The sequence below is a fragment of the Neisseria leonii genome (assembly GCF_028776105.2).
In the GTDB taxonomy this organism is placed as follows: domain Bacteria; phylum Pseudomonadota; class Gammaproteobacteria; order Burkholderiales; family Neisseriaceae; genus Neisseria; species Neisseria leonii.
Map to the genome: position 1 here is coordinate 1,885,579 of NZ_CP145606.1, position 230,686 is coordinate 2,116,264.

General features: G+C 56.6%; 196 protein-coding genes, 11 tRNA genes, 3 rRNA genes, 6 pseudogenes and 1 CRISPR repeat array (2 of these 217 running past the window's edge). Of the genes and pseudogenes, 111 read left to right on the plus strand and 105 right to left on the minus strand.

Going from position 1 to position 230,686, the window contains the following annotated elements:
• The 14 genes from ORY85_RS09080 to rpmA all read left to right on the plus strand — a co-directional run.
• Positions 1 to 99, plus strand: the 3' portion of a protein-coding gene (locus ORY85_RS09080; RefSeq protein ID WP_274571802.1) for a phosphatidate cytidylyltransferase. 696 nt of this gene lie to the left of the window's left edge; only the last 99 of its 795 coding nucleotides appear in the window; its start codon lies off the left edge, out of view; the stop codon is at positions 97 to 99.
• A gap of 85 nt (positions 100 to 184) precedes the next feature.
• Positions 185 to 1,372 (plus strand): 1-deoxy-D-xylulose-5-phosphate reductoisomerase, encoded by a 1,188-nt coding sequence (gene ispC / locus ORY85_RS09085; RefSeq protein ID WP_274571801.1) that lies wholly within the window; start codon positions 185 to 187, stop codon positions 1,370 to 1,372.
• Between the two features lies 1 nt (position 1,373).
• Positions 1,374 to 2,714, plus strand: a complete 1,341-nt coding sequence (gene rseP, locus ORY85_RS09090; protein ID WP_274571800.1) for an RIP metalloprotease RseP — start codon at positions 1,374 to 1,376, stop codon at positions 2,712 to 2,714.
• Positions 2,715 to 2,717: 3 nt separating this feature from the next.
• The gene (bamA, locus tag ORY85_RS09095) at positions 2,718 to 5,090 is read left to right on the plus strand and encodes an outer membrane protein assembly factor BamA (protein WP_274571799.1); all 2,373 of its coding nucleotides are present in this window, start codon (positions 2,718 to 2,720) and stop codon (positions 5,088 to 5,090) included.
• Between the two features lie 86 nt (positions 5,091 to 5,176).
• Positions 5,177 to 5,677: an OmpH family outer membrane protein gene (locus ORY85_RS09100; protein WP_274571798.1), complete on the plus strand. Its 501-nt coding sequence runs from the start codon at positions 5,177 to 5,179 to the stop codon at positions 5,675 to 5,677.
• 74 nt (positions 5,678 to 5,751) lie between these two features.
• Positions 5,752 to 6,816, plus strand: a complete 1,065-nt coding sequence (lpxD, locus tag ORY85_RS09105) for a UDP-3-O-(3-hydroxymyristoyl)glucosamine N-acyltransferase (RefSeq protein ID WP_274571797.1) — start codon at positions 5,752 to 5,754, stop codon at positions 6,814 to 6,816.
• Positions 6,817 to 6,893: 77 nt separating this feature from the next.
• Entirely contained in the window at positions 6,894 to 7,352 is a 459-nt protein-coding gene (gene fabZ, locus ORY85_RS09110; RefSeq protein WP_274571796.1) for a 3-hydroxyacyl-ACP dehydratase FabZ, read from the plus strand.
• Between the two features lie 54 nt (positions 7,353 to 7,406).
• Positions 7,407 to 8,183, plus strand: a complete 777-nt coding sequence (gene lpxA, locus ORY85_RS09115; protein WP_274571795.1) for an acyl-ACP--UDP-N-acetylglucosamine O-acyltransferase — start codon at positions 7,407 to 7,409, stop codon at positions 8,181 to 8,183.
• An 85-nt stretch (positions 8,184 to 8,268) separates the two neighbouring features.
• The gene (locus tag ORY85_RS09120) at positions 8,269 to 8,748 is read left to right on the plus strand and encodes a hypothetical protein (RefSeq protein ID WP_274571794.1); all 480 of its coding nucleotides are present in this window, start codon (positions 8,269 to 8,271) and stop codon (positions 8,746 to 8,748) included.
• A complete protein-coding gene (locus tag ORY85_RS09125) occupies positions 8,681 to 9,442 on the plus strand; it encodes a glycosyltransferase (protein WP_274571793.1) in 762 nt (253 codons plus the stop codon). The genes ORY85_RS09120 and ORY85_RS09125 overlap by 68 nt, the downstream gene beginning before the upstream one ends.
• A 38-nt stretch (positions 9,443 to 9,480) precedes the next feature.
• Positions 9,481 to 10,638 carry a lipid-A-disaccharide synthase gene (lpxB, locus tag ORY85_RS09130; RefSeq protein ID WP_274571792.1) on the plus strand — a complete coding sequence of 386 codons (1,158 nt, stop codon included), beginning with the start codon at positions 9,481 to 9,483 and terminating at the stop codon, positions 10,636 to 10,638.
• A gap of 51 nt (positions 10,639 to 10,689) precedes the next feature.
• The gene (gene rnhB, locus ORY85_RS09135; RefSeq protein WP_274571791.1) at positions 10,690 to 11,319 is read left to right on the plus strand and encodes a ribonuclease HII; all 630 of its coding nucleotides are present in this window, start codon (positions 10,690 to 10,692) and stop codon (positions 11,317 to 11,319) included.
• A 91-nt stretch (positions 11,320 to 11,410) separates the two neighbouring features.
• The gene (rplU, locus tag ORY85_RS09140) at positions 11,411 to 11,719 is read left to right on the plus strand and encodes a 50S ribosomal protein L21 (RefSeq protein WP_274571790.1); all 309 of its coding nucleotides are present in this window, start codon (positions 11,411 to 11,413) and stop codon (positions 11,717 to 11,719) included.
• 29 nt (positions 11,720 to 11,748) lie between these two features.
• Positions 11,749 to 12,021 carry a 50S ribosomal protein L27 gene (gene rpmA / locus ORY85_RS09145; RefSeq protein ID WP_274571789.1) on the plus strand — a complete coding sequence of 91 codons (273 nt, stop codon included), beginning with the start codon at positions 11,749 to 11,751 and terminating at the stop codon, positions 12,019 to 12,021.
• Positions 12,022 to 12,665: 644 nt separating this feature from the next.
• Here the strand turns inward: rpmA and ORY85_RS09150 are convergent.
• From ORY85_RS09150 to ORY85_RS09165, 4 genes are all read right to left on the minus strand, one after another.
• Positions 12,666 to 13,355: a Bax inhibitor-1 family protein gene (locus ORY85_RS09150; protein ID WP_274571788.1), complete on the minus strand. Its 690-nt coding sequence runs from the start codon at positions 13,353 to 13,355 to the stop codon at positions 12,666 to 12,668.
• 137 nt (positions 13,356 to 13,492) lie between these two features.
• Positions 13,493 to 13,813, minus strand: a complete 321-nt coding sequence (hpf, locus tag ORY85_RS09155; RefSeq protein ID WP_274571787.1) for a ribosome hibernation-promoting factor, HPF/YfiA family — start codon at positions 13,811 to 13,813, stop codon at positions 13,493 to 13,495.
• Positions 13,814 to 13,909: 96 nt separating this feature from the next.
• Positions 13,910 to 14,644 (minus strand): LPS export ABC transporter ATP-binding protein, encoded by a 735-nt coding sequence (lptB, locus tag ORY85_RS09160; protein ID WP_274571786.1) that lies wholly within the window; start codon positions 14,642 to 14,644, stop codon positions 13,910 to 13,912.
• Between the two features lie 76 nt (positions 14,645 to 14,720).
• The gene (locus tag ORY85_RS09165; protein WP_274571785.1) at positions 14,721 to 15,701 is read right to left on the minus strand and encodes a hypothetical protein; all 981 of its coding nucleotides are present in this window, start codon (positions 15,699 to 15,701) and stop codon (positions 14,721 to 14,723) included.
• 166 nt (positions 15,702 to 15,867) lie between these two features.
• On the opposite strand from ORY85_RS09165, the gene ORY85_RS09170 reads away from it, so the two are divergent.
• From ORY85_RS09170 to ORY85_RS09185, 4 genes are all read left to right on the plus strand, one after another.
• Positions 15,868 to 17,166, plus strand: a complete 1,299-nt coding sequence (locus ORY85_RS09170; protein ID WP_274571784.1) for a M23 family metallopeptidase — start codon at positions 15,868 to 15,870, stop codon at positions 17,164 to 17,166.
• Between the two features lie 16 nt (positions 17,167 to 17,182).
• Complete coding sequence (locus tag ORY85_RS09175; protein ID WP_274571783.1) at positions 17,183 to 17,320, plus strand: hypothetical protein; 138 nt, start codon at positions 17,183 to 17,185, stop codon at positions 17,318 to 17,320.
• Positions 17,321 to 17,431: 111 nt separating this feature from the next.
• Positions 17,432 to 19,126, plus strand: coding sequence for a single-stranded-DNA-specific exonuclease RecJ (recJ, locus tag ORY85_RS09180; protein ID WP_274571782.1), 1,695 nt, complete (start codon positions 17,432 to 17,434; stop codon positions 19,124 to 19,126).
• A gap of 121 nt (positions 19,127 to 19,247) precedes the next feature.
• Positions 19,248 to 19,544: a hypothetical protein gene (locus tag ORY85_RS09185; protein ID WP_274571781.1), complete on the plus strand. Its 297-nt coding sequence runs from the start codon at positions 19,248 to 19,250 to the stop codon at positions 19,542 to 19,544.
• Here the strand turns inward: ORY85_RS09185 and ORY85_RS09190 are convergent.
• Positions 19,513 to 19,878, minus strand: a complete 366-nt coding sequence (locus ORY85_RS09190; RefSeq protein ID WP_274571780.1) for a hypothetical protein — start codon at positions 19,876 to 19,878, stop codon at positions 19,513 to 19,515. The two genes, ORY85_RS09185 and ORY85_RS09190, sit on opposite strands and share 32 nt — an antisense overlap.
• A gap of 420 nt (positions 19,879 to 20,298) precedes the next feature.
• Between ORY85_RS09190 and cas9 the strand changes: the two genes are divergently transcribed.
• The 7 genes from cas9 (at position 20,299) to ORY85_RS09225 (ending at position 30,197) form a co-directional block, all read left to right on the plus strand.
• Positions 20,299 to 23,634 carry a type II CRISPR RNA-guided endonuclease Cas9 gene (gene cas9, locus ORY85_RS09195; RefSeq protein WP_274571779.1) on the plus strand — a complete coding sequence of 1,112 codons (3,336 nt, stop codon included), beginning with the start codon at positions 20,299 to 20,301 and terminating at the stop codon, positions 23,632 to 23,634.
• A gap of 150 nt (positions 23,635 to 23,784) precedes the next feature.
• Positions 23,785 to 24,690: a type II CRISPR-associated endonuclease Cas1 gene (gene cas1, locus ORY85_RS09200; protein WP_274571778.1), complete on the plus strand. Its 906-nt coding sequence runs from the start codon at positions 23,785 to 23,787 to the stop codon at positions 24,688 to 24,690.
• Positions 24,683 to 25,009, plus strand: coding sequence for a CRISPR-associated endonuclease Cas2 (cas2, locus tag ORY85_RS09205; protein WP_274571777.1), 327 nt, complete (start codon positions 24,683 to 24,685; stop codon positions 25,007 to 25,009). Before cas1 ends, cas2 begins: the two co-directional genes overlap by 8 nt.
• A 63-nt stretch (positions 25,010 to 25,072) precedes the next feature.
• Positions 25,073 to 26,955: direct repeats of the CRISPR family, unit length 36 nt; unit sequence ATTATAGCACTAAGAGATGAGAGAGGAAGCTACAAC.
• A gap of 270 nt (positions 26,956 to 27,225) precedes the next feature.
• Entirely contained in the window at positions 27,226 to 27,888 is a 663-nt protein-coding gene (locus ORY85_RS09210) for a CsgG/HfaB family protein (protein ID WP_274571896.1), read from the plus strand.
• 9 nt (positions 27,889 to 27,897) lie between these two features.
• Positions 27,898 to 28,266: a DUF4810 domain-containing protein gene (locus tag ORY85_RS09215; protein ID WP_274571776.1), complete on the plus strand. Its 369-nt coding sequence runs from the start codon at positions 27,898 to 27,900 to the stop codon at positions 28,264 to 28,266.
• 2 nt (positions 28,267 to 28,268) lie between these two features.
• Positions 28,269 to 28,928, plus strand: coding sequence for a DUF799 domain-containing protein (locus ORY85_RS09220; protein WP_274571895.1), 660 nt, complete (start codon positions 28,269 to 28,271; stop codon positions 28,926 to 28,928).
• 570 nt (positions 28,929 to 29,498) lie between these two features.
• Complete coding sequence (locus ORY85_RS09225) at positions 29,499 to 30,197, plus strand: histidine phosphatase family protein (RefSeq protein WP_274571775.1); 699 nt, start codon at positions 29,499 to 29,501, stop codon at positions 30,195 to 30,197.
• A gap of 82 nt (positions 30,198 to 30,279) precedes the next feature.
• On the opposite strand, the gene ORY85_RS09230 is transcribed toward ORY85_RS09225, so the two are convergent.
• Together ORY85_RS09230 and ORY85_RS09235 are read right to left on the minus strand one after the other, a co-directional pair.
• Complete coding sequence (locus ORY85_RS09230; RefSeq protein WP_274571774.1) at positions 30,280 to 31,527, minus strand: NRAMP family divalent metal transporter; 1,248 nt, start codon at positions 31,525 to 31,527, stop codon at positions 30,280 to 30,282.
• Positions 31,528 to 31,617: 90 nt separating this feature from the next.
• Entirely contained in the window at positions 31,618 to 33,387 is a 1,770-nt protein-coding gene (locus ORY85_RS09235; RefSeq protein ID WP_274571773.1) for a bifunctional chorismate-binding protein/class IV aminotransferase, read from the minus strand.
• A 159-nt stretch (positions 33,388 to 33,546) separates the two neighbouring features.
• On the opposite strand from ORY85_RS09235, the gene ppk2 reads away from it, so the two are divergent.
• The 6 genes from ppk2 to hisF all read left to right on the plus strand — a co-directional run bounded on the left by ppk2 (position 33,547) and on the right by hisF (position 38,318).
• Positions 33,547 to 34,476 (plus strand): polyphosphate kinase 2, encoded by a 930-nt coding sequence (ppk2, locus tag ORY85_RS09240; protein WP_274571772.1) that lies wholly within the window; start codon positions 33,547 to 33,549, stop codon positions 34,474 to 34,476.
• Positions 34,477 to 34,586: 110 nt separating this feature from the next.
• Complete coding sequence (gene fabI, locus ORY85_RS09245) at positions 34,587 to 35,369, plus strand: enoyl-ACP reductase FabI (protein WP_274571771.1); 783 nt, start codon at positions 34,587 to 34,589, stop codon at positions 35,367 to 35,369.
• Positions 35,370 to 35,541: 172 nt separating this feature from the next.
• Complete coding sequence (mscL, locus tag ORY85_RS09250; protein WP_274571770.1) at positions 35,542 to 35,976, plus strand: large conductance mechanosensitive channel protein MscL; 435 nt, start codon at positions 35,542 to 35,544, stop codon at positions 35,974 to 35,976.
• A 61-nt stretch (positions 35,977 to 36,037) separates the two neighbouring features.
• Entirely contained in the window at positions 36,038 to 36,682 is a 645-nt protein-coding gene (hisH, locus tag ORY85_RS09255; protein WP_274571769.1) for an imidazole glycerol phosphate synthase subunit HisH, read from the plus strand.
• Between the two features lie 58 nt (positions 36,683 to 36,740).
• On the plus strand, positions 36,741 to 37,484 hold the full coding sequence (gene hisA, locus ORY85_RS09260) for a 1-(5-phosphoribosyl)-5-[(5-phosphoribosylamino)methylideneamino]imidazole-4-carboxamide isomerase (protein WP_274571768.1): 744 nt from the start codon (positions 36,741 to 36,743) through the stop codon (positions 37,482 to 37,484).
• A gap of 66 nt (positions 37,485 to 37,550) precedes the next feature.
• Complete coding sequence (gene hisF / locus ORY85_RS09265; RefSeq protein WP_274571767.1) at positions 37,551 to 38,318, plus strand: imidazole glycerol phosphate synthase subunit HisF; 768 nt, start codon at positions 37,551 to 37,553, stop codon at positions 38,316 to 38,318.
• 153 nt (positions 38,319 to 38,471) lie between these two features.
• Here hisF and ORY85_RS09270 read toward each other — a convergent pair whose 3' ends face one another.
• The 5 genes from ORY85_RS09270 to ORY85_RS09290 all read right to left on the minus strand — a co-directional run bounded on the left by ORY85_RS09270 (position 38,472) and on the right by ORY85_RS09290 (position 42,987).
• Positions 38,472 to 39,302 (minus strand): hypothetical protein, encoded by an 831-nt coding sequence (locus ORY85_RS09270; RefSeq protein WP_274571766.1) that lies wholly within the window; start codon positions 39,300 to 39,302, stop codon positions 38,472 to 38,474.
• Positions 39,303 to 39,304: 2 nt separating this feature from the next.
• Positions 39,305 to 39,604, minus strand: a complete 300-nt coding sequence (locus ORY85_RS09275) for a hypothetical protein (protein WP_274571765.1) — start codon at positions 39,602 to 39,604, stop codon at positions 39,305 to 39,307.
• Positions 39,605 to 39,670: 66 nt separating this feature from the next.
• Entirely contained in the window at positions 39,671 to 41,803 is a 2,133-nt protein-coding gene (locus ORY85_RS09280) for a cation-translocating P-type ATPase (protein WP_274571764.1), read from the minus strand.
• Between the two features lie 160 nt (positions 41,804 to 41,963).
• Positions 41,964 to 42,545, minus strand: coding sequence for a flavin reductase family protein (locus ORY85_RS09285; RefSeq protein WP_274571763.1), 582 nt, complete (start codon positions 42,543 to 42,545; stop codon positions 41,964 to 41,966).
• Positions 42,546 to 42,771: 226 nt separating this feature from the next.
• Positions 42,772 to 42,987 (minus strand): heavy metal-associated domain-containing protein, encoded by a 216-nt coding sequence (locus tag ORY85_RS09290; protein WP_338578025.1) that lies wholly within the window; start codon positions 42,985 to 42,987, stop codon positions 42,772 to 42,774.
• A 157-nt stretch (positions 42,988 to 43,144) separates the two neighbouring features.
• On the opposite strand from ORY85_RS09290, the gene hemE reads away from it, so the two are divergent.
• From hemE to rrf, 7 genes are all read left to right on the plus strand, one after another.
• The gene (gene hemE / locus ORY85_RS09295) at positions 43,145 to 44,206 is read left to right on the plus strand and encodes a uroporphyrinogen decarboxylase (RefSeq protein ID WP_274571762.1); all 1,062 of its coding nucleotides are present in this window, start codon (positions 43,145 to 43,147) and stop codon (positions 44,204 to 44,206) included.
• A 360-nt stretch (positions 44,207 to 44,566) separates the two neighbouring features.
• Positions 44,567 to 45,682 (plus strand): OmpP1/FadL family transporter, encoded by a 1,116-nt coding sequence (locus tag ORY85_RS09300; protein ID WP_274571761.1) that lies wholly within the window; start codon positions 44,567 to 44,569, stop codon positions 45,680 to 45,682.
• 876 nt (positions 45,683 to 46,558) lie between these two features.
• Positions 46,559 to 48,099, plus strand: a 16S ribosomal RNA gene (locus ORY85_RS09305).
• Between the two features lie 113 nt (positions 48,100 to 48,212).
• Positions 48,213 to 48,289: transfer RNA gene (locus ORY85_RS09310), tRNA-Ile, on the plus strand.
• A gap of 17 nt (positions 48,290 to 48,306) precedes the next feature.
• Positions 48,307 to 48,382, plus strand: a tRNA-Ala gene (locus ORY85_RS09315).
• Between the two features lie 351 nt (positions 48,383 to 48,733).
• A 23S ribosomal RNA gene (locus tag ORY85_RS09320) occupies positions 48,734 to 51,618 on the plus strand.
• Between the two features lie 120 nt (positions 51,619 to 51,738).
• Positions 51,739 to 51,851: ribosomal RNA gene (rrf, locus tag ORY85_RS09325) — 5S ribosomal RNA — on the plus strand.
• The 16S, 23S and 5S rRNA genes sit together here with 2 tRNA genes alongside, the layout of an rRNA operon.
• Positions 51,852 to 52,046: 195 nt before the next feature.
• Here rrf and ORY85_RS09330 read toward each other — a convergent pair.
• The 5 genes from ORY85_RS09330 to ORY85_RS09350 all read right to left on the minus strand — a co-directional run bounded on the left by ORY85_RS09330 (position 52,047) and on the right by ORY85_RS09350 (position 55,253).
• Positions 52,047 to 52,745 carry a M48 family metallopeptidase gene (locus tag ORY85_RS09330; RefSeq protein WP_274570985.1) on the minus strand — a complete coding sequence of 233 codons (699 nt, stop codon included), beginning with the start codon at positions 52,743 to 52,745 and terminating at the stop codon, positions 52,047 to 52,049.
• 4 nt (positions 52,746 to 52,749) lie between these two features.
• Entirely contained in the window at positions 52,750 to 53,550 is an 801-nt protein-coding gene (locus ORY85_RS09335; protein ID WP_274570984.1) for a thiazole synthase, read from the minus strand.
• 8 nt (positions 53,551 to 53,558) lie between these two features.
• Positions 53,559 to 53,972, minus strand: coding sequence for an acyl-CoA thioester hydrolase YciA (gene yciA / locus ORY85_RS09340; protein ID WP_274570982.1), 414 nt, complete (start codon positions 53,970 to 53,972; stop codon positions 53,559 to 53,561).
• A 9-nt stretch (positions 53,973 to 53,981) separates the two neighbouring features.
• On the minus strand, positions 53,982 to 54,176 hold the full coding sequence (gene thiS / locus ORY85_RS09345) for a sulfur carrier protein ThiS (RefSeq protein ID WP_274571012.1): 195 nt from the start codon (positions 54,174 to 54,176) through the stop codon (positions 53,982 to 53,984).
• 84 nt (positions 54,177 to 54,260) lie between these two features.
• The gene (locus tag ORY85_RS09350) at positions 54,261 to 55,253 is read right to left on the minus strand and encodes an aldose 1-epimerase (protein WP_274570981.1); all 993 of its coding nucleotides are present in this window, start codon (positions 55,251 to 55,253) and stop codon (positions 54,261 to 54,263) included.
• A 34-nt stretch (positions 55,254 to 55,287) separates the two neighbouring features.
• On the opposite strand from ORY85_RS09350, the gene ORY85_RS09355 reads away from it, so the two are divergent.
• Positions 55,288 to 56,337, plus strand: coding sequence for a metallophosphoesterase (locus ORY85_RS09355; RefSeq protein WP_274570980.1), 1,050 nt, complete (start codon positions 55,288 to 55,290; stop codon positions 56,335 to 56,337).
• Positions 56,338 to 56,483: 146 nt separating this feature from the next.
• Positions 56,484 to 58,376, plus strand: a complete 1,893-nt coding sequence (dxs, locus tag ORY85_RS09360; RefSeq protein WP_274570979.1) for a 1-deoxy-D-xylulose-5-phosphate synthase — start codon at positions 56,484 to 56,486, stop codon at positions 58,374 to 58,376.
• On the opposite strand, the gene ORY85_RS09365 is transcribed toward dxs, so the two are convergent.
• From ORY85_RS09365 to ORY85_RS09390, 6 genes are all read right to left on the minus strand, one after another.
• Positions 58,273 to 64,623, minus strand: coding sequence for a hypothetical protein (locus ORY85_RS09365; RefSeq protein WP_338578030.1), 6,351 nt, complete (start codon positions 64,621 to 64,623; stop codon positions 58,273 to 58,275). The genes dxs and ORY85_RS09365 overlap by 104 nt on opposite strands.
• A 449-nt stretch (positions 64,624 to 65,072) precedes the next feature.
• On the minus strand, positions 65,073 to 66,101 hold the full coding sequence (gene gap / locus ORY85_RS09370) for a type I glyceraldehyde-3-phosphate dehydrogenase (protein ID WP_274570978.1): 1,029 nt from the start codon (positions 66,099 to 66,101) through the stop codon (positions 65,073 to 65,075).
• Positions 66,102 to 66,559: 458 nt separating this feature from the next.
• Positions 66,560 to 67,243 carry a pseudouridine synthase gene (locus ORY85_RS09375; protein ID WP_274570977.1) on the minus strand — a complete coding sequence of 228 codons (684 nt, stop codon included), beginning with the start codon at positions 67,241 to 67,243 and terminating at the stop codon, positions 66,560 to 66,562.
• A 79-nt stretch (positions 67,244 to 67,322) separates the two neighbouring features.
• Entirely contained in the window at positions 67,323 to 68,207 is an 885-nt protein-coding gene (locus ORY85_RS09380; RefSeq protein WP_274570976.1) for an ABC transporter permease subunit, read from the minus strand.
• Entirely contained in the window at positions 68,200 to 69,168 is a 969-nt protein-coding gene (locus tag ORY85_RS09385; RefSeq protein WP_274570975.1) for an ABC transporter permease subunit, read from the minus strand. The genes ORY85_RS09380 and ORY85_RS09385 overlap by 8 nt, the downstream gene beginning before the upstream one ends.
• A gap of 15 nt (positions 69,169 to 69,183) precedes the next feature.
• Positions 69,184 to 70,302, minus strand: coding sequence for an ABC transporter ATP-binding protein (locus ORY85_RS09390; RefSeq protein WP_274570974.1), 1,119 nt, complete (start codon positions 70,300 to 70,302; stop codon positions 69,184 to 69,186).
• Between the two features lie 639 nt (positions 70,303 to 70,941).
• Here ORY85_RS09390 and ORY85_RS09395 point away from each other — a divergent pair.
• The 7 genes from ORY85_RS09395 to ORY85_RS09425 all read left to right on the plus strand — a co-directional run bounded on the left by ORY85_RS09395 (position 70,942) and on the right by ORY85_RS09425 (position 79,761).
• Positions 70,942 to 72,303 (plus strand): dihydroorotase family protein, encoded by a 1,362-nt coding sequence (locus ORY85_RS09395; protein ID WP_274570973.1) that lies wholly within the window; start codon positions 70,942 to 70,944, stop codon positions 72,301 to 72,303.
• 19 nt (positions 72,304 to 72,322) lie between these two features.
• Positions 72,323 to 73,576, plus strand: a complete 1,254-nt coding sequence (locus tag ORY85_RS09400; RefSeq protein WP_274570972.1) for a Zn-dependent hydrolase — start codon at positions 72,323 to 72,325, stop codon at positions 73,574 to 73,576.
• Positions 73,577 to 73,899: 323 nt separating this feature from the next.
• On the plus strand, positions 73,900 to 74,994 hold the full coding sequence (locus ORY85_RS09405) for a DUF917 domain-containing protein (protein ID WP_274570971.1): 1,095 nt from the start codon (positions 73,900 to 73,902) through the stop codon (positions 74,992 to 74,994).
• Positions 74,995 to 75,009: 15 nt separating this feature from the next.
• Positions 75,010 to 76,650 carry a urocanate hydratase gene (locus ORY85_RS09410; protein ID WP_274570970.1) on the plus strand — a complete coding sequence of 547 codons (1,641 nt, stop codon included), beginning with the start codon at positions 75,010 to 75,012 and terminating at the stop codon, positions 76,648 to 76,650.
• A gap of 160 nt (positions 76,651 to 76,810) precedes the next feature.
• Entirely contained in the window at positions 76,811 to 78,109 is a 1,299-nt protein-coding gene (locus tag ORY85_RS09415; protein ID WP_274570969.1) for an MFS transporter, read from the plus strand.
• Between the two features lie 7 nt (positions 78,110 to 78,116).
• Positions 78,117 to 78,962: an aromatic amino acid lyase gene (locus ORY85_RS09420; protein WP_274570968.1), complete on the plus strand. Its 846-nt coding sequence runs from the start codon at positions 78,117 to 78,119 to the stop codon at positions 78,960 to 78,962.
• On the plus strand, positions 78,904 to 79,761 hold the full coding sequence (locus ORY85_RS09425; protein WP_274570967.1) for an aromatic amino acid lyase: 858 nt from the start codon (positions 78,904 to 78,906) through the stop codon (positions 79,759 to 79,761). Before ORY85_RS09420 ends, ORY85_RS09425 begins: the two co-directional genes overlap by 59 nt.
• A gap of 288 nt (positions 79,762 to 80,049) precedes the next feature.
• Here ORY85_RS09425 and ORY85_RS09430 read toward each other — a convergent pair whose 3' ends face one another.
• Entirely contained in the window at positions 80,050 to 80,511 is a 462-nt protein-coding gene (locus ORY85_RS09430) for a cytochrome c (RefSeq protein ID WP_274570966.1), read from the minus strand.
• Positions 80,512 to 80,601: 90 nt separating this feature from the next.
• Here ORY85_RS09430 and ORY85_RS09435 point away from each other — a divergent pair, with 90 nt between their 5' ends.
• A complete protein-coding gene (locus ORY85_RS09435) occupies positions 80,602 to 81,354 on the plus strand; it encodes an SDR family oxidoreductase (RefSeq protein ID WP_274570965.1) in 753 nt (250 codons plus the stop codon).
• 281 nt (positions 81,355 to 81,635) lie between these two features.
• Here the strand turns inward: ORY85_RS09435 and ORY85_RS09440 are convergent, their stop codons facing one another.
• On the minus strand, positions 81,636 to 83,030 hold the full coding sequence (locus ORY85_RS09440) for an exonuclease domain-containing protein (RefSeq protein ID WP_405030355.1): 1,395 nt from the start codon (positions 83,028 to 83,030) through the stop codon (positions 81,636 to 81,638).
• Between the two features lie 107 nt (positions 83,031 to 83,137).
• Here ORY85_RS09440 and ORY85_RS09445 point away from each other — a divergent pair.
• Together ORY85_RS09445 and ORY85_RS09450 are read left to right on the plus strand one after the other, a co-directional pair.
• Positions 83,138 to 83,214, plus strand: a tRNA-Arg gene (locus tag ORY85_RS09445).
• A 9-nt stretch (positions 83,215 to 83,223) separates the two neighbouring features.
• Positions 83,224 to 83,298: transfer RNA gene (locus ORY85_RS09450), tRNA-Glu, on the plus strand.
• A 40-nt stretch (positions 83,299 to 83,338) separates the two neighbouring features.
• On the opposite strand, the gene pcaD is transcribed toward ORY85_RS09450, so the two are convergent.
• The 12 genes from pcaD to ORY85_RS09510 all read right to left on the minus strand — a co-directional run bounded on the left by pcaD (position 83,339) and on the right by ORY85_RS09510 (position 94,377).
• Complete coding sequence (gene pcaD, locus ORY85_RS09455; protein WP_274570964.1) at positions 83,339 to 84,121, minus strand: 3-oxoadipate enol-lactonase; 783 nt, start codon at positions 84,119 to 84,121, stop codon at positions 83,339 to 83,341.
• 9 nt (positions 84,122 to 84,130) lie between these two features.
• Entirely contained in the window at positions 84,131 to 85,336 is a 1,206-nt protein-coding gene (gene pcaF / locus ORY85_RS09460; protein ID WP_274570963.1) for a 3-oxoadipyl-CoA thiolase, read from the minus strand.
• A gap of 116 nt (positions 85,337 to 85,452) precedes the next feature.
• On the minus strand, positions 85,453 to 86,097 hold the full coding sequence (locus tag ORY85_RS09465) for a 3-oxoacid CoA-transferase subunit B (protein ID WP_274570962.1): 645 nt from the start codon (positions 86,095 to 86,097) through the stop codon (positions 85,453 to 85,455).
• Positions 86,098 to 86,110: 13 nt separating this feature from the next.
• A complete protein-coding gene (locus tag ORY85_RS09470; protein ID WP_274570961.1) occupies positions 86,111 to 86,770 on the minus strand; it encodes a 3-oxoacid CoA-transferase subunit A in 660 nt (219 codons plus the stop codon).
• A 17-nt stretch (positions 86,771 to 86,787) separates the two neighbouring features.
• Entirely contained in the window at positions 86,788 to 87,972 is a 1,185-nt protein-coding gene (locus tag ORY85_RS09475) for a benzoate/H(+) symporter BenE family transporter (RefSeq protein WP_274570960.1), read from the minus strand.
• Positions 87,973 to 88,046: 74 nt separating this feature from the next.
• Positions 88,047 to 88,832: a 1,6-dihydroxycyclohexa-2,4-diene-1-carboxylate dehydrogenase gene (locus ORY85_RS09480; RefSeq protein WP_274570959.1), complete on the minus strand. Its 786-nt coding sequence runs from the start codon at positions 88,830 to 88,832 to the stop codon at positions 88,047 to 88,049.
• Between the two features lie 12 nt (positions 88,833 to 88,844).
• Positions 88,845 to 89,861: a benzoate 1,2-dioxygenase electron transfer component BenC gene (gene benC, locus ORY85_RS09485; protein ID WP_274570958.1), complete on the minus strand. Its 1,017-nt coding sequence runs from the start codon at positions 89,859 to 89,861 to the stop codon at positions 88,845 to 88,847.
• A 117-nt stretch (positions 89,862 to 89,978) separates the two neighbouring features.
• A complete protein-coding gene (benB, locus tag ORY85_RS09490; protein ID WP_274570957.1) occupies positions 89,979 to 90,470 on the minus strand; it encodes a benzoate 1,2-dioxygenase small subunit in 492 nt (163 codons plus the stop codon).
• Entirely contained in the window at positions 90,467 to 91,837 is a 1,371-nt protein-coding gene (gene benA, locus ORY85_RS09495; RefSeq protein ID WP_274570956.1) for a benzoate 1,2-dioxygenase large subunit, read from the minus strand. The genes benB and benA overlap by 4 nt, the downstream gene beginning before the upstream one ends.
• Before the next feature lie 78 nt (positions 91,838 to 91,915).
• The gene (gene catA / locus ORY85_RS09500) at positions 91,916 to 92,836 is read right to left on the minus strand and encodes a catechol 1,2-dioxygenase (RefSeq protein ID WP_274570955.1); all 921 of its coding nucleotides are present in this window, start codon (positions 92,834 to 92,836) and stop codon (positions 91,916 to 91,918) included.
• Positions 92,837 to 92,922: 86 nt separating this feature from the next.
• Positions 92,923 to 93,213, minus strand: coding sequence for a muconolactone Delta-isomerase (catC, locus tag ORY85_RS09505; RefSeq protein WP_274570954.1), 291 nt, complete (start codon positions 93,211 to 93,213; stop codon positions 92,923 to 92,925).
• A 48-nt stretch (positions 93,214 to 93,261) separates the two neighbouring features.
• Entirely contained in the window at positions 93,262 to 94,377 is a 1,116-nt protein-coding gene (locus ORY85_RS09510; protein WP_274570953.1) for a muconate/chloromuconate family cycloisomerase, read from the minus strand.
• Between the two features lie 138 nt (positions 94,378 to 94,515).
• Between ORY85_RS09510 and ORY85_RS09515 the strand changes: the two genes are divergently transcribed.
• Positions 94,516 to 95,430, plus strand: a complete 915-nt coding sequence (locus ORY85_RS09515) for a LysR family transcriptional regulator (RefSeq protein ID WP_274570952.1) — start codon at positions 94,516 to 94,518, stop codon at positions 95,428 to 95,430.
• A gap of 99 nt (positions 95,431 to 95,529) precedes the next feature.
• Here the strand turns inward: ORY85_RS09515 and ORY85_RS09520 are convergent, their stop codons facing one another.
• The gene (locus ORY85_RS09520) at positions 95,530 to 96,834 is read right to left on the minus strand and encodes an aromatic acid/H+ symport family MFS transporter (RefSeq protein ID WP_274570951.1); all 1,305 of its coding nucleotides are present in this window, start codon (positions 96,832 to 96,834) and stop codon (positions 95,530 to 95,532) included.
• Positions 96,835 to 97,114: 280 nt separating this feature from the next.
• Here ORY85_RS09520 and radC point away from each other — a divergent pair, with 280 nt between their 5' ends.
• The 7 genes from radC (at position 97,115) to ORY85_RS09555 (ending at position 107,950) form a co-directional block, all read left to right on the plus strand.
• A complete protein-coding gene (radC, locus tag ORY85_RS09525; protein WP_274571010.1) occupies positions 97,115 to 97,789 on the plus strand; it encodes a DNA repair protein RadC in 675 nt (224 codons plus the stop codon).
• 499 nt (positions 97,790 to 98,288) lie between these two features.
• Positions 98,289 to 99,386, plus strand: a complete 1,098-nt coding sequence (locus tag ORY85_RS09530; RefSeq protein ID WP_274570950.1) for a PrpF domain-containing protein — start codon at positions 98,289 to 98,291, stop codon at positions 99,384 to 99,386.
• Complete coding sequence (locus ORY85_RS09535) at positions 99,383 to 100,504, plus strand: hypothetical protein (RefSeq protein ID WP_274570949.1); 1,122 nt, start codon at positions 99,383 to 99,385, stop codon at positions 100,502 to 100,504. The genes ORY85_RS09530 and ORY85_RS09535 overlap by 4 nt, the downstream gene beginning before the upstream one ends.
• Positions 100,505 to 100,513: 9 nt before the next feature.
• Entirely contained in the window at positions 100,514 to 102,502 is a 1,989-nt protein-coding gene (locus tag ORY85_RS09540) for a tripartite tricarboxylate transporter permease (protein ID WP_274570948.1), read from the plus strand.
• 113 nt (positions 102,503 to 102,615) lie between these two features.
• Positions 102,616 to 103,947: an adenosylmethionine--8-amino-7-oxononanoate transaminase gene (gene bioA / locus ORY85_RS09545; protein WP_274570947.1), complete on the plus strand. Its 1,332-nt coding sequence runs from the start codon at positions 102,616 to 102,618 to the stop codon at positions 103,945 to 103,947.
• A 76-nt stretch (positions 103,948 to 104,023) separates the two neighbouring features.
• On the plus strand, positions 104,024 to 106,654 hold the full coding sequence (gene leuS, locus ORY85_RS09550; RefSeq protein WP_274571009.1) for a leucine--tRNA ligase: 2,631 nt from the start codon (positions 104,024 to 104,026) through the stop codon (positions 106,652 to 106,654).
• Positions 106,655 to 106,711: 57 nt separating this feature from the next.
• Positions 106,712 to 107,950 carry a NupC/NupG family nucleoside CNT transporter gene (locus ORY85_RS09555; protein WP_338578042.1) on the plus strand — a complete coding sequence of 413 codons (1,239 nt, stop codon included), beginning with the start codon at positions 106,712 to 106,714 and terminating at the stop codon, positions 107,948 to 107,950.
• Positions 107,951 to 108,070: 120 nt separating this feature from the next.
• On the opposite strand, the gene ORY85_RS09560 is transcribed toward ORY85_RS09555, so the two are convergent.
• Genes ORY85_RS09560 through cdd form a run of 4 tightly spaced genes read right to left on the minus strand, consistent with a single transcriptional unit; the run spans position 108,071 to position 112,622 of the window.
• Positions 108,071 to 109,723 carry a phospho-sugar mutase gene (locus ORY85_RS09560; protein WP_274570945.1) on the minus strand — a complete coding sequence of 551 codons (1,653 nt, stop codon included), beginning with the start codon at positions 109,721 to 109,723 and terminating at the stop codon, positions 108,071 to 108,073.
• Positions 109,724 to 109,783: 60 nt separating this feature from the next.
• Positions 109,784 to 111,109 (minus strand): thymidine phosphorylase, encoded by a 1,326-nt coding sequence (gene deoA / locus ORY85_RS09565; RefSeq protein ID WP_274570944.1) that lies wholly within the window; start codon positions 111,107 to 111,109, stop codon positions 109,784 to 109,786.
• Positions 111,110 to 111,118: 9 nt separating this feature from the next.
• Positions 111,119 to 111,814: a deoxyribose-phosphate aldolase gene (gene deoC, locus ORY85_RS09570; protein WP_274570943.1), complete on the minus strand. Its 696-nt coding sequence runs from the start codon at positions 111,812 to 111,814 to the stop codon at positions 111,119 to 111,121.
• On the minus strand, positions 111,807 to 112,622 hold the full coding sequence (gene cdd, locus ORY85_RS09575; protein WP_274570942.1) for a cytidine deaminase: 816 nt from the start codon (positions 112,620 to 112,622) through the stop codon (positions 111,807 to 111,809). The genes deoC and cdd overlap by 8 nt, the downstream gene beginning before the upstream one ends.
• Before the next feature lie 227 nt (positions 112,623 to 112,849).
• Between cdd and deoD the strand changes: the two genes are divergently transcribed.
• Positions 112,850 to 113,560, plus strand: coding sequence for a purine-nucleoside phosphorylase (deoD, locus tag ORY85_RS09580; RefSeq protein ID WP_274570941.1), 711 nt, complete (start codon positions 112,850 to 112,852; stop codon positions 113,558 to 113,560).
• A 64-nt stretch (positions 113,561 to 113,624) separates the two neighbouring features.
• Here the strand turns inward: deoD and gltS are convergent, their stop codons facing one another.
• The 3 genes from gltS to ORY85_RS09595 form a co-directional block, all read right to left on the minus strand.
• The gene (gene gltS / locus ORY85_RS09585) at positions 113,625 to 114,833 is read right to left on the minus strand and encodes a sodium/glutamate symporter (protein ID WP_274570940.1); all 1,209 of its coding nucleotides are present in this window, start codon (positions 114,831 to 114,833) and stop codon (positions 113,625 to 113,627) included.
• Positions 114,830 to 115,780 (minus strand): formimidoylglutamase, encoded by a 951-nt coding sequence (hutG, locus tag ORY85_RS09590; RefSeq protein ID WP_274570939.1) that lies wholly within the window; start codon positions 115,778 to 115,780, stop codon positions 114,830 to 114,832. Before hutG ends, gltS begins: the two co-directional genes overlap by 4 nt.
• A gap of 135 nt (positions 115,781 to 115,915) precedes the next feature.
• Entirely contained in the window at positions 115,916 to 116,521 is a 606-nt protein-coding gene (locus ORY85_RS09595) for an IclR family transcriptional regulator (RefSeq protein WP_274570938.1), read from the minus strand.
• Between the two features lie 215 nt (positions 116,522 to 116,736).
• Between ORY85_RS09595 and ORY85_RS09600 the strand changes: the two genes are divergently transcribed.
• Positions 116,737 to 117,690, plus strand: coding sequence for a bile acid:sodium symporter family protein (locus ORY85_RS09600; protein ID WP_274570937.1), 954 nt, complete (start codon positions 116,737 to 116,739; stop codon positions 117,688 to 117,690).
• Positions 117,691 to 117,774: 84 nt separating this feature from the next.
• On the opposite strand, the gene rfbD is transcribed toward ORY85_RS09600, so the two are convergent.
• Positions 117,775 to 118,650 (minus strand): dTDP-4-dehydrorhamnose reductase, encoded by an 876-nt coding sequence (rfbD, locus tag ORY85_RS09605; RefSeq protein ID WP_274570936.1) that lies wholly within the window; start codon positions 118,648 to 118,650, stop codon positions 117,775 to 117,777.
• Between the two features lie 110 nt (positions 118,651 to 118,760).
• On the minus strand, positions 118,761 to 120,116 hold the full coding sequence (xseA, locus tag ORY85_RS09610; RefSeq protein WP_274570935.1) for an exodeoxyribonuclease VII large subunit: 1,356 nt from the start codon (positions 120,114 to 120,116) through the stop codon (positions 118,761 to 118,763).
• Here xseA and ORY85_RS09615 point away from each other — a divergent pair.
• The 7 genes from ORY85_RS09615 to recG all read left to right on the plus strand — a co-directional run bounded on the left by ORY85_RS09615 (position 120,115) and on the right by recG (position 126,096).
• The gene (locus ORY85_RS09615; RefSeq protein ID WP_274570934.1) at positions 120,115 to 120,324 is read left to right on the plus strand and encodes a hypothetical protein; all 210 of its coding nucleotides are present in this window, start codon (positions 120,115 to 120,117) and stop codon (positions 120,322 to 120,324) included. The two genes, xseA and ORY85_RS09615, sit on opposite strands and share 2 nt — an antisense overlap.
• Positions 120,321 to 121,325 (plus strand): tetraacyldisaccharide 4'-kinase, encoded by a 1,005-nt coding sequence (gene lpxK, locus ORY85_RS09620; protein WP_274570933.1) that lies wholly within the window; start codon positions 120,321 to 120,323, stop codon positions 121,323 to 121,325. The genes ORY85_RS09615 and lpxK overlap by 4 nt, the downstream gene beginning before the upstream one ends.
• Before the next feature lie 40 nt (positions 121,326 to 121,365).
• Positions 121,366 to 121,548: a Trm112 family protein gene (locus ORY85_RS09625; protein ID WP_274570932.1), complete on the plus strand. Its 183-nt coding sequence runs from the start codon at positions 121,366 to 121,368 to the stop codon at positions 121,546 to 121,548.
• A complete protein-coding gene (gene kdsB, locus ORY85_RS09630) occupies positions 121,545 to 122,309 on the plus strand; it encodes a 3-deoxy-manno-octulosonate cytidylyltransferase (protein ID WP_274570930.1) in 765 nt (254 codons plus the stop codon). The genes ORY85_RS09625 and kdsB overlap by 4 nt, the downstream gene beginning before the upstream one ends.
• A 163-nt stretch (positions 122,310 to 122,472) precedes the next feature.
• A complete protein-coding gene (locus ORY85_RS09635) occupies positions 122,473 to 123,171 on the plus strand; it encodes a hypothetical protein (RefSeq protein WP_274570927.1) in 699 nt (232 codons plus the stop codon).
• Between the two features lie 113 nt (positions 123,172 to 123,284).
• Positions 123,285 to 123,932: an adenylate kinase gene (gene adk, locus ORY85_RS09640; RefSeq protein ID WP_274570926.1), complete on the plus strand. Its 648-nt coding sequence runs from the start codon at positions 123,285 to 123,287 to the stop codon at positions 123,930 to 123,932.
• Positions 123,933 to 124,056: 124 nt separating this feature from the next.
• Positions 124,057 to 126,096 carry an ATP-dependent DNA helicase RecG gene (gene recG, locus ORY85_RS09645; RefSeq protein WP_274570925.1) on the plus strand — a complete coding sequence of 680 codons (2,040 nt, stop codon included), beginning with the start codon at positions 124,057 to 124,059 and terminating at the stop codon, positions 126,094 to 126,096.
• A 429-nt stretch (positions 126,097 to 126,525) separates the two neighbouring features.
• Here the strand turns inward: recG and ORY85_RS09650 are convergent, their stop codons facing one another.
• Entirely contained in the window at positions 126,526 to 127,839 is a 1,314-nt protein-coding gene (locus tag ORY85_RS09650) for a CitMHS family transporter (RefSeq protein WP_274570924.1), read from the minus strand.
• Positions 127,840 to 128,176: 337 nt separating this feature from the next.
• Between ORY85_RS09650 and ORY85_RS09655 the strand changes: the two genes are divergently transcribed.
• Positions 128,177 to 129,706, plus strand: coding sequence for a class I SAM-dependent methyltransferase (locus ORY85_RS09655; protein WP_274570923.1), 1,530 nt, complete (start codon positions 128,177 to 128,179; stop codon positions 129,704 to 129,706).
• Positions 129,707 to 130,017: 311 nt separating this feature from the next.
• On the opposite strand, the gene ORY85_RS09660 is transcribed toward ORY85_RS09655, so the two are convergent.
• Positions 130,018 to 130,833 (minus strand): undecaprenyl-diphosphate phosphatase, encoded by an 816-nt coding sequence (locus ORY85_RS09660; RefSeq protein ID WP_274570922.1) that lies wholly within the window; start codon positions 130,831 to 130,833, stop codon positions 130,018 to 130,020.
• 519 nt (positions 130,834 to 131,352) lie between these two features.
• On the opposite strand from ORY85_RS09660, the gene aceE reads away from it, so the two are divergent.
• The 5 genes from aceE to lpdA all read left to right on the plus strand — a co-directional run bounded on the left by aceE (position 131,353) and on the right by lpdA (position 138,879).
• On the plus strand, positions 131,353 to 134,031 hold the full coding sequence (gene aceE / locus ORY85_RS09665; RefSeq protein ID WP_274570921.1) for a pyruvate dehydrogenase (acetyl-transferring), homodimeric type: 2,679 nt from the start codon (positions 131,353 to 131,355) through the stop codon (positions 134,029 to 134,031).
• A 316-nt stretch (positions 134,032 to 134,347) separates the two neighbouring features.
• Complete coding sequence (locus tag ORY85_RS09670) at positions 134,348 to 134,500, plus strand: SMR family transporter (RefSeq protein ID WP_338578487.1); 153 nt, start codon at positions 134,348 to 134,350, stop codon at positions 134,498 to 134,500.
• 44 nt (positions 134,501 to 134,544) lie between these two features.
• The gene (aceF, locus tag ORY85_RS09675) at positions 134,545 to 136,182 is read left to right on the plus strand and encodes a dihydrolipoyllysine-residue acetyltransferase (RefSeq protein WP_274570920.1); all 1,638 of its coding nucleotides are present in this window, start codon (positions 134,545 to 134,547) and stop codon (positions 136,180 to 136,182) included.
• Positions 136,183 to 136,307: 125 nt separating this feature from the next.
• Positions 136,308 to 137,024 carry an aspartate/glutamate racemase family protein gene (locus tag ORY85_RS09680; RefSeq protein ID WP_274570919.1) on the plus strand — a complete coding sequence of 239 codons (717 nt, stop codon included), beginning with the start codon at positions 136,308 to 136,310 and terminating at the stop codon, positions 137,022 to 137,024.
• 49 nt (positions 137,025 to 137,073) lie between these two features.
• Positions 137,074 to 138,879, plus strand: a complete 1,806-nt coding sequence (lpdA, locus tag ORY85_RS09685; protein WP_274571008.1) for a dihydrolipoyl dehydrogenase — start codon at positions 137,074 to 137,076, stop codon at positions 138,877 to 138,879.
• 98 nt (positions 138,880 to 138,977) lie between these two features.
• On the opposite strand, the gene ORY85_RS09690 is transcribed toward lpdA, so the two are convergent.
• The 11 genes and pseudogenes from ORY85_RS09690 to ORY85_RS09735 form a co-directional block, all read right to left on the minus strand.
• Positions 138,978 to 139,418, minus strand: a complete 441-nt coding sequence (locus tag ORY85_RS09690) for a CopD family copper resistance protein (RefSeq protein ID WP_274570918.1) — start codon at positions 139,416 to 139,418, stop codon at positions 138,978 to 138,980.
• Positions 139,419 to 139,681: 263 nt separating this feature from the next.
• Positions 139,682 to 140,170, minus strand: coding sequence for a DMT family transporter (locus tag ORY85_RS09695; protein WP_338578051.1), 489 nt, complete (start codon positions 140,168 to 140,170; stop codon positions 139,682 to 139,684).
• 55 nt (positions 140,171 to 140,225) lie between these two features.
• Complete coding sequence (locus ORY85_RS10605; RefSeq protein ID WP_367575886.1) at positions 140,226 to 140,588, minus strand: EamA family transporter; 363 nt, start codon at positions 140,586 to 140,588, stop codon at positions 140,226 to 140,228.
• A 142-nt stretch (positions 140,589 to 140,730) separates the two neighbouring features.
• Positions 140,731 to 140,886 (minus strand): annotated as a pseudogene (locus tag ORY85_RS09700) (class I SAM-dependent RNA methyltransferase); the annotation flags it as partial.
• A 191-nt stretch (positions 140,887 to 141,077) separates the two neighbouring features.
• On the minus strand, positions 141,078 to 141,503 hold the full coding sequence (locus ORY85_RS09705) for a hypothetical protein (RefSeq protein WP_274570917.1): 426 nt from the start codon (positions 141,501 to 141,503) through the stop codon (positions 141,078 to 141,080).
• Positions 141,504 to 142,117: 614 nt separating this feature from the next.
• A complete protein-coding gene (locus tag ORY85_RS09710) occupies positions 142,118 to 143,086 on the minus strand; it encodes an ElyC/SanA/YdcF family protein (RefSeq protein ID WP_274570916.1) in 969 nt (322 codons plus the stop codon).
• 573 nt (positions 143,087 to 143,659) lie between these two features.
• A complete protein-coding gene (locus tag ORY85_RS09715; RefSeq protein WP_274570915.1) occupies positions 143,660 to 145,069 on the minus strand; it encodes a dihydrolipoyl dehydrogenase in 1,410 nt (469 codons plus the stop codon).
• A gap of 428 nt (positions 145,070 to 145,497) precedes the next feature.
• Positions 145,498 to 146,247: a glutathione peroxidase gene (locus ORY85_RS09720; protein ID WP_274570914.1), complete on the minus strand. Its 750-nt coding sequence runs from the start codon at positions 146,245 to 146,247 to the stop codon at positions 145,498 to 145,500.
• Between the two features lie 364 nt (positions 146,248 to 146,611).
• Positions 146,612 to 147,367, minus strand: coding sequence for a 1-acylglycerol-3-phosphate O-acyltransferase (locus tag ORY85_RS09725; RefSeq protein ID WP_274570913.1), 756 nt, complete (start codon positions 147,365 to 147,367; stop codon positions 146,612 to 146,614).
• A gap of 48 nt (positions 147,368 to 147,415) precedes the next feature.
• Positions 147,416 to 148,237, minus strand: a complete 822-nt coding sequence (mutM, locus tag ORY85_RS09730; RefSeq protein WP_274570912.1) for a bifunctional DNA-formamidopyrimidine glycosylase/DNA-(apurinic or apyrimidinic site) lyase — start codon at positions 148,235 to 148,237, stop codon at positions 147,416 to 147,418.
• A gap of 27 nt (positions 148,238 to 148,264) precedes the next feature.
• A complete protein-coding gene (locus ORY85_RS09735; RefSeq protein ID WP_274570911.1) occupies positions 148,265 to 148,897 on the minus strand; it encodes a CoA pyrophosphatase in 633 nt (210 codons plus the stop codon).
• 441 nt (positions 148,898 to 149,338) lie between these two features.
• On the opposite strand from ORY85_RS09735, the gene ORY85_RS09740 reads away from it, so the two are divergent.
• The 8 genes from ORY85_RS09740 (at position 149,339) to pssA (ending at position 155,920) form a co-directional block, all read left to right on the plus strand.
• Positions 149,339 to 151,147: a M48 family metallopeptidase gene (locus tag ORY85_RS09740; RefSeq protein ID WP_274570910.1), complete on the plus strand. Its 1,809-nt coding sequence runs from the start codon at positions 149,339 to 149,341 to the stop codon at positions 151,145 to 151,147.
• Between the two features lie 235 nt (positions 151,148 to 151,382).
• Complete coding sequence (locus tag ORY85_RS09745) at positions 151,383 to 151,973, plus strand: outer membrane lipoprotein LolB (RefSeq protein WP_274570909.1); 591 nt, start codon at positions 151,383 to 151,385, stop codon at positions 151,971 to 151,973.
• Positions 151,970 to 152,821: a 4-(cytidine 5'-diphospho)-2-C-methyl-D-erythritol kinase gene (gene ispE / locus ORY85_RS09750; protein ID WP_274570908.1), complete on the plus strand. Its 852-nt coding sequence runs from the start codon at positions 151,970 to 151,972 to the stop codon at positions 152,819 to 152,821. The genes ORY85_RS09745 and ispE overlap by 4 nt, the downstream gene beginning before the upstream one ends.
• Positions 152,822 to 152,950: 129 nt before the next feature.
• Positions 152,951 to 153,027, plus strand: a tRNA-Gln gene (locus tag ORY85_RS09755).
• 8 nt (positions 153,028 to 153,035) lie between these two features.
• Positions 153,036 to 153,112: transfer RNA gene (locus tag ORY85_RS09760), tRNA-Gln, on the plus strand.
• A gap of 248 nt (positions 153,113 to 153,360) precedes the next feature.
• On the plus strand, positions 153,361 to 154,347 hold the full coding sequence (locus ORY85_RS09765; protein WP_274571005.1) for a ribose-phosphate pyrophosphokinase: 987 nt from the start codon (positions 153,361 to 153,363) through the stop codon (positions 154,345 to 154,347).
• A gap of 106 nt (positions 154,348 to 154,453) precedes the next feature.
• Positions 154,454 to 155,026, plus strand: a complete 573-nt coding sequence (locus ORY85_RS09770; protein WP_274570907.1) for a 50S ribosomal protein L25/general stress protein Ctc — start codon at positions 154,454 to 154,456, stop codon at positions 155,024 to 155,026.
• A 117-nt stretch (positions 155,027 to 155,143) separates the two neighbouring features.
• Positions 155,144 to 155,920, plus strand: coding sequence for a CDP-diacylglycerol--serine O-phosphatidyltransferase (gene pssA, locus ORY85_RS09775; RefSeq protein ID WP_274570906.1), 777 nt, complete (start codon positions 155,144 to 155,146; stop codon positions 155,918 to 155,920).
• Between the two features lie 170 nt (positions 155,921 to 156,090).
• On the opposite strand, the gene ORY85_RS09780 is transcribed toward pssA, so the two are convergent.
• The 3 genes from ORY85_RS09780 to ORY85_RS09790 form a co-directional block, all read right to left on the minus strand.
• Complete coding sequence (locus tag ORY85_RS09780) at positions 156,091 to 156,864, minus strand: TatD family hydrolase (protein ID WP_274570905.1); 774 nt, start codon at positions 156,862 to 156,864, stop codon at positions 156,091 to 156,093.
• 11 nt (positions 156,865 to 156,875) lie between these two features.
• Positions 156,876 to 157,781 carry a Dyp-type peroxidase gene (locus tag ORY85_RS09785; protein WP_274570904.1) on the minus strand — a complete coding sequence of 302 codons (906 nt, stop codon included), beginning with the start codon at positions 157,779 to 157,781 and terminating at the stop codon, positions 156,876 to 156,878.
• Between the two features lie 169 nt (positions 157,782 to 157,950).
• Positions 157,951 to 158,232 (minus strand): PepSY domain-containing protein, encoded by a 282-nt coding sequence (locus ORY85_RS09790; RefSeq protein ID WP_274570903.1) that lies wholly within the window; start codon positions 158,230 to 158,232, stop codon positions 157,951 to 157,953.
• Between the two features lie 304 nt (positions 158,233 to 158,536).
• Between ORY85_RS09790 and ORY85_RS09795 the strand changes: the two genes are divergently transcribed.
• The 10 genes from ORY85_RS09795 (at position 158,537) to ORY85_RS09840 (ending at position 166,214) form a co-directional block, all read left to right on the plus strand.
• Positions 158,537 to 159,295 carry a sulfite exporter TauE/SafE family protein gene (locus ORY85_RS09795; protein WP_274570902.1) on the plus strand — a complete coding sequence of 253 codons (759 nt, stop codon included), beginning with the start codon at positions 158,537 to 158,539 and terminating at the stop codon, positions 159,293 to 159,295.
• A 36-nt stretch (positions 159,296 to 159,331) separates the two neighbouring features.
• Entirely contained in the window at positions 159,332 to 160,816 is a 1,485-nt protein-coding gene (locus ORY85_RS09800) for an amidase (RefSeq protein ID WP_274570901.1), read from the plus strand.
• Positions 160,817 to 160,837: 21 nt separating this feature from the next.
• Positions 160,838 to 161,239: a phosphoribosyl-AMP cyclohydrolase gene (gene hisI, locus ORY85_RS09805; protein WP_274570900.1), complete on the plus strand. Its 402-nt coding sequence runs from the start codon at positions 160,838 to 160,840 to the stop codon at positions 161,237 to 161,239.
• Between the two features lie 51 nt (positions 161,240 to 161,290).
• On the plus strand, positions 161,291 to 161,611 hold the full coding sequence (locus ORY85_RS09810) for a phosphoribosyl-ATP diphosphatase (RefSeq protein ID WP_274570898.1): 321 nt from the start codon (positions 161,291 to 161,293) through the stop codon (positions 161,609 to 161,611).
• Between the two features lie 52 nt (positions 161,612 to 161,663).
• Positions 161,664 to 161,987, plus strand: a complete 324-nt coding sequence (locus tag ORY85_RS09815; protein WP_274570896.1) for a histidine triad nucleotide-binding protein — start codon at positions 161,664 to 161,666, stop codon at positions 161,985 to 161,987.
• A gap of 139 nt (positions 161,988 to 162,126) precedes the next feature.
• Positions 162,127 to 162,321: a Sec-independent protein translocase subunit TatA gene (gene tatA / locus ORY85_RS09820; protein ID WP_274570895.1), complete on the plus strand. Its 195-nt coding sequence runs from the start codon at positions 162,127 to 162,129 to the stop codon at positions 162,319 to 162,321.
• 2 nt (positions 162,322 to 162,323) lie between these two features.
• Positions 162,324 to 162,797: a Sec-independent protein translocase protein TatB gene (gene tatB, locus ORY85_RS09825; RefSeq protein ID WP_274570894.1), complete on the plus strand. Its 474-nt coding sequence runs from the start codon at positions 162,324 to 162,326 to the stop codon at positions 162,795 to 162,797.
• Between the two features lie 53 nt (positions 162,798 to 162,850).
• Positions 162,851 to 163,573 carry a twin-arginine translocase subunit TatC gene (tatC, locus tag ORY85_RS09830; protein WP_274570893.1) on the plus strand — a complete coding sequence of 241 codons (723 nt, stop codon included), beginning with the start codon at positions 162,851 to 162,853 and terminating at the stop codon, positions 163,571 to 163,573.
• 127 nt (positions 163,574 to 163,700) lie between these two features.
• The gene (locus ORY85_RS09835; protein WP_274570892.1) at positions 163,701 to 165,212 is read left to right on the plus strand and encodes a helicase HerA-like domain-containing protein; all 1,512 of its coding nucleotides are present in this window, start codon (positions 163,701 to 163,703) and stop codon (positions 165,210 to 165,212) included.
• Positions 165,213 to 165,419: 207 nt separating this feature from the next.
• Positions 165,420 to 166,214, plus strand: coding sequence for a Cof-type HAD-IIB family hydrolase (locus ORY85_RS09840; protein ID WP_274570891.1), 795 nt, complete (start codon positions 165,420 to 165,422; stop codon positions 166,212 to 166,214).
• Here the strand turns inward: ORY85_RS09840 and ORY85_RS09845 are convergent.
• Together ORY85_RS09845 and smc are read right to left on the minus strand one after the other, a co-directional pair.
• The gene (locus ORY85_RS09845) at positions 166,211 to 166,981 is read right to left on the minus strand and encodes a hypothetical protein (protein ID WP_274570890.1); all 771 of its coding nucleotides are present in this window, start codon (positions 166,979 to 166,981) and stop codon (positions 166,211 to 166,213) included. The genes ORY85_RS09840 and ORY85_RS09845 overlap by 4 nt on opposite strands.
• Before the next feature lie 8 nt (positions 166,982 to 166,989).
• Complete coding sequence (gene smc, locus ORY85_RS09850) at positions 166,990 to 170,481, minus strand: chromosome segregation protein SMC (protein ID WP_274571003.1); 3,492 nt, start codon at positions 170,479 to 170,481, stop codon at positions 166,990 to 166,992.
• 229 nt (positions 170,482 to 170,710) lie between these two features.
• Here smc and ubiA point away from each other — a divergent pair, with 229 nt between their 5' ends.
• Positions 170,711 to 171,580, plus strand: a complete 870-nt coding sequence (ubiA, locus tag ORY85_RS09855; protein ID WP_274570889.1) for a 4-hydroxybenzoate octaprenyltransferase — start codon at positions 170,711 to 170,713, stop codon at positions 171,578 to 171,580.
• A 93-nt stretch (positions 171,581 to 171,673) separates the two neighbouring features.
• On the opposite strand, the gene ORY85_RS09860 is transcribed toward ubiA, so the two are convergent.
• Both ORY85_RS09860 and ORY85_RS09865 read right to left on the minus strand, forming a co-directional pair.
• Positions 171,674 to 172,663, minus strand: a complete 990-nt coding sequence (locus ORY85_RS09860; RefSeq protein ID WP_274570888.1) for an LLM class flavin-dependent oxidoreductase — start codon at positions 172,661 to 172,663, stop codon at positions 171,674 to 171,676.
• 88 nt (positions 172,664 to 172,751) lie between these two features.
• A complete protein-coding gene (locus ORY85_RS09865) occupies positions 172,752 to 173,420 on the minus strand; it encodes an NAD(P)H-dependent oxidoreductase (protein WP_274570887.1) in 669 nt (222 codons plus the stop codon).
• Positions 173,421 to 173,620: 200 nt separating this feature from the next.
• On the opposite strand from ORY85_RS09865, the gene argS reads away from it, so the two are divergent.
• The gene (gene argS / locus ORY85_RS09870) at positions 173,621 to 175,336 is read left to right on the plus strand and encodes an arginine--tRNA ligase (protein WP_274570886.1); all 1,716 of its coding nucleotides are present in this window, start codon (positions 173,621 to 173,623) and stop codon (positions 175,334 to 175,336) included.
• Positions 175,337 to 175,411: 75 nt separating this feature from the next.
• On the opposite strand, the gene ORY85_RS09875 is transcribed toward argS, so the two are convergent.
• The 5 genes and pseudogenes from ORY85_RS09875 to rhuM (ORY85_RS09895) form a co-directional block, all read right to left on the minus strand.
• Positions 175,412 to 175,870, minus strand: a complete 459-nt coding sequence (locus tag ORY85_RS09875) for a hypothetical protein (protein ID WP_274570885.1) — start codon at positions 175,868 to 175,870, stop codon at positions 175,412 to 175,414.
• Between the two features lie 143 nt (positions 175,871 to 176,013).
• On the minus strand, positions 176,014 to 176,628 hold the full coding sequence (locus tag ORY85_RS09880) for a uracil-DNA glycosylase family protein (RefSeq protein WP_405030329.1): 615 nt from the start codon (positions 176,626 to 176,628) through the stop codon (positions 176,014 to 176,016).
• Positions 176,629 to 176,644: 16 nt separating this feature from the next.
• Positions 176,645 to 176,921: pseudogene (gene rhuM / locus ORY85_RS09885) on the minus strand (RhuM family protein); the annotation flags it as partial.
• 152 nt (positions 176,922 to 177,073) lie between these two features.
• Positions 177,074 to 177,253 carry a RhuM family protein gene (gene rhuM, locus ORY85_RS09890; RefSeq protein ID WP_274570882.1) on the minus strand — a complete coding sequence of 60 codons (180 nt, stop codon included), beginning with the start codon at positions 177,251 to 177,253 and terminating at the stop codon, positions 177,074 to 177,076.
• 79 nt (positions 177,254 to 177,332) lie between these two features.
• Positions 177,333 to 177,578, minus strand: a pseudogene (gene rhuM, locus ORY85_RS09895) (RhuM family protein); the annotation flags it as partial.
• Positions 177,579 to 177,877: 299 nt separating this feature from the next.
• Here rhuM (ORY85_RS09895) and ORY85_RS09900 point away from each other — a divergent pair.
• On the plus strand, positions 177,878 to 179,749 hold the full coding sequence (locus ORY85_RS09900) for a site-specific DNA-methyltransferase (protein ID WP_274570881.1): 1,872 nt from the start codon (positions 177,878 to 177,880) through the stop codon (positions 179,747 to 179,749).
• A 1-nt stretch (position 179,750) separates the two neighbouring features.
• Entirely contained in the window at positions 179,751 to 182,657 is a 2,907-nt protein-coding gene (locus tag ORY85_RS09905; protein ID WP_274570880.1) for a type III restriction-modification system endonuclease, read from the plus strand.
• Between the two features lie 282 nt (positions 182,658 to 182,939).
• Here the strand turns inward: ORY85_RS09905 and ORY85_RS09910 are convergent.
• From ORY85_RS09910 to ORY85_RS09930, 5 genes and pseudogenes are all read right to left on the minus strand, one after another.
• Positions 182,940 to 183,713: pseudogene (locus tag ORY85_RS09910) on the minus strand (TniQ family protein).
• A gap of 14 nt (positions 183,714 to 183,727) precedes the next feature.
• Positions 183,728 to 184,138: a TniB family NTP-binding protein gene (locus ORY85_RS09915; RefSeq protein ID WP_274570878.1), complete on the minus strand. Its 411-nt coding sequence runs from the start codon at positions 184,136 to 184,138 to the stop codon at positions 183,728 to 183,730.
• A complete protein-coding gene (locus ORY85_RS09920; RefSeq protein WP_274570877.1) occupies positions 184,135 to 184,443 on the minus strand; it encodes a hypothetical protein in 309 nt (102 codons plus the stop codon). Before ORY85_RS09920 ends, ORY85_RS09915 begins: the two co-directional genes overlap by 4 nt.
• Positions 184,444 to 184,515: 72 nt before the next feature.
• On the minus strand, positions 184,516 to 184,632 hold the full coding sequence (locus tag ORY85_RS09925; protein ID WP_274570876.1) for a Mu transposase C-terminal domain-containing protein: 117 nt from the start codon (positions 184,630 to 184,632) through the stop codon (positions 184,516 to 184,518).
• A gap of 21 nt (positions 184,633 to 184,653) precedes the next feature.
• Positions 184,654 to 184,923: pseudogene (locus ORY85_RS09930) on the minus strand (transposase); the annotation flags it as partial.
• Positions 184,924 to 184,972: 49 nt separating this feature from the next.
• On the opposite strand from ORY85_RS09930, the pseudogene ORY85_RS09935 reads away from it, so the two are divergent.
• Positions 184,973 to 185,083 (plus strand): annotated as a pseudogene (locus ORY85_RS09935) (transposase); the annotation flags it as partial.
• Between the two features lie 24 nt (positions 185,084 to 185,107).
• Here ORY85_RS09935 and ORY85_RS09940 read toward each other — a convergent pair.
• From ORY85_RS09940 to ORY85_RS09980, 9 genes are all read right to left on the minus strand, one after another.
• On the minus strand, positions 185,108 to 185,386 hold the full coding sequence (locus ORY85_RS09940) for a hypothetical protein (protein WP_274570875.1): 279 nt from the start codon (positions 185,384 to 185,386) through the stop codon (positions 185,108 to 185,110).
• 63 nt (positions 185,387 to 185,449) lie between these two features.
• Positions 185,450 to 186,043 (minus strand): hypothetical protein, encoded by a 594-nt coding sequence (locus ORY85_RS09945; protein WP_274570874.1) that lies wholly within the window; start codon positions 186,041 to 186,043, stop codon positions 185,450 to 185,452.
• A gap of 57 nt (positions 186,044 to 186,100) precedes the next feature.
• On the minus strand, positions 186,101 to 186,406 hold the full coding sequence (locus tag ORY85_RS09950; protein ID WP_274570873.1) for a hypothetical protein: 306 nt from the start codon (positions 186,404 to 186,406) through the stop codon (positions 186,101 to 186,103).
• A gap of 38 nt (positions 186,407 to 186,444) precedes the next feature.
• Entirely contained in the window at positions 186,445 to 188,733 is a 2,289-nt protein-coding gene (locus ORY85_RS09955; protein WP_274570872.1) for a Tex family protein, read from the minus strand.
• 329 nt (positions 188,734 to 189,062) lie between these two features.
• Positions 189,063 to 189,836, minus strand: coding sequence for a TatD family hydrolase (locus tag ORY85_RS09960; RefSeq protein ID WP_274570871.1), 774 nt, complete (start codon positions 189,834 to 189,836; stop codon positions 189,063 to 189,065).
• Positions 189,827 to 190,810, minus strand: coding sequence for a DNA polymerase III subunit delta' (gene holB, locus ORY85_RS09965; protein WP_274570870.1), 984 nt, complete (start codon positions 190,808 to 190,810; stop codon positions 189,827 to 189,829). The genes ORY85_RS09960 and holB overlap by 10 nt, the downstream gene beginning before the upstream one ends.
• A gap of 147 nt (positions 190,811 to 190,957) precedes the next feature.
• Positions 190,958 to 191,284: a rhodanese-like domain-containing protein gene (locus tag ORY85_RS09970; protein ID WP_274570869.1), complete on the minus strand. Its 327-nt coding sequence runs from the start codon at positions 191,282 to 191,284 to the stop codon at positions 190,958 to 190,960.
• A 7-nt stretch (positions 191,285 to 191,291) separates the two neighbouring features.
• On the minus strand, positions 191,292 to 191,948 hold the full coding sequence (locus ORY85_RS09975; RefSeq protein ID WP_274570868.1) for a protein-L-isoaspartate O-methyltransferase: 657 nt from the start codon (positions 191,946 to 191,948) through the stop codon (positions 191,292 to 191,294).
• Positions 191,949 to 192,009: 61 nt separating this feature from the next.
• Positions 192,010 to 192,495 (minus strand): GAF domain-containing protein, encoded by a 486-nt coding sequence (locus ORY85_RS09980; protein ID WP_274570867.1) that lies wholly within the window; start codon positions 192,493 to 192,495, stop codon positions 192,010 to 192,012.
• A gap of 279 nt (positions 192,496 to 192,774) precedes the next feature.
• Here ORY85_RS09980 and ORY85_RS09985 point away from each other — a divergent pair, with 279 nt between their 5' ends.
• Positions 192,775 to 193,257 carry a disulfide bond formation protein B gene (locus ORY85_RS09985; protein ID WP_274570866.1) on the plus strand — a complete coding sequence of 161 codons (483 nt, stop codon included), beginning with the start codon at positions 192,775 to 192,777 and terminating at the stop codon, positions 193,255 to 193,257.
• 625 nt (positions 193,258 to 193,882) lie between these two features.
• Entirely contained in the window at positions 193,883 to 194,170 is a 288-nt protein-coding gene (locus tag ORY85_RS09990) for a helix-hairpin-helix domain-containing protein (RefSeq protein WP_274570865.1), read from the plus strand.
• Positions 194,171 to 194,257: 87 nt separating this feature from the next.
• Here ORY85_RS09990 and ORY85_RS09995 read toward each other — a convergent pair whose 3' ends face one another.
• The gene (locus tag ORY85_RS09995) at positions 194,258 to 194,542 is read right to left on the minus strand and encodes a DNA-binding transcriptional regulator (RefSeq protein WP_274570864.1); all 285 of its coding nucleotides are present in this window, start codon (positions 194,540 to 194,542) and stop codon (positions 194,258 to 194,260) included.
• 274 nt (positions 194,543 to 194,816) lie between these two features.
• On the opposite strand from ORY85_RS09995, the gene ORY85_RS10000 reads away from it, so the two are divergent.
• Together ORY85_RS10000 and ORY85_RS10005 are read left to right on the plus strand one after the other, a co-directional pair.
• Complete coding sequence (locus ORY85_RS10000; protein WP_274570863.1) at positions 194,817 to 195,335, plus strand: pilin; 519 nt, start codon at positions 194,817 to 194,819, stop codon at positions 195,333 to 195,335.
• 839 nt (positions 195,336 to 196,174) lie between these two features.
• A complete protein-coding gene (locus ORY85_RS10005) occupies positions 196,175 to 197,059 on the plus strand; it encodes an alpha/beta hydrolase (RefSeq protein WP_274570862.1) in 885 nt (294 codons plus the stop codon).
• A 214-nt stretch (positions 197,060 to 197,273) separates the two neighbouring features.
• Here the strand turns inward: ORY85_RS10005 and ORY85_RS10010 are convergent, their stop codons facing one another.
• On the minus strand, positions 197,274 to 197,996 hold the full coding sequence (locus ORY85_RS10010) for a 16S rRNA (uracil(1498)-N(3))-methyltransferase (protein ID WP_274570861.1): 723 nt from the start codon (positions 197,994 to 197,996) through the stop codon (positions 197,274 to 197,276).
• Between the two features lie 66 nt (positions 197,997 to 198,062).
• Between ORY85_RS10010 and ORY85_RS10015 the strand changes: the two genes are divergently transcribed.
• The 7 genes from ORY85_RS10015 (at position 198,063) to prmC (ending at position 207,436) form a co-directional block, all read left to right on the plus strand.
• Positions 198,063 to 198,851 carry an inositol monophosphatase family protein gene (locus tag ORY85_RS10015; protein ID WP_274570859.1) on the plus strand — a complete coding sequence of 263 codons (789 nt, stop codon included), beginning with the start codon at positions 198,063 to 198,065 and terminating at the stop codon, positions 198,849 to 198,851.
• A 507-nt stretch (positions 198,852 to 199,358) separates the two neighbouring features.
• Positions 199,359 to 200,990 (plus strand): glycosyltransferase family 39 protein, encoded by a 1,632-nt coding sequence (locus ORY85_RS10020; protein WP_274570858.1) that lies wholly within the window; start codon positions 199,359 to 199,361, stop codon positions 200,988 to 200,990.
• Positions 200,991 to 201,047: 57 nt separating this feature from the next.
• Positions 201,048 to 201,767: a bifunctional 2-polyprenyl-6-hydroxyphenol methylase/3-demethylubiquinol 3-O-methyltransferase UbiG gene (gene ubiG / locus ORY85_RS10025; protein ID WP_274570857.1), complete on the plus strand. Its 720-nt coding sequence runs from the start codon at positions 201,048 to 201,050 to the stop codon at positions 201,765 to 201,767.
• Positions 201,768 to 202,020: 253 nt separating this feature from the next.
• On the plus strand, positions 202,021 to 203,463 hold the full coding sequence (mgtE, locus tag ORY85_RS10030) for a magnesium transporter (protein WP_274570856.1): 1,443 nt from the start codon (positions 202,021 to 202,023) through the stop codon (positions 203,461 to 203,463).
• A 109-nt stretch (positions 203,464 to 203,572) separates the two neighbouring features.
• Positions 203,573 to 204,484, plus strand: coding sequence for a homocysteine S-methyltransferase family protein (locus ORY85_RS10035; RefSeq protein ID WP_274570855.1), 912 nt, complete (start codon positions 203,573 to 203,575; stop codon positions 204,482 to 204,484).
• Between the two features lie 666 nt (positions 204,485 to 205,150).
• Positions 205,151 to 206,578, plus strand: coding sequence for a basic amino acid/polyamine antiporter (locus tag ORY85_RS10040; protein WP_274570854.1), 1,428 nt, complete (start codon positions 205,151 to 205,153; stop codon positions 206,576 to 206,578).
• A 45-nt stretch (positions 206,579 to 206,623) separates the two neighbouring features.
• The gene (gene prmC, locus ORY85_RS10045; RefSeq protein ID WP_274571002.1) at positions 206,624 to 207,436 is read left to right on the plus strand and encodes a peptide chain release factor N(5)-glutamine methyltransferase; all 813 of its coding nucleotides are present in this window, start codon (positions 206,624 to 206,626) and stop codon (positions 207,434 to 207,436) included.
• A gap of 60 nt (positions 207,437 to 207,496) precedes the next feature.
• Here prmC and cls read toward each other — a convergent pair whose 3' ends face one another.
• Positions 207,497 to 208,918, minus strand: coding sequence for a cardiolipin synthase (cls, locus tag ORY85_RS10050; protein ID WP_274570853.1), 1,422 nt, complete (start codon positions 208,916 to 208,918; stop codon positions 207,497 to 207,499).
• 198 nt (positions 208,919 to 209,116) lie between these two features.
• On the opposite strand from cls, the gene ORY85_RS10055 reads away from it, so the two are divergent.
• From ORY85_RS10055 to ORY85_RS10065, 3 genes are all read left to right on the plus strand, one after another.
• Positions 209,117 to 209,656, plus strand: coding sequence for a gamma carbonic anhydrase family protein (locus ORY85_RS10055; RefSeq protein ID WP_405030330.1), 540 nt, complete (start codon positions 209,117 to 209,119; stop codon positions 209,654 to 209,656).
• A gap of 193 nt (positions 209,657 to 209,849) precedes the next feature.
• The gene (pyk, locus tag ORY85_RS10060; protein WP_274570851.1) at positions 209,850 to 211,310 is read left to right on the plus strand and encodes a pyruvate kinase; all 1,461 of its coding nucleotides are present in this window, start codon (positions 209,850 to 209,852) and stop codon (positions 211,308 to 211,310) included.
• Positions 211,311 to 211,484: 174 nt separating this feature from the next.
• Positions 211,485 to 211,985 (plus strand): hypothetical protein, encoded by a 501-nt coding sequence (locus ORY85_RS10065; protein WP_274571001.1) that lies wholly within the window; start codon positions 211,485 to 211,487, stop codon positions 211,983 to 211,985.
• Positions 211,986 to 212,066: 81 nt separating this feature from the next.
• Here ORY85_RS10065 and pnp read toward each other — a convergent pair whose 3' ends face one another.
• The 12 genes from pnp to glyQ all read right to left on the minus strand — a co-directional run bounded on the left by pnp (position 212,067) and on the right by glyQ (position 224,747).
• Positions 212,067 to 214,193 (minus strand): polyribonucleotide nucleotidyltransferase, encoded by a 2,127-nt coding sequence (gene pnp, locus ORY85_RS10070; RefSeq protein ID WP_274570850.1) that lies wholly within the window; start codon positions 214,191 to 214,193, stop codon positions 212,067 to 212,069.
• Between the two features lie 226 nt (positions 214,194 to 214,419).
• Positions 214,420 to 214,509: transfer RNA gene (locus ORY85_RS10075), tRNA-Leu, on the minus strand.
• Between the two features lie 132 nt (positions 214,510 to 214,641).
• Positions 214,642 to 214,715 (minus strand) — tRNA-Cys (locus tag ORY85_RS10080).
• A 45-nt stretch (positions 214,716 to 214,760) separates the two neighbouring features.
• Positions 214,761 to 214,836, minus strand: a tRNA-Gly gene (locus tag ORY85_RS10085).
• 19 nt (positions 214,837 to 214,855) lie between these two features.
• Positions 214,856 to 214,931, minus strand: a tRNA-Gly gene (locus ORY85_RS10090).
• 22 nt (positions 214,932 to 214,953) lie between these two features.
• Positions 214,954 to 215,029, minus strand: a tRNA-Gly gene (locus tag ORY85_RS10095).
• A gap of 75 nt (positions 215,030 to 215,104) precedes the next feature.
• A complete protein-coding gene (gene pgsA / locus ORY85_RS10100; RefSeq protein ID WP_274571000.1) occupies positions 215,105 to 215,671 on the minus strand; it encodes a CDP-diacylglycerol--glycerol-3-phosphate 3-phosphatidyltransferase in 567 nt (188 codons plus the stop codon).
• A 154-nt stretch (positions 215,672 to 215,825) separates the two neighbouring features.
• Positions 215,826 to 217,886, minus strand: a complete 2,061-nt coding sequence (glyS, locus tag ORY85_RS10105; protein ID WP_274570849.1) for a glycine--tRNA ligase subunit beta — start codon at positions 217,884 to 217,886, stop codon at positions 215,826 to 215,828.
• Between the two features lie 251 nt (positions 217,887 to 218,137).
• Positions 218,138 to 220,099, minus strand: coding sequence for an HAD family hydrolase (locus ORY85_RS10110; RefSeq protein ID WP_338578073.1), 1,962 nt, complete (start codon positions 220,097 to 220,099; stop codon positions 218,138 to 218,140).
• A 37-nt stretch (positions 220,100 to 220,136) separates the two neighbouring features.
• On the minus strand, positions 220,137 to 221,768 hold the full coding sequence (locus tag ORY85_RS10115; RefSeq protein WP_274570847.1) for a glycosyltransferase: 1,632 nt from the start codon (positions 221,766 to 221,768) through the stop codon (positions 220,137 to 220,139).
• Between the two features lie 90 nt (positions 221,769 to 221,858).
• The gene (gene msbA / locus ORY85_RS10120; protein WP_274570846.1) at positions 221,859 to 223,712 is read right to left on the minus strand and encodes a lipid A export permease/ATP-binding protein MsbA; all 1,854 of its coding nucleotides are present in this window, start codon (positions 223,710 to 223,712) and stop codon (positions 221,859 to 221,861) included.
• Positions 223,713 to 223,835: 123 nt separating this feature from the next.
• Complete coding sequence (glyQ, locus tag ORY85_RS10125; RefSeq protein ID WP_274570845.1) at positions 223,836 to 224,747, minus strand: glycine--tRNA ligase subunit alpha; 912 nt, start codon at positions 224,745 to 224,747, stop codon at positions 223,836 to 223,838.
• Positions 224,748 to 224,919: 172 nt separating this feature from the next.
• Between glyQ and ORY85_RS10130 the strand changes: the two genes are divergently transcribed.
• Positions 224,920 to 225,480 (plus strand): OmpA family protein, encoded by a 561-nt coding sequence (locus ORY85_RS10130; protein ID WP_274570844.1) that lies wholly within the window; start codon positions 224,920 to 224,922, stop codon positions 225,478 to 225,480.
• A gap of 520 nt (positions 225,481 to 226,000) precedes the next feature.
• Here ORY85_RS10130 and dsbD read toward each other — a convergent pair.
• The 4 genes from dsbD to ORY85_RS10150 all read right to left on the minus strand — a co-directional run.
• A complete protein-coding gene (dsbD, locus tag ORY85_RS10135) occupies positions 226,001 to 227,779 on the minus strand; it encodes a protein-disulfide reductase DsbD (protein ID WP_274570843.1) in 1,779 nt (592 codons plus the stop codon).
• A gap of 10 nt (positions 227,780 to 227,789) precedes the next feature.
• A complete protein-coding gene (locus ORY85_RS10140; protein ID WP_274570842.1) occupies positions 227,790 to 228,338 on the minus strand; it encodes a glutathione peroxidase in 549 nt (182 codons plus the stop codon).
• Between the two features lie 90 nt (positions 228,339 to 228,428).
• Entirely contained in the window at positions 228,429 to 229,433 is a 1,005-nt protein-coding gene (locus tag ORY85_RS10145; RefSeq protein WP_274570841.1) for a quinone-dependent dihydroorotate dehydrogenase, read from the minus strand.
• Between the two features lie 98 nt (positions 229,434 to 229,531).
• Positions 229,532 to 230,686: the 3' portion of a TrkH family potassium uptake protein gene (locus ORY85_RS10150; RefSeq protein WP_274570840.1), read on the minus strand. 300 nt of this gene lie beyond the right edge of the window; the window shows 1,155 of its 1,455 coding nt (coding positions 301–1,455); the start codon falls outside the window, past its right edge — the gene reads right to left on this strand; the stop codon is at positions 229,532 to 229,534.

Genomic DNA, 230,686 nt, shown 5'->3' on the forward strand with positions numbered 1-230,686 from the left:
AGCAATCTGCTGCCCGGCCACGGCGGCGTATTCGACCGTGTGGATTCCCTGATTGCCGTTGTCAGCGTTTATGCGGCCATTGCCGCGCTGTGCCTTTGAAATCACTCCGCAGCCAATCCGGCAGCCCGTTTTCAGACGGCCTGATGATAAAAGGCCGTCTGAAAACATAAAATAAAAGCAAAATATGAAACAAACCCTGACCATTTTGGGCGCAACCGGCAGCATCGGCATCAGCACGCTGGACGTGGTAGCGCGCCACCCCGGAAAATTCGACATTTTCGCCCTGACCGGCCACCGGCAGACGGCCAAGCTGGCCGAGCAGTGCGCGCGTTTTGCGCCGCAGTTTGCCGTTGTGGCCGACGCGCAGGCGGCGGCGGATTTGGCCGCACGGCTCAAAACTTTGAACGTGCGCACCGAAGTGCTGCACGGCGTGCAGGCATTGATTGATGTGGCGGCGGCAGAAGAAGTAGACGGCGTGATGGCGGCCATTGTCGGCGCGGCCGGTCTGCCGCCCACGCTGGCGGCGGCCCAAGCGGGTAAAACCGTTTATCTGGCCAACAAAGAAACGCTGGTGGTGGCCGGTGCCTTATTTATGGATACCGCGCGTGCCGCCGGTGCGGCCGTGCTGCCGGTGGACAGCGAACACAATGCGGTTTATCAGGTGCTGCCGTCGGACTTTGCCGCAGGCCGTCTGAAAGAAAGCGGCATTGCGTCGATTATTTTAACCGCATCGGGCGGGCCGTTTCTGTACACCGATGCGGCCGCGCTCGACAGCATCACGCCCGAGCAGGCGGTCAAACACCCCAACTGGCAGATGGGGCGCAAAATTTCCGTCGATTCGGCCAGTATGATGAACAAAGGCTTGGAGCTGATTGAGGCGCATTGGCTGTTCGGTGCGGCGGCGCAGGAGCTGGAAGTGGTGGTGCACCCGCAAAGCGTGATTCACAGCATGGTGCGCTATACCGACGGTTCGGTGCTGGCGCAGATGGGTACGCCCGATATGCGCACGCCGATTGCCTATTGTCTCGGCCTGCCCGAGCGGATTGAAGCCGGTGTTGCACCGTTGGATTTCGGCCGTTTGGGCGGATTGACTTTCCAAGCCCCCGATTTTGACCGTTTTCCCTGCTTGAAACTGGCATATGAGGCCATGCGTGCGGGCGGCAGTGCGCCCTGTGTGCTGAACGCCGCCAACGAAGTGGCCGTAGCCGCTTTTCTTGACGGCCGCATCCGTTTTACCGATATTGCAGGCGTGGTGGCCGAATGTCTGGCGGGCGGTTATTCAGACGGCCTCGACAGCGTGGCCGACCTGCTGGCGCAAGATGAGAAAACCCGTGCCGACGCTTGGGCGGCCGTTACCCGTTTAGGAAACTGATTTGCTGACCCTGATTGCTTTTTTAACCGCCATTTTGCTGTTGGTGAGCCTGCACGAATTCGGCCACTATATCGTCGCGCGCTGGTGCGGCGTGAAGGTGGTGCGTTTTTCCGTGGGCTTCGGCAAGCCGTTTCTGCGCAGAAAGCGCGGCGATACGGAGTGGTGTCTGGCACCGGTTCCGCTGGGCGGTTATGTGAAGATGGTGGATACGCGCGAGGGCAATGTCGCGCCCGAAGACCTGCCTTATGCTTTCGACAAACAGCATCCGGCCAAAAAAATCGCCATCGTAGCGGCCGGTCCGCTGACCAATCTGCTGCTGGCCGTGCTGCTTTATACGGCGAGTTTTTCACTGGGCGTTACCGAAATCCGCCCGTATGTCGGCACGGTCGAACCGGCCGGAGTGGCGGCCGGTGCGGGCTTTGCCGCCGGCGACAAAATTCGCAGCGTGAACGGCAAAAGCGTGGCCGAATGGAGTGAAGCGCAAACCGAAATCGTGATGAATTTGGAGGCGGGGCGCGTGGAAGTGGCGGTGGAAACAGCAGCCGGCCAGCCCGCCGTGCGCGTGATCGATATTGCCGGTACGCCTGCTGCCGAAAACGTGATTAAAAACCAGGGTTTTATCGGCATGAGCCCATATAAAATCACGACTGTGCTGGCCGAAGTGGTCGAGCAGGGAGCGGCGGCCAAAGCCGGACTGCGCGCGGGCGACAAACTGGTGTCGGCCGGGGGCAGGGAAATCGGCGATTGGCGCGAATGGGTGGCACTGCTGCGGGAGAGTCCCGGCAAAAAACTGAATATCGGTTATGAACGCGGTGGCGAGCGGCTGTCTGCCGACTTGCGCCCCAATTCGGTGGAACTGCCGGACGGAACACTCATCGGGCAGGCGGGCATCCGGCCGCAGGCAGATGAAACATGGGCGGCGCAGGTTCGCCGCGAATACCGGCCGACGGTGGGCGAAGCCGTTCAGATGGGTTGGGCGCGCATGAGCAGTTATGCCGGTATGACGGTCCGGTTTTTCGGCCGTCTGATAACGGGGCAGGCTTCGCCCCGGCATATTTCCGGCCCGCTCACCATTGCCGATGTGGCCGGGCAAACCGCCGGATTGGGCGTGCAGGCTTATTTGGAGTTTTTGGCATTGGTCAGCGTGAGCCTGGGCATTTTGAATTTACTGCCCGTTCCGGTGTTGGACGGCGGACACTTGGTGTATTATACCGCCGAATGGCTGCGCGGCCGTCCGTTGAGCGAGCGCGTTCAGGCGGCCGGTATGCGCATCGGCATGATGCTGATGCTGATGCTGATGTTTCTGGCCTTTTTTAACGATATAACCCGTTTGTTTGGATAGTTTATGAAATTGAAAAAACTTACCGTTACCCTGATGGCGTTGGGCCTTTCTCCTTTGGCACTGGCGGATTTTACCATTCAGGACATCCGCATAGAGGGTTTGCAGCATACCGAACCGGCCACTGTGTTCACCTATCTGCCGGTAAAAGTCGGCGACACGTTCAGCGACAGCAAAGGCGGCGAAATCATTCAAAATCTGTATGCGACGGGTATGTTTGACGATGTGCGTGTCGAAACCATGGGCAGCCAGGTTTTACTGACGGTGGTCGAACGTCCCGTTATCAGCGGCCTGACTGTCAGCGGCGGCAAGCTGATTCAGAACGATGCCGTTCAGAAAAGTTTGAGCAATTTCGGCTTGGGACAGTCCCAGCCGTTCAATCAGGCCACCTTAAACAGCGCGGTGGCCGCATTGAAAGAAGAATACCGCAAGCAGGGTAAATACGATGTCGAAATCACGCCCACCGTCAGCCGCCTGGCGCGCAACCGTGTGGCGGTGGATTTGGCCATTAACGAGGGGGAAACCACTACTATTTCGGACATCGATTTCGAGGGTAACGAGCGTTATTCCGACCGCCAGCTGCGCAACCAAATGTCGCTGAGCGAGAGCGGTATGTGGACCTGGCTGACCAAAAGCAACCGCTTTGCCGAAGACAAATTCCGCCAAGACCTTTCCCGCCTGACCGATTTCTACAACAACAACGGCTATTTCGATTTCCGCATTGTCGATACCGAAATCGGCGAAGGCGACAAACCGAACCGGCAGAAAATCAAAATAACCGTCCATGAAGGCGGACGTTACCGCTGGGGGCAGGTGCGTATAGAAGGCGATACGCGCGAAGTACCGAAAGCGGATTTGGAAAAACTGCTGAAAATGAAAGAAGGCAAATGGTACGACCGCTCGCAAATGGTGGACAGCATCAGTGCCATTCAACGCGTATTGGGCAGTGCGGGCTACGCATTCAGCGAAATCAACGTGATGCCGCAGCCGCGCGACGGTGTCGTCGATTTTGTCCTGCTGATTGATCCGGGCCGCAAGGTTTACGTCAATCAAATCCAGATTTCGGGCAACAACAAAACACGCGACGAAGTCATCCGCCGCGAACTGCGCCAAATGGAAGCGGCGCCGTTCGACCAGTCTAAAATCGACCGTTCCAAAGAACGGGTGGAACTGTTGGGCTATTTCGACAATGTGCAGTTTGATGCACGGCCGGTAGCGGGTACGCCCGATCAGGTTGATGTGGCGGTCAGTGTGAACGAGCGCTCTACGGGATCAATCGATTTGAGTGCGGGCTGGGTGCAGGATACGGGTCTGGTGTTGTCACTCGGCGTGGCTCAGGACAATCTGTTCGGAACCGGCAAATCGGTTTCTGCACGTATGTCGCGCAGCAGCACCACACAAAACGCCTCGCTGTCGTTTACCGAACCCTATTTCACGCCTGACGGTGTCAGCATGGGTTACGACATCTACGGCCGCGTTTATGATCCGCGCAAAGCCGGTTCCACCAGTTCCCAGCAGTATAAAACCACCACCATCGGCACCGGTATCCGCATGGGTGTTCCGGTTACAGAATACGACCGCATCAATTTCGGATTGGGTGCCGAACGCTTGGGGGTAAACACCTATAAGGGAGCGCCCAAGCGCTATCGCGACTTTATCCGCCAATACGGCAAGGGTGTCGACGGTGTGGGCAAATTCCAAGGCTGGATTATGAAGGGCAATATCGGCTGGGGGCGCAACAAAACCGACAGCGCGCTGTGGCCGACACGCGGCTATATGACCGATGTCAGCCTGAATGCGGGACTGCCCGGCGGCGATCTGCAATATTACAGTCTGACGCACAACCAACGCTGGTTTTTCCCGCTTTCGCGCGACTTTACCCTGATGCTGGGCGGGCAGGTGGGTTATGCCAACGGTTACGGCAAAACCAAAGAACTGCCGTTTTTTGAAAACTTCTACGGCGGCGGTTTGGGTTCGGTACGCGGTTATGAAAGCAGCACGCTCGGTCCCAAAGTGTATGATGCCGACGGCAGCAAAATCAGCTACGGCGGCAATAAAATGGCAGCCGCCACCGCAGAGCTGCTGTTCCCCTTCCCGGGCGTGAAAGACAGCCGGACCGTGCGCCTGAGCCTGTTTGCCGATGCCGGCAGCGTGTGGGACGGCAAAACCTACACCTCAGCCGACAGCGACAACGGCCGCAGCGTTTACGGTCGCAACCACCAATCGACTTTCAAAGAAGAGTTGCGCTATTCTGCCGGTGCGGCGCTGACCTGGCTCTCGCCCCTGGGGCCGATTAAATTGAGCTACGCTTATCCGATCAAGAAAAAAGATACCGACGAAATCCAGCGTTTCCAATTCCAACTGGGTACGACATTTTAAGGTATCCGTTTCAGAATCCGCCCGCATTCAGACGGCCCGGACCTCGCAGGCCGTCTGAATGCGGGTATAGAAGTAAAGGCAGAACCATGACAAACAACCGTGTAATCCGTTGGGGCGCCGCCCTGCTGTTCGGCAGCCTGCTGTCGGGCAGCGTGTGGGCGGAGAGTATCCAGAAGCTCGGTTTTATCAACACCGAGCGCGTATGGCGTGAATCGCGGCAGGCGCAGAGCATCGAAAAAACATTGGAGCGCGAGTTTTCCGGCCGCCGTCAGGCACTGGAAAAAATCGAACGGGAAGGCTTGGCTTTAGAAAAGCGGGTTGCGGCGGAAAAAGATGCGGTACGCCGCAGCAGCCTTTTGGCGAAGCTGGACGCAATGAGCCGGGAATACCGCATCAAACAGGCTGAGCTTGATGAAGACTATAACCTGCGCCGTAACGAAGAGTTTGCCGCTTTGCAGCAAAACGCCAACCGCGTGATTATCGATCTGGCGAAAAAAGACGGCTACGATCTGATTTTGCAGGATGTGGTTTTCATCAACGGCAAATTCGACATTACCGACGAAGTCATCCGCGAAATGAACCGGTGATGCGGCCGCGCGGTCGGAATACCGTTTTTCAGACGGCCTGTTCAGCCGTACCGTATCCGGAACCCTATTGATTTATGCACACATTCACGCTTTCAGAAATCGTTGCCCGGCTGGGCGGCTCGCGTCACGGCGAAGACATCGCCGTAACGGGCGTGCGCCCGCTGGCCGAGGCCGGACACAGCCATATCGGCTTTCTGGCCAACCCCAAATACAAAGCGGACGTCGCCCGCAGTGCGGCCGGAGCCGTGATTGTCTCGGAGCAAGCAGCGGCGGAGTTTCCCGGCCGTAATCTGATTGTCACCGCTGATCCTTATCTGTATTTTGCCCGTGTGGCACGCCTGTTCGCACCCGCAGCCGAAGCCTTCCCCGGCATACACCCCAGTGCGGTAATCGAAGCGGGTGCGCAAGTGCCTGCCAGTTGCGAAATCGGCGCGCACGTCTATATCGGCGCAGATACCGTGCTGGGCGAGGGCTGCCGTATTTTGGCCGGCTGCGTGATCGAACACGGCTGTACGCTAGGCGATAAGGTACTGCTGCACCCCAATGTTACGGTTTACCACGGCTGCACCTTGGGCAACCGTGTGGAAATCCATTCCGGTGCCGTGATCGGGGCAGACGGTTTCGGCTTGGCTTTTGCCGGTGATTCTTGGCTGAAAATCCCGCAAACCGGTGCGGTGGTATTGGGCGACGATGTCGAAATCGGTTCCAACAGCAATATCGACCGCGGTGCGATGAGCGATACCGTGATCGGGCAGGGAACCAAAATCGACAATCAGGTACAGATCGGCCACAACTGCCGCATCGGCCGCCATACCGTGATTGCCGCACAGACCGGTATTTCCGGCAGCGTAACCGTGGGCGATTACTGTATTTTCGGCGGCGGTGTAGGAACAGTCGGCCACATCGAAATCGCCGACAAAACCACCATCGGCGGCGGCAGCAGCATTACCCACAGCATCAAAGAAAGCGGCCGGCACATCGGCGGACCGTACCCGATGCAGAGCCATAAAGAATGGGCGCGCAATGCCGTGCATATCCGGCATCTGAACGAGATGAACCGGCGGATTAAAGCACTCGAAGCCCGTTTGGGCGCGCAGGAACACGATACTGCCGACGGTGAAAACGGCCGGGCCGTCTGAAACCGCATTGTGCCACGCAACCAAACCGACAAACTGCCGTTTCCGTCTATCGGTACGGCAGCCAGGAAGAGACGATTATGAATATTCAATTACCCATCGAAGCCCGCGAAATCCAAAACTATCTGCCGCACCGCTTCCCCTTTTTACTGATTGACCGCGTAACCGCCGCCGAGCCCGGCCAATCGCTGACCGCCATCAAAAACGTCACCATCAACGAACATTTTTTCCAAGGCCATTTTCCCGAAATGCCTGTGATGCCCGGCGTGCTGATTGTCGAAGCCATGGCGCAGGCCTGCGGCGTGCTGGCCGTCATCTCCCAAGGTGCGGCCGCACGTCAGGAAGGCGAAGTTACCCTGTTTGCCGGTTTGGACAATGTGCGCTTTAAGCGCCCTGTGCTGCCGGGCGACCAATTGGTGTTTGAAGTCGAACTGCTGGCGCACAAGCGCGGCATCGGCAAATTCCACGCCGTCGCCAAAGTGGACGGCCAATTGGCCTGTGAGGCCGATATTATGTGCGCCCAACGGCAGGCCTCATAAAACCCGTCAGGCCGTCTGAAATCTGCCGCAGTACCGTTTGACAAGGAAAAGCTGATGACCCTGATCCACCCTACCGCCGTGATTGATCCGCAAGCCCAGTTGGATTCGAGCGTCAAAGTCGGTGCCTATACCGTGATCGGACCGAATGTGAAAATCGGTGCCGGTACGGAAATCGGCCCGCACGCCGTGATTGACGGGCATACGGAAATCGGCGGGAACAACCGCATTTTCCAGTTTGCCAGTCTGGGTGCGCAGCCGCAGGACAAAAAATACCGTGGCGAGCCGACCCGCCTCATCATCGGCAACGGCAATACCATCCGCGAATTCACCACGTTCAACACCGGTACGGTAACCGGTATCGGCGAAACCCGCATCGGCGACGACAACTGGATTATGGCCTACTGTCATCTGGCGCACGACTGCGTGGTCGGCAGCCACACCGTGTTTGCCAACAACGCCTCGCTGGCCGGCCATGTTACCGTCGGCGACTATGTGATTCTCGGCGGTTACACGCTGGTGTTCCAGTTCTGCCGCATCGGCGATTATGCGATGACGGCGTTTTCCGCAGGCGTGCACAAAGACGTGCCGCCGTATTTCATGGCGGCGGGCTACCGTGCCGAACCGGCGGGCATCAACAGCGAAGGTATGCGGCGCAACGGTTTTACCGCCGAGCAGATTGCACGCGTGAAAGATGTCTATAAAACGATTTATCTGCGCGATCTGCCGTTTGAAGCGGCCAAAGCCGAAGTGCTGCGCCGTGCGGAAAGCGAAGCCGAGCTGGCCGTGTTTGCCGGTTTCTTCGCCCAATCGAGCCGCGGGATTATCCGTTGAGCCGGGGTTGCCGCCGGGCCGTCTGAAAACCGTGACCGCCGTTTTCAGACGGCCTGAATGTTCTGTTTCCGATGGGCAGAAAAATATGGATATCGCACTTTTATGCTTTGGAGTGGGCAGTATTGCCAGTATTTCCGGTACGGAAAAAGTTTTTGTCGATATGGCCAATGCCATGACTGTGCGCGGGCATCGGGTGTATGCGGTATGGAATGATGAGCCGGGTGTGGTGCCGCACTATCCGTTTTCGGCGGACGTGCGGCAATATAATTTGGGCTTGGGCAAAATACGCATTCCGCTGTCGGCCAAATTGATGCGTGAAGTGGAAAAACGGTTGCGGATTTACCGCATGAATCCGGCAGATGCGTTTAAAGTCCGACAGTTGGCGGCGGCGGTGCGGGAAAATGTCCCCCTAAATGAGATTGATGTCTTTGTCTGTTTTGAATTTAACAGTGTCATGGTCGCCAACCGTCTTGCGGGGGGGGCGGCCGGTAGCCGCGATGGTGCACAATTCCGTCGGCAACCAAATCGCGCGGCTGACCCCGTGGCAGCGGCGGGAGGCGGATAAAGCCGATGTTTATCAAGTGCTGCTGCCGGGCTTTGTGGCGCAGGCCGGACGGTTTTTATCTACTGAAATCGTGTGTATCGGCAATGCGGTGCCGCAGGTGGAGGAGCGGGATTGTGCCGATTTGGCGGCACACCGGCCGCCGTTTAAAATAGTAACGGTCGGCCGGATTGAGCCGGAACAGAAGCAGACGCTGGTATTGGTGCGGGCATTCGCTGAAATCGCGCGGGATTACCCCGATTGGCAGCTGCATTATTACGGCCCGGTCAGCGATGCGGCATATCATCATCAGATTCGGCGGTATATTGACCATCACGGTTTGTCGCAGCAGATTGTGTATGGCGGTACCACGCAAGATGTGTTGTCCGTATTGCGTACGGCCGATATTTTCGGCTTTCCTTCGGCTCATGAAGGGTTCAGCCTGGCACTGACAGAGGCGATGGCGGCAGGACTGCCTGCGGTCGGTTTTGCGGCTGCCGAAGGGGTGAATGATCTGATTGAGGACGGTGTGAACGGTTTGTTGGCAAAAGACGAAGCCGGGTTTGCGCAATGTCTGGCTTCGCTGATGCGGGATGCCGGATTGAGGCAGACGCTGGGGCGGGCGGCACACGAATCGATGAAAGCGTACAGCCCGGATTCGGTTTGGCAGCAGTGGGAGCAGTTGCTGGCCGGTCTGGTTGCACGGCGCAGGCGGTAATCCGATGTTTTTTTCTCTTGATTGGCAGGTGTGGGGATATGCGGGAATATAAACGGCCGGTAATTGCCGTCAGCGTGGGCGAGGCTTCGGGCGATTTGCTCGGCGGCCATTTGCTCGAAGCTCTGCGCCGCCGCTGTCCGAATGCCCGGTTTGTCGGTATCGGCGGCCCGCGCATGACGGCACAGGGTTTCGAGAGTCTGTACGATCAGGAAAAACTGGCGGTGCGCGGCTTTGCCGAAGTGGTACGCAAGCTGCCCGACATTCTGCGTATCCGCAAAGGGCTGATACGCGATATGCTGGCTTTGCAGCCCGATGTGTTTGTCGGTATTGACGCGCCCGATTTTAATCTGGCGGTGGAGGAGAGGCTCAAACGCGCGGGCATTCCCACCGTGCATTATGTCAGTCCGTCGGTGTGGGCGTGGCGGCGGGAGCGGGTGAACCGGATTGTACATCAGGCGGATAGGATATTGTGCCTGTTTCCGATGGAGCCGACGCTGTATCGGGCGGCAGGCGGGCAGGCGGAATTTGTCGGTCACCCGCTGGCGCAGACCCTGCCTGTGGCAGCAGATAAAGCAGCGGCGCGGCAGCAGCTGCGCATAGAGCCGTGGCGTACCGTATTCTGCCTGATGTCCGGCAGCCGCGTGAGTGAAATCGATTATATGGCACCGCTGTTTTTTCAGACGGCCAAGCTGCTTTTGGCGCGTTATCCGAGTGCCGTATTCCTGTTGCCGGTGGCGACCGCCGCCACCCGCGCCCGTTTGCAGGAAATTTTGGCCGGCGATGATTTCAAACACCTGCCCGTCCGACTGATGAACGCCCATGCCGATTTGGCCTGTACCGCTGCCGATGTGGTGCTGGTTACCAGCGGGACGGCCACGCTCGAAGTGGCTTTGTGCAAGCGGCCGATGGTCATCAGCTACCGCATTTCGCCGCTCACTTATGCCTATGTGAAACGGAAAATCCGCGTACCGCACGTCGGCCTGCCCAATATCCTGCTGGGCAAAGGGGTTGTGCCGGAATTATTGCAGCATGAAGCCGTGCCGGAAAAACTGGCCGCCGCCGTTGCCGAATGGTACGAATCGCCGCGCGACACCGCCGCGTTGCAGCGGGATTTTGAAAATCTGCATCTGATGCTGAAAAAAGATACCGCCGCCTTGGCGGCCGAAGCCGTCTTGCGTGCGGCAAAAATATTGTGAAGTTTTGTGCATTGATCATCTACCGGCCCTTAACCGACAGGCCGTCTGAAAATGGATACAGCCGACCACATTTCCCCTTTTGTGCCGGCGGCCGGTGTGGACGAAGCCGGACGCGGCCCTTTGGCGGGCAGCGTATTTGCCGCCGCCGTGATTCTGCCGCCCGTGTACGATTTGCCGGGTTTGACCGATTCCAAAAAACTCAGCGAAAAAAAGCGCGATACTCTGGCGGTTCAGATTAAACAGCAGGCCGTAGCGTGGTGTGTGGCACAGGCCGATGTCGGAGAAATCGCCCGCCTGAATATCCTGCACGCCACCCTGCTGGCGATGCGGCGCGCTGTGGCCGGCTTGGGCGGACAGGCACAATATGCGTGGATAGACGGCAACCGCATTCCGCCCGATTTGGGCATACCGGCCCAAGCCGTGGTACAGGGCGACCGCACCATTCCCGCCGTTTCCGCCGCTTCCGTCCTGGCCAAAACCGCGCGCGATGCGCAAATGTATGCGCTGGCCGAACGCTTTCCCCAATACGGCTTCGACAAGCATAAAGGCTACGGTACGGCACAACATTTGGCCGCACTGCGCCGTTACGGCGCACTGCCCGAACACCGGTGCGGTTTTGCGCCGGTGCGCACGATATTGGCACAAGGCCGCCTGTTTGCCGACGGGGCAGAGGCCGTCTGAAAAACATTTGACAAAACAAACAAATAATATTATAGTTTCTTGTTCCGCACATGGGGTGCGGAGAAATAACCAAATTCTCATGGAGTTGAGTATGTACGCGGTCGTAAAAACCGGCGGTAAACAATACAAAGTTACCGTTGGCGAAAAATTGAAAGTAGAACAGATACCTGCCGAACTCGACAGCCAAATCGAACTGAACGAAGTTTTGATGATTGCTGACGGCGAATCTGTAAAAGTAGGCGCACCTTTTATCGAAGGCGCGAAAGTAACGGCCAAAGTGGTTGCCCACGGCCGTCACGACAAAGTCCGCATTTTCAAAATGCGCCGTCGCAAGCACTACCAAAAACGTCAGGGCCACCGCCAAAATTTCACCCAAATCGAAATCGTGGCCATCGCCTGATTTTGATTCAAGTTTAGGAGCATATCACCATGGCAAGTAAAAAAGCTGGCGGCAGCACCCGCAACGGCCGCGATTCGGAAGCCAAACGTCTGGGTGTCAAAGCCTACGGCAACGAACTGATTCCGGCAGGTTCCATCATTATCCGCCAACGCGGTACCCGTTTTCATGCCGGCGACAATGTCGGTATGGGTAAAGACCACACTTTGTTCGCCAAAGTGGACGGTTATGTCGAATTTGCCGTTAAAGGCCGTCTGAACCGTAAAACAGTCAGCGTCCGTCCCTACACCGGCGCGGAAGAATAATATCCTGTGCCGAAAAGCCCGCTATGAAGCGGGCTTTTTTATTGTCTGTCTGTTTGCGGTCAACGGTGCTGCCAGGTGGATTTGGAAATATATGACTGTCCGTGCATGTCGGATTCTCGAATCCGACATGTTCATACAGTAATGTATTGGTGCATGGGCAGGTATGGTCGGATACGGAGTATCCGACCGACAAAATTCAGTTGAAATCAGGACGACGGGTTTTGGAAACAGGCGTTTTTCTTGGAAATATGGCGAAGCTATCCGAGTAGGTCGGATTCTCGAATCCGACAGATCCAGTATATTGGATGGACAGACATTGTCGGATACGGAGTATCCGACCTACATGATTGGCTGCCGAATCGGGTGTTTTTATCAAAATGTTTGGGGATTGTCAGCTTAGGGGTAGCCGATTGACAAGATAGATTGAAGCAAAGAGTGTTTTGTCTAATTTTCGAATCCGACTTTTTTGAACGTATGGCCGGAGACTTTGACTCAGCCGACTGAGACGGAAGGCAGAATCCGTTTGCTTGGCGCGAGATTGTTTTAGCGTGATGGCGGGTAATGAATGATACCCGGCGGAAAAAGGCCGTCTGAAACGGAAATATCGTTTTCAGACGGCCTTTTTTGCGGATTCAGGCAGTGAATTAATCGTCGCCGCCGGCAAAAGACAGCAGGATTTGCAGCAGGCTGCTGAACAGGTTGTAGATGGAAATAAAGATGGTCAGTGCGGCACTGATGTGGCTGGTTTCGCCGCCTTCAATCACAGTGCGTGTCTGCCACATAATCATCAGCGAGCTGAAAACCACAAAGCCCGAAGCAATGGTCAGGCTCAGGGCGGGCAGTTGCAGGAACAGGTTAGCCACGATGGCGATCATCAGCACAATGACGCCGATGGTGAGAAAACGGCCGAGGCTTTGGGTATTGACTTTATCGCTGCGCGCCATCAGGGACATGACGGCGAAAACGGCTGCCGTCATCACGGCTGCCGTGCCGACCAGCGCACCGCCGCCGGAAATATTGAGCGAGTATTGCAGCAGCGGCGAAATCAGCGCGCCCATGCCGAAGGTAAACACCATCAGCAGGCCGGCGCCCAGATTGCTGTACCGGTTGCGCTCAATCAGGAAAATCATGCCGTAGAAAAAGGCGAACATGGCAATCAGGCCGATCCAGCGGTTGCCGCCGACGGCAGCCAAGTTGAAGCCGGTAGCGGCGGCCGCATAAGCACCCAGCGCGCAGGGAACGAAAGAAGCGGCCAAAAGGGCATAGGTTTTGCGCAGCACGCTGCTTTGGCTGACAGTGCGGCTGCCGGTGTAATCGTAAACATCATTGCGCATGGTGTTTTTCCTTAAATGAAATGTGTGGATAAGTATGAAAACGCGATTTTAACAGCATTTTTAGGATATTGTCCGCTGTTGCCGCCATGTGGCGGCAGGTGCGGAAAAATCAAGCCGGACGAACCGGCCTGACGGGCTTATTCCGCATCCGTCTGCGGGGCGGGGGCGGCACGCACATTGCCGCTTTTTTCTTTGTGTTTGATGATGGCGCGGTCGAGCTTGTCCATCAGAATGTCAATCGCGGCGTACATATCGTCTTCCACGGTTTCGACATGCAGGTCTTTGCCGGAGAGGTGGGCATCGGCTTCGGCTTTGTTGCGCTGTTTGTCCACCGAAAGGGTAATGGTCATGGAAATCAGGTTGCCCGCGTGGCGGTTGATGCGTTCGAGTTTGGCGGTAACGTGTTGTCTGATGGCATCGGTAACGTCAAAGTTCAAACCGGTAATTTTTAAGTTCATGGCAGACTCCTTCGGTGTAAACAGGCCGTCTGAAACGGGCAAACGGCCGGAAATCGGTTTCAGCCTACCGCAAACCGCGCGCGGGGGCAAGTGCCGTCAGTAGTCGAAGTTTTCGCCCAGATACACCGAGCGCACCTGTTCGTTGCCGACCAATTCGTCGGGTTTGCCCGATGCCAACACCGTGCCGCCGCTGATGATGAAGGCACGGTCGCAGATACGCAGGGTTTCGCGTACGTTGTGGTCGGTAATCAGTACGCCGATGCCGCGCTGTTTCAGGAAGCCGATGATTTTCTGAATGTCGATGACGGCGATCGGATCGACACCGGCAAACGGTTCGTCCAACAGGATAAAGCGCGGCTGCATGGCCAGAACGCGGGCGATTTCGACACGGCGGCGTTCGCCGCCCGACAGGGCGGGTGCGGGGCTGCGGCGCAGATGGCCGATGTTCAGGTCGGTCAGCAGTTTTTCCAGCTCGCTGCCGATACGGGCTTTGTCCCGCAGGCGGATTTCCAGAATGGCGCGGATATTCTGTTCCACCGTCATTTTGCGGAAGATCGAGGCTTCTTGGGGCAGGTAGCCCAGTCCGAGGCGTGCGCGTTCGTGAATCGGCATATGGCGCAGCTCCCGGCCGTCGAGCAGAATGCTGCCCGCATCGGCGGCAATCAGGCCGACAATCATGTAAAAGCTGGTGGTTTTGCCCGCGCCGTTGGGACCGAGCAGGCCGACGACTTCGCCGCTTTGGATGTCGAGTGAGAAATCTTTGACGACTTGGCGTTTTTTGAAGGCTTTTTGCAGATTGCGTGCAATCAGGCGGCTGGGCGTGTGGTTCATAAGGAATGATGGTGCGTGGAATTGGCAGGGATTGTATGTGTTTTGCGGCCGTCTGAAAAGCGGTGCGGCGGCGGTTTTACGGGGCAAAACGGCCGTTGAAGCGGCGTTTGGGTTTCCAGAATGCCCACGGTTTGGGGGCTTGGCAGGTCAGCGTGCCGCCGTGGGTGCCGTCGGTGAGCAGGGTGATGCGTTTCAGACGGCCTCGGCGCAGCAGACGGAGGGCGGGCGAGAAGAAGGCGTGTTCCCAGTGCTGCACTACGGCGGTATAAGCCTCGGGATTGCCGGTGTGGACGGCGGGTTGGAGGTCGTCGAGAAACAGCAGGCCGTCTGAAAAAGCGGCTTGGCGGGTGTGCAGTGCGGTTTGCCATTCGGACAGGCCGGACGGGGTGTTCAGACGGCATCCGGCCTGATTCCATACGCTGTTGCTGCCGACGATGGCGGCTGTTGCGCTGCCCGTCAAATCGTTCCACAGCCAGAGGGCATTGACGGGCGGTTGTCCTGCATTTTGGCGGCGGGTGTTGAGCGGGTGGCGGTGCAGCCACATCTGGCATTCGGTTGTCAGCGCGAGCCAATGCGCAATGCCGCCGCCTTCGGCTTTGGTGGTGCCGTCGATTTGGCCGAGAATATCCAGCACGCAGGGGGCGTGCCATTCGGGAAGGGCCGGCAGGGTCAGCAGCCACAGGTCGGGGCGGTAGGGGTGGAACGCGATGCTGTCGCTGCGGTACAGCTCATTCAGCCCGCCGCACAGTTCGGCGGCTTCGTCCGCACCGATGCCGATGTCGGCACCGCTCAGGCAGGACATATGGTGCATACCCATCTGCTGCCACAGCGGCGAGGCAAATACGGCGGGTGTATCCTCTGCCACACCGCAGGCCGCCTTGGCCAGTCCGATCAGGCTGCCCGACCATAAATGGCGGGCGTAAAACGCTGATGCGGTACAGGGTTCGGACGTAAAGCGGCCGTGGCGCAGCAGGGTATCGAGTGCGGGCAGGGCGGCCTGTTCGGGCAGGGAAAAATCGGGGTGGCACAGGCCGGGCAGGGCAAAGGTCAGGTGCATAAACCGCATCGGAATGGCAAAACAGACGGCCTATTTTACGCTATTTTACGGCCGAAACGGCAGGCGGCGGTTGAAGTATGATAAACTTGCCCGCTTTGAGAATTGAAAAAACCTGTTTAAATCAAACGGCTAGAAAGATGCCGGCAGGTGCGGGGGTGGCAGAAGTATGCAGAACCAGAATCAGCAACAAGCCGACAGGGCTTCCAAAGGCAGGCTGCGCGGTGCAGTTTTGGCACTTTGTCTGTCTGTCTCGGGGGTAATGGCCTATGCCGTTACCCGGCCGCTTCCGGCGCCGGAAGTGCCGGGTGTGCGGCGTGTGGTGGAGGAACTGCCCGCTTTGAATATCACGGCACGACCCGACCAAGCCGGTTACTGGCAGGAAGAAATGGTGCAGCAGGACGATACGCTGCAAACGGTGCTGGCTCGCCTGGGCGTGGCCGACCGGCTTCCCGTACACAGCCTGCTGCGCCGCAACGGCATCCATGCCAAACTCAATGAAGGCCAGACCGTCAGCGTGCGCGTGGATTCGGCCGGCAATGCCACGGACATTCAGTTTTTCAACGATGATGAAAACGGCGAGCGCAATCTGGTCGCTATTGAAAAAGTAAACGGCAAATGGCAGGCATCGGCGGGAGCGCCGGCGATGGAAACCATGCCCACACTGCGTTCGGTGGTGGTACGCACATCGGCGCGCGGCGCGCTGGCGCAGGCCGGTGTCAATGTCGAAATCCGCGAATCGCTGAGCGATATTTTCAGCAGCCGTTTTGCCTTGGACAGCCTGAAAGCGGGCGACCAAATCCGCCTGCTCTATCACACGCTGTATTTCCGCGGGCAGGAAATGGCCGTGGGCGACATTTTGGCGGCGGAAGTGGTGAAAAACGGCAAACGCTATCAAGCCTATTTTTATGATCAGGGCGACGAGGGCGGCAGTTATTATGATGAAAACGGCAAGGCTTTGAAAGAAAGCGGTTTCCGTGTCCAGCCGGTGGCTGCGGTACGCGTATCCTCGCCGTTCGGTATGCGTGTGCACCCGATTACCGGCGGGGTCAAGATGCACGCAGGCATCGACTATGCTGCACCCGCAGGTACGCCGATTTATGCCGCTGCCGATGCCGTGGTGGCGTTTAAGGGCTGGCAGGGCGGTTACGGCAACACCATCGTTCTGCGCCACAGCAACGGTGTGGAAACCCTGCATGCGCATATGAGCGCGTTTGCACCGGTGGGCGGCAGTGTCAAAGCGGGCGAAGTGATCGGTTTTGTCGGTTCGACCGGCCGATCGACCGGCCCGCACCTGCATTATGAAGCGCGCATCAACGGCTTGGCCGTCAATCCGGCCACGGTTGCGTTGCCCGCGCCGAAAATGGAGCAGGTCAATCTGGCAAAATTCCGCGAGCAGAAAAAGCAGGCAGACAGCCTGATGGCGGCGATACGCGGCGTGCCGGTTACGGTGGCGCAGCTGTATTGACGGACAGGGCGGTATCATGAGTCAAACCGTTTATCCGGCCGGAAAGATCCGCAGCGGGCGGCAGATTGGGCGCGGTTTTGTTACCGTCGCATGGGAAGCCGCAATGGTTGCCGTCCGCCAAGCGGTGCCAATCAGGTGTCCGGTAATGCTGTGATGCGCCGATAAGTGTGACAGGCCGTCTGAATCGGTGTTTTCAGACGGCCTGTTTGGGTTTGTGCCGCGAAAAACGCTACAATAGTCCGTTTTTTTTTTCCGAAAATTTCCCATGTCTGCCAAGATCCGCATCCGTCCTTATCCTGCCGAAACCTGCAACCGCCTGGTGCAGGCGGGGGCAGACCCGCTTTTGGCGCGCCTGTGTGCCGCACGTTCGGTTACCGATGCCGCCGAATTGGGAGACAGCCTGTCCGCGCTGCTGCCCTATACGCTGCTGAAAAACTGCGAAGCCGCCGCCGCGCTGCTGGCCGAAGCCGTGCGCCAAGGGAGGCGGATGCTGATTGTGGCCGATTATGACGCCGACGGGGCAACGGCTTGTGCCGTCGGCGTGAAAGGTTTGGCGGCGATGGGGGCGAAAGTGGATTTTCTGGTGCCCAACCGCTTCGAACACGGCTACGGCCTGACGCCCGAACTGGCCGAGGCGGCGGCCGCTGCGGGGGCGGAAATTCTGATTACGGTGGATAACGGCGTCGCCGCGTTGGCCGGTGTGGCACGGGCGCAGGCATTGGGCATGACTGTTTTGGTCACCGACCACCATCTGCCCGCCGATCAGCTGCCGGACTGCCTGATTGTCAATCCCAACCAGCACGGCTGCCCCTTCCCCGGCAAATCGCTGGCGGGTGTCGGCGTGATTTTTTACGTTTTGACCGCCTTGCGCGCCCGTTTGCGCGAAACAGGCCATTTTTCAGACGGCCTCAAGGAGCCGAATCTGGCCGAACTGTTGGATTTGGTGGCCTTGGGAACGGTGGCCGATGTGGTGGCACTCGATCACAATAACCGCATTTTGGTATCGCAGGGTTTGAAACGGATGCGGCAGGGCAAAATGCGCCCGGGCATACGCGCCCTGTTTGACGTGGCGCGGCGGGACTGGCGCCAAGCCCGGCCGTTCGATATGGGTTTTGCCCTCGGGCCGCGCCTCAATGCTGCCGGCCGCTTGGACGATATGTCGCTGGGTATCGCCTGCCTGCTGGCCGAAGACGAAGATACCGCCCGCGAACTGGCCGAACAGCTCAACAGCCTGAACACCGAGCGGCGCGAAATCGAACAGTCCATGCTCAATGACGCATTGGCCGCATTTCCCGAACAGCTGCCCGCCGGGCAGACGACACTCACCGTCTACCGCGACGACTTCCACCAAGGTGTGGTCGGCATTGTCGCCAGCCGTCTGAAAGACCGTTTCTACCGCCCCACCATCGTTTTTGCCCCCGCCGACAACGGCGAACTGCGCGGTTCCGGCCGCTCGATTCCCGAACTGCATCTGCGCGACGCGCTGGATTTGGTCAGCAAGCGCCACCCCGGCCTGATCATCAAATTCGGCGGCCACGCCATGGCGGCCGGACTGAGCATTGCCGCGCACCAAATCCACCGTTTTCAGACGGCCTTTGAAGAGGTGGTGCGCGGCCTGTTGAGTGAAGACGATTTATCGCAAACCTATCTGACCGACGGCAGCCTGAACGCCGCCGATATTACTCTGCAACAGGCGCAACAGCTGGCATTGCAGGTGTGGGGGCAGGGTTTCCCCCAGCCGAGTTTTACCGATGAATTTACCGTTGTCCGCCAGCAGCCGATGGGCACGGCGCACAAAAAGGCCTGGCTGCACAAAGAAGGATACGAATTTGAAGCCATGTTTTGGCGGTGCAGCGACGAGCTGCCGCCGAAAATCCGCACCGTTTACCGCCCCGTAGCCAACGAGTGGCGCAATCAGACGGAGTTGCAACTGTATATCGATTACTGGGAGGCTGCGTAAATGGACGGTGTGCCGGCCGGTATGTCCGCAGGTATGGCAGGCCGTCTGAAACCGCGTCGTTCAGCCATTCGTCAAATACGTATTCGACATCGGCATGGCGCAGGTAGGCCGCGCATTCCGAATGCCGGACAAATCCGCGCAGGCCTTCCGCCATTCCGCGTTCGTACGCGATGCTCAAATCGTCGTACATATCCGCAGCCTGTTCTACATCGTCCAAGACTTCGCAGGACGGCTTGCCTGCCGCACGTTCGATAATCAGGGCATGGGCGGGCGACTGTTCCGCCCGGCGTGTCAGGTGTTTGGTTTTCAGTTCGGGTGTCATTTTCTTTCTCCAAAAGAAAACCCGCTGCATGTGCAGCGGGTTGTTTTCGTGTTTGATTTCAGGTTCAGCGTGCCATTCTGGCCATCCATTTTTTGATGGTCGCCTGCGCCTGTTCGTGTATGGGCAGCACTTGTTCAAATCTGCGCTGGCTGTTTATCAGCTTCGTTTTCGGGTGCACTGCGGCCAGCCACTTTCTGCCGTCTTCGTCATAGACTTTCACGGCAAAACAGCCGGTAAACCGCGCCGTCAGGTTCACGGCCGCCCACATGGTCTTCTCGTCGCGCAATTTTTTCGCAATAAACGGGTTACGGTCGAGATAGGCATTCATTTTGTCCTGCGTCTTTTGCGATTCTTCGTCTGTTTCGGCGAAAACCAGTATGGTTCTCGGTGCCAGCTGTATCCAGTTCAGTTTCTGTTTCTGCTGTGTCATGCTTCCTCCTGTCATATATACGGGTAATCGTAGTTGTCATCGTAATCATATTGCCCCGTCTGCATATTTATTCTGTTATGTTTTCTTCCAGACGGTATCCGGCCGGCTGTTTCATGCGGACTTCCGGTGCTTTATGACAGCCTTCTTCGGTTTCTGTCCGGCCGTTTTGGTTCCGATTGGCAGGCAGACTGCACGATACCAAATGACGATGCCCCTGAAAAGTGGGCTTTTCAGGGGCTCAATCCATTTCTGAATCTTTACGTCGCGGCACATCTTTTCAGACGGCCTTATTGTAGCAACGGCTCTCATCTCGTAGTGCAACAATGCGACCGATTTTAAGCCGGGAAAGGGCGGCTGTCAAATATTTATTCGGGTAGTGGGAAGTAGTATTATAAGTTCTGTTTGAAAAAGGAGAATATTATGGTGCCGGAACAATATATTTTGGGTTTGGATTTGGGTATCGCTTCGGTCGGTTGGGCGTGTGTGTCGGTAGATGAAGACGAACAACCCGTCGGGCTGTTGGATTGCGGTGTGCGGACTTTCGAGCGGGCGGAAGTGCCGAAAACGGGCGACTCGCTGGCCAAAGCCCGCCGTGAAGCACGCAGTATGCGCCGCTTGATCCGCCGTCGGGCGCACCGCCTGCTGCGCTTGCGCCGCTTATTGAAGCATGAAGGCATCTTAACGGCGGCAAACTTCGGTTCAGACGGCTTGCCCGTCGGTTTGCCGGTTGATGTGTGGGGCTTGCGTGTGTCGGGTTTGGACAGAAAGCTGGAAGCGAAAGAGTGGGCGGCGGTGCTGCTGCATTTGGTCAAGCACCGGGGTTATCTGTCGCAGCGTAAAAGCGAAATGCAGACGGAAGACAAAGATCTGGGCAGACTACTGGCGGGCGTGACAGAAAACAGCCGGCTGTTGCAGCAGGAGGCGTACCGTACGCCCGCAGAATTGGCCGTGAACTGTTTTGCTCAGAAAAAAGACGGCCATATACGCAATAAAGGCGGCGATTATGCGCATACGTTCAACCGTTTGGATTTGCAGAAAGAACTGCATCTGCTGTTTGAAAAACAGCGGGCGTTCGGCAATGAATTTGCTTCAGAGCGGCTGGAAGATCAAGTCGATGATTTGCTGATGACGCAGCGCAGTGCCTTACAAGGCGATGCGGTGCTGGAAATGTTGGGTAAATGCACGTTTGAACCGTCCGAATACAAAGCGGCGAGAAATACTTATTCGGCAGGGCGTTTTATCTGGCTGACCAAGCTGAACAATCTGCGTATTCTGCATAACGGCGAAGAGCGTGCTTTAGACGCAGCTGAGCGAAAAATACTGTTGGACGAGCCGTATAAAAAAGCCAAACTGACTTATAAACGAGTACGCAAACTGCTGGATATGCCGTCTGATGCCGTATTTAAAGGGCTGCGCTACGGCAGGCAGGAAGACGGCATGAAAGCGGAAGACGGCGTGTTGATGGAAATGAAGGCCTACCACCAAATCCGCCAAGTTCTGGAAAAAGCGGGTTTGAAAACCGAATGGCAGGGTTTGGCCACGCAGCCCGATAAACTGGACGCAATCGGCACGGCATTTTCGCTGTATAAAACCGATGAGGATATTTTCAAGGCCTTACAAAAAATTCTTTCGGATAAAACAGCTGCCACATTGGTCAATGCTGGTTATTCATTTGGAGAAGTAGATGAATGCACTCCTCAACTTGAATTGATAACTGACGATGAGCTGACACCTTATTTGCGGGAAAAAATTTTACCTGATGGCGTACTTAAAGCACTGCTTGAAGGGATTTCATTTAGTGGATTTATTCATTTGTCAATCAAATCCTTAGCTAAAATCTTACCGTTTATGGAAAACGGTATGCGCTACGACGAGGCCTGTGCGGCCGTTTACGGCGACCACCGCGCGCTGAAAGAAAGCCGGAATAATCGACTGCTGCCGCCCATTCAGGCAGATGATGTCCGCAATCCCGTTGTGTTGCGGACTTTGACGCAGGCGCGCAAAGTGGTAAACGAAATTATCCGCCGCTACGGTTCGCCGCAGCGTGTGCATATCGAAACGGCGCGCGAGCTGGGCAAATCTTTTCAAGATCGAAAAGAGATTGAAAAGCAACAGGAAAACAACCGAAAAGAGCGCGAACGGGCGGCGGCAAAATTCAAAGAGTTGTTCCCTGATTTCAGCGGCGAACCGAAATATGCCGATATTCTGAAAATGCGTCTGTACGAACAGCAGCAAGGCAAATGCCTGTATTCGGGTCTGCCGCTGGATTGCAGCCGTCTGAACGATAAAAACTATGTGGAAATCGACCATGCCCTGCCGTTTTCGCGAACTTGGGACAACAGTTTGAACAATAAAGTGCTGGTGTTGGGCAGTGAAAACCAAAAGAAACGCAACCAAACGCCGTATGAATATTTAGGCGGTGCGGAAAACAGCGAACGCTGGCGTGCTTTTCAGGCACGGGTGGCGGGCTGCAGGTTTCCGTTTACCAAGAAACAGCGGATTCAGACGGCTAAATTAGACAGCAAGGCCGAGCAGGGATTTTTGGATCGTAATCTGAACGATACACGCTATATTGCCCGTTTTTTGTGTCATTTCATCGAAGAAAACCTGCATTTGGAAGGCCGTGGAAAACGCCGTGTCTTTGCGTCCAACGGCCGGATTACCGCCATGCTGCGCGGCCGGTGGGGTTTGCAAAAAGATCGCGACAACGACCGCCATCATGCGCTGGATGCGGTGGTTGTAGCATGTGCCACCGCTTCCATGCAGCAGAAAATCACCCGGGCCGTGCAGCGGCGGGAAACGTTGGAAGTGGTGGATAAGGAAACGGGCGAAGTGAAACAGCGTATTCCCCAGCCGTGGGACTTTTTCCGTCAGGAAGTGATGATACGCGTGTTCAGCGACCGGCCGCGCGAGGAGTTGGCCGAAAAACTGCCCTCGCGTCCCGAAGCCCTGCATGAACACGTTACGCCGCTGTTTGTTTCCCGCGCGCCGAACCGCAAAACAACGGGGCAGGGGCATATGGAAACCGTGCGCTCGGCCAAAAGGTTGGGCGAGGGTGTCAGCATCGTTAAAAAACCGCTGACAGCCTTGAAGTTAAATGATATTGAGAAAATCGCCGGCTACAAAGAGAACCGCGAACCTGCGTTTTATGCGGCTTTGCGCGAACGGCTGGAAGCGCATAATGGTGATCCTGCCAAAGCCTTTGCCGAACCGTTTTACAAGCCTGCGAAAGGCGGCGGGCAGGGGGCTTTGGTGCGGTCGGTGCGGGTGGAAGAAACGCAGAAATCGGGCGTACCGGTACACGGGGGCAGCGGCATTGCCGATAATGCGACGATGGTGCGGGTGGATGTGTTCGGTAAAGGTGGGAAGAATTATCTGGTTCCGGTTTATACTTGGCAGGTAGCTAAGGGAATTTTGCCGAATCGGGCGGTAGTTGCCGGGAAAAATGAGCAGGAATGGGATATGATGGACGACAGTTATCAATTCCGTTTCACACTTTATCCGAATGATTTGATAAAAGTAGTCACTAAGAAAGACACATTTTTTGGTTATTATGTGGGCTTGGATAGGGCAACCGGTTCGATTACGCTTAAAGAACATGATACCGATAAGCGTAAGGGTAAAGACGGTATACATCGAGGCATTGGTGTCAAAACCGTTGCCGTGTTTGAAAAATACCAAGTCGATGTTTTGGGTAAAACCATCAGCCCCTGCAAACCCGAAAAACGTCCCGAGCTGAAAAACAGCCAATCCTGAACCGTAACGGCTGCGCCATCAAAAGCGCAGCCGTTTTGATTTTGACCGGTTTGATTTTGAAAGACATTGAGGCCGTCTGAAAACAGAGTATCGCGGTGTACGGCCGCCCCGCTTTTCAGACGGCCTTCAACGGAACACGCGGAGAACATCATGACTTGGCGCAGTATTCTGATCAGCAAACCGGCGAAGCTGTCCTTGCAGCGGCAGCACCTGCTGATCGAGCAGGAACACAGTATACCCGTACCGCTGGAAGATATTGCCGTGATTGTGATAGAGGCGCGCGAAGTGGTATTGACTGCCCCGCTCCTGTCCGCACTGGCGCAAAACGGCATTACCCTGCTGACGTGTGATGAACAGTTTCTGCCCTGCGGCCAATGGCTGCCGTTCGCCCGATACCACCGCTGCCTGAAAATTCTGAAACGGCAAATCGGCCAAACCCTGCCGCAGAAAAAACAGCTCTGGCAGCGGATTATCAAACAAAAAATCCGCAATCAGGCATGGCTGCTCGATATCAGCGGGCACGACATCGCCGCAGGCCGTCTGAATGCGTTGGCCGACGGCGTGAAGTCGGGCGACAAAACGTTTCACGAAAGCCAGGCGGCCGCCCTGTACTTTCCCCTGCTGTTCGGCAGCGGGTTTACACGTGTTCAGACAAATGCCGTCAATGCCTGCCTGAATTACGGTTACAGCATCGTGCGTTCCGCCATTGCCCGTGCGCTGGTGCAATACGGTTTCCAGCCCGCGCTGGGGCTGCACCATTGTAGCGAGCTGAACGCTTTCAATCTGGCCGACGACTTCATTGAACCTTACCGCATATTGGTGGATTTATTCGCATACGAACATCACGGCCGGCTGCCCGAAACCTTAGATACAGCATGGAAAAGCCGTTTGATAGAGCTGCTGCATCATCAGATTGCGCTGGACGGCAGAACATTCAGCCTGCTCGCCGCCATCGACCGTACGGTACAGTCGTTTCAGACGGCCTTGATACAGGGTGATGCGGCCGCTTTAAAGTTGCCCGAAATACTGCCGTTAAAGGTACAGAGTTATGACTGAGGCCAAATTTATGCGCCTGATCGTTTTCTTCGATTTGCCCGTAACGACCGAGGCCAAGCGCAAAGCGGCCAACCGGTTCCGCCATTTTCTGCAAAAAGACGGTTACCATATGCTGCAACTGTCCGTTTATGCCCGCATCGTACGCGGCCGCGATGCGTTGCAGAAACACTACACCCGCTTGCAGAAAAACCTGCCAGAAGAAGGACAGGTGCGCTGTTTGGAAGTGACCGAAAAGCAATACGCGGGTATGCAGATGCTGATCGGCGACATCAAACCGCGTGAAAAAAAGGTCAATGCCGACCAATTATTGCTGTTTTGAAGCGGAATTTTAACAAAAGAAAAATGCCTGAAACCCCGATATGAAAAGGGTTTCAGGCAGGGTATTATAGCACTAAGAGATGAGAGAGGAAGCTACAACGGCATGGAACATGATGCTGCGCCATGTGTTATTATAGCACTAAGAGATGAGAGAGGAAGCTACAACAGAACCTGCAATGTAGTTCTCAAATCTCGGATTATAGCACTAAGAGATGAGAGAGGAAGCTACAACCAGGTGTTCCCGGCTCCGGTAAAACGTCCAATTATAGCACTAAGAGATGAGAGAGGAAGCTACAACTTACCTGTCGCTGTATCCGACTGCTTTTCTATTATAGCACTAAGAGATGAGAGAGGAAGCTACAACTGCCGTTGATGACGGAATAGGCGGTTTTGCATTATAGCACTAAGAGATGAGAGAGGAAGCTACAACAAACGGCAATGCCCCCGCATGGCTGCTGAGATTATAGCACTAAGAGATGAGAGAGGAAGCTACAACTATGGGTATCAGATTGTGCAACCCGTTTGAATTATAGCACTAAGAGATGAGAGAGGAAGCTACAACAGGCTTGGGCGGGGGACGTCAAGATGTTCGATTATAGCACTAAGAGATGAGAGAGGAAGCTACAACTCCGCCAGCCCCCACACCAACACCGACACCGATTATAGCACTAAGAGATGAGAGAGGAAGCTACAACATCCGCACCGACACCCGTACAGTTTCTGCAATTATAGCACTAAGAGATGAGAGAGGAAGCTACAACCTTTGTTATTTGCCAAAAGTTATACGAATTATTATAGCACTAAGAGATGAGAGAGGAAGCTACAACCAGCCGCCCGTGCGGCTGAGTCTTCGCGCCATTATAGCACTAAGAGATGAGAGAGGAAGCTACAACCGGCCGACACCAAGGCCGACGCCCGGGCGCATTATAGCACTAAGAGATGAGAGAGGAAGCTACAACTTTGATTCCCGCCGCGACAAATCCGCTGTTATTATAGCACTAAGAGATGAGAGAGGAAGCTACAACGCCTCTTCCGTACGGTATGCGCCGTTAACGATTATAGCACTAAGAGATGAGAGAGGAAGCTACAACGCCAAATGCCGAAAAACCGAACAAATCCTGATTATAGCACTAAGAGATGAGAGAGGAAGCTACAACCCGCCAGTATCAGGCGGCGGTAAAATTCTGATTATAGCACTAAGAGATGAGAGAGGAAGCTACAACTGCGCACACACCAGGTGGTTGGCACCCAATTATAGCACTAAGAGATGAGAGAGGAAGCTACAACTCGGTTTGTGTTCGGTTTGTGTCAAGCGGCATTATAGCACTAAGAGATGAGAGAGGAAGCTACAACGTCAGGAGCGGCAGGAGTTCGACGGTCTGTATTATAGCACTAAGAGATGAGAGAGGAAGCTACAACCATCGCCAAAGTCCTCAATGCCCTAGGCGTATTATAGCACTAAGAGATGAGAGAGGAAGCTACAACGCATCAAGCGGTTTGACGCAGCACGAATGGATTATAGCACTAAGAGATGAGAGAGGAAGCTACAACATTCTGACGGAATGATGTGCGAATCGGATTATTATAGCACTAAGAGATGAGAGAGGAAGCTACAACCTGACCGAATGATGCTGCACTTCACCGACGATTATAGCACTAAGAGATGAGAGAGGAAGCTACAACTGGCGGACGATGCCGACAGCCAGGCCGTCGATTATAGCACTAAGAGATGAGAGAGGAAGCTACAACTACGCAGCCTTTCGATGCGTATCATCAGTAATTATAGCACTACGAGATGAGAGAGGAAGCTACAACTACGCAGCCTTTCGATGCGTATCATCAGTAATTATAGCACTACGAGATGAGAGAGGAAGCTACAACATTTCAAATCGGCTGGGCTCTTTTTTCCGTATTATAGCACTACGAGATGAGAGAGGAAGTTACAACGCTTTAAGGTGGCCGTCGGTAGGCTGTGCGATTGTAGCACTACGCGATGAGAGGGAAAGCTGCCATTCAAGAAACAAGGCCGTCTGAAAAGCCAACTGTCGGGAATTCCAGACGGCCTATCTTTAAAATTGCAGATAAACGGCCGTGTGGGAAGCGGTGGCTTACATACAATTAAGTATTACTCGCATCTTGCATTTCTTTACCGGATTCTGCAATATATCAATTTTGTCATCTTTAAGCTAACTGATCGGGGAATCAAGTATGACTATGATGAAAACTGTTCTGACCTGTACGGCAGTATTCGGCCTGTTGGCCGGTTGTGCAACCGAATCTTCACGCAGCCTGGAAGTTGCCAAAGTGGCTTCATACAGCACGCCATACAGCGGCGTGCGTACCCCGGTTTCTATCGGGAGCTTTGACAACCGGTCCAGTTTCCAAAAAGGCGTATTCTCCGACGGCGAAGACCGTTTGGGCAGCCAGGCCAAAACCATTCTGGCGACACATTTGCAGCAGACCAACCGTTTCAATGTATTGAACCGCACCAATCTGAGCGCATTGAAACAGGAAGCCGGTATTTCCGGTAAAGCACAAAACCTGAAAGGCGCAAGTTATGTGGTTACCGGTGATGTGACCGAGTTCGGCCGTAAGGATGTAGGCGATCATCAGCTGTTCGGTATTTTGGGGCGCGGTAAATCGCAGATTGCTTATGCCAAAGTTGCTTTGAACATTGTTAATGTCCAAACTTCGGAAATCGTTTATTCCACGCAAGGTGCCGGAGAATATTCTCTTTCAAACCGTGAAATCATCGGTTTCGGCGGTACTTCCGGCTACGATGCGACTTTGAACGGCAAAGTGCTGGATTTGGCTATTCGGGAAGCTGTGAACAATTTGGTACAAGCCGTTGATAACGGTGTTTGGCAGCCCAACCGCTAAGGAGGCCGTATGAAAACAAAGATGACTTTCTGCGCTTTGCCTTTGACTGCTGCGCTTTTGCTGGCCGCTTGCGGTTCTGCGCCCAAGCAGATGTATTATTGGAAAGGCTATAATGCGGCCGTTTACGAGCGTTTGAAAAACGATGACGGTACGGTTGGCGGGCAAATCGGCAAAATGGAAAAGTATTTCGACGAAGCGGACCGCAAACAGCTGGCTGCCGCTCCGGGGGCGTATGCGCATATGGGGCTGTTGCTGGCAGATGCGGGTCAAACCGATGCCGCCAAAGCGCAATTTGAAAAAGAGAAACAACAGTTTCCCGAGTCTGCCGTTTTTATGGACTTTTTGTTGAAAAGTAAAACCAAAGGGGGTAATCAATGAAAATGATGAAATTTTTACTGCCTTTGGCCGCTGTTTTTGCTTTGGCCGCCTGCCAGACCCATCAGCCCCAACCTTACGACTATACCGCGTTCAAAGAAAGCAAACCCGAATCCATTCTGGTTTTGCCGCCTTTGAACGAATCGCCGGATGTCAAAGCCACTTGGGGTATGCTGGCCGCAACGACCTTTCCGCTTGCCGAAGCGGGTTACTATGTATTTCCGGCGGCGGTTGTTGCGGAAACCTTCAAGCAAAACGGTTTAACCGATGCGGCCGATATGCACAATGTCAAATTGGACAAGTTGCGTGAAATTTTCGGGAATGATGCCGTGCTGTATGTAACGGTAAAAGATTACGGCACCCGATACCAAATTATCCAAAGCATTACGACCGTAACCGCCGAAGCGAAATTGGTGGATGCGCGTAACGGTAAAGAGCTTTGGCGGGGTTCGGCAACCGCTTCCGATGCCGCCGATAAAAGCAATAACGGCATTTTGGCTGCTTTGATCGGTGCGGTTATCGACCAAGTTATCGGTACTTTGGGCGATAAAGGCTACGATATGGCACAAACAGCCGGTGTACAGTTATTGTCCCCGCAAAGAGCCAACGGCATTTTATACGGCCCGCGTTCGCCGCATTATCAGAAAGAGCCCGGGCGGAAATAGCCCGATTCATCAAAAAGCAGAATCTTCGGGTTCTGCTTTTTGGGTTTCAACCGTATCCGGAGCATACGGGGACCGTGCGCAGCCACTCAGAATCGGCGGGATAAAGACATGGCCGGGTTCCTTTGAATTTAACGGATGATAAATAAAGGAACTCGAATTGGGCTGACGCCAGTGATGATGACTGTAATCCAAAGATAACGTGAAGTTTTGTTAAGTTTCTTTGAGTTTATAATATATAAGGCCGTCTGAAAACGGCAAGTTGCCGCACGGCAAAAAGAGGCTGACGCCAATGTGCTGTTGTCGGGTATGGTGTCATGATAAAAGTGTTACCAGCTGAAACAGAGTCATGGCTAAAATCCTTTATTCGGTTATTTAACCATAATCACTGAATATTTTTACTGCACTTGTCTGAAAAATAAATAGCTTGCTGCACCGATTGGGACATGCCCGTGTGGCGGGCATGGGTGCTGTTGCCTGCCGATTGTGCTTTCAGACGGCATCCATAAGGATCGGGGAGCAGTTTGGTTATGCGGGCAGGCTGCTCTGTGATGGAGATAAGGAAGAAGAAAGATGACTTTGGAGGTATATTTGGTGCGCCACGGGAAGACGGTGTTCAATACCGTCGGGCGGTTGCAGGGGTGGAGCGATTCGCCGCTGACACCGCAGGGGCGGCAGGCGGCGGAGGCGTTGGGGCGCGGTTTGGCTTTGCACGGCGTCCGTTTTGACGCAGCTTTTTCGAGTACGTCGCCGAGGGCGGCGGATACGGCCCGGCTGGTGTTGCAGCATGGCGGGCAGGGAGATTTGGCGCTCGGTCAGCTGGCGGATTGGCGCGAATACGGTTTCGGCGGTTTCGAGGGGGAGCTGGTATCGGTGCTGCACGATAAGCTGGCTTCGGTTTTGGGGTTTGCCGACCGAGAAAGCTGGCTGACGGCTTACCGCAGTGCCGACCGGCATTTGCTGGCCGATGCAGTGGCGGCTTTGGACGGGTTGGGTTTGGCGGAAAATGAGGCGGCTTTTGTGGCGCGTCTGCGGCGGGGCATGGCGGAGGTGGTAAACCGCAGCGGCGGGCGGGGACGGGTGCTGGTGGTGGCGCACGGTATGGCGATTACGGCAGTTTTGAAGCAGATTGATTTTTCGGTAATCGATTATCGGAGTGTGCCGAATGTGAGTGTGTCGCGTTTGGTGTTTGCCGACGGGGTGTGGTCGGTGGTTTCGGTGGGGGAGATGCAATGGGCGCAGGCAGGCGGTGCCGGTGCGGAAGGGGAGTAGGCTGTCCGGTTGCCCGTTGGTGGAAAAAAGGCCGTCTGAAAACGGGGTTGGGACGTTTTCAGACGGCCTTTGTGATTGCTTGTCAGCTCAGCAGTCCGGCCTGATGGATTAAGAACAGCAGAGTGAAGCCGCTCAGAAAGGCCAGACCGATCCAAGCCAGCCACAGCAGCCAAGGTTGCAGCGGCGTTTCGCCTTTGCGCACCAGGCTCAGGTTCAGCCATGCGAACACGGGCGCGCTGACAAAAGCGGCAATCATGGCGAATTTGAGCATGGCCAGTACCGCGCCTTTGAAGAACAGAATCACGCACAAGCCCGCCACAGCGGCAAAGATAATCCAGTAACTCAAAATGCGGTTGGACGAGAACGGCTTGCCGGTAATCAGGCGCAGCGATTCCATATTGGTGCGCGAATAGCCGTCAATCACGGTGATGGTGGTGCCGTACATGCAGGCAAAAGCAATAAAGGCCACCAGATAGCGCGACCATTCGCCGATGGTGGCGGTGTACATTTCAATCAGCTGGCCGACATAAGCACCGCCTGCCATTTTGACTTCCGTGCCCGAGCCGTACTGCACCAGCACGCCCAAAGCCAGAAAAACCAGTGCCAGCACAGCGGTGCCGATGTAGCCGACATTGAAGTCGAGTATACCGTCGCGGTAGCTGACTTTTTCCAGTTTGTTTTTGGCGGCACTCCATTGCGAACCGATGGTGGAAATTTCAATCGGGGCGGGCATCCAGCCCACCAGCGCCACAATAAAGGCCAGTGCGCCCAAATTCCACGGACTGGGTTCGACAAACCCCGGCTGCATCTGCGAACCTTTGGCAGCGGCAATCGCTACGGCGGCCACGGTGGTAATGGTAAGGCTGATCATAATGATTTTGGACAGGCGATCCACCGCACGGTAAGGGCCGATTAACAGCAGCAGCACGGAAGAAGCCAAAACGGCTGCCGACAACTCGTTCATCGACCACTGGCCGGGCAGGATAAAGCCGAGAATCGCCGCGCACAGCATGGAAACGGCAGCCGTATTGATGACGGCGGCGAACAGGTTCAGGATGAAGAAAACCCACAAATATACGCGGCTTTTCTGCGCATAACCTTCCAAAAGGGTTTGGCCTGTGGTCAGCGTATATTGCGGGCCGAAGCGGAAAAACGGATATTTGAACAGATTGGCCAAAACAATAATCAGTGCCAGCTGCCAGCCGTAAAGCGCGCCGGCCTGAGTAGAGGCAATCAGGTGCGACCCGCCGACGGCCGCAGAGGCCATCATGATGCCCGGCCCCATGGCACGGATACGCTGCTGCCAGTGTGTTGAAGTGTGATTCGTCATTTTAATATAGGTTAAAGTTTGCTAACAAAAGTGATTATAGGGTAATTTGTGCTGATGCACTATTTTAAAAAATGTTTTGAATACACTTGGTTATTGAATTAGAGCCGCATGAAACAGCCCGCGCAGCGCGTTGCTCAGGCGGATTTCTTCCGCGTTTTCCAGCATCGGGCGGTCGATTTCGGCTTCCATCACGCGGTTGCAGCCCAGATAATGCTGCGGGTCGGCCAGCACGGCTTGGCGCATCACGCCGTTCAATATCGGCAGTCCGGCCGCCGGGGTGTACCAACGCCCGCCGCTTTTGACAAACACATTGCTGCGCCCGCCTTCGAGCAGACGGCCTTGGCGGTCGAAACACAGCATATCGAATGCGCCGTGTTGTTCGGCCGTCTGCCAGAGCGTGTCTAAGTCTCCGCGCCGGTCGGTTTTGAAACGGCGCGTCCAGTCGGTTGCGGCCGCCTGACCACTGACCATCACATGCTGCGGGCGGGAAAAGTCGGCAAACGGGCGGCATTCAAACTGCCAGCCGTCGCGGTTGAGGGTGATTTTGCCGCGCAAAAGGCCGTCTGAACGGGCAATGTGCTGTTGTACCTGACGGGGCAGTTCCGCCGGCCACGCCAGATTTAAGGCGGCCGCCGCCGTTTTCAGACGGCCTAAATGGCGCGCCAGCAGGGGTGCGCGGCCGTTTTCGATGCGCAGGGTCTCGAACAGGCCGAAAGTCGGGCGCAAATCGGTCAGAAAACGCGCTTTCCAGCCGCATTCGCGATATTCGCTTTCCGCTTCGCTGTCGCTGACAATGCCGGAACCGACACCGTAAACCCCTGCCCGTACGCCGTCCTGTTCTTCGCCCAAAGTCAGCGTGCGGATCACCACATTCAATACGCCCGACACGCCGCCGTCGTCTGTGGCCGCCAAATGGCCGATGCTGCCGGTGTAAAGGCCGCGCGGCGCATGTTCCAGACGGCCGATAATCTCCATGCTCATACGCTTGGGCGCGCCGGTAATCGAGCCGCAGGGGAAGGCGGCGCGGAAAATGTCGGCTGCCGAAACATCGGGGCGCAAATCGGCTTCGATGCGCGAAGTCATCTGCCAGACGCTGCCGAAGCGGCCGACTCGGAACGGTTCGGGTACGCGCACCCCGCCCGTTTGCGCCAGTTTGCCCAAATCGTTGCGCAGCAGATCGACAATCATCACATTTTCGGCGCGGTTTTTCGGGTCGGCCTGCAATGCGCGGGCACGGGCTTCGTCCTGCCCGTCGCCGAGAAACGGCGCGGTACCTTTCATCGGCTCGGTTTCCGCCCGCCCCTTGCCGTCCAGCCGCAGAAAGAGTTCGGGCGAAAAACACAGTGTCCAGCTTTCTTTGCCCGCCGCATCGGGCAGGCAGCCCAAAAATGCGTAAGGCACGGGCTGGCGCAGACGGCGGTAGAGCGCGACCGGGCAGCCGTAGGCGTTCAGATGCAGGCGGGTGGTGTAGTTGATTTGGTAGGTGTCGCCGCGCGCAATGGCTGCCTGCACGGCGGCAACGTCCGTCAGGTACTGCGTACGGCCGGTCTGCATCTGCGGCGTGCCGATGGCGGCCTCGCCCCGGCCGTTTTCAGCCAGCCACTGCACGGCATCGACCGCTGTTTTTTTGCCGAACCAGTGCAGCGCGAGCCGCCCGCCCGCATCGGGCAGGCTGAGCAGCGGCAGGCCGAATTCGTAATCGGCCAGAACCACGGCGTGCAGGCCGTCTGCCCGACCTGCCGCCAGACGCGCATCGAGCGTATCCAGATCGGCGGCTGTCAGAAAGTCGGCAGACTGCCAGGATTCAAACAGAAGGGCGCGGCCGCAGACGGCATCATCGAGTAGGGCGAAATAATTCATGACAGGGATAAGGCGGAATGAAAGTGCAATTATACGGCAAAGAGGCGGCAGGTTCGGCCTGACACAATGGATTCATCTAAGTAAAGGGGCTGCCCGACAGATTGGGTCGGGGTACAATAGGCATACCGACAATCTGTCATAATATCGGAAGGAGGAACCGTGAACGAACACCAATTACAGCCGTTTGAAAAAATCGATATTTCCGATCAGCCGGACCGGCTGAAAGTCTTTGAATCGCAGGTGTTGCAGCATGATGGCAGCGTCAGCGGCGAAGATTCCGGCAGTGCGCCGCTGCCCGAGGCCTACCCCTACCGCACACGCATGAGCCGCAAGGTTTATGAGAAAGAAAAGAAAAAGCTGCAAATCGAACTGCTGAAAGTGCAAAGCTGGGTGAAAGATTCGGGCGAGCGCATCGTATCGCTGTTCGAGGGGCGCGATGCGGCGGGCAAGGGCGGTACGATCAAACGCTTTATGGAGCATTTGAACCCGCGCGGCGCGCGCGTGGTGGCCTTGGAAAAACCCACCGAAACCGAAAAAGGCCAATGGTATTTCCAACGCTATATCCAAAACCTGCCCACAGCGGGCGAAATGGTGTTTTTCGACCGCTCATGGTACAACCGCGCCGGTGTCGAGCGTGTGATGGGCTTTTGCGAGCCGCACGAATATCTGCTGTTTATGCGCCAAACGCCCGAATTTGAGCGTATGCTGGTATCCAGCGGCATTCATCTGTTCAAATTCTGGTTTTCCGTCAGCCGGGAAGAGCAGCTGCGCCGCTTTATTTCCCGCCGCGACGATCCGCTGAAACACTGGAAGCTGTCGCCTGTGGATATTCAGTCGCTCGACCGCTGGGACGACTACACCGAAGCGAAAAACGCCATGTTTTTCCACACCCACACGGGCGATGCGCCGTGGACGATTATCAAGTCCGACGACAAAAAACGCGCCCGCCTGAACTGTATCCGCTATTTCCTGCACCAGCTCGATTATCCGGGCAAAGACGCGAAAGCCATCGGCAGGGTGGATCCGCTGATTGTGCGCGTGCCGGGCACACAGTTTACCGACAACAATTTCGATGTGATTGCCGATTAAGACGGCCTGATCCGCACGGCGGGGAACCGAGTGTTTGTTCTAGTCCGCTCGTTTCCCCGCCGGTATTCCGTTATAATGGCGCGGTTTGATTGTGATAAAGGATAAAGATCATGGGTTTTCTGCAAGGTAAAAAAATTCTGATTACCGGCATGATTTCCGAGCGTTCCATTGCCTACGGCATCGCCAAAGCCTGCCGGGAGCAGGGCGCGGAGCTGGCGTTTACCTATGTGGTGGACAAGCTGGAAGAGCGTGTGCGCAAAATGGCGGCCGAATTGGGTTCCGGTCTGGTATTCCGCTGCGATGTGCAGAGCGATGCCGAAATCGAAGCCCTGTTTGCCGGATTGGGGCAGTCTTGGGACGGTTTGGACGGCTTGGTGCACGCGATTGCGTTTGCGCCGCGTGAAGCACTCAACGGCGATTTTCTCGACAGCATCAGCCGCGACGCTTTCCAAACCGCACACGACGTATCCGCTTACAGCCTGCCCGCGCTGGTGAAAGCCGCGCGTCCGATGATGCGCGGCCGTCAGGCCGCCGTGGTGGCCCTGTCGTATTTGGGTGCGGTGCGCGCGGTGCCGAACTACAACGTGATGGGTTTGGCCAAAGCCAGTCTGGAAGCCGCCATCCGCTTTACTGCCGCTTCTGTCGGCCGCGAAGGTATCCGCTGCAACGGTATTTCCGCCGGTCCGATTAAAACGCTGGCGGCCGCCGGTATCGCCGATTTCGGCAAACTGCTCAGTCATGTGGCCGAACAAAATCCGCTGGGCCGCAACGTGACCATCGAAGAAGTCGGCAATACCGCCGCTTTCCTGCTCTCTGATCTGGCTTCGGGCATCACGGGCGAGATTACCTATGTAGACGGCGGTTACAGCGTGTGCGCTTTGAGCGAAGTATAAGTCCGCCAAACGGCAGGCCGTCTGAATCCGTGCGGTACGGCGGCATGGACAAGCCGCCGGTTCTGCTGTAACCTTGCCGCACAACTGATTCCAACAATACCAAGATCGGGCATGGACGGCACGGTTTTCAGGCCGTCCGAAAAATGCCCGTTTCACATTTTTAGGAAAGATTATGTCAATCAAACAAGAATTTAAAGATTTCATCATGCGCGGCAACGTGGTCGATCTGGCCGTCGGTATGGTGGTGGGTACGGCGTTTTCCGGCATCGTGAAATCGCTGGTGGACGATGTAATTATGCCGCCGATCGGCCTGCTGCTGGGCGGTGTGGACTTCTCCAACCTGTTTCTGACGCTCAAAGACGGCGTTCCCGCGCCTGAGGCCGGTTATGCTACATTGGAAGCGGCCAAAGCCGCCGGTGCGGTTACGGTCAATGTCGGCCTGTTTATCAACAGCGTTATCAGCTTTCTGATTATCGCAGCTGCCATTTTTGCCGTGGTCAAAGCCCTCAATGCCTTGAAACGAAAAGAAGAAGTGGCGGAGACTGCGGAAGAGCCGGGCGAAGATGTTCTGCTGCTGCGCGAAATCCGCGATGCTTTGAAGAAATAACAGGGAACAATGCTTTCGGCCGCCTGTTTTCAGACGGCCTTTTTCATACGGGAAGCGCAAGATGAAAGTGGCTGTGGTGGATTACGGCATGGGCAATCTGCATTCGGTGTTCAAATCGGTGCAGGCGGCTCGGCAGAATGCGGGTTTGCAGGCGGACATTATATTGACGGCGCGGGCGGAAGACGTGGCCTCGGCCGATAAAATCGTTTTCCCCGGACAAGGCGCGATGCCCGACTGTATGGCCGCACTCTCGCGCAGCGGTTTGGGCGAAGCCCTGACCGAAGGCTTGAAAAACAAGCCGTTTTTCGGCATTTGCGTGGGCGCGCAGCTGTTGTTCGAGCGGAGTGAAGAGGGCGATACCGACGGTTTGGCTTGGTTTGGCGGACAGGTGAAACGGTTTGCCGCCGGTCTGGCCGACGGGGCGGGCAACAAGTTGAAAGTGCCGCACATGGGTTGGAACCGCGTCCGCCAAACCCGCCCGCACCCGCTGTTTGACGGCATTGGCGACGGCGAACGTTTTTACTTTGTCCACAGCTATTATTTCGCGCCGCAAGATGCACGGATTGTGGTGGGCGAGAGCGATTATCCCGAGCCGTTCGCCTGCGCGGTGGCGCGGGACAATGTGTTTGCCACCCAGTTTCACACCGAAAAAAGCCATCTGGCGGGTTTGCGCCTGCTGCAAAACTTTCTGAACTGGCGGCCCTAGCCGCCGCACGCTTGTGTACAATCCGTTTTCCCCCAACCCAGACAATAGAGAAAAAAAGATGCTGCTGATTCCCGCGATCGATTTGAAAGACGGCCGCTGTGTGCGCCTGAAACAGGGCCTGATGGACGAGGCCACCGTATTTTCCGACCACCCCGCACAGACGGCCGCGCATTGGTATGCACAAGGTGCGCGCCGCCTGCATCTGGTGGATTTGGACGGTGCATTTGCCGGCGAACCGAAAAACTTTCCCGCTATCCGCGAGATTCTGGCCGAAGTGGCGGCGCATATTCCCGTGCAGTTGGGCGGCGGTATCCGCGATTTGGCCACGGTGGAAAAATACCTAGATTTGGGCTTGCGGGACGTGATTATCGGCACGGCGGCGGTAAAAAATCCCGCGTTTGTGCGCGAAGCCTGCCGCGAATTTCCCGGCCGTATCATTGTCGGCCTCGATGCCAAAGACGGCATGGTGGCGGTGGACGGTTGGGCCACGGTAACGGAGCATCATGTCATCGATTTGAGCCGCCGTTTTGAAGACGACGGGGTCAACAGCATCATTTATACCGACATCGGCCGCGACGGCATGATGAGCGGCGTGAATATCGAAGCCACGCAAAAGCTGGCCGAAGCGGTGCGCATTCCGATTATCGCTTCGGGCGGGTTGAGTAGTTTGGACGACATCCGCGCCCTGTGCGCGGCCGAACACAGCGGCATTGCCGGTGCGATTACCGGCCGTGCGATTTATGAAGGCAGCATCGACTTTAAAACGGCGCAGGAGCTGGCCGACCAATTGGGGCGGGCGTAACGCGCCGCCATTTTTGCAGAAACGGTTTGAGGCCGTCTGAAACCCTATCCGGCACGGTATTGAAATATGGCATTGGCAAAACGCATTATTCCCTGTTTGGACGTCGATAACGGCCGCGTGGTCAAAGGCGTGAACTTTGTCGGCCTGCGCGATGCGGGCAATCCGGTCGATGTGGCCAAACGCTACAACGACGAAGGTGCCGACGAATTGACCTTTCTCGACATCACCGCCAGCAGCGACAACCGCGATACCATTCTGCACGTCATCGAGCAGGTGGCCTCGCAGGTGTTTATCCCGCTGACCGTCGGCGGCGGCGTGCGCACGGTGGCCGATGTGCGCCGCCTGCTCAATGCCGGTGCCGACAAAGTGAGCATCAACACGGCAGCGGTGACCCGTCCCGAATTGGTGGACGAAGCTGCGGGTTTTTTCGGTTCGCAGGCGATTGTGGTGGCGGTCGATGCCAAAGCTGTCAATGCAGACAACTCCCGCTGGGAAGTGTTTACCCACGGCGGGCGCCATGCCACGGGGCTGGACGCGGTGGACTGGGCGCGCAATATGCAGGCGTGCGGTGCGGGCGAAATCCTGCTTACCAGCATGGACAGGGACGGCACCAAAACAGGCTTCAATCTGCCGCTGACCCGAGCGGTCAGCCAAGCCGTCGATATTCCCGTGATTGCATCGGGCGGCGTGGGCAATGTGCAGCATTTGGTGGACGGTGTGAAAGAAGGTTTGGCCGATGCCGTTTTGGCGGCCAGTATTTTCCATTTCGGCGAAGTGGGTATCCGCGAAGCCAAGCTGGCGATGCAGGCGGCAGGTATCGAAGTGCGGCTGTAAACAGCAGGCCGTCTGAAATCTGCCGTTCCGCCAACCGCAGCCCGGATTGGAATCGGACAACGGTATGCCGGCTGCAGGTATCTGCCGTGCGGCAGCCGATAAAACAGCAGCGTTTCCGCTTAACGGTAACGCTGCTGTTCATCATCAATAAGGTTATTTCGATTGATCTAATTTCATTTGCAGTATGTCGACTTTGTCGCGGGTCTCTCCGAGTTCCTGTTTCAGCTGCGCTATTTCCTGTGCCATTTCCTGTTTCAGCCGTTCTGCTTTATGTTCGTGGTAGGCAGTTACATCGTTACCCGTATCCACGAACTCTTCATACTTCCGTATCTTTTCCCTCAGGGCCCGGTTTTCGTTTTCCGACTCTTGCAGGGATTCTTGCAGAAGCTTGATTTGGGCTTCACAAGCCTCTACCGCCTTCCTCCATTTGGCATTGCTTTCTTCCCATGCGGTTATTGTCTCCTGATTCCGGGCATCGCGCTCCTCCAATGAGGCCCCGCAATTGTCTACCCATTTCTTCCATGCGGCTTCGCAGTCGTCCCGCCACTTGTGCCACATGGCTTCGTCTTTCTTCCGGGCTTCTTCCACATAGGTTTCCAGACGCTGCCGCTCGGCTTCCAACTCCTGCCTTTCCGCTTCCAGTTTCTGACGTTCGGTTTCCAGTTCCTGACGTTCGGCTTCCAGTTGCTCGGCTTTATCCTTCAATTTGGCTTCCTTGGCCAGTAGCAGGTCGCGGTTTGACCCGCGAAGGCCGAGAAAGAACGTCATAAAGAATCCGAGGATGAAGACCGTAACGGCATCACCGAAAGGGATGTCTTTCGTAAAAAGACTGAGTACGACCAGGGTACTGCCAACACCCATCGGCATATACTGCAACAGCTCCCGAAGTACGTCCTTTCCGGTTCTTTCCTGTTTTTCCAGTTTTTCCTTTTCCATCCGCATCAGTTCCCGAAAACTGACTTTTTCAGGTTTTTCCTTTTCCATTCTCAATCTCCGTCCGTATCGTCGGTGTGGCGGAAGCCGAGCCATACGGGGTGGCGCGGGGCTTCCTTTATCCCGATGTTGAAAAATTTGTATCTGATGACCCGGCCTATCAGTCTGTCGCGCTCCGCCCACAGCTGTTCGCGGTGTGCGGCCGTGAAACCTGTGCCGATTTTGAAACGGATTCCGTTTTCGGTTTCGGCAATCAGGCAGCCGAGTGTTTCGGTTTCGACCAGACCTTCTTTCCTGCTGCTGCGTTTAGTATAGCCCAGCTCGTCGGTTTCGGCTTCATTGCCGTTGTGCATCAGCGGCTCGTAGCCGATACAGACGGCCTCCGCATCGGAAAAGCGTTTCAGTTTGAGCAGCAGGCCTTATCCGATGCGGCGGTGTTTCAGGCGCAGGGCGTTGGCAATGACGGACAGCGAACTGAGCGACATGGCGGCGGCGGCCACCATCGGGTTGAGCCAGCCCAACGCGGCCAGCGGAATGGCGATGATGTTGTAAATGAAAGCGAAAAACAGGTTTTGGCGTATGGTGCGCAGTGTGGCGCGGGCAATCAGCAGCGCGTCGGCCGCCTGATGCAGCGACGGACGCATCAGGGTGGCCGAGGCGCTGTGGACGGCAATGCCGCTGCCGTCGTAGAAGGCAAATCCCGCATCGGCAGCGGTCAGTGCGGGCGCATCGTTGATGCCGTCGCCGATCATGGCGACCCGCCGCCCTTGTGCTTGCAGACGGCGTACGGCATCGGCCTTGCCGCGCGGTGTCATGCCGCCCAGAACCTGCGTGATGCCTGCCTGTGCGGCGGTTTCGGCCGCAGCGGTTTGGCGGTCGCCACTCATCAGATAAATGTCAAACCCCTGTTTTTTCAGACGGCCTACCGCCGCCGCGCTGTCGGGTTTCAGGGTGTCGGCCAGAGCCAGCGCGCCCAAAGGACGGCCGTCGGCCGATACGGCTGCGATGGCGGCGCGCGCCCAAGTGTCGTCTTGACAATCGGTCAGCGGCAGGCCGCAGAAAGCGGGTGTGCCGACGCGCACTTCGCCCCAACCGGCCACCCGGCCGCTGATGCCCGCGCCCGCTTCGGTGTGTATCTGATCCGCGGGCAGCAGGGGAATGCCCCGTTCGGCAGCTGCGGCGGTCAGGGCGCGCGCCAGCGGGTGTGCCGAATGGGCTTCCAGTGAGGCGGCCGTCTGAAACAGTTCGGTTTCGCCGATGCCGTCTGCACACCGCCAACCGGTCAGTTGCGGGCGGCCTTCGGTGAGCGTGCCGGTTTTGTCGAGTACGACGGTATCGATGCGTCCTGCGGCTTCGAGTGCGGGCGCATCTTTAAACCATACGCCCGCCGCTGCGGCTTTGCCCATGCCCGCCATCACGGCGGCCGGTGTCGCCAGCCCCAGTGCGCACGGGCAGGCGATAACGAGAACGGCAGCAGCGTTCATCACCGCAGGCGTGATGTCTTGGCGCAACAGGAAAGTCAGAATAAAGGTGGCCAGCGCAATCAGCAGCACGGCGGGCACGAACACAGCCGCAGCGCGGTCGGCCAAACGTGCCACCGGTGCTTTGCTGTTTTGCGCTTCCGCCAGCACGGCGGCCAAATCGCCCAGCAGGGTTTGGCTGCCCAACTGTTCGGCACGGTAAATCAAACTGCCGTCATTCAGCAGCGCGCCCGCCAGCACGCGGCTGCCCGCGTTTTTTTCGGCGGGCAGCGGCTCGCCCGTCAGATGGCTTTCGTCGCACCAGCCGCCGCCTTCGATAACGGTGCCGTCGGCCGCAATGCGCCCGCCGCTGTGGACACGCAGCCAATCGCCGGTTTGAACTTCGCCGACAGGCAGCCGCTGCCAAGTGCCGCTGCGTTTGACCTCCGCTTCGGGCGGGGTCAGCGTGAGCAGCAGCCCCAAGCTGTTCAGCCCGACACGTTTGGCGCGCTGTTCCAGATATTTGCCCAGCGAAACCAAGCCGATAATCATCACGCCTGTTTCAAAATACAGCTGATGCCCGTTGCCGCCGAGCCATGCCGCCAGCGAGTAGGCGTAAATCACCACAGTACCGATACTGACCAGCACGTCCATATTGGCCGCCCCGTTTTTCACCGCCGCCCATGCGCTGCGGTAAAACGGTATCGCGAAGCCGAACTGTACCGCGCTGGCCATCAGCCATTGCCAAAACGGCGGCAGCATCCATTGATGGCCGCCGGAGAACATGGCCATCATGCCGGGCAGAAACGGCAGCCACAACGCCAGCAGCAGCCACAGGCGCAGCGGCGGTGCGGCCGTTTCATGATCGGGCGGTGCGGCGGCCGGTTCGGCATCAAAACCGCTTTTGCGGATAATGTCCCGTAATGTGTGCTCGTCGGCAGCGGCGGCGTCAAATTCGATTTTGGCTTCTTCGGCGGCGAAACTGACATCGGCGCGGTAAACAAAATCTTTTTTGTTCAGCACTTTTTCAATGCGTGCCGCACAGGCTTGGCAGGTCATGCCGCGGATTCGGAAACGGACGGTGTGGCGCATGGCGGGAAACGGGAGAAGAACAGGGAGAGATGGCCGGCAAACAGTTGTTGCTGGCGTTTTGCAGACGGCCTTGACGGCATGGCATCAGTGGATAAACCGGTATGGATAAAAGTCGGTACACGCTTTCAGACGGCATCAGAGCCGATGTCTGTCTGCCGGATTAAAACGGCAAAACCTTATCCACTTTCAAGCCTTTGCCTGTGATATAAAACTGCCCGCCTGCCACATAATGCAGATTGTGCAGCTCGTCAGGCACACTGTCAAACTGCCAGCGGCCATCTTGAAAGACACGGTCGTCGGCAAATGCAGCCAATACCTCACCGATAAATAAATCATGTCTTTCGTGGTTGTGCGGCTCGGCAATAAGTCTGCATAAAATATAGGCAGAGCATTCCGCCACCAGCGGAATATCAAACCCGTCGGCATAAAACAGCTCCACGCCGTTATCTGTGAGCTTGTTGGGGTTGTCATGGCGACTCTCGCCCATTGCCACCACCAGTTTTGCCTGTTTGGCAAACGGCACTTGCAGAGCAAAATAGCCGCTTTGTTCAATCAAACGGCGGGTAAATGCCGCCTTATCCAAAATAACCGACACTTTGGGATTGGGCAGATAATCCACCACACACGCCCAAGCGGCAGACATCACATTTGCCACACCGCCGTTTTTGGCAGATACCATGACGGTCGGTCCGTGATTGATCAGCCGATAAAACTTATCCAAACCGACAGCTTGTAATGCCATATTTTCTTTCCTCCGTGCCGGAATATGGTTTGTGGTGCGATAAAAGATTTTAGAGTCTGTATAACGTGCCGCCGCAGCCCGGGTAGGCCGGTTTTTCCAATCCGGCATGATCATCAAGCCAAACAGTGCAGAATAATGTTTGGCAATCTGTCATGTGGACAGAGGTTTCGGCGTGCCGCCGCAAGGTCAGGCCGTCTGAATCCGCCGGGCGTTTGCCCGGCGGGTTTTACTGTACGGCGGCATCAAAACCCGCCGCTTCCACCGCTTCGATCAGTATCTGCGGCGATACGGCGGCAGGATCAAATTCGACCGTCGCCAGATGCCGCGCCAAATCGACATCGGCGTGCCGCACACCGGCAATGTCCGTCAAAACACGGGCAACGGCGGCCGAACAGCCGCTGCATGTCATGCCGTGTACGGACAGTATGATGGTCTGCATCATGGAAATCCTTTGCGGGGTGTATCAACAGGCATGAAGTATACCAAATATTGCGCCGGAGAATAAACACCGTCTCCGCTGCTGCGGGCGTGCCCTGCGGTTTCGGGTGCTTTGTGCTATCATCGTGCCGCCGAATAATCCGACAAAGAGAGAATGCCGAATGAAGCCGCTGCAAAACGATACTTTCCTGCGCGCCCTGCTCAAAGAACCGGTCGAATATACACCAATCTGGATGATGCGGCAGGCCGGCCGCTATCTGCCCGAATATCAGGCCACCCGCGCGCGCGCCGGCAGTTTTCTCGATTTGTGCAAAAACACCGAACTGGCCACCGAAGTAACCATTCAGCCGCTGGAACGATTCGATTTGGACGCGGCCATTCTGTTTTCCGACATTCTCACTGTCCCCGACGCCATGGGGTTGGGTCTGTATTTCGCCGAGGGCGAAGGGCCGAAATTCGAACGGCCGCTGCAACACGAAGCCGACATCGCCAAACTGGCCGTACCCGATATGGCAACGCTGCAATATGTATTTGATGCGGTAGCGTCCATCCGCCGTGCGCTGGACGGCCGCGTGCCGCTCATCGGCTTTTCCGGCAGCCCGTTTACGCTTGCCTGCTATATGGTAGAAGGGGCCGGCAGCAAAGAATTCCGCACCATCAAAACCATGATGTATTCGCGCCCCGAACTTTTGCACAAAATCTTAGATGTCAACGCACAGGCCGTTACCGCCTACCTCAACGCCCAAATCGACGCAGGCGCGCAGGCCGTGCAGATTTTCGACACATGGGGCGGCGTATTGAGCGACGCGGCTTTCGAAGCATTCAGCCTGCGCTATATGAAACAGATTTCAGACGGCCTCAAACGCGAAAACGAAGGCCGCCGCGTACCGCTGATTGTGTTTACCAAAGGCGGCGGTCTGTGGCTGGAAAAACTGGCCGGTATCGGTGCCGACGCGCTCGGCTTGGATTGGACGTGCAACATCGGCGAAGCCCGTCGCCGCGTGGGCGGGCAGGTTGCCTTACAGGGCAATTTCGATCCGTCCGCCCTGTTCGGCACTCCCGAAGCCATACGCGCCGAGGCCGCCCGCATCTTGGCTGAATACGGCAGCGGCAGCGGCCATGTGTTCAATCTCGGCCACGGCATCAGCCAGCACGCCGACCCCGAACACGCCAAGATACTGGTCGATGCCGTGCACGAGTTGTCGCGCCCGTACCACCGGTAATCCGTCTGCGGCAAAAAAACCGCAATCCGTCAGGCCGTCTGAAACGCCGTTTGAGTTCGTTTTTAGACGGCCTTGTGCCTTGTACGGCCTGCTCGGACCCGTTCCGTTATCACTGCGGCCTGAAAGCGCAGGCCGCCGCATTTCGGTGCGGACGGCGGCGCGGTTGCGCATTTTTTTTGTTGCAGACTTGCAAACAAACTGCCATTTTGCGTAAAAAATAGTTGTCGAAACCGATAAAAATCAGTACAAATAGGCCGCAGGAAAACAGAGCGGCAGTTCCCGCGCCGGGTGCAGACGGCCGCTTTGCCCGATTCCGCTGCCGCAGGGCAGTATCAAAACCCAGCCATAAGGAGAATAACGATGAAACGTAAAGTAGTGGCCGCATTGCTGATCGGCAGCCCGATTCTGGTACAGGCCGCCGCATTGGAGCGCACACCCCAATCCACTGATTTTATTTTTGACAAAGGCAACCGCGTTGAGGCGGGTATTTCGTTTGTCCGTCCCGACATATCGGGTAAAGCACTCAATCCGCAAACCGGCAAATTCGATGCGGATACCGGCTCGGTTGCCAACAACTTCAATGCCTATGCGCTTCAAGGGAAATTCCAGCTCAATGATGCGCTGTCTCTCGGCCTGAAATACGAACAGCCTTTCGGCATTGATGTGGCGTATGGCGATAAAGCGGGGGTGTCGGCCGGCCTGCGTGCCAAAGCCACCGTACACAACCTGACCGCGCTGGCTGCCTATAAAACCCCTGCAAACATTACCGTTTTCGGCGGCCCGGCTTATCAGCGTTTGGACGGTCATGCCCAAGTTAACGTGCCGGTTTTCGGTACTTACAAACTGGAGCTGCCCACAGACGGCGCATGGGGCTACGTTGCCGGCGCGGCATACGAAAAACCGGAAATCGCCCTGCGCGCGTCATTGACCTACCGTTCGCAAATCAAATACAAAGGCGCAGCCCGCGAAAGTGCCGGCCCCTTAAACAGTACCAACCCCATCGAGCTCAAAATACCGCGTTCGGTTAATGTCAATCTGCAAACGGGTATTGCGCCTAAGACCCTGCTGCTGGCCGGTGTGCGTTGGACCGACTGGTCTAATTTCAAGATCAGCCCGAAAGCCTTCGGTACAGTTGCTAAATCCGATTTGGTAACATACGAAAAAGATTCGTTCCAATACTCGCTCGGTGTCGGCCGCCAGCTGACTGACAAGCTGACCGGTGTCGTGATTGGTACATATGATACCGGTGCAGGCTCTGTTATTTCTCCGCTGGGTCCGACAAACAGAAGTTATACGCTGCAACTGTTGGGCAAATATCAGGTGAACGACAATGTGGATATCGGTCTCGGAGCGCAATACAAACGCTATAAAGACCAAGAAACCACCAGCAAGGCGATGGGCAGAAGCACAGTTGTCGGCCGCTTTGACGGCATGAACGTTTGGGGTGTCGGTGCCCGCGTCGGTGTGAAGTGGTAATACAGCACCGATTGGTTCAATAATCGCCCAAGGCCGTCTGAATCATTAATACAGGCGGTCTTTTACAATCCGGCCGCATACCGGACAAGTCCGGTATTTCGTAAAACCGTGCAAAGAAGCCATAGTAGCCATAGATACTTGATTTAAGCAGGCTTCTTTTTTTGGTGGTGGGGATGGTTTTAAAAATGCGTATGTCGGATACCCGTATCCGGCATTTTCTTTTTTCATTTTGTTTTCAGTCCTTTTTCTTACCTTCTTACCTTCTTACCTTCTTACCTTCTTACCTTCTTACCTTATTTCCTGATTATCCGGCAGTCATAGCAGACCAACCTGCACAGAGGCTGCTGGAGGGGAGATTTTTCGGAGTATAGGTCTTTCTAAAAATAAGCATAAAGAGCCGGGGTTCTGGAAACCGCAAGCCGGCAGCGCCGGAAGGTTTGCCGTCATACGGAGGGGCTGTCCCGAGCCGCCGGGTTTCCGCCTTATGCGCCGGGGGCAGCCCTACCGAAGCGTGCCTAAAAGCCGCGCGACAAAAAAGTCAGACAAAAGGCGCATATAAAAGCCAAATAAAATAGAGACTTGACGGATTGTCTGTCACATATCGGTCAAAAGTCCGGATATAGTGCTTGCATATTTGAGGGGAGGGGCGTATAGTTTGGTCTTCGCTGCTTTGCGGCGGGTTATTTTGGTTTGATTGAAAAAAGATTTTGACTTTTTTAAATTGCGTGCTAAAATAATCGTCTTTGCTCTTTAACAAACAGATTACCGATAAGTGTGAGTGCGCGAGCCTCACACTGCGACAAAAACAGACAGGATAGATTTATTTATCCTTGTCGGTTTCTTTGAAGCAGACCAGAAGTTAAAAAGTTAGAGATTGAACATAAGAGTTTGATCCTGGCTCAGATTGAACGCTGGCGGCATGCTTTACACATGCAAGTCGGACGGCAGCACAGAGAAGCTTGCTTCTTGGGTGGCGAGTGGCGAACGGGTGAGTAACATATTGGAACGTACCGGGTAATGGGGGATAACTAATCGAAAGATTAGCTAATACCGCATACGTCCTGAGGGAGAAAGCGGGGGCTCTTCGGACCTCGCGTTATTCGAGCGGCCAATATCTGATTAGCTGGTTGGTGGGGTAAAGGCCTACCAAGGCGACGATCAGTAGCGGGTCTGAGAGGATGATCCGCCACACTGGGACTGAGACACGGCCCAGACTCCTACGGGAGGCAGCAGTGGGGAATTTTGGACAATGGGGGCAACCCTGATCCAGCCATGCCGCGTGTCTGAAGAAGGCCTTCGGGTTGTAAAGGACTTTTGTCAGGGAAGAAAAGGGCGATGTTAATACCGTTGCCTCATGACGGTACCTGAAGAATAAGCACCGGCTAACTACGTGCCAGCAGCCGCGGTAATACGTAGGGTGCGAGCGTTAATCGGAATTACTGGGCGTAAAGCGGGCGCAGACGGTTTGTTAAGCAGGATGTGAAATCCCCGGGCTCAACCTGGGAACTGCGTTCTGAACTGGCAGGCTAGAGTGTGTCAGAGGGGGGTAGAATTCCACGTGTAGCAGTGAAATGCGTAGAGATGTGGAGGAATACCGATGGCGAAGGCAGCCCCCTGGGATAACACTGACGTTCATGCCCGAAAGCGTGGGTAGCAAACAGGATTAGATACCCTGGTAGTCCACGCCCTAAACGATGTCGATTAGCTGTTGGGGTGCTTGACACCTTAGTAGCGTAGCTAACGCGTGAAATCGACCGCCTGGGGAGTACGGTCGCAAGATTAAAACTCAAAGGAATTGACGGGGACCCGCACAAGCGGTGGATGATGTGGATTAATTCGATGCAACGCGAAGAACCTTACCTGGTCTTGACATGTACGGAAGAACTCAGAGACGAGTTTGTGCCTTCGGGAGCCGTAACACAGGTGCTGCATGGCTGTCGTCAGCTCGTGTCGTGAGATGTTGGGTTAAGTCCCGCAACGAGCGCAACCCTTGTCATTAGTTGCCATCATTTGGTTGGGCACTCTAATGAGACTGCCGGTGACAAACCGGAGGAAGGTGGGGATGACGTCAAGTCCTCATGGCCCTTATGACCAGGGCTTCACACGTCATACAATGGTCGGTACAGAGGGTAGCCAAGCCGCGAGGCGGAGCCAATCCCACAAAACCGATCGTAGTCCGGATTGCACTCTGCAACTCGAGTGCATGAAGTCGGAATCGCTAGTAATCGCAGGTCAGCATACTGCGGTGAATACGTTCCCGGGTCTTGTACACACCGCCCGTCACACCATGGGAGTGGGGGATACCAGAAGCAGATAGGGTAACCGCAAGGGGCCCGTTTGCCACGGTATGTTTCATGACTGGGGTGAAGTCGTAACAAGGTAGCCGTAGGGGAACCTGCGGCTGGATCACCTCCTTTCTAGAGAAAAGAAGAGGCTCGGGCACCCACACTTATCGGTAATCAGAGAATGCGGAAGAAGCAGGCCGTCTGAAAGAGTATCATTGATGATGACCGGTTTCTTTACAGGACATGGGTTTGTAGCTCAGGTGGTTAGAGCACACGCTTGATAAGCGTGGGGTCGTAGGTTCAAGTCCTACCAGACCCACCATCATACAGCAAGACACTGGGGGCATAGCTCAGTTGGTAGAGCACCTGCTTTGCAAGCAGGGGGTCATCGGTTCGATCCCGTTTGCCTCCACCACAAGCCTGCCGGATACAGACTTTACAAATCAAAGAAAGCTGCTAGAATGCGCAGCTTGCTTTTATTTGCGAAGTTGAAAAAACACCGCATCGATCTTTAACAAATTGGAAAGCCGAAATCAACAAACAAAGACACTGTCTGATTTGGTTTGAAATACTGATGCAACAGTATTTCAGGCGTAAAACAAATCGGAACAGAATTTGGGTGATGATTGTATCAAGTAGTTTGTGGAAGACAAAAGGCACAAACTACTCACAACAAAGCAGTAAGCTTTATCAGAGTAGAGAATTTAAGTTTTACCGGGTAGTCAACGCCGGGTAAGGCGAAGTCGAAAGGTTCTTCAAATGATAGAGTCAAGTGAATAAGTGCATCAGGTGGATGCCTTGGCGATGATAGGCGACGAAGGACGTGTAAGCCTGCGAAAAGCATCGGGGAGCTGGCAATAGAGCTATGATCCGGTGATATCCGAATGGGGAAACCCACACAGCAATGTGTATCCTGGTCTGAATCCATAGGACTAGCGAAGCGAACCCGGAGAACTGAACCATCTAAGTACCCGGAGGAAAAGAAATCAACCGAGATTCCGCAAGTAGTGGCGAGCGAAAGCGGAGGAGCCTGTATACGATAGCGCTTGAAATAGAAGAACGAGTTGGAAAGCTCGGCCATAGTGGGTGACAGCCCCGTATTCGAAATTTCAAGCGTGGTACTGAGTATACGAGAAGTAGGGCGGGACACGAGAAATCCTGTCTGAAGATGGGGGGACCATCCTCCAAGGCTAAATACTCATCATCGACCGATAGTGAACCAGTACCGTGAGGGAAAGGCGAAAAGAACCCCGGGAGGGGAGTGAAACAGAACCTGAAACCTGATGCATACAAACAGTGGGAGCGGACTTGTTCCGTGACTGCGTACCTTTTGTATAATGGGTCAACGACTTACATTCAGTAGCGAGCTTAACCGGATAGGGGAGGCGTAGGGAAACCGAGTCTTAATAGGGCGGATAGTTGCTGGGTGTAGACCCGAAACCGAGTGATCTATCCATGGCCAGGATGAAGGTGCGGTAACACGCACTGGAGGTCCGAACCCACGCATGTTGCAAAATGCGGGGATGAGCTGTGGATAGGGGTGAAAGGCTAAACAAACTCGGAGATAGCTGGTTCTCCCCGAAAACTATTTAGGTAGTGCCTCGAGTAAGAGACTGATGGGGGTAAAGCACTGTTATGGCTAGGGGGTCATTGCGACTTACCAACCCATGGCAAACTAAGAATACCATCAAGTTGTTCCTCGGGAGACAGACATCGGGTGCTAACGTCCGGTGTCGAGAGGGAAACAACCCAGACCGCCAGCTAAGGTCCCAAATGACAGATTAAGTGGTAAACGAAGTGGGAAGGCCCAGACAGCCAGGATGTTGGCTTAGAAGCAGCCATCATTTAAAGAAAGCGTAATAGCTCACTGGTCGAGTCGTCCTGCGCGGAAGATGTAACGGGGCTCAAATCTGTAACCGAAGCTGCGGATACCGTAAGGTATGGTAGGGGAGCGTTCTGTAGGCCGTAGAAGGTGCATTGAGAAGTGTGCTGGAGGTATCAGAAGTGCGAATGTTGACATGAGTAGCGATAAAGCGGGTGAAAAGCCCGCTCGCCGAAAGCCCAAGGTTTCCTACGCAACGTTCATCGGCGTAGGGTGAGTCGGCCCCTAAGGCGAGGCAGAAATGCGTAGTCGATGGGAAACGGGTTAATATTCCCGTACTTTGATTCAATGCGATGTGGGGACGGAGAAGGTTAGGTTGGCAGACTGTTGGAATAGTCTGTTTAAGCCGGTAGGTGGAAGACTTAGGCAAATCCGGGTCTTCATAACACCGAGAAGTGACGACGAGTGTCCACGGACACGAAGCAACCGATACCACGCTTCCAGGAAAAGCCGCTAAGCTTCAGTTGAATCAGAACCGTACCGCAAACCGACACAGGTGGGCAGGATGAGAATTCTAAGGCGCTTGAGAGAACTCGGGAGAAGGAACTCGGCAAATTGATACCGTAACTTCGGGAGAAGGTATGCCCTTTGACGTTAAGCCCTTGCGGTGTAAGCGTTGGAGGGTCGCAGAGAATCGGTGGCTGCGACTGTTTATTAAAAACACAGCACTCTGCTAACACGAAAGTGGACGTATAGGGTGTGACGCCTGCCCGGTGCTGGAAGGTTAATTGAAGATGTGAGAGCATCGGATCGAAGCCCCAGTAAACGGCGGCCGTAACTATAACGGTCCTAAGGTAGCGAAATTCCTTGTCGGGTAAGTTCCGACCCGCACGAATGGCGTAACGATGGCCACACTGTCTCCTCCCGAGACTCAGCGAAGTTGAAATGGTTGTGAAGATGCAATCTCCCCGCTGCTAGACGGAAAGACCCCGTGAACCTTTACTGTAGCTTTGCATTGGACTTTGAAGTCACTTGTGTAGGATAGGTGGGAGGCTTTGAAGCAGAGACGCCAGTTTCTGTGGAGCCGTCCTTGAAATACCACCCTGGTGGCTTTGAGGTTCTAACCCAGGTCCGTGATCCGGATCGGGGACCGTGCATGGTAGGCAGTTTGACTGGGGCGGTCTCCTCCCAAAGCGTAACGGAGGAGTTCGAAGGTTACCTAGGTCCGGTCGGAAATCGGACTGATAGTGCAATGGCAAAAGGTAGCTTAACTGCGAGACCGACAAGTCGAGCAGGTGCGAAAGCAGGACATAGTGATCCGGTGGTTCTGAATGGAAGGGCCATCGCTCAACGGATAAAAGGTACTCCGGGGATAACAGGCTGATTCCGCCCAAGAGTCCATATCGACGGCGGAGTTTGGCACCTCGATGTCGGCTCATCACATCCTGGGGCTGTAGTCGGTCCCAAGGGTATGGCTGTTCGCCATTTAAAGTGGTACGTGAGCTGGGTTTAAAACGTCGTGAGACAGTTTGGTCCCTATCTGCAGTGGGCGTTGGAAGTTTGACGGGGGCTGCTCCTAGTACGAGAGGACCGGAGTGGACGAACCTCTGGTGTACCGGTTGTGACGCCAGTCGCATCGCCGGGTAGCTAAGTTCGGAAGAGATAAGCGCTGAAAGCATCTAAGCGCGAAACTCGCCTGAAGATGAGACTTCCCTGAGGGTTTAACCCTCCTGAAGGGTCGTTGTAGACCACAACGTTGATAGGTCGGGTGTGGAAGCGCGGCAACGCGTGCAGCTAACCGATACTAATTGCCCGTGAGGCTTGACTCTATCATTTGAAGCACTTTGATGCTCAAAGATTAAGCTTACTGATGAAATACTTCATCACCAGTTGATTAAACAATAAATAAACGCAACAGCGTAACGGCTTTCCGGTTTGTACAGTTTATGTCTGGCGGCCATAGCGGTTTGGTCCCACGCCTTCCCATCCCGAACAGGACCGTGAAACGAACCAGCGCCGATGATAGTGTGGATGCCCATGTGAAAGTAGGTCACCGCCAGACACCAATTCAGAACCCCTGCACAATGTGCGGGGGTTTGCTTTTATGTGCTGCTTTATGGCGGCTTGCCCGGAAAATGAAATGGCAGACCGGGGAATGGGGGAGGGGGAGTAGGTCGGATACGGGTATCCGGCACGGTGCTGAATATCTTTCGATTCTCAAATATCAATCACCCCGTGTCGGATTCAAGAATCCGACCTACCAAGTAATATTTAAGGCCGGTTGGGGCAGAAACAGAAAACGGCCCTGCCGGCGAAGCCAGGCCTTTGCTGTTTCTCTATGCGGGGTGTGGCGGGTTACTTCCGTCCAGAACTGTGCGCTGTGGTTCGCATGGAGCAGATGGCACAGTTCGTGGATGCAGACATAGTCGCTCACCCATTCGGGTGCGCCGATCAGCCGCCAGTTGAGTTTGATGCCGCTCGGGCGGCAGACGCCCCAAAAGGTGCTTGCGCGGCTTAGTGAAATGCTTGCGGGATACAGGTCGAGTGTGCGGGCGTGGCGGTTCAGCTGCGGCAGTAGGACGGCCTCTGCCTGACGATATAAATGCTGTGTTAGGGCTGTCTGTCGGCTTGGGTAATCGGTTTCGGGCAGGTAAACGGCATCTCCGGTGATGCGGACATCGGGGGCGGCGTGTGTATGCAGCGGCAGTTTGCGGCCGAGATAGTAGATTTCAGACGGCCGCTCTTGGGGCGACGGGGTGCGGGACAAGACTTGGCGCAATGCGGATTCGTTGGCGTGCAGCCAGCGCAGGAGGGCAGGGTGCGACAGATGGGGCGGGTGGCTGATACGCAGGCTGCGGGTATCGTTGGGGCGCAGAATGATGTGCTTTCTGGCGCGCTGCGACAGCAGCAGGGTGATGGAGAGGCCGTCTGAAAAGGTGTAGGGCAACTGCTTCATGTGTTTATTCGGTGTATCCGCTGCTGTGCCAGAACGGTTGGCCGACGGTAGGGGTGCTGGCGCGTGCTTGGGCGCAGGCGGCAACCGGTGCCGACAGGTAGGCGCGCCGCCCGCTGTCGACCGCTTGGGTAAAGGAAACAGACATGTTGACGGGGTCGCCGCTGCGTGCAACGGCGGTATTGATCAATACGCCGTCATAACCCCATTCCATCACTTGTGCGGCCTGCGAAGGAAGGCCGAGGCCGGCATCAATAATCAGCGGTGTGTCGGGCAGCCGTTCCCGCAAAACGCGCAAAGCGTATTCATGCACCACCCCTAAGCCTGTGCCGATGGGGGCGGCCCACGGCATCAGGGCTTCGCAGCCGGCATCGAGCAGACGGCGGCAGGCAATCAAATCCTCTGTGCAGTAGGGCAGCACTTTAAAACCGTCGCGGATCAGGATGCCGGCTGCTTCAACCAGCTGGAAAACATCGGGCTGCAAAGTGCTGTCATCGCCGATGAGTTCCAGTTTAATCCATTCGGTTTCAAATACTTCGCGTGCCATGTGGGCGGTGGCGACGGCCTCCTGAACACTCAGGCAGCCTGCTGTGTTGGGCAGGATCGGCCGTCCCATGGCCTGCAACAATTGCCAGAATTCCCGGCCGTCTGCTTCGCGGACGGCACCGGCGCGGCGCAGGGAAACCGTTATCATCGCCGGCTTCGCGGCATCCACCGCCCCGCGCAGAATGTCGGGCGACGGGTAGGCTGCGGTGCCCAGCAGCAGGCGGGAGGGGAAAGTTTGAGCGTAGAGGGTTAAATCGGACATGATGACTCTTAACGGTTGGGCAGCAGAGGATTGCCGGTTTTCGGTATCGGACGCGGGCGGCCTTCGGTATCGATAGCGACATAGGTGAAGACGGCATGGGTAACGCGGAAGCGTTCCTGCGGCTGGTCGCGGCCGATGCGTTTGACCCATACTTCCACCTGGATTTGCAGCGAACTGTTTCCAACGGACAGGCATTCGCCGTAGCAGCAGACGACATCGCCCACTTTGACCGGCAACAGGAAAGACATTTTTTCCACAGAGGCGGTAACAATGCGCCCCTGCGCGATTTCGTAAGCCAGAATGCCGCCGCCGATGTCCATCTGCGACATTATCCAGCCGCCGAAAATATCGCCGTTGGGGTTGGTGTCGCCCGGCATCGCCATGGTGCGCAGCAGCATCTGGCCTTTGGGTTGCTGTGTCATGATATCTCCTTATCCGCCGACTACGGGGCGGACGATTTCGACCGCATCACCGTTTTGCAGCCGCGTTTCGGTGTAGGCGGTTTTGGGAACGAAAGCGGTATTCAGGGCAACGGCAAACGGCTGCTGCGGTTCGGTTTGGGCGATTAAATCGGCCAGCGTGCCGCCGCAAAAGGTTGTGGTTTGGCCGTTGAGCGTGATGCTGATCATAGTATCTATATCTAAGGGTTGAGGCCGTCTGAAACAGGCAGCGGGCGGTGCCGTTTTTTCGGAAACGCAGGGTGTCGGTTTTCAGACGGCCTTTTGATTGTCGGTACGCACGGACGGGCGGTAGCGCAGACAGAAGCGGCGGGTTTCGCCTGCTGCCAGCGTGTACAGCCCGATGCCGTTGTTGAAACAGTCCGGCGCGCCGCTGAGATTTTCCAGTGCGATGCAGTCGCGCTCGGGCGGAATATAAATTTGCAGCAGCGGGTAGTTTTCTTCGGCATCAACTGCCAGTTCCAGCCGCCGGCTGCGCAATACGGCGGCGGCATATCCGCGATCGGGCAGAAAACTGTTGTCCAGACCGATACCGGCCAGCGGCTGCGGCGTCAGGAAACGGGTATCGGTTTCTTCTCCGCCGGTGGGCAGCAAAGCGGCATCGAATACCAGTTTGCGGCTGCCCGCCAATTGCAGCGTCCATTCATCCAGCACGCCGTCCAGACGGAAATAGGGATGCCAGCCGTCGGCCAGCGGCAGGGGCGTGCTGCCGGTATTTTCGGCGGCGGTGTGCACGTGCAGGCCGTCTGAACGCAGCGTGTAGCGCACGGTCAGGCGGTAGGGGAAAGGATAACCGGGCAGGCTGCCGCGATAATCGTAAGCCAGTTCGCACCAGGCGGATTGACCGTCGGCACCTTCGGCAATCAGGCTGAACGGCGCATCGTACAGCAGGCCGTGTATGGCGTGGCCGTCGAGCCGGTGTTTGCCGGTTTCGAAACTGCGCCCCTGAAAGGTGTAACGCCCCTGATTCAGACGGCAGACAAACGGGCTGAGTTTCGCGCTGCGAAAACCCTGTGTGATGCGTTCGGCCGCATCCTGCGCGTGGTCGAACGCCGCAACGAAATTGTGGCTGCCGCCTTCGGGCAGACGGATTTCCAGACGGTTGAGCAGTGCGCCGAACGGCAGGATTTCCGCCCTCAGCGCGCTGCTGTGCAAAATGATGCCGTCTGAACGGCTTTCGGTTTGGAACATGGCGCGTATCGTGGTAAAAACGTAATCATAATGTATCAGGCGGCGGTGTGCCATGCCTGAGGCCGGAAAAATTCAGGAGCAGAAATAAATGACTTATCAGGCAGTACAGACCCTGCCGCCGGGCGCGTGGGACATTATCGGCGATGTGCACGGCGAATGGGCGGCATTGTGCACCCTGCTCGGGCATTTGGGTTATGCGGCCGACGGCAGCCACCCGCAGGGGCGGCGGTTGGTATTTGTCGGCGATTTGTGCGACCGCGGCCCCGACAGTCCGGCCGTGCTGGCGTGGTTCAAGCAGGCTTACGATGCGGGGCGCGCGCTGATGGTGCTCGGCAATCATGAGCTTAATTTGCTGGTGGACGATGCGAAAGACGGCTCGGGCTGGTTTTTCGACCGGCGCGCCGAACGCGACAGCGCGCTGTATGCGCCGTGGGTGCGGGCGGAGCGGGCGGAAAAAGCCGTGCTGGCGGATTGGCTGGCGCAAATGCCGTTGGTGTTGCAGCGTGGTGATTTGCGCATTGTCCATGCCGCCTGGCTGCCCGAACAGATTGCGCGTTTGGAAACGCATACGGGCGGTTTGGCGGCGCGTTACCGGACGTGGGACGAAGCAGTGGTGCAGGCACTGGAAGGGGCGCCGTGGTATGCCGATTATATGCGCGAGCAGCGGCAGTATGGCCGCGAAATCGAAGACCCCGACCGCCTGCCGCCGCCGATGCCCGCCACGGCACAATTTGAGTTGGCACGCAGCCGTCTGCATCCGATACGCGCGCTGACGAGCGGGGTGGAACAAATCGTTGCGCGGCCGTTTTTTGCGGCCGGACGCTGGCGTTTTACCGGCCGCTGCCGGTGGTGGGCGGACTATGACGGTGAAGCCGCCGTGGTAATCGGCCATTATTGGCGGCATTGGTATCCGAAACGGGACGACGGGCGGGAAGTGCTGTTTCCCGAAGCGAATAACGCTTGGCTGGGCAGGGCGGGCAAAGTATTTTGCGTGGATTATTCGGTGGGCGCGCGTTGGCGCGACCGCCAATCGGGGCTGCCGCCGGAGCGGTCGGCTTTTCGGCTGGCCGCTCTGCGCTGGCCGGAGCGTACGCTGATGTTTGACGACGGCAGTCAGGCACCGACGGTGAAAGTTTGACCCGACTTTGCACAGAATCGTCTGACGGCAGGCGTATCCTTGCTATAATCCGCCTGAACCATTTCTATTGATAAAAGGCCGTCTGAAAACCGCTGTCGGCCGCAGCCCGCATGATTCAGACGGCCGTAAAAACGACTATGACAACCATGAGCCAAACCCCTCTGTTAGACACCGTCAGCCTGCCGCAAGACCTGCGGCGGCTGGATTTATCGGAGCTGCCGCAGCTGGCGGCCGAACTGCGCACTTTCCTGCTGGAAAGCGTGCCGCGTACCGGCGGCCATTTCGCCAGCAATCTGGGGGCGGTCGAGCTGACCGTGGCACTGCATTATGTTTACCATACGCCGCAAGACCATTTGGTATGGGACGTAGGCCATCAGAGTTATCCGCACAAAATCCTGACCGGCCGCCGAAACCGCATGGATACCATGCGCCAATACGGCGGCTTGGCGGGCTTTCCCAAACGGGGCGAAAGCGAATACGACGATTTCGGCGTAGGGCACTCGTCCACATCCATCGGTGCCGCGCTGGGCATGGCGGTGGCCGACAAACTGGCCGGGTGTGACAGCCGCAGCGTGGCCGTGATCGGCGACGGTGCGATGACGGCCGGACAGGCGTTTGAGGCATTGAATTGTGCGGGCGATATGGACATCGACCTGCTGGTGGTGCTGAACGACAACGAAATGTCGATTTCGCCCAATGTCGGCGCGCTGCCCAAATATCTGGCGCGCAATGTGGTGCGCGATATGCACGGCCTGCTGTCCACGATTAAGGCGCAGTCGAGCAAGGTGCTGGACAAATTGCCCGGTGCGCTGGAAATCGCACAAAAAGTCGAACATAAAATCAAAACGTTGGCAGATGAGGGCGAACACATCAAGCAGTCGCTGTCGCTGTTTGAGAATTTCGGTTTTCACTATACGGGGCCGGTGGACGGGCATAATGTCGAAGATTTGGTCAAAGTGCTGCGTGATTTGCGCGGGCGCAAAGGGCCGCAGCTGCTGCACGTGATTACCAAAAAAGGGCAGGGCTACAAGTTGGCGGAAAACGATCCGGTGAAGTATCACGCCATCGGCAAAACCCCGTCCGCGCTGTTGAAGGAAAAACCTGCTGCCGCGCCCAAACCCACGTACACCGATATTTTCGGCCGCTGGCTGACGGATCAGGCTCAGGCGGATACGCGCCTGGTGGCGATCACGCCCGCCATGCGCGAGGGCAGCGGTTTGGTGGCGTTTGAGCAGGCGTTTCCCGAGCGGTATTTCGATGTCGGCATCGCCGAGCAGCATGCGGTAACTTTTGCTGCCGGTTTGGCCTGTGAGGGCATGAAGCCTGTGGTGGCGATTTATTCCACGTTCTTGCAGCGCGGTTACGACCAGCTTGTGCACGATGTCGCCTTGCAGAATCTGCCGGTGATGTTTGCGGTGGACCGTGCGGGCATTGTCGGTGCAGACGGCCCCACCCATGCGGGGATTTACGATTTGAGCTATCTGCGCTGTGTGCCGAATCTGGTGATTGCCGCGCCCAGCGACGAGCGCGAAAGCCGTCTGCTGCTGTCCACCTGTTACGCGCTGGATAAACCGAGTGTGGTGCGCTATCCGCGCGGCAGCGGCAGCGGCGCGGCGGCAGGCAGCGATTTGGCGGTCGTGCCGGTAGGTAAAGGCGTGGTGCGGCGCGAAGGGCGGCGGGTGGCGGTGCTGGCGTTCGGCAGCATGGTCGCGCCCGCATCGGCGGCAGCGGAAAGTGGGGATTACACTGTGGCCGATATGCGGTTTGTCAAACCATTGGACGAAGAGCTGATTGTCCGTTTGGCCGGGAGCCATGATTATCTGGTGTGCGCCGAAGAAAACGCGGTGATGGGCGGAGCGGGTAGCGCGGTACTGGAAGTGCTGGCCGCGCGCGGTATTGCCAAACCCGTACTGCTGGCGGGGATTCCCGATGTCGTTACCGGACATGGCGATCCGGCCAAATTGCTGGATGATTTGGGTTTGAGCGCGGCGGCGTTGCAGCAGCGGATTGCCGGATGGCTGGCCGAACGGGCGGATTGACAGCCGTATGGCCTGAACAAAGTTCAAACGCGGCAGTTAAGGCCGTCTGAAAACAGGTAAAGCGGGTTTCAGACGGCCTTACGGTTGGGATTCGGGCGGTTGTGCCGGATTCGGGAATCCGGCCTACTGACTGCGCCGACATCCAGTAGCCCACCAGCTTTTTCAGTTCCATCAGAGAATGCTTCGGATTTTTCTTCTTCATCGCCGCCAGCGAACGGTTGAACGGTTGCAGATACAGCCGGTCGAAACGTTCATTCTCCGCATCACGCATAGACGCGCCACGGCGATACGACTGCTCAAGCATCTGGCGTTCCTGCTCATCAGCCGCAAAATAAGGCAAATCATCAGCCCAACGTTTCAGCTGAATCTGCGCATCTTCCACTGCCTCAATCACTTTGTCCTTCATCGATACCACGCGGTCTTTCAGACGGCCTGCGGCCGCTTTCTCCATTTGGAAGCTGCGGAACATATCAGCCAAAACGGAATCCGGAAGCTGCCATTCGCCCGTCTCGGCAAAAGCGCGCACTTCCTCCGGTGTCTGCATCGATTGGCTGAACAGAATATCGGGCGAATCCCCCGCTTCCTCTTGCAATATCTGCAACAGACGTTTATCATCAATTTTCAAAGGCGATTTGCTTTCGAAACTTGGATTTGTTATCCCTGCGGTAGAAAGTAAGTTGCCTTTTTCAATGTTTGTCAGCTTGTGGTCGTAATAACGCTCCCCATTATCGCCGACAGCAACAGTTGCACGAACGGTATAATCCGTTCCGCCAATATCTAAGCCCGCAACATAATATTCATAGCTTTCTACATCGGGATTAACTGCTGTATCCTCATTTAAAGCCCTATCAATATAAATTCCTTTTTCAATAATCTGAGGAATCGCAGCAACACTTTGTAACTGTCCGATATTCTTATAGTCGTGCTGTAAGACTTCTTTCAAGCCGCTCAGGCTTAAATTAATCTCCCGCCCCGTATCCCGATTGACATAAGTTCCCCGCAAACGCTTGCCGTATTCCAGCGCATTGCGCTTATAGCGGCGCAGGTCCGCATCGGCCTCAATCTCCCTGCCCGAAATCCGCACAGGCTCCGCAGCGCGCAGCTTCTCGAAACTTTCCGCCTTCGGACGCAGCAAGGCCGAATCCGCCCCTTCGCTCAGGCTGAAACGCATATCCGGATTATCCGCATCAACAGCACCGGGCTTGTAATTCAGATAGCGGCGTAATATACTGGCTACATCTCCTGAATTCAGTTTCCCGCGCGGCTCGGATACTCCGGTATCAGCGGCGGAATCACCGTCTAATCCGGTAAGAGCTGTATTCAGGAGATTGTCTTTGGTAATCACGCTGTGCAGATACATACGCTGCGTATTCATATCTTTCCGAACCAATACCGTAACAATATCGTCTTTCCCATCAATCTCAACAGGCGCACTGATAAAATAGCTCGTCAGCCGGTCATGTTCGGTCTCTGCCACCACCACACCTTTTTCAATGACTGTCGGCACTGCTTCAAACGCCATCGCCTTATTTGGATTGATGCCGTGAGCCAATGAATCTTTAACTGATTTTGCCGTCAGCCGCACTTCCCCGATTTCAGGGTTAACCGCTTTCCCGCCTGCCTGATTGAAGAGGTTAACCGCCCATTGGCGCAAAGCCTTGTTCTCACGCGGCGCGGTACGCTCCGTAATACGGTAAACAGGTTCGCCCTGCAAGAATGCCGCCTTACGTGCAAACCCGGCATCGGCAGGTGCCTGACTGAAACGCATACCGTCTTGCGCCTTATCTTTTGCAATCCCCGATTTGGCAGCGCGTTCGTCATACAGTACCTGATACTCCGCCTCTTTTTCGGCGATCAGGCGGCTTAAATAATTGCGGTTTGATACTTCCGCTTCGCTGTCCCCTGTCTGCCAGGACAACATTTCGCGGTAACGACGGATGCTTTCCTTTATCTCCTTCATCGCTTTGGTGTCCCGAACCACCGGCTTTGACGGCGCTTTGCTTTTCGGGGCGGCTTTCTCCATACCGCTGTCTTTATCCAAGATATTCTGTACATACTTGGGTACTTTCAGGCCGAACATCTCCCCCGCAAACGCTACCGCTTCAACCCAGCTGCCGTCGGTGTAGTATTTCGCATCTTTGCCCCGGGCGTTTTTCTCCCTGCCCTTGCGGGGAAAAACATCGAACATATCGTAAAACGGTCTGTGATGTGCCGGCAGGGCATGGTCGGAAACGCGGATTTTCAAATACAGGCCTTTGTCGTTATCGGACAGTTCGATATATTCCGAATCGCTCGCGCGTGACGAATCGCGATAAACGGTCAGCTCTCCCGGATAGGCAGCCGCCATCTTCTTCAAAGCGCGCTCTACTTTGTCCGCATCGTCGCTGTAGATGCTCATCAGCGCATCATCAGACAGTCCGTCCGTATCCCGTGTCTCTGCCGCCGTATCCGCCGACACATCACGGTGCAGATCGTCCAGCAGGGATACCAGCTGCGCATCGCCCGTATCGCGCCCGAACACCCGCGATACAAAGGCGCGCAGTTTCTCCCATACGTTTTGCAGTATGCTGTCGGTACGGCGGCGCAGCATCTGCGGCATCATCACGCCGTAGCGCGCTTCCAGTGCTTCCCATTCCCCCGTGCGTTTGGCCGCATACAGCTCCACCGCTGCTTCTTCCAGTGCAATGTCGCGCCTGTTCTTGGCCGGGTCGCCGTCGGGGCGTTGTGCCTGTATGCTGTCGGCCAGCTGCGCGATAATGCTGTGTTTGTCCAAACGGCGGAGTTCGGCTCGGTAGTCGCGGAATTCCCCGCGCGCAAAGCCCCGGTGTCCCAGTTCGTGCCATGCCACAAAGGCCGCCCGCTCCGGTGCCAGGTTCTCGGCAAAGAGATAAACCCGTCCCGCAGCCGCATCAAATGCCCCGTCATAACGGTTGGACAGTATGCGCTCTGCCGATGCGGGGATTTCCCGCTTCACATCGGTTACCAGAGTAACCCGCCCGGCCAGACGGCCTAAGGCTTCGTCCAGCTTGGCCTGATATGCCCCCTTGTCCTGTGCGCGGTTTTGCGGTATATTTTTTTCTGTATTGGAAACAGCTCCCACATCTTGACGCGTAAGTGTAGGCTTGGTGTGCGTAGCATTATCGGTATCGACGCTGCCTGCCGGTTCTGCACCTGTTTCATACAGCTCAAAGGCCGTAACCATCCATGCGTTACTGCCTTTGTTTTTTACCAGCCCTGCGCGGTAGCCGTCATAATCAATCTGCACACTTACTGATTTTCCGTCATGCCGCTCCCATCGGTTAACTACTGTACCTCTCGCAATAGCTTCTACAATATTGTCCGTCAGCATACGCACCGTTTCGCCGTAAGACATTCCGTCTTTGCGTTGGCGCGCTTCCAGAATATGCGACAGGCCTTTGCCTACCGGCTCGCCCTTTTTGTTCAGCGGACGGGTCGTGCCGTCATCACCCCAGACAAAATCCACCCAGCCCAAATCCTGACGGAACATCGCCCGCTTCACATCGGCTTTCTCCGTCAGCGCACGGTTCATCGCCTCACGCCCGCGCCGGATATTCGCCTCAACCGACTTCATCGCGCTTTGGCTGAACAGGCCGTCTGATTCCGCCCCTGCTTCCGTTACGCCTGCCGGTTCATCTTCCGCAACGCCGCCTCCATCGCCCGCGCCATCTCGGGATTGTTCTGCAGGTTGTAAATCAGCCGCAGCAGTGCCGCCTGATTGCGTTCCGTACTGTTCAAAGCCTCCTGTTGCTGCCGTATCGCTGCGTTGCGCTTCTCTTCCTGTGTCTGCCTGCCCATCTATCACTCCTTTCAGTAACTGTTCCCGTGCCGGTATCTCTGCCCCGCCGAACATATCCGCTTCGTTCGGATTGCCCAAGGCGCGTACCGCTTCGTAGTAGTTTTGAATCAGTTCGCGGATTTTCTTCGCGCTTCTGCTGTTCTCTTCCATAAACTGCAGCAGCATTTCGACAACGGGGCTTTGCCGCTCCCGCTCCAAGTCCTGCTGTGCCAGAAAGTCGGATACACTGCCGCCGTTGCGTCGGATTTGTTCCAGCAGGTCGGCCGCCGCCATCAAATCGGTCGCGATGTCCCTGTCATAGATGCTGCCGTATGCCATACCGTCGGACGGGGCAGCATCGTTGCGTGCCTGTGCGATGGTGTTGGCCGACTGGACAAGGGCGCGGTTGATGTTCCTCCTGCCGCCGTCGGCGGTTTCCACTGCGCGGGCAAGGGTGGGGCTGTCGCCGTATGCGCCGTACAGCAGCGCGTTTTCAATCCGCTGCAAACCCTGCTGCGAAATATACCCGTCTGCCGTCTGAACGGCATTGCGCTGATTCTGCGGCAGATTGCCGACAAAATGCGCTACGGCCTTGCGGCTGGCGGCCTGATTCAGCGTGCCGTCGTCGTTAAAGGCGAACAGCTCCACCGGCGGCAGCCGCTCAAAGTCGGCCTTGGCCTGCTCCAACGCACTCATCGCCATACTGCCGCCCTCGTTTGAGGCTATGGCGGCCTGTTTGATGTCCACGTCGTTGACCAGGCGGCGCACCAATACGGGCGTATCAAACTGCGCCACCGCTTCCGGGGCAATGCCGAAACGCGCCGCATCGGCAGTCAGGTCGCGGCGGTAATTTTCTGCCGTTCCCTGTCCGTAGGCCTGTTTGACGGCGGCTATGCGCCCGTTGCCGCCAATCACGGTTTTACCGTCGTTGGCCAATGTGGGCGCGCCGCTGTCCATTTCGGGCGCATCGTTCAGACGGCGGTAATTCAGATTGCGCGCAATCTCGTCAATCTGCACCTGCCCCGCCTGACGGTTGCGGTCGCGGTATTGGTTGTCGGCTTTGCTGACGGCGGCCGCCATATCGGAAGCCTCGCGCAACTCCCATACCACAGGTTCGGTTCTGCCGCCTACAATGACATCATGCGCATTGCCCCGTACAATCCGCCCCGTATCGGTCGTGGCAGCCGCCGCCCGTTCGCGGGCAGTATCCGCAGGGCGGCCTGCGGGCGAATCAACGGGAGCGGTGTTCCGGCGCACGACTTCCGCTTCGGGCAGCACTTCCGCCCCGCTCACAGGCAGTTTCGACTCTGCGGCCGACAACGATTCCGATAACAGACGGTCGGCTGCATCGGCGCGGGCATTTTGCCCGCTTCCCGTATCCCGTGCTTCATTGTTGTGCCGTCCCAGATAAGCGGCCAGACCACCTGTGCCTACACCGGCCACCGCACCCTGCACACCGGATAGCAGCGCATCTTCAAAATAACCCTTATCCGGATTAACCGACTGCACCATCGAATTGGACAACACCGTCTGCGCGGCTTCGTCCGTCCCCTCCGACAGCATTTCCGCACCGATACGGCCGAGCGAACCCTTGGCAGCCTTACCCACCGCGCCCAGACCGAAACGCTCAAGGATTGCGCCGCTTGCCCCGCTCAATGCCAATTCGGGCAGATGCTCCGCGATATTGGTACCGACAATATTTTTCGCCGCCGCCTCACTCATACCCTGCTGCCGCAGCAAACGGTACTGCTCATTATTGCGCATCAAATCCGCATCGGCTTGCGCCAAGGTTTCTTCGTACAGAGTGCCGCGCGCCCCGCCGATACCCTGCGCGGCACCCACACCCATTGCCAGCGGAACAGCCGCCGCCAGAGATGCCCCGCCGGTAAACGGGGCGGCAGCAAGGCCGCCTGCAATAATAGCCGCCCCGGGAGCAACAGAAGCTCCCAGCTGCACGCCTTGCCGTACCGGATTGCGGGCAAAATTTCCCAGCCATGCGGAAACCTTGCCAAACTCCCCGTCCGCTTCGGCCATACGCTTATCGGCCTGATAATCGTCAAACCGCTGCTGCTCCGACAACTTGGCCAAATGAGCCGCCGCCGATTTGCGGTTATTGACCGCCCTCTCCGAAGACGGGTCATACAAATCCATAAACGGCTGCTGCATCTGGTCAATACCCGCCAATGCAATATTCCCCCAGTCGGACAGGGTTTCCCCCACCGTCCTGTTCGGGCGTTCCACCTTTACCGTTTCACGGGCAATATCCGCTGCGGCCTTACCGTACATCTGCTCCAGCTTCGGCAGCGCATCATCTAAAACCTTCTGCCTGCCGACCGCGTCCATACCCGCCGTAAACTGCCCGAACTCATCACCGAACTGACGGGCAATGCTCTCAGGCGTCCGAAAATTATTAACCCATTGTGCTGCCTGTTCGCGGCTGATTTTTGCCATACACACTCCATAAAAAAAGCCGCCCGATATTCAGGCGGCATAAAAACACCGATACACCAGACCGGCGGCATCAGAGAGCCTCCGGCGGTTAATGCGCCGTATCCGGACAGGCGCAGCCGGTGGCGGGCGCACTGTCCGAACGGTTGGCCAGATAGCCGGATACATTCCCCTCACAGTCGGCCACTTCCACCGTCCGGCCTTTCCCCGCCGTCGGATAAACATACCCGTATACCTTGCCGCCGCAGTTAGTAGGCCGGATACTCCGTATCCGACACACCACGCTGCGACCGGCTCTGCATTTTGTCGGATTCGAGAATCCGGCCCACACGGTACTGTTTGGTAAACGGCGTCAGGCAGTCGGTTTGATGGACAATATGAAGGCCGTCTGAAAACGCATATGCACGTTTTCAGACGGCCTTTTATAGTCGGTGATGCGCCGTCGGGCGGTTTTATCGGAACGGGGTAACGTCCATTTTGAACATGGCGCGGGCGGTGTTGAGCATCTGGCAGCTGAACCCCCATTCGTTGTCATACCATGAGAAGACTTTCACCATATTGCCGGCGGTTACTTTGGTCAGCGTGGCATCGAAGTTGCTGGCCTGGCTGGTGTGGTTGAAATCCATGGACACCAAAGGCAGGCTGTTGTAGCCCAGAATGCCTTTGAGCCCGCCTTCGGCGGCGGTTTTCAGCAGCTGGTTGACTTCTTCCACCGTGGTGTCGCGCGCGGCTTCGAAGCTCAAATCGACCAGTGAAACATTGACGGTCGGTACACGGATGGCCAGGCCGTCGAGTTTGCCGTTCAATTCGGGCAGGACGATGCCCACGGCTTTGGCCGCACCGGTTTTGGTGGGAATCATATTGACCACGCCGGAGCGGGCGCGGCGCAAATCTTTGTGGCGCACGTCGGTAACGGTTTGGTCGTTGGTCAATGCGTGAATGGTGGTCATCGAACCTTTGACGATGCCCAAGCCTTCGTGCAGAACTTTGGCCAGCGGTGCCAGACAGTTGGTGGTGCAGGAAGCGTTGGAGATGACGGTCATGTCATCGTTGATAATGTGGTGGTTGACACCGTAAACAATGGTGGCATCGACATCCGATTCGCCGGGCGCGGAAATCAGCACTTTTTTCGCACCGGCTTCCAAGTGGGCCTGAGCTTTGGATTTGCTCGTAAATGCACCGGTGCATTCCATGACCAAATCGACTTCGAGGTCGCGCCACGGCAGCTCGGCCGGGTTGCGGGTGGAAAAAAAGGGGATTTTTTTGCCGTTGATAATCAAATGGTTGGCATCGTGTTCAACATCGGCGGCAAAGCGGCCGTGAATGGTGTCGAATTTGGTCAGGTGGGCATTGGTTTCCAGGCTGCCGCTGGCATTGACGGCCACGATTTCCAGCTGGTTTTCGAGGCGGTAGTCATAAATGGCGCGCAATACTTGGCGGCCGATGCGGCCGTAGCCGTTGATGGCAATTTTGATGCCCATGAGAACAGTTCCTTTGTGTTGGCAGGTGGGAAAAATCTGCGCGGATTATAGCAAATTGTAGTCTGATGTAGTCAAGTTGGTGTGTCTGCCTCAACCAGAAAAAGTGCCCGCCAGGCGGGCACGGGCACAACGGTTAGCTCCGCAGAAACCCGCTGTGCCCGTTTTCAGACGGCCTGAGCGGGAGTTCTGCGGAGCTAAAATGGGCAAGGTGAATTTCTGATTCGCAAAAACGGCACACCATGCTGTTTCTGCGGAACCAAAACGGGCACAGCGGATGAAGGCGTAAAAACGGGAAAAGCGGCTTTCTGTAAATTACAAACCGGAGCATTCGGCGGCATGACAGCGGATGCCAGCAGAGCAGGCGCTTGGCAGCCGAAGCTGCGGGCAGAACGGAGATTCTGCCGTTGTAGCGGGCGGTGCGGCAGTCGGTGGTGTCCGAAAAAAACGGAGCAGCCGCGTCAGGGGGTAAAAAACGTCCAGCCGCCCGCAGGCAGATGGTCGGCCTGCCAACCGCCGAAATCGAGCCGGTGCAGCTGTTCGACACGGTTGCCTGCTGCGGCGACCATGCGTTTGACCTGGTGGTAACGGCCTTCGGTGATGGTCAGTATCAGGGTGTGTCTGTCGGCCAATTCGGCGGCCGCAGCAGCGACGGTTTCGTTGTCGTCGTGCAGCAGGACACCTGCGCACAGCGTGTCGCACAGGCTGCTGCCGGCCGGGTGCTTCAGGGTGGCGCGGTAGCGTTTGGCGACTTTGTGTTTGGGCGAAGTCAGGCGGTGGTTGAACTGTCCGTCGTTGGTCATCAGCAGGACACCGGTGGTGTCGGCATCGAGGCGGCCGACGGCCTGCATATCGATGTTGCGCATATGGTCGGGAAACAGGCTGAATACGCTGGGGTAGTCGCGCGGCTTGTGGGAAGTTTCGTAACCGGCGGGTTTGTTGAGCAGAATGTAGAAATACGGCTGGGGGACGACGGTAAACGCTTCGCCGTCGATCCGCAGTTCGTGTACGCTGTCGGGTGCGATTTCGGCGCGGGCGTGGCCGACCGTTTGGCCGTTGATGGAGACAAGGCCCCGGTCTATCAGCCATTGGCAGGTTTTTCGGCTGCCCAGCCCTTGGGCTTGCAGGTATTTGATGAGTTGCATGGCGGTTTGAGACGGTTGTCGGATAGAAAACAGGCCATCTGAAATGCGGTTTGCCTGTTTCAGACGGCCTGTGGTGTGTTTAGTGTGCCTGTTCCAATGTTAGTTTTTCCTGACGTTCGGCTTCGGCGGTTTCGCGTTCGCGGCGGGTAATCTGGCGCATCATGTACCAGTTGCCCGCAATAACGAGCGTGCCGACCACAGCGATAAAGATGGTGGCCAGTACGTTCATCTGTGGATCCAGCCCCAGCTTGATTTTCGAGAAGATGACCTGCGGCAGGGTGGAGGAACCCGGGCCGGACAGGAAAGAGGTAATCACCAAATCGTCAAGCGAGAGCGTGATGCCCAACAGGAAACCCGATGCAATCGCCGGTGCCACCAGCGGCAGGGTGATGACAAAGAAGATTTTCAGCGGCCGCGCGCCCAAATCCATGGCGGCTTCTTCCAGCGACTGATCCAGCTCGGCGAGGCGGGCGCGGATAATCACGGTGATGTAGGCCATGCACAGCGTGGTGTGGCCGAGGAAAATCGTGAAGAAACCGCGGTTGAGCCAGTCGCTGCTGCCCAAAATGCCCTGCATCAGGGATTGGACTTGGATAATCAGCAGCAGCATGGACAGGCCGGTAATCACGTCGGGCATCACCATCGGGGCGGATACCATACCGGCAAACAGCGTGCTGCCGCGGAAGCGTTTGATGCGCGCCAGGGCATAACCCGCCAGTGTGCCGAGAATGACGGCGGCAAACGACGAAACCACGGCGATGCGCAGCGAGAGCCACGCCGCTTCGAGGATTTGGTCGTTTTCCAGCAGTTTGGCGTACCAATGGGTCGAGAAACCGCCCCACACCGTTACCAGTTTGGATTCGTTAAACGAATAAATCACCAGCACAATCAGCGGCAGATAGAGAAAGGCCAGGCCCAAAAACAGCATCAATTTGAGAAACCAGGACATTTTCTGTTTAGCCATGTCTGCCTCCTTCCATTTCGCGGTTTTCGAGACGGTGGAACAATGCGATCGGCAGCACCAGCAGCAATACCATCACCACGGCAAGTGCCGAGGCCAGCGGCCAGTTGTTTTGGTCGAAAAACGCCATCCACAGGGTTTTGCCGATCATCAGGTTGTCGGGGCCGCCCACCAGATCGGGAATCACAAATTCGCCCACGGCGGGAATGAAAACCAGCATCGATCCGGCAATGATGCCGGTTTTCGACAGGGGCAGCGTGATGGTGAAAAAGGCTTTGACCGGCCCCGCCCCCAAGTCGGATGCGGCTTCGAGCAGGCGGTCGTCCAGCTTAATCAGCTGGGTGTAGAGCGGCAGAATCATAAACGGCAGGTAGGCGTACACCATCACCAGATTGAGCGAGAAACTGTTGTAAAACAGATCCAGCGGTTCGCTGATGATGCCGTATTTCATCAACAGGTTGTTGATGATGCCGGTTTGGCTGAGCAGCCCCATCCAGGCGTAAACGCGCAGCAGGAACGAGGTCCAGAACGGCAGCATGATGGCCAGCAGCAGGCCGTTGCGGTATTCGGGTTTGGCGCGCGAAATGGCGTAGGCCATCGGGTAGCCCAAGAGCAGGCAGATCAGGGTGGTACTGAACGCGGTTTTGATCGACGACCAGTACGTGCGCAGGTAAATGCTGCTGTCGCCGCTGCCGCCCAGCCCCAGCATCTGGCCGAGGGTATTCCAGAAATTGTAGAAAATTTCTTTGTAATTCTGCGTTACCATATGCAGGGTCTGCCGGCCGGTCTGCGGGTCGGTAACGAACAGGTCGGTGTATGGCGGAATACGGATTTCCTGCTCGGCGAAGCTGATTTTCAGCACGATGAAAAACGGTACCAGAAACAGCAGCAGCAGCCAGATGTAGGGGATACCGATAACCAGCCTGCGTCCCGGGCGCAGGCGGCGTTTGGCGTTGATGGACATTTTCAGACGGCCTCCTTAGCGTGTGAGCGGGGTCGGCTGGTTTTCCGGCCAGTCCAGATACACTTCTTCGTCCCAGGTCGGCGGCGTGAGGTTGCGCACATACCAATAAGGTGCCGGCACCTGGCTCTTGATGATGCGGCCGTTTTCCATCTGCACGTGGTAAATGGCAAAACTACCCAGATAGGCGATTTCCTTCACAATGCCCCGTGCCCAGTTGTGGGTTTCGCGGTGGGCGGGTTTTTCTTTGTGCAGGTCGATGTCTTCGGGGCGGATACTCACCCAAATCGTTTGGCCGACACCGCCGTCGAAACGCTGGTCGGTATAGACTTTGGCGGGCAGCTCGGGACAGTCGATGAGTGCGTGGCCGTCGTCTTTGTGTACGACGGTTCCCTCGAAAATATTGGTTTCGCCGATAAATTCGGCGGTAAAGCGGCTGTTGGGGAAATCATACACATCGCTGGGCGACCCGACCTGTTTGAGCTGGCCGTCGGACATAATCGCCACGCGGTCGGCCATGGTCATCGCCTCTTCCTGATCGTGGGTCACCATCATGCAGGTAACGCCTACATTTTCCAGCGTGTTCACCAATTCCAGCTGTGTCTGCTGGCGCAGCTTTTTATCCAGCGCGCCCAAAGGTTCGTCCAACAGCAGCAGCTTGGGGCGTTTGGCCAGCGAGCGCGCCAGAGCCACACGCTGCTGCTGGCCGCCGGAGAGCTGGTGCGGCTTGCGTTTGGCAAATTTCACCATCTGCACCAGCCGCAGCATTTCCTCCACGCGCGCGCTGATTTCGCCGGCGGGGATTTTGTCCTGTTTGAGGCCGAAAGCGATATTTTGTTCCACCGTCATGTGCGGGAACAGCGCATAACTCTGGAACATCATATTAATCGGGCGGTCGTACGGCAGCAGGCGGGTAATGTCCTGACCGTCGAGAATAATACTGCCCTCGCTGGGCGTTTCCATACCGGCGAGCATACGCAGCAGCGTGGATTTGCCGCTGCCCGAACTGCCCAGCAGGGCGAAAATTTCGTGGCGGTAGATATCGAGGTCGATGTGATCGACAGCATAATTATCACCAAATTTTTTAACCAAGCCCTTGATTTGCAGATAGGGTTGGGCGGTAGATTCTGTGGTCATGACAGGCTCCAGAAAGTCGTTACCGGCTAAAACGGATCGGGGGTGAAAATAAAGCTGTTGGATTGACTGCGGCCACCGGCGGCGGGCAGGCGTTCGCCCAGCAGGAAATTTTTACTGAAAACTATCAATTATATACTTTATTTGAACTCGAAGGCAACGTGGCGGATGTTATGTAAGCTAATGGACGTGGCGTAAAGTGGTGTTATGTGGAATTTTCTGAATCTGGTGGGATGCGTTACAGAGTGTATTTAAGTTGTTAAAGGATATGGTTAAGGGATTTATTGTTCGATAAAACAAATTCTTGCGTATGAAAATAAGTATTATTCAATTGGTGCGGGATGCGGAAAATATTTGGATACGGTGTATTCAGGGTAGGAATGCAGCCGATGACATGTCTTAACTTTTTGAACAGGTGTGGCGAAAGATTTTTGAATATTTTTTATTGAGGGAATGAAATGGTTACTAAAAAAGAAACGGGTTTCAGAACAATGTATGGTTAGAATTTGACAAGTTTATTTCCAATAAGTTAATTTGTTTTAAAATTTTTCGGTAAATTACCTTTTGGTGGGGACGTTTCCCTCAGTTGAAGGTAAGGAGCTTGGATGGTGCGGGATTTATGGTTCAGAAAGGGGGGGATAAGTGAGTGTGCAGTTTGATCAGTTGGTGCTGGGGCATATCGTATCGGCATGTAGGGAAATACCTAATGGCTACGTGGCGGTTTCCGGAGGCAAAGTTGCCCGGGTGGGTGCTGTGGAGGTGGATATGCCGGCCGCTGCGGCCGTCCACGACTTTTCAGGCAGCTATATTTTTCCGGCTGCCATTGATGCGCAAGTCCATTCGCGCAGTCAGGCCGGGCAGGAGGATTTTATTTGGTCGACCCATTCTGCCGCTGCCGGCGGTGTCGGTACGATTGTGGATATGCCTTACGATGCCGGCCGTCTGATCTGTTCGGCTGAACGGTTTGAATTGAAAAAGACGGAAGCGCAGGCGCAGGCAAGGGTGGATTTTGCTTTGTACGGTACGGTTCATCCGGCAGAAGGGGCTGCCAGAATTGCCGAAATCGCCAAAGCCGGCGCCATCGGTTTCAAGTTTTCCACTTTCGGCACCGACCCGGAGCGGTTCCCGCGCATTCCGCCGCACATGATGCATGAGTGTATGAGTGAGGTGGCGAAAACGGGGTTGGTGGCAGGTGTGCACAATGAAGACGATGAAACGGTCAAGGCCTTGATTGAGACGTTTAAGCAGCGCGGGGAAACCGGCTACCGCGCCCATTCCCAATCGCGTCCGATTTATGCGGAAAACCTGGCCGTCAATCAGATTTACGAATTGGGTGCGGATACGGGCTGCCGTGCCCATGTGGTGCATTGTTCCAACCGGCGCGGCTATGAAATCTGCAATGCTTACCGGCGTCAGGGTTTTGATGCGACGATTGAAGCCTGTCTGCATTATTTGATTCTGAGCGAGGAAGACGATGTATCGCGTTTGGGCGGGCGGGCGAAGGTCAATCCGCCGATTCGCGGCAGGGCAGAGCGCGAAGGTTTGTGGCAGCACCTAGCGGCCGGTTCGGTTACGGTGGTTTCAACCGACCATGTCAGCTGGTCGTTGGACCGTAAAAACCACGACGATATTTTTGCCAATGCTTCGGGTGCGACCGGTCTCGCGCTGCTGCTGCCTTTGATGGTGGACGGCGCACTCAGACGCGGTGTTCCGCTGACGCGTATCGCGCAGGTGCTGGCCTACAATCCGGCACGCCTGTTCAATATCCAGCATCAAAAAGGTGCGTTGGAAATCGGGCGTGATGCGGATTTGGCTGTGGTGCGCAAAGCGCCTTATGTTTACGATGCCAAGCGGGGCGGCTATAACTTTGTCGATTGGAGCCCGTATGACGGCTTGACAATCGATTATCAGGTCAGTGCAACCATGGTGCGCGGCGAATGGGTGTTTTCAGACGGCAAAGTGCTGGCTCAGCCGGGATTCGGCCGTTTTGTCTGTCCGCTTTGATATGGCATAAAGGATAAATATGCAATTTATTGACAATAAAAGATATTGGCAGCAGTTGATGACGCTCGGTGAGATAACTGATCCCGAGCGTCCCTATATGCGTCGCTCGTTTACCGACCTGTTTGTGCAAGGACGGGATTGGCTGGCCGAACAGATGCGTGCTGCGGGTTTGACGGTTTTTGTTGACGAGGCAGGTAATTTAATCGGCCGGAGGGCAGGTAAGCATCCGGGTTCGGGTTGCATCATGATGGGATCGCACAGCGATTCGGTGCCGTCGGGCGGCCGTTTTGACGGCATTGCCGGTGTGATTGCCGCTTTGGAGTGTGTGCAGGCATTAAACACGCACGGCATCGAATTGGAACATGATTTGGAAATTGTCGATTTTCTGGCCGAAGAACCCAGCGAATGGGGGATTTCCTGTGTCGGCAGCCGCGGCATTTCGGGTTTTCTGGACAAACAGTTACTGGCTGCCGCCCATCCCAAGAGCGGAGAAACTTTGGCGGCAGCGGTCGGACGGATGGGCGGGCAGCCTGAAAACCTGAAAGTCCGCAAGGATATTAAGGCTTTCTTGGAGCTGCATATCGAGCAGGGAGCCGTTTTGGAGCGGGACGGCATCCATATCGGCGTGGTCAGCGGCATTGTCGGCATCTTGCGTTTGAATATTGTGTTACAGGGGCAGGCGGCACATGCGGGAACTTCGCCGATGGATTTCCGGCGCGATACTTTGGCGGCGGCGGCGGTTTTGATTTCAGAAGCAGAGCGGCTGGCAAACGGACTTTCTGCCAGACAGCAAGGCTATTTTGTTGCTACATGCGGCGAAATCCACAACAAACCCAATGCCAGCAATGTGGTTTCGGGGCAGACGCAGATTGTGCTGGATATCCGCTCCGACAATCGGGTGCTGATGGATGAATTTCAAGCTGAACTGCATCAATTTGCCGAAAACATGACACGGCAGCGCAATCTCTGTTTGTCGGTTTTTGAGCGGGTAACGGATACCTATCCCATGCAGTGTGATGAACGCTTGATGCAGTTGATTGAGGCATCGGCCGGTGAAGCAGGCATCAGTTATCGGCGTATGCCGAGCGGGGCGGGGCATGATGCGGCCTTTATCGGCAAAATAGCGCCTGCCGCCATGATTTTTGTACCCAGTGTCGAGGGTAAAAGCCATTGCCCTGATGAGTGGACGCACGAAGAGGATTTGAGCCGGGGCGTAGAAGTTTTGATGCGGACCCTGCTGAAAACAGACCTGCTGTTGACGCAGTCGGCATAGTGGTCCGCAAGACTGCCTGTTTGGCGCGGGTATGGACAGCCGGGTCGTCTGAAACGCTGCCGGGGCTTGTATGGTTATTACTTTTTAATGAGAACACTTTGGGCAATGCCTTGGGGTGGCCGGGTAGGAAATTGGCAGAGATTTTTGATTCTTATCCGACTATGTTTCCGTACAGTGTTTCTGTACGGCCTGTTGTGGCGATTTCCCGGTGTCCGGCCTGCCGATTCTGCGGCCGGCGGTATCCGATTGGAGCGGATGGACGGGAGGCAGCCTGAAATACCGTTTGTCCGCAGCAATGAATCATTCTGCAAAGGAAATTTGATATGAAAAAAATATTGACATTGGAAGATGTCGAGTTCGCCATCAAGGGCGGATCAGTATATGCCTGCGGCGGTGGCGGCTGGGTGGAGCACGGACGGGAGCTCGGTACGCTGGCCGTTACCATCGGCCGCCCCGAACTGGTTACCATGGACGAAATCGGCGATGACGAATGGATCGCGACCGCAGCGGCCATCGGTGCACCCGGCGGGCTGACCGAGTGGGAAATGCTGGGTATGGATTATGTGAAAGCCGTTTCCCTGCTGCAAGATGCGCTCGGCGAAAAACTCTACGGTTTGATGATCGGTCAAAACGGTATGTCTTCCACTTTGAATGCCTGGCTGCCCGGTGCGGTTTTGGGAACGAAAGTGGTGGATGCCGTCGGCGATATCCGCGCCCACCCCACCGGCGATATGGGCTCTATCGGTATGGCGGATTCGCCGGAGCCGATGATTCAGACGGCCGCAGGCGGCAACCGCGCAAAAAACCAATATATCGAGCTGGTTACCCGTGGGGCAACGGCCAAAGTATCGCCGGTTTTGCGCAAAGCCTCAGATATGTCGGGCGGCTTTATCGCCAGCTGCCGCAATCCGCTGCGGGCATCCTACGTCCGCCGACATGCCGCTTTGGGCGGCATCTCGCGTGCCTTGGCACTCGGACAGGCGATTTGTGCTGCCGAAAAATCGGGGAAAAGTGTTCTGGACGCGATTTGCCATACCACCGGCGGCCAGATTATCGCCTCGGGTAAGGTTACGGCCAATACCTTGAAATACACCAACGAGGCTTTTGATGTCGGCGTCATCGAATTAGGCGAAGGCAGCGGTGCCGTACGCATCCATGTGATGAACGAACACATGGCGGTGGAAAATGCCCACGGCGAGCGCATAGCAACCTACCCCGATGTGATTACGACCCTGACGCCGCAGGGGCAGCCGCTGAGCGCAGGAAAAGTGGCGGTCGGCATGGAAATTGTGGTGTTCCACATTGATAAATCGCTGCTGCCGCTGTCATCCAGCGTGATCGATCCCAGCGTGTATCCGCATGTGGAAAAAACTTTGGGTATCGATTTGGCAAGCTATGCGCTTAACCGTTCGGCATAATGGAAAGGAAACAGAATGAAACAGTTTACGGTTACGGGCGGTACTCAGTTGCGCTGTAAAAGCTGGCGTCAAGAGGCTTTGCTGCGGTTGTTGGAAAATGTGCTGGCTGTCGGTGAGGCACCGGAAAAATTGATTGTCTATGCCGCGATGGGCAAGGCGGCCCGCGACTGGGCCAGCCATGATGCGATCGTCGATGCACTCAAAACCATGACGGACGACTACACCCTGATTGTCCAGTCGGGCAAACCCATCGGTCTGCTCAAAACCCATGCACAGGCGCCCTTGGTCATCATGGCCAACTGCAATATGGTCGGACAATGGGCCAAAGCGGAAATTTTTTACGAACTGGAAAAGAAAGGCCTGATCTGCTGGGGCGGCCTGACAGCGGGCGATTGGCAGTATATCGGCTCACAGGGCGTGATTCAGGGGACTTATGAAATTTTCAGCCGGATTGCCGAGCAGTCGTTCAACCACGATTTACGCGGGCGTTTTATCCTGACGGCCGGTTTGGGCGGCATGGGCGGTGCGCAGCCGCTGGCCGGTACGATGGCGGGTGCGGCCATTTTGTGTGTGGAAGCACAAAAGGACAGCCTGCAAAAACGGTTGGACATCGGCTACCTGCAACGGCATACCGATAATCTTGACGAGGCCTTACAGTGGATTCAGGCAGCCGTTGCGGCGCGTGAGCCTTTATCGGTGGGCTTGTTGGGCAATGCTGCCGAAGTTTATCCTGAGCTGGTGCGGCGCAATATCACGCCCGATATCGTTACCGACCAAACCAGTGCGCACGACTTGGTATACGGCTATATCCCGAAAAATCTTTCCATGGAAGAAATCCGCCGCCTGCGCGAACACGACCATGCCGCGCTGATGGCGGCCTCTCTGGACAGCATACGCGGCCATGTAAGTGCCATGCTGGCATTCAAAGAGCGCGGCGCGGTAGTTTTTGACAACGGCAATCTGATCCGCACGCATGCCTTTAATGCCGGCGTGAAAGAAGCGTTTGACATTCCCATTTTCACCGAAGCCTTTTTGCGGCCGCTGTTTTGCCGCGCCGTCGGTCCGTTCCGCTGGGTGGCATTATCCAATGACCCGCAGGATATTGCGGTCATCGACGACTATATCTTGCAGCGTTTCCACGATAACGCGATTGTCACCAACTGGATCCGCACCGCGCGGGACAAAATTCCGTTTGAAGGGCTGCCTGCACGTATTGCGTGGCTGGGTCATTTAGACCGTACGGCACTGGCGGTCGCCGTAAACGGCATGGTAGCCGAAGGCCGTCTGAAAGCACCGGTTGCCTTTACCCGCGACCATCTGGATGCCGGTGCCATGGCCCATCCCAATATCATGACCGAAAACATGCGCGACGGCTCGGATGCCGTGGCCGACTGGCCGCTGATTAATGCCATGGTGAACTGCGCTTCCGGCGCGGATTTGGTGGCGATTCATTCGGGCGGAGGCGGTTACAGCGGCTATATGACTTCAGCGGGTGTTACCGTTGTGGCCGACGGCACGCCGGAGGCAGAACGCCGCCTGACTTTGAGCCTGACCAACGATACCGGTCTGGGTGTGATGCGTTATGCCGACGCGGGCTATCCCGAAGCTCTGGATGAAGCAGTACAAAAAGGATTGCACTATATTCGTTTGAATTGATGATTCGATTAAAAAAGAATTTTTATGTACAGCATACGGCGTCCGGATCGGCTATCCCTTTTTGCTGCCGGTTCGGACGGCTTCTGCTTTATCCCGCGTGCTGTCCATACAATCCGAATTTGTCCGAAATCTGTATTTTATTATTTTATAAGGAATAAAAATGACTTCCCAAACGGACACCGCAAAAGAAAAATCGGCCGGTAAGGTTGTGGCTGCCGCCTCAATCGGCAATGCTTTGGAATGGTATGACTTCAGTATTTTTGCGTTTTTTGCCGCCTATATCGGACATAACTTTTTTCTGGAAGGCAACCATACATCGACGCTGATTAAAACCTATATCGTATTCGGAGCCGGTTTCATCGCCCGTCCGCTGGGTGCCGTCCTGCTCGGACTGTACGGAGACAGGGTCGGGCGTAAGGCAGCATTAACGATGACGATTGCATTGATGGCAATCGGTACATTTATTATCGCCGTTGCCCCCACTGCGGATGTTATCGGTGTGGGAGCGGCCGTATTGCTGCTCATCGGCCGTCTGTTTCAAGGGTTTTCTGCCGGCGGCGAGATCGGCGGTGCAACCGCTTATCTGGTCGAATCGGCTCCGCCGAAGAAGAGGGCGCTGTATGCCTCCTGTTTGCAGGCCAGTATGGGGTTTTCCAATATTCTGGCAGCTGTTGTCGGTGTGGTGGTTACCAAATCTTTGGGGGATGCGGTCGTGCATGATTGGGGCTGGCGCATTCCGTTTATCGTTGGCCTGCTGATTGTGCCTGTCGGCTTCTACATCCGTAACAGTTTGTCGGAAAGTCCTGAATTTGCACATGAAACACGTGAGTCCGGACAGGAAAAAATTTCGTTGGCAAGTGTGCTGAAAAACTACCCTAAAAACCTGATTTACGCTTTCATGCTCTCCATTCTATGGACAGTATGTGTGTACACGCTGATTATCTATATGCCGACTTATTATGCTTCGGAGCAAATGAAGCTCGGCTTTACCCACAGCCAAACCTTTACTGCGGCTTTGTTCGGCAATATCTTTATGGTAGGCGGCAGTATTTTCGCCGGTATGATGGCCGACAGAATCGGTGCCCGCAAGATGATGACAATCGGGGCAGTATCCCTGTTGGCGGGTGTGGCACCGCTGCTGATTTGGCTGCACAATATGCCGACCATGGCTACACTCATCACCGTTCAAATCCTGTTCTGCTTTATGGCGGCATTGTTCAGTGGTGTCGCACCGGTGGTATTGTCATCGATTTTCCCCGTTGCCGTCCGCTCGACCGGCATGTCGGTTTCCTATAACTTTGCCGCCATCTTTTTTGCCGGCTTTACGCCCGCACTCTTGACATGGGCCACACAATACAGTGTTTATGCACCTGCCGTATGGGTAGGTATCGCCAGCGTTGTCGCACTGATGTCATTGGCACTGATGCCGAAAACCGTCCAACACCAAATCCAGAACTGAGACTTCCATGAAAAAAATCAGGATATTCAATATATTTACTGTTGTCGGTATTTTATTGTTCAGTCCGTGGAGCTGGGCACAAACTACCGTTACCCTCGACCCGGAGAAGCCGCTGACCTTAGATACTCTGGATCAGGTCGCCAACCGACAGGCACAAGTCGTCTTGAGTCATACAGCCATCAGCAACATCCGTGCAGGACACGCCGTCGTCATGCAGGCTGCCTTAAACAACAAACCGGTATACGGTTTAACGGTCGGAGTCGGCTGGAACAAAGACAAACCCGTCTTCAAAGAAGAAGCCGGCACCAAAACGCTTGCTCCCGAACTGTTGGAAATGTCCCGACAATTCAATGTCAGCTCATTACGTGCCCATGCTGCCGGTTTGGGGCAGCCCCTGCCCGAATCCATCGTCCGTGCCTCGATGCTGATCCGTCTGAATACTTTTTTAAAAGGCGAAGCAGGGGTCTCCCCCGAAGTCGCCCAACAATATACCCTCTTTTTAAACAAGGGCATTACCCCTGTTGTTCCCGAAAGGGGCAGCATCGGTGAAGCCGACATCACTCTGGCCTCCCATATCGGCTTGGCCATGACAGGCGAATGGGACGTATTCTACCGCGGTAAACGTATGAATGCGGCGGCAGCCATGCAGCAAGCCGGCATCACGCCCTTAAAACCCATAGGAAAAGATTTCTTATCTATATTAAGCACCAATGCATTAAGTGCCGCACAAGCAGCACACTTATTGGAGCAAAGCCGCATATTTTACCGCCGGGAAATTTCCGTCTTCGCAAGGATTGAACGGCAACATTGCCCCGTTCAGCCATGCGGCCATGCAGGCGCGTCCTTATCCTGAAGCCAGCGCCGCCGCTGCCGACCTGCGTCAGGTACTGACCGGCAGCGATCTGCTGAAACCCAGCAGCAACCGTGCGCTGCAAGACCCCCTGTCTTACCGCTCCATGGCCTACACACTGGGGGAAGTGCGCAGTGCACAGGCACGCCTGGAAAACGCCTTAGCCATTCAAATCAACCATACGGATGACAACCCTCTGGTGCTGATCAACGGTTTACCCGAAGCCGATGACTCTGCCCAAATGCGCAGCTATGAAATTGACGGTGCCGGTTCGCCAGCCATTGTTCCTACCGCCAATTTCAATTTCCTGCCTGTAGCCAGCGCAGTAGCTGCCTTAAACGAAGCACATGCCAAACTCAGCGAGATCATCACACAGCAAACCCTGCGTATGGAAAACCCCGAAATCACCAAATTGCCGCGTTTTCTGTCCGATCCCGACAATTCCGGGCATGCATTCGGAGCCATTCAAAAGCCGTTTGCCGCAAGCAATGAAAAAATCAAGCTGTTGGCCCGTCCGCTGTGGTATGACGGTGCCGTTTTGGCCGGCAATATCGAGGATACCGCCAGCATGAGCGAGCAGACCATACAGAACGGTAGCGAAATCATCAAAGGGCTATACGAAATTGCCGCCTACCAGCTGCTTCATGCCGCCCAAGCTGTCGATTTGCGCCAAGGATTGACACTCAGCAGCGACAGCCGCCGTCTGTATCAGGCCTACCGCGGTGAAGTTCCCTATTTGCGGGCAGATACGCCGACTACGCCTTTAATCGAAAAAAGTATCCGTTTTTTGCAGCAATATTGAGATACGGGCAATTGGCAGGCTATTGTTTAAAGCACGGGTGCAAGCCCGTGCTTTTCCCGTTGGAGAGTCATATTTGACGGTGCTGTTTGAATATTTCAAAAAATCGGCTGACTGTATCAGTTTGAGTGTAGGATGAAGAAAGTTGGTGCAGGTATCCAGTTTATCCCATGTTTGGTCGGGCACATCAAATAAATAAAAAAGCCGGTATTGTCAAAATAGCGGCTTTCGGTTTGCTGGAAGGATCGGCTCTATGGGTAAATATCAGGCAATCGGTATGATATGGCGGGATTATTTCGGGCGGCGGAAGCTGTCGTGGCAGGCTTTGCAGCTTGCGCCCACTTCGCCGTAGGCGACTTTGATGTTGTCCAGGCTGCCGGTTTGGGCGGCGTTGTTCAATTCGTTTACGGCATTCAGAAATTTGGTGCGCTCGGTTTCGAATTCGGCCGGTTTGTCCCAAACGGCGGGTAGGGCATCGCCGTTGCCTGCGGTGTCGTTTTGGAAGTGTTCGAACGGTTTTTGCGCGTTTTCGGCGAAAACGGCGGCATCGGCTTTGAATTTTTCGACGTTGTAGGTTTCTTCGCCTTTGACCATTTTACCCATTGCGGAAAATTCGGGCATCATGGATTTGAATGCGGTGGTGCGGTTTTCCGAAATCGGGCCTTTGTCTTGGGCGGCGGTGCTGCCGTTGCCGCCGCAGGCGGCCAGTGTCAGTGTGGCGGCCGTAACGGCCAGCAGGGTGCGCAGGGTCATGGTGTGTTCCTTTTTTTATCGGTTTGTAAAATGAAAATGGTTGTGGAATGATACGCGAGTTTACTGTAAAAAAACGAAAGGAGCAGCAAAATGGCGGTTTTGGTTACGGGTGCATCGGCCGGATTCGGCAAGGCGGTGTGTGAAGCTTTGGTGCGCGCGGGATACCGTGTGATCGGTGCGGCACGGCGGGCGGAGCGGTTGGCGCAGATGCGGCAGGAGTTGGGCGGGGATTTTTATCCTTTGCCTTTGGATTTGGGCGACAAGGTTTCCGTTCAGACGGCCTTGTCTTCGCTGCCGCCGGATTTTGCCGAAATCGACTGCCTGATTAATAACGGCGGCCTGGCTTTGGGTTTGGACGCGGCACATCAGGCCGATTTTGCCGACTGGGAAACGATGATCCGCACCAATATTCTCGGTCTGAGCTTTATTACGCATCAGGTTTTGCCGCAGATGGTGGAGCGCGGCAGCGGCTATATCATCAATATCGGCTCGATTGCGGGAACATATCCGTATCCGGGCGGCAATGTTTACGGCGCGAGCAAGGCGTTTGTGCGCCAGTTTTCGCTGAATCTGCGTGCCGATTTGCAGGGGACGGGCATCCGCGTGAGCAATATCGAGCCGGGTTTGTGCGGCGGGACGGAGTTTTCCGCTGTGCGTTTCAAGGGCGACAGTGAACGGGCGGCGGCTCTGTACCGTCAGGTGGATTTCATCACACCGCAGGATATTGCCGATACTGTTTTATGGCTGTACCGGCTGCCCAAACATGTGAACGTGAACAGCATCGAAATGATGCCCACCGCACAGGCATTCGGCGCGCTGCCGGTGATGCGTGATGCCGGTTAAGACAGCTTTAAGCAAGGGTCTGTAACAAATCGAGAGCGGTAAAATCCGCTCTTTGACTCATAGCGCGCTCGACCATACCGTTTCACAACCGTGATCCCGGCTTATCCTGCTTTCTTCCGCTTTATCCCAATTTATTGCACAGAGGTTTGGTGATTTGTCTCACCCTGTTTCATCAGACGGCCTGATGGGCGTTTGCGGTAACGGCCGGGCGGCAGGGTTGTGCCTTGCAGGTTCGGTGCGGCAGACAGGCCGCCTGACCGAATGATTGGGGCGGATCGGCTTTACCGTGCCGGTTCGGCATGTTCCGCCAAGCCGCGTTTGAATTTCTCGTGGAGTATCGGCGGCAGGGTGCGGTCGAAATACCAGCCGCCGTCGGGCAGCTGCAACGCGCCGCCCGCACAATGCAGCGTGATGCTGCGGCCGCTGAGCGGGTCGGTTTCGGTAATCTTGATGCGGCGCGCAGTTCCCCAACCGACAACCGGCAGCGTATCGGCATGATGCAGAATGCGCCGGTTGTGTTCTGCAACATCATCGCTGCTGCATTGGCCGCCGCACAATCCGGCCGCATGGCGCGGACAGGGTACGCCGCGCGCATGGCTTTCGGGCAGAATATCCAGCAGGGCGGGGCAGAGACGGTGTTGCGCCGCCCATTCGTTTAAGGCGCGTTTGGCGGCTTTTTTGTGGGCGAACAGGCCGTTTGGCGGCGTTTGGCGGCGGCCGTCGGCCAAGACCTGAATGCGCGCCTGATATTCCTGATGCTCGTTGGCTTTGAAGGCAACGGTAAAAAACGCCGGGTCGGCGGGGTTTTCAGACGGCCTGAAACCGTATGCCTGCGCCCATTGTACTTTCAGCGCAAAAGCGTGCAGCGGGCCGCAGGCGGGGATAAAGCGGAAATCCGCTGCCTGCCGCAGGGGCAGCCGTTTGTTGTGCAGCAGGGCCGAGATGTCGCTGAATGCTTTGGCGTGGCTGTGCAGTGCCACCGCCTCGCCTGCATGGTTGAACCACAGCGAAACGCCGAAACCGTCGGGCAGGCCGCCGATTTTGCGGTGCAGGCCGGCGGATAAATCCGACGGCGGCAGCCTGGGCTGAATCAGTTGGCCGATCTGTCCGGCTACTGCTGTGCTGCCGTGTTCGCGCAGCGCGGCTTCCAGGAAATCGGCCAAAGCCGCCACATCGTCGAATGCGCGGTGGCGTACGGCGGCGGTCAGACCGAAACGCTCGATAATGCTGTCGAGGTTGTGCCGGTAAAACTGCGGATACAGGCGGCGCGACAGTTGGACGGTGCACAGCGTGTGTGCGGCAAAGTCGATACCGGCACGGCCGAAAGCATGGCGCAGAAACGTGTAGTCGAATTTGCTGTTGTGTGCCGCCAGCAGACTGCCGCGCAGAAGCGGCAGCAGCTCGCCGGCCAGTGCGGCAAAAGACGGCGCGTCGGCCACCATCGCATCATCAATGCCGGTCAGGCGGGTAATAAACGCCGAAATCGGCATTTCGGGATTCACCAACCATTGATGGCGGCTGATGAGGCCGTCTGAAAAACGCAAAAACGCGATTTCCGTGATGCGGTCATCGTAAAAATGGCCGCCCGTGCTTTCCAAATCAATCAGCACCACCGGCCGCCCGAAGCGGGAAAAGACAGCCGCCAGCAGCGGCCAGCGTTGCGCATCGTGTTCCATCACGCGGATATTTCCAAACGAAACCGCCATTTTAGCCGTTTCGGCAAAAAACTTCATGTATCCGCTTGACACCTTTTCCCTGCCTGCCTATAATCCCAATCTTTCTCGCACCCGTAGCTCAGTTGGATAGAGTATCTGGCTACGAACCAGAGGGTCGGGCGTTCGAATCGCTCCGGGTGCGCCAGAAAACACCGCGCCCATCGTCTAGCGGTTAGGACATCGCCCTTTCACGGCGGTAACCGGGGTTCGATTCCCCGTGGGCGTGCCAGATTTGAAAACCCCCTTGATGGAAATCAAGGGGGTTTGTTTTAATGACATTTTAAGAAATGCTTGATTTTGCTGTTGAATACGGCAGCGGCCTCGATATTCGATATGTGGGCGGCTTCCAGTAACAGCAATCGGGAATTCGGAATGGCAGTGTGCAGTGAACGGGCTGTTTCGGCGGTTGTAACCTGATCGTACAGGCCGCCGACCGAGAGTGTCGGAACTTGGATCCGGTGTATTTGTTCGCGTAAATCGGCATAAGCCAAAGCTTCGCAGCAGGCAGCGTAGCCTGCGGGACTGCTGTCGGCCAGATGGCTGACCAAGCGGTTTACTGTGGCAGGGTTTTGTCGGACAAAATCTTTGGTAAACCAACGCTGTCCGGCAGTGAGTGCGATATCGGACAGCCCCTTTCTGCGGACGGAGTCGGCTCGCGCCAACCATGATTCGGTTTGACCAATTTTGGCGGCGGTATTGCAGACAACTAATTTGTTCAGGCGGTCGGCAGCATGGATACCCAGCCACAGGCCGGTCAGGCCGCCCATGGAAATGCCGCAGAAATGGGCTTTCCCGATGCCTACGGTATCCAGTATTGCCAGAACATCGCTGCCGAGGTCGTCGAGACGGCATGGTGCCGATACCGGTGCGGACAATCCGTGTCCCCGAGTGTCGTAGGCAATCAGGTAAAAGTCGTTTTGCCAAGCATCGATTTGCGGCTGCCACATGGTGAAATCGGTACCGAGTGAGTTGGACAAAATGATTGCGGGATTGTCCGGCGAGCCGAATGTCCGATAATTCAGACGGCCTTTGGCGTGATAGGCGGTAGGCATGATATTCCTTCAAATTTTTTCAATGATAAGAGCGATTCCTTGACCGACACCGATGCACATACTGCATAGGGCATAGTGTCCGTTTTGGCGGTGCAGTTGGTATAGGGCGGCAGTAACCAGGCGCGCACCGGAGGCACCTAAGGGGTGGCCGAGTGCAATGGCTCCGCCGTTGGGATTGACGTGGGCAGCATCGTCGGGTAGACCCAGTCCGCGCAAAACGGCAAGTGCTTGTGCGGCAAAGGCTTCATTCAATTCAATTACGTCTATGTTGTTTAAAGAAAGCCCGCTTTTTTGCAGCACTTTCCGTATAGCCGGCACGGGGCCGTAGCCCATAATGCGCGGCAGCACGCCGGTCACGGCAGCGGCAGTGATTTTGGCTTTTGGGTGCAGGCCGTATTTTTTGACGGCTTCGGCCGAAGCAAGCAGAAGTGCGCATGCGCCGTCGTTGATGCCTGAGGCATTGCCGGCGGTAACAGTGCCGTCGGGACGGGTAACGGCTTTCAGTTTGGCCAGGGCTTCCAGCGAAGTGGTGCGCAGGTGCTCGTCTTGGCTGAATACCTGCGGGCTGCCTTTTTCCTGAGGGATGGAAACAGGTACGATTTCTTCGGCAAACAGTCCGTTTTGTTGTGCCAAAGCAGCACGTTGCTGGCTGATGAGGGCGAATTTGTCTTGATCTTCGCGCGAAATATGAAGTTCGGCGGCCAGATTTTCAGCAGTTTCAGGCATCGTATCCACACCGTATTGCGCTTTCATTTTCGGATTGATAAAACGCCAGCCCATAGTCGTGTCTTCCATTGTACCTTTGCGCGCAAAGGCACTGGCTGCCTTGCCTATGACAAACGGTGCGCGGGTCATATGCTCAACACCGCCGGCAATGATTAAGTCGGCATCACCGCTTTTAATCGCGCGTGCGGCCTGAATAACGCTTTCCATTCCGGAACCGCACAGGCGGTTTACGGTTACACCTGCCGTTTCCGGAGGCAGCCCGGCCAACAGTGCAGACATACGGGCGATGTTGCGGTTGTCTTCACCGGCCTGATTGGCGCATCCGTAGATAACGTCATCGATTGCTGACCAGTCGACACTGAGATTACGTTTCATCAATGCCTGAATGGGTATGGCGGCCAAGTCGTCGGCACGGATTGAGGACAGTGCACCGCCATAACGGCCGAATGGTGTGCGGACAGCATCACAGATATAGGCTGCGGAAGTCATAGACGTTCTCCTTTAAGATGGTGATGTGGTCAGGCATTTGAATGGTTTGATGCAGAGGCCGTCTGAGAATCATTCAGTCGGTCAAATGCTGTGACGGGAAAGCTCCGTTTGGCAGTTTAGGCAATATGCAAGGGTGCGGCAGTCAGGTTTTGAAGTTCGGTAAGGCTCAGACCTTCGACCATTTCAACTACGGCCAATCCTGATGGGGTAATGTCGATTACCGCTAAATCCGTATAGATGCGGCTGACACAACCGATGCCGGTCAGAGGGAGGGTGCAGTATTCGACGATTTTAGGTTCCCCTTTTTTAGTGATGTGCTCCATCGTTACATACACTTTTTTCGCACCGACGGCCAAATCCATGGCTCCGCCGACAGCAGGAACGGCATCGGGTGTACCTGTGTGCCAGTTGGCTAAATCTCCGTTTTGTGCCACTTGGAACGCGCCCAAAACGCATAAATCGATGTGGCCGCCACGCATCATGGCAAAAGAATCGCCGTGGTGGAAAAAACTGCCGCCGCGCAGGAGCGTAACAAATTCTTTGCCCGCGTTGATCAGTTCGCTGTCGCGTTCGTGTTCGGCTGGTGCAGGCCCCATGCCGAGCAGGCCGTTTTCGCTGTGCAGGAAAATATCTTTATCGGCGTGCAGAAAGTCGGCGATTTGGGTGGGCAGGCCGATGCCCAGGTTGACATACGTACCCTCGGTAATGTCTTCGGCCACGCGTCGGGCGATATCGCTGCGGCTTCTGGTTTGGTAATTCATGCGGTTCTCCGGTTCAGACTTTGACTACGTGTTGGACGAAAATGCCGGGTGTGACGATGTGTTCGGGGTTTAAATCTCCCAAGGCCACGATCTCTTTGACTTCCGCAATGGTGGTGGTGGCGGCCATCGCCATGATGGGGCCGAAATTGCGGGCGGTTTTGCGGTAGGCTAAATTACCCCAGCGGTCGCCCTGATAGGCTTTGATGAGAGCGAAATCGGCCCGGATGGGGTATTCCAGCACATAGTGTTTGCCGTCGATTTCGCGCGTTTCCTTGCCATCGGCCAAGAGCGTGCCGTAGCCGGTGGGGGTAAATACCGCACCCAAGCCCATGCCGGCGGCCTGAATACGGCAGGCCAGATTGCCCTGCGGCACGAGTTCCAATTCGACTTTGCCTTCGCGGTAGAGACTGTCGAACACGTAAGAATCGCTTTGGCGCGGGAAGGAACAGACCATTTTGCGCACTTTTCCTGCTTTCAGAAGCGCGGCCAGACCAATATCGCCGTTACCCGCGTTGTTGCTCACGATGACCAAATCGCGTACATTGCAGTCGATTAGCGCGTCAATGAGCTTGACCGGTTGTCCGGCCGGGCCAAAGCCGCCAATCATGATGGTGGCACCGTCACTGATCTTTGCCAGAGCTTCTTCCGGAGCGAATGCTGTTTTATCTATCATTTCATTTTCCTTTGCCGTCAAATTTCGGGTTTGGCGGGTTTGGGTATTATCCATGCTGACGTCATGCCGACTGCTACGCCCCAAAAGGCCGAACCCAGTCCCCAGAGGGTCATGTCCGAGGCGGTGGCGAGAAAGGTCAGCACGGATGCTTCCCGGTGGTTTTTTTCCGCTACTGCCGCGCTGATGTTCGCACTTACCGCGCCGACTAGTGCCAAACCTGCAGTAATCATCACGAAGGCTTCGGGTAATACGGTAAATAATTTCACAATTGCACCGGAAAACAGTGCTCCCAAAAGATAAAACATGCCATTGCTGATGCCGGCAATGTAGCGTTTGTCTGCGTCGGTATGCGCATCTTTCCCGGTACACAATGCAGCGGTGATGGCTGCCGGTACAATAGTGATGCCGCCGAAACCTGCTACCAAGAGAGAAACAAGCGAAGTGGTGGCGATAACCGGCTTGGCAGACAAACGGTAGCCGGAAAGATGCAGCAGCGACATGCCAGGCAGATACTGACCGGTCAGGCTTACCAAAACCAGCGGCAGTGCGAGACTCAAGGTGCTGTGCCACGTCCATTCGGGCGGAGTCCATATCGGCTGTGTGAGAGAGAATTCGACTGTACTGAAATCTGTCCAGCCGCCCAGTACGCACACAGCCAGCCCGATGATAAACACAATCGCTATGCTGTATCGCGGAACCCATTGTCTGGTCAATAGAAAAGCCGCCAGCATGATCCATGTCAGTAAGGGTGCATATTCGATTGACGCGAATACCTGTGTTCCGAAACGGAACAGAATACCTGCCATCATGCCCGCCGCGATACCGCGCGGAATCAGGTTGACCAGTCTGTCGAAACAGCCGCTCCAACCAATCAGCAGAATCAATACGGCGGCGGTAAGATATGCACCTACCATTTCAGACAGGCTTAATCCGGGAAAGAGCGTAATCAAAAGTGCCGTACCGGGAGCAGACCACGCCGTAATGACAGGCATTTTGGTTGCCCAGCTGAGAGCAATGCCGCTAACCGCAGCACCTATGGATACGGCCCATACCCACGTAACAGTAATATCGTGAGTTACCTGTGCCGCAGAGGCCGCCTGAAACAGCAGCACCATCGGTCCCGCATATGAAACCAATACAGCCAGAAATCCGGCAGTAAGGGCAGAAACCGACCAGTCTTTGAATATTGTCGCGTCCTTCATGTGCTGTCCCATCTTGAACTGCCAGCCTGTTTAAACGGCCGGGCTGTATCATTACACCGCCGTTTTCAGACGGCCTAACCCTGATCGCCGCCGCCTACGGGCAAGACGCTGCCGGTAATGTAAGAGGCTTCGTCGGAGGCGAGAAAGAGTATGGCAGCAGTTTGTTCTTCAATCGTGCCGTAGCGTTTCATCAGGCTTGAGGATACGGTTTGGTCGACGATACTTTGGTACCACGCTTTTTCCTGTGCGCTTAAAGGTTTGGGATTGCGCGGCACAATGCGCGGTGGGGCTTCGGTGCCGCCGGTGGCCACGGCATTGATACGGATGCCGTTGGCCGCCTGCTCGAAGGCGAGGCTGGCGGTCAGCGCATTGATGCCGCCTTTGGCTGCGGAGTAAGGAATGCGGTAGATGCCGCGCGTGGCGATGGAGGAAATATTCACGATTGCACCGCTTTTCTGTGCCTGCATCTGCGGCAGCACGGCGCGGCAGCACCATAGGGTCGGAAACAGCGAACGGCGGATTTCGGCTTCGATTTCTTCGGGCGCGTAATGCTCGAAGGGCTTTGCCCAAATCGTGCCGCCGACGTTGTTGACCAACACGTCGATGCGGCCGTAGGTTTCGACGGCGGAACGCATCACGCTTTGGGCACTTTCCCAAGTTTCCAAATCGGCCAGTACTACCGACGCTTTGCCGCGTTTTTTCTTGATGGCGGCAGCGGTGTCGTTGACTGTTTCCGAGCGGTCGGCCAATACCACGTTCGCACCCTCGGCTGCTGCTTCGATGGCGATGCTGCGGCCGATGCCCTGCGCTGCACCGGTAACGACTACAGTTTTGTTTTTGAAACGTTTGGCTCCGTGCATGGTAGACTCCTGTCAGTTAGTGCCGGGCGAGAATTTCTCAAATTGGAAACTTCTGGGCGTGATGCCCTTCATGTCGAGCCACTGACGTACTGCGTCCACCATCGGTACGGGGCCGCAGAGATAAACATCGGTGTCGCCGCCGTTGAGCCATTCAGTATCCAAGTGTTCGGTCACGTAGCCTTTGCGCGGGTGGCTGCTCGTTTCGGCAGCTACGCAGGTGCGGTAGTCGAACCAGTTGTGTGCCGCTTTGATAGCGTCGAGTTTGTCTAGATGAACCAAGTCGGAATCATTGGTTACACCAAGTACCATATTCACGGGCCGGTCATTGCCTTGTGCCGATAAGTATTGCAGCATGGAAAGAAAAGGTGCGAGACCGGTGCCGCCTGCCAGCATGATGATGGGGCGCTCGACAGGGCGCAGGTAGAAGCTGCCGTAAGGGCCGCTGAAACTGATACGGTCGCCTACTTGAGCGGTTTCGGTAAGGTAGCGGCTCATTTTGCCGTCAGGTACGTTGCGGATAACGAATTCCGTTACTGTCGCACCGGGCGCAGAGCTGAAAGAATAAGCGCGTACGTCGCCGGAGCCCGGCAGTTCCAGATTAATGTATTGGCCGGGAAGAAAAATCAGCGCGTCGGGCGTATCTAATTCGATGGCCAAATTGATGGTAGAGGGTGAAATCAGTCCGATTTCCTTGATGCGGCCCTCAAATCGGGCAACGGTGGTTTTGCAGACTTGTGATGAGGCCGGAATATTGACGACCAAGTCGGAAGTGGGGCGGCATTGGCAGGTAAGAATATAGCCTTGCCCGGCTTCTTCCGGGGTAAGTGCGTCTTCGATGTAGCTGCTCTCGGGCATGTCGTAGCTGCCCGATTCGCAAAACGAGCGGCAGGTACCGCAGGCGCCGTCGCGGCAGTCGATGGGAATGTTGATTTTTTGGCGGTAGGCAGCGTCGGCCACCGTTTCATTGTTGTTGCATTGAATGAAGCGGGCAACGCCGTCCTCGAATTTGAGTGCGACCGTATGGCTCATGATGGGCTCCTTGGATATTGCCTGCGGCGGCGGTTTTGTTATCGTGTGGCAGGTGTTTGCCGGATTTTCAGACGGCCTGCCCGTATGCGGTGAGGCCGTCTGAAAACGCCTGCCGCATCAGATATGGTAAATATCGATGACATGGTGGATGTAGTCGTTTTTCAGTACGACATATTTACTCAGGATTTTCGGTGTGCCGCCGTCGAAACGGATGCGGTATCGTGAAAAGCCGAAATGCGAATAGTTCGTTTGGTAGCGGTGGCTCAACGTATGCCAGTTGAAGCGCACCGTCACTTCATTGCCCTCCTGTGCTTCCAGCTCGATATTGCTCAGGTTGTGGCTGGTGCGCGTGTCGGGCAGGGTGGCACTGGAGCGGTCGGTTTTGATGCGGAACACGCGGTCTTCCAAGCCGCTGCGGTCGGGATAGTAAATCAGCGAGATTTCGCGGTGCGGATCGGTAACCAAGGTATCATCGTCGTCCCATGAGGGCATCCAGAAAGAGGCGCTCTCGTCGTAGCATTCCAGCCATTCGTCCCATTCTTCGTCGTCGAGCAGACGCGCTTCACGGTAGAGGAAGGCGCGGATGGTATCCATGCTGATGTTGCTCATGCTTGCGCTCCTTGTTCTTCGTTGACGGCTTTTTTCATCACATCAAGCCAGTAGCGGTGTTGTACGGCAAATAAACCTTCGTCTTCGGTTTTCACGCCGCTGAGCAGCGGTTTCATGCCGATGGCGGCGGCCGCTTCGTCGGCACCCTGAATCCAGTGTTTCGAGCCGCGTCCCATTTCGTTCCACTCCACTGCGCGGGCGTTGAAGCCGAGCTGGCAGGAGCGGAATTCTTCCAAATCGTCGGGTGTGGCCATGCCGCTGGCGTTGAAGAAGTCTTCATATTGGCGGATACGGTGGGCGCGTGCTTCGTCCGATTCGCCTTTGGGTGCGATACAGTAAATCGTTACTTCTGTTTTGTTGACCGCAATCGGGCGCAATACACGGATTTGCGAGCCGAATTGATCCATCAGATAGACATTGGGATAGAGGCAGAGATTGCGCGAGCGGCGTACCATCCAGTCGGCCATCGCTTGGCCGAATTTTGCGGTGTATTCTTCTTTTCGGTCCCAGTTCGGGCGGTCTTCGGGGTTTGCCCAGTTGGTCCACAACAGCATGTGGCCGTTTTCGAAGGCGTAGAAACCGCCGCCCTGTTTCGCCCACGAACCTGCGCTCATGGCACGGATGCCGTCTTTTTCGGCGTTTTTCTCTTTGCGGTGCTGGGTGGTAGCGGCGTAGTTCCAATGCACGGCGGAAACGTGATAGCCGTCGGCACCGTTTTCCGCCTGGATTTTCCAGTTGGCGTCGAAGGTGTATGTAGAGGAACCGCGCAATACTTCCAAGCCGTTTGCTGATTGATCGACAATCATGTCGATGATTTTGGCGGCTTCGCCCAAGTATTCTGCCAATGGCGGCGAATCGGGATTCAGGCTGCCGAACAGAAAGCCCCGATAGTTTTCAAAATGCGGCAAACGTTTGAGGTCGTGCGAACCTTCTTTATTGAAGCAGTCGGGGTAGCCCGCGTTTTCAGGGTCTTTTACTTTTAACAGTTTGCCGCTGTTATTGAATGTCCAGCCGTGGAAAGGGCAGGTGTAGGTGGCTTTGTTGCCGCGCTTGTAGCGGCACAGCTGTGCGCCGCGGTGGGTGCAGGCATTGAGAAAAGCGTTGAGTTCGCCGTTGCGGTTGCGTGCAATCACGACGGGCTGGCGACCCATGGTAAGGGTGATGTAGTCGTTGATGTTGGGCAGTTGGCTTTCGTGAGCCAGGTAAATCCAGTTGCCCTCGAAGATGTGTTTCATCTCCAATTCAAACAGTTCTTCATCGGTAAATGCGCTGCGGTGGATGCGGAAGTCGCCGTTGGCGTGGTCTTCAATCAGTAAATCGTCGAGCTTGCGCAGCTGCGGTGTGTAATCGGGTTTGATCGGTATCATGGTTGTGTTCCTTATCTTGTGTATCGGGATTTTCAGACGGCTTTTGTGTGTGCGGCCGTCTGAAAATGTGTTGTGCGGTTAGCGTGCGCCGGCGCGCCGGCGTTCGTTTTCCGCAGCGAACACGCCTTCGGTTTCAGGCAGCAGGCGGATGTCGAACACGATGTGCGCGTAAGGCTTGTCAAAGCCCTCGGCTTGAATCGCGGCGGAGTCGGTCACTTCGTTGAGTGGCGGCACCAGCCCTTCGCGGCTGGCAAAGGCGAAGTCGTCCCAGAGGTATTCGTCGCCGTCGATGTTGATCTGGGTGGTCAGTTTGCGGTGGCCGTCGGCGGTCACGAAATAATGGACATGCGCGGGGCGGCGGCCGTGACGGCCGAGCTTTTTCAGCCAAGTGTCTACATGGCTGCCGGGTGGGCAACCGTAACCGTGAGGCAGAATCGAGTGGGCTTTGTAATGGCCGTCTGAATCGGTGAAGATGGTGCGGCGCAAGTTGAAATCAGACTGGGTTTTGTCGAAGAAAGAGTAGTTTCCCTTGGTATTGGCCTGCCAGAGTTCTACTTTTGCATTGGGCAGGGGGTTGCCTTGGGCATCATAGACTGTACCTTCGAGTACCAGCGGTTTGCCGTCTGTATCTGTACCGTCGTCCATGCGGGCGAAGCCTATGCTTTCAGGTGCGCCGTACACGTACAGAGGTCCTTCGATGGTACGCGGTGTACCGCCGGCCAGCCCCATGCGTGTTTCTTCTTCGTCGGCGCGAATGTCTATAAACCGTTCCAATCCCAAACCTGCGGCAATCAGCCCCAATTCATTATTTTTGGCGGCATCGGTCAGAAATTCCATGCCTTTCCAGATTTCATACGGACTTAAATCCAAATCTTCGATGGCTTTGAACAGGTCGCAGACCAGTCGGACGGTAATGGCTTGAATGCGGGAATCGGTTTCGCCGCGTGCGGTATCGATGTTGAACGCTTTAACCAGTTGTTCGATTTGTTGGTGGTTCATGGTGTACTCCTTGGTAGATTGTGTTTTTAACGGCTGCATAAAGCCCGATGCCTCAGGGAGGGTATATCGGACGGAAAAGAAAGGGATCAGCGGTCATCTGCATACAGGGATGACGGGTGGCGGCACAGCGGCAGCACTTCGATCCGCATATACGGGAACAGCGGCAGGTTGCCGATCAGGCGGTGAAGCTCTTCGTTGCTTTCTGCATCAAATATGCTGATGTTGGAATATTGGCCGACAATGCGCCAGATGTGCCGCCATTTGCCGCTTTGCTGTAAGGCTTGGAAGTATGCCTTTTCTTCGGCTTTGATTTTTTCAGCGGTTTCAGGCGGCATATTTTCCGGCAGGCGGACATCCATTCTGATGTGAAACAGCATGACAGGCTCCTTTGTTGTGGTTAAGGCGTTCAAAAGCAGCGGTTGTTTTCAGGCTCTTTTTAAGGTTTCGATTTTTTCTGTGTCCGGTTTGATACCCAAGCCGGGAGCATTCGGCACTTGGAGACGGAAATCCCGGTAAATCAGCGGTTCGCTCAGAATTTCTTCTGTCAGAAGCAGGGGGCCGAACAGTTCGGTGCCGAATTCGATATGTGGAAATGTTGAGAAAACATGGGCAGAAGCCGCAGTACCTACTGCTCCTTCCAACATAGTTCCGCCATACAGAGCCGCTCCGGACAAATCTGCTACCTGTCCGGCCAATTTGGCCGCAGTTATTCCTCCTGACTGGTTGATTTTTATTGAAAAAACATCAGCTGTGTGGGCGGTTGCCAGCGTCAGCACATCGTATGGCCCGCACAGGGTTTCGTCTGCCATAACGGCTGTAGAGAAGCGGGCACTCAGGCGGGCGAGTGCAGCACGGTTGTGTGCGGCAACGGGTTGTTCGACTAAGTCGATGCCGCCGTCTTGCAGCATGGCGATGCCTTTTTCTGCCTGCTGCTCGTTCCATGCCTGATTGACATCAACCCGTATGCTGATATTGCTGCCTAAGGCTTTTTTGACGGCAACTGCATGAGCGACATCTTCTTCGATCGGGCGCAGGCCGATTTTGAGTTTGAAGATATTGTGACGGCGCGCTTCAATCATTTTTTCCGCTTCGGCGATGTCTTTGGCAGTGTCGCCGCTGGCCAATACCCACAATACCGGCAGACTGTCATGCAGGCGTCCGCCCAAGAGTTCGCTCAGCGGCAGCCCCAGACGCTGGCCTTCGGCATCCAGCAGTGCTGTTTCGACGGCACATTTGGCAAAGCGGTTTCCCCGAATACTGTGGTTCAGCAGCTGCATGGCTTGTGCCGGGTTGGCAGACCGGGCGTTAAGGAGCAGCGGCGTGAAATAGCGGTCAATGTTGGTTTTAATGCTTTCGGGGCTTTCTTCGCCGTAGTTCAGGCCGCCGATGGTGGTGGCCTCGCCCCATGATTCGATGCCGTCTGAAAACCGCATCCGGACCAAAACCAAGGTCTGCACACTCATGGTGGTCATGGATAGTTTATGAGTGCGTATGGTTGGAATATCTACCAATAAGGTATCAATAGAATCAATTTTATTCATGAGCTTGTTTTTATTTTTGGGTTTTATTGTTTAAAAAATATTTGTTTTGCTATCGGTATATTGAATACAATACTCAAATGCTGTTTATGTGTCCAAAACGGATTAAGTATTTTTTTCATACTTTTTAGGTATAAATAGATGGATTTAAGGCATTTGCGTTATTTTGTGACGGTCGCCGAAGAAAAAAATTTTACCCGTGCGGCTGAAAAACTGTTTATTGCCCAGCCGCCACTAAGTCGTCAGGTGCGTCAGTTAGAGGAAGAACTTGGGGTCAATCTGTTTGTGCCGGGGGCGCGCCCCTTGGAACTGACTGAGGCGGGTACGTTTCTCTATGCCCATGCCACTCAGTTACTGATTAAAGCCAGTGATGTTAAAACCATGACCCGGCGTATCGGCTGCATACACGGCACGCTCAATATCGGTTATGTTGCCTCTACGCTTTACGGATTTCTTCCTGAGATTATCCGTAAATTTAAGAAAGAAGCACCCGAGCTTTCTGTGGTGTGGCATGAAATGGGTTCGGTTCAGCAGCTCGAAGCACTCAAAACCGGTAAAATCGACGTCGGCTTTGGCCGGCTGCGGATAGAGGATGCGGCGATACGCCGTATTCTGCTGCGTGAAGAAAAGTTGATGGCGGCACTTCCCGTGGAGCATTCCCTGACACAGAAGCAGGGTCAACTTTCGCTGTTGGACTTAGTAGAAGATACGCTGATTGTGTATCCGCGTGACAGGCGGCCGAGTTTTGCCGATCAGGTATTGTCGATTTTTGCCGATTATGGATTGAAACCGGCCAATGTGATGGAAGTGCGTGAGTTGCAGATTGCATTGGGTATGGTGGCGGCGGGTGAGGGGGTGTCCATTGTGCCGACCAGTCTTTACGGTCTGCGCCGTAACGATGTGCAGTATATGGCACTCTCCGATGTGCAGGCGGTTTCACCTATTATCATGAGTGTGCGCAATATGGATCCGTCGGACAGCCTGCGTGCGATTTTGGACGTGGTGTATCAGGTGTATGACAGCAAGAGCATCAGTTATACTCGGGAAAGTTTGTAAGGTAAGTTTGCAGCAGCCTGAAAGCTAGATAAGGCCGTCCGGAATGTTGGAAGCAACATTTCAGACGGCCTTTTATGTGACAAGGGCGTGGTGGCAGGATTAATCCGCTGCATATTTTTTGCTGACGACAGCAATGGCTGATGCAGCAATCAGGCCGGGAATGGCGAAAATGATGAAATTCATGTGGTGGGGTAAGGCCATTGCCAGTAAAGTGCCTCCGAGCATGGGGCCGATAATCGCACCGGTACGGCCTATGCCTGAAGCCCAACCCAGTCCGGTAGAGCGGATGGTGGTAGGATAGAATCGGGCAACATAAGCGTAGAGCAAAATCTGCGAACCGATAGTGGCCGAGCCTGCGACTGTGACCAATAAATACAGCACGGTTTGCGGCGTTTCAAATCCCAGCAGGCCGATGGCGGCTGCCCCGGTCAGGAAAAAGGCAACCAGAACGGGTTTGGGGTGGAAGCGGTCGGACAGGTATCCGCCCGAAACGGCTCCGATGATGCCGCCGATGTTCAGAGCCAGTAGAAACATCAGGCTGGAACTGAGGCCGTAACCGGCCATGGTCATCAGTTTCGGCAGCCATGAGCCGAGTGCATAAATCATCAGCAGGCACATAAAAAAAGCACACCAAAAACCGAGTGTACTGCCCAGACGGCCTTCTGTGACCAGGTGGGCAAGGCCGGTATGGGAACTTTCGGCTTCATTCAGGATTAAGACATCGGTTTCGCGGATATTTTCATTCGGCACCAACATCTGCATGACTTTTCGGGCTTCTGCCGTCCGGCCGTTTTTCAGTAGAAAGGCAACCGAATCGGGCAGGGCCCGGATAATGACCGGCAGCAGTAGCAGCGGGACGGCAGCCAGATAAAACATGACCTGCCAGCCGTAGTTGGGCACAATCCAAATTCCCAAACCTGCAGACATTATGCCGCCGACACCATAGCCGCTGAACATGACGGCTACCAATGTGCTCCGTATGCGTTTGGGTGAATATTCAGACATTAATGCAACAACATTCGGCATTACCCCGCCGATACCCAGCCCTGCGATAAAGCGCATGATGCCGAACTGCAAAGGCGTTTGTGCAAAGCCGTTGAGAACGGTAAATCCGCTGAATAACACGATGCAGAGAATAATCATCTTCTTGCGGCCGATTTTGTCCGACAGCATCCCCAGCCCCATTGCGCCGGCCATCATGCCGAATAATGCTGTACTGCCCAAAACACCGGCCGTTACCGGATCGAGTGACCATGTTTTCATTAAAATCGGTAGGACGACACCGTAAATGACCAAATCGTAACCGTCGAAAATAATAATCAGAGTACACCAAAACAGTATGCTCCGATGCAGTGGTGTCAAATTTGCATGGTCGATTAAAGTATGGATATTTAAGTTTCTCATAGACATTTTCCCCTGAATTTCTCTTATCGAAAGCAGTGTTTCTGCCCTGTGGAATACCAAAATAAAGCAAAAGGCTGTGATGTGTCTAAAACATAATCGGTATGTATAAAAAATCTTTTCGGTATGATTGGCTGTGACGGGGAGGAATGGGCGGCCAGCCGGGCAGGATAGGCAGCTGCCAGGCATGGCGGAGGCCGTCTGAAAACGGCCGCCACCTTTCCCGCCGACTACCTGATATGCTATAAGCATATTTTTTATGCTTGGGGAAACGGAGTGGCAAATGGGGATTAAAGACTGGCCGGCTTCGGAGCGGCCGCGCGAGAAACTGCTGGCGCGCGGGGCGGCGGCGTTGAGCGATGCCGAACTATTGGCGGTGCTGCTGCGCACGGGGACGCGCGGCATGAGTGCGGTGGATTTGGCGCGTTATCTGTTAAGCGAAATGGGCAGTCTGGGGCGGCTGATGAGCGCGGGCGAGCGGGAATTGAGCCGCTATAAGGGCATGGGGCAGGCTTCTTATACGCAGTTTGCGGTGGTGCGCGAAATCGGGCGGCGGGTGTTGGCGGAAGAGTTGTCGGCGCAGACGGTGTTCGACAGTCCGCAGGCGGTATCGGATTTTCTGCGTCTGCAGTTGGGTTACGAGCGGGTGGAAGTGTCGCTGCTGCTGTTGCTGAACAGTCAAAACGGTTTAATCGAGCAGGTGGAGCTGTCGCGCGGTACGCCGTCTGAAAACACGGTCTATATCCGCGAGGTGGTGCGGCTGGCTTTGGACAAACACGCTGTCGCGCTGATTTTGGCGCACAACCACCCCGGCGGTTCGTGCGATCCGTCCGATGCCGATGTGGCGTTTACCCGCCGTTTGCAGCAGGCTTTGGATTTGGTGGACATCCGTTTGCTCGATCATTTTATTGTAACGGCAGGGCGGGCGGTGTCGTTTGTCGAGCGGGGATTGCTGTGAGCGGAAGGCGGCATCTGCCGTGGTAGGCGGCGGCCGGATTGTGCCCCGAAATGCAAAAATAACGGATTGGCCGGTTGGCGCGCTTGTCATGAGCCGTGCAGCTTTGTTATGATGGCTTTTCAACTGTGAAATTTGGTTAAATTTTCCGGTTTTCTGCCTGATATTCCTTTGTTTTGAAAGGATTTTATGTTACACTTACCCCCCCCCGTAGGGACGGCCCGCCGTTAGGCCTTAACGGTTCTCCGTCTGTTCTGTCTGTTTTCTGCCGCCGTGTCGGCGGCTTTGTCTCTGCGTTATTTCCGTTCCTTCTGCGGTTGTTTCAGACGGCCTTTCAGGCGTTTTCTGACCGCCTGCCGTGTTTTTCTTCCGGCACATACCGGCTTTTACCGTCTTCTCTCTTTTTTCTCCCTGTTGTGCCGTCCTCTGTAACCGGCGTGCCATGCCTGCGTGCGCCGTCAGTACGGTTGCGTGTTTCGTCCGTGATACGGAGGGAGGCGCCATGAACGAGCTGACCATCAATGCCGTGTGGATGCGCGGCGGAACCAGTAAATGCTGGGTGTTCGAACGTGCCGAGCTGGAGCGTGCGCCGCTGCCGATTGACGATGTATTGCTGCGTGCGTTCGGCAGCCCCGACAAACGGCAGTTGGACGGTGTGGGCGGAGGAACGTCCACCACCAGCAAGGCGGTCATTCTCAGCCCTGATGAGGGCGGGGAATATGATGTCAATTACCTGTTTGCCCAAGTGGGCATCGATGAGCCGGTGGTGGACTGGGGCAGCAACTGCGGCAACTGTTCGGCCGTTGCCGCGCTGTATGCCTTGGAAAAGGGCTGGGTGGCCGCGCAGGACGGCATCACGACCGTACGGGTGTACAACGAGAACACCGGTCAGGCGATTGTCCAGCAGATTGCCACGCCCGGGGGCAGGCTGCCGGCAGCCGACAGTCCGATGGCGGGCTGCGTTTATCCCGGTATTGCCGTGAATGTCGGTTTTGAAGACCCTGCGGGCAAAACGACAGGCTCATTATTTCCGGCCGGACAGCCCGAAACGGTCATCACGGTTGAAGGCAGGCCTTATGCCGTTACGCTGGTCGATGCCGGTGCGCCGTGTGTGTATGTGGACGCGGCTTCGCTGGGTCTGGCCGGACAGACGCGCGGGCAGTGGACGGAAACGGTAGGGGACAGTCTGGCGGCTTTGGAGGCTGTCAGACGGCAGGCTGCCGTCCTGATGGGTTTGGCGGACAGTCCCGAGGCAGCTGCGCGGGCCGTTCCCAAGCTCGGTGTGATCGGCTCGGGCGGGGACGGGGCGGATCTGCGGGTGCAGATGCTGTCGATGGGACAGCTCCACCCTGCGATGCCGGTAACGGGATCGGTGGCTCTGACTTTGTCTGCGCGTTACGAAGGCACGGTAACGGCGCGGATTTTGGGCAGAACCGCCCCGACGGGCATCACGCTGGATACGCCTTCCGGCCATCTGCAAACCTTTGCCGCAGACGTTTCGGGTCTGCCCGTGGTCGGGGTTGCCCGTACCTGCCGCATCATGGCACAGGCGCGCATTCATGTGCCGCTCGCGCCTCTGCCCAAGGAGGTGGCGGTATGAAACAGTTATTTTCCCTGATTCCGAAAAAGGCCTTCGGCCGCCTGATTCAGACGGCCTCTGTTGCGGCTGCGGCCGCCGTGCTGTCTGCCTGCGCGCCGCAGCAGGCCGGTTATAAACCGACGGGGCCCGGCGTGGTCGATGTGATGGTGCCGTATGCGTCGGGCGGCGGTACGGATACTTGGGCGCGGTTTATCACGCAGGCGTTTGCCGATGTCAATCCCGACGTGAAGCGTTACCAGGTGGTCAATGTGCCCGGCGGCGAAACCATTACCGGCACCAATGCGTTTGTGAAAAGCGGGGTGAAGACCGGTCAGTATGTGATGGTCGGTTCGGCAACCACCTATTTTCAGGATATGTTGAACCACAAAGCCGCCAAGTTCGATTTCGCCGAGATGGAGCCGCTGGCTTTCAACGGTACGGGCGGCGTGGTGTGGACGAGCGGCAAAAGCGGCATCAAGAATATCGGCGACCTGAAAAATGCACGGGAACCGTGGCTGTACGGCGGCATGAGTGCGTCGGGGCTGGATTTGATTGCACTGCTGGCTTTGGAGGCACTCGGTGTGCCGAACCGCGGTGTGTTCGGCTTTGAAGGGCGCGGCCCGAGCCGTCTGGCGGTGCAGCGCGGTGAAACGGATCTGGATTTTCAGACGACTGCCGCCTATCTGTCGCAGCTGGCCGACGATGTGCCCTCCGGTAAAGTGGTGCCGCTGTTCAGCATGGGTATCCCGATTGACGGCAAAATCGAGCGCGATCCCAATCTGCCCGATATTCCGACTTTTGACGAGCTGTACCGCCAAATCGGCGGCCAAACCGAGCACCAGCGCATGGCGTATCAGGCGTTTCAGGCTTTCGTCGCGACCGGTCTCTACTACCAGAAAGGCTTGTGGGCGAATGCCGGTACCGGTGCCGAGGTGGCCGACCAATACGATGCGATGGTCAAAACACTGAATGCCGATCCGCAGTTTGCCGAAAAGGCCAAAGCGGCGCTTGGCGGCTACCAGCTGATTTCCGGCAAAGCCGCCAAGCAGGATTTTCAGACGGCCTTGCAGCTGAGTCCGCAGGTGATGGATTTTGTTGCCAAGCTGCTGCTGGACAAATACGGAACGGCGATTCATTAGGAGCATAATATGACGGACATTCTTTTTTCTGCCTTGGGGCAGCTGGCCGATCCGGCGGTATTGATGTATCTGATGGCCGGTGTGGTGATCGGCATTATTATCGGTGTGATTCCCGGTTTGGGCGGTACGGGTGCGGTGGCCGTACTGATGCCGTTTATTTTCATGCTGGAACCGAATCAGGCCATTGCGATGATTATCGGCGCGGTGGCGGTGGTGCATACCTCCGATGTCATCACTTCGGTGGTGCTGGGGATTCCCGGCTCGGCTTCGGCCTCGGTGTTTCTGCTCGACGGCTACAAAATGGCGCAGCGCGGCGAAGGCGGGCGGGCATTGAGTGCCAGTTTTACCGCCTCCACCATCGGCGGCCTGTTCGGCATTGTCGTCCTGACCCTGATTGTGCCGGTGGCCAAGCCGATTGTAACGTCGTTCGGTTCGCCGGAGATCTTTGCTCTGATTGTGTCGGGCGTTTTTCTGACGGCCATGCTGTCCAAAGGCAATATGGTGAAAGGCCTGCTGGTTGCCGCATTCGGTCTGGCGTTGGGTTTTGTCGGCGTGTCGCCCATCAGTGCCGAATACCGCTTCACATTCGGCATCGAATCTTTGAGTGACGGTTTCAATCTGGTGGTAGTGGCCTTGGGGATTTTCGGCTTGGCCGAAATGATCGGCCTGATTGCCGAAAAAACCGCCGTTGCCGATCAGAAAGTGGATTTGGGTTCGGGCTGGCGCAAAGGTTTTCAGGATATTCTGCGCTATCCGTTCGATGTCCTGCGCGGGTCGGCCGTGGGAACGGCGGTCGGTTTTCTGCCCGGTGTCGGTTCGACGGCCGGTTCGTGGCTGGCTTACGGGCAGGCGCAGGCGTTTGCCGCCCGCAAGGGCGATTCCCGCTTCGGCGACGGCGACCCGCGCGGCGTGATTGCCCCTTCTGCCGCCAGCAACGGTATCGAGTCGGGCGCGCTGATTCCCACTCTGATTTTCGGTGTGCCGGGTGCCGCGCCGTTTGCCCTGCTGCTGGGCGTGCTGCTGGTGTTCGGTATCCAGCCCGGCCCTGCTATGATGACCAAGCATCTGGATTTGGTTTATTTCATTGTATGGACGTTCGCGCTGGCCAGTATTGCGGGTGCGGTACTGTCGTTTGCGCTGGCGCGCCCGCTGGCACGGCTGTCGTTTGTACCGTTTCCGATTTTGGCGGCCGCATTGGTTCCCGTTTTGTTTATGAGCGGTTTTCAGGGGCCGATTGATCTGAACACTTTTTACATGATGCTGGTGCTGGGGCTGCTCGGCTGGCTGTGCAAAGCCTGCAATATTCCCCGCGCCCCGTTTCTGATTGCGTTTGTGCTGGCCGAACCTTTGGAGCGTTATTTCTTTTTGACCGTCAAGGTTTACGAGCCGGCCGAATGGCTGACGCGCCCGGTCGTGGTGGTCGTGATGGCCGTTTTGGCCGCTGCGGTTGTGCTGCCTTGGCTGCGCAGGCGTTTGGCGGCGAAAAACGCACAGGACGCCGGACGTGCCGAAGCGCTGATTGCCGAAGCCGAAGGCGGCGAGGCCACGGGCAGGGCCCGCCTGCTGGTGTCGGCGGCGTTTTTGGTGTTTTTTGCGGTTCAGTTTGTGCTGGCCAACCAATATTCGGGCAACGGTTCGCTGTTTCCGAAAACCGTCGGTCTGGTCGGTATCGGACTGGCGCTGCTGGCCGCCGTGCTGGACTTCGGCCGTCTGAAAACCGCGCCGGACGGTGCGGAGCGGCAGGCACGTTGGCGGTACACGCTGCTGACGGTGGGCATGTCGAGCGCATGGGTCTTGTTCTTCATCTGGCTGGTGTTTGCGGCCGGTATGCTGGCGGGGACCGTGGTATTCGCCCTGACTTTCCTGTTGGCGGTTGCCCGCATGAAGCCGGTGAAAGCCGTGGTCTACACGGCCGGTATCGCGGGCTTCATCTGGGCGATGGAGCATCTGGCCTATATGGCTTCGCCTGTGGGCTATCTGCAATTGTGGTCTGCCTGAGTATGTGATGCCGTGCGGCCGCCGGGGTTTGGTTCCGGCGGCCGCTTTTTTTCGGGCAAGGTATGCGTATAATCGGCGGCTTGATGGTTTTTCGCGGCATAACCGGGATAGATATGAACAGTACAACAGGCAGGCCGTCTGAAAACGGCATCGATTTGGCGTTTGACCGCGCCCATATCTGGCACCCTTATACGTCGATGACCGACCCGCTGCCGGTGTATCCGGTATCGGGAGCCGACGGAGTGTATATCGAACTGGCCGACGGGCGGCGGCTGGTGGACGGCATGTCGTCGTGGTGGGCGGCGCAGCACGGCTACCGCCACCCCGAACTGACGGCCGCCGCTGCGGCGCAGTTGGACAAAATGGCGCATGTGATGTTCGGCGGCCTGACGCACGCGCCTGCCGTCGATGTGTGCCGCCGCTTGCTGGATTTGGTGCCGGACAATCTGGAATGCGTGTTTCTGGCCGACTCGGGGTCGGTGGCGGTGGAAGTGGCGGTGAAAACGGCGGTGCAGTATTGGGCGGCGCGGGGGCGGCCGCGCAGCCGTTTTCTGACGGTGGGCGGCGGCTATCACGGCGATACGTTTGCCGCGATGAGCGTGTGCGATCCGGTCAATTCCATGCACAGCCTGTATGCGCGCTTTCTGCCGGAACAGATTTTTGTGCCTGCGCCGCAGACCCGTTTCGACGGTGAGTGGCAAAGCAGTGATTTGGCCGCTTTTCAGACGGCTTTGGCGGGGCGGCATGAGGAAATTGCGGCGGTGATTCTGGAACCGGTGATACAGGGGGCGGGCGGTATGCGGATATACCACCCCGAATATCTGCGCGGCGTGCGCCGCCTGTGCGACGAATACGGCGTGCTGCTGATTTTGGACGAAATCGCCACCGGTTTCGGCCGTACCGGCAAAATGTTCGCCTGCGAGCACGCCGCCGTGCAGCCCGACATCATGTGTGTCGGCAAAGCACTGACCGGCGGCATGATGACGCTTTCGGCCATGCTGTGTACGCGGCGGGTGGCAGAACAGATCGGCAGCGGCCGCCCCGGCGTGCTGATGCACGGGCCGACATTTATGGGCAACCCGCTGGCCTGCGCGGTGGCGGCGGCCAATCTGGCGATTTTGCAGCGCGGCGAATGGCGGGCGCAGGTGGCGGCCGTCGAAGCGCAGCTGAAACGGGAATTGGGCCGTCTGAAAACGGACGGAGGCTTTATCGGCGGCAATATCCGCGATGTGCGTGTGTTGGGTGCCGTCGGCGTGGTGGAAACCGTGCGGCCGGTGGACATGGCGGCCATGCAGGCGTTTTTTGTCGAAGCGGGGGTGTGGATACGGCCGTTCGGGCGGCTGGTCTACATCATGCCGCCGTTTATTGTCCGGCCTGCCGAACTGACCCGCCTGACTGCCGCGCTGGCCGAAGCCGTGCAGCGGCCGGAACTCTTTCTGTCCTGATTGCCGATTTTGCGCAAAGCGCGCGCGCAAACTGCTATAATCGCACGCTTAAACGATTTCTCAAACCGCCATCATGATGCAAGAACACTATCAGCCTTCCGCCGTCGAGCCGGCGGCACAACAGGCGTGGCAGCAGGCCCGCCTGTTTAACGTTTCCGAAGATACGGCCAAGCCGAAATATTATTGCCTGTCGATGTTCCCTTATCCCAGCGGCAAGCTGCATATGGGGCATGTGCGCAACTACACCATCGGCGACGTACGCAGCCGTTTCAAACTGCTCAACGGTTTCAATGTCTTGCAGCCTATGGGGTGGGACGCTTTCGGTATGCCCGCCGAAAACGCCGCCATCGAGCGCAAAGTCGCGCCCGCGAAATGGACGTATGAAAACATCGCCTATATGCGCGGCCAGCTCAAAAGCCTCGGTTTCGCCATCGACTGGGAACGCGAATTTGCCACCTGTTCGCCCGAATACTACCGCTGGGAACAGCTGTTTTTCACCAAACTGTTTGAAAAAGGCGTGATTTACCGTAAAAACGGCACGGTGAACTGGGATCCCGTCGATCAAACCGTTCTGGCCAACGAACAGGTGATCGACGGGCGCGGCTGGCGTTCGGGTGCGCCGGTGGAAAAGCGCGAAATCCCGATGTATTACTTCAAAATCACCGATTACGCCGAACAGCTGCTCGCCGATTTGGACGGCTTGGACTGGCCGGAGCAGGTGAAAACCATGCAGCGCAACTGGATCGGCAAATCGCGCGGCATGACCGTGCGCTTTGCCGTGGCCGACGACAGCAAAGCCGGTTTGAGTGGCGACTATGCGCAGTTTTTGCAGGTGTACACCACCCGCCCCGACACGCTGATGGGTGCGACTTATGTGGCCGTGGCTGCCGAGCATCCGCTGGCAACCGCCGCCGCCCAAGGCAAACCCGAATTGCAGGCGTTTATCGCCGAGTGCAAAGCGGGCAGCGTGGCCGAAGCCGATATGGCGACAATGGAGAAAAAAGGCGTGCCGACCGGCCGTTATGTGGTGAACCCGCTCAACGGCGAGCGGCTGGAAGTATGGATTGCCAACTATGTGCTGTGGGGCTACGGCGACGGCGCGGTGATGGCCGTGCCCGCGCACGACGAACGCGATTTCGAGTTTGCCGGTAAATACGGCCTGCCGGTGAAGCAGGTGATTGCGGTGGGCAGTCATGAGTTTGACGAAACGCAGTGGCAGGACTGGTATGCCGACAAAGAAACAGGCCGTCTGAAAAACAGCGGCGAATTCGACGGCATGGATTTTCAGACGGCCTTTGATGCGGTTGCCGCCAAGCTGCAAAGCCTGAATGCGGGCGAACCGAAAACCCAGTACCGCCTGCGCGACTGGGGCATTTCCCGCCAACGCTACTGGGGCTGCCCGATTCCGATTGTCCATTGCGAAAGCTGCGGCGACGTGCCCGTGCCCGAACAGGATTTGCCTGTGGTGCTGCCGGAAGACGTAGTACCGGACGGTTCAGGCTCGCCGCTGGCGAAAATGCCCGAATTTTACGAAACCGAATGCCCGCGCTGCGGCCAACCGGCCAAACGCGAAACCGATACCATGGATACCTTTATGGAATCGAGCTGGTATCAGTTCCGCTATCTGTCGCCCAAGTTTTCAGACGGCATGGTCGCGCCCGAAGCCGCGCAATACTGGCGGGCGGCCGACCAATACATCGGCGGCATCGAACACGCCATTCTGCATCTGCTTTATGCCCGCTTTTTCACCAAGCTGATGCACGAAGAGGGCATCGTGGCCGTGAACGAGCCGTTCCAAAGCCTGCTCACGCAAGGCATGGTGTTGCAGGCGACTTATTACCGCGAAACGGAAAACGGCAAAAAGCAGTGGATCAACCCCGCCGAAGTCGATGTACAGACCGACGACAAAGGCCGCCCCGTATCTGCCGTATTGCGTTCGGACGGCCTGCCCGTCGTGATCGGCGGTGTGGAAAAAATGTCGAAATCGAAAAACAACGGTGTCGATCCGCAGCAGATTATCGATGCCTACGGCGCGGATACCGCGCGGCTGTTTATGATGTTCGCCAGCCCGCCCGAACAATCGCTCGAATGGAGCGATGCCGGTGTGGAAGGTGCGCACCGCTTCCTGCGCCGCCTGTGGCGCACGGTGTATGAGTTTAAAAACAGCGGTGCGGCGGCAGAGGCATTTTCAGACGGCCACGACAGCCTGCCCAAAGCACTGAAAGATCTGCGCCACAAGCTGCACGCCACCATCGCCAAAGTGGGCGACGATTACGGCCGCCGCCAGCAGTTCAACACCGCCATTGCCGCCGTGATGGAGCTGCTCAACCAGTACGACAAAACCGACTGTTCGGGCGGACAAGGCCGCGCGGTGGCGCAGGAAGTGCTGGAAGCCGTTACCCGACTGCTGTGGCCGATTGTGCCGCACATCTGCGAAGCCTTGTGGCGCGGACTGAGGCCGTCTGAAACCTTGTGGGCGGCAGGTTGGCCTGCGGTGGACGAAACCGCGCTGGTCAAAGCCGAAATCGAAATGATGGTGCAGGTGAACGGCAAGCTGCGCGATAAAATCGTAGTGGCCGCCGATGCCGCGCAAGACGCGGTTCAGGCCGCCGCTTTGGCCACTGCGGGCGCGCAGAAATTTACGGAAGGCAAACCGCCGAAGAAAGTGATTGTCGTTCCCGGCCGTCTGGTGAATATTGTGGTGTAGTGTCTGCGGCATCCGGCAGGGTGCCGGCAAAACTGGGAGAAAATAATGGATATTTTGATGAGCATCATCGGAATGTGCGTATTGCTGGCTGTCGGATTTTTATTGTCCAACAATAAACGTGCGGTGAATTTCCGAACGGTATTCGTCGCGCTGGCCATTCAGGTTGCGCTGGCCGCGCTGATTCTTTATGTGCCGGCAGGGCGGGACGCACTCTTGGAGGCGGCCAAGGGCGTGAGTGCCGTGATTGCGTACGGTAATCAGGGTATTGCCTTTGTGTTCGGCAGTTTGGCCGATACCGGTAATGTCGGTTTCATTTTCGGCGTGAAAGTGCTGCCGATTATTGTCTTTTTCTCCGCATTGATTTCGCTGTTTTACTACACCGGTGTGATGCAGTGGATGATCAGGGTGTTGGGCGGCGGCCTGCAAAAAGCATTGGGGACTTCCAAAGCAGAATCCATGTCGGCAGCGGCGAATATTTTTGTCGGGCAGGTGGAAGCACCTCTGGTGGTCAAACCGTTTGTCGGCCGCATGACCGAATCCGAGCTGTTTGCCGTGATGGTCGGCGGCACTGCCTCGATTGCCGGATCGGTGATGGCGGGCTATGCGGGCATGGGCGTGCCGCTGACTTATCTGATTGCCGCTTCCTTTATGGCGGCACCGGCAGGGCTGCTGTTTGCCAAGCTGATGTATCCGCAGACGGAACCGTTCAATGATGTATTGGAAGCGGTGCAGGAGGAAGACAAGCCGCATAATGCGTTGGAAGCGTTGGCAAACGGTGCCGGTGCGGGTATGCAGCTGGCTTTGAATATCGGTGCCATGCTGATTGCCTTTGTGGCGGTGATTGCCCTGCTCAACGGCATTGTCGGCATCGTCGGCAGTGTATTCGGCATCGAGGGGCTGACCTTGCAGATGCTGTTCGGCTATATTTTCAAACCGGTTGCGTATCTGGTCGGCGTGCCGTGGGACGAAGCGGGGATTGCGGGGCAGATGATCGGTATGAAACTGGCGGTGAACGAGTTTGTCGGCTATTTGGAGTTTGCCAAATATCTGCAGCCGGACGCGCCCGTGCTGCTGAGCGATAAAACCAAGGCCGTCATTACTTTTGCCTTATGCGGTTTTGCCAATTTCGGCACCATCGCCATTCTGATCGGCGGTATCGGCGGGATCGCGCCCAACCGGCGTTCGGATATTGCGCGCTTGGGCGTGAAGGCCGTCATCGCGGGGACGTTGGCCAACCTGATGAGTGCGACCATTGCCGGCCTGTTTATCGGTTTGAGCGGGGCGGCCTTGATTTAGAGAACGGCTGTGCCGCAAAACGGAACGCATCTTGAAACATTTTCCGGTTTCAAGATGCGTTTGTTTTCAGCAGCTGCCGTTTGCTTTGCCGCACGGGCTTTTCAGACGGCCTCGGGCGGCTCAGCAGTTCAGTTTGCCGTAAACGCCGCTGCGCAGCAGGCCGCGTACGGCGGCATCGAATTCTGCCAGCGTTTGGGTGGCATGGGCGGCGTTGTCGCCGCGAACGTCCAAATAGAACTTCACTTTCGGCTCCGTTCCGGAGGGGCGGACAATCAGACGGCTGCCGTCTTCCAGCCGGAAAACCAGAATATCGTTCGGTTCGTCATGGTCCATATAGTCGGTGGCGGCGGTAATGCTTTGGCTGCCGATGCGCTGCGGCATATGGCTGCGCAGGGCGGCCATCAGTTTGGGAATATCTTGCGGGTCATCTACCCGGATCGAAATCTGCCCGCTGGCATAAGCACCGAACGTCCGTTCGAAATCGGCGGCATAATCTGCCAGCGTTCTGCCTTCTGCTTTGAGGGCGCAGACTAAGTCCAAAAATGCCACGGCGGCGGAAATGCCGTCTTTGTCGCGCACTTTTTCCGGGTCAACCAGATAACCGAGGGCTTCTTCAAAACCGTAGATCAGGTTGTCGACTTTGCCGATGTATTTGAATCCGGTCAGGGTTTCCTGATGGCCGAACCGGAAATGCTCGGCGATTTTGCCCAGTGCGGGCGATGAAACCAGCGAACAGGCCAGCGTGCCCCGGCGGCCTTCGGCCTGTGCCCGTCCGGCCATATGCCATGCCAGATAACAGCCGATGACATTGCCGTGCAGGGTCTGCCAATTGCCCTGTGTATCGGGCACAGCCACGGCCAGACGGTCGGCATCGGGGTCGTTGGCAATAATCAGTTCCGCGTTTTTTTCTTTGGCCAAGGCAACGGCCAAATCCAGTGCGCCCGGTTCTTCGGGGTTGGGGAAGGCAACGGTCGGGAATGCGGCATCGGGTTCGGCCTGTGCTTCGACCAGATGGGGCAGCGGCAGACCGGCAGCAGACAGGGTGTGCAGCAGAATATCTTTTCCCACGCCGTGCATGGCGGTATAGACGTAATTGACCGGCCGGGGCGGGGAGGTGCGGACGGCGGCGGTTTTGCGGATATAGGTATCAATGACGTCGGGGCTGACGGTCTGATAGTGCGGGCTGCGCGGCAGCCGGCGGATGTCGCCTTGCGCGGCGCGATCGATGGCGGCAGCAATCTGCCTGTCTGCCGGAGACACAATCTGCCCGCCGCCCTCGGCTTTGCCCAGATAGACCTTGTAGCCGTTGTCCTGCGGCGGATTATGGCTGGCGGTTACCATCACGCCGGCGGCGGTGTCGAGATGCTTGACGGCATAGGCCAGTACGGGTGTGGGCGTTTGGTGCGGCAGCAGAAAAGTTTCGATACCTGCTGCGGCCATGATTTCGGCCGTATCGCGGGCGAAAATATCGGAATTTTTCCGTCCGTCGTAGCCGATGACGATGGACGGGGAAGAGTCATGCTGTTTCAAGAACTCTGCCAGACCGGAGGCCGTCTGAATGACCAATACCCGGTTCATGCCCATCGGGCCGGCCTGCAAGGGGCCGCGCAAACCGGCCGTGCCGAATTTCAGACGGCCGTCGAAGGCTTTTGCCAAAGCGTGTTGCGCGGCTTCATTGCCCTGTTCGGCAGACCGGATTAAGGCGGAAAGTTCGGATTGTGTTTCCGGGTCGGGGTCTTGGGCCACCCACTGTTTGGCTTGTTCCAAAATCATTTTTTGCTCCTGTGGTCCGGCGTGATGCGGACGGTTGCCGCCGTGCGTTTGCGGCGGGGTTTATGCGGTAAGGGTTTCATAGATGATCGGGCGTTCGGGCGGTGCGGTTTCGCCGACGGTCAAAGCATTCCGGTAGGCCGTGGCCGCCGCCTGCCAGTCGGCTTCGCTTCGGGCGTGAACCACCGCCAGCGGGGTGTCGGCCGCCACTTGGGTGCCGATCGGCAAGATTTCGTCAAAACCGACGGTGTGGTCGATTTTGTCCGATGCGACGCGCCGTCCGCCGCTCAGATTGATGACCGCCACGCCGACGGCGCGGGTATCCATGGCGCAGATATAGCCGCCTCGGCCTGCGGTTACGGGTTTCACAACGGCAGCTTTGGGCAGCGTGTCTGCAAAGGTTTCGATAAAATCGGCCGGGCCGCCTTGGGCATGTACCATGCGGGCGAAATATTCCGCCGCTTTGCCGCTGTCCAATGTATTTTGCAGCAGGGCGCGGGCTTCGTCGCGGCCGGCGGCCAGTTTTCCGTTTACCAGCAGTTCCGCGCCCAGTGCCAGCGTGATTTCATGCAGGCGCGGGTTACGGTATGTGCCGTTCAGATAGCGCACCGCTTCGCGCACCTCCACCGCATTGCCGGCGGAAGACGCCAAAACTTCGTTCATATCGGTCAGCAGGGCCGTGGTCCGGCAGCCGGCCTGGGTTGCCACCTTGGCAATCGATTCGGCCAGGGCGCGGGAAAGCTCGTAAGTGGGCATAAATGCGCCGTTGCCGACTTTGACATCCATCACCAGACTGTCCAGACCTTCGGCCAGCTTTTTCGATAAGATGGAAGCCGTAATCAGCGACAGGCTTTCGACGGTTGCCGTTACGTCGCGGGTGGCGTAGATTTTGCGGTCGGCAGGGGCGAGGTTGCCGGTTTGGCCGACAATCACGCAGCCGGTTTTTCTGACTAAATCCTGCATTTTTTCGGGGCTGGGGAAAATATCGAAGCCCCGGATACTTTCCAGCTTGTCCAAGGTGCCGCCGGTATGGCCCAGACCGCGCCCCGCAATCATGGGGACATAAGCCCCGCAGGCGGCCAGCATGGGTGCCAGCATCAGTGAGACCACATCGCCCACGCCGCCGGTGGAATGTTTGTCCAGCACCGGGCCGTTTAAGGCGGCATGCTGCCAATTTAGGGTTTCGCCGCTGTCGCGCATGGCCAGTGTCAGGGCGGTGCGCTCGTCCCAATCCAAATCATTGAAGAAAACCGCCATACACAGCGCGGCAATCTGCCCTTCGCTGATGCTTCCATCGGTTACGCCCTGAATGTAAAAGCGGATTTCCTCGGCCGACAAGGTTTGGTTGTCGCGTTTTTTGCGGATGATTTCCTGCATTAAAAAAGCCATGATGCCTCCTTATTTCAATAATTCGTCCAGCAGGGCCGATGCGCCGAAGCGGAAGGTTTGCGGGCGGATAAAATCCCCGCCCAGTATGTCTTTCACCTGTTGCAGATAAGCGTCTGCCTGTTCTGCGGTGCGGATGCCGCCTGAAATCTTCAAACCGGCCGGTGCAGCCTGTTCGGCAATCACGCCGCACAATACGGCGACCGCTTCCGGGCTGGCACCGTTTGCGGTTTTTCCGGTCGAGGTTTTCAGAAAGTCCGCACCGGCGGCGATGGCGGTTAAGGCATTGCGGCGGATTTGTTCCGCATCCGATTCGCCGGTTTCCAGAATGACTTTGACTTTGGCACCGTGCGCATGGCTGAGTTCGGCGACGGCGGCGAACAGGGTTTGCGCGTATCCGCTGTCCTGCCGGTAGGGGAAAACCACATCGATTTCTGCCGCACCGTCATTTAAGGCGGTTTGTGTCTGGTGCAGAACGGTTTCTTTCGGTTCGTTTCCGGACGGGAAATTGACGACGGTGGCAACGGCGACATCGGGCGGGCAGAGCTTTCTGGCCTGGGCGACAAATGGCGGATAAACGCATACGGCCGCCACGTTTCCGAAAGCGGGGGATACGGCTTTGGCGCACAGTGCGGCAATCCGGTCGGCGGTATCGTCATCGTTTAAGGAAGTCAGATCGATGAGTGAAAACAATTTGGCTTTATCCATGATTTTCCTCTAAAAAATGAATGTCCAGCGGTGCGGTCACACAGGCGTTCCAAAGTGTTTGGGTATGGATTTCGTGTCCGCTGCGCTCGAAGCATACCAGCGCGCCGCGCACGATTTCCCGTTCGTGCCGACCCGATAAGCGTAAAAAATTCAAAGCACTTTGCAGCGGCGGCAGGCTGGGGTTGTAGGCGGCATTTTCCGCGTAACGTCCGACAAAGATGCCGCTGCGGGTTTCCAGTGCCACACCGGCGTATTGGCGGCTGTAAGGCGCGTAGCTTTGGCGGGCGGCATCGAGTGCCTGCATGGCCAAAGCGTCCCGGGTCGGGTTCTGCAAAGTCAGATGGTGGTTCTGCTTATCCAGCAGACGGCCTGTCATGCCCAAGTCGGCGGGGCCGAAACTGTCGGGCAGATAGTGGTGCAGCGGGTTGTTGCGGCTGTGCGGCAGATGGATTTGCAGGTTTTCACTGCCGCGCGTTTCGTTTAAAAACTGGCGGCAGTGTCCGCACGGAGTGCAATTGACCACGATATGTTCCAACCGCTCGGCACCGCGCGAAAATGCGTGGGCAACGGCACTTTGTTCGGCGTGTACGGTTTGTGCCAGCACCACGCCGGCGGTTTCCTGATTGGCACCCAGATAGAGGTTGCCCTTATCATCGACGGCGACTGCGCCTACCTGAAAATCCGAGACGGGGACGACGGCCGACTGCGCGGCATCGTGCAGTAGGGATAAGGCAAACTGAATCATGTCGCCGCCGAATGCACGGGCAGCCGATGCAGCTTCTGCGGCAGAGTAGAATGTTTTCGGCATCTGTATTCCTTACAGCCTGTACGGACGGGTCATCATAAACGGCAGTTTCAGACGGCCCCGTAGTTTTCGGGGCGGCAAAACTGGATTTGGCCGGATGAAATCAGTATATTGCAGCCGACGCAGCCGCTTATTCTACCGAACCCGGACGTACAGGTGAATGGCTGCGGATTTTACCGCAGCCGTCTGTTTTGCGGCTGTTTTGATTGTCTGACCAACGGGAGATACTCATGCCGACACCCCACAACAGCGCGCCGCAGGGCGCATTTGCCGAAACCGTGCTGATGCCGGGCGATCCTTTACGCGCCCGATATATTGCCGAAACTTTTCTGGACAATGCCGAACAGGTAACGGCCGTGCGCAATATGTACGGTTTTACCGGTTTCTATCAAGGACGGAGAATTTCGGTGATGGGGCACGGCATGGGCATTCCTTCGGTTTCCATTTATGCCAAAGAACTGATTACCGAATACGGTGTGAAAAATCTGATCCGGGTCGGTTCCTGCGGCGCGGTGCTGGACGATGTGCGCATCCGCGATGTGATTATCGGCAGCGGTGCGTGTACCGACAGCGGGGTAAACCGCATCCGCTTCGGCGGTTACGATTTTGCCGCGATTGCCGATTTCCATCTGGTGCAGGCATTGTGGCAGGCGGCGCAGGATTTGGGTGTGCCGGTCAAAGTGGGCAACCTGTTTTCGTCCGACCTGTTTTACCACCCCGACAGCCGCCTGATTGATCTGGAACGCCGATACGGAATTTTGGGTGTGGAAATGGAGGCTGCGGGGCTGTACGGTGTCGCGGCCGAGTTCGGCGCACGGGCGGCCGCCATCTGTACCGTGTCCGACCACATCGTGCGCGGGGAATGCACCAGCGCAGAGGAACGCCAGATGACGTTTGACGAGATGATCCGGGTGGCGCTGGCGGCCGCCGTGCGTTTATAGGCCGTCTGAACCGCAACGGTTTGGCGCACACGCTTTCAACGGGCGTGTGCGCTTTTGCTGCCGGTCAAGTAAAGAGATTGATTAAGTAGGTGTGGTAGGGAATGGCGACAATATCGATGAGTACGGCACCGCTCAAAGGCACAATCATAAACGCTTTGGCCGAATGGGCGCGGTAGCGTTCGCATACGGCCGACATATTGGCCATGCCGTTGGGCGTGGCACCCAAACCGTGCCCCATCAGACCGGCACACATCACCGCCGCATCATAGTCCCTGCCCAGCAGGCGGAAGACGATGGCAATAACCATCGCGCTCAAAACGGCGGTTTGCAGGAAGAGTATCAGCAGCAGCGGTGCGGCGATGCTTTGCAGCTGCCAGATTTTGAGCGAAATCATCGCCATGCCCAAGAACAGCCCCAGCGACGTTTCCGAAATCAGATGGACGGCGGGCGGGTGGAGCGGGAGCAGGCCGGTGCAGTCATGCAGGTTTCTGACCAATACGGCCACCAGCATCGCGCCCACATAAGCGGGCAGAACAAAGCCGGTCAGGCCGGTAAACCAGTCGGACAGAAAGCGCCCTGCCGTCATGATGCCCAAAATCAGTGCCAGCATGGACAGAAAGTGCTGCGGCGTGCAGTGTGCCGCGTTTTCAGACGGCCTTTGCAGCGTGTCCTGTATGCCGGTGTCCGTGCGGGACGGCGGTGCGATGCGGTGTCTGCGGATCAGGTAGTGTGCGACCGGACCGCCGAGCAGACTGCCGGCAATCAGGCCGAAAGTGGCCGAGCTGACGGCGGCGACGCTTGCCGAAGGTACGCCCAACGCTTCTGCCATCGCCCCGAAAGTGGCCGCGCCGCCGTGGCCGCCGGTCAGGGAAACCGCGCCCGCCATCACGCCGATGACGGGGTGTTCGCCCAAAGCGGCGGCCAGTGCCGCCCCGAACGTATTTTGAAATAATGCCAGCACCCAGCAGATGCCCAGATACATCAGCAGCGTTTTGTCGCCGCTGCGCAGAACTTTCAAACTGCCTTCCAGCCCGACTGTGGTAAAGAAGGCCACCATCAGCGGGTTTTGCAGCGAGGTATCGAAACGGATTTCCGCCAGATTGAACGACAAGAGCAGCCAAACCGACAGGCTGACGAGAAAGCCGCCGATAACGGGCGAGGGAATGCAGAATTTCTGCAACAGGCGGCTGCGGTTTTTCAGATAAATGCCCGCGAGCAGGCACAAAACAGTGATCAGCAGCGTGGTCAGACTGTCAAAAGAAAACGTCGTCATGATGGCTCCTTGGTTTGGTGGATATGGCCGATTAATTGATACGTCAGATAGGCGGCCAGTCTGGCCGTGCGGTTGTCGGTGTCAAAGTGCGGATTGCATTCGGCAATGTCGAACAGGCGTACTTTGCCGCTGCGGCCAATCTGTTCCAGCAGTATTTCCGTGGTTGCCAAATCGATGCCGCGTGCGGCCGGTGCGCTCACGCCCGGTGCCAGAGCGGCGGGGAAGGCATCCAGGTCGATGCTGAGGTAAAGATGCTCCACAGATGCCGCAAACCGTTCGATTTCGGCCGACAGCTGCGCGGCGGCAGCGCGATGAATGTCGGTGTCGAAAAAATAGCGGCAGCCGAGTGCGTCGGCTGTTTCAAATAAAGCGGCGGTATTGCTGTGGCGGGCAATGCCCAGACACAGATAATGAAATTCACGTCCTGCCCGGTGCAAGGTGCGGGCGGCTTGGAAAAACGGTGTGCCGGAAGACGGCATGTCTGTCCGGCGCAGGTCGAAATGGGCATCGATATTGATGATGCCGATGCGTCCCGGTGCGGGTTCGTTCTGAACATGGGCAAACAGGGCGTGGAAGCTGGCATAAGCCACTTCGTGTCCGCCGCCGAAAATAACGGGCACCGACTTCCGTGCCAGTGCCGTTCCGATTTGTGCCGCGAGTTTCTGCTGCGCGGCGGCCAGATCGCCGTCGGTACAGCCCACATTGCCCCAATCGTTGATGCGCCAATCCTGATGCAGGGCGAAATTGGCCAGTTGGCGGCGTATGGCGTCGGGCGCATCTGCCGCCCCCGTGCGCCCTCCGTTGCGGCGCACCCCTTCGTCGCAGGCAAAGCCGAACAAGGTAAAGTCTGCCCGTTCCTGTCGGGATACGGCCTGATAAAACCGCCGGTGTGCGGGGTCTGATCCGTCAAACCGCCCCTGCCAGATGAAGTTTTCCGTTTCCATCATTGCTCCTGTTGCCTATTCGTCATTGAGCCACGCACTCATTTTTTGTGCGGCGGCGCAGACTTGTGCCGTTAAGACGGCCTGTTGCGGCAGTGCGCGGAAGGCCGGTGCCATCACGGTCAGTACGGCCAGCAGTTCCTACCGGTAAAAAACGGGTGCGGACACGCCGAACACCCCTTCATCGATTTCGCCTGTGGACGTGCCGAAGCCCTGTCGGCGGATATGCGCCAATTCGCGCAGCAGGCGTTCGCGGCCGGTATCGTCGAGACGGTGGGCGGGCATCTGCAAGGCCAGATTGCGGTGCTGCGGACTGCAAAAAGCCAGAAAGGTTTTGCCGCTGGCACCGCGCAGCAGCGTGTTGCTTTTACCGGCTTCAAACGAACAGCGCAGGGTGCGTTCCGCTTCGATAATGTCCACGCAAATCGTTTCGTACAGATTGCATACCACCACGGCCACGGTTTCCCCGCATTCTTTGGCCAAGGCTTCGGTCAAGGGGCGGAGGCGGGCGGCGGGCAGGCTGTGGCGGCGGTATGGGTTGGCCGTTTTCAGACTTTGCGCGCCGACGGTGTAGGTGCCGTAGGTTTTGGCATGGCTTACCAGTTCCCACAGTTTGAGAATATTCAGCAGGCGGTAAACGGTGGATAAAGGGATATGGAGGGCGGCAGCGATCTGTCTGGGCGAAACAGGCATTTCCCTGCTGCCGATAAAATTCAGAATGGCCAAGGCCCGGTGCAGGCTGTTCATGTTTTTCTCCTCTGAATCAAACCATAGCAATACTGTTTTGCGGGCGGCAAGGTGTGTTCCCGTATGTTGGGAAAACAAATGTGTCTGTCGGGGGCGGCCGCCGCAGCGCTTTCAGACGGCCTTTCTGTCCGCCGTATTGTTAAAAGATGTCATCTTTGTTAATATTTGTTTATTTTTAACTGGTAGGGCGGTTCGGAAACCGCCAAGGAGGACGGATGGATTGGCTTGCTGCACTCGCCCGGCAGCTGACGCGCTTTACGGCTGTGGTGATTATTTTGGCGGCGGTTGCCGCGCTGATCGAGCCTGCCACATTTTCGTGGGTAAAAGGGGATACACAGATTGCGGTGCTGGGCGTGATTATGCTGGGTATGGGCATGACGTTGGGTAAGGAGGATTACCGCATTCTGGCGCAGCGGCCGCTGGATATTCTGATCGGCGCGCTGGCGCAGTACACCATCATGCCGCTTTTGGCCATTGCCGTGGCCAAGGTACTCGGCCTGTCGGCAGGGCTGACGCTGGGGCTGGTGCTGGTCGGCACCTGCCCGGGCGGGGTGTCGTCGAACATTATGGCGTTTCTGGCCAAGGGTGATGTGGCGTTTTCCGTCGGCATGACGACGGTTTCCACGCTGCTGGCTCCGGTGGCGACACCGCTGTGGATGATGTATCTGGTGGGCGAAACGGTGGCGATGGACGGCTGGGCGATGTTTAAGTTTATGCTGCTGGTTACCCTGCTGCCGGTGGTGGCCGGCTCGGCGTGCAATATGCTGCTGCACAAGAAAGCGTGGTTTGCCGGTGTGCGCGCGGTGATGCCTGCAGTGGCGGTGCTGGCGTTTGCCTGTATTGTCGGCGGAGTGGCGGCGGTGCACGGCGGCCGTTTTATGGAGTCGGCTCTGGTGATGCTGGCGGCGATTGCCGTTCATAATATTGCGGGTTATGTGCTGGGCTATTATTCGGGCGCGCTGTTCGGTATGGGTGTGGCGAAAAAGCGTACGCTGGCGATTGAGGTCGGTGTGCAGAATGCCGGTTTGGCAACGGGTTTGAGCGCGAAATTTTTTCCGGCCAATGCGGAATCGGCGATTGCCACGGCGGTGGCCTGTGTGTGGCATTCGGTATCGGGAACGGTGTTGGGCAATCTGTTTGCCCTGTGGGATAAACGCAAGGCCGGCTGAGTCTGCCGCATGAACAAAAGGCCGTCTGAAAACCGTTTGCTGACCATGGTTTTCAGACGGCCTTTCTGCCGGTGTCGAACCGGATTAGTCGGGCGTTTGTTCCGCCAGTGCGGCCAAAACGGCCGGCAGGGAGGCCTGCCAGTCGGACGGTGCAAAACCCAGTTCGCGCGCGCGGTCGCAGTTGAGGGCGGAGTATTGCGGGCGTTTGGCCGAGGGGTCGGTTTCGTCCAGCGTGATGGCACGCAGGGCGGGGGCGGTAAAGTCGGGGTTGCGCTCGGCTTCGTGGTGGAATACGGTTTGGGCGAATTTGTACGCGCTTAATGCTTTGTCGCCGCAGTAGTGCAGAATGCCGCCGGGCAGTTCGGTGCGGCCGAGCAGGCCGATAATCAGGTCGGCCACGTCGCCCGCGTAGGTCGGGCAGGCGGCCTGATTGTCCACCAGACTCAATTCCTGCTGTGCGGCTGCCTGTTTGAGCAGGACGGCCACCGAGTTGTTGCCGTATTCGCTGAACATCCACGAGGTGCGGATCAGCAGGGTGTCGGGGTGGGCGGCCAGTGCCAGCAGTTCGCCCGAGAGTTTGGATTGGCCGTAGCTGCTCAGCGGGGCGGGTGCGTCGGTTTCCAGATAGGGGATGCGGCTGTGGCCGCTGAATACGTAATCGCTGGACAGATGGATAAATTTCGCCCCCACGCCGCGTGCGGCCTGAGCCAGATTGCGTGCGCCGTAGGCATTGATGGCGAAGGTTCTGTCGATGTCGATCTGCGAGCCGCTGAATGAAGTATAGGCGGCGGCATTGACCACCACGTCGGGGTGGAAGTTTTTCACCATGCTGGCGGCCACTTCCTGATTGGTAATGTCGAGCGTTTTGGAGTCGGTGGCAATCAGTTCCCAGTGTTCGGGCAGGCGGGCTTTAATCGAACGGCCGAGTTGGCCTTTGGCACCGGTAATCAGAATCCTCATGTTTGTGTTCCTTGTCGATGGCGTTGAAGTGGCAGATAGTGGAAAACCGTCTTTCAGACGGCCATTGTATAGAAAAAGCCGGCAAAATACACGCCGGACATGTTTCAGAATCAAGAGAAATCGAATAAATCGGGCTGTGCCGTTCCGCCGCTGACGCGTACCCCGATTTCGCCCTCGGCAAGCACAATGTGCAGTTTCTGCCCTTGGTGCAGCACGGCCGCATCGCGTACCACTTGGCCGCGCGTGTCTTTTACCACGGCGAAACCGCGTGCCAGAATATGTTGCGGCGAGACGGCCTGCAACAGCGCGGCCTGTTGCGCGAGTGCCTGCTGCCGCGTTTCGGTCAAACGGCGGCGGCTGTTCAGCAGGGCAGTTTGAAGCTGTGCGGTCTGGCGGCGGCGGGATTCGGTATCGGGACGGCCGTGCGCGATTTGGGCGGCGGCATGGTTGAGGGTTTGGCGTTTGGCGGCATACATATGCAGCATGGCGTGGCGCATCTGCTGTGCCAGCGCGCCGGTTTGGCGGCGTTGGTCGCGCAGTTTGTCGGCGGGGTGGCGGATTTGGCGGGCAAGCCAGTCGGTTTTCTGGGCGGCATCGCTGTAACGCCGCTGCAAGGCGGTTTTCAGACGGCCTGTGTGCTGCGCCAGCTGGCGGATACGTTCCTGACGGTTGGGGCTGACCAGCTCGGCGGCGGCCGTGGGTGTGGGCGCGCGGACATCGGCGGCGAAATCGGCCAGCGTAAAATCGGTTTCGTGGCCGACTCCGCTGACGGTGGGAATCGGGCATTCGGCCAGTGCGCGCGCCACCGCTTCTTCGTTGAACGGCCACAAGTCTTCTATACTGCCGCCGCCACGGCACACAATCAGCACATCGGCTTCCGCCCGCCGCGCGGCCGTCTGCACCGCTTGGGCAATCTGTATTCCGCTGCCTGTGCCCTGCACCGGTGTCGGATAAACGATAACGGGAATATCCGGCGCGCGCCGCCGCAGCGTGGACACCACATCGCGCAGGGCGGCGGCGGCCGGACTGGTTACAATGCCGATCGCGCGCGGCGGAAACGGCAGCGGCCGTTTGTTCTCGGGCGCAAACAGCCCTTCGGCCTGCAAACGGTTTTTCAGCCGCTCGTATGCTTCGTATAACTGCCCCAAGCCTTTGAGGCGGACTTCGGCCACGCTGATTTGAAATTCGCCGCGCGCCTCATACAGCGTGATTCTGCCCGATACTTCAATCTGATCGCCTTCTTTGAGCGGGGCGGCCAAACGGGCGGCCGCCCCTTTAAACATCGCGCAGCGCACTTGGGCGCGGCTGTCTTTGAGGGCGAAATAATAATGGCCGCTGGCCGCTTTGGTCAGATTGGAGACCTCGCCCGCCACCCACAGTCCGGCCAGATGATCTTCCAGCAGGCCGCGCGTCAGCGCGTTGAGTTCGGATACCGACAGCGCGGCGGGGGCGAAAAAATCAGACATGGTGCGGGCGGGAAAAGAAAAAGAGCCGATTATAAAGGTTTTGCCGCCGCCTTGCGGTTTTTTCGGCAGCGGCAGGCGGCCGGTTTGGCGGTATAATCGCGGTTCTGGCGCGGCAGACGGCCTGTATTTCGGCAGGGAAAACCATGAAACGGAACGATACCACCCACCCAATATCCCCAACGGGGCGGCAGGAGGCCGTCTGAAATGATGCTGCACCGTTTTTTCGAGCGGCACTGGCAGCGGCCTTACCCGCTGCTGTCCCTGCTGCTCGCGCCCTGGTCGCGCCTGTTCGGCTGCGTGGCGGCCAAGCGCCGGCGCGATTTTCTGAGCGGGCGCAAAGCGGCGGAAACCTTACCTGTGCCGGTGGTGGTGGTGGGCAATATCCACGCGGGCGGTGTGGGAAAAACGCCCGTGGCGGCCGCGCTGGTGCGCGGTTTGCAGGCACGCGGTGTGCGCGTGGGCATCATCAGCCGCGGTTACGGGCGCAGCACAAAAGCGGTGCATGTTCTCACGCCGCACAGCACCGCGCGGCAGGCGGGCGACGAACCGCTGCTGCTGCACCGGCAGACCGGCGCGCCCGTGGCGGTGGCGGCGGCGCGCGCCGAAGCGGGCAGGGCATTGCTGGCGGCCTATCCCGATTTGGACGTTTTGGTGGCCGACGACGGTTTGCAGCATTACGCGCTGGCGCGCGACGTGGAAATCATCGTATTTCCGTATACCGACCGTAACCGGCCGCTCGGCCTGCTGCCCGACGGTCCCCTGCGCGAACCCCTGTCGCGGCTGGACACGGCCGATGCGCTGGTGTTCGGCGGCTGCCCGCACGATGCGGTATGCGAAGACGGCGTGTTTTACAGCCGGGTGGCGGCCGGGGCGGCGTACCGTTTCAACTGCCCGCAGGAAACTTGGCCGCCAGGCCGTCTGAAAACGGGTACGACGGCCGCTTTGGCTGCGATTGCCAAGCCCGAACGTTTTTTTGCCTCGCTCCGCGCGGCCGGCATCGTGCCCGACAGCGAGCACAGCCTGCCCGACCATGCCGCGCTGACTGCGGCCGACCTGCCGCAGGCCGATGCTGTGTTTATCACGGAAAAAGACGCGGTCAAACTCACCCCCTCGGCCGCAACGGAAAATGTGTGGGTCTTGCCGGTTTGTGCGATAATCGAACCCGATTTGGCCGGTTTTGTGCTGGAAAAGCTGAAAAAGGCCGTCTGAAAACCGTATTTGAGCCGCTTGGGCGGCAGAAGTCCGAATCATGGAACAGAAATATTACGATGTATTGGTCTGCCCGCTGACCAAAACCAAACTGGAATACCGCGCCGAGAGGCAGGAATTGTGGAGTCGTGCGGCAGGGCTTGCCTATCCGGTCAAAGACGGCATTCCCTATATGCTGGTTACCGAGGCGAGACCGCTCAGTGAAGAGGAGTCGGCCGCATGACGGATTTTGTCGTGCTGGTGCCCGCGCGTCTGTCGTCTTCGCGTCTGCCGCACAAAGCATTGGCCGACATCGGCGGCAAGCCCATGGTGGTGCGCTCGGCCGAACAGGCGGCCAAAAGCCGCGCTTCGCGCGTGGCGGTGGCCACCGACCACGAAGCCATCGCCGCCGCCTGCCGCGAACACGGCATCGAAGTCGTGATGACCGATGCGCGGCATGAAAACGGTACACTGCGTCTGGCCGAGGCGGTGGATATTCTGGCCTTGCCCGACGATACTGCGGTGGTTAATGTGCAGGGCGACGAGCCGATGATGGATCCCGAACTGATTAACCGCACAGCCGCCGCACTGGCGGCCGGTACGTCGCCGATGGCCACGGCGGCGCACGAAATCCGTAGCTTCGATGATTTCCTCAGCCCCGATGTGGTAAAAACCGTGCTCAACAGCCGCAATCAGGCACTGTATTTCAGCCGTGCGCCGATTGCCTATCCGCGCGACACGCTGCGCGCAGGCCGCCGCGAATGGGCAGCCGGGCAGATGCCGCTGCGCCATATCGGCCTGTACGCTTATTACGCCGGTTTTCTGCGCGGATACCCGAAACTGGCCGCTTCGCCTTTGGAGCAGACCGAATCGCTCGAACAGCTGCGCGTGTTGTGGCACGGCTACACGATTGCCGTACATATCGCCGACAGCGCACCCGCTGCCGGAGTGGACACGCAGGAAGATTTGGAACGGGTGCGCGCGCTGTTTGCCGCACAGGAATAAGGGCGGGATACGGCCGTTTGCAGAGTGAGAACGTTGGTTCCGCCGTTATCCGGTTGGTGTACAATGAGCGGATTCGTTTTTTCACAGCGGGCTTGAGATTATGACAATAAAAATCGGTTTACTCTGCGCCGGCAGCGTTTTATTGACGGCCTGTTCGGCTTCCATGACATCTATGCTTCAGCCGGAGGCCAGCTATCTGAACGGGCAGACAGTCAGAAGCGTTCCCAAATCACAGAGCATTACCGTAGTAGGATCGGTTTTCGACGAGTCGGGCAACTGGATGCCGTCCTATCCCATGCCCGCATACAAAGAACACAAAACCGTACACATCGCGCCTGTACCCAAATCCGTTCCGGTCGCTTGCGAAAAGGAATATACGGAAACGGTGGGACATTTGAGACGAAACGTTACCAAGCGCGGATCGGGTTTGCTTCAATATGATTTTCAGGCGGGCAGAACGTATATGGTTTTCTGCAATATCCAAGCCGGAGACCGATTTGCAATCACAGCGCGGGAAGTGCCTGAGGGTACGCGTTATCAAACCGCCTGGTCCAAACGCCCGAAAACCGAACAACCGACTGCCGCCAACCGTGTCCGCTTTGAAATCACCGGCAAATCCAGTCAGAATTTCTGGCGCTGGGCGGGAGGCTCGTATATGGCCGTCCGCAACTGGAACGGCAAGTTTGGCGAAACGGCCGAATTGGCCGTACCGGTAAACCGCGTGGACGTGCAGTGCCAAATGAACCGCGAAGTGATTAACGTACCGTTAACAGGCAATTTTCAGGCAGGCAAAACATACCGCTTGGCATGCCGTCAAAACAGTAATGGTTTATTGGAAGCCTATATTGCTGAAACAAAATAGGATTTTCGGGCAGTGTCATATCGGGGTGATCTGCCCGATACGGCCTTATTTTCAGGCCGTTTCCCCGTTTGTCAGGTTACGCAATCCGCTTGTTATCAGAAGAAAGAGAAATCATGAAAGTACTGTTATTGGGCGCGCCGGGTGCAGGCAAAGGCACACAGGCGCAGTTTATCACCGCCGCTTTCGGCATTCCGCAAATCTCTACCGGCGATATGCTGCGTGCGGCCATCAAGGCCGGTACGCCGCTGGGGCTGGAAGCGAAAAAAATCATCGAAGAGGGCGGCCTGGTGCGCGACGACATCATTATCGGCATGGTGAAAGAGCGCATCGCGCAGGACGACTGCCGCAACGGTTTTCTGTTCGACGGTTTCCCGCGCACGCTGGCGCAGGCCGAAGCGATGATGGAGGCGGGCGTGCATCTGAATGCCGTGGTGGAAATCGATGTGCCGGACAGCGTGATTGTCGAGCGCATGAGCGGCCGCCGCGTCCACCTGCCCTCCGGCCGTACCTACCACATCAGCCACAACCCGCCGAAAACCGAGGGTAAAGACGACATCACGGGCGAAGAGCTGGTCCAGCGCGACGACGATAAAGAGGACGTGGTGAAAAAACGCCTGGCCGTTTACCACGAGCAAACCGCCGTGCTGATCGATTTTTACAGCAAACTCGAAGGCGAACACGCGCCCCACTATATCAAGGTGGACGGCACGCAGCCGGTGGAAAAAGTCAAGGAAGAAGTGCTGGCGGGTCTGGGCAAATAAGGTTTGTCTGACAGGCCGTCTGAAAACGCGTTTTACCCATATCCGCGTTTTCAGACGGCCTTTTTGCGCCAAGCCCGCACCGAAACCGTTTACAATTCAGACTGCATTGTCCGACTGAACCGCCATGAATCCCGAATACTGCAAGCTGCTCAAAATCAACGATGCCGCCGCCAAACGGTTGGCCAAACTCCGTCTGCATACGCCGTGGGACGCGGTGCTGCACCTGCCGCTGCGCTATGAAGACGAAACGCACATTATGCCGATTGCCGATGCGCCCGTGGGCGTGCCGTGTCAGGTGGCGGGTGTGGTGCGGCATCAGGAAGTACAGTTCAAACCGCGAAAACAGCTGGTAGTGCAGATTGCCGATGCGTCGGGCAGCGTGCTGTACCTGCGCTTTATCCATTTTTATCCCGGCCATCAGAAGCAGTTGGCGGTGGGGCGGCATATCCGCGCGGTGGGCGAAATCAAGCGCGGTTTTTACGGCGACGAGATGATTCACCCGAAAATCCGCGATGCCGACAGCGGCGGTTTGGCCGAAAGCCTGACCCCCGTTTATCCCACCGTCAGCGGGCTGGGCCAGCCCACCCTGCGCCGCATCATTCAGACGGCCTTGGACAGCGTTTCCCTGCACGATACCCTGCCCGATGAGCTGTTGGGCCGTCTGAAACTGCCGCCGCTGGCCGAGAGCCTGCGCCTGCTGCACGCGCCGCCGCCCGATTTCAGTATCCATCAGTTGAGCGACGGCGCATTGCCCGCGTGGCAGCGGTTGAAGTTTGACGAACTTTTGGCGCAGCAGCTTTCCATGCGGCTGGCGCGGCAGAAACGGCAGAGCGGGGCGGCCGAACCGCTTCGCGGCACGGGTGTTTGGACGGAAAAACTGACCGCCGCCCTGCCGTTTGCGCTGACTGCCGCACAGCAGCGCGTGTTGGCCGAAATCCGCGCCGATATGGCGCAGCCGCACCCGATGCACCGTCTGCTGCAAGGCGATGTCGGCAGCGGCAAGACCATTGTCGCCGCGCTGGCCGCGCTCACGGCCGTTGAAGCGGGCTGCCAAGTGGCGGTGATGGCGCCGACGGAAATTCTGGCCGAACAGCACGAAGCCAAGTTCAGGCAATGGCTGGAACCGCTGGGTCTGACCGTGGCGTGGCTGTCGGGCAGCCAGCGCAAAAAAGACAAAGAGGCCAACAAAGCCGCCGTTTCAGACGGCCTCGCCCGCATTGCCGTCGGTACCCACGCGCTGTTTCAGGACGATGTCGCGTTTCAGAATCTGGGGCTGGTGATTGTGGACGAACAGCACCGCTTCGGCGTGGCGCAGCGGTTGGCGTTGAAAAACAAAGGGCGGGAGGTGCACCAGCTGATGATGTCGGCCACACCCATTCCGCGCACGCTGGCGATGAGTTTTTTTGCCGATTTGGACGTTTCCGTGATTGACACGCTGCCGCCGGGGCGCACGCCGGTGAGAACGCGTCTGGTAAACAGCGTGCGGCGCGCCGAAGTGGAGGGTTTCGTGCTGAACACCTGCCGCAAAGGGCATCAGGCGTATTGGGTCTGCCCGCTGATTGAAGAGAGCGAAACCCTGCAACTGCAAACCGCCGCCGACACGCTGGCCGGTTTGCAGGCGGCGTTGCCTGAGCTGAATATCGGCATGGTGCACGGGCGCATGAAACCGGCCGAAAAAGCCGCCGTGATGGCGGAGTTTGCCGCAGGCCGTCTGAATGTGCTGGTGGCGACCACCGTCATCGAAGTGGGTGTGGACGTGCCCAATGCCGCTTTGATGGTTATCGAACACGCCGAGCGCATGGGCTTGGCGCAGCTGCACCAACTGCGCGGGCGGGTGGGGCGCGGCGCGGCCGAAAGCACCTGCGTGCTGCTGTTTGCCGAACCCTTGGGCGAAACGGCCAAAGCGCGGCTCAAAGTGATATACGAACACACCGACGGTTTTGAAATCGCCCGTCAGGATTTGAACATACGCGGGCCGGGCGAGCTGCTCGGCGCGCGTCAAAGCGGCGCGCCGATGCTGCGTTTTGCCGACTTGACCGAAGACCTGCATCTGTTGGAACAGGCGCGCGAAACCGCGCCGCAGCTGATTGCGCAGCGGCCGGATATTGTCGAAGCCCATCTGGCCAGATGGCAGGGCAGCCGGGAAGGCTATTTGGGCGTATAGGCCGTCTGAAACATGCCCGCTCCGAATCGGAAAAGCCGCAGCCCGGCCATTCCGTTTACCGCCTGATGACTGAACGGGAAATACCGGGACAGACCGGGCGGTACACCGGCATTGATTATCAGGACACGCAAACCTGAATCGGCCGGCCAACCGGCCAAGTTTGCGGTTAACATCACTTAACCGGCACCGCCTTTGGCGGGTCAAGGCGAAGGCTGTGGGCGCAGACATCGTCGGATTTCTTTGATTTTAACGGATGGTAAATATAAAGAACCCGAAACGGGCTGACGCAAATGATGATGACTGTGGCTCAAAGATACTGTGAAGTTTTGTTAAAATCCTTCGAGTCTGTAATATATCAGCCTGTAATATATAAGGCCGTCTGAAAACGAGCGAAGCGAGTTTTCAGACGGCCTTCCGCCAGCCCGGTGTTTAGGGCAGCGGAACCACGCCGATGGCGACGGCACTCAGCAGTGTGAGCAGCGACAGCGCCCAAATCCAGAAAAACGAGTAGCGGATGTGCCGCCCCATAGAAAGCTGCGCCAGCCCCAAACCCATCCACAGGGCGGGCGAGAGCGGGGTAACAAAGGTGCCGACGATACTGCCGATCAGCATGGCGTAACCGGCGGCGGTGGGCGGCACGCCTGCCTGCGACGTAATCTGTTCCACAATCGGGAACAGGCCGAAATAATAGGCATCGGTGCTCAATACCAATTCCAGCGGAACGCCCAGAATACCGATGATGATGTGCAGATAGGGCAGTGCGGCATCGGGCAGGACGGCCACCAGACTGTTGGCAATCGCTTCCAGCATACCCGATCCTTTCAGAATACCCAGGAACGAACCGGCTGCCAGAATGATGCTGGCCATCATAATCGCGCCGCCCGCATGGGCGTTAATCCGCCCGATCTGTTCTTTGGGGTTGCGGTAGTTGATGAGCAGCACCAGTGAGGTGGCAATCATAAATACATAGCCGGGCGGCAGCAGGCCGGAGAACAGCAGCGTCATGGTCAGGGCAAACAGTACCACATTGAGCCAAAACAGCTGCGGGCGGGCCAGGGCGGCTTCTTCCGCCGTCAGATTGGCAGGTGTCAGCAGGACACCGGTATGCGCGGTTGTGCCGTGTTCCGCTTCAATCCGCTTTTTCTCGCGCAGCCCGAGAAAGAGTGCCAGCGCGGCAATATAAGTGATGCCGATAATCTGTACGGCAAACAGCGGCCGGTACAGTTCGCCCACATCCATCTGCAATACCGTCGCCACGCGCCCCGTCGGGCCGCCCCAGGGCAGCATATTCACCACGCCCGCACTGGCGGCCAGCAGCAGAAACAGCAGGTACGGATTCATATTCAGCCGTCTGTACAGCGGCAGCAGCGCAGGCACCACCAGCAGAAAGGTGGTCGCACCCGCACCGTCCAACTGGGCGATAACGGACACAAACACCGTGCCGACGCTGACGGCGACAATATTGCCGCGCGTCAGTTTGACCAAGCCGTTGATCAGCGGGCGGAACAGGCCGACATCGCTCATAATGCCGAAAAACAGAATCGCGAAAATAAACATAATCACGATCTGGATGACCGAGCGTGTACCGTCGGTATAAAACTCTTTGATTTGGCCGAAATCGAAGCCTGCCGCCAGAGCACCGGCCAGCGGTACCAGAATCATCGCAATGACGGGCGACACTTTTTCTGTCAGCAGCAGCGCGACAATCAGCAGAATAATGGACAGACCGATAAAAGTCAGCATAAACACTCCCGTCGGATTGGCCGGACCGCAGCAAACGGCATGATGCCGCCGCTGCGGGTGCACATGGTAGCGGTATAAATCATTGTGGAAATTTATTTTTTTCTTCGGCTTTGGGGCAGACCGCGCCGAAACCGCGCACACAATAATTCATTAAGATTTGTTATGTCAATACTGCTTATGGTTAAGGCAGGCGGCAGGCCGTCTGAAAAACCCGGGCGGCAGATATGCCCGAACCCGGCAGGCGGGCCGCAGAAGCGTTCCGCTGCTTCCGCCCGCCCCGCATATCATTTAAAATGACGGGGTTTCCGGACAAAATTGGATAAACGAAAGGATTTTGATGTCAAACTGGAATGAGGGCTACACCAGCGATATAACCTACACCTACGGCTACTATCCCGAATTGTCGCCGCAGTCCCTGACCGTACCGTTTCTCAACGCCGGCATCGCCCCGCCGAAAATCACCCGTGCCTGCGAGCTGGGTTTCGGGCAGGGCGTATCCGTCAATATCCATGCCGCCGCAGGCGGCGCGCAATGGTACGGTACCGACTTCAATCCCGCGCAGGCACAGTTTGCCCGCCATTTGGGCACACAGGGCGGCACTGCGGAAAAACTCCATATTGCCGACCAGAGCTTTGCCGAATTTTGCGCCCGCGACGATCTGCCCGAGTTCGACTTTATCGGCCTGCACGGCATCTGGTCGTGGATTTCCGACGAAAACCGCCGCATCATTGTCGATTTCCTGCGCCGAAAACTCAAAGTCGGCGGCGTACTCTACATCAGCTACAACACGCTGCCCGGCTGGTCGGCCAACGCTCCGCTGCGTCACCTGCTGGCCGAATACGACCGCCACGCTTCGGCAGCCGATTCCCGCCAGAGCAGCATTGTGCAGGCCGTCGGCCGCACGCGCGAAGCCCTCAAATTGAGCCACCGCCTGACCGAGCAGGTGCCGGGTATTGCCGCCCGTGCCGACTCGCTGGCCGAAGCCAACGTCAATTATCTTGCCCACGAATATTTGAACGGCGACTGGCACCCCATGTACTACACCCAGATTGAAAACAGCCTGCAAGCGGCCAAACTGACTTATGTCTGCTCTGCTTCCTATCTGGACGATTATGACGACTGCCTGTTCGACGAAGCGCAGAAAGCCCATATGGCGGGTATCCACAGCTCCTCGCTGCGCCAAACCACCAAAGACTTCTTCCTCAACCGCCAGTTCCGTCGCGACTACTGGGTTAAAGGCGGCCGCCGGCTGACCGCAGGCGAAACCGCTGCCGCATGGAACGCCCAAACCGTGATGCTTGCCGGCGAACCCGGTGAGCAGATCGGTACCGTCAGCCACTACCGCACCATCCACATTCTCGAAGAGCTGCTGCAACCGCTGCTGGAACAGCTCAAAGACAGACAGCCGCACAAAGTGGCCGATCTGGCAGCTTCCCTCAAAGACAAAATGAACCCGGAACAGCTCTACGGCCTGATTTCCCTGCTGGAAGCCAAAAAGAACCTGGTTTTGGTGCAGCCCGAAGAAGAAATCAAAGCGGCCGCCAAATACTGCCGCCCGCTCAACCGCCACATTCTCGAACGTGCCCGCGACAACGGCGACATCGGCTGGCTGGCCAGTCCCGCAACCGGCAGCGGCGTGGCAGTCGGCCGCATCGACCAGCTTTTCCTGCTGGCGCATACCGAAAAAGTCAAGCAGGACAAATGGCCGCAATTCGTTTGGGATATTCTGAAAGCGCAAAACCTTTCCCTGATCCGCGAAGGCCAAACACTCAGCGGCGATGAGGCCAATCTGGCCGAATTGGTGCGGCTGAAAACCATATTTGTCGAAAAACAGCTGCCGTTGATGCAGAAGCTGCAAGTGGTCTGATTTGACAGGCCGCGCGAAAACCGGCGGGCAGTATCGGCGGTGGGATTCCGCCGCTGTTTGGTTTCGCCGGATTCGGGAATCCGGCCTGCGCCTGTAACTGAAAAAAGGCCGTCTGAAAACCGCACTTCACGGTTTTAGACGGCCTTTCCCTGCCGGTTTGACTGCCAAACGGTAAAAATAAAGGCAAGCAGGTCGGATACTAGTATCCGACAATCAGTCAGTTGAAACCGGGCAGAAAAGCCGTACCAAGACCAAGGCCGTCTGAAACCGGATAACGCGGTTTTCAGACGGCCTTGATTTTGACCGGCAGCCTACTGCCAAACAGTAAAATACAGAATCACCAGCAGCCCCAGTACGATGCGGTACCAGCCGAAGACTTTGAAATCGTTGTTTTTGATATAGGCCATCAAAAATTTAATGGCCAAAATGCTGACGATAAAGCTGGTGAACATGCCCGTTCCCAAGACTGCCGCCTCATGTGCGCTGAATGCGAATCCGTGTTTGGCGATTTTGAGCAGGCTGGCGCCGAACATCACCGGAATGGCGAGAAAAAACGTGAATTCGGCGGCGGTTTCGCGGCGCAGCCCCAAGGCGATGCCGCCCAGAATCGTGGCGCCCGAGCGGCTGGTGCCGGGAAAAACAGCGGCAATCAGCTGGAACATGCCGATCCAGAACGCGTGTTTATAGCCGATTTCGTTCAAATCATTCACATGCGGGCGCAGGGACTGGTTGCGGTTTTCAATCGCGATAAAGGCCATACCGAACAGAATCAGCATCACGGCCACCGTCCAAGGATGGTAGAAATAGGCATCGATGGCATCGTTGAACAGCAGGCCGACCACGGCGGCAGGTACGCAGGCGAGCAGGATTTTTGCCCACAGTGCCACTTTGTCCGGCAGCAGGCGCATACCGCGGCCGAACGGCCAGAATTTGGGGAAATACAGCAGCACCACCGCCATAATCGCCCCCAGCTGGATCACCACCAGAAACATGCTGACAAATTCGGGTGTCATGTTCAGGCGGACAAACTCGTCCAGCAGAATCATGTGGCCGGTGGAGCTGATGGGCAGCCATTCGGTAATCCCCTCGACAATACCGAACAGCACGGCCTTGAAAATTTCGGTCATAAAAAATCCCGTTGCGGAAAGAAAGCGCGTTAGTTTACCTGATTTGGCACTTTTTTTCCGCCCTGCGGCGGCAGGGTGTACGCGGTTTGACTTTTTACTTACTTTAACAGCACGGCCGTCGGCGTTTGGCGGCAGTGGGTGTGATTGTTCGGATTCGTTTGTTTTCTTTTATGTATGTTTTCCGGTGGGTTGGAGTTGATTTGTTTTCGTATTGAAAAGGCCGCTTCCCAACCGTACCGCAGGGCGTTCAGACGGCCTGTCGGGGCGGCTGTCCGTCTATTTGCCTGAACAGGCTTTTGCTGATAGCATTCGACCATATTCCGCCCCGGTATCCGGCCGTCTTTTTGCGGTTTGCGGGGTGTTTTCAACTGATTGAAAAATATAATGTTTCCATTCTGTTTCCTGCGGCGGCGGGATGGCGCGGAAAAGTTCGGAAGCGAAAGTAATACAGAGACCGTACGGTGTGGCGTACGCCGCCGGTCTGTCATCAACTCGAAAACGTAAATTGAAGGGATTGCTATGTCCGTCGCGAAACATGATGTGGATCCGATCGAAACCCAGGAATGGCTGGACGCGTTAAGCTCGGTTCTGGAAGTGGAGGGCGAGAGCCGCGCCCATTTTCTGTTGGAACAATTGGTGAAATACACCCGTCGGCGCGGTGTGCATATGCCGTTTGATGCCACTACGGCCTATCTGAACACTATTCCGGTGGGAAAAGAGCAGAAATCGCCCGGCAATCACGAGCTGGAACACCGTATCCGTGCCGCGATCCGTTGGAATGCGGCGGCGATGGTGCTGCGGGCGGGCAAAAAAGATTTGGAACTGGGCGGCCACATTGCTTCTTTCCAGTCGTCGGCCACGCTGTACGATGTCGGTTTCAACCATTTCTGGAAAGCCAAAGGCGAGGGCGAAGAGGGCGATATGATTTTCGCCCAAGGCCACGTATCGCCGGGCATTTATTCGCGTGCCTTCGTCGAAGGCCGTCTGACCGAAGAGCAGCTGGACAATTTCCGTCAGGAAGTGGACGGCAAAGGCCTCTCTTCTTATCCGCACCCGCACCTGATGCCCGATTTCTGGCAGTTCCCCACCGTCTCGATGGGTCTGGGGCCGCTGATGGCGATTTATCAGGCACGCTTTTTGAAATATCTCGATTCGCGCGGTCTCTCTAAAACCAAAGGACGCAAAGTATGGTGTTTCTGCGGCGACGGCGAAATGGACGAACCCGAAAGCCAAGGCGCGATTTCGCTGGCGGCGCGCGAGGGTTTGGACAACCTGATTTTCGTCATCAACTGCAACCTGCAACGTCTGGACGGACCGGTGCGCGGCAACGGCAAAATCATTCAGGAGCTGGAAGGCAACTTCCGCGGTGCGGGCTGGAACGTGCTGAAAGTGATTTGGGGCAGCAAGTGGGACGCACTCTTGGCGCGCGATACCGAAAACCACCTCAAACAGCGTATGGAAGAGGTGGTGGACGGCGACTACCAGACCTACAAATCCAAAGACGGCGCGTATGTGCGCGAACACTTCTTCAATACGCCCGAACTGAAAGCCATGGTGGCCAATATGTCGGACGAAGAAGTCTGGGCCCTGAACCGCGGCGGCCACGACCCGCACAAAGTCTATGCTGCCTATTATGAAGCCGTCCACAACAACGGCGGCCGCCCCACCGTGATTCTGGCCAAAACCATCAAAGGCTACGGCATGGGCGCGTCGGGCGAGGGTCAGAACGTTGCCCATCAGGCCAAAAAAATGGACAACGCTTCTTTGAAACAGTTCCGCGACCGCTTCAATATCGCCGTAACCGACGAGCAGATCGACAGCGGCAACCTGCCGTATTTCCGCTTTGCCGAAGACAGCGAAGAAATGCGCTACCTGCGCGAACGGCGCAACGCTCTGGGCGGCTATCTGCCCCAGCGCAACCCCAACAACGAAGCCCTGCCCGTACCCGAACTGTCGGCGTTTGACGCGCAGCTGCAAACCAGCGGCGAGCGCGAGTTTTCCACCACCATGGCGTTTGTCCGCATTCTGTCCACCCTGCTCAAAGACAAGCAGATCGGCAAACGCATCGTCCCCATCGTGCCGGACGAAAGCCGCACCTTCGGCATGGAAGGCCTGTTCCGCCAATACGGCATCTGGAACCCCAAAGGCCAGGTCTATACCCCGCAGGACAAAGACCAGCTGATGTTCTACAAAGAATCGGTGGACGGCCAGATTCTGCAGGAAGGCATCAACGAGCCGGGCGCGATGGCCGACTGGATTGCGGCGGCGACTTCATACGCCAACAACCGCTACGCCATGATTCCGTTCTACATCTACTATTCCATGTTCGGCTTCCAGCGCGTCGGCGACTTGGCTTGGGCGGCGGGCGATATGCAGGCGCGCGGTTTTCTCGTCGGCGGTACCGCCGGCCGCACCACGCTCAACGGCGAGGGCCTGCAACACGAAGACGGCCACAGTCAGATTCAGGCCGACCTGATTCCGAACTGCGTATCCTACGACCCCACCTACCAATACGAACTGGCCGTGATTATCCAGGACGGCCTGCGCCGCATGTATGTGGAACAGGAAAACGTGTTCTACTACCTGACCGTGATGAACGAAAACTACGCCCATCCGGCCATGCCGCAGCGTGAAGGCATCGAAGCGCAAATCCTCAAAGGCATGTATCTCTTGCGCGAGGGCGGTTCAGACGGCCTGAAAGTGCAACTGATGGGTTCCGGCGTGATTCTGAACGAAGTGGTTAAAGCCGCCGACCTGCTCAAAGCCGATTTCGGCGTGGAGGCGGATATTTGGTCCTGCCCGTCGTTCAACCAGCTGTACCGCGATGCCATCGAAGTGGAACGCTATAACCGCCTGCACCCGCTGGAAACGCCGAAAGTGCCGTTTGTCGCACAGCAGCTGCAAGGACACGCCGGCCCCGTCGTGGCCGCCACCGACTATATCCGCAGTTTCGCCGAGCGCATCCGCCATGCCGTTCCGGCCGAAAACGGCGGTTTCACCGCGCTGGGCACCGACGGCTTCGGCCGCAGCGACAGCCGCGCCAACCTGCGCGAATTCTTTGAAGTGAACCGCTACCACGTTGCCGTGGCCGCACTCTCCGCACTGGCCGCGCAGGGCAAAGTGGACAAAGAAACCGTTCAGGTGGCCATCGACAAATACGGCATCAAAACCGATACTGCACCGAGCTGGAAACGCTGAACCGTTTTCAGACGGCCTCCGTTTGACAGAGAGGCCGTCTGAAACCGCCTGAAAACGGGATTGTGCGTGTTACGCATTGTGCCGCAAGCGTGCAGCCTGTACGGCAGCGTTTGGCTGACGGCTGTTTTCAGACGGCCTGAAACGGTGTTTTGAACATCAAAACGGAGATACGGAAACGTGGGTACAGGCTGGGGTTACCTGCTGGCGGCCTGAAACCGGCGCAAAGCAGCGGTTTCCGCCGGCAGAGCGTGGCGATGGCCGCAGCATTGATGGCTGTCGGCGTTTCTGCCTGTATCTGGCGCAAAAAAGCATACCCATCGGAACCGCTTATGCCGTCTGGACGGGTATCGGCGCGGCAGGAACGTTTCCGGTGGGCGTGCCGGTCTACGGAGATGCCGCCACATTGACCCGCCGGCCGGGTATTGTACTGATTGTGTCGGGCGTGGTCGCCCTGAAAGCGGGGCATTGACTGCCCGAACCGAAATAACTGCCTTATCTTGAAGGAATCATGCAATGAGCATCATCGAAATCAAAGTCCCCGACATCGGCGGCCACAGCGGCGCAGATGTCATCGCTGTCGAAGTGAAAGCGGGCGACCGCATCGAATTGGAACAGACCCTGATTACGCTGGAAACCGACAAAGCCACGATGGACGTTCCGGCCGATGCGGCAGGCGTTGTGAAAGAAGTCAAAGTGGCCGTGGGCGACAAAGTCTCCGAAGGCAGCGTGATTGTCAGCGTGGAAAGCGAAGCAGCCGCCGAAGCTGCGCCCGCAGCGCAGGAAACACCCGCAGCCGATCCGCAAACCGCCGCTCCCGAACCAACCGCGTCTGCCGCTGCTGGCGGCACGCAAACGGTCGAAGTGCCCGACATCGGCGGCCACAGCGGTGCGGATGTGATTGCGGTGGAAGTCAAAGTAGGCGATACCGTGGCCGAAGACGATACGCTGATTACGCTGGAAACCGATAAAGCGACCATGGACGTACCGTCCACAGCAGCGGGTGTGGTCAAAGCCGTGTCGGTAAAAGTGGGCGACAAAGTGTCGCAAGGCACCGTCATTATCGAATTGGAAAGTGCGGGTAAGCCGTCTGAAAAAGCTTCTACACCGCAGCAGGCCGCAGCCTTACCGGCAAGCGCGCAAACCGCCGTACCGGTACCCGCTCAGGCTGCCCCTGCCGCGCCGTCCGCACCCAAAGCCGCATTCGGCAATACGCCGGTGAACGAGCAGAGCTTCGCCAAAGCCCATGCCGGCCCGTCCGCCCGCAAACTGGCGCGCGAATTGGGCGTGGATCTGGGTCTGGTAACGGGCAGCGGTGCCAAAGGCCGCATCATGAAAGAAGACGTCAAAGCCTTTGTCAAAGGCGTGATGCAGAACGGCGCGGCGGCCAAGCCCGCAGCGGCGGCTTCTTTGGGCGGCGGTTTGGATCTGCTGCCGTGGCCGAAAGTGGATTTCGCCAAATTCGGCGAAACCGAAACCCGCGAACTGTCGCGCATCAAGAAAATTTCCGGCCAAAACCTGTCGCGCAACTGGGTGATGATTCCGCACGTTACCCAGCACGACGATGCCGATATGACCGATTTGGAAGCCTTCCGCCAGCAGCTCAACAAAGAGTGGGAGCGCGAGGGCGTGAAACTGTCGCCGCTGGCGTTCATCATCAAAGCCTGCGTCAAAGCCCTGCAACAGTTCCCCGAATTCAATGCCTCGCTCGACGGCGACAATCTGGTGCTGAAAAAGTATTACCACATCGGTTTTGCGGCGGATACGCCCAACGGTTTGGTGGTGCCCGTGATTAAAGATGCCGATAAAAAAGGTTTGAAAGAAATTTCGCTGGAATTGGGCGAGTTGAGCAAAAAAGCGCGCGACGGCAAGCTCAAACCGCAGGAAATGCAGGGCGCGAGCTTCACCATTTCCAGCTTGGGCGGCATCGGCGGCACGTACTTTACGCCGATTGTGAACGCACCCGAAGTGGCGATTTTGGGCGTGTGCAAATCGCAGACCAAGCCCGTATGGAACGGCAGAGAATTTGTGCCGCGCCTGATGTGCCCGCTGTCGCTGTCGTACGATCACCGTGTAATCGACGGTGCCGCCGCCTGCCGCTTTACCACGTTCTTGGGACAAGTGCTGGCCGACTTCCGCCGCGTGCTGGTGTAACGGAGCTGTGATGAAACGGCCGCAATCCGGGCGGCCTGCCCAGTTTCCACCTGCGGAAACCCGCGTTTTTCAGACGGCCTGACGGTTTTCAGGCCGTCTGAAAAACCAGATTGGAGAGAACCGTCATGAAGAAAATCGGTTTGGTCGGCGGATTGAGCTGGTTGTCCACCGCCGAATACTACCGCCGCCTCAACCAGTTGGCACGACAGGTGCGCGGCGGCCACTATACCGTCGATATTGTGTTGGAAAGTCTGGACGAAGGTGCGTTTTTGGCCGCGCAGGCGGGGGAAAACGGCGAAGAAGCCTGTCTGCGGCTGGTGTCCGATGCGGTCGGCCGTTTGCGCCGGAGCGGGGCGGAAGTCATCGCTTTCTGTGCCAACGGAATCCACCGCTTTGCCGATGCGGTGGCCGCCGAACACGGTATCAGGCCGCTGTCGATTGCCGCTGCGGCCGCACAGTATGCCGCAGACCGGGCATGGAATGATGTGGGGGTTATCGGTGTGGCGAAAACCATGCAGGGGACGTTTTATCCCGCCGCGCTGGCACAGGCCGGTTTGCGCTGTACGGTACCGCAGGCGCAGGAACAGGCACAGATTCACCGGACCATTGTCGAAGAAATGGTATTGGGCGTTTTCTCGGACCGCAGCCGCGATATGCTTGCCGACATCATCCGCCGTATGGATACCCGAGCGGTGGTTCTGGCCTGCACCGAATTGCCGCTTCTGTTTGCGCTGGGCGACGAAACCGAATCTGATCTGGGCGGTACCGCGCTGATTTCCAGTACCGAAGTGCACTGCCGCAGCATTATCCGCGCGGCGGCAGGCAGTCCTAGTGCCGTTTGAGGATTCAGACGGCCTTTTAGAATGAAACTTTTAACATGAAAGTGGAATGATGGGTTTGATTGAATTGACCGTCCCCGACATCGGCGGACACGAAAACGCGGACATTATCGCTGTGGAAATCCAAGCAGGGGATACTGTTGCTTTGGACGATACTTTGATTACCTTGGAAACCGATAAGGCAACCATGGACGTGCCGGCCGAAGCGGCGGGCGTGGTCAAAGAAGTGAAAGTGGCCGTGGGCGGAAAAATTTCCGCAGGCGGCGTGATTGCTGTGATTGAAGCGGCCGGTGCGCAAGTGGATGCACCGAAAGCGCAAGAGCAAACGGCCGCCGAACCGGAGACACCGAAAGCCGAAGCGGCACCGGTGCCGCAGGCTGCCGCTTTCGGCGGTCAGGCCGATGCCGAATACGATGTGGTGGTATTGGGCGGCGGGCCGGGCGGTTATTCGGCTGCGTTTGCCGCCGCCGATGCCGGTTTGAAAACGGCGGTTGTCGAACAGTATGCCACTTTGGGCGGCGTGTGCCTGAATGTGGGCTGTATTCCGTCCAAAGCCCTGCTGCACAATGCGGCGGTGATTGACGAAGTGAAACATCTGGCGGCCAACGGCATCAAATACCCCGCGCCCGAAATCGATGTCGATATGCTGCGCGGCTACAAAGACCAAGTCATCGGCAAGCTGACCGGCGGTTTGGCGGGCATGGCCAAAGCGCGTAAAGTGGATATTGTGCGCGGGCGCGGCGAATTTGTGTCGCCCCACCACATTCAAGTGTCGCTGACCGAATCGGCCCAATACGGACAGGCAGACGAAACGGGCGAAACACGCACGCTGGCGTTTAAAAATGCGATTATCGCCGTGGGCAGCCGTGTGGTAAACCTGCCGTTTATCCCGCAGGATCCGCGGATTGTGGACAGCACGGGCGCATTGGAACTGCGCCAAAACGGCGGCAAACTGCCCGAAAAAATGCTGGTTATCGGCGGCGGCATCATCGGCCTGGAAATGGGCACGGTATACAGCACACTGGGCGCGCGCCTCGATGTGGTGGAGATGATGGACGGCTTGATGCAGGGCGCCGACCGCGATTTGGTCAAAGTGTGGGAAAAAATGAACGCCCACCGCTTCGACAACATCATGACCAATACCAAAACCGTAGCCGTGGAAGCCAAATCAGACGGCATCTACGTTACCTTTGAAGGCGAAAAAGCGCCGAAAGAACCGCAGCGTTACGATATGGTGCTGGTGGCGGCCGGCCGTGCGCCCAACGGCAAACTGTGCGGCGCGGAAAAAGCGGGCGTGGCCGTGGGCGAGCGCGGCTTTATCGAGGTGGACAAGCAGCAGCGCACCAATGTACCGCATATTTACGCCATCGGCGATGTGGTAGGCCAACCCATGCTGGCACACAAAGCCGTTCACGAAGGCCATGTGGCGGCGGAAAACTGTGCCGGACACAAAGCCTATTTCGATGCGCGCGTGATTCCGGGCGTGGCCTACACCGACCCCGAAGTGGCTTGGGTGGGCGTAACCGAAGAAACCGCCAAGCGCGACGGCATCAACATCACCAAATCCGTATTCCCGTGGGCGGCCAGCGGCCGCGCGATTGCCAACGGCCGCGACGAAGGCTTTACCAAGCTGATTTTCGACGCTGAAACCGGCCGCATCATCGGCGGCGGAATTGTCGGCACCCACGCGGGCGATATGATCGGCGAAATCTGTCTGGCGATTGAAATGGGCTGTGATGCGGAAGACATCGGCAAAACCATTCACCCGCACCCGACTTTGGGCGAGAGCATCGGCATGGCTGCCGAAGTGGCTTTGGGTGTCTGTACCGACCTGCCGCCGCAGAAGAAAAAGAAATAAACAGTGCTGCTATAATCAACAGGCTGCCTGAAAATTCAGGCAGCCTGTTTATCCGTGTCTTTCAGGCCGAGGTTGGCCCAATCCCTTTCAGGCTGCTTTCAGCCAAAATAAAACATGGATTTGGCCAACAGCACAATCAGCAGCATTTGGATTAAAACCGCCGTGTGGATGTATTTCGACCATGCGGCGGTTAAAGTCTGCGTCCGCATTTTGTATACCGCAATGACAAAGTGGCACAAAATGCCGGCTGCCAACAGCAGTTTCAAGCTCAATTGAAGCCCGAATGCAGATGCAAACGGATTGGACAGAATACTGCCGTAACGGTGCAGCATCAGCAGACCGGAGACAAACAGCACCAATACGATAAACGGCATCACTTTGACGGCACGGCGCGATATCGCGGCGTGTGCTTCGCGGCGGGCATCGCGCGAAATACCGTGCAAGGCACTTAAAATCAATGCTTCAAAAATCACGCCGCCGACAAAGGCGATGGCGCAAAACAGATGGAGAATGTGGGCATAGGGGTAGAGTGCGGACATATGATCAACTTTCAGGCCGGAGCCCGGTCACGGCTTGGATTCAGGAACAACCGGTGGTTCGGCGCACGGTTGAGGGGGCTTTGGACGTATTCCATATATTGTCATGCGGCCCCACAACGCGGCAGTTACGTATGCTGCCGGGAGCGGGCAGATGCGGCCAAGCAGATATGCATCCGTGCCCGCGCCGACTCATCAAATAAAGGTTTCCCGAATGACCCCCCTCCTTTAATCTAGACAAATCAAATTTTTTTAAATCGTAACTATTATGTCCGTTCATTTATCCCTCTATAAAAAAGACTGACATAAGAACCTAACAAAATCAAAAAAATACCGATACCGGAAAATAAATTGAAATGATATTCTTGCATAACACTGGAAATCATAATAGCAACTATAGGGAACAAACTTGTTGCTATTGCAGCCTTATCTGCACCAGACTCTTTAATGAGATTTAAATATAAAATAAATACAACTGCTGTACAAAAAATCGACAAATATAAAAGTGACAAAATATACTCAACGCTCATAATCACTGTAAAATCATAACCAAAATATAAGACCATGATAGCAGAAATAATCCCGCCATAGATAAGCCCCCACGACGTAGATGATACAACATCAATACCCTGCTTACTCATATGAGAGGACATGATATTACCTATTGATACTAAATAAGTTGCAATTACAGTGTATAGAACACCTTTCCATATGCTATTAATCTGTTGATAACTAAACAAATCATTGTAGAACAAAAGAAAAGTGCCTAAAATCCCTAGGAATCCACCAATCAGTACTTTTTTTCAACGCTTATATTAAAAAAATATACTGATTTATAGAATTAAAAATAATAAGAGTAGAGAAAATAATTGCAACTAATCCACTGCTAATATATTCAGTTGCTAAATAAAAAAATAAATAATTAATCGAAAACAAACATCCACCTAAGACGCTTACCTTTAGATGATTTTTAATAGATGCTATCTTGATATTGGTGCAATAAAAAAGATTTTTATAAATTAGTAGAAATATAGCGGCTATTACTATCCGATAAAAAACCGAAACTAATACCGGTGTCCCGTTTAATTGAAATGTAATCGTATACCAAACTGTCCCCCATAGTAATATAGTGAAAAACAACAGTGCTAATCTTTTTGATGCCGACAACATCATTCTTCCCTCTATTCAAACTAATACCTTTTCACATAAGGAGATAGGAATCATCTATTCAGTGCATAATAATTTAATTTACAATAGATTTTGGGAACAGGCAGCCTGCAAGCGGTTTGGCAAAAAGTTGCAGGCTGCCTGAAATTTATTTGCGGTTGCTGCCTGAAACCATGTCCAACAGAAACAGGCGGCAATTCAAGTTGCCGTTGTATAAGGGGATTTTGCGTTTCGGTTTCAGGCGCATCAGCTTGGGCAGATCCATATCGTCGGAAAATAGGGCAGCCGTCCGTCTGGCATAGTGTAGCAGCGCAGGTCAGATTCTCGAATCCGCCATTTTTGTGAATCCGGTATTCGGGTTGGGCGTTCTGTCGGATACCGGTATCCGACCTACGTTCAGGCGGCCCGAATGGCACAAAGGCCGTCTGAATCGGGAACGGTAATACGCAGCCGGTGAGCCGGATACCGGTATCCGGCCTGCCCGTATTGCGGCGCTTACTGTTTCATCAATAAGCGGGCAATCACATTGTCTATTTGCTGCTGCACGTTGTCTGACGGGTCGGGACGGTAACGCAGGCTGGCAACCGGATGGTCGGGCGTGCGGATCAATACGGACATCTGGGTCAGGGATTGTGCATTGCCGGCAGTGCTGTAACGCAGGTTGTATCGGCACTCTTTTTCGTAGAGACGCTTGCGTTGTGCCGGCAGGCTGACGGTTTCGCTGTCGATGCCGTTCTGTTGGAGTGCTTGGGCGATGCGGCTGCTGAGTTCGGGTTGTGCGGCTTTGGGATTGTCGATAATGCAGATATAGCGGATTTCGGACAATTGGCTGCCGCTGGTGCCCAATTTGGTCTGATTGTTGGCACAGGCGGTCAGACCGGCGGCAGCGGCCAGAAGCAGCAGGGGTTTACGGAACATCATTTTTCTCCTGTTTGAGTCATCGGGAAAGTACGGTGCCGACTATACCATAAACCGCATTGGCGATGAGCTTGGTCTGAAATCTGAGGTCGGGCGGCAGGCCGGGACGGTGCGGAATACTCGCACGTAGGTCGGATTCTCGAATCCGACGTTTTTGAAAATCCGGTATTCGGGCGGGATTTTATGTCGGATACGGAGTATCCGACCTACGTTCAGGCCGTATGAATCGGGAATGGGGAAAACCGCAGTCAGAGCGGGCATTGGGATTACAGCTTGGCGGCGGCATTGCGCAGGGCAGCAGTGTAGGGCGGATTATCGAATCCGACGTTTTTGTGAATCTGGTACGGGCAGTTTTATGTCGGATACCAGTATCCGACCTACGTTCTGCGTTCAGACGGCCTGAATGGCACAAAGGCCGTCTGAATCGGGAACGGAAAGCCGTGTAGGCCGGATTTTCAAATCCGACAGCCAATCCAAACAGTCGGGACGGTTATCCGCCCCGACTGTTTTGCAGCCTCGCTGTGTGTGTTGTAGCCGTGCAGAAATAGTGCGCAGCACTATATTTAGCTTCGCAGAAACGGCGCGGCGCACCGTTTTCAGACGGCCCGGCCGGCGGTTTATTCAAACCGCTTGAACTCGCTCAAACGGTACAGGCCGAAAGCGCGGGCGGTGTTGACATAAGTGTAGCGTGCCCGTTCGTGCTGCTTTTCGGTAGAAGGCAGGGGGCCGCCGCCGACTCCGTCAACCTGAATCGGGTAACCGGCATAGCGTGCGTAGGCTTCCAGCGAAGCGGCAGCCCGTGCGATGTGCCGGCGTGTGGCGACGGCCAGCACTTTGTTCAGGCCGTTTGCTTTCAGGATTTCGACCATGCGGATGACGTTGCCGTGTGTGTCGCGCGCTTGCGGTTCGAGAATGAGGCGGCTGCGGGCGATACCGTTTTCCGCCAGCCATTTGGCCATGACATCGGCTTCGGCATACGGCGTGCGCACCGGGCCGCCGCTCAGAATCAGTTTGGCATTCGGATATTTCCGTGCCATTTCTTTGGCTTTTTCCAAACGGTGCAGCAGGCTTTCAGACGGCGTACCGTCGGGATTGGGCGATTCGCCGAAAACGGCGATGGTATCGAATGTAATCGGGCGGGTCGGCTGTGTACTGTAAGGATGGTTAATGGCTTGTTCGGTAAAGGCCAGAAATTCGGCAACGGTTTGTGCCGCCGCAGGCGAGCGTTTTTGCAGGGCGTTCAGACGGGCGGCCACCTGTTCTTTGTCGTCCAGCGCGGCGGCGGCAACGATGCTGACACCCAGCGCGTGCAGGTCATCGGGCCGGCGGCGCAGGATTTGATCCAGTTGCGACAGGGCTTCGCGGTATTGCCCGTTGAGCAGGTAGACTTCGGCCTGCATACGGTAGGTGTTGAGATAGTCGGGGCGGGCTTGGGCTTTGAGGTCGAGACTGCGGTAGAGATCCTGCCACTGCCAGCGGCGGTATTGGATGACTTGTTCGCGCAGATAGGGATCGTTTTCGTAATCGGGGGAGTAGCGCGGAATCAGGTTTTCAATGGCTCTGCCCCGTCCGTCCGGTGCGTTCATCACGGGTGCGGGCAGCGGTTCGGTGTATGTCGGTGCGACGGTTTTTGCGGGGGGGGGTAATGGTACTGCATGCTGTCAGTGTGAGCAACAGCGCCGAGCATAGTGCCGGATAGGCGGTTTTCATCATGGTTTTTCCTCAATATCGGTGGATAGATTGTCTGCCTGCACCCGGCGGGAAGGGTACGGCTGCGCGGAGCAGGCCGACCGGTATCTTAAAGGATGCGCATGACGTGTTTTTGACAGCCTGTTTTCAGACGGCCTTTTCAGGGCTTCGGCCGTCTGAAAACAGAAGCGGGAATGTAGGTCGGATTCTCGAATCCGACTTTTTGAATCCGGTATATGCGGGCCGTTTGGTGTCGGGTACGAGTATCCGACCTGCGTTCGGACGGCCTGAATGACACAAAGGCCGTCTGAAAAGGGAAGCACAGCGTAGGTCTGATTCTCGAATCCGACATTTTTGTGCATTCGGTATTAGGACGGGGTTTCATGTCGGATACGGAGTATCCGACCTACGTTTAGGCCGTCTGAATCGGGAACGGAAAAAGCCCCGCGGTCAGGGCGGGGCGTTGGGGATTACAGCTTGGCGGCGGCATCGCGCAGGGCGGTACGCAGGCCTTCTTCGATAACGGGGTGGTAGAAAGGCATATCCAGCATCTGCGGCACGCTCATGTTCATTTGGTGCGCCCATGCGAGCAGGTGGGCCAAGTGTTCGACGGCCGGGCCGACGGCTTCCGCGCCCAGCAGGCGGCCGTCTGATTTGGCTGCATAGACGCGCAGGCAGCCTTGATTGACCCGCATCACGCGGCTGCGTCCCTGATTGCGGAATGAGACGCTGCCCGTAACATAACCGCTTGTGCCGTACTGTTTTTCCACTTCGGCAAAACGCAGACCGACGGTGGCGATTTGCGGGTCGGAAAATACAATCGCCAGCGGGCTGCGGCGCAGGCCTTTTTCGATATGCGGGTAGCGGCCGGCGTTGTCGCCCGCGATTTTGCCCTGATCGGCCGCTTCATGCAGCAGCGGCAGCTGGTCGGAAGCATCGCCCGCGATAAAGATGTGGGGGATGCCGGTCTGCATGGTGTGCGGGTCGGCTGTCGGTACGCCGCGCGCATCGGTGGCGATATTCAGATTTTCCAGGCCGATGTTGTCCACATTGGGGCGGCGGCCGGCGGCGGACAGCAGGTAGTCGGCGGCAAACCGGCCGCTGCGGCCGTTTTTGTCTTGCCATTCAATCTGCACTTTGCCGTTGCTGTCGAGCGAAACGGCGGTTTTGTCCATATCCAGATTGAGATGCAGCGGAAATTCTTCCGCAAATACCGTACGCGCTTCTTCGAGAACATCCGGATCGCTCAGGCCGCCGATATTGCCGCTGCGGCCGAATACGGCCGTGCGCACGCCCAGGCGGTGCAGTGCCTGGCCGAGTTCCAAGCCGATGACGCCCGTACCGAATACGGCCACGCTTTCGGGCAGGGTGTCCCAGGAAAATACGTCGTCGTTGATAATCAGACGGTCGCCCAAGGCCTGCCATTGCGGCGGCACGACGGGGCGGGAGCCGGTGGCGATGACGATGCGTTTGGCCGTGATTTCGGTGTGGCCGTCGATGTGCAGGGTATGCGCGTCGATAAAGCAGGCATGTCCTTTGATGCGCCTGTCTTCCGGCCAGGCCTCCACATCTTCCAAGACAAAACCGACAAAGCGGTCGCGCTCGGCTTTCACGCGCGCCATCACGGCGCGCCCGTCGGTCTGCACGCTGCTTTTATCGAGACGGATACCGAACGGCTCGACGGCAAGGGCATGATGGCGGGCTTCGGCGGCGGCAATCAGCAGCTTGGACGGCATACAGCCGACGCGGGCGCAGGTGGTGCCGAAAACATGGCTCTCAATCAGATAAACATTGTCGGTATGGCGGCGGGCGTTGCGGAATGCGCCCATACCGGCGGTGCCGCCGCCGATAACGGCCACGTCTGCGCGGATTTTTTTCATTGCGGTGTCCTTATTCATGCCGTCTGAAAATCAGGCGGGCGGTTTTTTGCGCTGTCCATTCACTTTTGACGGGTTCTGGCGTTGCGAAAACCCGCTTCGCCCGTTCAGACGGCTTGGGTGGTACGGTAAAAGGTAGGTCGGATTCTTGAATCCGACAGAGTGGTGCGGCGTTGTCGGATACAGGTATCCGACCTACTTGTTGTCTGTTGTGCGGTATCAGGTGTAGGTCGGATTTTTAAATCCGACAGGGTTGTACGGCAATTTCGGATACGGGTATCCGACCTGCCGGTTATGTCGCCCGCTTTCAGACGGCATCAGGCGGTGTATGGCAGGGTGGGAAGCAGTTGTTCAGGCAACATGGGGCGGTGTTGCCTGAACAACCGCAGCTGTTCAGGAGGCTGTTAAACCCGATGGCTGTTCAGACGGCCTTATCCGGCGAAATAGGCTGCCAGCTCGTCGCTGCCGCCGATGTGCTTGCCGCCGATAAAGACTTGCGGAACAGAAGTTTTGCCGGTAATGGCGCGGACGGAAGTGGTAGACGCGTCTTTACCCAAAACGATTTCTTCGTAGGCCAGCCCTTTTTCTTCCAGCAGGGCTTTGGCTTTGGCGCAGAAGGGGCAGCCCGGTTTGGTGAAAACGGCAACCGATTCCTGTGCTTTCCATTGCGGATCGATGTATTTGAGCATGGTGTCGGCATCGGATACTTCAAACGGGTCGCCGTCTTTGACCGGCTCGATAAAGGCTTTTTCGATGACGCCGTCGTCGACCAGCATGGAATAACGCCAAGAGCGGTCGCCGAAGCCCAGTTGTTCTTTGGAAACCAGCATACCCATGCCGCGCGTGAAATCGCCGTTGCCGTCGGGAATCACGACGATGTTTTCGGCTTCCTGATCGGCCAGCCAGGCGTTCATGACGAATGTGTCATTGACGGAAACGCACAAAATGCTGTCCACGCCGCGCGCGTAAAATTCTTTGGCCAGTTCGTTGTAACGCGGCAGGTGCGTGGAAGAGCAGGTCGGGGTGAATGCGCCGGGCAGCGAGAATACGGCCACTTTTTTGCCTTTGAACAGCTCGTCGGTGGAAACGTCCACCCAAGCGTCGCCCTGGCGGGTGTGGAAAACGGCAGACGGTACTTTTTGGCCTTGCAGATCGGCTTCGGTTTTGATGGTGATACCCATAACTGGACTCCTTGTTTCAATAAACATGATGGAAAACGGCCGCAGAGCGGCGATGTCGGCAGACAGTATAACAGGCCGGTGTGATGTGTATAATTTATTGTCCAAATAAATTTAATAATCAAAAACTATTATTGGCCGTCTGAAACGGATTGGGTTTTGCAATCGTCATTTGTCGGATTCAAGAATCCGACTACGGAACGGATATGGTCGGCAATCGCAGTAACAAGTAGGTCGGATACTTGTATCCGACACCTCGGCACAACCCTGTCGGGTTCGGGCATCCGGCCTGCGGCTGATTTTACAGGCGTGGAGAAACGTTCGGCGGGGGGATTCTTCAATCCGGTCCGGCCGCACTCTGCCCGTTTCAGACGGCCTGTCCGACCACGACGCGGATCTGCCGTTCGGCTTCGTCTTTGGCCGCATAGCGGTCGCTGACGCTCAGCGGCGGCAGCACGTCGGCATAAAGTTCGATGGCGGGCATGGAGACGATGCGCCATAGTGAGACTAGCAGATGAGTGTGGCCGGTGTATGACGGCAGCGTGCTGCGGCGGCCGTTGTGGTCGCAGTAGCGCAGGGCAACCGGCTGGACAAGGGCGCCGGTGTCGGCTGCCGACTGAAACAGCGCGGCTTTGAACGGCAGCACGTTCAGGCCGTCTGATGTTTGCGCTTCGGGGAAAAAACAGACGTTTCGGCCGTTTTGCAGCGCGGCGGCCACGGCGCGGTTGATGCCGTCCACATCTCTGCGTTCGCTGCGGTTGATAAAGACCGTGCCGACATTGGCGGCCATGCGGCCGATCAGCGGCCAGCGGCGGATTTCCTGTTTGGCGATAAAGCCGGCGGGCAGCAGGGCGGCCAGGGCGAAAATGTCCAGCCAGGAAACATGGTTGGCGACGATGAGTGTACCCGTGGCGGCAGGCGGCAGGCGGATTTCGTCGGCGTGCAGGCGGATATTGAGAATGGCGAGGGCGCGGCGTCCGGCTCGGGCAACCAGCGCGTTGCGCTGCGCCTGATCGGCGGTATTGAGACGGCTGATTTGCCAGGCGGTAGACAGCAGCCAGAAGAGCAGGCGGATCAGGCGTTGGAAACGGGTAAACAGCGTTGTGGTTTCGGGTCGGGGCATAAAGGTTCCTGTCGGGTGGTTCGGTGCATGATGAAGACGGCGGCGGTTTCAGGTTTGGCAGGCGGGGCAGTAAAATGAACTGCGCTGCCCGATTATCTGTTTGGCAACCGGTGTGCCGCAGCGCGGGCAGGGCAGTTGGTGGCGGCCGTAAACGGCGTATTCCTGCTGGAAATAGCCGCTGTTGCCGCTGCTGTCGACAAAATCGCGCAGGGTGCTGCCGCCTTTGGCAATCGCGCGCGCAAGCACGGTTTTGATCTGTGTACACAGGGCGGCCGCTTCGTTTTCGCTGACGTCGCAGGCCGGACGGTGCGGCGCGATGCCTGCATAAAACAGACTTTCGTTGGCGTAAATATTGCCCACGCCCACCACCACACGGTTGTCCATCAGCACGCTTTTCACTGCGCTGCGCCGTTTTTGCAGCGCGGCAAACAGATAACCGGCATCAAAATCGTCTGCCAGCGGCTCGGGTCCCAGATGCGCCAGCAGCGGGTGGGTTTCGGGTGCACCCGCATACCACAACACCATACCGAAGCGGCGCGGGTCGCGATAACGCAGTATCAGGCCGTCTGAAAACACGATGTCCAGATGGTCGTGCCTGCCTGCGGCGGGTGCGGTATCGGGGCGGAATACGCGCAGGCTGCCCGACATGCCCAGATGAATCAGCACGATGCCGGCGGGAAACTCGATCAGCAGATATTTGGCGCGGCGGCGGCAGCGGCGCACCGTTTGGCCGCACAGCGTGTCATGCAGGCCGGGCGGCACGGGCAGGCGCAGCTTCGGTTGGCGCACGGTCAAGGCGGCCACGCTTCGGCCTTCGATATGCTGCGCGATACCGCGCAGGGTGGTTTCGACTTCGGGCAGTTCGGGCATGGGCGGATTTTCTGTAAACGGCCGGATTCAGGCCGGCGGGTTGGCAGGGAAAAAGCCGTGGAGGCGGTTGGCCTCGGCCAGCGCGTATAACATGGCGGCGGTCAGCCCCCAGATGTCGTGCCGCCCGAACGGCAGTTCGTACACCGGATACGGCGCAGCAGCAAATCCGGCGCGGATACGGTAGTTTTCGGGGTTCAGCGCCCGGGTCAGCGGCAGATAAAACACTTCGGCCACTTCGTTTTCAGACGGCCGCACCGTCAGGCTGCGGCGGCTCAGCGCGGGCACGGCCGATACGGCATAGCCGGACGGACTGTACAGCGGCGGCATGGGGGAAAACGTCTGCCATACCGCCGGGGGCGTACCGATTTCTTCGTGGGCCTCGCGCAGGGCGGTGGTAGTCAGGTCGGTATCGCCCGCATCGCGCCGTCCGCCGGGCAGGGCGGTTTGGCCGGTGTGCTGCCGTAATGTGCTGCTGCGGCGCGTCAGAATAATGTGCGGGCGGTTTTCGTGCGGTACCACGCCCAACAGTACTGCTGCTTCCTGCCATCTGCCGGGTGGCGGCAGCGCGCGGTTCCGCCCGTGCAGGTGCGCCGGCGGCAGACCGGAGAGTGAAGCGAGCAGTGCGGTCAAAGCGGTGTCGGCAGAATCGGAGTCGGGCATGTCCATAAAAACAGCAGTTAAAAATAGGCCGTCTGAAAACGAGCGCAGCGGGTTTCTGCGAAGCTAAAACGAGCGCAGCGGGTTTCTGCGCGGCGGGTAGGCCGGATACAGGTATCCGGCGGTTACGTTCACCCGGTATACCCGTATTCGGCTGCCGCATTTCCTGTCCTGTCGGATTCCGGCCTGCGTCTTGAAACAAAAGATGAAGCGGCAATCCTCTACACACAGCTGAGGAACCGGCCTGCCTGCGTTTGGCGCCCGAAGCGCAAGCGGAAAAGCGGTTTTTGCGCGCTGAAAACCGGGCAGCACGGTTTCAGACGGCATCTCGGGGCGGCTGCGGGCGATTGTAGCGCGAAGCGTGCCGTCCCGCCAGCAGCGGCCACGGCAGGAGCGGTTTGTGATAAAGTGGAAGCGTTTGGGTCAAATCACAGCAGGAGGACGATGATGGCGGCATGGAAAAAACAGCTTGGGGCAGTTTGGGCGGCGGTATGGATAGGGCTGCCTCAGGCTGAGGCCGAAACCGTAACCGTCTCAGAACCGCCCCCGCAGATGATTATCCGGCGCAGCCACGGTGAAGTCGAAGATCCTGCCCGCCTGAAAGCCATTACCGACCGCAGCAACCATCTGTTTTCGCTTTTTCTGGCCGAGCTGTCGTTGCAGCGCGGCAACGCCGCTCCCGCGCTGGGGACTTATCTGACCATGCTCGAACGCACCAAAGATACCGAAGTGGCCGAACGGGCGATGGATATGGCGGTCGGTTTGAGTGCGTTTGATGTTGCAGAATCGGTCTACCGCCGCTGGGTGGCGTTGGAGCCTTCGCCCGGCGCGGCTTTGCGGCGGATAACGTGGGCGCGCAATATGGTGCGCGGTGATTTTGAACAGGCTGCCGCAGAGTGGGACGGCGCGCTGGGTCAGGCGGACGACGGCCGCCAGCGGCAGATGTTCCTGCTGGCCGCACAGACAGCCGTACAGAGCCGGCAGGCGGCGGCCGTATTGGAAGACAAAATCCACCGCGCCGCGCTGGCACGGCCGGAGATGCCGGAAGCGGCGGTGGCCGATGCCGTTTTCAGTGTATTGAACGACCGAGGCAGCCGTACGGTGGCGGCCCTGCACCGACTGGCCGCCGCAGACGGCGAACTGTTGCCGCCCACCGAGCTGACGCTGCGCCTGATCAGTCGGCGCCGGCCGGAAATTCTCGGCCGCTTCTTCCAAAGTGCGGAGCTGCCGAAGCTGCCGCCCGTATGGCGCGAGTTGCGGGTGGCGGCGTTGGCGGCCGACGGTAAAACCGATGAAGCGGACGCTTTACTGAAACAGCTGCTGGCCGAAGCGCCGAGTGCCGAACTGTATATTCAGGCCGCACTGTTGGAGGGTGCACGCAAAAGCGGCCGCGCGCAAACCGTCCATTATCTGGAACGCGCCTATCAGAGCGGTACGCAGGAGCAGCAGAGCCGTGCCGCCGTTGCGGCGGTGCTGGCTGCTTTGGAAGACAAGGATATTGCCGCTGCCGGAAAATGGCTGGCGCGTATCCGTGCTGCCGAATATGCGTTCGACAAACTGTTTTTGCAGGCTGCTCTGGCGCAGACAAAAAGCGAATGGGGGCAGGTGCGCCGTCTGGCCGAACAGGCACGTGCCCAGCCTTCGCAGGAAGGGCGCTTTTTTACGGAAGAAGATTTTTTCGGTCTGTATCTGGAGGCATTGGCGCGTGAACAAGATGCACGGCGCGTGCTGCCGGTACTCAACCGTCTGTATCGGGAAGCGCAGCGGGCAGGCCGTACGGAACGCGCACTGGACGTGCTTTACCGGCGCGGCCTGCTGTATGCCGACCGCCTGAATAATCCGCGAGCCGCTTTGGCCGATTTCCGCCAGGTGGCCGACAGCCGCCCGAATACCGAGTCGCTGAACGCGCTGGGCTATACCATGTTGCAGGTGCCGGGCGAAGATTTGGAACGGGCTTTCGGTCTGATTCAGACGGCATACAGTCAGGAACCCGAATCTGCCGCCGTCAATGACAGTATGGGGTGGGCGTATTTCAAGCGCGGCGATGCCCGCGCCGCCCTGCCGTATCTGGAATATGCCTACCGCGAGCTGCCGCACGGCGAAGTGGCGGCGCACTTGGGCGAAGTGCTGCTGGCCTTGGGCGAGAAAGAACGCGCGCTGGCGGTATTCAAACAGGGATTGGCGGGCGAGGGCGCGGAGCTGGTGCGTGCCGCTATGCGCCGTTTGGGCATCAAACTGCCTGCCGCCCGTTGACGGCAGCCGGTTTGCCATGGCCGGTATGCCGTCTGAAAAAGGCGTACCGTCGGGCGGCTTGCGCAGGGTGTTTTCAGACGGCCTTTGACAAGCGGCGGTGTGGGCAGCGGTGACTGAGACCGTTTGCCGTTTTGCGGCGAAGGCCGTCTGAACGGCGGTTCGGAAGGATTGGATGCCGTATTTTGGATTTGCCCGTTTCAGACGGCCTTGGGAAGGAATGATGAAAGGAAAAAAGATGTGGAAAACAGCTTTGGCGGCCGCTGCCGTTTTGCTTTTGGCCGCTTGTGCCGTACCGCGTCCGCAAAGTGCCGCCAACTGGCAGCCGCAGCGCGGCAGTGCGGGATTCAGTGCCGTAGGCCGTTTGTCGGCGCAGAAAGACGGGACGGGTTTTCATGCCTCGTTCGACTGGAACCGGCAAAACGGGGTGGAAACCATAGACATCAATACACCGCTGGGCAATACGGTGGGCAGCCTGTGTCAGGACAGATTGGGCGCATTGGCGGTGGATGCCGCCGGACGGCGTAGCGAAGCGGCCGATGCGCGCCAATTGAGCGGCCGTCTGCTGGGCGTTACTCTGCCGGTTGAATATCTGCGCGTATGGGCACACGGGCAGTGGGTGGAAGGCGTGCCGCACCAAATTCTGCCCGACGGCAGCCTGCGCCAGCAGGAATGGACGGTGCGCCGCAGCCTGAATGCGGCCGGCGGCATACGCCTGCTGGAAGTGGCGGGCAATCAGATGAGCCTGCGTCTGGTGTTCGACAGCATGGAAACGGCGGCCGATGATGCGCAGCCGCCGTCCCTGTGTGCCGTGCGGGAGGCGGCATGACGGCACAGAGCTATGAAGCGTACCCCGCGCCGGCCAAGCTGAATCTGGATTTGCGCATTACCGGCCGCCGTGCCGACGGGTATCACGAACTGGAAAGTATTTTCTGCCTGATCGGTTTGTCGGATACGGTTTGGCTGCGCCTGCGCGATGACGGCCGGATTGTCCTGCACAACCCCACCGGCGTGCCGGCCGAACAGGATTTGGCCTATCGTGCTGCCGCCGCTTTACAGCCGTTTGCCCGCGGCGGTTCGGGGGTGGAAATCCGTTTGGACAAACGCATTCCCGCAGGCGGCGGTTTGGGCGGGGGCAGTTCCGATGCGGCGACAGTGCTGATGGTGCTGAACCGCCTGTGGCAATGCGGGTTAAGCCGTGCGGATTTGGCCGCACTGGGCTTGAAGCTGGGGGCGGACGTGCCGTTTTTCCTGTTCGGCCGCCATGCCTTTGCGCGCGGCGTGGGCGAACGTTTGGCGCCTATCGACCTGCCGTTTCAGTGGTATGTGGTGGTCCGCCCGCCGCAACATGTGGCAACGGCGGCGGTGTTCGGCCACCCTGATCTGCCGCGCAACAGCACGCCTGCCGCCCGTGCCGATTATTGGGCCTTGCAGCCGCTGCGCAACGATATGCAGGGCGTGGTGCTGGCGCAATATCCGGCGGTGGCGCAGGTTTTCCGTGCTTTGTCCGCATTCGGCGAACCGCGTCTGACCGGTTCGGGATCCTGTCTGTTTCTGGCGTTCGACAGCCGTCAGGCGGCAGCCGAAACCGCAGAACAACTGACGGTGGATGGGGAAGTTTGGTGTGTGCCGCAGCTGGCGCAGCACCCGCTGGCGGATTTCATGCCTGATTTTTAAGAAAAAACAAGCATTTTGCGGAAAATATTTTTGAAGTTCCGTGCAAGCTCTTGACGGACGGGCGGATTATCTGCATAATCCGCCTTTCTGAAAGTTTTCGCCAAGCAGATTTTGCCGGTTGAAAAACGTTGGGGATTCGCCAAGTTGGTTAAGGCATCGGATTTTGATTCCGACATGCGTAGGTTCGAATCCTACATCCCCAGCCACCCTTTATTGGGGATTCGCCAAGTTGGTTAAGGCATCGGATTTTGATTCCGACATGCGTAGGTTCGAATCCTACATCCCCAGCCAGATAAAAGCGTGCGATGGTTTCGCACGCTTTTATTACTTTCTTTTGACGCCGTCTGAAAACGGGTGCGGCGGATTTTCAGACGGCCTGAGGGAATGATGCGTTTGTGATACGCCGCTTTGCAAAACACCGCTGTTTTTTTGATGCGGCGGTGCTTCTTGCGTATAATGCGCGGGCATGATTCCGATACTGAAAGGAAGCCCCGATGTTTCCTGACTCCGAATACGAACCTGCCCCAAGCGAGGACAAAATGGCTGCATACGACAGTTTGATGGTGTTTACCGGTAATGCCAATCCGAAATTGGCCGCCAATGTGGTCAAACATCTGGATATTTCATTGGGCAATGCTTCCGTGACCAAATTTTCAGACGGCGAAGTGGCGGTCGAGCTGTTGGAAAACGTGCGCGGCCGCGATGTGTTTATTTTGCAGCCCACATGTGCACCCACCAACGACAATCTGATGGAAGTGCTGACCATGGCCGACGCGCTCAAACGCGCCTCCGCCGGACGCATTACCGCCGCGATTCCCTATTTCGGTTATGCCCGCCAAGACCGCCGTCCGCGTTCCGTGCGCGTGCCCATTTCGGCCAAGCTGGTAGCCAATATGCTGTATTCGGCCGGTATCGACCGTGTATTGACGGTTGATCTGCATGCCGACCAGATTCAGGGTTTTTTCGATATTCCGGTGGACAATATTTATGCCACCCCGATTCTGACCCACGACATTTTGCAGCAGCGCATCGAAAACCTGACCGTCGTCAGCCCCGATATCGGCGGCGTGGTGCGCGCCCGTGCGGTGGCCAAAGTGCTGAATGCCGATTTGGCGATTATCGACAAACGCCGCCCGAAAGCCAATGTGGCCGAAGTGATGAACATCATCGGCGATGTGGAAGGCCGCACCTGTCTGATTGTGGACGATATGATCGATACGGCCAATACGCTGTGCAAAGCCGCTTCCGCCCTGAAAGAGCGCGGTGCCGAGCGCGTGTTGGCCTATGCTACCCACCCGGTGTTTTCCGGCCAGGCTGTCGAGCGGATTGCCACTTCGGATATCGACCAGGTGGTCGTGACCGATACCATTCCGCTTTCTGAGGCTGCCGAAGCCTGTCCGCGTATCCGGCAGGTTACCATTGCCGGCCTTTTGGCGGAAACCGTGCGCCGCATCAGCAACGAAGAATCCGTTTCGTATCTTTTCAATGAAGATATTGTAACGCCCGGGGCGATGTTCCTGCCCTGAACCGTCGGTTTCCCGTGTCGCGGAAACCGAATGTCCTGCTGCCCCAAGCTGGTCGCGGCGTAAGGCAGTAAGTTCTTTTATCCACTATCCTTTTTGGAGTTTGATTATGTCTTTTGAATTACAGGCTACCGTACGCGAAGCGCAAGGTACTGGTGCGAGCCGCCGCCTGCGCCGCGAAGGTAAAACCCCCGCTGTGGTTTACGGCGACAATCAGGAAGCCGTAGCCGTAGCGGTAGACCACAAAACCGTTTACTACGCATTGGAAAAAGAATCGTTCCACACGGCTTTGATCAAGCTGAACCTGAACGGCAAAACCCAAGACGTGATTGTGCGCGATTTCCAAATGCACCCGTTCCGTCAGGAAGTGACCCACATCGATTTTCAAGCAGTTGATGTGAACAAGCCGCTGAAAATGCGCATTCCGGTTCACGTTGTCAATGCCGAGAAGTCTCAGGCCGTCAAACTGCAGTCCGGCCGCGTTTCCCTGCTGGCCAGCGGTGTCGAAGTGATTGTCGATCCGAAAAACATTCCGGCTGCGCTGGAATTGGACTGTGCCGAAGTGGTGGCGGGCGATATTCTGCACCTGTCGGACATCACTTATCCCGAAGGTGTCAGCAGCGTGGCTTTGAAACGCAATTCCAATCTGGCGATTGCCACTGTTACCGGCAAAAAACGCTGATTCAGTATTTCCGCTATCCCGCAGCCTTGTGGCTGCGGGATTTTTATTCGGCCTCGGAAAGGCGGCAGGCAGATTTGCGGTATAATCCGCCTGTTTGGACTTTTGGCGGGATAAGCGATGAGCGAGCAGGATTTTCGGGAAACAGCGCGGCCGGTGCCGCGTATCCAGCAGCGGCTGCGGCAGAACAGCATTTACCTGCTGCCCAATTCGTTTACGATTGCTGCTCTGTTTGCCGCTTTTTTCGCCATTACCCAAGCCATGCACGGCCGTTTTGAAACGGCGGCCATCGCAGTTTTTGTTTCCATGCTGCTCGACGGTATGGACGGCCGTGTGGCGAGAATGACCAACAGCCAGAGCGCGTTCGGCGAACAGCTCGACAGTCTGGCCGATATGGTGAGTTTCGGTGTGGCGCCCGCGCTGATTGCCTACAAATGGCAGCTGTTCCATTTCGGCAAAATCGGCTACACCATCGCCTTTGTGTACTGCGCTTGTGCGGCCCTGCGTCTGGCACTGTTCAATACGCTGATCGGCAAAGTCGATAAACGCTGGTTTATCGGCATCCCCAGCCCGACGGCAGCTGCCCTGATTGTCGGCCTGATTTGGGTGGCCAACGGTTACGAATCGCTGCCGGTGGCCTGGCTGTGTCTGGTGATTACACTGTTTGCCGGTTTGTCGATGGTGGTGCAGATTCCGTTTTGGAGTTTTAAGGAAATCAATGTGCGGCGCAAAGTACCGTTTTTTGTGATGGTGCTGGCGATGATGGGGCTGCTGGTGGTGGCATTGGAGCCGTCGGTGGTGCTGTTTTTGCTGTTTCTCGCATACAGCCTGTCGGGTTATGTGCTGTACGGCTGGCGGTGGTGGCGCAAGCGCGGCCGCGCTCATTCGCACAGATAATAGATTTGCCGCCATGTTTGGCCGTCTGAAAAAGGTTTTCAGACGGCCTTTTCGTTGCTGTGTGGTTTGGGTGCGGATCATGGAAACGGCCGGTATGGCCGGCCGGTTGGCAGAGTGGCGCAGCGGGTGATTGAAGTGGGATAGAGGCCGTCTGAAACTGCTCGGTGTGTTCAGACGGCCTGTTCGGTGTGCGGTGCTGACGGCGGCCACAGGCGGTTGATGTTGGCTTCGGTGGCGGCGGAGAGTGCGTCAGGGCTTATGCCGCGCAGGCGGCAGAGTGCGGCGGCCACGGCGGCGGTGTTGGCCGGTTCGTTGCGTGCCGTGCCGAGCATAAACGGGCTGTCGGTTTCCAGCACGACGGACGACAGGGGCAACTGCTGTGCGGCCGCGCGGACTTTTTTGGCGGCGGGATTCAGCAGCAGGGAACCGATGCCGATAAACAGTCCGGCGCGGATAAAGGCCTGTGCCTCTTCGATGCTGCCGGAAAAAGCGTGGACGATGCCCGCCAGCTGGGCATGGGGTTTGAGCGCGGCACAGAGTGCGGCCGAGGCGCGGACATTGTGCAGGATAACAAAGCGGCGCAGATCGGCGGCAATGGCGAGCTGGCGGTTCAGTACGCCGATTTGAATCTGCCGTGCGGCACCATCGCGGGCAATACGGTAATCCAGTCCGATTTCGCCGACGGCGGCCTGCGGGTGGTGTGCCAGATAATCGTGCAGAACGGCGAAATCGTCTGTTTGTGCAGTGTGGGCGAACCAAGGGTGGATACCGAAAGCAGGCAGAATGTCAGGCGCGGCCAGTTCGGCGGTACGCGCCCAATCGTTGCGGTTGGTGGCGGGAACGATAAAACGTTTGACGCCAGCATCACGCGCGCGCGTCAGCACGGCGGGCAGGTCGGCGGCAAACTGTGCATCGTTCAGATGGGTGTGGCTGTCGGTAAACACGGTAGCGGTTTTCAGAGCCGTCGCAGGCGTTCGACGGACGGGGCGTAATAATACGCGCTGCGCTGCACGGTACTCATATGGGTCAGCAGCAAGTCGATTTTGCCGTCTGTTTCGCCGAACATGTGTTTGAGCTGCGCTTCGATATTGTGCAGGCGGGCGCAATAAGCGATAAATTGAAGGCCGTGCTCGCCCGTCAGTGTACCGAAAGGCAGGCTGCGGCGGACGATTTTCAGGCCTTCGCCGTTTTCTTTCAGATTGGTGCGCCCCAGATGCGATTCGGGCAGGCGTACGTCTTTGGCAAATTCTTCATTATCCGCTTTGCTGCGGCCGACGGCGGCTTCCTGTCCGGCCACGCCCAAAGCCTGCCATTTGTCCAGATCGTGCAGATAGCGTTGCAGCAGCACATAGCTGCCGCCTGCGTCGGCACCTTCGGCAATTACGCCCACGCGGCGGATATTGCCCTCGCCCTGCGGGTTTTCCGTGCCGTCCACAAAGCCGTCCATGCCCCGGTCTTCGAGCAGGCGGAAAGCGTGGGTTTCATTCTGAACCTTGATGTCGCCGCCGAAAACGGTGAGCACGGCTTGCGCCAGCGCGAAATTGACGGCGTGGCGCGCGGACTGGATATGAATCATCAGGTCGCATTGGGTGGCCGGGCAGAGACCGCCGCCCAGCGGGGCAAACGGTTTGATGCCGCCGCCTTCGCCGCCGTGGCCGAGGCTGTGCCAGAAATCAGCACCGAACGCGATGGTCATGCCCAGTTGTCCGTCGGGGAAACGGGCTTGCAGTTTCGACAGTTCGTCCAGCGCATTGCGGCAGTGCTGCGCCATGCGGCCGCGTGCCTGCGCTGCGGTGTCGGCTTCGATAAAGACGGCGGCCTGGCCGTGGTCGGGGATAATGGCGGATTGGGGTGTATTCATGGTGGTGTTCCTGTGTGGGTGCAGACGGAATTATAAGCCATCGGCTGCCGGTCAGGGGGAAATCGGCTACCGGGGAGCGGATGGTGCGGCGGCGGGCTGGGCGGTTGAGGCCGTCTGAAAAAAACGCCCGACTGCAGGGCGTCGGGCGTTTTTGCGGGAATGCGTCATTTTAGTAGTCGCGCTTTTCTTTCAGGATCGTCAGGTCGGGGTATGACAATATGATGTCGTATTCGCGGCCGTTTTTGACGGCTTCGACTTCAAAAGCCGGTTTGCCGCGGTAGTCGTCGGCATCGATGTCGGTTACGGTGTAGCCGCGTGCTTCCAGCAGCTGTACGGCGCGGGCGCGGTTTTGTTCCAGATTCGGATCTGCCTGCATTTGGCGTTCGATTGCGCTGTCGGCAAATGCAGCGGTAGAAGCAGTCAGAAGGGCGGTCAGCAGGATTTTTTTCATATTTTTTTCCTCAAATTGTGCAGTTGGTGTGAGCGGCGGATTATGGCGGTTTTTTGTTTTAACGCGTATAGGTTTTGTGTTAAGGCCGTCAAAAAAACTGTTCGGGGTATGCAGGCCGTCTGAATGGCAGACGGCGGGCGGAATATCGGGCCGGACGGGTTAGGCGGGCAGTATGGCAGGTTTCCCGATCAACAAGAAACGTGAACTTGGGTTAAAATGACCCGCTGAAACGGCTGTTCAGACGGCCTGAATGCGCCGGCTGCGCGCTGCGGTACGGATTGCGCGATTGTTTTCGGGGGCGAATATGGATTGGACACTGTGGCATTATGCGGCGGTTGCGGCCTTGGGCGTGGCGGCGGGCATCATTAATATTCTGGCGGGCGGCGGATCGAATCTGATTTTGCCGGTGCTGATGATTTTCGGCGTGCCGCCCGATGTGGCCAACGGTACCAACCGTGTGGGCGTGCTGTTTCAGTCGCTGGCGGGGATACGCGGTTTCCGCAGGGCGGGGCGGCTGCCCACGCAGGATTGGAAGGGCGTGATGCTGCCCTTGGTGGCGGGCGGGCTGGCCGGATCGGTACTGGCTTCCGTGCTGCCCAATGCCGTGCTGAAACCCGCGCTGCTGCTGACCATGCTCGGCGTGGCCGCGCTGATTCTGGTCAAACCCTCGCTGCTGCTGGCGGCAGACGGTACGGCGGTGCGTACAGTGGCGGCTACGCCGTGGGCGCGTCCCGTTTTATTTGCCGCCGGTATCTACGGCGGGTTTGTGCAGGCCGGTGCGGGCTTTTTGCTGCTGCCGATTTTCGCCGGCCTGCTGTGTTACGATCTGATCCGCGCCAATGCGCTGAAAGTGCTGTGTACGCTGTCGTTTACCGCCGTTTCGCTGGCGGTGTTTCTGTGGTACGGCAAAATCTGGTGGGGCGTGGGGCTGGTGTTGGCCGCAGGCAATACGCTCGGCGCGGAGATCGGTGTGCGGCTGGCTTTGAAACTGTCGCCGGCAGTGATGCGCTGGCTGCTGTTTGTGATGACGCTGGCGGCGGTGGCCGGTGCGATGTGGAAATAGGCGGGCGGGGCAGCAGGATAAAACAGGGGAGAAACAATGAAATTTGAAGAATACCGCCGTTATGATGCGGTCGGTTTGGCCGACTTGGTGCGGCGCGGGGAAGTCAGTGCCGACGAGCTGTTGCAGGCGGCCTTGCGCCGTTTGGACGAAGTCAATCCCAAACTCAATCTTTTGGCCTGCGATTTGCGCGGCCGGGCCGCCGCCCTGCCCGTACCGGGAAACGCACCTCTGGCGGGCGTACCGTTTCTGCTCAAAGATTTGCTGGCTGACTGGGCGGGTGCACCTACCGCCTGCGGTTCGCGTATGATGCAGAACCATATACCGTCATACAGCAGCGCGCTGACCGAAGCCTATCTGCGCGCGGGACTGCGTATTTTCGGCAAAACCACGCTGCCCGAGTGGGGGTTGATGCCCTATACCGAAAGCGAGATGTACGGCGTGACGCGCAACCCGTGGCACACGGATTACACGCCCGGAGGCAGCAGCGGCGGTTCGGCAGCGGCCGTGGCGGCGGGCATCGTGCCGGCCGCACACGGCGGCGACGGCGGCGGTTCCATTCGTCTGCCTGCCCACAACTGCGGCCTGTTCGGCTTGAAGCCGAGCCGCGGGCGCAGCAGCTTTGCCCCCGCGTTGAGCGAATCGTGGCAGGGGTTGGTATGCGAACACGTTTTAACGCGCAGCGTGCGCGACAGCGCGCTGTTTCTCGATATTGCCGCGTCCACGCAAAAAGGCGCGCTGTATGCCTGCCCGAAACCGTCGGAATCTTTTTCAGACGGACTTTTGCGCGAAACCGGCCGTCTGAATATCGCCTATTGGCAAGAGCCGTGGACGGGCGGTGGAAACGATGAAGGTACCTGTGCCGCGCTTGCCGACAGCCTGCAACTGCTTGCTTCGGCCGGACACGTGCTGACGGAGGAATCGCCCGAATTTGCCCCGCCCGAAATACTGAGCCGGGCCATGCTGATTATTGTGGCGGGCGAAACCGCCAAGCTGGCGCACCTTTACCGCGAAACGTACGGAAAAGACCTGCATTACAGTCAAGTAGAACCGGCCACTTGGGCGGTGTTGGTGCAGGGGCGGCAGATCAGCGCGGGAGAAATGTGTTGGGCGCGCGATGTGCTGCTGGCACAAACCCGCGCGGCCGAGGCGTTTTTTACCCGTTACGATGTGCTGGTAACACCGGTCTGCCCGCGCATCACACCGAAAGTCGGCGAACTGGCACCGGAGGCGGCGCAGCAGCGGCTGAGCCGCCTGCTGCTGGGCAGGCTGAATCTCGGCCGTTTCTTGGCGCGCAATCCGCTGATTGAGCAGGAGAGCATGAAAGCCCTGCATTATGCGGGTTACACACTGCCTTTCAATATGAGCGGATCGCCCGCCATGAGTGTGCCGCTGTATTGGCACAACGGCCTGCCGGTCGGCACACAGTTCGCCGCTGCGGCCGGACGTGAAGATCTTCTGCTGCGGCTGGCCGCGCAGTTGGAACAGATACGCCCGTGGGCGGACAAGACCGCGCCGCTGTAAGCGGCAGAAAGGAGCAGCACCGTGCAGGCATTATTGCAGCAGGTAAAATTTGACGGAAACGGCCTGGTGTGCGCCGTGGCACAGGACGCGGCAACCCTGCGCGTACTGATGGTGGCGTGGATGAATGCCGAGGCTTTGCAGAAAACTGTTGAAACGGGTTTTGCCCATTATTACAGCCGTTCGCGGCAGAAGCAGTGGATGAAGGGCGAATCCTCGGGGCATACGCAGAAAGTGTGCGAACTGCGGCTCGACTGCGACGGCGATGCGGTGGTGATGCTGATTGAACAGGGCGGCGGCATCGCCTGCCATACCGGCCGCGCAAGCTGTTTTTACCGCATATGGGACGGACAGGGGTGGACAACGGCCGATGCACCGCTCAAAAGCGAAGCCGAAATTTACGCCCAAGGGCGGGAGGCCGTCTGAAAACAGCCGCTTCTGCCAAGCAGAAAACAGACAGATGGAACAGGAAAACCGATGAACGATATGCTGAACGAACTGCAAAACCTGATTGAATCGCGTAAGGGGCAGAATCCCGAACATTCTTATGTAGCGAGTTTGCTGCATCGGGGCGGGGACACAATACTGAAAAAAGTCATCGAAGAGGCGGGCGAAGTGCTGATGGCGGCCAAAGACGGCGATAAGGCGCATCTGGTATACGAAACCGCCGATTTGTGGTTTCACACCATGGTTCTGCTGGCGTACCACGGCGCGGGCGTGCAGGACGTACTCGACGAGCTGGCGCGGCGGCAGGGTTTGTCGGGGCTGGTGGAAAAAGCGGCCAGACAGCAGCTTTGATTTGTATTACAATTCTGCTTGATTTTGCCGCCAAACATCAGGAGAAACCATTATGGGCGACTGTATTTTCTGCCGCATTGTCCAACAGGAGCTGCCGGCTGCCGTTGTGTATGAAGACGGTGAAATGCTGTGCTTCAAAGACATCAACCCGTCCGCGCCAGTGCATCTGCTGCTGATACCGAAAACGCATTTCGATTCGCTCGCCCATGCCCAAGCGCAGCACGAGGCACTTTTGGGCAGAATGATGCTGAAAGTCCCGCAGATTGCACGGGAAAACGGTCTGTCAGCGGGTTTTAAAACCCTGATTAATACAGGCAAAGGCGGCGGGCAGGAAGTGTACCACCTGCATATCCATATTTTGGGCACACCCGCCTGACCTTGCGGCAGACGGCATGGCGCGTCTGCTTTTTTCATTTTCCTATTTTCATTGTTTAACAGGCCGTCTGAAACGGACGGAGCAGGTTCGCAGGCGAAACCCGCAACGGCAGAAGACGGCGGCCGCAGAGGATGCAGCGATGGGCACTTTTTCGATTTGGCATTGGGTGATTGTGTTGGTGATTGTGGTGCTGGTGTTCGGCACCAAAAAACTGCGCAATGTCGGCAAAGACTTGGGCGGTGCGGTGCATGACTTTAAAAAAGGTTTGAACGAAGGCAGTACCGATACGGCACAAACCGCCGATAAAAGCTCCGATAACGGGCAGAAGCCGTAACCGTGTTCGATTTCGGATTCGGCGAGCTGCTGCTGGTCGGTGCGGTGGCACTGGTGGTGCTGGGGCCGGAACGGCTGCCCGTGGTGGCGCGCACCGCCGGCCGCTGGTTGGGCAAATTGCAGCAGTTGAGTGCCGGTTTCAAAAACGAGCTGAGCCGCCAGGCGGCGGTGGCTGAACTTCACGCCGTCAAAGCGGATTGGGATTCGGCGGTGGACGGTGTCCGGCAGGGGCTGGCCGTACCGGCGTGGGAGCGGCTGCCCGAACAGCGCAGCCCCGCCGATTTCGGTGTTGATGAGTCCGGCCGGCCGCTGCCGTTGGAAGACGTTTATACGCCCGGTGCCGACGGGCAGCTGCAAACGCCGGCCTGGCACAGCGTTTCTCTGCGCCGCCGCGCGCTGGTGCGCCGCCGCGAAGTGCGCACCCGTGTCCGCGCCAAAGCGGCGGTGCGCGTACACCGTGCCCGGCGTATTGATTGACTTTATCTGTGCGCCGGCCGTTCGGCGGCGGCTGCGCTGAAAGCGGGTGTTTTGTGTCCGACAGCCAACCCCTGATTGAGCATTTAATCGAATTGCGCCGCCGTCTGGTGTGGACGGCGGCGGTGCTGCTGCTGGCGTTTGTGATTGCCGTGCCGTTTGCGCAGCCTCTATATACGCTGGTGGCACGCCCGCTGACGGCCAGCCTGCCGCACGGTACGAATATGATCGCCACCGATGTCATCGCGCCGTTTTTCGTACCTGTGAAAGTGGCGCTGATGACGGCGTTTCTGTGTACTCTGCCGCACACGCTCTACCAGCTTTGGGCGTTTGTCGCCCCCGCGCTGTACCGCAACGAAAAAAAGCTGGTGCTGCCGCTTTTGCTGTCCAGCCTGCTGCTGTTTTTCTGCGGCATGGCATTTGCCTATTTTCTGGTGTTTCCGCTGATTTTCCAGTTTCTGGCCGGCGTAACGCCCGAGGGCGTGAGCATGGCGACGGACATCGACAAATATCTGTCATTTGTTTTGGGTATGTTTGTCGCATTCGGCACAGTGTTTGAAGTGCCGGTTGTGGTGGTACTGCTTCACCGCATGGGTGCGGTCAGCCTGCACCGGCTCAGACAGGCGCGCGCTTATGTGGTTGTGGGCGCGTTTGTGGTGGCCGCAGTCATCACGCCGCCCGATGTGCTGTCGCAGATTTTGATGGCGGTGCCGATGATTGTGCTGTATGAGGCGGGCATCGTAGCCGCCCGCCTGTTTCCGCCGGAAAATATGCCGTAACCCATCATCAGAGGCCGTCTGAAACGGCGGCCGCGGTGTGCGGCAGAAGAGGCTTTTTACCGTTCGGGCAGTTTGATGACGGATACCGCAGTAGCGGCGGTCTGCCCGTCTTTTGAGGAACCTTGCCATGACTCCGTTTACGCTGGCCGTGCATTCAGACGGCATACCGATGGATTTGAATCCGAAAATGGCCAACCGCCACGGCCTGATTGCCGGTGCCACGGGGACGGGTAAAACCGTCAGCCTGCGCAAAATGGCCGAAATGTTCAGTACCGCCGGTGTGCCGGTGTTTCTGGTGGACGTGAAGGGCGATTTGTCGGGGCTGGCCGAGGCGGGCGGCAACAGCGGCAAAGTCGCCGAGCGTATGGCGCAGTTCGGTTTGGGCGAAGACTATCTGCGCGGTTTTCCCGTGCGTTTTTGGGACGTGTACGGCGAAAGCGGCATTCCGGTGCGCGTGACCCTGTCGGAAATGGGGCCGCTGCTGCTGACGCGGCTGATGGATTTGAATGCCACGCAGGAGGGTGTGCTCAATCTGGTGTTCAGAGTGGCCGACGATAAGGGCTGGCATCTGATTGATTTGAAGGATTTGCGCGCGCTGCTGCAATATGTGTCCGACAACGCCAAAGAGTTCCGCGCGGTGTACGGCAATGTTTCGGCCGCCAGCGTGGGCGCGATCCAGCGGCAGCTTCTGGTGTTGGAGGGCGAGGGCGGCAACGACTTTTTCGGCGAGCCTGCGCTGAACCTGCGCGACTGGCTGCAAAACGAAGGCGGCAAAGGGGTCATCAATATCCTCAATGCGGAAAAACTGATGCGCCGCCCGCGTATTTACAGCGCGTTTCTGCTGTGGTTTCTGGCCGAACTGTTTGAAAATCTGCCCGAAGTGGGCGATTTGGACAAACCGCAATTCGTGATGTTTTTCGATGAAGCGCATCTGATGTTCGACCATGCCGCGCCTGCTTTGGTGGCGCAGGTCGAGCAGGTGGTGCGCCTGATCCGTTCCAAGGGCGTGGGCGTGTATTTTGTGACGCAGAATCCGCTGGATCTGCCCGACAGCATTTTGGGGCAGCTGGGCAACCGTATCCAGCACGCTTTGCGTGCGTTTACCCCGCGCGACCAGAAAGCGGTAAAAGCGGCGGCCGACACGTTCCGCAGCAATCCGGCGTTCAAGACGGCCGATGCGGTTACCGAGCTGGGCGTGGGCGAGGCCTTGGTGTCGTTCTTGGACGATAAAGGTATGCCCGGCGTGGTGCAGCGCGCGTGGGTGCTGCCGCCGTCTTCGCAGCTGCCGCCGCTGGGCGGGGCGGAACGCGCGCGCCGTGTCGAAACCGATATACTTTACCGCCATTACCGTGAGGCGCAGGACAATTTTTCCGCGTTTGAAGCCTTGGCCGAACAGTCGCGGCAGCAGGCTGCCGCCGCAGAGGCGCAGCAGTCGGCCAAAGTGCAGGCCGAAACGGTCAAGGCACAGCCGCCCGGTATGCTGGAAGGTTTTCTCGGCGGCCTGTCGGGCGGGCGTAAAAAATCGGGTCAGGGTGTGGCGTACAATGTGGCCGATGCGGTGGGCAGCCAGATTAACCGCCAAGTCAGCCGCGCCATTTCGCGCAGCGTGATGGGCATTATCAAAAATATGTTCAAATAAACCGCAGGCCGTCTGAAAACGATTCAGACGGCCTTATATATTACAGAGTGAAATAAACTTAACAAAACTTCGCGGTTTCGTTGAGTTACAGTCATCATCATTTGCGTCAGCCCAGTTCGAGTTCCTTTATGTACCATCCGTTAAATTCAAAGGAACCCGACTCTGTCTGCTCCCATAGGCATCTCTTTTACTTTTTACGGAGTCAGCATGAATCGGAACCAACCGAAAATCGTTTTTTTCGATATTGACGACACGCTCTATATCAAAGGCGAACGGCGCGTGCCGGACAGCGCGCGGCAGGCTTTGGCCGCTTTGCGCCGTCGCGGCACCGTTACGGCGATTGCCACCGGCCGCACACCGGCGGTGCTGCCCGAGGCGGTCAAAAGCCTGATCGGCGAGGGCATCGATATTTTGGTGTGCATCAACGGACAATATGTGGCGCGCGGCGGGGAAGTGTTGGCGCATTTTCCGATGGACGCGGCTGCGGTGTCGGAATTGACGGAGAAGCTGACGGCGTGCGGCATTGCGGTGGGGCATGTTTCGCACAGGGGTATCACAGTGTCGCACGAAAGCGGCGGCCTGCTGCGCGCCACGCGCGATTTGGGTATTGCCTATGCCGATATGCCGTCTGTGGCGGCGGGGCAGCCCGTTTATCAGATGCTGGCGTTTTATCCGCCGCAGCGCGAAGCGGAAGTGGCCGCGCTCTTGCCCGAAGGCATCAAAACGGTGCGCTGGCACGCGGAGGCGGTGGATTTGCTCGACGCGGACGGCTCGAAAGCGCGCGGCATTGCCGCCGTGCTGGCGCATTTGGGCTGGCAGGCGGCCGATGCGGCGGCGTTCGGCGACGGGTTGAACGATTTGGAAATGATGGCGGCGGTGGGTTTCGGCGTGGCGGTGGGCAATGCCGTGCCCGAACTGAAAGCCGTTGCCGATTATATTGCCCCACCCGTTGATTCAGACGGCCTCGCCCGCGCGTTGCGCGATTTGGGCTGGATTGATTAGGTGTCTGTGCCGCCCAGCAGTTCGGCCATGCGTGCCAGACGCAGGGTGTCGCTGCCCCATTTGCGCGACCGTAAACGGCGCAGCGGGGCAATGTGCCGTGCAGCGGTGCGGATTTGTGCGCGCTGCTCGGGCGGCAGCGCGGCGGCGTGCTGCCGCCAGCAGCCGGCTGCCTGTGCCAGCACGCCGCGCCTGTCCAGCCACAGGGCGGTGGATTGCAGGTAACAGAACCAGTCGCGGCTCTGGCACATCGGCAGGGTCAGAAATTCTCCCGGGTCGTCTTCAAAGTCGATAAAGCCGATGCCGCCGTCTTCCAGGCGCACCATATTGCGGATAAAGGCCTGACTCAAATAAGCCTGCCCGGCGTGGGCGGCGGCAATGGCGGCCAAACCGTCCTGCCAGGTTTGCAGCGGACTGCCGCCGTTTTCCAGCTCGGCCAGCAGGCTGTGCGATCCCAGATGGCCGAACATGATGCCGCCCGGCAGGGCGGCGAGCAGGGGCGGGACTGACACGCCCTGTGCGGCCAGTTGGCGCAGGCGGCGCTGTTCGGTGTCCAGCGCGGTTTGGCCGCCGAAGTTGGGAACGGGGCGCAGCGCGTCCAGTTCGAGCAGGCGGGCGATGCCGCCCAAGATGCGGTAATGCCATGCCGGAATGGTTTTGCCGGTGCGGCGGATCCAGACCTGTTGCCCGTCGTCCAGCACATGGCTTTGAATGGTGGCCGTCTGCCGGGGCAGCAGGCGGGCGAGGGCTTCGGTGTAGCGGTTTTCCATAGGGTTCCTCAGGCTTCGGCCATTTGCAGGGCTTGGCGGATATCGACGGCTACAATGCGCGATACGCCTTTTTCCTGCATGGTTACGCCGATGAGCTGCTCGGCCATTTCCATGGTCAGGCGGTTGTGCGAGATGTAGAGAAACTGCGTTTGCGTACTCATTTCTTTGACGAGCCGGCAGAAGCGGGCGGTGTTGGCATCGTCCAGCGGCGCATCGACTTCGTCGAGCAGGCAGAAGGGCGCGGGGTTGAGGCTGAACAGGGCGAAGACCAGGCTCATGGCGGTCAGAGCTTTTTCGCCGCCGCTCAACAGATGAATGGTGCTGTTTTTCTTGCCCGGCGGCCGCGCCATAATCGATACGCCCGCCGTCAGCAAATCGTCGCCGATCATATGCAGGACGGCTTCGCCGCCGCCGAACAGGGTGGGGAAAAACGTCTGTACTTTTTCATTGACCGCATCGAAGGTTTCTTTGAAGCGTGCTTTGGTTTTGCCGTCGATTTGGGCGATGGCCTCTTCGAGCAGGGCAATGGCCGCCTGAACGTCTTCGCGCTGGCTGCGGTAGTAGCCGTCGCGTTCGCGCGCTTCTTCCAATTCTTGCAGGGCGGCCAGATTGACGGCGCCGAGTGCTTCAATCTGGCGGTTCAGACGGCCGATGTCGCTGTTCAGTGTGTCAGGGTGCTCTGCCGTTGCCAAGCGTGATTCGAGTGCCGCCAAATCCGCGCCGCGTGCGGTCAGGTTTTGGTGGAAGCGTTTGGCGTTAATCAGGGCTTCCTGCTGTTGCAGCAGGGCGGTTTGGGTGGCGTCCTGCAAGGGCGGCAGGCTGCTGTGCAGTGCCTGCCGGGCGGCGTACTGTTCGCGGCTTTGCGCCTGTGCGGCGGCCAGTTGCGCCTGTACGGCGGCGTATGCTTCGTCGAGTGTCTGTACGGCTTCGCCCAGTTCGTTGAGTTTGAGGTGCTGATCGTCGCCGTCGGTTTCGGTTTCACGGGCCAGAGCCAGTTCGGACTGGCGTTCCTGCCAATCCAGGGTTTGCTGTTCCAGCTGGGTTAATTGTTGCAGGTCATGCTGTTTTTGCTGTTGCAGTTTGTGGACGGCCAACTCGGCGGTGCCGTATCGGCGGTTGGCTTCCAACAGGGCAAGCTGTGCCTGTTTCAGACGGCCTTGCCGGGTTTGGCGGTCGTCGGCTGTCTGCTGCCGGCGCTGTTCGAGTTCGGCGGCGGCCTCGGCCAGCGTGGCGGTGTCGTCTTCCAGACCGTCTGCCGTCTGCATCAGAGAGGTCTGTTCGGCTTCGATTTGCGCCAGCTCCTGTGTGATGTGCTCGCGGCGGATTTGGCCTTGGTTGGTGCGTGCCAGCATCTCGGCGGCGCGCTGTTGCGCCCGGCTGTATTCGAGGTTGTGCTGTTTTTGCTGTTGCAGCAGTGCTTTATAGTGGACTTCGGCGGCTTCGCGTTCGGTTTGGATGTGTGCGAGCTGTTGCGCGGCTTCGGCCAGTTCGGGCGACAGCCGGGCGGATTCGGCTTCCAGATCGGACAGTTGTCCGCGCTGGGCCATCAGATTGTCCCGGCCGCTGCGGGCATAGAGTACGGTGCCGACGCGGTCGATGCGGTGGCCTTCGGGCGTGAGCCAGATTTGGCCGGGGTTCAGGTCGGCTTGGCGGCTCAGGGCATAATTGAGGTTCGGGGCGCATAACACGCCGTCGAGCCAGTGGTGCAGGGCCGTCTGAAACGGGGCTTGTGCTTGGATTTGGTTGAGCAGGGCGGTAGCGGGCAGGTTTTTTTTCAGGCCGCCGGAAAGGTTGTCGGCCAGCCAGGCCGCGCCGCCTTCGGGCAGGGGGGCGGGCGGGGCAAAATCGGGCGGGACGGCGCGCGCGCGCAGGCGTTCGCCCAGTATCACGCCCAGTGCGTGCTGCCATTCGGACGGGGCGTGGATGTGCTGCCACAGTTGCGGCGCACCGGCGGCTGAGGTGTGCTGCCAGAAGTCGTCGCCGTTATCGGTTTCCTGTGCCAGCAGCTGTGCCAGTGCCTGACAGTGGGCTTCGAGGCTGATGTGCTGCTGTTGCAGGGTTTGGTGGCGCTGCGAGGCCGTCTGAAAACGGGTGTGCAGCTCATTCAGGCGGGTTTCGGCAGCGGCCAGCTGTGTTTCGATGTGTTCCTGACCGCTGTGCAGCAGTGCGGCTTCTTCCTGTGCGGCTTCGGTTTCGCCGCTGTCGGGCAGGTTGAGTGCCTGCTGCTCCTGTTTCAGACGGCCTTGCCGAGCTTCGTTCTGTTGCAGGGTGTGCCGTGTGTGTGTCAGTTGCTGCTGTTTGACCGCCAGTTCGCGTTTGATGCGGTTGTACTCGTCCTGCTGGCTCTGATGGGCGGTGTTGAGTTCGGCTTGGGCTTCTTCCAGTTTGGGCAGCTGCTCTTCGTATTCCGCTACCAGCATGGCGGCTTCGGCCAATTCGGCCTGTCTGTCTTCTATCTGCCCGTCGGTTTCTTCGATTTGTGCGCGGATTTCCTGCTGTTGCTGGTGGATGCGCGACAGTTGCAGCTGCGCGGCGGCTTTGTCCTGCTCGATGCGCTGGTGCAGTTTCTGGCGGTGGCGGATTTGCTCTTCCAAACGGGCAATCTGCTCGCGCAGTACGCCGCGCCGGTTACTGATGTCGTGTGCGTTTTGCTGCTGTGCCTGTTCGTCGGCCTGCAATGCGTGCAGGGTTTCGTCCAAAGTTTGGATTCGGGCAGCGGTTTCGTCCTGCTGCCGGCGGAGGGTTTCGTGCTGTGCGGCCGCCTGATCGGCGGCGGCAAGGGATTGGCGCCATTGGGTGAAATCGAGCAAATCCTGCTGTTGCGACAGTTGGCGGGTCAGGTTTTGATACCGTTCGGCGGTGGCGGCCTGTTTTTCCAGTTTTTCCACTTGGCGCGCCAACTCGCTCTGCAAATCGTCCAGCCGTTGCAGATGGTCGCGCGCGTCTTTCAGACGGCCTTCGGTTTCTCTGCGCCGCTCTTTGTATTTCGATACACCCGCCGCTTCTTCGATATAGGCGCGCAATTCTTCCGGCCGCGCTTCGATAATGCGCGAAATCATGCCCTGCTCAATTACGGCATAGCCGCGCGCACCCACGCCCGTACCCAGGAATAAATCGGTGATGTCGCGGCGGCGCACGACCTGGTTGTTGATGAAATAGGTGGATTCGCCCTGCCGCGTGAGCTGGCGTTTGATGCTGACTTCGGCATATTGTCCCCACGCGCCTTGCAGGGTGTGGCTGCTGTTGTCGAACACCAGCTCGACCGAAGCGCGCGGGGCGGGGCGGCGGGTGGCCGCGCCGTTGAAAATCACGTCCTGCATACTTTCGCCGCGCAGCTGCTTGGCCGAGGCTTCGCCCAGCACCCAGCGCACCGCGTCGATGACATTCGATTTGCCGCAGCCGTTCGGGCCGATAACGGCAGCCAGCCGGCCGGGGATATGAATGGTGGTGGGGTCGGTAAACGATTTGAAACCGGCCAGTTTGATATGGGTCAGGCGCATGGGCGGGGGCGGGCGGATAAAGAGCGGTATTCTAGCCCAAAAGTGCGGCATGCAGAATACGGGCGGCCTTTGCGTTATAATCCGCCGCACAAAACGCCGTCTGAAAACGAACGAAGTGAGTTTCTGTGAAGCTAAAACGATTAAAGATTAAAGAGAGTTTCTGCGAAGCGGAAAAGGGCGAAACGGGTTTCAGACGGCATCGGAGCGGCCAATGCAGGGAGAAGGTGTGATGACGGAAACAACATGGCGGCAGCGGTTGGGCGTGTACGGGCGGCTGATGCGGGTGGACAAACCCGTCGGCACGCTTTTGCTGCTTTGGCCGACTTTGTGGGCTTTGTTCTGGGCGGCAGACGGCCGGCCGGACAGGGTGTCGCTGCTGGCTTTCTGCGCGGGGACGTTTCTGATGCGCAGCGCGGGCTGTGTGGCCAACGACTTGGCCGACCGTGATTTCGACGGGGCGGTGGCGCGTACGGCGGGGCGGCCGTTTGCACGCGGCGAGGTAAAAGTGCGCGAGGCGGTATGGCTGATTGCGGTTTTGTGTGCCGCCGCGCTGCTGTGCCTGCTGCCGCTGAACCGCCTCACTTGGCTGATGAGCCTGCCCGCGCTGTTTCTCGCGCTCACTTATCCTTACACCAAGCGTTTTTTCCCGATTCCGCAGTTTTATCTGGGGCTGGCGTTTTCGTTCGGCATACCGATGGCGTTTGCCGCCGTGCAGAACCGCGTTCCGCTGGAAGCGTGGCTGATGTTTGCCGCCAATGCCTGCTGGACGCTGGCTTACGACACGGTTTACGCGATGGCGGACAAGGAAGACGATTTGAAAATCGGTATCAAAACCTCGGCCGTAACGTTCGGCAATTACGATAAAGAGGCGGTGATGCTGTTTCATGCTGCGTTCAGCGCGCTGATGGCGTGGCTGGGCTGGCTGGGGGATATGGACTGGCCGTATTGGCTGGCGTGGATCGTGGTGCTGGTGTGGCAGATGCGGCAGTATCCGCAAATCCGCACGCGCGACCGCAGCCGCTGTTTTGAAGTATTTCTGGCCAACAACCGCATCGGTGCGGTGTGGCTGCTCGGGATTGTGCTGAGTTTGTGGCGGTGAGGCCGTCTGAATGCCGAATGCGGCAGCGGTTTGGCTGTAACGGCAGATGGGAGCCGGCAGGCCGGTACGGTTTCAGACGGCCTTGTTTCATGGTTATGCGTTGTCGGCCAGTTCGAAAAAGCGGCGGTAGGAGGCGGACTGTTTTTGTTCGTCGAAAATATAGCTGACCGCCATCCATTCGTCGGGCCGGAGCGTTTCATTGAGTATGCCGTACTGTCGCGCCAGTGTTTCGGGGCCGCCGACCAGCGAACAGGAAAGCATCTGTTGCGCCAAAGCCGCTTCGCTTTCCGTCCAGAGGCCGTCCATCGATTTGACAGGCGGCAGCAGCGGGCGGCGGCTGTTGCGCACGACATTAAGAAAAAACTGCTGCTGCGAGGTGGCGAGAAAAGCGGCTTCTTCGTCACTGTCGGCGGCAATAACATTGAGTGCCACGATGACATAGGGGCGGGACAGTACGGCGGACGGGCGGAATTCGCGGCGGTAAATGGCCAGTGAGGTTTCGAGCATACGGGGGGCAAAGTGGGCGGCAAAGGCGTAAGGCAGGCCGAGTTCGGCCGCCAGATATGCGCTTTCGGTGCCGGATCCCAAAATATAGAGCGGCACGTTGCGTCCCGTGCCGGGAAAAGCGCGGACAAAGCCTTGTGCGTCTTCGGCGGCAAAATAGCGTTGCAGCTGGCGCACATCATCGGGAAAAGTCCAAGCTGCATCTCCGCTGTGGCGGCGCAGGGCGGCAGCGGTCAATTGGTCGGTGCCGGGGGCACGGCCCAGTCCCAAATCGACGCGGCCGGGGTAGATGGTGTCGAGTGTGCCGTATTGTTCGGCCACCAGCAGCGGGCTGTGGTTGGGCAGCATCACGCCGCCCGAACCGACTCGGATGCGGCGGGTGTGTGCCAGTGTATGGCCGATCAGCACCTGCGTAGCCGAGCTGACCAAGCCGGCCGTGTTGTGGTGTTCGGCAATCCAGTAGCGCAGATAGCCGATCTGTTCGGTCTCCTGCGCCAGGCGGATCATGGAATCAATGGCCTGCGCTGCGGTCTGTCCTTGGCGCAGCGGTGCCAGGTTCAAAACGGATAATTCGGGCATGACCTGTTGCCTTCTTTCCCGGCACAACAGGCCGTCTGAAAACGGATAAAGCGGGTGCGGCAGTTTTTCAGACGGCCTGCCGGTTATTTTAGTGTACCCAGCGGATAACGGTTTGTGTGTCTTGGCGGGTTTTCGGGCGGATTTCTTCGGCGCGGTAGCCGAAAGCGGCCATTACGCAGACGGAAAATTCCTGCGGGTCGAACAGGCCTTCCGCCGCCAGCAGGCGGTTGAGTTCGGCGGCATCAAAGCCTTCAATCGGCGTGGAATCGATGTCGAGCATGGCGGCGGCGGTCAGCATATTGGCCAGCGCGATGTAGCACTGGCGCGCCGTCCAGTCGTCGAATGCGCGTCCGCTTTCGTTCAGGCGGAAATCTTTGGCGATAAAGTCGGCGAAAAAGCCGGTGTAGCGGTCGACTACTTCCGGCGGCCGCTGCTGGATTTCGCGCATCGAATGTTCGAAATATTCGCCGCCCGCGTTCATGGTGCTGCCCTTGCGGTTCAGAATCACCACAAAATGGCTGCAATCGGCGGCCTTGCCTTTCGCCCCCCACGCATTGTCGTGAATCAGGTTGCGGATTTTCGGGTTCTGAACCACCAGAAACCGCCACGGCTCAAAGCCGAAAGAGCTGGGCGACAGACGGCCGGTTTCGAGAATCACGGCAAAATCGTCATCGCTGATTTTCTTGGCGGGGTCGTACTGCTTGCAGGCATAACGGCGGCGGTGGGCGGCAAGTATGGTTTGCGGGTCGATGCGCATGGCGGCTCCTGTACAGTCGGTTACGAAGGTATTCAGTATGCGGCGGACAGGCGGGAAAAACAAGGGTGTACGGTGGCGCGGGGGCGGTAAAAGCGGTAAAATCAAGCGGAAAATTTTTCGGATTCCCGGCGGAAGAAGCAGCAGCTTTTTCCGCTCAACGTTTTTTCAGACGGCCTTTGAGGCCGCTGTCGGATATCACTATGAAACTACATCAAACCCTTTCCCGAGACATCGAAGCCGCATTTGAAGCGGCAGGCATTGCGGGCAGCCCGATTGTCTTGCAGCCGGCGAAAAATGCCGATTTCGGCGATTTCCAAATCAACGGCGTGATGGGGGCGGCGAAAAAAAACGGCCGCAACCCGCGCGAACTGGCGCAGCAGGTCGCCGATGCCTTGGCGGCGGGCAGCCTGATTGAAACGGCCGAAGTGGCCGGCCCGGGCTTTATCAACCTGCGCCTGTCGGGTGCATTTTTGGCGGCGGAAACGGAAAAGGCGCGCCAAGACCGTTTCGGTATCGCGCCCGCTGCCGAACCGCAGCGCGTGGTGATCGACTACTCCTCGCCCAATCTGGCCAAAGAAATGCACGTCGGCCACCTGCGTTCCAGCATCATCGGCGACAGCATCGCCCGCATCCTCGGTTTTCTGGGGCATGAAGTCATCCGCCAAAACCATGTCGGCGACTGGGGAACGCAGTTCGGTATGCTGGTGGCCTATATGGTGGAACAGCAGAAAGATAATGCCGCTTTCGAGCTGGCCGATTTGGAGCAGTTTTACCGTGCGGCCAAAGTGCGTTTCGACGAAGATGCCGCTTTTGCCGATACCGCGCGCGATTATGTGGTGAAACTGCAAGGCGGCGATGAAGCCGTATCGGCATTGTGGCGGCAGTTTGTCGCCATTTCGCTCGGCCACGCGCAGCAGGTTTACGACACGCTCGGCCTGCTGCTCACGCCTGACGATGTGGCGGGCGAATCGGTGTACAACAGCGATTTGCAGGCGGTGGTCGATGATTTGGCCGCCAAAGGGCTGGCGGTGGAAGACGACGGCGCGAAAGTGGTGTTTCTCGACGAATTTAAAAATCAGGACGGCGAACCGGCGGCCTTTATCGTACAGAAAAAGGGCGGCGGCTTTCTTTATGCCTCAACCGATTTGGCCTGTATGCGCTACCGTGTCGGCCGTCTGAAAGCAGACCGCCTGCTGTATGTGGTCGATACGCGCCAGAAACTGCATTTCGAGCAGCTTTTTACCGCCTCGCGAAAAGCGGGCTACCTGCCTGAAGCGGTGTCGGCCGAGTTTATCGGCTTCGGCACCATGATGGGCAAAGACGGCAAGCCGTTCAAAACCCGTTCGGGCGATACGGTCAAACTGGCCGACCTGCTGGATGAAGCGGTAGAGCGTGCGACCGCATTGGTCAAAGAAAAAAATCCCGATCTGTCCGAAACCCAGGCGGCCGCCATCGGCCGCACAGTGGGCATCGGCGCGGTGAAATATGCCGATTTGAGCAAAAACCGCACCAGCGATTATGTGTTCGACTGGGACAATATGCTCTCGTTCGACGGCAATACCGCGCCTTATCTGCAATATGCCTACACGCGCGTGCAAAGCGTGTTGCGCCGTGCGGGAGAATGGAACCGCACCGCCGCCGTTGCCCTGAACGAACCTTTGGAAAAACAGCTGGCCTTGGAGCTGCTGAAATTTGAAGATGTGCTGAACAGCGCGGCGCAAACGTCTTATCCGCATTATCTGGCGGCTTATCTGTATCAGGTGGCGACGCTGTTTTCCCGTTTCTACGAAGCCTGCCCGATACTCAAAGCCGAAGGTGCGGTACGCGACAGCCGTTTAGGCTTGGCCGAGCTGACCGGCCGCACCCTGCAAACTGGCTTGGAACTGCTGGGGATTCAAACGCTGGACGTGATGTAGCGGGCAGTTTGGCCGTACGGGTCGGATTGCAGACTGCTCACACAGTAAAAGCGGGAGCGGTTGTCTGTATACAGTCTAATTAAAAAAGCCTGATCTGGCAGGTGGGTTATCATCAAGTGTCTGCATATATTGCCTGATCTTCTCATGCAGCTCTTGCCTGCCCTGATCGGTGCCCTTACGGCGGTTATCCTGTATGATTTGCCATGCTTGCTTTTCTGATTTTGGTTGCCCATAGTGGTCAGCGGCAAGTAAAACACTATCAACCGAATAAGTATCGATATTCGGTTGGCAAATCTCAATCACGTGTTCGCTTTTTTCTTGTTTGCTCATTTTGGGATACATGGCACCCAGCCGATACCAGCTGTTGTCAATGCAGTACAAAAGCAATACACCCGACCGATCGGCATTTTCGCTAAGCGTCGTGCCTGTCATAATCTTTTGCCCAAAGCGGTTGTTACTTGCCAAATCATCATTAGTGTCAGCACAGGCAAATGTAGCCAGTAACGCCAACAGACAACCAAGCTGTTTTTTCATCACAATCTCTCAAAATTAAAGCCAACTGCATGATGATGCAATAATGCCCTCAGCTATGTGGGTCGGATACCCGTATCCGACATCAAAAAATTGAGCGAAGCCCAAGCAGAAGAGCCGTTTACGGCCGTACCAAGCGGCAAACCTTACCCCGTCAGCCCGATTTCACGGAAAAATGCCGCATACGCCGCCGCTTTCTTTTCCAAAGCCAGCGGGTATGCCCGCGAAGAAGAGGGCAGGCGGAAAAGCCGCAACGCGCGGCCGTGGAACACCGTTTCCGCATATGTGCCGATGGCCGGTTTGGCCGTTTCAGACGGCATCAGCGACAACAGTGTATCCGTTGCCAATTCACCGGTGGTTACCATGGTTCTGCACAATGGAATTTTTTCCAGCAGCGCGGCCAAATCCACCGGCTCGACAATCTGCAAAAATTTATCCGACGCATTGCCCTGCAAACGCCGCACCTGATGCGCCGTATCGCTCAAAGCAATCCCTTTTTCCGCTAAAAATGCACGGATTGCCGCCTCTTTAAACCGCTTGTTTTTCCCGTCTGCTTCCACAAAATAATCCGCATCATCAAAAAACACCAAACCGAAAATCCGCCACATATCATTTTGGAAATTCGGATAATAGAAATCCATCTTCCACCGCGCACGCGGCGGCGGAAACGAACCGAGCATCAGCAGCTTGGCGTGTTCGGGCAGGAACGGGGGTAGGGGGTGGGTTTCGATAATAGGCGTATCCAATGTTTTTCCAAACAATCAAATGTTCATATTTTCAGACGGCCTTACCGCCCGATTTTTCATAACCCGGCAATTGGGCAATATCATGCTCACCCTGCTGTTCTTTCACGGCACGCAAGGCCGTCTGAAAAGGCCCGTATTCCGCCAACGCCTTCTCCTCTGCCTGCTTTTTGCGGATTTTTCCTGCATCTTGCAGCTTGCAGCACTTCGCAGTCGTTAAACTGCAAAAATTGGTCTAATTTTTCCACCCAATCGCGCAAAAATACCTGCTTTTTACGCGCCGCTTGGTCTTCGGCAAAATCCAGCCACATTTAGGGCTTGCTGATGACTTGTTTCACGGTTGCTTTTTCGCCAAATTTGCCAACTTCTGCGTTAAAAATGTGCGTCAGATATTCAACCCGACTTACATTTTCGCCTTGAATTTGACAAATTTCGCCTGAAAAATCATTCCGTGCCCAAATCATCAGCAAGCCCTTACAATGAGGTTCAATTCCTTGATTTCCTGCTCATTCAGGTAACTTTTTGCCACTTTCACATCTTTTTGATAAACACGCTGCGGCGTGGCGGTATGGGTTAAGCCCATTTGCGGCAAATCGGCGTTGGCACGTTCGTAAATCAACTCCGCCGCCGTTTTGCCGCTCACCGCAAAATGTTGTTGTTCTGCATTTGCAAAAAAACAGATTGGTTTCTTTGATACTGGGCTGATAATCCGCCGCCGGCGCAAAAATATCCTGAACACGCAAATACATACGCCGCTCACTGGCACGAATATCGCGTATGCGTTCCAACAGCTCATCAAAATAATCAGGCGCGGCCACCGTGCCGACAGGCGGATTTTTCAGGTGTTCATCGTCAATCGTAAAATTGAATGGAAAGGCAAGATTTTTTGGCTGGTGGAAATTGAAGCACGTTTGGGCGAATCGTTCACAACTGCGCTCATTTATTTCAATTATCAAACAATGCCCCATGAAGATACGCTGATAGAAATTTTGTATGAAGTAACGAAAAAGCAAGGTATTTGGGATAAAATAAAGCCTTCAAGCCGGAATATTGCTACTTTAAAGCATACCCATAAAGATATTGCGGGTTTTGCACAGAAAATTTATAGCAAAATTAGCAGAAATGATTGATACTATTTTAATTTATATTATTTTAAAGGATAAAATTATGGCAACGCACGCACGCACGCACGCACGCACGCACGCACGCACGCACGCAATTATACACCAAAATCCAATAACTTTTATAGAAAACAAGGGGTAATGGCATGAGCGGCATTACCCGAGAAATCCTGTTTCCATCAAACGCGCAGCCTGAAAATTCGCAACTGGCTATCTTAAAACAGCATTTTCCCAACTGCTTTGATAAAAACGGCGCATTTTTGCCCGACAAAATGGCGGAAGAATTGCATTCAAGCGGCATTGCCACGCAAAAAGAAGGTTACAGCTTAAACTGGCTGGGCAAATCTTACGCCAAAGTGCTGAAAGACGCGCAGCCTGAAACCCTGCTCGCCGAAAATATCGCACACAACCAGCAGCCTGAAAACCAAAATAGCCAAAATCTGCTTATCAAAGGAGATAATTTAGAAGTTCTTAAACACCTAAAAAATGCCTATAAAAATCAAATCAAAATGATTTATATTGACCCACCGTACAATACAGGGTCGGACGGTTTTGTCTATCAAGATGACCGCAAATTCACGCCCGAACAGCTCGCCGAATTGGGTGGCATGGATTTGGACGAAGCCAAACGCGTATTAGAATTTACCGCCAAAAAATCCAATTCGCACAGCGCGTGGCTGACTTTTATGTATCCGCGATTGTATGTGGCGCGTGAATTATTGCACGATGACGGCGTGATTTTTATCAGTATTGATGACAATGAACAGGCACAATTAAAGATTTTGTGTGATGAAATTTTTGGGGAAGAGAATTTTGTTGCACAGTTTTTATGGAAAAAGAAATCTACCACCTCAAATGTAACAGGTGCAGAAGTTAGCTCTCAAACTGATTATCAACTTTGCTATAAAAAATCCAATATTGCAAAAATAAAACAAAGAATTAAATTATCAGAAACAAGAAATTATCCTAATCAAGATGAATTAGGAAATTATAGAACAACAGTTATTGAGAAAAAAGATACTGGAAGTTATAAAAGAGAAACGATGAAATTTGAAATTCTTGGTATCAAGCCAAGAGAAGGAAAACGTTGGCAAATTGGAAAAGATAAAGCCGAGATATTAGAGAAAAAAGGGCGTTTTATTTTTGATGGTGAAAAAATAATTTTAAAAATATACGATTTTGAAGATGAAAATACTTATTCAGCACAACCAAATCTGTTGGATTTTGTTGGAACAACTGATAGTGCGTCAAGTCTTGTAAATGAAACTTTATTGGGTGTTTCAGAATGTTTTAGTAATCCAAAACCGATTGAATTGCTAAAATTTTTTATTGAAAATTCATCAAATCCAAACGATTTAATCCTAGACTTTTTCGCAGGAAGCGGCACAACCGCCCACGCCGTTATGCAGCTCAATGCCGATGATGGCGGCAATCGCCAATTTATTTGCGTGCAATTACCTGAATTGACTGACAAAAATTCCGAAGCCCACAAAGCAGGTTACCACACCATTTTTGACATCACCCACGCGCGAATTCAAAAAGCCGCCGCCAAAATCCGCACCGAACACCCTGATTATTCAGGCGATTTGGGTTTCAAAATTTTTGAAACCGTCCCCAATTTTCAGGCTGCCCGCGATGAGGATTTTGACCCCACGCAACCCAATTTGCCCGATACCGTCAATGCGATGTTGAGCGATGAACAATTACACACGCTTTTGACCACTTGGCGCGTGTATGACGGCAGCGCACTGCCTGAAAAAGTCCAAACCATTGATTTGGCCGGCTATACGGCTTATTACTGCCGTCATCATCTGTATTTGCTGGCAAGCGGTTTCCATTCCGAATGTGTGAAAGCCTTGATTGAAAAATTGGACAATGATGCCGATTTTGTGCCTGAACGCATTGTATTATTTGGTGCAAATATGGATAGTGCCATACAAAAAGAATTGGCACAGGCGGTAAAAACCTATACCAATAAAAAAGGGCTGAATAATTTAAGCGTGCTTGCGAGATATTAAAATGGCTGGGTTTACTTACGAGAAAAATTTACCGCATCAAGAGCGGGCGGTTAAATCGGTGCTCGGCGTGTTTGACCGTGTGCAGCTAGAGCAGGGCAGCCGTGATGAAAATCCTGAAATTGTGTTTTTGGGCAACCAAAAAACCGATAATCTGCACAAAATCCAGCAAATTAACGGCGTGGCAGACATACCGCTGTCAGATAGCAATGTGCTGGATATTGCGATGGAGACAGGCACAGGTAAAACCTATACCTACACCAAAACCATGTTTGAACTAAACCGCATTTTGGGCGTGTTTAAGTTTATTGTGATTGTGCCGACTTTATCCATTAAAGCAGGGACGAAAAACTTTTTGCAAAGCAGCTCACTTGCCGAGCATTTTCGTAAGGATTTTGCCGGGCTGTATGGCGAAAAACAAATCCAGCTGTATGTGGTAGAAAGCCAAAAATCCTCATCAAAAAAATCGAAAAAAGTATCTATGCCGTCTGAAATTGTGCGTTTTGCAGAAACCGACGACACGCAGAAAATCCATGTTTTGCTGATTAATATGGGTATGGTTAATTCGCCTACTATGGCGGGTAAAGACAAAAATAATGATGGTAGTCATTTGATTAAAGACCAATACCATGTACCGTTTGAAGCATTAGCGGCGGTAAAGCCGTTTTTGATTATGGATGAGCCGCATAAATTCCCCAAAGAAAAAAAGACTTGGGAAAATTTGTTAAAATTCAATGCTCAATTTGTTCTGCGTTATGGGGCGACTTTCAATGAACAGTTTGAGAATTTGCTTTACCGCCTGACTGCCGTTGATGCCTTTAATGATGATTTGGTTAAGGGCATTCGTGCCTTTACCGAACAGATTGACGGCGACAATGGCGAGCGGATCAGGCTGATTGATTTGGATGGCAAAGAAGCGGCATTTGCTTTAAACAACCAAGCATTCAAGCTGGGAAAAGGCGATAATTTAAGCCGCGTTCATCAAGCGATTGATGATTTGTTTGTGGCAGATATGAATAAAACCACACTGGTGTTAAGTAATGGCATTGAGCTGAAAAAAGGCGACATCATCAATCCGTATTCATACAGTGATACTGTGCGAGACAAAATGATGCGGAAAGCTGTAAGACAGCATTTTGAGTTAGAAAAACAATTGCTCACACGCAATGGTGGGAGGATTAAGCCGCTGACTTTATTTTTTATTGACGATATTCAAGGCTATCGTAATGAGAAAAGCCAACTTTCAGGCAACTTAAAAACAGTGTTTGAGCGGATGGTCAAAGCAGAATTGCAACGCCGTCTGAAAAGTGAAAATGATGAATTTTTGCGTGCATATTGGCAAACGGGGTTAAACGATATCAGCCAAACGCACGGCGGTTATTTTTCACAAGACAACAGCGACAAAGACGACAAAATCGAGCAGGAAGTGAATGAAATTCTGCACGATAAAGAGAAATTATTGTCGCTGGATAATCCGCGCCGTTTTGTATTTTCCAAATGGACGTTGCGTGAAGGTTGGGATAATCCCAATGTGTTTCAGATTTGCAAATTACGCTCCAGTGGCAGCGAAACCAGTAAATTGCAGGAAGTCGGACGCGGTTTGCGTTTGCCTGTAAATGAATACATGGCACGGGTAAAAGACCATGCGTTTTTCCTAAATTATTTTGTGGACAGCAGTGAAACGGATTTTGTCAAAAAATTGACCGATGAAGTGAATAGTGCGGTGGTGAAACCGATTGAATTTACGGCTTTAACCGATGAATTGATTGAAAAAATTCAGGCTGCTTATCCCGATGAAAGCAAAAAGAGCATACGCAATAAATTGGCGGATTTCACCGATGACGATGATGTTTTTGTGGAAAATGGTTTTACAAAAACCAAAAAATTGTTCCCCAAAGCGTTTGAAATTTCAGGCCGTCTGAAAATCGGCAAAATCATGCACTCGGGCGATAAAGCGACCAAAGTCAAAATGCGTGTGGGAAAATATGATGAACTCAAAGCCCTGTGGGAAGCGATTAACCAAAAAGCCTTGTTGCAGTACAAAATTGAAGATGAAGCAGCATTTTTAAAATTGTTCACACAATATTTGCGCGACAATGCTCACAAATTCATGAAAACGGGCATACGCACCGTGCAACAAGAAATCCAAGTCAGCAACGGATTATTAACAGCAGTAAACAGCGAGAGTGTGTATGATGACATATTTGAACCCATTAATACACTGAATTACCGTGATTTTTTATTAAAATTGTCGAAAACGGCTTTGATTCAAATGCAAACCTTACATCAAGCATTTTTTGCCGTGCGTGATGTGTTGGATATTTCAAAATACCTGAATGAACAGACGATTAAAGCAGTTCAGGTAGGATTTGACCGTTGGTTATTGCTCCATTCCTTTAATGCGTTTGAAGTGGGTTACAGTCGTGTGGGTGGTAGCATACACCCAACTAAATTCACGGACAATCAAGGCGAAGCACTAGAAGAAGTGAATGCGGCGGATTTGGGGACACAGTTTAATACTAGCGAACCATTGGAGACGTTTTTATTTGAAAGTGTATTTTTTGATAGCGAACTGGAAAAAGAAAATATCACAGGCACGAGGGTGGAAGAAGTCATTGTTTTTACAAAAATTCCTAAAAACTCCATCAAAATCCCTGTGGCTGGCGGCGGTACTTATTCGCCTGATTTTGCTTATATCGTCAAAACCGATCAAGGCGAAACGCTGAATTTGATTTTGGAAAGCAAAAATGTGGAGGATTCAGAGTCTTTGCGAAAAGAAGAAGCAAAGAAAATTGCCCATGCTGAAAAATTGTTTGCCGACATTGCACAAGGAACAAATGTAATGTTCCAAACGCAGTTTAATGGACAAAAAGTAGTAGATTTATTAAGTAATATGCTTTTAAAAGTATAAATCTTTATATACATTCCGATTCATCTGCGACACCATTTGCCGAAAATCATCGGGATAATTCCGAAAATCTTTCAGTAAATGATGATACCGTACAGCCTTATCCTGCCATGCACGGATTAGGTTGTACGGATAATTTTGCAATAGCCACAGACACGCATAAATCGTACTGTGTTTTTCAGGCAGCCTGCAACTTTCCCAAATGGCTCGTTGGCTACGGTCTAGGTGGATTGGGGTTTGTTGTATTTGCTGACACAAATATCCGTACAAATTGGGTGCAAGTCGTTATGATGTGCTAATCACAAGTAAATGATGTAATACTTCGAGTTGTTTGCATTCTTCTGCGTTCCATATTGCGTGTTTATCGTTCAATTTAACCAATAAATCATGCCATTGTGTTTGAATGGCATGATGATACAACGTAACAGGAATACGCGGACTTTGGCTTAAATCATATTGGCAATACCAGCAATATTTTAATTCTGCAAATTGAAATTGCTGTGGTTTGCTCAGTTCCTGTCGATGAAATGCAATATAGGTTTCACATTGCGGACAGCAGTCATGTTGCAATAATTGATGATAGGGGCAAAATGTCTGCAATGCCACGCGCCACGATTTGCGAAAATATGGTTCTTTGTCTTCTACCAAGCATTGTGGGCAAAAAGTAATGGCATAGCTAGAACGCTTGCGATGATTGGCTTTCAGGCTGCTTATCCAAAATTATAGCCATAAAAATTTATTTATATCAAATAGTTGTTCTTTAAAACTATCCAATGTTGTTTGATGAGTTTCGGAAATTGAGCAAGCTGTTTTTTCAGCCAGCGTGCCTATCAACCAATCAGGTGTATGGCGGTCTATGTCTCTATTCCAAATTTCAAATTTTGGAAACAATAAATGAAAAAATGTTTGTACTTTCAAACTATTAGCATGATCTAAACGAATTAACCACGATGAAAACAGTTCATTGGGATAGGGTTTGGGGTGGATTGGTAAAATCATAAGTTTATCCAATTGACGTTTTCGTTCACTTGGTGCAATCCAATTGCTTGTTTGCAGCATTTTCAAAATGCGTTTCAGTAAATGCAAAATTTGGGCAAGTTTTTTATCGGCGTGGTCGTGTGCTTTATAAGTGCATACAATAAATCCAAAATCGTATTATAAAAACGGTTTTCATCAGGTATAGGTGAGGCTTGAATCAAGACAAGAGGCGCAACAATATGATTTCCATTCGGATTATCGTGTGCAGGGTGTTTGCTTAAAAAGCGTGATACCAGCATAGTTTTACCGTTATTCGTATCGCCTACCAACAGCATATTTGGCATTCGGTGCTGTGACGGATAAACCAACAAATCTTCTAATTTCGCCAAAATCTGTTCGGCTTGCGGATAGCCTATCCAACGTGGAGAGCGTATGTATTCAATTCGTTGTTCATCGCTGTAATTGAATTGTTCTACCGCTTTGGGCGACAGATGGGGGTAAGTCATGATAAATCGTCCAAATCATTTTCTTGGTTTTCAGGCAGCATGGCAGCCTGAAAATGTACGACTGGCATAGGCAAAGGTTTTCGCGTGCTAGAATCTAATTGACGGCGTTGTTCAGCGCGGCCAACTGCTTTGGTTTTGTGTTTGGCTCGTTGTTCTACATCACGCATTCGGGTGTAGGCAGAGAAAATCATATTTTCATCAATATTTTGTTTTTGTTCGTTTTTCAGTTGGCGTTGAATGTCTCGCCATTCCCAAATGCTGATGACTGGGCGTGAACTATCACGATAGGGAATAGGAAAATACATCAATAAATCAGGGCCATAAAACCAAATTACACTTAAATCGTGTGGATCAATACGAAATATAAATTTTCGTGCTTATTTGGGATTATTGGGTTCAGTTGCGGCAATCCAATTTCTTAAGACATCATGCCAATAGGTAATTTTATTGATAACCACACCATATTGCTGCACGGTTCGCATTTCAAACGGCATAAAATTTGGGGCTGACGTAGATTAGCCCTGAATACCACGCCAAATTCGCAGAGTTTTTAGCTGCTCTTTTGGCGTACCAAAGTTAAAACGAAATTCGCATTCTTTCAAGAACAATGGAAAAGATTTACGGTCAATTCCGTTGTATTTGCGAAGAACACGCTTTGCCTGATTCCAGAAGTTCTCAATCCCATTGATATGGTTTTGACGTTCCGCAAAATGCGTACTGTGATTGATACGATGATGAGTAAATTCACTCACATCAAGCACATCGTAGCTTTTGTAGCAATCAGTTTGACGTCCTTCCCTCCCTGAAGGGAGGGAAGGACGTCAAACTTGGTCTATGGAAAAAGAAACTGATTTAAGACGCGGTAGACACGTTGTTTTTAATCTTCATGTTCATTTGGTATTTATTACGAAATATCGCCGAAAATTATTTACGAAAGAGATAATACATTGAACAACAGAAAACACATGATTAGCTGAATATTAACGGTTGTAGGACTGCTGGCGCAATCCACGCCTTATATCTCCGACCTGAAGAACGGGGCTTTACGGCGTAAAACTGGTAAACGTGGCGCACGATTTCGGCGAGAAATGTGCCTGTGCCTGTGGTGGGGTCTAAAATTTGGACGCAGTGGATTTCTTTATCCACTTTAATCATTTTCCGACCTGTTTTTGTGGTTTTGCCACCACCTGCTGTTTCAATGCTAATGGTGGTTTTGCTGCTGTCGCGCAAGTCTTGTTTGATGCTCAAATGGGTTTTGAGGGCTTGGTCTATGGCTTTGACAATAAATTGTACGGCGGGTTGTGGTGTGTACTATATGCCGTTTTTTTCACGGATTTTGGGGTCGTATTTTTCCAAAAAAGTTTCGTAGAAATGGATAAATGGGTCGTCTGTGAGTTTGTTTTTGCCAAAATCTTTCAGAATTTTTGGTACGTCTGTCACACGGAAAATATCCGCGAGCGCGTCCACAATCCACACAATGCGTGTATCCAAATTTTCTTCGCCTAATTTTTGGAATAATGCGCGTAGAAAAGGATTGCTTTTGGGCAACAGTCGGGCTGCTTCGTGGCGGCTGAATGTTTCGGGTGTGTCATCGTGCAAACGTGCGGCAAACATACCGTAAGCCAATGCTTGTGCATATAAATCAGCAAATTTCTTTTCGGTTAAATCGTGCAATAAATGTTCGCGGAAGCCTTCCAAATAGCTTTCTAATTCGCTGGTTTCATCGCTTTTGGCGTCTTGTTCCAATGCTTTTTCAATCACATCTGCTATCATGCGGGCTTTGTTTGCCATCATTTCTGCCAAAACCGATGGCGAATTGATTTTTTGCCCTTGATGTTGCACAAATGTTTGAATAAGTTGGGTAAATTTTTCAAATTCTTCGTGATAAATTTCCATTTGCCCCATAAAGAGCTTTGCCAAACGAATATGGGCAATGCGTTAGCCGTCCCGATAAAATTCAAATTACAGATAATCGGTAATAATCAGATTATTCAAAGCATTTTTGTAACGTACAAACTGCTCTTGCAAGGTTTTGTGGTGTAAATCTACATTGATGTCTTTGGCTTCAATATAGCCAATCGGTAAATCATTGCGGGTGAGAATGTAATCTGGTACGCCGCAAGCAATGCGTTTAGGTTCATTCGTTACTTGAATTTCAGGCGTAAATTGGGCTATCAATTTTTGCAAAGCTGGACGATAGCTGTGCTCAGTGGCTTTGCCTGAGTCGAATAACTCATAGCATTCTTTTAAATAAGTTTTAATAGGCATATTTCTTCTTTCATATTTAGATAGATTGTTCAGACGGCCTATTTCTTCAACTTCGCAAATGCATCAGCCATCGCAGTATTGCCTACTGCTTTTTCATACGGATTACGCGGATTGTTGTTTGAACGGGTTTTGCTGTTACTCAATTGGTTTTCAGACGGCCTGCCGCTGCGTTTGTCGGCTGAGCCGCTTTCATCGTCCAAGCGCATGGTCAGGGCGATGCGTTTGCGTTTTTCGTCCACTTCCAGCACTTTCACTTTCACCACATCACCTGCTTTCACCACGTCGCGCGGGTCGCTGACGAATTTGTCGGCGAGGGCGGAGATGTGGACGAGGCCGTCCTGATGCACGCCGATGTCGACGAAGGCACCGAAGTTGGCGACATTGGAAACGACGCCTTCCAATATCATGCCGACTTGCAAATCACTGATTTCGTTGATGCCTTCGGCAAAGGAGGCCGTCTGAAATTCGCCGCGCGGGTCGCGGCCGGGTTTTTCCAGTTCGGCGAGGATGTCGAGCACAGTGGGTAAACCGAATTGTTCGGTGGTGTAGGCGGCGGGTTTGATTTGGCGGATTTTGTCGCGGTTGCCGATGAGTTCGGCCGCGCTGATGCCTTGGTCGGCCAGCATTTTGGCGACCACGGGGTAGGCTTCGGGGTGGACGGCGGACGCGTCCAGCGGCTCTTTGCCGCCTCTGATGCGCAGGAAACCGGCTGCCTGTTCGAAGGTTTTTTCACCCAGGCGCGGCACTTTGAGCAGGGTTTTGCGGCTGTCGAATGCGCCGTGTTCATCGCGGTAGGCGACAATGTTTTGCGCCAAGGTGCTGTTTAATCCCGAAATTCTTGCCAAAAGTGGGGCTGAGGCGGTGTTCACGTCCACGCCGACGGCGTTCACGCAGTCTTCGACTACGGCATCGAGCGATTTGGCGAGCCGGCTTTGGTTGACGTCGTGCTGGTATTGGCCGACGCCGATGGATTTGGGGTCGATTTTGACCAGTTCGGCCAGCGGGTCTTGCAGGCGGCGGGCGATGGAAACCGCGCCGCGCAGGGCAACATCCAATTCGGGAAATTCGCGGGCGGCCAGTTCGGACGCGGAATAAACCGATGCGCCCGCTTCGGAAATCACGATTTTTTGCAGCTGCATTTCAGGCAGCTTTTTGACCAGTTCGCCCGCGATTTTGTCGGTTTCGCGGCTGGCGGTGCCGTTGCCGATGGCAATCAGTTTCACGCCGTGTTTTTTGATGAGTGCGGCAAGTGTTGCCAACATATTGTTTTCTTGGTGCAGATAGACGATGGCGGTGTCCAAGAGTTTGCCGGTGTCGTCCACCACGGCGCATTTCACGCCGTTGCGGTAGCCGGGGTCGAGGCCGAGCGTGGGCAGGCGGCCGGCGGGCGCGGCCAAGAGCAGGTCTTTGAGGTTGCGGGCGAACACGGTAATCGCGTCGTTATCGGCGAGCTCTTTCAGACGGCCCAAGGCGTCGAGTTCCAGCGACAGGAAGATTTTCGCCCGCCAAGTCAGGCGCACGGTGTCGCGCAGCCATTTACAGCAGTCTGAAAGTTTGAAATGGGCGGCGATGATTTTTTCGTAGTCGGACTGTTCGGTTATCGGCGTTTCGTCGGGCTGATATTTGAGTGCTGCCTGAAGAATACCTTCGTTGCGGCCGCGCAAAACGGCCAGCGCACGGTGGCCGGGCATGGTGCAGACGGCTTCGCGGTGGTCGAAATAATCGGCGAATTTTTCGCCTTCATTTTCTTTTCCTTCAATCACTTGTGCGTGGATTTCGGCCTCGTGCCACAGTTTTTCGCGCAGGCGGCCGATAAGTCCGGCATCTTCGGCAAACTGTTCCATCAAAATCGCGCGTGCGCCGTCCAAAGCGGCTTTGGTGTCGGCAATGTCGCCTTTGACAAACGGCAGGGCGGCGGCTTCCACGTCTTGCGGCTGTTCGGCCAACAGCAAATCCGCCAGCGGCTGCAAGCCCTGCTCGCGCGCAGTTTGCGCTTTGGTGCGGCGTTTGGGTTTGTAGGGCAGGTAGAGGTCTTCCAGCACGGTTTTGTTGTCGGTTTGTTCGATGGCGGCTTGCAGCTCGGGCGTGAGTTTGCCTTGTTCTTCAATGCTTTTTAAGACGGTTTCTTTACGCGCTTCGAGTTCGCGCAGATATTGCAGACGCTCGGCCAGCGTGCGCAGCTGCGTGTCGTCCAAGCCGCCGGTGGCTTCTTTGCGGTAGCGGGCGATAAACGGCACGGTCGCGCCTTCGTCCAGCAGGGAAACGGCGGCGGTGATTTGGGCGGCGGTAGCGGAAAGTTCGGAAGCGAGAGTTTGGGTGATGTGCATAAGGGCTTTCAGGGAAAGGATCAAAGGCCGTCTGAAACCGGCGTTGTCTGTTTTGCTCAGCCAATCTGCTTGGGCGGGTTTTGTGGAAACGTGTTTTTTGCGTTGTCGCCCGGCAGAAATCTGTGTTGCTCGCTTGGATTTTACCAAACGTTTCGTTTCGCCAAACCCGCTTTGCCGGTTTTTGTTTGCAAACCCGCCGGAAAAGGCGTTTTGGCTTCGCATAAACCCGCTGCGCTAGGTTTTAGCTTCGCAGAAATAGTGCTGCACACTATTTTAGTTGCGCAGAAACGGTGCTGAGCACCGTTTTCAGACGGCCTGTCGGTTGGGGTTCAGGCTGACGGCGGTACTTTGTCGAACAGCCGGTAGAAGTTGGCGGTGGTGGTAGCGGCAATGTTTTCCAGGCTGTCACCGCGCAGTTTGGCGATAAATTCGGCGGTGTGGTACACATAGGCCGGCTCGTTGCTTTTGCCGCGTTTGGGAACGGGGGCGAGAAAAGGCGCATCGGTTTCCACCAGCAGGCGGTCCGCAGGGACATAGCGTGCCGCCTCCTGAATCAGCGGCGCGTTTTTGAAGGTTACGATGCCGGAAAATGAAATGTAAAAACCTAAGTCGAGTGCCATTTTGGCGACACGCACATCTTCGGTGAAACAGTGGATGACGCCGCTGTAAGCGTTTTCGCTTTTGAGCATGGCCATGGTGTCGTCGGCTGCTTCGCGGGTGTGGACAATCAGTGGCAGGCGGCTGAGGCGGCCGGCTTCGATGTGGGTGGCGAAGCGGCGGTGCTGCCAGCCCAAATCGCCTTTGCACCAGTAATAATCCAGCCCGGTTTCGCCGATGGCGACAACTTTTTCGTGTCGGGCGTGCGAGAGCAGTTCTTCCAAGCTGAATTCGGGGGTATCGGGGTCGTCGGGGTGGATGCCGACGCTGGCGTAGATTTCGCGGTGGGCTTGGGCAATCGCCAGCACTTCGTCGAAACTCCGGCGGCTGACGCTGACGGCCAAGGCCTGCCGGACGTGGTTGGCGGCCATATTGGCCAAAACTTCGGGCAGGCGGTCGGCCAGTCCTTGAAAATTCAAATGGCAGTGTGAGTCGATTAATTGCATGATGATTTGTTTTGCCAGAAAGAAAGGTATTCGGTCAGCAGGTATTCCAACTGCATTTTCGCGCTCAGTGTGTGGCGGCCGTAGGGGTGCAGCAGGTTGATGCGGCGGTTGAGGTCGAACAGGGCGGCGGCAGCGGTGCGGCGGCCGACACCGGCCAGGGCGGTTTGGTGGTGCGGATAGTACAGCGGGGGCAGTTGCTGTTGTGCCAATCCGACATCGACCAGCCATTTTTGCAGCCAGTCGAGAAACAGGGCCAGCGGCCATTTTTTTTTGTCGAAATCGGCGGCAAAGTCCAAGATGCCGAGTAGGCGCGGCGCGGTGAGCAGTTCGGCCAGCCGTTCGCGCAGTGCGTCTTGCTCGGGTTGGGCTTCAAACAGGGGCGCGCCGCTGTGAAAGGCCAGCAGTGCTTCGGCGTTCTGTATGCCGTTTTCGGCCAGATAGGCGGCGGCTTCGGTATAACCGGGTGCGGGCAGCAGGTTTTCGCGGCAGCGGCTTTTGATGGTGGGCAGCAGTTTGTCGCGCGCGTGGCTGACGAGAATAAAATGTACGCCGGCAGGCGGTTCTTCCAATACTTTGAGCAGGGCGTTGGCCGCCTGAATGTTCATGCTTTCGGCCGGTTCGACCAAAACCACGCGCCGTCCGCCGCGCACGGCAGTCAGCTGGATTTTTTCGATGACGGCGCGCACTTCGCTGATTTTAATCTGCAAAAGTTTGCGTGTTTCGCTTTCGCCCTCGGGCATCTCGGGCGTGAGCAGGTAGAAATCGGGGTGGCCGTTTTGCTGATAGAGGTGGCATGACGGGCAGATGCCGCAGGCTTCGCGGCCGCCGTTTTCGCACAGCAGGGTTTGTGCCAGATGCTGTGCGAATGCCGCTTTGCCGATGCCGGCTTTGCCGGAAAGCAGCAGGGCGTGGGGCAGGCGGCCGAGGTCGGCGGACAGGTCGTGCCAGGCGGATTGGTGCCAAGGATAAATCATGGGAAACGGCAGAAAAAAGAAAGGGCTTATTATAGCCCATTTACAGTAAAAGGCCGTCTGAAAACGGTGTGCAGCAAAGATGTCGGATACAAGTATCCGACCTACAACAGTGGGGCAGTTTCAGACGGCCTTTTTTAGGGAACGGCATCAATAGCGCACCATGGCGGTATCGACGGTTTGCGCCCAAGCGTCGATGCCGCCTTTGAGGTTGTACAGATGCTCGAATCCGGCATCGGCCAGATAGGCCGCGCTGTGCAGGCTGCGGATGCCGTGGTGGCAGTACACGACAATCGGCCGGCCGTCGGGCAGTTCGTTATGGCGCAGGGGCAGCAGGTGCATGGGGATATGTACCGCACCGGGCAGGGCGCAGACGGCCACTTCGTCGTCTGAGCGCACATCGAGCAGCAGCAGATCAGGCGTGTCGGCCAGCATCTGCTGCAACTGTTCGGGAGTGATTTGGGGAATGGTGTGCATGGTGCGGTCAGAATGTAAAACGGGTCGCGGCGGTATCGGCGGGGCTGTTCAGATAAGAAACGAAGGTGTCGAACAGGACTTTTTCTTCAAATACGCTGCCGTTGCGCGTGATCAGCAGGGCGCGCTGTACCGGTGCATTGCCGACAATCACGGCCAGACGGCCGCCATCGCGCAATTGCTGTTTGAGGGTTTCGGGCACGCTTTTGAGTGCGCCGCCGACATAGACGGCATCGTAGGGTGCGGCAGCGGTGGGAGTGCTTAAGCCGTCGCCGTGTTCAAAGCGGATATTGGGCAAGCCCAGACGGTCTAAAACGGCTTGCGCGCGCGCCGATTGTTCGCGGTCGGTATCCATGGTAACGACTTGGGCGGCCAGTTTGGCCAAAACGGCAGTCGCATAGCCGGAACCGGTGCCGATTTCCAATACGGTTTCAGCGGGTTTGAGTGCCAACCCCTGAATCAGTCGCGCCACGATTTTCGGTTCCAACATGGATGCGCCATTGGGCAGCGGCAGGGCGGTATCGGCATAGGCATAAGGCTTTTGTGCCTCGCCGACAAAATGCTCGCGCGGGATTTCGGCCAGTGCGTCGAGCAGGTCGAAGTCCAGTACGTCCCACGGACGGATTTGCTGCTCTACCATATTGAAACGTGCTTGTTCGAAATCCATTGCCGGGCTCCGTGTCGGTATGAAAAATAATGTCGGCGATTATAAAGGCTGCGGCAGTTTTTTAACAGTTGTGCAGACGGCTAATCAGTGCGGCGGCCTGTTCGAGACCGGCGGCATCGTGTTCGTCAAAAACGGCGGTTTGTTCGGCATCGGCATCCAAAACGGCAAACACATGGCCGTAACGGTCGAAAATCGGTACGACGATTTCCGACTGTGAAAGCGGAGAACAGGCGATGTGGCCGGGGTGGACGCGGACATCGGCGACCACCAGCGTGGTTTTCTGCTGCCATGCCTGACCGCACACGCCGCGCCCGTAGGCGATGCGGGTGCAGGCGGGCGGGCCTTGGAAGGGGCCGAGTACGAGTTCGTTCTCTTCCACCAGATAAAAACCCACCCACAGCCAGCCGAATGTCTGTTTGAGAACGGCGGCGGTGTTGGCCAGATTGGCGGTCAGATTGGGTTCGCCGTCCAGCAGGGCGGCCAGCTGCGGCAGCAGTTCGGCGTATTGTTGTGTTTTGCCGGTGGCGGAAATGTGAAGTTCGTGCATGGATTGTGTGGGGTGAAATCGGGAAACGCGGTATTGTAGCGCAAATCGGGTATAATTTAGGCGTTTTGGCCATCTGTTTTGCCGGGAAAACGGAGTAGGGTTGGCGTGGTGCGGTTTTAGTGTATGTATTTGGACCGGACGGAAACCGCGTTGCTTACTTTGGGTCTGCACCTGCTTTGGTGCGGGTTGGTATGGCCGTTTGAAACCGCTTCGCTTGTTTTAGCTGCGCAGAAATGGTGTTGCACACTATTTTCAGACGGCCTTGTTAAGGAGAAATCAATGGATTATCGTCGTGCCGTATGGACGGCATTTGTTTTGGGCGCGTTGTGTACGGCCGGTTCGTTTTTTGCCCAATATGTGCTGCTGCTCAATCCTTGCCCGCTGTGTATTTTGCAGCGGTTGGCGGTAATGGCGGTGATGCTGGTGTCGGGTGTGTGTCTGCTGTTGCCCTTGATGCGGCGCGGGGCGCAGCGGTCGGCGGCTGTTTTGATCAGCATACCCGCAGTATGGGGAGTCGGGGTGGCGGTCTATCAGCTTTGGCTGCAGAGCCTGCCCGATATGGAACGGCCGTCCTGCGGTGCGCCGTGGACATTCCGTCTGCGCGACTGGCCGTTGTTTGATGTGTGGGAACCGGTGGTACGCGGCATGGGGGATTGTGCATCGCGTACGGCGGTGCTGGGCGTGCCGCTGCCGGTGTGGACGCTGTTGTTTGCGGCGGCGGTGCTGGCAGTGGTGTGGGGCGGTTTGCTGTGCCGCCGTTGAATCGAAATGAGTGCTGCACCAACCGGGGTGGCATCAGAAGCAGACATAGTCGGGTTCCTTTGAATTTAACGGATGGTAAACAAAGGAACTCGAACCGGGCTGATGCAAGTGATGATGACTGTGACTCAAATAAACCGTGAAATTTTGTTAAGCTCCTTCGAGCCTGTAATATTAAGGCCGTCTGAAAATAGTGTGCAGCACTATTTCTGCGCAGCTAAAACGGGCAAAGCGGGTTTTTGTAAAGCTAAAACGTATGCTTAAAAAACCGGAACGGTTTAGGGAGCAGTAATTTGAGGCCTGAATCCCGTGTTGCCGGATTCGGTTTGAAGCCGGCTCGGCCTGTCCCTGTGATTATGCTGAATGAAGGTATGGAAGCTGCCTGCCTGTTGTGCGAAGGCGGCATACTGCCTGTATTCTCTGCGTTCTCAGTTCTCAAAAATCCCTAAGTTTTTGTCTTTATTTGTATATTATGCGCTTTCTGTTTTTAAGTGGATGGAAGGTGTCATGTTGGTTGTACGTTCTAAAAAAGCAATATCGTAAATAAATGTAAATAATGCTTGTGGCATATTTCATCTGAAGTTAATATCGGTTTTCATTTATGTCAAATGAATAAATGGAGGCAATCATGATCAAATTTTTGTTGGCATTGGTAGCGGCTTTAAGTATGGGCTGGGCCGTAGCCGCCGTGAATATCAACACGGCAAGTGCAGAAGAGCTGAAAGCCCTGCCGGGTATCGGTGCAGCCAAGGCGCAAGCTATAGTGGATTACCGAAAAGAAAACGGACAGTTCAAGACGGTTGACGACTTGAAGAAAGTGAAAGGGATTGGCGATGCTGTATTGGCGAAACTGAAAGATCAGGCTACGGTCGGTAATGCCGCGCCACCGAAAAAAGCAGTACCGGCCAAAAAATAAAGCCAGCCGCTTGGCGGGTTGGCATCTCGAATCATGCGGTACCGTTTCAAGCGGCTGTCTTATATTAAAAATATTACTATTTTGATTTCAAGAAGCACTGCATGCTTCTGCCAATTCGGAATAAATGTCCGGATGCTGTTTTTTCAGTGCGGCGGCGACAGCCATATCGGTGCTATTGACTTTGGCGAGATCCAAATGTTCGATATGCACTAAACGCAGCAGTTCGCGTACGGGTTTAGGCATATTGCGGCCGGATTCGTAGCGGGAGCCGCCGGACTGGGTAACGCCTAACAGGCTCCAGAATTCTTGCTGGTTCATGCCCAGATTTTTTCGGATTTCGCGGATGTTTTCGATTTCGGCAAAGGATTTCATGGTACTGCTGGCCTTTTGTTTCGTTTGAAAAAAGCTTCCAGGTTGGATAAATACCGTTCCCGGTGAATTTATTTACATGCTAATGATAGCATTTTTTATATGACAAAAAATGCTTACGGCTACACAGATACCGAAGTTTACTCTTCAGAGGGGGAGGAGAAAAGGCGGCTTGCGGTAATTTGTGAAATAAAATTATAAGTATTATTAATTTGGTGCGTTGTAAAATATCTTGGCAGTCCGTCTGTTACAGGCGGATATGGCAAAGGAGAGCGGCATGGTATTGATGCAAAAGGGTTTTACATTGATTGAGTTAATGATCGTGATCATTATCATCGGTGTGTTGATCGGTGTCGGTTTGCCGATGTATCAGGGTTATGTTGCGGAGTCGCAGATGACGCGGGTTGCGGCAGAGCTGTCGAGTCGGAAGCCGATTATTGAGGCGGCTTTGTTGAAAGGGCGGACACTGACTTTGGGCAGCAGGGCGCCGACCGGAGACAATTCGGAGGCACTCGGCTTTTATGACGAGGAGTTGGCGGCAGGCGGTCAGCCGACTACGCAGCCGGTATCCGAGCTTTTATCTGCTGTGGCATTGACGGGATTTGCCTCAGGTAGTGATACAAATGAATTGACGGCTACGTTGGGACGCAGTGCCAGTTCCGATTTGGGTAATACAACGATTACGCTGTCGCGTACAGGTACGGGTATTTGGCGTTGCCTTATCGCCAATACGGGGAGTGCTTGGAAAGACAGCTATGCACCTGCAAATTGCGAAGTGGCGGCAGATGGTTCCTAACGGGTAGGAACGGATCGTACGGTGTAATCATGAAAAGATATGCCGAACCAGCTTGGTGCAGGTTCGGTTTTTTTGATGTTTGGATACGGGATAGTAGTGCAGTGCCTTGCAGCTTGAAGGTTGAAAGATTGAGAGAAGTTACGGATTTGTTGGTTTGGTGTAGTAATTTGGTTTAACCAATTTCTTATCCAAGCTTTATCGGATTTGGCTGTCTGTATCCGGTAGTGTTTTGCGGATTCCGGTATCGGAGCCGGTTACTTTGTTTGAAGAGGACATTGATTCACGGTTTTGACGGCACATGGCGGATTGGTCTGAATGGCCGTTAAAATACATGACCCATGTTTCAGACGCGAGCTGCAGCGAATCTGAGTATCCTAATTCTTGTGGCTGTGGCGGTATGGTGTCTATTTGAATTGGCAAAACATCGTTATACGGTGGAATACGGAAGTTTGATTTTTGAAATGAATGAATTTTTTGGCGAAACCGTGCTGTTGTGGTGGCGGAATCGGTATTGCCAAGCAAAGAGACAATTTTTTTTGAAACCAGATTGTTTGGGTGGGAAAATCACATCGTACGGTCAATTTGCCGACACCTATTTGAGCAAACATCCCTACGGCACTTATAAGGGGGCGGAATCATGTTCAAAGTAAGGTAAATGGCAATTTGTTCTTGATTGTTTTCCGGCAACAATCGTTTATTTCTGCGTAAAAACGTGCCAATAGGCGACATTGGCTTGCATTTTTGCCTTGAAAAGGACGCTTTTGTTTGACAAATCAACTCACGCTCAAATTGTCATGTGCCGTCAGCCTGGATATTAAAAAATAAATGAGGGATCATGCATGTTTATCAGAGAAGATGTGGATTTTTTATCGCACGGTGTGCGATGCAGTGCTTGGTTCTACCGTCCGAAGAGGGAGGAAAAATACCCTGTGATTGTCATGGCGCATGGTTTGGGCGGCGTGCGCGAAATGCGGTTAGATGCTTATGCCGAACGTTTTGTTCAGGCGGGTTTCGCTTGTTTTCTTTTTGATTATCGCAATTTTGGTGCGAGTGATGGTCGGGAGCGGCAAAAAATCAGCGTTAAAGAACAGTTGGGTGATTGGCATCATGCCATTGATTTTGTTAAACAAGATGGGCAAGTTAATCAAGAGGAAATTTTACTTTTCGGTACTTCATTCAGTGGCGGCCATGTGATTGTGCTGTCATCGCAACGCACGGATATTCGTGCGAGTATTGCCCAATGCCCTTATACGGATACTTTGGCGACCCTGCGAACCGTGCCGCTTTTGACCGGCCTGAAAACCATACCTGTGGCAATCGCGGATAAATTGGGGGCAGTGTTGGGTTGCCGCCCTTTGATGTTGAAATTGGCGGGTGCACCAAACAGCGCGGCGATTATGGCGGTGCCTGATTATGGAGAATGTTTTCGGCTTATCCCTGCCAATTATGATTTTATCAACCAAGCACCTGCACGGACTTTGCTGGAATTTTTAACTTATTCGCCCAGCCGTTACACGCAAAATGTCCAATGTCCGATTTTTTATGCGGTTTGCCTGAAAGACAGCCTTGCACCGGCCAAAGAAACCATTGCTTGTGCCAAACGTTCTGTGCATGGCGTGATTGGGGAATACGATATGGGGCATTTTGAAATCTATTTGGGGCAGGCTTTCGAGCAAGTTATCCGGGACTATATTGATTTTTACGGACAGGTGTTGGCTGATTAGTGTTTATTATTTTCAACCGATTCAAGTCATGGAGGTTTATGATGTTTTGAGCCGGTTATTTTTCAATATTGGGGGAGGTGGCCGTAACCGTTGCACTTGGTTGCGGTGTTGTGAGCGGGAAGGTTTTTTCGGACAGCACACGTTATCCGTTTTTAATGAGGAAATGAAAAGTGGGTTGAGGCCGTCTGAACGGGATTTCAGACGGCCTTTTTGTTTATGCAAAGTCGCCCCACAGGGTCTGCATGGCAGCGATGGCGGCGAGTGAAGCGGTTTCGGTACGCAGGATACGGTTGCCCAAAGTGATGGCTTGAAAACCGGCATCGAAGGCGGCAGCTTCTTCGGCTGCCGTCCAGCCGCCTTCGGGGCCGACCATAAACAGAACGGCTTTCGGCGGCGGAAGTGAGGAAAGTTTTTCGGCACGGTTCAGACTCATCAGCAGTTTGAGTCTGTCGGCGGGAAGGGTGTTCAGAGCGGCCGTATAGTTTTGCAGCGGCCGTACCGGCGGGATACGGTTGCGCCCGCTCTGTTCGCAGGCGGCAATGACAATCTCCTGCCAGCGGGCGACCCGCTTTTCGGCACGTTCGCCCGACAGGCGCACTACCGAACGCTCGCTGATGACGGGGATAATTTCGGTTACGCCCAATTCCACACTTTTTTGCAGGGTAAAATCCATGCGTTCGCCGGCAGAAACGGCTTGAATCAGCGTGATGGCCAGCGGCGGCATGTTTTCAGACGGCCCTTCGGCCGTGATTTCCGCCACGGCGGTACGCTTTTCCAGCTTGACTAAGCGTGCGGGATAAGCACGGCCGTTGCCGTTGAAAAACACCACTTCGCCGCCGGCGCGCAGACGCAGTACCTGCATATGGCGCACCACATTGTCGGGCAGTGTCAGAATCCGGCCTGCGGCCAAGTCGTCGGGAACAAAGAAACGGGGCATAAAGGTTAAAAATAGGTTAATATTCGGCTTGATATTATAAGCCGAAGCAGATTACCGGGGACAAAAGTGTTAGACAAATTGCAGGCTGTGGTGCGGGAAGTGGCGCAACAAGAGGTGATGCCGCGCTTTTTGGCGGTGGAAAGCCGCGAAAAAGCCGACGGCAGTCTGCTGACCGAAGCCGATTTGGCGGCCCAAGCCGCGTTTGCCCGCCGTCTGCCCGAACTGATCGACTGCCCGATGCTGGGCGAGGAGATGAGTGAGCAGACCCAGCGCGATTTATGGCTGCACAACCATCAGGGCTTGTGGGTGGTAGATCCGATTGACGGGACAACGAATTTTATCAACGGCTTCCCGCATTTCGCCCTGTCCGCCGCGTACTTGGTGCAGGGGCGCGCCCGAATGGGCGTGATTTTCAATCCGGTCAGCGGCGAGTGCTTTTATGCGGCTGCCGGAGAAGGAGCGTATCTCAACGGCCGCCGTTTGCCTGCGCTGCGCCGGGACAAACCGCTCAAACGTGCGGTGGCGGGGGTGGAAATCAAATATCTGCGCTCGGGCAGCCTGTCCAGCCGCATGAATACACTCTCGCCGGTGGGCAGTATCCGCAGTATGGGGTGCAGCACGTTGGATTGGTGTTATCTGGCGGCTGGGCGTTTGGACGTTTATGTGCACGGCGGCCAGAAGTTGTGGGACTACGCGGCCGGTGCGCTGATTTTTGAAGAAGCGGGCGGCTGTCTGGCCACATTGGAGGGCGACACGTTTTGGAGCGGCGAACACGTTTTCAAGCGCTCGGTGATTGCCGCACTCAATCCCGAACTGTTCGGCCGCTGGCTCAAATGGATACGGGATAATCAATAAGCCGCCGCAGAAATTTGCCTGCTTTAATCGATCGGTTGCAGAAATTAACCGCACAGATAGGCAGATGGCGGTAAATTCGGCCTGACTGTCCGGTGCTTGCAGCCATTTTGGCTCAAGAGCCGTGATTGAAGCAGTTCCCCATCATTTGTTGCTTGGCCGTTCATACTTGCTCCCTTGGTATGAACGGCTTTTTTTGTGTTTGGCCGGCCGGATGCCGCAAAATTGTCCGACTGCGTATTTTACACGGTGAGGCCGTCTGAAAACGAGTGAAGTGAGTTTCTGCAAAGTTAAAGCAGCACAGCGGGTTTGCGGAGCTAAAACGAACGGGGCGGGTTTCTGAGAATCGGGGAAACCATGCGGCGGCTTTTCGGGGCGGAAACGGGTATGCGGCGTATTAGCTCCGCAGAAACCCGCTTCGCTCGTTTTCAGACGGCCTGACGGCGGCGGTACCGGCTGCTGCCAATCTGGGTTAAACTGCCGTTTTGTGATGGAAGATGGCAACCGACTATGCTGACTTATACGCCGCCCGGGCAGCGCGTGCGCGCGAAGATAACCGAAAAGCCTTGGATTTTGCTGCTGCTGGCCTTTGCCTGGTTGTGGCCGGGTGTGTTCGGCCACGATTTGTGGCGGCCGGGCGAGCCTTGGCTGGGGGAAGTCGTGCGTCAGGCCGCAGCGGGCGGCGGAGCTTTACGGCCGTCCCTGTTCGGTGAGGCCTATTTTGACGCGCCGCCGGTGTATGTGGCGCTGGCCGCACTGCTGCGCCGGATATTGCCGCCGCAGTGGGTGGACGCGTATGCCGCTATGCGGCTGGCCGGAGTGATGTTTACCGCGCTGGGACTGGCGGCCTGCGGTACGGCGGCTTACCGCTTTTTGGGCAAATATCAGGGGCGTACGGTGGTGCTGGTGTGCATCGGCTGTGCGGGACTGATTGTGCCGGCGCATTTTTTGTCGGGCGTATCGGTGCAGTTTGCCGCATTGGGGCTGTGCCTGTACGGTTTCTCGCTGGCCAAAACGCGCATCATTGCCGCTTCTGCACTGTTGGGCGGCGGTTGGGCGCTTTGGGCCGCCTCGGCGGGTTATCTGGCGGCAGGGGCCTTGATGCTGGCCGCTGTTTTGCTGTGGCTGACCCCGCCGTGGCGCAACCGCCGTTATGCAGTCGCATTGGTGGGGGCATCGGCGGTGGCGCTGCCGCTGATGCTGGTGTATCCGCTGATGTTGTATTACAGCCGTCCTGAGGCATTTGACGAGTGGATGCGGCTGGCCGTATTCGGCGCGTTTGGCGGCACGGAAACGTTTTCGCTTTCGTTTTCGCTGTTTTATTACCTGAAAAACCTGCTGTGGTTCGCTTTTCCCGCTTGGCCGCTGGCCGCGTGGACGGCATGGCGGGGCAAGCTGCCGCAGCAGGATTGGGGCGTGTTGGCTTTGGTATGGCTGTCGGTCTGCACGCTGCTGCTGGCGTGGATGCCGCAACGGTTTCAGGATAATCTGATTTGGCTGCTGCCGCCTTTGGCACTTTTGGCTGCCGCCTGTTTGGACAGTCTGCGGCGCGGCGCGGCCGCGTTTTTAAACTGGTTCGGCATCACGGCTTTCGGCCTGCTGGCTGCGTTTCTGTGGCTCGGTTTCGTGGCGATGAATTTCGGCTGGCCTGCCAAACTGGCCGAACGCTCTGCCTATTTCAGTCCGTATTATGTGCCGCAGCTTTCCGGCTGGCCGGTGGCCGTCGGGCTGCTGTTTACGCTGTTGTGGCTGCGCGCTGTTACCCGCAGGCACATCAAAGGCCGTCAGGCGGTAACGAATTGGGCGGCAGGCATGACGCTGGTTTGGGCGCTGCTGATGACGCTGTGGTTGCCGTGGTTGGACGCGGCCAAAAGTTACCGGCCGGTGGTGGCGCAGATGGAGCGGGCGGCTCCGGCCGATTTGCGCGACGGGCGGGCCTGTGTGTCGCTGAATGCGGAGGATACGCTGGCGCGGCTGGTGTGGCGGGAATACGGCCGCACGGACATCAGGGTGGGCGGTGATTGTGCCTACCGCCTGTTGGAGCGGCCGCAGTTTCTGCCCGACGGCTGGACGGAAATTTGGCGCGGCGGCCGTCCGCGCAACCGGACAGAGTATTTCGTTTTGCTGAAAAAGGCCGTCTGAAATATGGCATAATGGCCGTTTCCGCCCGGTGGGCGGGGATATTTTTGAGGAGCAGTTATGGAGCAGGCGGCACGCGTGCAGAATGTGGATGACGCGGAAATCGAGAAATTCAGCCGGCTGGCGGACAAGTGGTGGGACAAGAACGGCGAGTTCAAGCCGCTGCACGATATTAATCCGTTAAGGCTGGGCTATATTGACGGTCTGGCCGGTCTGGCCGGGAAAAATGTGCTGGACGTGGGCTGTGGCGGCGGCATATTGAGCGAGAGCATGGCTTTGGCGGGTGCGGCATCGGTGCTGGGGGTGGACATGGCCGAAAAATCGCTGGCGGCGGCCGAGCGTCATGCGGTGCAGAACGGTGTGGCCAATGTGGCCTACCGCTGCATCAGCGTGGAAGATTTGGCCGAAGCGTCGCCGCAGGCCTATGATGTGGTAACGTGCATGGAGATGATGGAGCATGTGCCTGATCCGCTGAGCATTATCCGTGCCTGTTCTCGCCTGGTAAAACCTGACGGCATGGTGTTTTTCTCCACCATCAACCGCAATCCCAAGTCTTACCTGCATGCGATTGTCGGTGCAGAATATCTGTTGGGGCTGGTACCCAAAGGCACGCACGATTGGGAAAAATTTATCACGCCGTCCGAATTGGCGCGTATGTGCCGCCAGGCGGGGCTGAATATGACGGACAGCCGGGGTATGGGTTACCGCCTGCTGGGTCAGGCGTATTATTTGTCGGACAGTGTGGACGTGAATTATCTGGCTGCCTGCCGCCCGGCATAGCGGCGGTATGCTCCGTAAGGCCGTCTGAAAACCCGTGTGGCGCGTTGCTGTCAAGCTGAAACCCGCCGTACCGGTTTTCAGACGGCCTTTGTCATTCGGCTGACGTATTTCTGTGTTAGAATACCGCCCGTTTCAAACTGTCAGCCGGTTCTTTATCCGGCCGCCGTCATGGATTTGTCCGGTTTAACTGCCTTTCCGTTTTCCTGAATCCACTCCGCCTGAATGCTGCCCGGCTTAGGCGTGCGGAGCATTTATGAGCATCGAACATTCTGTTGAAGAAATTACCCAAAGCGACTTGGAACGCCTGCCGCTGGATATTGCCCGTATTCACGAATTGGCCGAGGCACTGCTGCCGGTCTATGCCCAGATTGAGGACAACGCGCCGCTGAGCGACGAGACACTCAACCGCAAGCTGGTCGAGCTGATGTCGATTCTGCGCGAGCTGCACCCGGCCGATATGGCGACGGTGCTGGAATCGCTGCCGCATAAAGAGCGGGTGATTGTCTGGAAACTGGCCGAACCGGAAGACGACGGCGATGTGTTGCTGGAAGTGTCGTATGCGGTGCGCGAAACGCTGATCGAGAGCATGAACAAAGACGAGCTCTTGGCGGCGGTCGAAGACATGGACGCAGACGATTTGGCCGATTTGGCCGACGATCTGCCGCATCAGGTGGTCATGGAAGCCTTGCAGACGCGCGACGAAGAAGAGCGCGAACAGGTGAAGGCGGCCATGTCGTACCGGGACGACCAAGTCGGCGCGGTGATGGATTTCGAGCAGGTCAGCGTGCGTGCCGACGTGGCCTGCGAAGTGGTGCTGCGTTATCTGCGCCGTTTCGATATCCTGCCCAACCATACCGATAAAATTTTTGTGGTCGATGAGGAAGAAGTATTAATCGGCGTGCTGCCGATCCGCAAACTTTTAGTGTGCGACCCGGACGATATGGTGGAAGATGTGATGGCGCGCGATGTGGTGCGTTTCCGTCCCACCGATGATGTGGAAGAGGCGGCGCAGGCGTTCGAACGGTATGACTTGGTTACTGCGCCGGTGATTGACGAGCACAATAAATTAATCGGCCGCATCACCATCGACGAGATGGTGGACGTGATCCGCGAAGAATCCGAAGCCGACATGCTGAATATGGCCGGTTTGCAGGAGGAGGAAGATTTGTTTGCGCCGGTGTGGGATTCGGTGAAAAACCGCTGGGTGTGGCTGGCCGTGAATCTGTGTACGGCGTTTGTCGCCAGCCGCGTCATCGGTGCATTCGAGGCATCGATTGCCCAGATTGTCGCGCTGGCGGCACTGATGCCGATTGTCGCGGGCATCGGCGGCAATTCGGGCAACCAGACCATTACCATGATTGTGCGCGCGATGGCGATGGGACAGTTGAGCGGCAATCAGGCCATGCATCTGCTGAAAAAAGAATTGGGCGTGGCCCTGGTAAACGGCCTGCTGTGGGGCAGCGTGATGGGCATTGTGGCCGTGGCACTGTATCACAGTCTGGGTATCGGGCTGGTGATGGTGGCGGCGATGACGCTCAACCTGCTGCTGGCGGCGGCCGTGGGCGTGCTGATTCCCGTTCTGCTCGACAAATTCGGCCGCGATCCGGCCGTGGGCAGCTCGGTGCTGATTACGGCGGTAACCGATTCGGGCGGTTTTTTGATTTTCCTCGGTTTGGCGACCATTTTCCTGCTGTAAGGATTTTACCGGCATATTCAGACGGCCTACCGTCAGGCCGTCTGAATATGCCGGTAACGGCTTATCGGCAAAAGTGTTTTTCTCTGTGCGGGCGTAACGGGAGCAGGCAATGAATCCGACGGTGATTTTGGACGGCGGCATGGGGCGCGAACTGCTGCGCCGGGGCGCGCCGTTCCGCCAACCCGAGTGGTCGGCGCTGGCACTGACCGAAGCACCCGACAGGGTGCGCGAGATTCATCTGGATTTTGTCCGTGCGGGCGCGCAGGTGCTGACGGCCAACAGCTATGCATTGGTGCCTTTCCATATCGGCAGCCGTTTTGCCGCCGAGGCAGAATCACTGGCGGCCTTGTCGGGACGTTTGGCGCGCGAAGCCGCAGCGGCCGGACGGGACGTGCAGGTGGCGGCTTCGCTGCCGCCGCTGTTCGGTTCCTACCGTCCGCAGCATTTTTGTGCCGCCGAAGCCCCCGCGTTGGCTGCGCCGCTGATACGCGGTTTGGCACCTTATGCCGACATCTGGCTGGCGGAAACGGTCAGCAGTCTGGCCGAAGCGCGCGCGTGGCGGCAGATGCTGCCGCAAGACGGCAAGCCGTTTTGGCTGTCGTTTACCCTGAACGACGACTGGCCCGCCGGCTGCGTGAACCTGCGTTCGGGCGAAAGTGTGGCCGAAGCGGCGGCATGGGCGGTGCAGGCAGGCGTATCCGCACTGCTCTTCAATTGCAGTCGTGCCGAAGTGATGGAGACCGCGCTGACGGCCGCGCGCGCCGTTTTGGACGGTGCGGCTTCGGCCATGCGCCTGGGTGCGTATGCCAATGCGTTCGAGCCGGCGCAGGCGGGCATTCATGCGGCCAACGACGGTTTGGACGACCTCCGTGCCGACCTGTCGCCGCAGGCCTATCTGGATTATGTGCGCCGCTGGTTGGCGGCAGGTGCGGATACCGTGGGCGGCTGCTGCGGCATTTCGCCCGCGCATATCCGCGTTCTGGCCGAAGCGTTCGGCTGCCCGGCTGGCGCGGTCTGCTGAAACGGGCCGAACGGCGGTTCAGTCAGGCGTAGGGCGGATTCCGAATCCGACAAAATCTTCATCGTGCAAAAGCGGATGTAGGGATTTTTGAATGCGGCAAAAATGCTGTCGGCACGAATACGGGTAGCCGGTGTCGGTGTCGGATTCGAGAATCCGACCTACTTTGTGGTTTGAAATCGGAATCCGAAAAATGGTCTTTGTGCGGTTTTCGGGAAATTTGAATCCGACAAACCGGCTGCCGTGCGATGGCAGATTCCTTGCGCTTCTTGCCGCAGGCCGTCTGAAAACGGGGCAAATTCGTTTTCAGACGGTGAAATCATGAATCCCCCATTTCCCGCCACAGTCAGTACAGGCGTAGGTCGGATTCTCGAATCCGACAAAATCTTCATCGTGCAAAAACGGGTGTAGGGATTTTTGAATGCGGCACAAATGCGATCGGCACGCATACGGGCGGCTGGCGGCGGTGTCGGATTCGAGAGTCCGACCGACTTTGTGCGGTTTTCGGGAAATTTGAATCCGACAAACCGGCTGCCGTGCGATGGCAGATTCCTTGCGCTTCTTGCCGCAGGCCGTCTGAAAACGGGGCAAATTCGTTTTCAGACGGCCTCATCATGAATGACCCGTTTCCGCCGCAGGCGGGTTTTATTTTTTCAGCAAAGGACGTGTATGTCTTCTCCTTCCAAAATCGGCCTGAGTGCGCTCACGGCTTTGGTTGTCAGCTCGATGATCGGTTCGGGCATTTTCAGTCTGCCGCAGAATATGGCGGCAGTGGCCGGTTCGCAGGCCTTGCTGATCGGCTGGCTGATTACCGGCGTGGGCATTGTTTTCCTCGGTTTGTCGTTTGCCTGTCTGGCGAAAATCCGTCCCGATTTGGACGGCGGCATTTACACTTATGCGCGTGAGGGTTTCGGCGATCTGATGGGCTTTTTCTCGGCGTGGGGCTACTGGCTGTGTACCACCATCGGTATTGTGGGCTATTTGGTGGTGGCGTTTGAGGCGCTGGGCACGTTTACCGACGGGGCGGGTTTTGTGCTGTTCGGCAAGGGCAATACGGCGGCGGCTTTCATCGGGGCTTCGGCGGTGGTGTGGCTGGTGTATGCGCTGGTGGCACGCGGTATCCGTCAGGCGGCGGGTGTCAATCTGGCGGCCACCTGCGTGAAAGTGTTTCCGCTGCTGGTGTTTATCGTGCTGGCGGCGTATTTTTTCGACAGTCGGGTGTTTTTCGCCGATTGGCAGGGTGCGGCTCTGGCGGACGATGCGGGCGGCGGCAGCGTGATGGCGCAGGTGAAAAACACCATGCTGATTACGCTGTGGGTGTTTACAGGAATCGAAGGGGCGGCGGTATTGTCCAAACATGCCCGATCGCGCGCCGATGTCGGACGGGCGACGGTATTCGGTGTGGTGCTGACGCTGCTGCTGTATGTGGCGGTAACGGTTTTGGCGCAGGGTGTGCTGCCGCGCGGCGAAATTGCCGCCATGGCCAATCCTTCGATGGCGGGCGTTCTGTCGCATATGATGGGTTATGCGGGCAAGGTGCTGATTACCGGCTGTCTGATTGTGTCGGTGTTGTCGTCGTATTTGAGCTGGACTTTATATGCAACCGAAATCCCGCATCTGGGTGCGAAAAACGGTGCGTTTCCCGCATCATTCCTGCGCCTGAACGGAAACGGCGTGCCGCATATTTCGCTGCTGTTTACCACGCTGACGGTGCAGCTCTGCCTGTTTTTGGTGTGGCAGACCGGCAACAGCTACGAAGCCCTGCTGATGATTTCGACTTCGATGATTCTGATTCCCTACCTGCTGGTGGGTGCGTTTCTGCTGAAATTATCGGTCCGGCAGCATCTGGCATGGCGGTATAAACTGGTGGGGCTGGCGGCGACGCTGTATGCGCTGTGGATTGTGTATGCCGCAGGGGTGGAATATATTCTGCTGTCCGTGCTGCTGTATCTGCCGGGCGTGCTGCTGTTTCTCCATGCGCGCCGCCGCCATCAGGGGGCTTGGCGTTTCGGGCGGGGCGACAGAGCCGTACTCTCGGTATTGGCCGTATTGGCCGTGCCTGCGCTGATGCAGTTTTACCGCAGTCTGAACGGCTGACGGATGAAGGCCGTCTGAAAAACGGTTTTGCTGAAAAGGAAAATGATGACACCTGCCGAATTTTTCCGCCGCACCGCGCTGCCCAGACGGGAAGCGCGTCTGCTGTTGCAGCATATCAGCGGCTATACGGCGGCCGAATGTCTGACCCGCGACGGCGAAGCGCTGGCAGACGGACAGGCCGAAGCCTTGTCCGCATTGGCCGCGCGCCGTCTGGCGGGCGAACCGCTGGCCTATATAGTGGGTTGGCGCGAGTTTTACGGCCGCCGTTTGGCCGTCTCGCCCGCCACCCTGATTCCGCGCCCCGAAACCGAGCATTTGGTCGATGAGGTACTGGCGCGGCTGCCGCCGTCGGGTAGCGTGTGGGATTTGGGTACCGGCAGCGGCGCGCTGGCGGTCAGCATTGCGCTGGAACGGCCCGATGCCGATGTGTTTGCCAGCGACATCAGCGAAGCGGCTTTGGCGGTGGCGCGGCAGAACGCGCAGGATTTGGGGGCGGCGGTGGCATTTGCCGCCGGTTCGTGGTTTGCCGCCATGCCGTCTGAAAACGGCGGCCGCCGGTTTGACATTCTGGTGTCCAATCCGCCCTATATCGAAGCGGGTGATGCGCATCTGCGGCAGGGCGATTTGCGCTTCGAGCCGCAAAACGCCTTAACCGATTTTTCAGACGGCCTGTCGTGTATCCGCACCTTGGCCGCAGGCGCGGCGGCATGGCTGAAACCGGGCGGCTGGCTGCTGGTGGAGCACGGCTACAACCAAGGCGAAGCCTGCCGCCGCATTTTTGCCGGCAACGGCTGGCAGGAGATTGCCACGCTGCCCGATTTGGCGGGGCTGGACCGCATCACGCTCGGCCGTCTGTAAGCGGCATACCGATACGGAAAAACGCGCCCGTGGGCGCGTTTTTTGCAGACTGCAAGGCCGTCAGAGAATCGGGCTGGCGGATGCGACCAGATTTTGCCACAAACGCCGCCAGACCGGCCATGCGGCGATTCGGGCTTCGGTAATGCGCTGCGAATCGGCCAGATACTGCCGCTGCCGCCCAATCACCTGCCCGCAGAGGGCGGCATCGTCAAACAGAATATTGTTTTCAAAATTCAGATCGAAACTGCGCCGGTCGAGATTGGTCGAACCGGTCAGGCAGAGACGGCCGTCCAGCGTCAGGGTTTTGGCGTGCAGCAGGCCGGGCGCGTATTCGAAAACGGCGACACCGGCTGCGAGCAGGCTGCGGTAGTGGCTGCGGCTGGCTGCGGCAACGATACGGGAATCGTTGCGCTGCGGCAGAATCAGGCGCACGTCCACACCGCGCAGGGCGGCGGCACACAGGGCGCTGAGAACGGTAGCGTCGGGGACGAAATACGGTGTGCTGATCCACAGTTGCCGTTGTGCCGTACCGATTAAGGCGGCCAGAAACTGCGGTGTCGATTGCGCGCGCTCGGTCGGGCCTTCGCCCATCACCTGTGCGCCGATGCCGTCTGAAAAGGGCTTGGCGGCGGGAAGCTCGGGCAGGGTGCGGCCGGTGGCACTTTGCCAGTCGGCGGCGAACAGCAGGCGCATTTGTGCGGCAACCGGCCCCTGCCAGCGCAGCATGATGTCTACCCAAGGTGCGAATCTGGCTTTGACGGCAAACGATTCGTCCGCACAGTTCTGGCTGCCGCAATGGGTGATTTCGCCGTCAATCAGCGTGATTTTGCGGTGGTTGCGCAGATCGATGCGGCCGGTCAGTATGGTGTGCAGCGGCCGGTCGATCGGCAGCGCAACGGCCGTCTGGACGCCGGCGGCGGCCATATCGCGCCATGTGCGGCTGCGGAGGAAAGCGCGCGAACCCAAGCCGTCTGCCAGAGCGCGGCAAACCACGCCGCGTTGCGCGGCACGAATCAGCGCACGGGCAACGGCGCGGCCGGTGTCGTCGTCCAGCCAGATGTAGTAGAGCACGCATATTTCGCGGCGGGCGGCTTCCATATCCGCCAGCAGGCGCGCACGGGCACTGCTGCCGTCGGTCATCAGTTCGGCGCGGTTGCCCGCCACCGGGTAGAAACCGTTGATGCTGTGCAGATAGGCAAACGGCGCGCGGTAGGCATCGGGAACGGCATCGATCAGGGCGGGCGTACCCGCTGCGGCACCCGCATTTTCCCGCAGGGCGGCGGACAGCGCATGATAGGTGCGGGCGGCTCCGCGTCCCAGCGAAATTTCGCCGAACAGAAAATACAGCAGGCTGCCGCCGAACGGGAACAGCCAGACGGCAACGCACCATGCGACACGTTTTTCCGGCAATAAACCGTCGCGCAGAAAAATGCGCAGGCTCAGCGGCAGGACAACCAGCAGGTGGAAATAGAGAATCGGCATGGAGTCGGTTCCGGCAGGGCAGGCCGTCTGAAAAAACGGTACGGCGCGGCTTTCAGACGGCCCGGGACAGTTTGACCGCAGCGGGCAATAGGCGGATTATAGCGATAAAACGGCGCGGCGGCAGAATCCGGCGGCAATGTAAGGCCGTCTGAATGCCGCACGGGCATAGCATGAAATTTTTCCAAGCAGGAGAGTGTGATGAGTATCCGTCCGTATCAAAACCGCCTGCCCGAAGTGGGCGGGCGCGTTTACATTGATGAAGCCGCCGTCGTCATCGGCAGAGTGAAGCTGGGCGACGAGGTGTCGGTGTGGCCGTGTGCCGTACTGCGCGGCGATGTGAACGACATCCGCATCGGCGCGCGCAGCAATATTCAGGACGGCAGCGTGCTGCACGTTACCGACCCGTCCGCCGCGCAGCCGCAAGGCTCGCCGCTGACGCTGGGCGAGGAAGTTACCGTGGGACACCGCGTGATTCTGCACGGCTGTACCATCGGCAACCGTGTGCTGGTGGGCATGGGGGCGGTGGTACTGGACGATGCGGTGGTGGAAGACGAAGTCATCATCGGCGCGGGGTCGCTGGTGCCGCCGCGCAAACGGCTGGCGGGCGGCTGGCTGTATATGGGCGCGCCGGTGAAGGCCGTGCGCGAGCTGACGGCGCAGGAGCGCGCGTTTCTAAGCCAATCGGCGCAAAACTATGTCGATACCGCTGCCGCATACCGTGCCGGTCAGGCCGTCTGAACCGCCGGTCTGCGTATTTTTCAGACGGCCTTTGGTGCGTATTCGTGAAGCAATATTACGCTTTGATGACAGTCGGTGCCGATATGGCCGGTTTTGACCGTATAAAAACGCAATATAGGTAATTTTGCAACAACTGCTTTGCGTTTGGCGTTACAATACTGCCATCTGCAACCGCATTTCCGAGGAGCCGCACATGAATACTGCGCCGCGCGATACCGCCCGTATCCGCCACAATACCAAAATCGTCGCCACTTTGGGGCCGGGCAGCAATCAGATCGATCTGCTGCGCGATATGATTCTGGTCGGCGGGCTGAATGTGGTGCGCTTCAATTTCAGCCACGGCAGTGCCGAATTTCATCAGGAAAACGCCCGCATCGTGCGCGAGGCGGCGCGGCAGGCGGAGCGTGAGGTGGCGATTATGGCCGATTTGCAGGGGCCGAAAATCCGTGTCGGCAGGCTGGCTGGCGGCCAGGTGGCGGTGGCGGCGGGCGAGCCGGTACTGTTTGATGCCGCACTGGCGGGCGAGGGCAGCCGGGCGCGCATCGGTTTGGATTACCGCGACCTGCCCAATGATGTGAAAAGCGGCGATGTGCTGCTGCTGGACGACGGTTTGCTGACGGTTACGGTGGAGAAAGTGGAAGGCAGCGAAATCCACACGGTGGCCAACAACAGCCATATCCTGAAAAGCAACAAAGGCATCAATAAATTGGGCGGCGGCCTGAGTGCGGGTGCGTTTACCGAAAAGGATTTCCGCGACCTGAAAACGGCCGTGGCTATCGGCTGTGATTATCTGGCGATCAGTTTTGTCAAAAATGCCGAAGACATGAAAATCGCCCGCGATGCGGTGGCGGCCGAGTGCAAAGACGGTGTGAGGCCGGGCCTGGTGGCGAAAATCGAACGGATTGAGGCGATTGACAATTTAGATGCGATTATCGAAGCCTCAGACGGCATCATGGTGGCGCGCGGCGATTTGGCGGTGGAAGTGGGCAACGCGGCTGTACCCGCGCTGCAAAAGCGCATGATCAGGCGTGCGCGGGAAATGCGCCGTTTCAGCATCACCGCCACCCAAATGATGGAAAGTATGATTACCAATCCGGTGCCCACACGTGCGGAAGTAAGCGATGTGGCCAACGCCGTGCTGGACGGCACCGATGCGGTAATGTGTTCGGCCGAGACCGCTGTCGGTGCATATCCGTTTGAAACTGTGCGCTACATGGCCATGATTTGCGCGGCGGCGGAGAAGGAGCAGGATTCGCTGGTCGGTATGAGCGATGATTTCGACAACAGTCTGCGCACCGACCACGCCATTGCGGGCGGTGCCGTCCATATCGCCCGCCGCATCGGTGCCAAGGCGATTGTTACGCTGACCGAAAGCGGCACAACGGCTTTCCAAATCAGCCGCCACGGTATCCAGATTCCGATTTATGCGTTCACGCCCAGCGTGGCCGCCCAGCGGCGCATGGCGATGTACCGAGGGGTGCGCCCGCTCCGGCTGGAAACCGGAAAGGTGCATGAGACCGCGCTCAATGAGGTGGAGGCGGTTTTGACCGAGCGCCGAATCCTGCAAAGCGGCGACCAATACATCATTACCAGCGGTTCGCATATGCGCGAGGTGGGATCGACCAACCAGTTGCAGGTGGTGCAGGTGCGCTGATGCACGGAATACGGACGGCGGGCGGTTTGCCCGCCGTTTTTGTCTGCCTTTGAACGGCATGACAGGCCGTCTGAAAACGGTATTCTGGCGGATTTGTGCCGACAAGTGCCGAGGTTTGCGGCAATCACGGCCGTGCATGATAAACTGGCGGCTGCCTGACGATGGAGAACGATGATGGGAAAACGGCTTGCAGCACTGCCGGTATGGCTGGTATTGGCCGATATGGTGTACGGTTTGGCTGTCAATATCGGACAGAGTGTGGCCGGTATGCCGAAAAGCGTAGTCGGTACGGACGGGCTGCCCGTGTCGCCGGAAATCGCGTTCAGCGGCCTGCAACTGCTGGCCAACGGCGGTATGGTAGCGGTTATCGGCTTCGGTTTGGTGGTTTTGTTGCGGCTCAACCGCACCGTTGCGCAGGGAACGGTGATGCCCGTCGGTGCCTTTTCCCTGCTCGGACTCTTGGCGGTGCTGGCGTTTTCCCTGCCGTCGCTTTGGCAGTGGCTGTGGGCGGTCATCCGTTTGGCGGACGGGGTGCAGACGGTGGATTGGGGCAACTGGCGTTATCTGGCGGTGGCGTTGTGTCTGCCTTGGGTCGGTGTGCTGTGTCTGGTGCGGCTCGTCGGCCGGTACCGGCTGGCCAAACGGCCGCCGCAGACGGCATCAGGCTCTTTTTGACCGCTTTGCGGCGCACAAAAAAGCGGAATCCCGTCGGACAGGATTCCGCTTTCGTTTGGCCGTTTCAGACGGCCTGACTGCTTATTCGGCTGTTTCCGTACGCTCTTCGCGTGCCGGGGCTTCCAGCAGGGCTTTGATGGACAGGCGTACGCGGCCGCGGTCGTCCACTTCCAGTGCTTTGACTTTCACGCTTTGGCCGACTTGCAGATAGTCGCCGACGTTTTTCACGCGCTCGTGGGCGATTTGGCTGATGTGCACCAAGCCGTCTTTGCCCGGCATCACGGATACAATCGCACCGACATTGTTGTCGAGGATTTTCAGTACCGTACCTTCGTACACTTTGCCGACTTCCACTTCGGCCGTAATCTCTTCAATGCGTTTTTTCGCTGCTTCGCCCGCTTCGCCGGTAACGGCGGCGATGGTAACGGTACCGTCGTCTTCGATGTTGATTTCGGTACCGGTTTCGGCGGTCAGCGCGCGGATGGTTTCGCCGCCTTTACCGATGACGTCGCGGATTTTTTCAGGGTTGATTTTCATGGTGTAGAGACGCGGCGCGTGTTGCGACAACTCTTGCGGGCCTTCCACGGCGTTTTTCATCTGTTCCAGAATGTGCAGGCGGGCCTCTTTGGCCTGATCCAGCGCAATCTGCATGATTTCTTTGGTGATGCCTTGGATTTTGATGTCCATTTGTAGGGCGGTAACGCCTTCGGTGGTACCGGCCACTTTGAAATCCATATCGCCCAAGTGGTCTTCATCGCCCAGAATATCGGTCAGTACGGCGAATTTGTTGCCTTCCAGAATCAGACCCATGGCAATGCCGGCAACATGCGCTTTTAACGGCACACCGGCGGAGAGCAGGCTCAGGCAGCCGCCGCAGACGGAGGCCATGGAAGAGGAACCGTTGGATTCGGTGATTTCGGAAACCACGCGCATGGTGTAGCTGAAATCTTCCGGATCCGGCAGCACGGCAATCAAAGCGCGTTTGGCCAGACGGCCGTGGCCGATTTCGCGGCGTTTGGGCGGGCCCATGCGGCCGACTTCGCCGGTGGAATAGGGCGGGAAGTTGTAGTGCAGCATAAAGCGGTCGGAGTATTCGCCGCTGAGCGCGTCAATAATCTGCTCGTCGCGCGACGTACCCAGTGTGGCAACGGCCAAGGCTTGGGTTTCGCCGCGTGTGAACAGGGCGGAACCGTGGGTGCGCGGCAATACGCCGGTCTGAATGTCAATCGGGCGCACGGTGCGCGTGTCGCGGCCGTCGATGCGCGGCTGGCCGTCGAGAATCTGACCGCGGACAACGGCCGCTTCCAGATGTTTGAAAATGCCTTTGATTTCGTTGGCGGCCAGCGTGTCGGTTTCTTCGGTAATCAGCGCTTCTTTAACTGCTGCCCATGCTTCGTCCAGCTTCGCGCTGCGGGCCTGTTTCGAGCGGATTTTGAAGGCTTCGCCGATGGCGGCACCGGCAATTTCGCGCACTTTCGCCACCAGTTCTTCATTGGTTTCGGGCGCTTTCCAGTCCCAAACTTCGGGATTGACGGCATCGGCAAATTCATTGATGGCGCGGATCACGTCCTGCATCTGTTCGTGGCCGTACACCACTGCGCCGAGCATCACGTCTTCCGGCAGCACTTGGGCTTCCGATTCCACCATCAATACGGCTTTTTCGGTACCGGCCACCACCAGATCCAGCTGCGAAGCCGCCAGTTCGGTTTTGGTGGGATTGAGAAGATATCGGCCGTCTGAATAGCCCACGCGTGCCGCGCCGATGGGGCCGGCAAACGGTACGCCGGTCAGTACCAGCGCGGCCGATGCACCGATCATGGCGGGAATGTCGGAGTCGATTTCGGGGTCGAGCGAAACCACCATCGCTACGATTTGAATGTCGTGGTAGAAACCTTCGGGGAACAGCGGGCGGATCGGGCGGTCGATCAGGCGGCTGGTGAGGATTTCTTTTTCGCTCTGTTTGCCTTCGCGCTTGAAGAAGCCGCCGGGGATTTTGCCGGCCGCATAAGTACGTTCCAGATAATCGACGGTCAGCGGGAAAAAGTCCTGACCGGCTTTGACTTCTTTATTGGCGGTAACGGCAACCAGTACAACGGTGTCGCCCATGGAGACTTTAACGGCCGCCGAGGCTTGGCGTGCGATTTCGCCGGTTTCCAAAGTAACGGTCTGATTGCCGTATTGGAAGGATTTAACGTGTTTTTCAAACATGGATTTTCCTTTAAACAAAAAGATGCCGCCGGCCGCTAAAATACTAATGATGCACACTGAATCCGCTAATGTGCATGGTTAGAATTTCAGACGGCCTTTGGCGTACAGGGGATTGGCACACAGGGGTGCGCAAACGCCTTATTATGCCATAAATCGGTTTGCGGGGGAAAAGGGCGGGAGCGGGCGGAGACAGGCAAAAAAATAACCGCATCAAAGCGGTTGTTTGTGGTGCCCGGGACCGGAATCGAACCGGTACGCCCGTATTAGGGGCGACGGATTTTAAGTCCGTTGTGTCTACCAATTTCACCACCCGGGCGTATCCCGAACAGCATCGGAATAACGGAACTTGGAGGCGGGGGCGCGGATTTTAACCGGCCTGTATAAGGGTTGCACCCCTTATCGCATCAACACTCTGCCACCCCGCCGTAAAACGCTGTGCAAACAAGATTGGAGGCGGGAGTCGGAATCGAACCGGCGTAGACGGATTTGCAATCCGCTGCATAACCACTTTGCTATCCCGCCATAAAAGAAATTCAAGTTGCCGGGCTGTACAACTTGAATATAGATTGGAGCGGGAAACGAGTCTCGAACTCGCGACCTCAACCTTGGCAAGGTTGCGCTCTACCAACTGAGCTATTCCCGCGTTGTTTCAAGTAGCGTTGTGGAGCGGGAAACGAGTCTCGAACTCGCGACCTCAACCTTGGCAAGGTTGCGCTCTACCAACTGAGCTATTCCCGCATGATACTTGAAAAACAAACTGTGGAGCGGGAAACGAGTCTCGAACTCGCGACCTCAACCTTGGCAAGGTTGCGCTCTACCAACTGAGCTATTCCCGCATTTGATGCCGTGCATCAAAAGAAGATGCGCATTATAAATGATCCGGAAGGGCTGTCAAGGGGTGTGCGGCAAAATTATGGCTGAAATTCGCGCCAGGCCATTTTCAGGTAGTAGAACATCGACCACAGCGTGAGAACGGAAGCGGTAAACATCAGCAGATTGCCCCAGAAAATCAGGTTCAGGCCGAAGAAGTCGGGCGCGCCTGCCAAGAGCAGCAGAATGGCGGCCATTTGGGCGGCGGTTTTGAGTTTGCCGACGGTGGCGACGGCCACGCTGCTGCGCCGGCCTGTCTGCGCCATCCATTCGCGCAGGGCGGAGATGGTGATTTCGCGGCCGATGATAATCATGGCGTAGATGGCGGCGGTGCGGTCGAGCTTGACCAGTAAAATCAGGGCGACAGCCACCATCAGTTTGTCGGCCACAGGGTCGAGAAACGCGCCGAAATCGGAGGTTTGCTGCCAGCGTCTTGCCAGATAGCCGTCAAACCAGTCGGTAATGCCCGCAGCGGCAAAAACGGCGGCGGCCGCCCAATTGACAGTTTGCGGAGCAATCCAGCCGGCGGGCAGGTAGAACAGGACGGTAAACACCGGAACGAGCAGAATGCGCATCCAAGTGAGCAAAATGGGGATATTCCACGGCATGGCGGCGGGTTTGATCGGTTGGAGTGGCGGCATTATAGCGGGTTTGTGCCGATAAAGCAGTAAACCGCAGCATCGGGAACGGGGCGGGCGGAGGGCATAACAGACCGTCTGAAATATGCGCCGGACGGGCATTTTCAGACGGCCTTCGGGTGCGTTATTCCGCCAGCATGGCGATATCCGCTACGGCGTTCATCTGCTGTGCCAGCCGGTTCAGCAGGTTCAGGCGGTTTTGTTTGACGGCGGCATCGTCGGCCATCACCATGACTTTGTCGAAGAAGGCATCGACCTGCGGTTTGACGGCGGCCAGTTCGGACAAGGCCGTCTGAAAATCGCCGGCCGCCAGTGCGGCCTGCACTTTCGGTTCGAGGGTTTGCGCGGCGGCGTACAGGGCTTGTTCTTCGTCCTGCACCAGCAGGTTTTCATCGACCGCGCCCGGTGCGGTATCGGATTTTTTCAGCAGGTTCTGGACGCGCTTGTTGGCGGCGGCAAGTGCGGCGGCTTCGGGCAGGGCTTTGAATGCGGCCACGGCATGCAGTTTGGCTGCCAAGTTGTTCAGGCGGCTCGGTTTTTTGGCCAAAACGGCGGCGACAATATCTTGCGGGTAATCGTTTTGCAGCAGCACGGCCAGCCGCGCCTGCATAAAGTCGGCCACTTCGGACGGCGTGCCGTCGTTCAGCAAACCCTGCGGGAAGGCATCGAAGGCCGTCTGAATCAGCCCGTTGATGTCCAAATCGTTCTGCATCGCCATGCGCAGAATGCCCAGGGTGGAACGGCGCAGGGCGTAAGGGTCTTTGTCGCCGGTGGGCATCAGGCCGATGCCCCAGATGCCGACGAGGGTTTCCAGTTTGTCGGCCAGTGCGGCGGCGGTGGCAATCTTGCCTTCGGGCAGTTTGTCGCCGGCAAAGCGCGGCCGGTAATGCTGCTCGACGGCATCGGCGATTTCTGCGCTTTCGCCGTCGAGACGGGCGTAGTATTTGCCCATGGTGCCTTGCAGCTCGGGAAATTCGCCCACCATTTCGGTTACCAGATCGGCTTTTGACAGGCGGGTGGCGCGTTCGGCGGCCGCGGCATCTGCGCCCAGTTGTCCGGCAATGCTGCGGCTGATGGCGGCCAAACGCTCGATACGCTCGGCCTGGCTGCCGAGTTTGTTGTGGTACACCACTTGCGCGAGCTTGGGCAGGCGGCTTTCCAGCGTGGCTTTCTGATCCTGTTTGTAGAAAAATTCCGCATCGCTCAAACGCGCGCGCAGCACGCGTTCGTTGCCGGCAATAATGTGCGACGGGTCGGCGGTTTCCAGATTGGAAACCAGCAGGAAGCGGTTCATCAGTCTGCCGTCTGCATCGAGCAGCGGGAAGTATTTCTGGTTTTGCTGCATGGTGAGGATCAGGCATTCCTGCGGCACTTGCAGGAAGTGTTCTTCAAAGCCCGCTTCCAGCACCACCGGCCATTCCACCAGCGCGGTTACTTCGTCCAACAGGGCTTCGTCGGCGGCCACCGCCGCATTCAGACGGCCTGCCTGCTCGTTCAGGGCCGTCTGAATGGCGGCTTTGCGTTCGGCAAACGAGGCGATGACCCTGCCTTCGTTTTTCATCGTTTCGGCGTAGGTGTCGGCATGGGCGGGCGTAATCGGGCCGTCTGAAAGGAAGCGGTGGCCGAGCGTGGTATTGCCGCTCTGCAAACCCAATACGCTGACGTTGACCACTTCCGCGCCGTGCAGCACCATCAGGCCGTGTACGGGGCGCACAAAGGTAAATGTGCTGCTGCCCCAGCGCATCACTTTCGGAATCGGCAGTTTTTTCACCGCCTGATTGATAATGTCTTCCAGCAGTTCGCCCAGCGGTTGCCCGGTTTGCGTGTATTCGTAGGCAAACACGTCCTGCTTACCGTCGCTGACGGTTTTCAGGCTGCCTACATCTGTGCCGCACGAACGCGCAAAACCTTCCAGTGCTTTGGTCGGCACGCCGTCTTTCATACCGTTGGCCACCGCCGGGCCTTTTTTCACGATTTGCCGGTCGGCCTGCACCGACTTGACGTTTTGCACCTGCACGGCCAAACGGCGCGGCGAGGCATAGGCGGTATATTCTGCCGTGCCGTCAACCAGCTGCGCCTTTTCCAAGCCTTCGGCCACAGAGGCGGCAAAATGACTGCCCAAATGATTCAGGGCTTTGGGCGGGAGTTCTTCGGTGAGGAGTTCGATTAAGAGGGTTTGGGTCATGGGGAAACTTTCTATCGGCAAGAGAAACGGCAGGCACGGTCTGCATCCGTACCGCCGGACAGCCTGAATATATGCTTGTGCTGCGCAGGTTGCGGCCGGTCAGGCAAAACGGGCTTGATTATACACCATTCCGGGTATGGCATTAAACGGCAGACAGGGCGGCCGGAAGCGGTGTCCAAGATGCTTGGCCATATGCCTCAGGAGGCAGTTTTCAGACGGCATATTGTCCGATGCCGTCTGAAAAAACCGTTTTACCCCCGGTATTTTTTCGGCGAGAGATGGTTCCGGTAATAGAAGGCTTTCTTCCAGAAAGCGGCCTTTTTGGCGTTTCTGTATTTTTTGGTGCGCAGCAGCCGGTCGCGCAGGGGGAGTTTTTCGGCCAGTACCAGACGGCTCGAATTGTCGCCTGCGGCATCGGAGTGGGTTAAATCCGCCAGCAGGGCGATTTGTTCCCGGCTCGGATTGTCGGTCAGGTTGAAGAACGGTTTGGCCCAGGCGAGACTGTTCAGTGCCTGCAACGGGAACTGTTCCAGCAGGTAGGCATGGTTGCGGATAAACTGCAATACGCCTTCCTGTACTTCCAGTGCTTTGTACTCGTAATCCTGTTCCTGTGTATTTTTCTGCTCTAAAACCGGGACGATTTTACCCTGTCCGTCCTGTTCGTAGGCCAGTGTGGAACCGTCGGGGGAGGTCAGGACGAATTCCAACAGTTCGGCGCCGCCGCTTTGCAGGATACGGGCGTAGTCGGGCCGCTCGTGCAGGTTGCAGAGCCAGCCGGTCATGGTGCAGTTGTCGCGCATATTCTGCATGGCAGACGGGAAAAGCCCCAGGTAGAAACCTTTCAGGCAGGCCCGGTTGCCGCTGCCGGACAGGATTCTGGACAGAGCAGCCTGAATATTGCCCGACCAGCCGATGTCGATAACGGCCACTTTTTCTTTTCCTTCGGCCATGTCGGTAAAGTAGGGGGCGAAGCGGTTTCGGGTTTCTCGGCTTCGGGCGGCAATTTCCTGAAAGCAGGTGGCGAAAAACTGATAGACCCAGTGGTAGTTTGCTTCGGTCAGGACGGTGTCCGGCGACAGGCCGAATTGTGTCAGATTGGTTTGTACCTGCGACAAGTCCAGATGATAGTTTCTGCCGATGTCGGCGACGGTGCGTTTGGAGCGGCCGCCGATGAGGAAATGGAGCCTGTCCAGCGGGAAGTCGAGCAGGCTCAGCGGATAGACGGATTTGCGGGACAGGTAGACATATTCCGTGTTTTCCATGTTGTTGCCGAGCATTTGGTAAATCTGACGGATCAGGTAGGCATCGCGGGCAAAAAACAGGATTTTGTCCGGGCGGTACTGTGCCAGATGATGCTGCATCCACACGTAAAAGCCGAACATCAGCGGGCCGAATACGTCATGGCCGATTTTCCGGTAGTCGTTGTCCAGAGGGTATTTGGCACGGTATTGGGGCAGGTCCATGGCCTGAATGACGGATTCGGGGACGGCATCGGCAATGTCGGCGGTGTGGCGGGGGATGTTTTCGACTTTCGACCAGTCCGCGTGCCGGCCGGAGAGGCCGGCCTGTGCGGCCGCATGAACATCGGCGTGCATATTGTCGCCGAAGTGCAGCCAGGTTTTCGGGTTCAGGTTTAACCGGTCGCGCACCAGACGGTATAGCTCGCTGCTGTGTTTGTTGCAGCGGTGTTCGCCCGAAACGAATACGGTGTCGTCCCCGGCCTGTTCGTAGCCCAGGCTGTTCAGCATACCGGTCAGGAAGTCCCGGGAAAGATACATATCGGATATGAAGATGACTTTTTTGCCCGCATCGACAGCCTGACGGTACTGCCGGTAGCCGGTTGTGCTGCGGTACAGGAAGGTACGTTCCAATTCCAGCTCGGTTTCCTGCAATAACCGCCGTGTTTCGTCGGGAACGGCGTAGTCTGCGGCCAATTGGTCGTAGATTTCCTCAAAATTGATTTCCATATTCCCCTGGTAATCTGCCGCCCGTTTCAGACGGGCTTTGTATTCGCTGTCCCGTCGGATTGCGGGAAAGTTTTCGATCAGTTTCGGGTGGCGGAGTGCGGTTTCCGAGGTCATCAGGCGGCTTCTGACTGCATCGAAAACATCGGCAGGGGCGTAAACGAAACGGTGGACCAGTGTATCGAAGATGTCGAAACTGACGGTTTCGATATGTGCGGGCAGGGGCGGCAGGGGGGAGGTCATATCCATATCCTTTATTTTTTTGTCGCGGCGCGCCGGACGGTTTTTATTTCAGCAGGTTCATCAGTGTACCGATACCGGCCTGACCGTTTTGCAGATCACGGCGGAGCCATTTGTTTTCGAGATAAACGGTATACAGGGCGGTTTGGGCAATATCGGACGACAGGTTGCGGTGGCTCTTTTCCCGTACGGTTTCCCTGTGGTGGATAGCGGCCAGGGTTTCGCCCTGCAGCCAGATATCTTTTGCCGCCATGATTTTCAGGCAGAAATCCCAATCGCTCAAAACGGACAGGCCGGGGTCGAACAGTCCGGTTTCTTTGGCCGTTTTCAGGTCGAATAAAAAGCCGATCAGCGGGATAAAGTTGCCTTTACACAATTCGCGCAGCGACAGCAGGCCTGTGCCGATATGCTGGTTGTGGTTTTCGGTTTTTCTGATGCGGATGATATTGCCTTCCACATCTTCAACCACCCGGTTGACATGGCAGACCACACCGCCGATTTGCGGCAGCCTGAGGCCGACTTCCCGATAAGTCTGGGTGGCCCTCAACAGAAAATCGGGCGACCAAGTGTCGTCATCGTCGTGGAACGCGGCCAATTCGGTGTCGAGGTGCAGCAGGCCGGTGTTGGCGGCACGGGCGGGGCCGGCGGGCTGCGGCAGATGGATCAGTTCCAGCTGTCCGGGATATTCGGCCTGATAGGCTTCGGTCAGGCGGTTGATGCCGGCCGGTTCCGCACCGTCATTGATGATGACCAGCTGCCAGTGCGGGTAGCTTTGGCTGGTGATGCTGTCCAATGCCCGTTTGAGGAAAAACAGGCGGTCGGGGGCGGTGCGCAGAATAATGCCGACGCGGGGATTCTGCGGGGGGGGGGCGGTTAATGGCTCTTGGTTCTCCGGTTTCGATTCCATTTCGTTTTTCGATTCCATTTCGTTTATCCTGTTGATGAGATGGAAATATCCCAAATGGTGTTTTAAGAAGGCCGTCTGATTGTTCAGGTAGACCTGCTGCCAATCCCGTATCAGTTTTTCAGGCTGCGTTTGCAGGCCGTCCATCAGGGAGGTGTGGTCGTTCCGTTTGCGGTAGAAATACAGAACTTCCGGTATCCGGCAGACGCGGTCGTTGTCGGCGAGCAGCTTTATCCAGTAATCCCAGTCTTCATGGGTGGCCAGTTGTTCGTCAAAGCCGCCGGTGCGGCGGTAATCGGCCGCTTTGTGAACCGACGGGGTGGGAAAAGTGTTCCAGCGGAGCAGGTCGGGGTAATGGCGGTAGGGCGGCGGCGTGAACGCCCCCGTTTGCGCGTCGAAGCATTCGGTCAGGGGGTAGACCAATGCCAGATCCGGGTTTTCCCCGAAGCAGCGGATACTCTGTTCGATATAGGTCGGCCCGATTAAATCGTCGGCATCGAGAAAAACGAAATATTCGCCCCGGGCATGTCCGGCAGCGGTGTTGCGTGCGGCGGAAACGCCCCGGTTGGGCTGGCTGAACAGGCGGATATGCGGTTTGTCTGCGGCCAGTTTTTGCAGGTATTGCCGGTGTTCTTCTGCCGAACCGTCGTCCACGACAATGATTTCGATGTGGGGGTAAGTTTGGTTTTCAACCGATGCAATGGTCTCCCCGATATACGTTTTGCAGTTGTAATACGGGATCATGACGGAAACCAGTGGGGGTATTTTATTCATTAAATCAATCATTAACGTTTTTTGTCTGTGGTTGCCGGGCGGGCGGTTTTCAGACGGCCCGGGCAATATGGTGTTTGAGGCCGTCTGAAATCATGCGCCGCCCGCTTTGGGCATATTGCTCAATACGGCGTAGTAGCCGCCTTTGGCCAACAGCTCGGCATGGCTGCCCTGTTCGATGATTCTGCCCTCGTCCATGACGATGATGCGGTCGGCCTGTTCGACGGTGCTCAGGCGGTGGGCGACGATGATGCTGGTGCGGCCTTTCATCAGGCGTTCGAGTGCCTGTTGGACGAGGCGTTCGGATTCGTTGTCCAGCGCGCTGGTGGCTTCGTCCAGGAGCAGGACGGGGGCGTTTTTCAGGATGGCGCGGGCGATGGAGACGCGCTGCCGCTGGCCGCCGGAGAGTTGGCCGCCGTTGGCGCCGACGGGCTGGTGCAGGCCGAGCGGGTGTTTGCGGACCAGTTCGCCCAGGTTGGCGGCTTCCAGAGCGGCCATGACTTCTTCTTCGTCCGCTTCGGGACGGCTGTAACGGACGTTTTCAAACAGGCTGGTGTCGAACAGGAATGTGTCCTGCGAAACGAGGGAGAATTGGGTGCGCAGTTCGGCCAGCGGGACATCGGCGATGTCGGTGCCGTCCAGATAGACGGTGCCGCTGTCGGGTTCGACAAAGCGGGGCAGCAGGTTGACGAGGGTGGTTTTGCCGCTGCCGGAGCGGCCGACAAGGGCGGTTTTTTCGCCGGCGCGGATGTCGAGGTTGAAGTGGTCCAGTGCTTTGGGGCCGTCTTCGCGGTAGCGGACGCTGACGTTTTCGAATTTCAGACGGCCTTCGACGCGGTTCAGGCTGCGGGTGCCGCTGTCTTTTTCGGGGACGCGGTCGAGGAAGCCGCAGACATCGTCGGCCGCCAGAAACATGGTCTGCATGGGAATGCTGATGTTGGCGAGGTTTTTCACCGGCCCCAGCATTTGCAGCATGGCGACGATGAAGGCCATGAATTCGCCGATGGTGGTGTAGCCCTGCTGGCTCTGCCACAGGGCGACGAAGATGACGACGGCCAGGGCGAGCGAGGCGATCAGTTCGCTGATGGGCGATCGGGCGGCGGTGGCTTGGGTGATTTTTTTGTTCAGGCGCACCAGGGTCTGATTGACTTGGTTGAAGCGGGCGGCAGCCTGCGCCTGTCCGCCGAACATTTTCACCATGCGGTGGCCGAGATGGGTTTCGTTGACGACGTTGTTGAGCGAGCCGATGCTCTGCTGTGCGCCCGCAATGATGCTTTTGAGGCGGTTGCGGTAGTAGCGCGACAGCAGCGAGAGCAGGGGGAACATGACGGCGACCACGAGGCTCAGCTGCCAGTTGAGATAGATCAGGACGAAGACCAGACCGATGACGATTAAGGTGTCGCGGGTGAGTGTGATGAAGACGTTGCTGGCGTTGCTGATGGAGGTTTCGGCCATCTGGACCATGCTCATCAGCACGGTGCCGGAGGGGACGTCCTGATAGAATTTGGGCGGCAGCATCAGCATTTTGTCGAACATGTCGCGGCGCACATGGCTGACGGCCATCACGGACACCCATGTCATCAGGTAGGTGCTGATAAAGCGGCAGATGCCGCGTATGACGATCAGGCTGATGAAGAAAGCCGGCACAATCCAGATTTTTTCGGGCGTGCCCCAAATCCAGTACATGATCTGGTCTTTCCAGTTTTTCAGCGTGTCGATCAGGGTAGCGGCTTCGATCAGCTGCGGCGGGGCGGCAGGCGGCGCAAAGCCCTGATTGACGAGCGGGGCGATAAAGGCCGCCAGATAGCTTTCGGTGGCGGCCACGCCGACAATGGCGGCCAGCGCGGCGGCAATGCGCATTTTGTACGGCCGCACATAGCGCATCAGCCGCATAAAATTGTGCGTGTCCGCTTTGGTGAACAGGCCGAAAGTGAGTTTTTCTATCATAAAAGGTGTCCAGCCGCCGGGGCGGGGTTCAGGCTGCTGTTCAGACGGCCTGCGGGTATGGGTTTGTGTGGCCGGGCCGTCTGAAAACGGGTGTCTGCGGCAGGCGGCAATCCGAACGGGGATTCAGTTCTGTACGGGCTGCGTTTTGAGCAGCGGGAAGCCCAGTTTTTCGCGGCTTTCGACGAATTTTTGTGCCGCCGTGCGGCTCAATGCGCGGATGCGGCCGATGTAGGCGGCGCGTTCGGTAACCGAAATCGCCCCGCGCGCATCGAGCAGGTTGAACGTATGCCCCGCTTTCAAAACCAGCTCGTAGGCGGGCAGGGCAAGCTGTGCGTCTTCCGTTTCTAAAAGGCGTTTGGCCTGCGCTTCGTAGCCGTTGAACTGTGCCAGCAGCCATTGTGCGTCGCTGTGCTCAAAATTGTAGGCCGACTGTTCGACTTCGTTTTGGTGGTAAACATCGCCGTAGGTAACGGTGCGGCCGTCGGGCGCACGGTTCCACACCAAATCGTAAACGTTTTCCACGCCTTGCAGATACATGGCCAAACGTTCGATGCCGTAAGTGATTTCGCCCAAAACGGGGGTGCAGTCGATACCGCCGACCTGTTGGAAATAGGTGAACTGGGTAACTTCCATGCCGTTGAGCCACACTTCCCAGCCCAAGCCCCATGCGCCCAATGTCGGGTTTTCCCAGTCGTCTTCGACAAAGCGGATGTCGTGGACGGTGGGGTCGATGCCCAATTCTTTCAGGCTGTCCAGATAGAGATCCTGAATATCGGCAGGCGCGGGTTTTAAGGCCACTTGAAATTGATAATAATGTTGCAGGCGGTTGGGGTTGTCGCCGTAGCGGCCGTCTTTCGGGCGGCGGCTGGGCTGCACATAGGCGGCAGACCAAGGCTCGGGACCGAGCGCGCGCAGGCAGGTGGCCGGGTGGCTGGTACCCGCGCCGACTTCCATGTCGAAAGGCTGGATAACGGTGCAGCCTTTGCCGGCCCAGAACGTTTGCAGTTTGAAGATGATTTGTTGGAATGTGAGCATGGCGGAAACAGCAGTTGCGCTAAAAAGGTATTATTCTACTGTTTTGTTACCGTTTTGTGTATGCCTGCGGCTGCCGTTTGACGGTATGCCGCTTTATTTTCGGGGGCGTTTGGGTATAATGCGCGACGAATGAAATACTTGATGTCGGATTTGCAATCGAAAAGGAATGAAAATGTCTGATAACAACGATCACAAAGAGCAGCGCATCGGCCTGTGGCTGGCCGGCGGTGCGGCGGGTTTGACCGTACTGACCACGCTGTTTTTATCGGTGTGGGGCTGGGAGAACGGCAAAATCGAAGGCTCGCCCGCTTATGGCGCGGCCTCTGCGGCAGCGGGCGGCGGTGCGGCTTCCGCTGCGAGCAGTCCGGCCGAAGTGATTCTGGCAGCGGAAACCGTCGAAAGCGACGGTGCGCGCGTGGAAGTGATTGACGGTGTGGTGAAGTTCTATTTTGCCACCGGAAAATCCGATTTGGCCGCCGGTGCGTCCGACGCGCTGAAAGATGTGCTGGAAGGTGTGAAAGCGGGCAGAACGGCCGTGATTTCGGGCTACCACAGCGCAAGCGGCAGTGCGGCTTTGAACGAAGAGCTGTCGAAACAGCGCGCGTTTGCCGTGCGCGATGCCCTGCTGGGTTTCGGTGTGCCGGAAAGCCGGATCGAATTGCGCAAACCTGCCGATACGGAAGCGGGACAGGGCGCGCAAGCCCAGCGTGTCGAAGTCTTACTGGCCGATTGATGACGGAGGCCGTCTGAAACGCTGTCTGCATTTTGTCTGATGATTGGAAAAAAAACCGATTTCCGTTGCGGAATCGGTTTTTTTTTGCCGGTTGAAAAATATGCGGTAGGTCGGATTCTTGAATCCGACATTCTGTTTATCGGACAGAATACAGGCCGTCTGAAAACGGTATTTGTGCTGTGAAGATTCGCAGCATACGGCTTCCGGCAGTTTGCCGCCATCTGAATCGAAACCGGTTCCCCGAGGGAGAGACGGTTTTTTTGTTGCCGGCCGGGTTTGGCGGGAATCGGACGGTATGGTTTTCCGATTGGGTGGTGGTGTCGGATACGAGTATCCGACCTACGGTTGGAGCGTTTAGTACGGGGTAGGTCGGATTCTTGAATCTGACATTCTGTTTGTCGGACAGAATGCAGGCCGTCTGAAAACGGTATCAGCATTTTGTGTCGGATATGACCATCCGCCCTATGCCGTCTGAAAACCGTGCCGTGTTTTCAGACGGCCTGCCGTATCGGCGGTGTATTTAAGGATTGGCGGCGTTTTCGCGGTACCAGTCGATAAAGGCCTGCGGCTTGACGAAGCCCAGCAGCGGTTCGCTGCGGCTGCCGCTGCTTTTGAGCACGAAAATGCCCGGCGGGCCGAACAGGCCGTATTCTTTGAGCAGTGCCTGATGTTCGGGGGTGTTGGCGGTCAGGTCTATGGTGAAGAAACGGCGCATCGGTACGGCACGGGCAACGGCGGCATCGTTGAGGGTGCGCGCTTCCATCTGTTTGCATGCCACGCACCAGTCGGCATAGAAATCGAGCAGGACGGGGGTATCGGGCTCTTCGCGCAGGGCGCGGTCGATGGCGGCTTTCAGTTCGGCCACAGACTCCGTTTTCAGGCCGCGCTGCACGGCGGCGGTCTGCTGCGGGTAGAGGGAGAGCAGGCTGTGCAGGGCGGTGGTTTGGCCGCGCGCGCTCTGTATGCCGAACCAGCTGCCGCCCGCCAGCAGCAGAATGCCGGCTGTGCAGGCGGCAGCGGCGGCGTGCGTGGGAGCGGCGCGCGTTTTCAGACGGCCTGCCAGCAGCAGGACGGCGGGAACGAGCAGCAGCAGGGTGTAGAGTACCGCGCTGAGTGCGTAGGGCAGGAAGCCCGAGGCCAGATAAACGGCCACGCCCAAAAGCAGGAAGCCGAACGCGTATTTCACCGTGTTCATCCACGCGCCCGCTTTGGGCAGCAGGTGCGCGCCGAACGTGCCGATCAGAATCAGCGGCAGGCCGGTGCCCACCGCCATGGCGTACAGCGCGATACCGCCGAGCGCGGCATCGCCGGTTTGGCCGATGTAGCCCAGCGCGAATGCCAGAGGCGGTGCCACGCAGGGGCCGACAATCAGTGCGGAGAGCATGCCCATGCCGAATACCGATGCGGCGCGGCCGCCCGATAAGCGGTTGCTCTGCTGCTGGAAGTAGCTCTGCCATGCGGCGGGCAGTTGCAGGTTGAATACGCCGAACATGGACAAGGCCAAAACCACCATCACGGCAGCGGCGGCCAAAACCACCCAAGCCTGTTGCAGCCATACGGTCAGCAGCGATCCGGTCATGCCTGCCAATACGCCGACCAGTGTGTAGGTCAGCGCCAGCCCCTGCGTGTACAGCAGCGTCAGCACGAAAGCGCGCCGTTTACCGCTCTGCGGCCCGCCGACCACGATGCCGGACACAATCGGAATCAGCGGATACATACAGGCGGTAAAACTCAAACCCAGTCCGGCGAAAAAAAAGGCCGCCAGATTGCGGCCCAAGGTATCCCGAGACAATGTGAAGCGGCCGCTGTCCGGTACGGGCGGGCGGGCGGCGGGAGCGGTAAACGGATTGGCTGCTTTGGCCGGCGGGCGGTACAGCCCTTCGCCCGTAATGTCGAACGAGATTTGCGCGGGCGGATAGCACACGCCGACATCGGCACAGCCCTGATAAGTCAGGGTCAGGCGGTAGGGCGCGTCGGGTGTTTTGGTATAGGGCCAGAGAATCTGTGCCGCATGGTAATAAACCGGCTGGCGGCCGAAAAATTCGTCTTCTTTCTCTTCGGCCGGACTGAATACCGGCGAGCCCAAGGCAGCATCGGGGTCGGTCTGCGCTTCGAGTTTGGCCTGATAGAGATAGTAGCCGTCGGCGATTTGGAACTGCACGTTCAGGCCGCTGCCGCCTGCCTGCACCTGCGGCACAAACGCCGCTTCGGGCGGCAGCAGTTTTGATGCGTCGATGGCGTACGCGCTGTGGCACAGGGCAAAGAGGCTGAGTAAAAAGGCGAAGAAACGTTGCGGCATGGCGGATTCTTTATGCGGGTTGGGACAGCAGTTTTTCGACGGCACCGGCCAGATCGGCGGGTTTTTCGCTGGGTGCGTAGCGCGCGACGACTTGGCCTTGGCGGTTGATCAGGAATTTGGTGAAATTCCATTTGATGTCGCTGCCTTCGCGTTTTTCGCCGATGGCGGCAAGTTTGAGCAGCAGCTCTTTGAACGCCGAACCGCCCGTATCTTCTGGTTGTTGTGTTTTAAGCCAAGTATAGAGCGGGTGTTCGTTTGCGCCGTTGACATCGATTTTGTCGAAAATCTTAAATTCGGTGCCGAATTTGAGTTGGCAGGTTTGCGCGATTTCGCCTGCGTTTTCGGGAGCCTGTCCGCGGAACTGGTTGCACGGGAAATCGAGAATTTCCAAACCCTGCGCGCGGTAGGCGGCGTAGAGCTGTTGCAGTTCGGTGTATTGCGGGGTCAGGCCGCAGCGGGTGGCGGTATTGACAATCAGCAGGACTTTGTCCCGGTAGTCGGACAGGCTGACGGGGCGGCCGGCGGCATCGGGCAGGGTAAAATCGTATAATTTGCTCATGGCGGTTTCCTTATGGTTTTGCGGCGGCGCATAGGCCGCCTGAAATGATAGTGTGCCGCACGATTTCGGCGTAACAGAAGCGGGCCGGGATCAGCGGCAGTGCGCCAGACATTCGCGCACGAGTTCGGGGCCGCGGAATACCAGCCCGCTGTACATCTGTACGGCATCGGCACCGAGTGCCAGTTTTTCGGCGGCGTGGCGGCCTTCGGTAATGCCGCCGACACCGATCACCGGCAGACGGCCGTCCAGATGCTGCACCAGCAGTTTTAAGACGGCATTGCTTCGGGCGCGTACCGGCGCACCGCTCAAACCGCCCGCTTCGCCAGCCAAGGGGTGTGTGCCGAGTGCGCTTTTGTCGATGGTGGTGTTGGTGGCGATGATGCCGTCCATTTCCACGTTTTTCACGACATGGGCGATGTCGGCGATTTGGCTTTCGTCCAGATCGGGCGCGATTTTGACCGCCAGCGGCACATAGCGGCCGTGGGCGGCGGCAAGGTGTGCCTGACGGTTTTTCAGCGCGTCCAGCAGGCGGCTCAGTTCGTCGCTGCCTTGCAGGGCGCGCAGGTTTTTGGTGTTCGGCGAGGAAATATTGACGGTAATGTAGGCGGCGTGGGCGTAGGCTTTATCCAGACAGATTAAGTAGTCGTCGGCCGCGTTTTCCAGCGGGGTGGCGGCGTTTTTGCCGATGTTGATGCCCAAAACCCCTTGGAAGCCGCTGCGCGTGATGTTGGCAACGGCGGCATCGATGCCGTGGTTGTTGAAGCCCATGCGGTTGATGACGGCCTGATGTTCGGGCAGGCGGAACAGGCGCGGTTTGGGGTTACCCGCCTGCGGTTTGGGGGTAACGGTGCCGATTTCGATAAAGCCGAAGCCCAAGGCGGCCAGTTCGTTGATGTATTCGCCGTTTTTGTCCAGCCCTGCCGCCAGTCCGACGGGGTTGGGCAGGTCGAGACCCATCAGGCGGGTGGGGCGGGTGTGTGCGTCGGTGCGCGGCAGCAGGCCTAAGCGGTGTGCCTGTTTGAGGGCGCAGAGTGTGCGGTGGTGGGCGGTTTCGGCGTCGAATTTGAACAGCAGCGGGCGGATAAAACGGTACATGGCTGGCGGCGGGGAAAATAAAGGCCGATTCTACCTGAAAGCAGGCCGTCTGAAAAATGAGGGGGCGGTTTTCAGACGGCCTGTCGGGTTCGGGCGGTTTATTTGCGCCAGTAGGCGGGTGTGAGCAGGATAAAGACGGTGAAGATTTCCAGCCGCCCCAGCAGCATCACGGCGGTGCACAGCCATTTTTGCAGGCCGGAGAGTTCGGCGTAGCTGTAAGCGGGGCCGACCATGCCCAGGCCGGGACCTGCGTTGGTAATACAGGCCAGTGTGGCGGAGAGGGCGGTAATAAAGTCCAGCCCGCTCGCCAGCAGTGCCAGCGTAAAGACGACGACGGTCATGAAATAGACAAATACAAACGCCATCACGGCCATGGCCGTGCGTTCGGAAACCGACCGGCGGTTGATTTTGACGTTGTGCACCGCATTCGGGTGCAGAAGCAGCAGCATTTCGCGCAGGCTGAATCTGGCCAAAACGATGGCGCGTGCCAGCTTGATGCCGCCGCCCATCGAGCCAGTGTTGGCCAGAATATTGGCGAGGAAAAACATCCACAGGCTGACAATCAGCGGCCACGAGCCGAAGTCGGCATTGGCAAAGCCGTTGGCTAGGCCGATGGAGGTCAGGTTGAAGGCGGTGTAGCGCAGTGCGTCGGGTAGGGGGTAATAGCCCGTCTGCCACAAATAAAGTGTGCAGACGGCGATGCTGGCGGCCAGAAACAGCAGCATGGTGCGCACTTCTTCGTGCCGCCAGTAGGGTTTGAGCGATTTTTCGCGCCAAGCGGTGAAGTGGGCGGCGAAATTGGCAGCGGCCAGAACCGTGGCGGCGGTGATGACGGCTTCGATGGCGGGCGAGTCGAAAAAGGCGATGCTGTTGTCGTGGGTGGAAAAACCGCCCAGCGCGAACGTGGACATGGCGTGACAGACGGCATCGAACCAGCTCATGCCCGCCGCTTTGAGTGCCAGACAGGTGGCGGCGGTGAAGGCCAGATAAATCAGCCACAGCCGTTTGGCCGTCTGCGAGATGCGCGGTGCCATTTTGCTGTCTTTGTCGATGCCGGGGATTTCGGCTTTGAACAGCTGGGTGCCGCCCACGCCCAGCATGGGCAAAATGGCGACGGCCAGAACGATGATGCCCATGCCGCCCAGCCAGTTCATCATATGCCGCCAGAAATTGAGCGAGGGGGCGAGTGTGTCGAGGCCGGTGATGACGGTGGCGCCGGTGGTGGTCAGGCCGCTGACCGCTTCAAAAAAGGC

Coding starts and splice junctions, on each gene's coding strand:
- ORY85_RS09725 (WP_274570913.1), bottom strand. CDS start 147,367: ATGCCCCGACCCGAAACCACAACGCTGTTTACCCGTTTCCAACGCCTG.
- ORY85_RS10115 (WP_274570847.1), bottom strand. CDS start 221,768: ATGAATAAAATACCCCCACTGGTTTCCGTCATGATCCCGTATTACAAC.
- cas9 (WP_274571779.1), top strand. CDS start 20,299: ATGGTGCCGGAACAATATATTTTGGGTTTGGATTTGGGTATCGCTTCG.
- ORY85_RS09410 (WP_274570970.1), top strand. CDS start 75,010: ATGAAACAGTTTACGGTTACGGGCGGTACTCAGTTGCGCTGTAAAAGC.
- msbA (WP_274570846.1), bottom strand. CDS start 223,712: ATGATAGAAAAACTCACTTTCGGCCTGTTCACCAAAGCGGACACGCAC.
- fabI (WP_274571771.1), top strand. CDS start 34,587: ATGGGTTTTCTGCAAGGTAAAAAAATTCTGATTACCGGCATGATTTCC.
- ORY85_RS10605 (WP_367575886.1), bottom strand. CDS start 140,588: ATGATGTTGTCGGCATCAAAAAGATTAGCACTGTTGTTTTTCACTATA.
- ORY85_RS09865 (WP_274570887.1), bottom strand. CDS start 173,420: ATGCGCATCGACCCGCAAACCATACTTGCCGCCCACCGCCGCCGTTAT.
- bioA (WP_274570947.1), top strand. CDS start 102,616: ATGAACAGTACAACAGGCAGGCCGTCTGAAAACGGCATCGATTTGGCG.
- pcaF (WP_274570963.1), bottom strand. CDS start 85,336: ATGACTTCCGCAGCCTATATCTGTGATGCTGTCCGCACACCATTCGGC.
- ORY85_RS09795 (WP_274570902.1), top strand. CDS start 158,537: ATGGATTGGACACTGTGGCATTATGCGGCGGTTGCGGCCTTGGGCGTG.
- ORY85_RS09980 (WP_274570867.1), bottom strand. CDS start 192,495: ATGCACGAACTTCACATTTCCGCCACCGGCAAAACACAACAATACGCC.
- ORY85_RS09615 (WP_274570934.1), top strand. CDS start 120,115: ATGGTGCGGGCGGGAAAAGAAAAAGAGCCGATTATAAAGGTTTTGCCG.
- ORY85_RS09100 (WP_274571798.1), top strand. CDS start 5,177: ATGACAAACAACCGTGTAATCCGTTGGGGCGCCGCCCTGCTGTTCGGC.
- hutG (WP_274570939.1), bottom strand. CDS start 115,780: ATGATGGAAACGGAAAACTTCATCTGGCAGGGGCGGTTTGACGGATCA.
- ORY85_RS09960 (WP_274570871.1), bottom strand. CDS start 189,836: ATGCAATTAATCGACTCACACTGCCATTTGAATTTTCAAGGACTGGCC.
- hpf (WP_274571787.1), bottom strand. CDS start 13,813: ATGAACTTAAAAATTACCGGTTTGAACTTTGACGTTACCGATGCCATC.
- bamA (WP_274571799.1), top strand. CDS start 2,718: ATGAAATTGAAAAAACTTACCGTTACCCTGATGGCGTTGGGCCTTTCT.
- ORY85_RS09190 (WP_274571780.1), bottom strand. CDS start 19,878: ATGACACAGCAGAAACAGAAACTGAACTGGATACAGCTGGCACCGAGA.
- ORY85_RS09845 (WP_274570890.1), bottom strand. CDS start 166,981: ATGGAAAACCGCTACACCGAAGCCCTCGCCCGCCTGCTGCCCCGGCAG.
- ispE (WP_274570908.1), top strand. CDS start 151,970: ATGACGGCACAGAGCTATGAAGCGTACCCCGCGCCGGCCAAGCTGAAT.
- adk (WP_274570926.1), top strand. CDS start 123,285: ATGAAAGTACTGTTATTGGGCGCGCCGGGTGCAGGCAAAGGCACACAG.
- aceE (WP_274570921.1), top strand. CDS start 131,353: ATGTCCGTCGCGAAACATGATGTGGATCCGATCGAAACCCAGGAATGG.
- ORY85_RS09915 (WP_274570878.1), bottom strand. CDS start 184,138: ATGACTTACCCCCATCTGTCGCCCAAAGCGGTAGAACAATTCAATTAC.
- pnp (WP_274570850.1), bottom strand. CDS start 214,193: ATGTTTGAAAAACACGTTAAATCCTTCCAATACGGCAATCAGACCGTT.
- catC (WP_274570954.1), bottom strand. CDS start 93,213: ATGCTGTTTCACATCAGAATGGATGTCCGCCTGCCGGAAAATATGCCG.
- ORY85_RS09650 (WP_274570924.1), bottom strand. CDS start 127,839: ATGCTGACTTTTATCGGTCTGTCCATTATTCTGCTGATTGTCGCGCTG.
- ORY85_RS09415 (WP_274570969.1), top strand. CDS start 76,811: ATGACTTCCCAAACGGACACCGCAAAAGAAAAATCGGCCGGTAAGGTT.
- ORY85_RS09955 (WP_274570872.1), bottom strand. CDS start 188,733: ATGCACATCACCCAAACTCTCGCTTCCGAACTTTCCGCTACCGCCGCC.
- pssA (WP_274570906.1), top strand. CDS start 155,144: ATGAGCGAGCAGGATTTTCGGGAAACAGCGCGGCCGGTGCCGCGTATC.
- xseA (WP_274570935.1), bottom strand. CDS start 120,116: ATGTCTGATTTTTTCGCCCCCGCCGCGCTGTCGGTATCCGAACTCAAC.
- mgtE (WP_274570856.1), top strand. CDS start 202,021: ATGAGCATCGAACATTCTGTTGAAGAAATTACCCAAAGCGACTTGGAA.
- ORY85_RS09375 (WP_274570977.1), bottom strand. CDS start 67,243: ATGCAACTCATCAAATACCTGCAAGCCCAAGGGCTGGGCAGCCGAAAA.
- glyQ (WP_274570845.1), bottom strand. CDS start 224,747: ATGCTCACATTCCAACAAATCATCTTCAAACTGCAAACGTTCTGGGCC.
- ORY85_RS09745 (WP_274570909.1), top strand. CDS start 151,383: ATGTGGAAAACAGCTTTGGCGGCCGCTGCCGTTTTGCTTTTGGCCGCT.
- gap (WP_274570978.1), bottom strand. CDS start 66,101: ATGGGCATCAAAATTGCCATCAACGGCTACGGCCGCATCGGCCGCCAA.
- pgsA (WP_274571000.1), bottom strand. CDS start 215,671: ATGCCGTGGAATATCCCCATTTTGCTCACTTGGATGCGCATTCTGCTC.
- lpdA (WP_274571008.1), top strand. CDS start 137,074: ATGGGTTTGATTGAATTGACCGTCCCCGACATCGGCGGACACGAAAAC.
- ORY85_RS09355 (WP_274570980.1), top strand. CDS start 55,288: ATGACTTATCAGGCAGTACAGACCCTGCCGCCGGGCGCGTGGGACATT.
- ORY85_RS09625 (WP_274570932.1), top strand. CDS start 121,366: ATGGAACAGAAATATTACGATGTATTGGTCTGCCCGCTGACCAAAACC.
- ORY85_RS10140 (WP_274570842.1), bottom strand. CDS start 228,338: ATGAGCAAATTATACGATTTTACCCTGCCCGATGCCGCCGGCCGCCCC.
- ORY85_RS09720 (WP_274570914.1), bottom strand. CDS start 146,247: ATGGGTATCACCATCAAAACCGAAGCCGATCTGCAAGGCCAAAAAGTA.
- fabZ (WP_274571796.1), top strand. CDS start 6,894: ATGAATATTCAATTACCCATCGAAGCCCGCGAAATCCAAAACTATCTG.
- ORY85_RS09380 (WP_274570976.1), bottom strand. CDS start 68,207: ATGGCTAAACAGAAAATGTCCTGGTTTCTCAAATTGATGCTGTTTTTG.
- benC (WP_274570958.1), bottom strand. CDS start 89,861: ATGAGCCATACGGTCGCACTCAAATTCGAGGACGGCGTTGCCCGCTTC.
- ORY85_RS09165 (WP_274571785.1), bottom strand. CDS start 15,701: ATGCACCTGACCTTTGCCCTGCCCGGCCTGTGCCACCCCGATTTTTCC.
- rplU (WP_274571790.1), top strand. CDS start 11,411: ATGTACGCGGTCGTAAAAACCGGCGGTAAACAATACAAAGTTACCGTT.
- lpxK (WP_274570933.1), top strand. CDS start 120,321: ATGATGCTGCACCGTTTTTTCGAGCGGCACTGGCAGCGGCCTTACCCG.
- ORY85_RS10000 (WP_274570863.1), top strand. CDS start 194,817: ATGGTATTGATGCAAAAGGGTTTTACATTGATTGAGTTAATGATCGTG.
- ORY85_RS10145 (WP_274570841.1), bottom strand. CDS start 229,433: ATGTACCGTTTTATCCGCCCGCTGCTGTTCAAATTCGACGCCGAAACC.
- ORY85_RS09840 (WP_274570891.1), top strand. CDS start 165,420: ATGAATCGGAACCAACCGAAAATCGTTTTTTTCGATATTGACGACACG.
- cdd (WP_274570942.1), bottom strand. CDS start 112,622: ATGCCGAAAACATTCTACTCTGCCGCAGAAGCTGCATCGGCTGCCCGT.
- ORY85_RS10010 (WP_274570861.1), bottom strand. CDS start 197,996: ATGCCCCGTTTCTTTGTTCCCGACGACTTGGCCGCAGGCCGGATTCTG.
- ORY85_RS09290 (WP_338578025.1), bottom strand. CDS start 42,987: ATGATGCAGACCATCATACTGTCCGTACACGGCATGACATGCAGCGGC.
- ORY85_RS09480 (WP_274570959.1), bottom strand. CDS start 88,832: ATGCACGGAGCCAAACGTTTCAAAAACAAAACTGTAGTCGTTACCGGT.
- recJ (WP_274571782.1), top strand. CDS start 17,432: ATGTCTGCCAAGATCCGCATCCGTCCTTATCCTGCCGAAACCTGCAAC.
- hisA (WP_274571768.1), top strand. CDS start 36,741: ATGCTGCTGATTCCCGCGATCGATTTGAAAGACGGCCGCTGTGTGCGC.
- holB (WP_274570870.1), bottom strand. CDS start 190,810: ATGATTTATCCTTGGCACCAATCCGCCTGGCACGACCTGTCCGCCGAC.
- ORY85_RS09655 (WP_274570923.1), top strand. CDS start 128,177: ATGTCAAACTGGAATGAGGGCTACACCAGCGATATAACCTACACCTAC.
- pcaD (WP_274570964.1), bottom strand. CDS start 84,121: ATGCCTACCGCCTATCACGCCAAAGGCCGTCTGAATTATCGGACATTC.
- ORY85_RS10055 (WP_405030330.1), top strand. CDS start 209,117: ATGAGTATCCGTCCGTATCAAAACCGCCTGCCCGAAGTGGGCGGGCGC.
- ORY85_RS09215 (WP_274571776.1), top strand. CDS start 27,898: ATGAAAACAAAGATGACTTTCTGCGCTTTGCCTTTGACTGCTGCGCTT.
- ORY85_RS09470 (WP_274570961.1), bottom strand. CDS start 86,770: ATGATAGATAAAACAGCATTCGCTCCGGAAGAAGCTCTGGCAAAGATC.
- ORY85_RS09925 (WP_274570876.1), bottom strand. CDS start 184,632: ATGCCGTTTGAAATGCGAACCGTGCAGCAATATGGTGTGGTTATCAAT.
- deoC (WP_274570943.1), bottom strand. CDS start 111,814: ATGGATAAAGCCAAATTGTTTTCACTCATCGATCTGACTTCCTTAAAC.
- ORY85_RS09800 (WP_274570901.1), top strand. CDS start 159,332: ATGAAATTTGAAGAATACCGCCGTTATGATGCGGTCGGTTTGGCCGAC.
- ORY85_RS09985 (WP_274570866.1), top strand. CDS start 192,775: ATGGATTATCGTCGTGCCGTATGGACGGCATTTGTTTTGGGCGCGTTG.
- ORY85_RS09330 (WP_274570985.1), bottom strand. CDS start 52,745: ATGAAGCAGTTGCCCTACACCTTTTCAGACGGCCTCTCCATCACCCTG.
- prmC (WP_274571002.1), top strand. CDS start 206,624: ATGACACCTGCCGAATTTTTCCGCCGCACCGCGCTGCCCAGACGGGAA.
- ORY85_RS10110 (WP_338578073.1), bottom strand. CDS start 220,099: ATGGATATGACCTCCCCCCTGCCGCCCCTGCCCGCACATATCGAAACC.
- recG (WP_274570925.1), top strand. CDS start 124,057: ATGAATCCCGAATACTGCAAGCTGCTCAAAATCAACGATGCCGCCGCC.
- tatA (WP_274570895.1), top strand. CDS start 162,127: ATGGGCACTTTTTCGATTTGGCATTGGGTGATTGTGTTGGTGATTGTG.
- benB (WP_274570957.1), bottom strand. CDS start 90,470: ATGAGCAACATCAGCATGGATACCATCCGCGCCTTCCTCTACCGTGAA.
- ORY85_RS09600 (WP_274570937.1), top strand. CDS start 116,737: ATGGATTGGCTTGCTGCACTCGCCCGGCAGCTGACGCGCTTTACGGCT.
- ORY85_RS09595 (WP_274570938.1), bottom strand. CDS start 116,521: ATGAACAGCCTGCACCGGGCCTTGGCCATTCTGAATTTTATCGGCAGC.
- mutM (WP_274570912.1), bottom strand. CDS start 148,237: ATGCCCGAACTGCCCGAAGTCGAAACCACCCTGCGCGGTATCGCGCAG.
- ORY85_RS09735 (WP_274570911.1), bottom strand. CDS start 148,897: ATGCCCGACTCCGATTCTGCCGACACCGCTTTGACCGCACTGCTCGCT.
- ORY85_RS09185 (WP_274571781.1), top strand. CDS start 19,248: ATGCCGGACAAATCCGCGCAGGCCTTCCGCCATTCCGCGTTCGTACGC.
- ORY85_RS09210 (WP_274571896.1), top strand. CDS start 27,226: ATGAAAACTGTTCTGACCTGTACGGCAGTATTCGGCCTGTTGGCCGGT.
- ORY85_RS09510 (WP_274570953.1), bottom strand. CDS start 94,377: ATGAATAAAATTGATTCTATTGATACCTTATTGGTAGATATTCCAACC.
- ORY85_RS09170 (WP_274571784.1), top strand. CDS start 15,868: ATGCAGAACCAGAATCAGCAACAAGCCGACAGGGCTTCCAAAGGCAGG.
- ORY85_RS09235 (WP_274571773.1), bottom strand. CDS start 33,387: ATGAATTATTTCGCCCTACTCGATGATGCCGTCTGCGGCCGCGCCCTT.
- ORY85_RS09300 (WP_274571761.1), top strand. CDS start 44,567: ATGAAACGTAAAGTAGTGGCCGCATTGCTGATCGGCAGCCCGATTCTG.
- ubiA (WP_274570889.1), top strand. CDS start 170,711: ATGACGGAAACAACATGGCGGCAGCGGTTGGGCGTGTACGGGCGGCTG.
- ORY85_RS09440 (WP_405030355.1), bottom strand. CDS start 83,030: ATGGAACACGATGCGCAACGCTGGCCGCTGCTGGCGGCTGTCTTTTCC.
- ORY85_RS09785 (WP_274570904.1), bottom strand. CDS start 157,781: ATGAATACACCCCAATCCGCCATTATCCCCGACCACGGCCAGGCCGCC.
- rpmA (WP_274571789.1), top strand. CDS start 11,749: ATGGCAAGTAAAAAAGCTGGCGGCAGCACCCGCAACGGCCGCGATTCG.
- cas1 (WP_274571778.1), top strand. CDS start 23,785: ATGACTTGGCGCAGTATTCTGATCAGCAAACCGGCGAAGCTGTCCTTG.
- ORY85_RS09535 (WP_274570949.1), top strand. CDS start 99,383: ATGAAACAGTTATTTTCCCTGATTCCGAAAAAGGCCTTCGGCCGCCTG.
- dsbD (WP_274570843.1), bottom strand. CDS start 227,779: ATGCCGCAACGTTTCTTCGCCTTTTTACTCAGCCTCTTTGCCCTGTGC.
- lpxD (WP_274571797.1), top strand. CDS start 5,752: ATGCACACATTCACGCTTTCAGAAATCGTTGCCCGGCTGGGCGGCTCG.
- yciA (WP_274570982.1), bottom strand. CDS start 53,972: ATGACACAGCAACCCAAAGGCCAGATGCTGCTGCGCACCATGGCGATG.
- ORY85_RS09475 (WP_274570960.1), bottom strand. CDS start 87,972: ATGAAGGACGCGACAATATTCAAAGACTGGTCGGTTTCTGCCCTTACT.
- ORY85_RS09970 (WP_274570869.1), bottom strand. CDS start 191,284: ATGCACACCATTCCCCAAATCACTCCCGAACAGTTGCAGCAGATGCTG.
- ORY85_RS09950 (WP_274570873.1), bottom strand. CDS start 186,406: ATGCCTATTAAAACTTATTTAAAAGAATGCTATGAGTTATTCGACTCA.
- ORY85_RS09710 (WP_274570916.1), bottom strand. CDS start 143,086: ATGAACGCACCGGACGGACGGGGCAGAGCCATTGAAAACCTGATTCCG.
- ORY85_RS09430 (WP_274570966.1), bottom strand. CDS start 80,511: ATGACCCTGCGCACCCTGCTGGCCGTTACGGCCGCCACACTGACACTG.
- mscL (WP_274571770.1), top strand. CDS start 35,542: ATGTCAATCAAACAAGAATTTAAAGATTTCATCATGCGCGGCAACGTG.
- ORY85_RS09120 (WP_274571794.1), top strand. CDS start 8,269: ATGGATATCGCACTTTTATGCTTTGGAGTGGGCAGTATTGCCAGTATT.
- hisF (WP_274571767.1), top strand. CDS start 37,551: ATGGCATTGGCAAAACGCATTATTCCCTGTTTGGACGTCGATAACGGC.
- hisH (WP_274571769.1), top strand. CDS start 36,038: ATGAAAGTGGCTGTGGTGGATTACGGCATGGGCAATCTGCATTCGGTG.
- ORY85_RS09975 (WP_274570868.1), bottom strand. CDS start 191,948: ATGGATTTCGAACAAGCACGTTTCAATATGGTAGAGCAGCAAATCCGT.
- ORY85_RS09405 (WP_274570971.1), top strand. CDS start 73,900: ATGAAAAAAATATTGACATTGGAAGATGTCGAGTTCGCCATCAAGGGC.
- ORY85_RS09995 (WP_274570864.1), bottom strand. CDS start 194,542: ATGAAATCCTTTGCCGAAATCGAAAACATCCGCGAAATCCGAAAAAAT.
- ORY85_RS10130 (WP_274570844.1), top strand. CDS start 224,920: ATGTCTGATAACAACGATCACAAAGAGCAGCGCATCGGCCTGTGGCTG.
- leuS (WP_274571009.1), top strand. CDS start 104,024: ATGCAAGAACACTATCAGCCTTCCGCCGTCGAGCCGGCGGCACAACAG.
- dxs (WP_274570979.1), top strand. CDS start 56,484: ATGAGCCAAACCCCTCTGTTAGACACCGTCAGCCTGCCGCAAGACCTG.
- rnhB (WP_274571791.1), top strand. CDS start 10,690: ATGGATACAGCCGACCACATTTCCCCTTTTGTGCCGGCGGCCGGTGTG.
- ORY85_RS10035 (WP_274570855.1), top strand. CDS start 203,573: ATGAATCCGACGGTGATTTTGGACGGCGGCATGGGGCGCGAACTGCTG.
- ORY85_RS10065 (WP_274571001.1), top strand. CDS start 211,485: ATGGGAAAACGGCTTGCAGCACTGCCGGTATGGCTGGTATTGGCCGAT.
- ORY85_RS09515 (WP_274570952.1), top strand. CDS start 94,516: ATGGATTTAAGGCATTTGCGTTATTTTGTGACGGTCGCCGAAGAAAAA.
- ORY85_RS09905 (WP_274570880.1), top strand. CDS start 179,751: ATGGCTGGGTTTACTTACGAGAAAAATTTACCGCATCAAGAGCGGGCG.
- ORY85_RS10040 (WP_274570854.1), top strand. CDS start 205,151: ATGTCTTCTCCTTCCAAAATCGGCCTGAGTGCGCTCACGGCTTTGGTT.
- gltS (WP_274570940.1), bottom strand. CDS start 114,833: ATGACGACGTTTTCTTTTGACAGTCTGACCACGCTGCTGATCACTGTT.
- ORY85_RS09660 (WP_274570922.1), bottom strand. CDS start 130,833: ATGACCGAAATTTTCAAGGCCGTGCTGTTCGGTATTGTCGAGGGGATT.
- argS (WP_274570886.1), top strand. CDS start 173,621: ATGAAACTACATCAAACCCTTTCCCGAGACATCGAAGCCGCATTTGAA.
- ORY85_RS09335 (WP_274570984.1), bottom strand. CDS start 53,550: ATGTCCGATTTAACCCTCTACGCTCAAACTTTCCCCTCCCGCCTGCTG.
- lptB (WP_274571786.1), bottom strand. CDS start 14,644: ATGAACCACACGCCCAGCCGCCTGATTGCACGCAATCTGCAAAAAGCC.
- ORY85_RS09690 (WP_274570918.1), bottom strand. CDS start 139,418: ATGTCCGCACTCTACCCCTATGCCCACATTCTCCATCTGTTTTGCGCC.
- ispC (WP_274571801.1), top strand. CDS start 185: ATGAAACAAACCCTGACCATTTTGGGCGCAACCGGCAGCATCGGCATC.
- ORY85_RS09740 (WP_274570910.1), top strand. CDS start 149,339: ATGATGGCGGCATGGAAAAAACAGCTTGGGGCAGTTTGGGCGGCGGTA.
- ORY85_RS09945 (WP_274570874.1), bottom strand. CDS start 186,043: ATGGGGCAAATGGAAATTTATCACGAAGAATTTGAAAAATTTACCCAA.
- ORY85_RS09400 (WP_274570972.1), top strand. CDS start 72,323: ATGCAATTTATTGACAATAAAAGATATTGGCAGCAGTTGATGACGCTC.
- ORY85_RS09790 (WP_274570903.1), bottom strand. CDS start 158,232: ATGAAAAAAATCCTGCTGACCGCCCTTCTGACTGCTTCTACCGCTGCA.
- ORY85_RS09420 (WP_274570968.1), top strand. CDS start 78,117: ATGAAAAAAATCAGGATATTCAATATATTTACTGTTGTCGGTATTTTA.
- ORY85_RS09225 (WP_274571775.1), top strand. CDS start 29,499: ATGACTTTGGAGGTATATTTGGTGCGCCACGGGAAGACGGTGTTCAAT.
- kdsB (WP_274570930.1), top strand. CDS start 121,545: ATGACGGATTTTGTCGTGCTGGTGCCCGCGCGTCTGTCGTCTTCGCGT.
- ORY85_RS09770 (WP_274570907.1), top strand. CDS start 154,454: ATGTCTTTTGAATTACAGGCTACCGTACGCGAAGCGCAAGGTACTGGT.
- smc (WP_274571003.1), bottom strand. CDS start 170,481: ATGCGCCTGACCCATATCAAACTGGCCGGTTTCAAATCGTTTACCGAC.
- ORY85_RS09385 (WP_274570975.1), bottom strand. CDS start 69,168: ATGTCCATCAACGCCAAACGCCGCCTGCGCCCGGGACGCAGGCTGGTT.
- ORY85_RS09715 (WP_274570915.1), bottom strand. CDS start 145,069: ATGAAAAAAATCCGCGCAGACGTGGCCGTTATCGGCGGCGGCACCGCC.
- ORY85_RS09555 (WP_338578042.1), top strand. CDS start 106,712: ATGAGCATCATCGGAATGTGCGTATTGCTGGCTGTCGGATTTTTATTG.
- ORY85_RS09230 (WP_274571774.1), bottom strand. CDS start 31,527: ATGACGAATCACACTTCAACACACTGGCAGCAGCGTATCCGTGCCATG.
- ORY85_RS09125 (WP_274571793.1), top strand. CDS start 8,681: ATGGTGCACAATTCCGTCGGCAACCAAATCGCGCGGCTGACCCCGTGG.
- ORY85_RS09285 (WP_274571763.1), bottom strand. CDS start 42,545: ATGGCATTACAAGCTGTCGGTTTGGATAAGTTTTATCGGCTGATCAAT.
- ORY85_RS09520 (WP_274570951.1), bottom strand. CDS start 96,834: ATGAGAAACTTAAATATCCATACTTTAATCGACCATGCAAATTTGACA.
- ORY85_RS09540 (WP_274570948.1), top strand. CDS start 100,514: ATGACGGACATTCTTTTTTCTGCCTTGGGGCAGCTGGCCGATCCGGCG.
- ORY85_RS09900 (WP_274570881.1), top strand. CDS start 177,878: ATGAGCGGCATTACCCGAGAAATCCTGTTTCCATCAAACGCGCAGCCT.
- ORY85_RS09990 (WP_274570865.1), top strand. CDS start 193,883: ATGATCAAATTTTTGTTGGCATTGGTAGCGGCTTTAAGTATGGGCTGG.
- lpxA (WP_274571795.1), top strand. CDS start 7,407: ATGACCCTGATCCACCCTACCGCCGTGATTGATCCGCAAGCCCAGTTG.
- ORY85_RS09350 (WP_274570981.1), bottom strand. CDS start 55,253: ATGGCACACCGCCGCCTGATACATTATGATTACGTTTTTACCACGATA.
- ORY85_RS09705 (WP_274570917.1), bottom strand. CDS start 141,503: ATGATGTTCCGTAAACCCCTGCTGCTTCTGGCCGCTGCCGCCGGTCTG.
- ORY85_RS09465 (WP_274570962.1), bottom strand. CDS start 86,097: ATGAATTACCAAACCAGAAGCCGCAGCGATATCGCCCGACGCGTGGCC.
- ORY85_RS09530 (WP_274570950.1), top strand. CDS start 98,289: ATGAACGAGCTGACCATCAATGCCGTGTGGATGCGCGGCGGAACCAGT.
- ORY85_RS10020 (WP_274570858.1), top strand. CDS start 199,359: ATGCTGACTTATACGCCGCCCGGGCAGCGCGTGCGCGCGAAGATAACC.
- ORY85_RS09280 (WP_274571764.1), bottom strand. CDS start 41,803: ATGCGCCACACCGTCCGTTTCCGAATCCGCGGCATGACCTGCCAAGCC.
- ORY85_RS09435 (WP_274570965.1), top strand. CDS start 80,602: ATGGCGGTTTTGGTTACGGGTGCATCGGCCGGATTCGGCAAGGCGGTG.
- ORY85_RS09860 (WP_274570888.1), bottom strand. CDS start 172,663: ATGCCCGAATTATCCGTTTTGAACCTGGCACCGCTGCGCCAAGGACAG.
- ORY85_RS10005 (WP_274570862.1), top strand. CDS start 196,175: ATGTTTATCAGAGAAGATGTGGATTTTTTATCGCACGGTGTGCGATGC.
- ORY85_RS09765 (WP_274571005.1), top strand. CDS start 153,361: ATGGCTGCATACGACAGTTTGATGGTGTTTACCGGTAATGCCAATCCG.
- glyS (WP_274570849.1), bottom strand. CDS start 217,886: ATGACCCAAACCCTCTTAATCGAACTCCTCACCGAAGAACTCCCGCCC.
- ORY85_RS09220 (WP_274571895.1), top strand. CDS start 28,269: ATGATGAAATTTTTACTGCCTTTGGCCGCTGTTTTTGCTTTGGCCGCC.
- ORY85_RS09175 (WP_274571783.1), top strand. CDS start 17,183: ATGAGTCAAACCGTTTATCCGGCCGGAAAGATCCGCAGCGGGCGGCAG.
- deoD (WP_274570941.1), top strand. CDS start 112,850: ATGCCGACACCCCACAACAGCGCGCCGCAGGGCGCATTTGCCGAAACC.
- rfbD (WP_274570936.1), bottom strand. CDS start 118,650: ATGAGGATTCTGATTACCGGTGCCAAAGGCCAACTCGGCCGTTCGATT.
- cas2 (WP_274571777.1), top strand. CDS start 24,683: ATGACTGAGGCCAAATTTATGCGCCTGATCGTTTTCTTCGATTTGCCC.
- cls (WP_274570853.1), bottom strand. CDS start 208,918: ATGCCGATTCTCTATTTCCACCTGCTGGTTGTCCTGCCGCTGAGCCTG.
- ORY85_RS09680 (WP_274570919.1), top strand. CDS start 136,308: ATGAAGAAAATCGGTTTGGTCGGCGGATTGAGCTGGTTGTCCACCGCC.
- ORY85_RS09635 (WP_274570927.1), top strand. CDS start 122,473: ATGACATCTATGCTTCAGCCGGAGGCCAGCTATCTGAACGGGCAGACA.
- ORY85_RS09390 (WP_274570974.1), bottom strand. CDS start 70,302: ATGACCACAGAATCTACCGCCCAACCCTATCTGCAAATCAAGGGCTTG.
- ORY85_RS09150 (WP_274571788.1), bottom strand. CDS start 13,355: ATGCGCAATGATGTTTACGATTACACCGGCAGCCGCACTGTCAGCCAA.
- ubiG (WP_274570857.1), top strand. CDS start 201,048: ATGGAGCAGGCGGCACGCGTGCAGAATGTGGATGACGCGGAAATCGAG.
- ORY85_RS09560 (WP_274570945.1), bottom strand. CDS start 109,723: ATGATTTTGGAACAAGCCAAACAGTGGGTGGCCCAAGACCCCGACCCG.
- ORY85_RS09810 (WP_274570898.1), top strand. CDS start 161,291: ATGAACGATATGCTGAACGAACTGCAAAACCTGATTGAATCGCGTAAG.
- ORY85_RS09365 (WP_338578030.1), bottom strand. CDS start 64,623: ATGGCAAAAATCAGCCGCGAACAGGCAGCACAATGGGTTAATAATTTT.
- ORY85_RS09835 (WP_274570892.1), top strand. CDS start 163,701: ATGACTCCGTTTACGCTGGCCGTGCATTCAGACGGCATACCGATGGAT.
- hemE (WP_274571762.1), top strand. CDS start 43,145: ATGAAGCCGCTGCAAAACGATACTTTCCTGCGCGCCCTGCTCAAAGAA.
- aceF (WP_274570920.1), top strand. CDS start 134,545: ATGAGCATCATCGAAATCAAAGTCCCCGACATCGGCGGCCACAGCGGC.
- ORY85_RS09875 (WP_274570885.1), bottom strand. CDS start 175,870: ATGAAAAAACAGCTTGGTTGTCTGTTGGCGTTACTGGCTACATTTGCC.
- pyk (WP_274570851.1), top strand. CDS start 209,850: ATGAATACTGCGCCGCGCGATACCGCCCGTATCCGCCACAATACCAAA.
- ORY85_RS09815 (WP_274570896.1), top strand. CDS start 161,664: ATGGGCGACTGTATTTTCTGCCGCATTGTCCAACAGGAGCTGCCGGCT.
- ORY85_RS09270 (WP_274571766.1), bottom strand. CDS start 39,302: ATGGAAAAGGAAAAACCTGAAAAAGTCAGTTTTCGGGAACTGATGCGG.
- deoA (WP_274570944.1), bottom strand. CDS start 111,109: ATGGCTTTTTTAATGCAGGAAATCATCCGCAAAAAACGCGACAACCAA.
- ORY85_RS09920 (WP_274570877.1), bottom strand. CDS start 184,443: ATGTATTTTCCTATTCCCTATCGTGATAGTTCACGCCCAGTCATCAGC.
- ORY85_RS09275 (WP_274571765.1), bottom strand. CDS start 39,604: ATGCACAACGGCAATGAAGCCGAAACCGACGAGCTGGGCTATACTAAA.
- lpxB (WP_274571792.1), top strand. CDS start 9,481: ATGCGGGAATATAAACGGCCGGTAATTGCCGTCAGCGTGGGCGAGGCT.
- catA (WP_274570955.1), bottom strand. CDS start 92,836: ATGAACCACCAACAAATCGAACAACTGGTTAAAGCGTTCAACATCGAT.
- benA (WP_274570956.1), bottom strand. CDS start 91,837: ATGATACCGATCAAACCCGATTACACACCGCAGCTGCGCAAGCTCGAC.
- radC (WP_274571010.1), top strand. CDS start 97,115: ATGGGGATTAAAGACTGGCCGGCTTCGGAGCGGCCGCGCGAGAAACTG.